Origin of the sequence: Rhizobium sp. BK591, from assembly GCF_014195045.1 — a bacterium.
GTDB lineage: Bacteria > Pseudomonadota > Alphaproteobacteria > Rhizobiales > Rhizobiaceae > Rhizobium > Rhizobium anhuiense.
The window spans coordinates 968,962-1,199,647 of record NZ_JACIAZ010000002.1 but is presented as its reverse complement, the minus strand read 5'-3'; the positions used below and the strand labels follow the sequence as shown (position 1 = coordinate 1,199,647).

205 protein-coding genes and 10 pseudogenes (2 of these 215 running past the window's edge) are annotated in these 230,686 nt (G+C 60.6%); 93 read left to right on the top strand and 122 right to left on the bottom strand.

Going from position 1 to position 230,686, the window contains the following annotated elements; genetic code table 11:
- The 5 genes from FHX10_RS12725 to FHX10_RS12705 all read right to left on the bottom strand — a co-directional run.
- Positions 1 to 344 carry the 5' portion of a matrixin family metalloprotease gene (locus tag FHX10_RS12725; RefSeq protein WP_184389425.1) on the bottom strand. It extends 268 nt beyond the left edge of the window, so the window shows 344 of its 612 coding nt (coding positions 1–344); its start codon is at positions 342 to 344; its stop codon lies off the left edge, out of view.
- A gap of 86 nt (positions 345 to 430) precedes the next feature.
- Entirely contained in the window at positions 431 to 568 is a 138-nt protein-coding gene (locus FHX10_RS12720) for a twin-arginine translocase TatA/TatE family subunit (RefSeq protein ID WP_184389423.1), read from the bottom strand.
- Between the two features lie 20 nt (positions 569 to 588).
- Positions 589 to 6,015: a hypothetical protein gene (locus FHX10_RS12715; protein WP_184389420.1), complete on the bottom strand. Its 5,427-nt coding sequence runs from the start codon at positions 6,013 to 6,015 to the stop codon at positions 589 to 591.
- Positions 6,012 to 15,644 (bottom strand): hypothetical protein, encoded by a 9,633-nt coding sequence (locus FHX10_RS12710; protein WP_184389418.1) that lies wholly within the window; start codon positions 15,642 to 15,644, stop codon positions 6,012 to 6,014. Before FHX10_RS12710 ends, FHX10_RS12715 begins: the two co-directional genes overlap by 4 nt.
- A gap of 447 nt (positions 15,645 to 16,091) precedes the next feature.
- Positions 16,092 to 16,748, bottom strand: a complete 657-nt coding sequence (locus FHX10_RS12705) for a hypothetical protein (protein ID WP_184389417.1) — start codon at positions 16,746 to 16,748, stop codon at positions 16,092 to 16,094.
- A 403-nt stretch (positions 16,749 to 17,151) separates the two neighbouring features.
- Here FHX10_RS12705 and FHX10_RS35680 point away from each other — a divergent pair.
- Positions 17,152 to 17,343 (top strand): annotated as a pseudogene (locus FHX10_RS35680) (transporter); the annotation flags it as partial.
- Between the two features lie 339 nt (positions 17,344 to 17,682).
- Here FHX10_RS35680 and FHX10_RS12690 read toward each other — a convergent pair.
- The 7 genes from FHX10_RS12690 to FHX10_RS12660 form a co-directional block, all read right to left on the bottom strand.
- Positions 17,683 to 18,504, bottom strand: coding sequence for a hypothetical protein (locus FHX10_RS12690; RefSeq protein WP_184389410.1), 822 nt, complete (start codon positions 18,502 to 18,504; stop codon positions 17,683 to 17,685).
- Between the two features lie 455 nt (positions 18,505 to 18,959).
- Positions 18,960 to 19,295: a hypothetical protein gene (locus tag FHX10_RS12685; RefSeq protein WP_184389408.1), complete on the bottom strand. Its 336-nt coding sequence runs from the start codon at positions 19,293 to 19,295 to the stop codon at positions 18,960 to 18,962.
- Between the two features lie 62 nt (positions 19,296 to 19,357).
- On the bottom strand, positions 19,358 to 20,671 hold the full coding sequence (locus tag FHX10_RS12680; protein ID WP_184389406.1) for a hypothetical protein: 1,314 nt from the start codon (positions 20,669 to 20,671) through the stop codon (positions 19,358 to 19,360).
- Positions 20,672 to 20,735: 64 nt separating this feature from the next.
- Positions 20,736 to 21,578, bottom strand: a complete 843-nt coding sequence (locus tag FHX10_RS12675; protein WP_184389404.1) for an HNH endonuclease — start codon at positions 21,576 to 21,578, stop codon at positions 20,736 to 20,738.
- Positions 21,578 to 23,113 (bottom strand): ATP-dependent nuclease, encoded by a 1,536-nt coding sequence (locus FHX10_RS12670; protein WP_184389402.1) that lies wholly within the window; start codon positions 23,111 to 23,113, stop codon positions 21,578 to 21,580. The genes FHX10_RS12675 and FHX10_RS12670 overlap by 1 nt, the downstream gene beginning before the upstream one ends.
- A gap of 151 nt (positions 23,114 to 23,264) precedes the next feature.
- Positions 23,265 to 25,040 (bottom strand): ATP-dependent helicase, encoded by a 1,776-nt coding sequence (locus tag FHX10_RS12665; protein WP_312862843.1) that lies wholly within the window; start codon positions 25,038 to 25,040, stop codon positions 23,265 to 23,267.
- Positions 25,025 to 26,830 (bottom strand): ATP-dependent endonuclease, encoded by a 1,806-nt coding sequence (locus FHX10_RS12660; protein WP_184389398.1) that lies wholly within the window; start codon positions 26,828 to 26,830, stop codon positions 25,025 to 25,027. Before FHX10_RS12660 ends, FHX10_RS12665 begins: the two co-directional genes overlap by 16 nt.
- Before the next feature lie 380 nt (positions 26,831 to 27,210).
- On the opposite strand from FHX10_RS12660, the gene FHX10_RS12655 reads away from it, so the two are divergent.
- The gene (locus tag FHX10_RS12655) at positions 27,211 to 28,653 is read left to right on the top strand and encodes a DNA-directed RNA polymerase subunit alpha C-terminal domain-containing protein (RefSeq protein WP_312862842.1); all 1,443 of its coding nucleotides are present in this window, start codon (positions 27,211 to 27,213) and stop codon (positions 28,651 to 28,653) included.
- Between the two features lie 279 nt (positions 28,654 to 28,932).
- On the opposite strand, the gene FHX10_RS12650 is transcribed toward FHX10_RS12655, so the two are convergent.
- From FHX10_RS12650 to FHX10_RS12640, 3 genes are read right to left on the bottom strand one after another with little or no spacing between them, the layout of a single operon-like run.
- The gene (locus FHX10_RS12650) at positions 28,933 to 29,310 is read right to left on the bottom strand and encodes an AAA family ATPase (protein WP_312862850.1); all 378 of its coding nucleotides are present in this window, start codon (positions 29,308 to 29,310) and stop codon (positions 28,933 to 28,935) included.
- A 16-nt stretch (positions 29,311 to 29,326) separates the two neighbouring features.
- A complete protein-coding gene (locus FHX10_RS12645; protein WP_184389394.1) occupies positions 29,327 to 30,865 on the bottom strand; it encodes a GNAT family N-acetyltransferase in 1,539 nt (512 codons plus the stop codon).
- Positions 30,840 to 31,631 (bottom strand): helix-turn-helix domain-containing protein, encoded by a 792-nt coding sequence (locus tag FHX10_RS12640; RefSeq protein ID WP_184389392.1) that lies wholly within the window; start codon positions 31,629 to 31,631, stop codon positions 30,840 to 30,842. Before FHX10_RS12640 ends, FHX10_RS12645 begins: the two co-directional genes overlap by 26 nt.
- A gap of 586 nt (positions 31,632 to 32,217) precedes the next feature.
- Here FHX10_RS12640 and FHX10_RS12635 point away from each other — a divergent pair.
- Together FHX10_RS12635 and FHX10_RS12630 are read left to right on the top strand one after the other, a co-directional pair.
- Positions 32,218 to 33,237, top strand: coding sequence for an N-acetyltransferase (locus tag FHX10_RS12635; protein ID WP_312862841.1), 1,020 nt, complete (start codon positions 32,218 to 32,220; stop codon positions 33,235 to 33,237).
- Positions 33,238 to 33,264: 27 nt separating this feature from the next.
- Positions 33,265 to 34,419 (top strand): hypothetical protein, encoded by a 1,155-nt coding sequence (locus FHX10_RS12630; RefSeq protein WP_184389388.1) that lies wholly within the window; start codon positions 33,265 to 33,267, stop codon positions 34,417 to 34,419.
- A 53-nt stretch (positions 34,420 to 34,472) separates the two neighbouring features.
- Here the strand turns inward: FHX10_RS12630 and FHX10_RS12625 are convergent, their stop codons facing one another.
- The gene (locus FHX10_RS12625) at positions 34,473 to 35,603 is read right to left on the bottom strand and encodes an RHE_PE00001 family protein (RefSeq protein WP_184389386.1); all 1,131 of its coding nucleotides are present in this window, start codon (positions 35,601 to 35,603) and stop codon (positions 34,473 to 34,475) included.
- Between the two features lie 173 nt (positions 35,604 to 35,776).
- On the opposite strand from FHX10_RS12625, the gene FHX10_RS12620 reads away from it, so the two are divergent.
- Positions 35,777 to 36,949, top strand: a complete 1,173-nt coding sequence (locus tag FHX10_RS12620; protein ID WP_097542435.1) for a site-specific integrase — start codon at positions 35,777 to 35,779, stop codon at positions 36,947 to 36,949.
- Between the two features lie 93 nt (positions 36,950 to 37,042).
- Here FHX10_RS12620 and FHX10_RS12615 read toward each other — a convergent pair whose 3' ends face one another.
- Positions 37,043 to 37,420, bottom strand: a complete 378-nt coding sequence (locus FHX10_RS12615; RefSeq protein WP_168332975.1) for a hypothetical protein — start codon at positions 37,418 to 37,420, stop codon at positions 37,043 to 37,045.
- Between the two features lie 316 nt (positions 37,421 to 37,736).
- On the opposite strand from FHX10_RS12615, the gene FHX10_RS12610 reads away from it, so the two are divergent.
- The 3 genes and pseudogenes from FHX10_RS12610 (at position 37,737) to FHX10_RS12600 (ending at position 40,576) form a co-directional block, all read left to right on the top strand.
- Positions 37,737 to 38,903 carry an ATP-binding protein gene (locus FHX10_RS12610; RefSeq protein WP_184389384.1) on the top strand — a complete coding sequence of 389 codons (1,167 nt, stop codon included), beginning with the start codon at positions 37,737 to 37,739 and terminating at the stop codon, positions 38,901 to 38,903.
- Between the two features lie 254 nt (positions 38,904 to 39,157).
- Positions 39,158 to 39,274 (top strand): annotated as a pseudogene (locus FHX10_RS12605) (recombinase family protein); the annotation flags it as partial.
- Positions 39,254 to 40,576 (top strand): annotated as a pseudogene (locus FHX10_RS12600) (IS1182 family transposase). The pseudogenes FHX10_RS12605 and FHX10_RS12600, both read left to right, overlap by 21 nt.
- A gap of 95 nt (positions 40,577 to 40,671) precedes the next feature.
- Here FHX10_RS12600 and FHX10_RS12595 read toward each other — a convergent pair.
- Positions 40,672 to 41,541 carry a DMT family transporter gene (locus FHX10_RS12595; RefSeq protein ID WP_097630257.1) on the bottom strand — a complete coding sequence of 290 codons (870 nt, stop codon included), beginning with the start codon at positions 41,539 to 41,541 and terminating at the stop codon, positions 40,672 to 40,674.
- Positions 41,542 to 41,601: 60 nt separating this feature from the next.
- Between FHX10_RS12595 and FHX10_RS12590 the strand changes: the two genes are divergently transcribed.
- Positions 41,602 to 42,207, top strand: a complete 606-nt coding sequence (locus tag FHX10_RS12590) for a TetR/AcrR family transcriptional regulator (RefSeq protein WP_097596194.1) — start codon at positions 41,602 to 41,604, stop codon at positions 42,205 to 42,207.
- 330 nt (positions 42,208 to 42,537) lie between these two features.
- Entirely contained in the window at positions 42,538 to 43,446 is a 909-nt protein-coding gene (locus FHX10_RS12585) for a nucleotidyltransferase and HEPN domain-containing protein (protein WP_184389382.1), read from the top strand.
- A gap of 169 nt (positions 43,447 to 43,615) precedes the next feature.
- Here the strand turns inward: FHX10_RS12585 and FHX10_RS12580 are convergent, their stop codons facing one another.
- Positions 43,616 to 44,377 carry an SDR family NAD(P)-dependent oxidoreductase gene (locus tag FHX10_RS12580; RefSeq protein WP_184389380.1) on the bottom strand — a complete coding sequence of 254 codons (762 nt, stop codon included), beginning with the start codon at positions 44,375 to 44,377 and terminating at the stop codon, positions 43,616 to 43,618.
- A gap of 99 nt (positions 44,378 to 44,476) precedes the next feature.
- On the opposite strand from FHX10_RS12580, the gene FHX10_RS12575 reads away from it, so the two are divergent.
- Positions 44,477 to 45,388 carry a LysR family transcriptional regulator gene (locus tag FHX10_RS12575; RefSeq protein WP_168332972.1) on the top strand — a complete coding sequence of 304 codons (912 nt, stop codon included), beginning with the start codon at positions 44,477 to 44,479 and terminating at the stop codon, positions 45,386 to 45,388.
- Positions 45,389 to 45,629: 241 nt separating this feature from the next.
- Positions 45,630 to 45,845 carry a DUF3072 domain-containing protein gene (locus FHX10_RS12570; RefSeq protein ID WP_097630254.1) on the top strand — a complete coding sequence of 72 codons (216 nt, stop codon included), beginning with the start codon at positions 45,630 to 45,632 and terminating at the stop codon, positions 45,843 to 45,845.
- Between the two features lie 443 nt (positions 45,846 to 46,288).
- On the opposite strand, the gene FHX10_RS12565 is transcribed toward FHX10_RS12570, so the two are convergent.
- The gene (locus tag FHX10_RS12565) at positions 46,289 to 47,311 is read right to left on the bottom strand and encodes a PHB depolymerase family esterase (protein ID WP_184389378.1); all 1,023 of its coding nucleotides are present in this window, start codon (positions 47,309 to 47,311) and stop codon (positions 46,289 to 46,291) included.
- Positions 47,308 to 47,763 (bottom strand): NUDIX hydrolase, encoded by a 456-nt coding sequence (locus FHX10_RS12560; protein ID WP_183905694.1) that lies wholly within the window; start codon positions 47,761 to 47,763, stop codon positions 47,308 to 47,310. The genes FHX10_RS12565 and FHX10_RS12560 overlap by 4 nt, the downstream gene beginning before the upstream one ends.
- A 278-nt stretch (positions 47,764 to 48,041) precedes the next feature.
- On the opposite strand from FHX10_RS12560, the gene FHX10_RS12555 reads away from it, so the two are divergent.
- A complete protein-coding gene (locus FHX10_RS12555; RefSeq protein ID WP_246781220.1) occupies positions 48,042 to 49,727 on the top strand; it encodes a bifunctional diguanylate cyclase/phosphodiesterase in 1,686 nt (561 codons plus the stop codon).
- Between the two features lie 64 nt (positions 49,728 to 49,791).
- On the opposite strand, the gene virB11 is transcribed toward FHX10_RS12555, so the two are convergent.
- The 13 genes from virB11 to FHX10_RS12490 are packed head-to-tail and all read right to left on the bottom strand — an operon-like array spanning position 49,792 to position 59,932.
- Positions 49,792 to 50,823: a P-type DNA transfer ATPase VirB11 gene (virB11, locus tag FHX10_RS12550; protein ID WP_184389374.1), complete on the bottom strand. Its 1,032-nt coding sequence runs from the start codon at positions 50,821 to 50,823 to the stop codon at positions 49,792 to 49,794.
- Positions 50,824 to 50,829: 6 nt separating this feature from the next.
- Positions 50,830 to 52,002 carry a type IV secretion system protein VirB10 gene (virB10, locus tag FHX10_RS12545; protein ID WP_184389372.1) on the bottom strand — a complete coding sequence of 391 codons (1,173 nt, stop codon included), beginning with the start codon at positions 52,000 to 52,002 and terminating at the stop codon, positions 50,830 to 50,832.
- 9 nt (positions 52,003 to 52,011) lie between these two features.
- Positions 52,012 to 52,869, bottom strand: a complete 858-nt coding sequence (gene virB9, locus FHX10_RS12540; protein WP_097595443.1) for a P-type conjugative transfer protein VirB9 — start codon at positions 52,867 to 52,869, stop codon at positions 52,012 to 52,014.
- On the bottom strand, positions 52,866 to 53,537 hold the full coding sequence (locus FHX10_RS12535) for a virB8 family protein (RefSeq protein ID WP_097595557.1): 672 nt from the start codon (positions 53,535 to 53,537) through the stop codon (positions 52,866 to 52,868). Before FHX10_RS12535 ends, virB9 begins: the two co-directional genes overlap by 4 nt.
- Position 53,538: 1 nt before the next feature.
- Positions 53,539 to 53,823: a hypothetical protein gene (locus FHX10_RS12530; protein WP_097595445.1), complete on the bottom strand. Its 285-nt coding sequence runs from the start codon at positions 53,821 to 53,823 to the stop codon at positions 53,539 to 53,541.
- A 52-nt stretch (positions 53,824 to 53,875) separates the two neighbouring features.
- Positions 53,876 to 54,796, bottom strand: coding sequence for a type IV secretion system protein (locus FHX10_RS12525; RefSeq protein ID WP_097622516.1), 921 nt, complete (start codon positions 54,794 to 54,796; stop codon positions 53,876 to 53,878).
- A gap of 3 nt (positions 54,797 to 54,799) precedes the next feature.
- Entirely contained in the window at positions 54,800 to 55,033 is a 234-nt protein-coding gene (locus tag FHX10_RS12520; protein WP_097622515.1) for an EexN family lipoprotein, read from the bottom strand.
- Complete coding sequence (virB5, locus tag FHX10_RS12515) at positions 55,030 to 55,728, bottom strand: P-type DNA transfer protein VirB5 (RefSeq protein ID WP_168332965.1); 699 nt, start codon at positions 55,726 to 55,728, stop codon at positions 55,030 to 55,032. The genes FHX10_RS12520 and virB5 overlap by 4 nt, the downstream gene beginning before the upstream one ends.
- Entirely contained in the window at positions 55,728 to 58,094 is a 2,367-nt protein-coding gene (locus FHX10_RS12510; RefSeq protein ID WP_184389370.1) for a VirB4 family type IV secretion/conjugal transfer ATPase, read from the bottom strand. The genes virB5 and FHX10_RS12510 overlap by 1 nt, the downstream gene beginning before the upstream one ends.
- Positions 58,087 to 58,425, bottom strand: a complete 339-nt coding sequence (locus tag FHX10_RS12505) for a type IV secretion system protein VirB3 (protein WP_127429941.1) — start codon at positions 58,423 to 58,425, stop codon at positions 58,087 to 58,089. The genes FHX10_RS12510 and FHX10_RS12505 overlap by 8 nt, the downstream gene beginning before the upstream one ends.
- Positions 58,426 to 58,430: 5 nt before the next feature.
- Positions 58,431 to 58,730, bottom strand: a complete 300-nt coding sequence (locus FHX10_RS12500; RefSeq protein WP_097542453.1) for a TrbC/VirB2 family protein — start codon at positions 58,728 to 58,730, stop codon at positions 58,431 to 58,433.
- The gene (locus tag FHX10_RS12495) at positions 58,727 to 59,389 is read right to left on the bottom strand and encodes a lytic transglycosylase domain-containing protein (RefSeq protein ID WP_097542454.1); all 663 of its coding nucleotides are present in this window, start codon (positions 59,387 to 59,389) and stop codon (positions 58,727 to 58,729) included. The genes FHX10_RS12500 and FHX10_RS12495 overlap by 4 nt, the downstream gene beginning before the upstream one ends.
- 3 nt (positions 59,390 to 59,392) lie before the next feature.
- On the bottom strand, positions 59,393 to 59,932 hold the full coding sequence (locus FHX10_RS12490; protein ID WP_097542455.1) for a hypothetical protein: 540 nt from the start codon (positions 59,930 to 59,932) through the stop codon (positions 59,393 to 59,395).
- A gap of 90 nt (positions 59,933 to 60,022) precedes the next feature.
- Here FHX10_RS12490 and FHX10_RS12485 point away from each other — a divergent pair, with 90 nt between their 5' ends.
- The 7 genes and pseudogenes from FHX10_RS12485 to FHX10_RS12460 all read left to right on the top strand — a co-directional run bounded on the left by FHX10_RS12485 (position 60,023) and on the right by FHX10_RS12460 (position 74,018).
- On the top strand, positions 60,023 to 60,376 hold the full coding sequence (locus FHX10_RS12485; RefSeq protein ID WP_097542456.1) for a MarR family transcriptional regulator: 354 nt from the start codon (positions 60,023 to 60,025) through the stop codon (positions 60,374 to 60,376).
- 83 nt (positions 60,377 to 60,459) lie between these two features.
- Positions 60,460 to 60,941 (top strand): annotated as a pseudogene (locus tag FHX10_RS35055) (GNAT family N-acetyltransferase).
- A 566-nt stretch (positions 60,942 to 61,507) separates the two neighbouring features.
- The gene (locus FHX10_RS12480) at positions 61,508 to 69,811 is read left to right on the top strand and encodes a hypothetical protein (protein WP_184389368.1); all 8,304 of its coding nucleotides are present in this window, start codon (positions 61,508 to 61,510) and stop codon (positions 69,809 to 69,811) included.
- A 176-nt stretch (positions 69,812 to 69,987) separates the two neighbouring features.
- Positions 69,988 to 72,063, top strand: a complete 2,076-nt coding sequence (locus tag FHX10_RS12475) for a glycosyl transferase (RefSeq protein ID WP_184389366.1) — start codon at positions 69,988 to 69,990, stop codon at positions 72,061 to 72,063.
- Between the two features lie 6 nt (positions 72,064 to 72,069).
- On the top strand, positions 72,070 to 73,236 hold the full coding sequence (locus tag FHX10_RS12470) for a UDP-galactopyranose mutase (RefSeq protein WP_097595458.1): 1,167 nt from the start codon (positions 72,070 to 72,072) through the stop codon (positions 73,234 to 73,236).
- 379 nt (positions 73,237 to 73,615) lie between these two features.
- Positions 73,616 to 73,813 carry a hypothetical protein gene (locus tag FHX10_RS12465; protein WP_097542459.1) on the top strand — a complete coding sequence of 66 codons (198 nt, stop codon included), beginning with the start codon at positions 73,616 to 73,618 and terminating at the stop codon, positions 73,811 to 73,813.
- Positions 73,814 to 73,826: 13 nt separating this feature from the next.
- Positions 73,827 to 74,018, top strand: a complete 192-nt coding sequence (locus tag FHX10_RS12460) for a hypothetical protein (RefSeq protein ID WP_164735891.1) — start codon at positions 73,827 to 73,829, stop codon at positions 74,016 to 74,018.
- Positions 74,019 to 74,154: 136 nt separating this feature from the next.
- On the opposite strand, the gene FHX10_RS12455 is transcribed toward FHX10_RS12460, so the two are convergent.
- The gene (locus FHX10_RS12455) at positions 74,155 to 74,562 is read right to left on the bottom strand and encodes a carboxymuconolactone decarboxylase family protein (RefSeq protein ID WP_097542660.1); all 408 of its coding nucleotides are present in this window, start codon (positions 74,560 to 74,562) and stop codon (positions 74,155 to 74,157) included.
- 274 nt (positions 74,563 to 74,836) lie between these two features.
- Here FHX10_RS12455 and FHX10_RS12450 point away from each other — a divergent pair, with 274 nt between their 5' ends.
- From FHX10_RS12450 to FHX10_RS12425, 6 genes are all read left to right on the top strand, one after another.
- Complete coding sequence (locus FHX10_RS12450; RefSeq protein ID WP_097542461.1) at positions 74,837 to 75,766, top strand: TauD/TfdA dioxygenase family protein; 930 nt, start codon at positions 74,837 to 74,839, stop codon at positions 75,764 to 75,766.
- Between the two features lie 292 nt (positions 75,767 to 76,058).
- Positions 76,059 to 76,955: a cyclase family protein gene (locus FHX10_RS12445; protein ID WP_164735890.1), complete on the top strand. Its 897-nt coding sequence runs from the start codon at positions 76,059 to 76,061 to the stop codon at positions 76,953 to 76,955.
- Positions 76,956 to 77,233: 278 nt separating this feature from the next.
- The gene (locus FHX10_RS12440) at positions 77,234 to 78,262 is read left to right on the top strand and encodes an NADP-dependent oxidoreductase (protein ID WP_184389364.1); all 1,029 of its coding nucleotides are present in this window, start codon (positions 77,234 to 77,236) and stop codon (positions 78,260 to 78,262) included.
- A 162-nt stretch (positions 78,263 to 78,424) separates the two neighbouring features.
- Positions 78,425 to 79,378 (top strand): sulfonate ABC transporter substrate-binding protein, encoded by a 954-nt coding sequence (locus FHX10_RS12435; protein ID WP_063475905.1) that lies wholly within the window; start codon positions 78,425 to 78,427, stop codon positions 79,376 to 79,378.
- A 251-nt stretch (positions 79,379 to 79,629) separates the two neighbouring features.
- A complete protein-coding gene (locus tag FHX10_RS12430) occupies positions 79,630 to 79,947 on the top strand; it encodes a succinoglycan biosynthesis protein exoi (protein ID WP_097630243.1) in 318 nt (105 codons plus the stop codon).
- A gap of 953 nt (positions 79,948 to 80,900) precedes the next feature.
- Positions 80,901 to 81,584 (top strand): redoxin family protein, encoded by a 684-nt coding sequence (locus FHX10_RS12425; protein WP_097542467.1) that lies wholly within the window; start codon positions 80,901 to 80,903, stop codon positions 81,582 to 81,584.
- 30 nt (positions 81,585 to 81,614) lie between these two features.
- On the opposite strand, the pseudogene FHX10_RS35050 reads toward FHX10_RS12425, so the two are convergent.
- The 9 genes and pseudogenes from FHX10_RS35050 to FHX10_RS12385 form a co-directional block, all read right to left on the bottom strand.
- Positions 81,615 to 81,781 (bottom strand): annotated as a pseudogene (locus FHX10_RS35050) (nucleotidyltransferase); the annotation flags it as partial.
- Between the two features lie 130 nt (positions 81,782 to 81,911).
- Entirely contained in the window at positions 81,912 to 82,160 is a 249-nt protein-coding gene (locus FHX10_RS35675; RefSeq protein ID WP_097542468.1) for a hypothetical protein, read from the bottom strand.
- Between the two features lie 28 nt (positions 82,161 to 82,188).
- Positions 82,189 to 83,586, bottom strand: a complete 1,398-nt coding sequence (gene lpdA / locus FHX10_RS12415) for a dihydrolipoyl dehydrogenase (RefSeq protein WP_097542469.1) — start codon at positions 83,584 to 83,586, stop codon at positions 82,189 to 82,191.
- Positions 83,587 to 83,591: 5 nt separating this feature from the next.
- Positions 83,592 to 84,833 carry a dihydrolipoamide acetyltransferase family protein gene (locus tag FHX10_RS12410; protein ID WP_097542470.1) on the bottom strand — a complete coding sequence of 414 codons (1,242 nt, stop codon included), beginning with the start codon at positions 84,831 to 84,833 and terminating at the stop codon, positions 83,592 to 83,594.
- Between the two features lie 3 nt (positions 84,834 to 84,836).
- Complete coding sequence (locus FHX10_RS12405) at positions 84,837 to 85,850, bottom strand: alpha-ketoacid dehydrogenase subunit beta (RefSeq protein ID WP_097542471.1); 1,014 nt, start codon at positions 85,848 to 85,850, stop codon at positions 84,837 to 84,839.
- 1 nt (position 85,851) lies between these two features.
- Positions 85,852 to 87,084, bottom strand: coding sequence for a 3-methyl-2-oxobutanoate dehydrogenase (2-methylpropanoyl-transferring) subunit alpha (locus FHX10_RS12400; RefSeq protein ID WP_097542472.1), 1,233 nt, complete (start codon positions 87,082 to 87,084; stop codon positions 85,852 to 85,854).
- A 63-nt stretch (positions 87,085 to 87,147) separates the two neighbouring features.
- Positions 87,148 to 88,275, bottom strand: coding sequence for an acyl-CoA dehydrogenase family protein (locus FHX10_RS12395; protein ID WP_097542473.1), 1,128 nt, complete (start codon positions 88,273 to 88,275; stop codon positions 87,148 to 87,150).
- A gap of 13 nt (positions 88,276 to 88,288) precedes the next feature.
- The gene (locus FHX10_RS12390; RefSeq protein WP_097542474.1) at positions 88,289 to 89,476 is read right to left on the bottom strand and encodes an acetyl-CoA C-acyltransferase; all 1,188 of its coding nucleotides are present in this window, start codon (positions 89,474 to 89,476) and stop codon (positions 88,289 to 88,291) included.
- Positions 89,477 to 89,499: 23 nt separating this feature from the next.
- Positions 89,500 to 90,267 (bottom strand): 3-hydroxyacyl-CoA dehydrogenase, encoded by a 768-nt coding sequence (locus FHX10_RS12385; RefSeq protein WP_097542475.1) that lies wholly within the window; start codon positions 90,265 to 90,267, stop codon positions 89,500 to 89,502.
- A gap of 92 nt (positions 90,268 to 90,359) precedes the next feature.
- Between FHX10_RS12385 and FHX10_RS12380 the strand changes: the two genes are divergently transcribed.
- Positions 90,360 to 91,424 carry an AraC family transcriptional regulator gene (locus FHX10_RS12380; protein ID WP_244604744.1) on the top strand — a complete coding sequence of 355 codons (1,065 nt, stop codon included), beginning with the start codon at positions 90,360 to 90,362 and terminating at the stop codon, positions 91,422 to 91,424.
- On the opposite strand, the gene FHX10_RS12375 is transcribed toward FHX10_RS12380, so the two are convergent.
- Positions 91,408 to 91,827, bottom strand: a complete 420-nt coding sequence (locus FHX10_RS12375; RefSeq protein ID WP_097542476.1) for a hypothetical protein — start codon at positions 91,825 to 91,827, stop codon at positions 91,408 to 91,410. The genes FHX10_RS12380 and FHX10_RS12375 overlap by 17 nt on opposite strands.
- On the bottom strand, positions 91,817 to 92,077 hold the full coding sequence (locus FHX10_RS12370; RefSeq protein ID WP_097542661.1) for a type II toxin-antitoxin system Phd/YefM family antitoxin: 261 nt from the start codon (positions 92,075 to 92,077) through the stop codon (positions 91,817 to 91,819). Before FHX10_RS12370 ends, FHX10_RS12375 begins: the two co-directional genes overlap by 11 nt.
- Before the next feature lie 168 nt (positions 92,078 to 92,245).
- Between FHX10_RS12370 and FHX10_RS12365 the strand changes: the two genes are divergently transcribed.
- The 5 genes from FHX10_RS12365 to FHX10_RS12345 are packed head-to-tail and all read left to right on the top strand — an operon-like array spanning position 92,246 to position 98,156.
- Positions 92,246 to 93,391: an isovaleryl-CoA dehydrogenase gene (locus FHX10_RS12365; protein ID WP_097542477.1), complete on the top strand. Its 1,146-nt coding sequence runs from the start codon at positions 92,246 to 92,248 to the stop codon at positions 93,389 to 93,391.
- Entirely contained in the window at positions 93,388 to 94,998 is a 1,611-nt protein-coding gene (locus FHX10_RS12360) for a carboxyl transferase domain-containing protein (protein ID WP_097542478.1), read from the top strand. Before FHX10_RS12365 ends, FHX10_RS12360 begins: the two co-directional genes overlap by 4 nt.
- Before the next feature lie 7 nt (positions 94,999 to 95,005).
- On the top strand, positions 95,006 to 96,871 hold the full coding sequence (locus FHX10_RS12355; protein ID WP_097595466.1) for an acetyl/propionyl/methylcrotonyl-CoA carboxylase subunit alpha: 1,866 nt from the start codon (positions 95,006 to 95,008) through the stop codon (positions 96,869 to 96,871).
- Positions 96,871 to 97,323 carry a MaoC family dehydratase gene (locus FHX10_RS12350; RefSeq protein WP_047612454.1) on the top strand — a complete coding sequence of 151 codons (453 nt, stop codon included), beginning with the start codon at positions 96,871 to 96,873 and terminating at the stop codon, positions 97,321 to 97,323. The genes FHX10_RS12355 and FHX10_RS12350 overlap by 1 nt, the downstream gene beginning before the upstream one ends.
- Positions 97,320 to 98,156, top strand: coding sequence for an HpcH/HpaI aldolase/citrate lyase family protein (locus tag FHX10_RS12345; RefSeq protein WP_047614756.1), 837 nt, complete (start codon positions 97,320 to 97,322; stop codon positions 98,154 to 98,156). The genes FHX10_RS12350 and FHX10_RS12345 overlap by 4 nt, the downstream gene beginning before the upstream one ends.
- A 34-nt stretch (positions 98,157 to 98,190) precedes the next feature.
- On the opposite strand, the gene FHX10_RS35040 is transcribed toward FHX10_RS12345, so the two are convergent.
- The 6 genes from FHX10_RS35040 to FHX10_RS12315 form a co-directional block, all read right to left on the bottom strand.
- A complete protein-coding gene (locus FHX10_RS35040) occupies positions 98,191 to 98,358 on the bottom strand; it encodes a BA14K family protein (RefSeq protein ID WP_373289068.1) in 168 nt (55 codons plus the stop codon).
- Positions 98,359 to 98,530: 172 nt separating this feature from the next.
- Positions 98,531 to 98,887, bottom strand: coding sequence for a hypothetical protein (locus FHX10_RS12335; protein WP_088930359.1), 357 nt, complete (start codon positions 98,885 to 98,887; stop codon positions 98,531 to 98,533).
- Between the two features lie 76 nt (positions 98,888 to 98,963).
- Entirely contained in the window at positions 98,964 to 99,806 is an 843-nt protein-coding gene (locus FHX10_RS12330) for a DUF3313 domain-containing protein (protein WP_047612445.1), read from the bottom strand.
- A gap of 254 nt (positions 99,807 to 100,060) precedes the next feature.
- Positions 100,061 to 101,515, bottom strand: a complete 1,455-nt coding sequence (locus tag FHX10_RS12325) for an efflux transporter outer membrane subunit (RefSeq protein WP_097542484.1) — start codon at positions 101,513 to 101,515, stop codon at positions 100,061 to 100,063.
- 77 nt (positions 101,516 to 101,592) lie between these two features.
- A complete protein-coding gene (locus FHX10_RS12320) occupies positions 101,593 to 102,906 on the bottom strand; it encodes an ATP-binding protein (protein ID WP_184389362.1) in 1,314 nt (437 codons plus the stop codon).
- A gap of 2 nt (positions 102,907 to 102,908) precedes the next feature.
- Positions 102,909 to 103,595, bottom strand: coding sequence for a response regulator (locus tag FHX10_RS12315; RefSeq protein ID WP_047614748.1), 687 nt, complete (start codon positions 103,593 to 103,595; stop codon positions 102,909 to 102,911).
- 205 nt (positions 103,596 to 103,800) lie between these two features.
- On the opposite strand from FHX10_RS12315, the gene FHX10_RS12310 reads away from it, so the two are divergent.
- From FHX10_RS12310 to FHX10_RS35670, 3 genes and pseudogenes are all read left to right on the top strand, one after another.
- Positions 103,801 to 104,901 (top strand): efflux RND transporter periplasmic adaptor subunit, encoded by a 1,101-nt coding sequence (locus FHX10_RS12310; protein ID WP_176707395.1) that lies wholly within the window; start codon positions 103,801 to 103,803, stop codon positions 104,899 to 104,901.
- Positions 104,901 to 108,047, top strand: coding sequence for an efflux RND transporter permease subunit (locus FHX10_RS12305; RefSeq protein WP_063475887.1), 3,147 nt, complete (start codon positions 104,901 to 104,903; stop codon positions 108,045 to 108,047). Before FHX10_RS12310 ends, FHX10_RS12305 begins: the two co-directional genes overlap by 1 nt.
- 640 nt (positions 108,048 to 108,687) lie before the next feature.
- Positions 108,688 to 108,876, top strand: a pseudogene (locus FHX10_RS35670) (hypothetical protein); the annotation flags it as partial.
- Between the two features lie 263 nt (positions 108,877 to 109,139).
- Here the strand turns inward: FHX10_RS35670 and FHX10_RS12295 are convergent.
- From FHX10_RS12295 to FHX10_RS12235, 13 genes are all read right to left on the bottom strand, one after another.
- A complete protein-coding gene (locus tag FHX10_RS12295; protein ID WP_047612424.1) occupies positions 109,140 to 109,859 on the bottom strand; it encodes a ribonuclease activity regulator RraA in 720 nt (239 codons plus the stop codon).
- A 29-nt stretch (positions 109,860 to 109,888) separates the two neighbouring features.
- Positions 109,889 to 111,631, bottom strand: a complete 1,743-nt coding sequence (gene araD, locus FHX10_RS12290) for an L-arabinonate dehydratase (RefSeq protein WP_063475885.1) — start codon at positions 111,629 to 111,631, stop codon at positions 109,889 to 109,891.
- Complete coding sequence (locus FHX10_RS12285) at positions 111,622 to 112,410, bottom strand: SDR family oxidoreductase (RefSeq protein ID WP_063475884.1); 789 nt, start codon at positions 112,408 to 112,410, stop codon at positions 111,622 to 111,624. Before FHX10_RS12285 ends, araD begins: the two co-directional genes overlap by 10 nt.
- Positions 112,407 to 113,828, bottom strand: coding sequence for a hypothetical protein (locus tag FHX10_RS12280; RefSeq protein ID WP_063475883.1), 1,422 nt, complete (start codon positions 113,826 to 113,828; stop codon positions 112,407 to 112,409). Before FHX10_RS12280 ends, FHX10_RS12285 begins: the two co-directional genes overlap by 4 nt.
- Positions 113,825 to 114,841 (bottom strand): hydroxyacid dehydrogenase, encoded by a 1,017-nt coding sequence (locus FHX10_RS12275; RefSeq protein WP_063475882.1) that lies wholly within the window; start codon positions 114,839 to 114,841, stop codon positions 113,825 to 113,827. The genes FHX10_RS12280 and FHX10_RS12275 overlap by 4 nt, the downstream gene beginning before the upstream one ends.
- A 4-nt stretch (positions 114,842 to 114,845) precedes the next feature.
- Complete coding sequence (locus FHX10_RS12270) at positions 114,846 to 115,664, bottom strand: sugar phosphate isomerase/epimerase family protein (RefSeq protein ID WP_063475881.1); 819 nt, start codon at positions 115,662 to 115,664, stop codon at positions 114,846 to 114,848.
- Positions 115,665 to 115,693: 29 nt separating this feature from the next.
- Entirely contained in the window at positions 115,694 to 117,559 is a 1,866-nt protein-coding gene (locus FHX10_RS12265) for a GH39 family glycosyl hydrolase (RefSeq protein WP_063475880.1), read from the bottom strand.
- A gap of 69 nt (positions 117,560 to 117,628) precedes the next feature.
- Positions 117,629 to 118,462 (bottom strand): 5-deoxy-glucuronate isomerase, encoded by an 834-nt coding sequence (locus FHX10_RS12260; protein ID WP_063475879.1) that lies wholly within the window; start codon positions 118,460 to 118,462, stop codon positions 117,629 to 117,631.
- Positions 118,462 to 119,520, bottom strand: a complete 1,059-nt coding sequence (locus tag FHX10_RS12255; RefSeq protein WP_179867785.1) for an ABC transporter ATP-binding protein — start codon at positions 119,518 to 119,520, stop codon at positions 118,462 to 118,464. Before FHX10_RS12255 ends, FHX10_RS12260 begins: the two co-directional genes overlap by 1 nt.
- On the bottom strand, positions 119,520 to 120,569 hold the full coding sequence (locus tag FHX10_RS12250; protein WP_063475877.1) for an ABC transporter ATP-binding protein: 1,050 nt from the start codon (positions 120,567 to 120,569) through the stop codon (positions 119,520 to 119,522). The genes FHX10_RS12255 and FHX10_RS12250 overlap by 1 nt, the downstream gene beginning before the upstream one ends.
- Complete coding sequence (locus FHX10_RS12245; RefSeq protein WP_047614726.1) at positions 120,559 to 121,692, bottom strand: ABC transporter permease; 1,134 nt, start codon at positions 121,690 to 121,692, stop codon at positions 120,559 to 120,561. Before FHX10_RS12245 ends, FHX10_RS12250 begins: the two co-directional genes overlap by 11 nt.
- 12 nt (positions 121,693 to 121,704) lie before the next feature.
- A complete protein-coding gene (locus FHX10_RS12240) occupies positions 121,705 to 122,691 on the bottom strand; it encodes an ABC transporter permease (protein ID WP_063475876.1) in 987 nt (328 codons plus the stop codon).
- Between the two features lie 101 nt (positions 122,692 to 122,792).
- Positions 122,793 to 124,718, bottom strand: a complete 1,926-nt coding sequence (locus FHX10_RS12235; protein WP_063475875.1) for an ABC transporter substrate-binding protein — start codon at positions 124,716 to 124,718, stop codon at positions 122,793 to 122,795.
- Positions 124,719 to 124,909: 191 nt separating this feature from the next.
- On the opposite strand from FHX10_RS12235, the gene FHX10_RS12230 reads away from it, so the two are divergent.
- Both FHX10_RS12230 and FHX10_RS12225 read left to right on the top strand, forming a co-directional pair.
- Complete coding sequence (locus tag FHX10_RS12230) at positions 124,910 to 125,917, top strand: LacI family DNA-binding transcriptional regulator (RefSeq protein ID WP_080759860.1); 1,008 nt, start codon at positions 124,910 to 124,912, stop codon at positions 125,915 to 125,917.
- An 89-nt stretch (positions 125,918 to 126,006) separates the two neighbouring features.
- Positions 126,007 to 127,344 (top strand): alpha-L-fucosidase, encoded by a 1,338-nt coding sequence (locus FHX10_RS12225; protein WP_063475874.1) that lies wholly within the window; start codon positions 126,007 to 126,009, stop codon positions 127,342 to 127,344.
- An 87-nt stretch (positions 127,345 to 127,431) separates the two neighbouring features.
- On the opposite strand, the gene FHX10_RS12220 is transcribed toward FHX10_RS12225, so the two are convergent.
- Together FHX10_RS12220 and FHX10_RS12215 are read right to left on the bottom strand one after the other, a co-directional pair.
- Positions 127,432 to 128,172: a DUF4231 domain-containing protein gene (locus FHX10_RS12220; protein ID WP_063475873.1), complete on the bottom strand. Its 741-nt coding sequence runs from the start codon at positions 128,170 to 128,172 to the stop codon at positions 127,432 to 127,434.
- A 117-nt stretch (positions 128,173 to 128,289) separates the two neighbouring features.
- On the bottom strand, positions 128,290 to 128,994 hold the full coding sequence (locus tag FHX10_RS12215; protein ID WP_063476241.1) for a GntR family transcriptional regulator: 705 nt from the start codon (positions 128,992 to 128,994) through the stop codon (positions 128,290 to 128,292).
- Positions 128,995 to 129,142: 148 nt separating this feature from the next.
- Between FHX10_RS12215 and FHX10_RS12210 the strand changes: the two genes are divergently transcribed.
- Entirely contained in the window at positions 129,143 to 130,054 is a 912-nt protein-coding gene (locus FHX10_RS12210) for a dihydrodipicolinate synthase family protein (RefSeq protein WP_063475872.1), read from the top strand.
- A gap of 112 nt (positions 130,055 to 130,166) precedes the next feature.
- Here FHX10_RS12210 and FHX10_RS12205 read toward each other — a convergent pair whose 3' ends face one another.
- A complete protein-coding gene (locus FHX10_RS12205; protein ID WP_097595481.1) occupies positions 130,167 to 131,228 on the bottom strand; it encodes a LacI family DNA-binding transcriptional regulator in 1,062 nt (353 codons plus the stop codon).
- A gap of 143 nt (positions 131,229 to 131,371) precedes the next feature.
- On the opposite strand from FHX10_RS12205, the gene FHX10_RS12200 reads away from it, so the two are divergent.
- The 7 genes and pseudogenes from FHX10_RS12200 (at position 131,372) to FHX10_RS12170 (ending at position 138,844) form a co-directional block, all read left to right on the top strand.
- Positions 131,372 to 133,693, top strand: coding sequence for an alpha-L-rhamnosidase (locus FHX10_RS12200; protein WP_184389359.1), 2,322 nt, complete (start codon positions 131,372 to 131,374; stop codon positions 133,691 to 133,693).
- A 37-nt stretch (positions 133,694 to 133,730) separates the two neighbouring features.
- Positions 133,731 to 135,014: an ABC transporter substrate-binding protein gene (locus FHX10_RS12195; protein WP_183902853.1), complete on the top strand. Its 1,284-nt coding sequence runs from the start codon at positions 133,731 to 133,733 to the stop codon at positions 135,012 to 135,014.
- Between the two features lie 66 nt (positions 135,015 to 135,080).
- The gene (locus FHX10_RS12190) at positions 135,081 to 135,959 is read left to right on the top strand and encodes a carbohydrate ABC transporter permease (protein WP_184389357.1); all 879 of its coding nucleotides are present in this window, start codon (positions 135,081 to 135,083) and stop codon (positions 135,957 to 135,959) included.
- Positions 135,956 to 136,783 (top strand): carbohydrate ABC transporter permease, encoded by an 828-nt coding sequence (locus FHX10_RS12185; RefSeq protein WP_047612366.1) that lies wholly within the window; start codon positions 135,956 to 135,958, stop codon positions 136,781 to 136,783. The genes FHX10_RS12190 and FHX10_RS12185 overlap by 4 nt, the downstream gene beginning before the upstream one ends.
- Before the next feature lie 3 nt (positions 136,784 to 136,786).
- Complete coding sequence (locus FHX10_RS12180) at positions 136,787 to 137,764, top strand: ABC transporter ATP-binding protein (RefSeq protein WP_063475867.1); 978 nt, start codon at positions 136,787 to 136,789, stop codon at positions 137,762 to 137,764.
- Positions 137,765 to 137,885: 121 nt separating this feature from the next.
- Positions 137,886 to 138,471 (top strand): annotated as a pseudogene (locus tag FHX10_RS12175) (ABC transporter permease); the annotation flags it as partial.
- A 16-nt stretch (positions 138,472 to 138,487) separates the two neighbouring features.
- Positions 138,488 to 138,844: a RidA family protein gene (locus FHX10_RS12170; RefSeq protein WP_097595488.1), complete on the top strand. Its 357-nt coding sequence runs from the start codon at positions 138,488 to 138,490 to the stop codon at positions 138,842 to 138,844.
- A 93-nt stretch (positions 138,845 to 138,937) separates the two neighbouring features.
- Here the strand turns inward: FHX10_RS12170 and FHX10_RS12165 are convergent, their stop codons facing one another.
- The 12 genes from FHX10_RS12165 to FHX10_RS12110 all read right to left on the bottom strand — a co-directional run bounded on the left by FHX10_RS12165 (position 138,938) and on the right by FHX10_RS12110 (position 150,425).
- A complete protein-coding gene (locus FHX10_RS12165) occupies positions 138,938 to 140,392 on the bottom strand; it encodes an NAD-dependent succinate-semialdehyde dehydrogenase (RefSeq protein ID WP_097595490.1) in 1,455 nt (484 codons plus the stop codon).
- Between the two features lie 10 nt (positions 140,393 to 140,402).
- The gene (locus FHX10_RS12160) at positions 140,403 to 141,482 is read right to left on the bottom strand and encodes an ABC transporter ATP-binding protein (RefSeq protein WP_097595491.1); all 1,080 of its coding nucleotides are present in this window, start codon (positions 141,480 to 141,482) and stop codon (positions 140,403 to 140,405) included.
- Positions 141,479 to 142,279, bottom strand: a complete 801-nt coding sequence (locus FHX10_RS12155) for an ABC transporter permease (protein WP_047612339.1) — start codon at positions 142,277 to 142,279, stop codon at positions 141,479 to 141,481. The genes FHX10_RS12160 and FHX10_RS12155 overlap by 4 nt, the downstream gene beginning before the upstream one ends.
- A gap of 1 nt (position 142,280) precedes the next feature.
- Positions 142,281 to 143,153: an ABC transporter permease gene (locus tag FHX10_RS12150; protein WP_097595492.1), complete on the bottom strand. Its 873-nt coding sequence runs from the start codon at positions 143,151 to 143,153 to the stop codon at positions 142,281 to 142,283.
- A 113-nt stretch (positions 143,154 to 143,266) separates the two neighbouring features.
- A complete protein-coding gene (locus FHX10_RS12145) occupies positions 143,267 to 144,277 on the bottom strand; it encodes an ABC transporter substrate-binding protein (protein ID WP_097595493.1) in 1,011 nt (336 codons plus the stop codon).
- A gap of 48 nt (positions 144,278 to 144,325) precedes the next feature.
- The gene (locus FHX10_RS12140) at positions 144,326 to 144,649 is read right to left on the bottom strand and encodes an NIPSNAP family protein (protein ID WP_184389355.1); all 324 of its coding nucleotides are present in this window, start codon (positions 144,647 to 144,649) and stop codon (positions 144,326 to 144,328) included.
- Between the two features lie 5 nt (positions 144,650 to 144,654).
- Entirely contained in the window at positions 144,655 to 146,118 is a 1,464-nt protein-coding gene (locus FHX10_RS12135; protein ID WP_028756785.1) for an aldehyde dehydrogenase, read from the bottom strand.
- Positions 146,119 to 146,122: 4 nt separating this feature from the next.
- Positions 146,123 to 147,163: an LLM class flavin-dependent oxidoreductase gene (locus tag FHX10_RS12130; RefSeq protein WP_028756784.1), complete on the bottom strand. Its 1,041-nt coding sequence runs from the start codon at positions 147,161 to 147,163 to the stop codon at positions 146,123 to 146,125.
- On the bottom strand, positions 147,160 to 148,095 hold the full coding sequence (locus FHX10_RS12125; protein WP_097542513.1) for a flavin reductase family protein: 936 nt from the start codon (positions 148,093 to 148,095) through the stop codon (positions 147,160 to 147,162). The genes FHX10_RS12130 and FHX10_RS12125 overlap by 4 nt, the downstream gene beginning before the upstream one ends.
- Positions 148,092 to 148,937: an alpha/beta fold hydrolase gene (locus tag FHX10_RS12120; RefSeq protein WP_184389353.1), complete on the bottom strand. Its 846-nt coding sequence runs from the start codon at positions 148,935 to 148,937 to the stop codon at positions 148,092 to 148,094. The genes FHX10_RS12125 and FHX10_RS12120 overlap by 4 nt, the downstream gene beginning before the upstream one ends.
- A gap of 14 nt (positions 148,938 to 148,951) precedes the next feature.
- Complete coding sequence (locus FHX10_RS12115; RefSeq protein WP_028759123.1) at positions 148,952 to 149,554, bottom strand: amino acid synthesis family protein; 603 nt, start codon at positions 149,552 to 149,554, stop codon at positions 148,952 to 148,954.
- Positions 149,555 to 150,089: 535 nt separating this feature from the next.
- Positions 150,090 to 150,425 carry a hypothetical protein gene (locus FHX10_RS12110; protein ID WP_143541495.1) on the bottom strand — a complete coding sequence of 112 codons (336 nt, stop codon included), beginning with the start codon at positions 150,423 to 150,425 and terminating at the stop codon, positions 150,090 to 150,092.
- 48 nt (positions 150,426 to 150,473) lie between these two features.
- Here FHX10_RS12110 and FHX10_RS12105 point away from each other — a divergent pair, with 48 nt between their 5' ends.
- Positions 150,474 to 150,845, top strand: a complete 372-nt coding sequence (locus FHX10_RS12105; RefSeq protein ID WP_184389349.1) for a hypothetical protein — start codon at positions 150,474 to 150,476, stop codon at positions 150,843 to 150,845.
- Between the two features lie 47 nt (positions 150,846 to 150,892).
- Here FHX10_RS12105 and FHX10_RS12100 read toward each other — a convergent pair whose 3' ends face one another.
- On the bottom strand, positions 150,893 to 151,585 hold the full coding sequence (locus FHX10_RS12100; RefSeq protein ID WP_063475853.1) for a GntR family transcriptional regulator: 693 nt from the start codon (positions 151,583 to 151,585) through the stop codon (positions 150,893 to 150,895).
- A 140-nt stretch (positions 151,586 to 151,725) separates the two neighbouring features.
- Entirely contained in the window at positions 151,726 to 153,120 is a 1,395-nt protein-coding gene (locus FHX10_RS12095) for an FAD/NAD(P)-binding protein (protein ID WP_184389348.1), read from the bottom strand.
- A gap of 185 nt (positions 153,121 to 153,305) precedes the next feature.
- Here FHX10_RS12095 and tauA point away from each other — a divergent pair, with 185 nt between their 5' ends.
- The 3 genes from tauA to FHX10_RS12080 are packed head-to-tail and all read left to right on the top strand — an operon-like array spanning position 153,306 to position 156,015.
- Positions 153,306 to 154,319 carry a taurine ABC transporter substrate-binding protein gene (tauA, locus tag FHX10_RS12090; RefSeq protein ID WP_028759147.1) on the top strand — a complete coding sequence of 338 codons (1,014 nt, stop codon included), beginning with the start codon at positions 153,306 to 153,308 and terminating at the stop codon, positions 154,317 to 154,319.
- Between the two features lie 56 nt (positions 154,320 to 154,375).
- The gene (locus FHX10_RS12085; protein WP_028756777.1) at positions 154,376 to 155,164 is read left to right on the top strand and encodes a taurine ABC transporter ATP-binding protein; all 789 of its coding nucleotides are present in this window, start codon (positions 154,376 to 154,378) and stop codon (positions 155,162 to 155,164) included.
- Positions 155,161 to 156,015 (top strand): ABC transporter permease subunit, encoded by an 855-nt coding sequence (locus tag FHX10_RS12080; protein WP_028758375.1) that lies wholly within the window; start codon positions 155,161 to 155,163, stop codon positions 156,013 to 156,015. Before FHX10_RS12085 ends, FHX10_RS12080 begins: the two co-directional genes overlap by 4 nt.
- 160 nt (positions 156,016 to 156,175) lie before the next feature.
- On the opposite strand, the gene FHX10_RS12075 is transcribed toward FHX10_RS12080, so the two are convergent.
- The 6 genes from FHX10_RS12075 to msuE all read right to left on the bottom strand — a co-directional run bounded on the left by FHX10_RS12075 (position 156,176) and on the right by msuE (position 158,346).
- Entirely contained in the window at positions 156,176 to 156,478 is a 303-nt protein-coding gene (locus tag FHX10_RS12075) for a hypothetical protein (RefSeq protein WP_028756775.1), read from the bottom strand.
- A 10-nt stretch (positions 156,479 to 156,488) separates the two neighbouring features.
- Positions 156,489 to 157,070 carry an RBBP9/YdeN family alpha/beta hydrolase gene (locus FHX10_RS12070; protein WP_028756774.1) on the bottom strand — a complete coding sequence of 194 codons (582 nt, stop codon included), beginning with the start codon at positions 157,068 to 157,070 and terminating at the stop codon, positions 156,489 to 156,491.
- A gap of 67 nt (positions 157,071 to 157,137) precedes the next feature.
- Positions 157,138 to 157,290 (bottom strand): hypothetical protein, encoded by a 153-nt coding sequence (locus tag FHX10_RS12065; protein ID WP_165932218.1) that lies wholly within the window; start codon positions 157,288 to 157,290, stop codon positions 157,138 to 157,140.
- 13 nt (positions 157,291 to 157,303) lie between these two features.
- Positions 157,304 to 157,480 (bottom strand): hypothetical protein, encoded by a 177-nt coding sequence (locus tag FHX10_RS12060; protein ID WP_164735886.1) that lies wholly within the window; start codon positions 157,478 to 157,480, stop codon positions 157,304 to 157,306.
- A 96-nt stretch (positions 157,481 to 157,576) separates the two neighbouring features.
- The gene (locus FHX10_RS12055) at positions 157,577 to 157,774 is read right to left on the bottom strand and encodes a hypothetical protein (RefSeq protein WP_028756773.1); all 198 of its coding nucleotides are present in this window, start codon (positions 157,772 to 157,774) and stop codon (positions 157,577 to 157,579) included.
- 11 nt (positions 157,775 to 157,785) lie between these two features.
- On the bottom strand, positions 157,786 to 158,346 hold the full coding sequence (msuE, locus tag FHX10_RS12050; protein ID WP_184389347.1) for an FMN reductase: 561 nt from the start codon (positions 158,344 to 158,346) through the stop codon (positions 157,786 to 157,788).
- A gap of 401 nt (positions 158,347 to 158,747) precedes the next feature.
- Here msuE and FHX10_RS12045 point away from each other — a divergent pair, with 401 nt between their 5' ends.
- Both FHX10_RS12045 and FHX10_RS12040 read left to right on the top strand, forming a co-directional pair.
- Positions 158,748 to 158,933, top strand: coding sequence for a hypothetical protein (locus FHX10_RS12045; RefSeq protein ID WP_184389346.1), 186 nt, complete (start codon positions 158,748 to 158,750; stop codon positions 158,931 to 158,933).
- A complete protein-coding gene (locus tag FHX10_RS12040; RefSeq protein ID WP_028756770.1) occupies positions 158,923 to 159,543 on the top strand; it encodes a helix-turn-helix domain-containing protein in 621 nt (206 codons plus the stop codon). Before FHX10_RS12045 ends, FHX10_RS12040 begins: the two co-directional genes overlap by 11 nt.
- 57 nt (positions 159,544 to 159,600) lie before the next feature.
- Here the strand turns inward: FHX10_RS12040 and FHX10_RS12035 are convergent, their stop codons facing one another.
- Entirely contained in the window at positions 159,601 to 159,939 is a 339-nt protein-coding gene (locus FHX10_RS12035) for a hypothetical protein (protein WP_165932217.1), read from the bottom strand.
- A 282-nt stretch (positions 159,940 to 160,221) separates the two neighbouring features.
- The gene (locus FHX10_RS12030) at positions 160,222 to 161,265 is read right to left on the bottom strand and encodes a saccharopine dehydrogenase family protein (protein WP_028756768.1); all 1,044 of its coding nucleotides are present in this window, start codon (positions 161,263 to 161,265) and stop codon (positions 160,222 to 160,224) included.
- A 103-nt stretch (positions 161,266 to 161,368) separates the two neighbouring features.
- On the opposite strand from FHX10_RS12030, the gene FHX10_RS12025 reads away from it, so the two are divergent.
- Complete coding sequence (locus tag FHX10_RS12025) at positions 161,369 to 161,965, top strand: TetR/AcrR family transcriptional regulator (RefSeq protein ID WP_028756767.1); 597 nt, start codon at positions 161,369 to 161,371, stop codon at positions 161,963 to 161,965.
- Between the two features lie 140 nt (positions 161,966 to 162,105).
- Here FHX10_RS12025 and FHX10_RS12020 read toward each other — a convergent pair whose 3' ends face one another.
- The 10 genes from FHX10_RS12020 to FHX10_RS11975 form a co-directional block, all read right to left on the bottom strand.
- Positions 162,106 to 163,029 carry a fatty acid desaturase gene (locus FHX10_RS12020; RefSeq protein WP_184389345.1) on the bottom strand — a complete coding sequence of 308 codons (924 nt, stop codon included), beginning with the start codon at positions 163,027 to 163,029 and terminating at the stop codon, positions 162,106 to 162,108.
- Between the two features lie 100 nt (positions 163,030 to 163,129).
- Positions 163,130 to 163,726 (bottom strand): 2-hydroxychromene-2-carboxylate isomerase, encoded by a 597-nt coding sequence (locus FHX10_RS12015; protein WP_184389343.1) that lies wholly within the window; start codon positions 163,724 to 163,726, stop codon positions 163,130 to 163,132.
- Positions 163,727 to 163,778: 52 nt separating this feature from the next.
- A complete protein-coding gene (locus tag FHX10_RS12010) occupies positions 163,779 to 164,816 on the bottom strand; it encodes an LLM class flavin-dependent oxidoreductase (RefSeq protein ID WP_184389342.1) in 1,038 nt (345 codons plus the stop codon).
- 4 nt (positions 164,817 to 164,820) lie between these two features.
- Positions 164,821 to 165,759 (bottom strand): ABC transporter substrate-binding protein, encoded by a 939-nt coding sequence (locus tag FHX10_RS12005; RefSeq protein ID WP_028756188.1) that lies wholly within the window; start codon positions 165,757 to 165,759, stop codon positions 164,821 to 164,823.
- An 80-nt stretch (positions 165,760 to 165,839) separates the two neighbouring features.
- Entirely contained in the window at positions 165,840 to 166,784 is a 945-nt protein-coding gene (locus FHX10_RS12000) for an ABC transporter substrate-binding protein (protein ID WP_028756189.1), read from the bottom strand.
- Between the two features lie 92 nt (positions 166,785 to 166,876).
- The gene (locus FHX10_RS35445) at positions 166,877 to 168,649 is read right to left on the bottom strand and encodes an amino acid ABC transporter permease/ATP-binding protein (protein ID WP_184389339.1); all 1,773 of its coding nucleotides are present in this window, start codon (positions 168,647 to 168,649) and stop codon (positions 166,877 to 166,879) included.
- Between the two features lie 37 nt (positions 168,650 to 168,686).
- Positions 168,687 to 169,244, bottom strand: a complete 558-nt coding sequence (locus tag FHX10_RS11990) for a GNAT family N-acetyltransferase (protein ID WP_028756190.1) — start codon at positions 169,242 to 169,244, stop codon at positions 168,687 to 168,689.
- Positions 169,241 to 170,440, bottom strand: coding sequence for a M20 aminoacylase family protein (locus FHX10_RS11985; RefSeq protein ID WP_184389337.1), 1,200 nt, complete (start codon positions 170,438 to 170,440; stop codon positions 169,241 to 169,243). Before FHX10_RS11985 ends, FHX10_RS11990 begins: the two co-directional genes overlap by 4 nt.
- Positions 170,441 to 170,457: 17 nt before the next feature.
- Positions 170,458 to 171,807 carry an LLM class flavin-dependent oxidoreductase gene (locus FHX10_RS11980; RefSeq protein WP_184389334.1) on the bottom strand — a complete coding sequence of 450 codons (1,350 nt, stop codon included), beginning with the start codon at positions 171,805 to 171,807 and terminating at the stop codon, positions 170,458 to 170,460.
- A gap of 24 nt (positions 171,808 to 171,831) precedes the next feature.
- Positions 171,832 to 172,824 carry an LLM class flavin-dependent oxidoreductase gene (locus FHX10_RS11975; protein WP_184389331.1) on the bottom strand — a complete coding sequence of 331 codons (993 nt, stop codon included), beginning with the start codon at positions 172,822 to 172,824 and terminating at the stop codon, positions 171,832 to 171,834.
- Positions 172,825 to 173,045: 221 nt separating this feature from the next.
- Between FHX10_RS11975 and FHX10_RS11970 the strand changes: the two are divergent.
- Together FHX10_RS11970 and FHX10_RS35665 are read left to right on the top strand one after the other, a co-directional pair.
- Positions 173,046 to 173,315 (top strand): annotated as a pseudogene (locus tag FHX10_RS11970) (type II toxin-antitoxin system Phd/YefM family antitoxin); the annotation flags it as partial.
- Positions 173,316 to 173,817: 502 nt separating this feature from the next.
- A pseudogene (locus FHX10_RS35665) lies at positions 173,818 to 173,907 on the top strand (prevent-host-death protein); the annotation flags it as partial.
- A gap of 193 nt (positions 173,908 to 174,100) precedes the next feature.
- Here the strand turns inward: FHX10_RS35665 and repC are convergent.
- The 5 genes from repC to FHX10_RS11945 all read right to left on the bottom strand — a co-directional run bounded on the left by repC (position 174,101) and on the right by FHX10_RS11945 (position 180,175).
- Positions 174,101 to 175,405, bottom strand: a complete 1,305-nt coding sequence (gene repC / locus FHX10_RS11965; RefSeq protein WP_184389475.1) for a plasmid replication protein RepC — start codon at positions 175,403 to 175,405, stop codon at positions 174,101 to 174,103.
- 200 nt (positions 175,406 to 175,605) lie between these two features.
- Entirely contained in the window at positions 175,606 to 176,595 is a 990-nt protein-coding gene (gene repB / locus FHX10_RS11960) for a plasmid partitioning protein RepB (RefSeq protein ID WP_028755938.1), read from the bottom strand.
- The gene (repA, locus tag FHX10_RS11955; RefSeq protein WP_028755939.1) at positions 176,592 to 177,809 is read right to left on the bottom strand and encodes a plasmid partitioning protein RepA; all 1,218 of its coding nucleotides are present in this window, start codon (positions 177,807 to 177,809) and stop codon (positions 176,592 to 176,594) included. Before repA ends, repB begins: the two co-directional genes overlap by 4 nt.
- A gap of 293 nt (positions 177,810 to 178,102) precedes the next feature.
- Entirely contained in the window at positions 178,103 to 178,279 is a 177-nt protein-coding gene (locus tag FHX10_RS11950) for a hypothetical protein (protein WP_164735883.1), read from the bottom strand.
- An 810-nt stretch (positions 178,280 to 179,089) separates the two neighbouring features.
- Positions 179,090 to 180,175, bottom strand: a complete 1,086-nt coding sequence (locus FHX10_RS11945) for an ROK family protein (protein ID WP_184389328.1) — start codon at positions 180,173 to 180,175, stop codon at positions 179,090 to 179,092.
- Between the two features lie 172 nt (positions 180,176 to 180,347).
- On the opposite strand from FHX10_RS11945, the gene otsB reads away from it, so the two are divergent.
- The 7 genes from otsB to FHX10_RS11910 all read left to right on the top strand — a co-directional run bounded on the left by otsB (position 180,348) and on the right by FHX10_RS11910 (position 187,257).
- Positions 180,348 to 181,079, top strand: a complete 732-nt coding sequence (otsB, locus tag FHX10_RS11940) for a trehalose-phosphatase (RefSeq protein ID WP_049810868.1) — start codon at positions 180,348 to 180,350, stop codon at positions 181,077 to 181,079.
- Positions 181,080 to 181,278: 199 nt separating this feature from the next.
- Positions 181,279 to 182,163, top strand: coding sequence for a helix-turn-helix domain-containing protein (locus FHX10_RS11935; RefSeq protein ID WP_028755942.1), 885 nt, complete (start codon positions 181,279 to 181,281; stop codon positions 182,161 to 182,163).
- 217 nt (positions 182,164 to 182,380) lie between these two features.
- A complete protein-coding gene (locus FHX10_RS11930) occupies positions 182,381 to 183,454 on the top strand; it encodes a sugar ABC transporter substrate-binding protein (protein WP_179869486.1) in 1,074 nt (357 codons plus the stop codon).
- A gap of 68 nt (positions 183,455 to 183,522) precedes the next feature.
- Positions 183,523 to 184,344, top strand: coding sequence for an ATP-binding cassette domain-containing protein (locus FHX10_RS11925; protein WP_028755944.1), 822 nt, complete (start codon positions 183,523 to 183,525; stop codon positions 184,342 to 184,344).
- On the top strand, positions 184,344 to 185,600 hold the full coding sequence (locus FHX10_RS11920) for a sugar ABC transporter permease (protein ID WP_049816519.1): 1,257 nt from the start codon (positions 184,344 to 184,346) through the stop codon (positions 185,598 to 185,600). Before FHX10_RS11925 ends, FHX10_RS11920 begins: the two co-directional genes overlap by 1 nt.
- A 128-nt stretch (positions 185,601 to 185,728) precedes the next feature.
- Entirely contained in the window at positions 185,729 to 186,457 is a 729-nt protein-coding gene (locus tag FHX10_RS11915) for an SDR family oxidoreductase (protein WP_028755946.1), read from the top strand.
- Positions 186,458 to 186,492: 35 nt separating this feature from the next.
- Complete coding sequence (locus FHX10_RS11910; protein ID WP_028755947.1) at positions 186,493 to 187,257, top strand: SDR family NAD(P)-dependent oxidoreductase; 765 nt, start codon at positions 186,493 to 186,495, stop codon at positions 187,255 to 187,257.
- A 72-nt stretch (positions 187,258 to 187,329) separates the two neighbouring features.
- Here the strand turns inward: FHX10_RS11910 and FHX10_RS35660 are convergent.
- From FHX10_RS35660 to FHX10_RS11895, 3 genes and pseudogenes are all read right to left on the bottom strand, one after another.
- Positions 187,330 to 187,560 (bottom strand): annotated as a pseudogene (locus FHX10_RS35660) (ATP-binding protein); the annotation flags it as partial.
- Positions 187,561 to 187,640: 80 nt separating this feature from the next.
- Complete coding sequence (locus tag FHX10_RS11900; RefSeq protein ID WP_028757536.1) at positions 187,641 to 187,829, bottom strand: hypothetical protein; 189 nt, start codon at positions 187,827 to 187,829, stop codon at positions 187,641 to 187,643.
- A gap of 158 nt (positions 187,830 to 187,987) precedes the next feature.
- Positions 187,988 to 188,704: an Ig-like domain-containing protein gene (locus FHX10_RS11895; protein WP_028755949.1), complete on the bottom strand. Its 717-nt coding sequence runs from the start codon at positions 188,702 to 188,704 to the stop codon at positions 187,988 to 187,990.
- Between the two features lie 448 nt (positions 188,705 to 189,152).
- Between FHX10_RS11895 and FHX10_RS34860 the strand changes: the two genes are divergently transcribed.
- From FHX10_RS34860 to FHX10_RS11875, 4 genes are all read left to right on the top strand, one after another.
- Positions 189,153 to 189,305 carry a hypothetical protein gene (locus FHX10_RS34860; RefSeq protein WP_164735882.1) on the top strand — a complete coding sequence of 51 codons (153 nt, stop codon included), beginning with the start codon at positions 189,153 to 189,155 and terminating at the stop codon, positions 189,303 to 189,305.
- A 38-nt stretch (positions 189,306 to 189,343) separates the two neighbouring features.
- Entirely contained in the window at positions 189,344 to 189,580 is a 237-nt protein-coding gene (rpsU, locus tag FHX10_RS11885; RefSeq protein ID WP_028755950.1) for a 30S ribosomal protein S21, read from the top strand.
- 52 nt (positions 189,581 to 189,632) lie between these two features.
- Entirely contained in the window at positions 189,633 to 189,827 is a 195-nt protein-coding gene (locus tag FHX10_RS11880; RefSeq protein ID WP_028755951.1) for a hypothetical protein, read from the top strand.
- Positions 189,828 to 189,922: 95 nt separating this feature from the next.
- Positions 189,923 to 190,402: a pyridoxamine 5'-phosphate oxidase family protein gene (locus FHX10_RS11875; RefSeq protein ID WP_097630372.1), complete on the top strand. Its 480-nt coding sequence runs from the start codon at positions 189,923 to 189,925 to the stop codon at positions 190,400 to 190,402.
- A gap of 30 nt (positions 190,403 to 190,432) precedes the next feature.
- On the opposite strand, the gene FHX10_RS11870 is transcribed toward FHX10_RS11875, so the two are convergent.
- Complete coding sequence (locus FHX10_RS11870) at positions 190,433 to 191,344, bottom strand: LysR family transcriptional regulator (protein ID WP_097595504.1); 912 nt, start codon at positions 191,342 to 191,344, stop codon at positions 190,433 to 190,435.
- Between the two features lie 96 nt (positions 191,345 to 191,440).
- Between FHX10_RS11870 and FHX10_RS11865 the strand changes: the two genes are divergently transcribed.
- Complete coding sequence (locus tag FHX10_RS11865) at positions 191,441 to 192,316, top strand: aldo/keto reductase family oxidoreductase (RefSeq protein WP_028755954.1); 876 nt, start codon at positions 191,441 to 191,443, stop codon at positions 192,314 to 192,316.
- Between the two features lie 95 nt (positions 192,317 to 192,411).
- Here the strand turns inward: FHX10_RS11865 and ppk2 are convergent, their stop codons facing one another.
- The 7 genes from ppk2 to FHX10_RS11830 form a co-directional block, all read right to left on the bottom strand.
- Positions 192,412 to 193,323 (bottom strand): polyphosphate kinase 2, encoded by a 912-nt coding sequence (gene ppk2 / locus FHX10_RS11860; RefSeq protein ID WP_184389325.1) that lies wholly within the window; start codon positions 193,321 to 193,323, stop codon positions 192,412 to 192,414.
- Between the two features lie 142 nt (positions 193,324 to 193,465).
- The gene (locus FHX10_RS11855) at positions 193,466 to 195,118 is read right to left on the bottom strand and encodes a GMC oxidoreductase (protein ID WP_184389322.1); all 1,653 of its coding nucleotides are present in this window, start codon (positions 195,116 to 195,118) and stop codon (positions 193,466 to 193,468) included.
- Positions 195,119 to 195,202: 84 nt separating this feature from the next.
- On the bottom strand, positions 195,203 to 196,285 hold the full coding sequence (locus tag FHX10_RS11850; protein WP_184389319.1) for an ABC transporter ATP-binding protein: 1,083 nt from the start codon (positions 196,283 to 196,285) through the stop codon (positions 195,203 to 195,205).
- Between the two features lie 7 nt (positions 196,286 to 196,292).
- A complete protein-coding gene (locus FHX10_RS11845) occupies positions 196,293 to 197,177 on the bottom strand; it encodes a carbohydrate ABC transporter permease (RefSeq protein WP_028756034.1) in 885 nt (294 codons plus the stop codon).
- Complete coding sequence (locus FHX10_RS11840) at positions 197,177 to 198,064, bottom strand: carbohydrate ABC transporter permease (protein ID WP_028756035.1); 888 nt, start codon at positions 198,062 to 198,064, stop codon at positions 197,177 to 197,179. The genes FHX10_RS11845 and FHX10_RS11840 overlap by 1 nt, the downstream gene beginning before the upstream one ends.
- Positions 198,065 to 198,166: 102 nt before the next feature.
- On the bottom strand, positions 198,167 to 199,399 hold the full coding sequence (locus tag FHX10_RS11835) for an ABC transporter substrate-binding protein (protein ID WP_028758237.1): 1,233 nt from the start codon (positions 199,397 to 199,399) through the stop codon (positions 198,167 to 198,169).
- Positions 199,400 to 199,457: 58 nt separating this feature from the next.
- Entirely contained in the window at positions 199,458 to 200,411 is a 954-nt protein-coding gene (locus FHX10_RS11830; protein WP_097630213.1) for a sugar phosphate isomerase/epimerase family protein, read from the bottom strand.
- 222 nt (positions 200,412 to 200,633) lie between these two features.
- Between FHX10_RS11830 and FHX10_RS11825 the strand changes: the two genes are divergently transcribed.
- From FHX10_RS11825 to FHX10_RS11790, 8 genes are all read left to right on the top strand, one after another.
- Positions 200,634 to 201,704, top strand: coding sequence for a LacI family DNA-binding transcriptional regulator (locus FHX10_RS11825; RefSeq protein WP_097630212.1), 1,071 nt, complete (start codon positions 200,634 to 200,636; stop codon positions 201,702 to 201,704).
- Positions 201,705 to 201,875: 171 nt separating this feature from the next.
- Entirely contained in the window at positions 201,876 to 202,307 is a 432-nt protein-coding gene (locus FHX10_RS11820; protein ID WP_047612258.1) for an acetyl-CoA carboxylase biotin carboxyl carrier protein, read from the top strand.
- Positions 202,307 to 203,692 carry an acetyl/propionyl/methylcrotonyl-CoA carboxylase subunit alpha gene (locus tag FHX10_RS11815; protein ID WP_028758235.1) on the top strand — a complete coding sequence of 462 codons (1,386 nt, stop codon included), beginning with the start codon at positions 202,307 to 202,309 and terminating at the stop codon, positions 203,690 to 203,692. The genes FHX10_RS11820 and FHX10_RS11815 overlap by 1 nt, the downstream gene beginning before the upstream one ends.
- Positions 203,689 to 204,114 carry an acetyl-CoA carboxylase biotin carboxyl carrier protein gene (locus FHX10_RS11810; RefSeq protein ID WP_028758234.1) on the top strand — a complete coding sequence of 142 codons (426 nt, stop codon included), beginning with the start codon at positions 203,689 to 203,691 and terminating at the stop codon, positions 204,112 to 204,114. The genes FHX10_RS11815 and FHX10_RS11810 overlap by 4 nt, the downstream gene beginning before the upstream one ends.
- Entirely contained in the window at positions 204,111 to 204,818 is a 708-nt protein-coding gene (gene pxpB, locus FHX10_RS11805; RefSeq protein ID WP_097542525.1) for a 5-oxoprolinase subunit PxpB, read from the top strand. Before FHX10_RS11810 ends, pxpB begins: the two co-directional genes overlap by 4 nt.
- Entirely contained in the window at positions 204,815 to 205,810 is a 996-nt protein-coding gene (locus FHX10_RS11800) for a biotin-dependent carboxyltransferase family protein (protein ID WP_028758232.1), read from the top strand. The genes pxpB and FHX10_RS11800 overlap by 4 nt, the downstream gene beginning before the upstream one ends.
- A 37-nt stretch (positions 205,811 to 205,847) precedes the next feature.
- Positions 205,848 to 206,615, top strand: a complete 768-nt coding sequence (locus FHX10_RS11795) for a 5-oxoprolinase subunit PxpA (RefSeq protein ID WP_028758231.1) — start codon at positions 205,848 to 205,850, stop codon at positions 206,613 to 206,615.
- A gap of 61 nt (positions 206,616 to 206,676) precedes the next feature.
- Positions 206,677 to 207,879 carry a pyridoxal phosphate-dependent aminotransferase gene (locus tag FHX10_RS11790; RefSeq protein ID WP_168332948.1) on the top strand — a complete coding sequence of 401 codons (1,203 nt, stop codon included), beginning with the start codon at positions 206,677 to 206,679 and terminating at the stop codon, positions 207,877 to 207,879.
- Positions 207,880 to 207,890: 11 nt separating this feature from the next.
- Here the strand turns inward: FHX10_RS11790 and nac are convergent, their stop codons facing one another.
- On the bottom strand, positions 207,891 to 208,850 hold the full coding sequence (gene nac / locus FHX10_RS11785; RefSeq protein ID WP_028759096.1) for a nitrogen assimilation transcriptional regulator NAC: 960 nt from the start codon (positions 208,848 to 208,850) through the stop codon (positions 207,891 to 207,893).
- 182 nt (positions 208,851 to 209,032) lie between these two features.
- Between nac and FHX10_RS11780 the strand changes: the two genes are divergently transcribed.
- The 6 genes from FHX10_RS11780 (at position 209,033) to FHX10_RS11755 (ending at position 213,659) form a co-directional block, all read left to right on the top strand.
- Complete coding sequence (locus FHX10_RS11780; protein WP_028759095.1) at positions 209,033 to 209,812, top strand: SDR family oxidoreductase; 780 nt, start codon at positions 209,033 to 209,035, stop codon at positions 209,810 to 209,812.
- Positions 209,809 to 210,516: an amino acid ABC transporter permease gene (locus tag FHX10_RS11775; RefSeq protein ID WP_028759094.1), complete on the top strand. Its 708-nt coding sequence runs from the start codon at positions 209,809 to 209,811 to the stop codon at positions 210,514 to 210,516. Before FHX10_RS11780 ends, FHX10_RS11775 begins: the two co-directional genes overlap by 4 nt.
- Positions 210,513 to 211,271, top strand: a complete 759-nt coding sequence (locus FHX10_RS11770; protein ID WP_028755771.1) for an amino acid ABC transporter permease — start codon at positions 210,513 to 210,515, stop codon at positions 211,269 to 211,271. Before FHX10_RS11775 ends, FHX10_RS11770 begins: the two co-directional genes overlap by 4 nt.
- Positions 211,268 to 212,032, top strand: a complete 765-nt coding sequence (locus FHX10_RS11765; protein ID WP_028755772.1) for an amino acid ABC transporter ATP-binding protein — start codon at positions 211,268 to 211,270, stop codon at positions 212,030 to 212,032. Before FHX10_RS11770 ends, FHX10_RS11765 begins: the two co-directional genes overlap by 4 nt.
- Positions 212,033 to 212,063: 31 nt before the next feature.
- Positions 212,064 to 212,900: an ABC transporter substrate-binding protein gene (locus FHX10_RS11760; protein WP_028755773.1), complete on the top strand. Its 837-nt coding sequence runs from the start codon at positions 212,064 to 212,066 to the stop codon at positions 212,898 to 212,900.
- An 84-nt stretch (positions 212,901 to 212,984) separates the two neighbouring features.
- The gene (locus FHX10_RS11755) at positions 212,985 to 213,659 is read left to right on the top strand and encodes a 4-carboxy-4-hydroxy-2-oxoadipate aldolase/oxaloacetate decarboxylase (RefSeq protein ID WP_028755774.1); all 675 of its coding nucleotides are present in this window, start codon (positions 212,985 to 212,987) and stop codon (positions 213,657 to 213,659) included.
- A gap of 86 nt (positions 213,660 to 213,745) precedes the next feature.
- On the opposite strand, the gene FHX10_RS11750 is transcribed toward FHX10_RS11755, so the two are convergent.
- Positions 213,746 to 214,783 carry a LacI family DNA-binding transcriptional regulator gene (locus FHX10_RS11750; protein ID WP_082849751.1) on the bottom strand — a complete coding sequence of 346 codons (1,038 nt, stop codon included), beginning with the start codon at positions 214,781 to 214,783 and terminating at the stop codon, positions 213,746 to 213,748.
- Between the two features lie 163 nt (positions 214,784 to 214,946).
- On the opposite strand from FHX10_RS11750, the gene FHX10_RS11745 reads away from it, so the two are divergent.
- The 8 genes from FHX10_RS11745 (at position 214,947) to iolD (ending at position 225,031) form a co-directional block, all read left to right on the top strand.
- A complete protein-coding gene (locus FHX10_RS11745; RefSeq protein ID WP_018449061.1) occupies positions 214,947 to 215,921 on the top strand; it encodes a substrate-binding domain-containing protein in 975 nt (324 codons plus the stop codon).
- Between the two features lie 112 nt (positions 215,922 to 216,033).
- Positions 216,034 to 217,032, top strand: a complete 999-nt coding sequence (locus FHX10_RS11740) for an ABC transporter permease (RefSeq protein ID WP_028755777.1) — start codon at positions 216,034 to 216,036, stop codon at positions 217,030 to 217,032.
- A gap of 10 nt (positions 217,033 to 217,042) precedes the next feature.
- Entirely contained in the window at positions 217,043 to 217,855 is an 813-nt protein-coding gene (locus tag FHX10_RS11735) for an ATP-binding cassette domain-containing protein (protein WP_028755778.1), read from the top strand.
- Positions 217,856 to 217,947: 92 nt separating this feature from the next.
- Positions 217,948 to 218,853, top strand: a complete 906-nt coding sequence (locus tag FHX10_RS11730; RefSeq protein ID WP_097630210.1) for a sugar phosphate isomerase/epimerase family protein — start codon at positions 217,948 to 217,950, stop codon at positions 218,851 to 218,853.
- 119 nt (positions 218,854 to 218,972) lie between these two features.
- A complete protein-coding gene (locus FHX10_RS11725) occupies positions 218,973 to 220,145 on the top strand; it encodes a Gfo/Idh/MocA family protein (protein WP_097630209.1) in 1,173 nt (390 codons plus the stop codon).
- 78 nt (positions 220,146 to 220,223) lie between these two features.
- On the top strand, positions 220,224 to 221,165 hold the full coding sequence (locus FHX10_RS11720; RefSeq protein WP_028755781.1) for a sugar phosphate isomerase/epimerase family protein: 942 nt from the start codon (positions 220,224 to 220,226) through the stop codon (positions 221,163 to 221,165).
- Positions 221,166 to 221,285: 120 nt separating this feature from the next.
- Positions 221,286 to 223,199 carry a bifunctional 5-dehydro-2-deoxygluconokinase/5-dehydro-2-deoxyphosphogluconate aldolase gene (gene iolC / locus FHX10_RS11715; RefSeq protein ID WP_047614647.1) on the top strand — a complete coding sequence of 638 codons (1,914 nt, stop codon included), beginning with the start codon at positions 221,286 to 221,288 and terminating at the stop codon, positions 223,197 to 223,199.
- Entirely contained in the window at positions 223,196 to 225,031 is a 1,836-nt protein-coding gene (gene iolD, locus FHX10_RS11710) for a 3D-(3,5/4)-trihydroxycyclohexane-1,2-dione acylhydrolase (decyclizing) (protein ID WP_097630208.1), read from the top strand. The genes iolC and iolD overlap by 4 nt, the downstream gene beginning before the upstream one ends.
- Before the next feature lie 6 nt (positions 225,032 to 225,037).
- On the opposite strand, the gene FHX10_RS11705 is transcribed toward iolD, so the two are convergent.
- On the bottom strand, positions 225,038 to 225,961 hold the full coding sequence (locus FHX10_RS11705; RefSeq protein WP_063475816.1) for a LysR family transcriptional regulator: 924 nt from the start codon (positions 225,959 to 225,961) through the stop codon (positions 225,038 to 225,040).
- Positions 225,962 to 226,092: 131 nt separating this feature from the next.
- Here FHX10_RS11705 and FHX10_RS11700 point away from each other — a divergent pair, with 131 nt between their 5' ends.
- From FHX10_RS11700 to FHX10_RS11685, 5 genes are all read left to right on the top strand, one after another.
- Positions 226,093 to 226,941: a DODA-type extradiol aromatic ring-opening family dioxygenase gene (locus FHX10_RS11700; protein ID WP_097630371.1), complete on the top strand. Its 849-nt coding sequence runs from the start codon at positions 226,093 to 226,095 to the stop codon at positions 226,939 to 226,941.
- Positions 226,938 to 227,120: a glutathione S-transferase N-terminal domain-containing protein gene (locus FHX10_RS35025; protein ID WP_245450144.1), complete on the top strand. Its 183-nt coding sequence runs from the start codon at positions 226,938 to 226,940 to the stop codon at positions 227,118 to 227,120. The genes FHX10_RS11700 and FHX10_RS35025 overlap by 4 nt, the downstream gene beginning before the upstream one ends.
- Positions 227,117 to 227,311, top strand: coding sequence for a hypothetical protein (locus FHX10_RS35020; protein ID WP_245450142.1), 195 nt, complete (start codon positions 227,117 to 227,119; stop codon positions 227,309 to 227,311). The genes FHX10_RS35025 and FHX10_RS35020 overlap by 4 nt, the downstream gene beginning before the upstream one ends.
- A gap of 31 nt (positions 227,312 to 227,342) precedes the next feature.
- On the top strand, positions 227,343 to 227,750 hold the full coding sequence (locus FHX10_RS11690) for a DoxX family protein (protein ID WP_028755787.1): 408 nt from the start codon (positions 227,343 to 227,345) through the stop codon (positions 227,748 to 227,750).
- A gap of 125 nt (positions 227,751 to 227,875) precedes the next feature.
- Positions 227,876 to 229,060, top strand: a complete 1,185-nt coding sequence (locus FHX10_RS11685) for a hypothetical protein (RefSeq protein ID WP_063475814.1) — start codon at positions 227,876 to 227,878, stop codon at positions 229,058 to 229,060.
- A 15-nt stretch (positions 229,061 to 229,075) separates the two neighbouring features.
- Here FHX10_RS11685 and FHX10_RS11680 read toward each other — a convergent pair whose 3' ends face one another.
- The 3 genes in view from FHX10_RS11680 to FHX10_RS11670 are tightly spaced (at most 37 nt apart) and all read right to left on the bottom strand, a layout consistent with a single transcriptional unit that may run on beyond the window.
- The gene (locus FHX10_RS11680) at positions 229,076 to 230,089 is read right to left on the bottom strand and encodes a succinylglutamate desuccinylase/aspartoacylase family protein (protein ID WP_097630207.1); all 1,014 of its coding nucleotides are present in this window, start codon (positions 230,087 to 230,089) and stop codon (positions 229,076 to 229,078) included.
- A gap of 31 nt (positions 230,090 to 230,120) precedes the next feature.
- Positions 230,121 to 230,465, bottom strand: a complete 345-nt coding sequence (locus tag FHX10_RS11675) for a RidA family protein (RefSeq protein WP_028755790.1) — start codon at positions 230,463 to 230,465, stop codon at positions 230,121 to 230,123.
- Positions 230,466 to 230,502: 37 nt separating this feature from the next.
- A protein-coding gene (locus FHX10_RS11670) for an alanine racemase (protein ID WP_097630206.1) crosses the window boundary here: on the bottom strand, positions 230,503 to 230,686 show its final stretch. Its footprint extends 1,127 nt past the window's final position; only the last 184 of its 1,311 coding nucleotides appear in the window; its start codon lies off the right edge, out of view — the gene reads right to left on this strand; the stop codon is at positions 230,503 to 230,505.

Here is a 230,686-nt window from a genome sequence, read left to right as displayed (position 1 = left end):
GTGTCAGATACCGCCGCATTCGTCTGCGGAAACGTATCGAACACGACATAATTTTTTGGCGTCTGAGCGGGGCAGTCATCCTCGTCGAACACAAACTTGAGCTTTGTGTAGTTCCACTTCGCGGCCGCCTCCTTGATCCGTGCCGAGGCGCCGACGGGCGCGTCGTTCTCGCAAACCACGAAGTGGGTTTCGACGGGGTTGGCTTGATAGCTCCAATCCATTTCAAGCCACTTGTATGCGCTGGCAGGAGTGGCGGTTATCAAGAACAATATCACGGTGGAGAGAGCGCTGGTGCGGCACAAAATGCCGCGAGCGAATTTTCCAATTTCGGTGTGCGAAGTCATTGTCTTCCCCTCAAATTTTTCCGCGGCCGCTGACCCGATGACATTTCGAAATGCACTGCCGAGTTTCAAAGCACATTCGTGCAAGCTCAGCCCTTCAAATGCCGCTTCACGATTCCAATGCCCTGACCGACCTCGCCGAGCAGCCGAGAGATGCGCCCGCGCCCGAATAGGAGGACAATGATTCCAAGCACGATCACCCAGTGCCAGACGCTGAAGCCACCCATCGAACTCCTCCTGTCAAAGATTAGGTTTTTTCAAGAAACGGAACGCGCGCACTGAAGCGTGGTCCGGACTCAACGAACGTGTCCAACGCGAACATATCCCTCAGCGAAACCGGTTCCTTGCGGTAGGCTGCCGGCATGCGCCTGTCGACCTCTTCGACGTATGCGACGATGCGGCCACGGCCAAGGTCATGGATTGTTGAGCTTTCGAGCTTGACTACGATCGACCAAAGGAGGTCAGCGTTGTCGAGAGTTGGTTCGACTTCAAAATGAAAGTCCTCATCCTTCGATCGGCTGACGGTCCCCTCCGCCCCCTTAATCTCAGCCGGCACGCTGTCCAAGGGAGTACGAATAAGGCCGTTCTCCTCGTCATCAGCTTCGTGAAACAGCGAAAGCTTCATCTTGGGTCGCCGGAGAGTGTCGAAATTGGCAGCCCATTGTTCATCGGCGTCAGGCAGCAACTCGGGAAAGATGTCCTTGATGTTGTGTGATCCCAGCCCCCTCACCTCGATTGAAAAGTCGCGAGTTGTGGCAGGCTCACCTTCAATGCGCTCTACGATGTCGACTTGACGATTCGCGAGGAGCTGCATGGTTACGCTCGCGGGCTCAGACACCATAAGCTCGGGAGAGATCGACTGGCTCTGATATCGCACGACCCCGAACCGGACGAAGGGCTCGGAGGCGCGGTTGGGTTTGAGATTTACATCCACGTACCACTCTTCGCGGTCGAGATCGAAGCACGGGACGTAGGTCAGCAGGCAAACCGCAAGGTATTCCGGAGCTGGCCCGTCGGCGGCGCGAACAGGCATCAGTGCCGACGATACGATTTCTGGGCGATGCGGGCCGGTCCCGAGATGCTTCAGATCTTCAAAGGCGTCCGGAGGAATGAAGTTCGCCTCTTGCTCCGTAGGGTCCTTTCGAATTGGATCACCGCCCCACCGTGTTATGAAGCCACCGCCCACACCCAGATCCGAATCCTGAAAATCCCGGAGATAGAGCTTCCTCCCGTTCACGTTTATCTTATCCGCATCAACATCACCATTCTTGAGGGCCTCAAAGCCCGGCGGCCACAGCACGATGCCAAGCCGCTCACCTTCTCCGGAACTGAACCATCCACGCCCCAGGTACAGCCTCGTGAGGGCGGTGCGTGTCACAAAGTGTTTCTCGCCGTCGGACCGGCGCGAGATGATGAAAGACGGCTCTGGGCGTCGTAGGTCGGGGACAGCTGGCCGAGCTGTGGACTTCATCCAAACTTCGGCAAAGTCATTATTCATGACAGCCTGATCTGTTCGCCTGAGTGGTTGGCGACGATAGAGCAGCTGCTCCCTACCCTGCAGATATCTCGGAGCGGTTTCGAACGCTGCTGCGTGTCTTGAGGTCGAAACGAGCTTCAAGATCAGCTTGCGAGCTCGAGTATCCTTGAACGCATGCGGTAGTTCCGTCTTCAACACGCGCGTGCGCCGCGTGACGTCCTTCGCGTTTTCTTCCATGGCCAATTGCGAAGTAATCGGGACCGAGATGGCGGCGGCGGCAAAAAGTGGTGCCAGTTCGATCTGGGTGAATCGTCCCGCAATTGCACCAAAGACCGGCTCGCCTGGGTTCTTTCCCGATGGAGTTGGGTGAAACTCCACATCGGCCGGGACCTCACAGGCCTTCCCGGTGTCCACCGGCAGGATAAGTTCCCCCACTGCGCCGTGAGCAGGCAGATTTCCAACATTTAGTAGAGTTACCGACTGGCGGGGCAATGTGACGACGCCATCCGGGGCAACTCTGAAACCAACGACGTCCGTCGCGGAAACGTAGGCTCGCTCGCCATCTTTGGTGACCATAGTCGGCCAGCGTCCCGAGCGTTGCGAGATTGAGCTGCGCGACCGCTCGCGGGTGTCCAACGGCGCCCCGTCGGTCGCCACGGTCTCAGCCACGATTTGGACGCTGTCGACAAGCGCGAGATCGACCTCGACTTGTCCTAGCAGAAACAGGCCCGTCGCGCTCGCCTTGTCTTGTAGGTCCGGTTCAGCGACCGCTTCGCAAGGTAGATCATAGTCGTGCCGGATGGCTTGAAGCGATGTCTTGTCACGCCATCTGGCAGCGAGAGCCGGCTTGTTTGCGGCGTGGCACACCCTCAGCGTCGTGACCGCGGCGATCTCCTCGATTGGCCACTGCGTTTTCATGGCCTTGAGGAGCTTGGCAGCAACATCGTCGACAACGGCCTGCGATGGAACGAACATGCCGCCAAGTCCGGTCACTTGCTGGCATTCGACACCTGGAGAACAAGCTTCAGCGATCTTTTCGCCGCAGATCGAACTCAGGAGCGCGAGCTTCTTCGCATCCGCCCCCGCTGCCTTCAATTGTAGCGAAATTGTTTCCGGAACGGAGAAACGTCTGGCCAGCATCGCGGCGTCAGGTAAACAAGCGACCTCCAGATCATAGTCTTCGCCGGAGTGGAGGGTGATCTGCACGTGGCTTACGCGCGTGCCCCGTTTTGGCTTCGCTGACCTGAGCACCCCGCTGTCGTCCATCCACGTTGGGCCCGCCACGAGAGCGATTTCGCTGATGTTCGTCGGATGCGCTGGCCTCACGGTCTTCGAATTGCCGGCGGCCTTCCGAACGCTGACGACCAGCGGCAGCACATCCGGATATCCTTGCGCGGTGAACGCGGGCGCGTCAATCCAATCTTCGAGATAGCGGTCGCCGCCACGGATCCGCGCTCTTATCGTGTAATGCGCGATCGCTGGATCCGGCAAATATCCAAGCCCGCCTTTCGGCGTTGAATTGGTACCGCCGGGTTCGAAGACCGGAATGCCCCTTTCTTTCAGCCCCTCCGCAGAGCTGGAAACCGTGCGGCGATAGACGGCGCCTTCAGGATCGAAGGTATCCCTTTTGCTGGTGATCGCAATGGGAAAGCCGCTGGAACGTGGCGCTTGGGTCGCTTGCTGCGGATCGTGCAAAGGTCTCGGTGCGAAGGATACGTCCAGCAACCCGCCCCGGCGAGTGCGGGACACGTCTCCCTTGTCAAGCATCCCGTGACGCACGACTAGGTCCAGTGCGGCTTCGGGAGCGACCAGGACGCGCATCGTGTTCTCTGGCGTGGTGCGAGCGCCGCCCGCGACGTATTCGCCTCGGAAATCGACGGCGTCGCTTATTGTCTCGAGCGGCGACGACGTGTCGTTCCACGAACGCACGATCGCCTGATCGGCCTGCTGATACCCCATGTGCAATGATGGGCGTTCGGCAAGGTGCTTTGGCAACATCAGGACCGGAGCGGCTATGCTCTCGTGGCGAAGGAATCGGCGTGGGTGCACCCGTTGCCCCGCAGCGAGCGGAAGCACGCTCAGTTCGTCGGTGGTGGCGGTCGTGTTGTCGTCGGAAGCGTCGGGCGATCCCCCTCCGATGAACATGGAACGGCAGCGGCAAACGTAGGGGTAGCCAAATCTCAGCGGTGCGACGCGCAGTGGTTTTTCGTCAGGAAGGGAGATCGTACGATCGAACGGCAGGAAGCTCGGCAAGTCGACGTTCCCGACGCCTGCGTCGGTTAGGGCTCCCGCTGGCGTGCCGTCCCAGAGGAAGATCGCCTCCTCCGCGACAACTTCGACATCCTGTCCGGAGATGGGCATGTAGCGGGCAGCCACCTGAAAGGAGACCTCCTCAAGTATCCCTTTTTTGCCATAGCTTGGGAACAACCGCTTCAGGATCGCCTTCGCAGTGCCATCCCGCGACTTGAAATTGAAATCGACGTAACGATGCATTAAGCTTCGCCAATCGATCTCGTCGAGCCCTGCACCAGGCTTCACCGCCGCAACGTCGATCCGGCGACCTATCGTCAGCTCCTCGGCGTGAAGCACGATCACGGCATTCTGGCTTGTGACCGTCACCTTCTGCATCGCCGAGAGCGCCAGGTCGCGGGCGATCTGATCGGCCCGACCACGATCGAGGATCGTGAACCCGGCGGTATGATGCTCCTCCCCCCGGTCACGGCCCGTGGTCTTGCCGTCGATCGAGCGACGGAGGTCAAGCGACACGATATCGTACCTGGGCGCCGACGCCTTGCACCCGTCGACGTCGACCCCGCAGCAGGATCCGAGCTTCCAGATGCCGTCCCGCTGCTCGACCAGGTCGCCGCGATCGAGGATCGTATATTTTGACGGATCGCCGCTGCTGGATTTGGCGACATGGGCTTCGAAGGCGGAGACCGGCCAGAAGCCTTTTCCATGGCGCCGCGCCGCCGTTGCGACCAATGCGCGACGCGGCTTCGACGCGGAAACCGCCAGATGAATTTTCTCGACGGCAACCTTTGCGACAAGACGAGCTTCCTCGACTTCGAAGTCGATCGCCATACAGAACAGCCGGGAGAGCGTCGGGTCGCCCTGAAGGGCGTAAAACACCCCCCTTTGGTGATCGCGCGCCGCCGCGGCCGGCGCCTGGTCGGGCACGTCGTCCACCCGCGGCCGATCGCTCCTGCTGTTGCTTCGGTACTTTGCGCGACGCTGCAACCACGTGCCATATTGGTGGGTTGCCCTTCGCTTGCCCCTGTCTGACGCTGGCGCGCTGGCGCCGAGCGGCAGGGCATTTTGGGGAACCTGCTCGGCGATCACATCGGACGGCTGCGGTATTATGGAGGCCGTCTTGGACGTCGGGGCCTCCCCAGGCGTCCCGGGAATGCCACTGATGAGGGCTGCGACCCGCTGCGATGTCACCTGGGTGCGTTTTCGCTCCTCGTTGGTGCCCTCCGTCACGGTTTTGAATTTTTCGACATACCCGGCTTCATCGGCCTCCTCGCGGTCGTCGAGTACGGCGAACGGCCCGCCCTGCTGCTTCGCCAGGATGCGCGCGGCACGCTCCGTCTCCTCCTCGATCGCGAGGTCGCTCTGACGGATAGGCAAGACCCCTTTGACGACGATCTCCTTTTCCAGGTCATGCACGGGCGCGATAATGGCCCCATGGGCATCGATATCAGGGCTTCCCGAGTATTGATCCTGCAACGAAGCCTCGCGATTGCTCCCTGTGGCGGATCGCTCAATGTCGCGAGCCAGTTCCTGCCATGCTGAAAAATTCGAACCAGCCAGCGAGCTTTGCCAAATCGCGTTTATCTCACTCCACTGCGTGGAATTGTCAAAGGCCTTAGGGGTCGCCGCTTGCAGTATCAAGTCCAGCCAGTCCGAACCTTCAGCAATTTCAGGAATCGCCGCAGGGACGACCGCGCGGGCATGAAGGCGAAGGCGTCCCTGGCCTATAAATGCCCCCCCGACGAGCCCATCCCGCATTCGAGCGGCCATCCGCGCCGGCCATTCGGCAAACTCGAATGCTCCGTCATCGGTCGTGAATGGCTGTTTGCTGTCGTATTCGGGCGTAGCAATAAGCGTGAATTTGAGAATATCTCCGTTCGTCCCCTTGCGGCGGCCGTTGGCGACGATACGAAGCAAGGGACGGACGGGCACTTTAAGATCGCTCATGGTGAAATTCCCTCAAGAAGATCGACGTCGAAGTAGGCCGCGTAGGCGTTCCAGTCCGTAAGCTGGTCCGCGGCGTTGATGGAGATGTATCCCGAGTCTTCGATGGCGCCCGTGGTGATCGGGTCGACCCCGTCAGGTACGACGGCGCCGGCAAAACGGGTCGGGCCTTGGCGGTCATGCAGCGATCCCGACCGCGACGAGCCAAGGGCGTTTTCCTTTTTGAAAGCCGTTATCGAGTAGTCGTAGTCGGCTATTCCAAGACTGAAGGAGAACGAGTAGATCGCCTCGCCATACATGGCTCCGCCGTCGGCGGTACCTAGCCTGACGTAAAGTGACGTCGCGAAATGAAACACCCAGATGCTTGCCGAACCACCAGCGAAGAAAGTGCCGTAAATCTCTGTTGTTTTTCGATTATCGGCCTTCAGGATTCGAACGAACACTCCCGCCGAAATACGGCACTGACCGCTTAAAGGCCCGAACCCAATCGCTCCGCCGCCGCCGTATTCGAAGGAGGCTTCGAACCCGCGAACCCCGTCGGCGGCTGCGTAGATCGAAAAATAGCCCGAACCGACGAACGGCAGAACTCCCATTCCGAAGGGAGACAGGCGACGCCCCAGGCTGACCTTGAAAAGGGACTCTTCGGCCCCGAACGGCAGCTCGGCAGACACGTTCAGCGAAACATTGAAGAACGAGGTAACCCCAACCCCGATGGTGCCCAGATTGATCCCATATCCAACTTCGATTCCAGCGCCACGGGTCATCGGCTGGATGAACACCCCATTGCCTTCCTTGGGCGTGAGGTAGCTTTGCAATTGCTGGGCGAATTCGAGATCCTTGCCGATCTTGAAGTCTTCATATTTGACGTCGAAGCGTGCGCTCGATCCATTGGCGATCGCGAACGCAGCGCCACCGAACGACAACCGCAAGGCGTCGACGACGCCCCCGATGAGATAAATGTCGAACGGGCCGATATTTGCGCTTGCTGAAAAGTCGCTCTTTTGCGTCATGAGGTCGTATGACGCGCGGACGGCGATGCCAAACGTCGAGCCCTGCTTCGGCTGGAAGATATCCTTTTCCCCCGGCGACTTTGCCACCGTCGAGCCGAAATCATAAGAAAACTTGACCTTCGTTGGAATGAGCGCGGCTATGGCGTCTTCCAACTGGTCGCGGAACGCCCCTAGATCGATACCCGAAAGGACATTGCCGCGCAGCAAGTCCCTTCCCATCGTCCGAGCCTGTTCGATGATGCGTAGCGGAGACGCCTGCCCATTGGTCCATCCGTGAAGCGCCACAACATAACGTCGACGCAATGCCGCGCGCGCCTCGTCCTTATAGTCCGCCAGTTTGCTTGCATTCGCGAAGGTGCTTGCCTCCTGAGCCAGCCTGTCGCACTCGGCGAGCACGTCGCTCGGCTGCTTTATGTCGTGGACATCGCACACCGGTTGTCCCTCGGGGCTCAGTGTGTCGAGGGCCTCTACTAGCAAGGCATTGCGAGCAAACGGTGCGAAAAAGGTGTTTGCGCCGGCCTGCGCCAAAAGTTGGTTGCGCAGACCCTTGATCTGACCGTAGCCGGTCGCGAGTTTTTCAAAGACGCCAAATGTCGCGACCGCATCCTCGACCGCGTCCGTGATTTGCGCGGGAAGGCCCTCCAGACGGCGTTGCAGCGCACGCCATTCGCGCAGGAGCGCGGCTTCGAGATCTCTGACGTCGTCAGCGGCCTTCCGAAACTCAGTTGTTTCGTCCGTGACCTTGGAGAGCGATCTGAGGGAGACAACGGGAGCAGTTGTCAGCGGCGCTTTGAAGAGCGCGACTAGGGACGCCCGACTTTCGGGATCCGCGGGAATCTTTAGCCCCCCGTACTTCGCGATCTGCAACTTGAGCCGCGTCAGCGTGCTCAACAAACGGGAGATCTCCCCTTCGATCGATAGCCCGACATTGGAGGCGGCGGTAGCCATTCGCCTAAGCTGCGCCTCGATAGCGCCAATCCCATCCACACTCCCAGCAGTAGTGGTTCCGAGGAGAGCAAGGCCCAGGTCAATCACGGGCGCAATCGCCGCGACGAGACTCTTCTCGAGATCATCCGCGCGGTTTCTGGCATTCTCGAGCGCGGTACGTGCCGTGGTCTCGACGCTAGCGAGATCGACGCCTTTGTCGCGTGCGAACAGGACCAGATTGCCCCCGACGATCCCGGCAGCTATGAAGTCTCGGTTCTCCGGAGCTTCAACAAATCCCACCGTGGACCTGGCAATAGCGGTAACACGGTCGATCACGGCGCTTGCGAGAAACCGGATGTGTTTCGAGAGCGAGCCGATCTGTTCGATCTTGGCGAGGTCGATGTCGTCGCCGGAAAGCGCAAGATCGAAACCGGCGGCCGCCACCGAGAGATCAACGATGTCACTGTAAAGCGCCGCGATTTCACGGGAAATGCCGCCTGTCCGCGCGTCATCGGCGCCGACAAACGCTTCCAGACGTTCCACAAAACCCACAAGCTGCGGGGACACCGACTCGAATCCGGGGGAGCCGGCGGCCGTCCTGACCTCGGGCAACGAACCGCGAACCTTCTCAATCGCCTGGAGCGCCGTTCCGAGCCCCACCAGCAGCGAGGTGCTTGCCTCCACCTTCTGGCTGCTGTCGAGCAAGGGGAGCTTCGTCTTTTCGGGTGGATTCTCTTTCAGAGGCGCGCAGGCTTCGATCTCGCGCAGAAGGATGCTGGAACTTACTGACACGATTGAATCGGGCAGCAAGGTCTTTCTCGCCTCCCGGATCGCGGCGACGAACGGTGTCGTCACACTTTGGCGAAAGTCGGTCGTAACATCCTTGACGGGCACGCCGAACACCTGTGTCGCCAGGGTGCCTCCCGAGTCCAATATCTCCTGTAGGTTGGTCGTCTTGACAGCATCCAAAACGCGCTTGACGCTTTCGAACGTCCGGGACGCATGCTCGATGCTTGCGACCAGAACCTCCACTTCGTCGGGATATTGCTCGGCGGCCCAATCGATCGGCGCGTCAAGTATTTGGCCGATGTAGTGATCTAGGGCGACTTCGAGCCCGATTGCGGCACGGCGTTCGGAGTCCACGACGGAAGTCTTGAATTTTGCGACCTCCGTTTTCGCGATTTCGATCGCGCCCTCAATCTTGGTCTTTGCCGCCGATATGTAGCCTTCGACAGCGTCCTTAAGCGCCTCCTTGACAGCCCCTTTCGTCAGCAGTGACCGGAACATGGCCTTGAGCGCCGGCCGGATCGCTTCTCGGACGGCGTTCCCAAGGTTTTCGAGGAGCGTAGGACCAACCGCCGGCGCGTCCGGGCCGAGAATCGCCTTCCCGAGTTCGGCCGCATCCTTCTCGACGTCGGCCACCAACGTTCTCAAAATGGTGGCAAGATCAAGCGGCATCGCACCAAGCGGTAATAAATCGAGAAGCTTCGTCGAAGCCTGGAAATTCACCTGCGAAGCGGCGACCGAGCCGGCCATTTTCTCAAACACCCATGTAGTGGCGTGCTCCGCGGCGTCGTCGACACCGGCGTCAAGCAGGTCCGCCGCCAGTTTCTCGAGAGTTGCGACGAGAGGCTGCAGTCGTCCGAGAGCGTCGGTGACCTCGAGAATGCGCGCCTGCAGATTACCGATCACGGCGCTTTCGAGTCGTTCCACAGGATTGGACGCGATGATCGCCAAGCCGCGGATGAGTTCGCGCGCGGATGAGTGAACGGCCGCCAGTTTAGGAACAAGCGCGGCCGCGCTCTCGCTTCCAAGTGCTTCGTCAAGCGCTCTTTCAACGCCCAACAGGCCTTGATCGACCTCTGGATAGATGTCTGCGAGGCTAAGGGCGGCAGGGCTCGAACCGCCGCCAGACGCAGGCATCTCCACCTTTTTTTCCTTCAGCGAACGGTCCAGCGCGTCCCACTCGCCACGCAACTGCCTAACAACGTCGCGGAGGGGCGAAAGGACACGGTCTCGGACGTCGTTGCCTAGGCTGGCCAGTTGATCGTTGGCGCCACGCAGGGCGGCAGTTCCGTATTCGAGCCCTTCCTTGAGAAGAGGGATGCTGTCAGGATTGAGGTCAAGCAGGGTCATTAGATCCTTGAGCCTGACCGTGCCGAGAAGTTTGGCGTCGAGACTGAAAAAGGACTGAACCTGGTTGAGAACTTCGAGCTTGTCGGCACTTGGCGGTGACGGCGTAAACGCCGGCGGCTCTCCGTCCGCTGCCTTGAGAACCTCCAGCGGTGGCCGGCTGACCTGTTCGTTGAAGTAGTATGCCAGCGACACGAGCGTTGAAGACTTCATCGCCTCTTCGAGCTTGGCGGCGTCGGGTTTTCCATCCACCTGCTTGATCAGGACCCCGCCCGGCGTTCTATGTTGGGGACCAACGCTCCACCACGTGGTCTCGTCCCCTCCAAGCGGCCCCTTGTTACGGCTGATTGCGACGATGTTGGATTCAGGGCGCGCGATGCCACCGGCACGGTCCCCATTGCCCCCCATGCTTAGATTGAGCACAGTGCGGAGATTGAGGAATACCTCCTTTGGATTCGCGTTTTTTCCCGTTGGCGGCTCAAGGCCCCTGATCGCCCCGTCCTGCGGGAAACCGTACAGCACATAATGTCCGTCGTATTGCACCTCGACGGGGGTGGGGTTCCCTCCGCTAAGGCGCTCGACCGGGCCGAGCCTGATTTTCGCCAACTGCATCGCCGGATAGAAAGGTGGCTGCCCGGCACCCTCGAGCACTCCGGTCGTGGTGAAGCTATCCATGCTTTCGAGATCGCCGGTCCATGTGTCAGATACCGCGGCGACGGTCCGGCCATGAGCGCGGACGACCAGCTCTTCAGTTTCGAATTGTGCCTCGCCCGCCTTGCTGTTGGGCGCGAAATCGATCTTTCCTCCGCCGAACACCAACTTGCGATTTTTCTGTAGCCTATCCCTGAGCGCAGCCGAACTTTCGGCGCCAAGATTGCCATTGTAGTGATCTACCGCTTTCTTCAGCGACTCTTTCGTCGTTGCGGCGATATTGTCGACAAAGAGCATCGGCAGCGAAGTCGGTGTGCCATCGAACGTTACCTCGAAGCGATGCAGTCCGCTGTCGGTTATGTCGATACGCGGCCAGAAGGCCAGCCCAGGGCCCTCGCCAAGAAAAATTCGACCGTTCAAGCTTTCCGGATTCGTCACGTCAAGCTTGCCGAGCGGGATGCTTGGATCGAGAATATCAGGGGTCTTGTCGGCAAGGAGCCTGACTTTCTTGGCGCACCACATGCGTCCTGAATGCGGCTGTCCGAGAGCGCCATACAACTTCTCCGGCTCGCTCATCCGCAGGAACATCCGCTGGCGGAGCATTGCCTTGATGCCGCTCTTGGGTGTGCGCAGAAAGATCCGTTCGGTTAGTTTGACAAAAGAGGCCTTATGGCCTAGAGGTAGAAGGTATCCCTTATACACAACTTCTGTTCGAATATCGCGACCTAGGACAATGTCCTGCTGGAGCGTATCGATCGAGAAGCCCTCGAATATCTTGCGACCACGAAAGTCGTTGGCACCGGCCGAAGGCTTGAACGCGGTCTCGTGCACAAACGAACCGCCGAGGGCAGTAAGCGACAGGTCCTTGACCTGAAGCGAGACGGGCTTGTGCAGCGCCTGATCATCTGTGGCATCCAGCAGAGAAAACGATTCACCGGGCTCGATCTGGCCGGAGTCGGAAATGAGCGCCCCGGGTTGATCGACGTCGCCGTCACCGGCGGCCGAATTCCGTTTTCCGATGACAGGAAGGCCGTATGTCGAGGTTAGGAGCACCAGTTGGTGGCGGTCGTAGGCGTCGAGCGACGTGCGGAAAAGAGCATAGTCTTCGACAGGAAGACTCTGCCTAAACCCCGCGCGCTCGCACAGCCAGCGGACAAGCCTGTACTTGCTGGGAGCCGTCGGCGACAAACAAAGGTTGGCGTCCTCCGGTTCACCCATGACGGTGTGTGGTGCGACCGTGCCGCTTTCAAGCTGCTCAGGTCCTATAAACCAGGGCGCGTACGGCCCGCGCGGCGGCGATCCCTCGCCTGGCAGGCGAACGGTTCCCGGTTCCCGGGGCCCGGTGAGCGCGGATGGTCGCAGGTCAGGAGAAGACACCGCTCTGAGGTCCGGTTTTAGCGTGCCCGTTTCGAGCCTGACCGAGAACAGATCGCGCGGCTGCGCGCTGACGCTTTCTTTTCCCGCGAGTCCGCTTCCCTCTTCAAGGCCGGTCGCGTTGGGCACCGGCTTGACAGGAGCATCACCGGTTGCGGCGGAGACTTCCGGCGGCATCTGTCGATTGGTGCGCCACACGGCATCCTGCGCGGTTGACAGGATCAGCCGCGAGGGAAGCTCTATGGCGGTCTCAGTGTCCAGCGGTTCGCCGGGAAACGCCGTTGCGCCGTTTCCGGCGAGGTCGGGGGTACGTTCGCTTTGCAGCGACGCACGCACCTGCGCCATGCGCGCCTCACCGGTGACGACGCCTTCGGAAAAGCCCTGAAAGCGCATCATCGCGTGGTCGCTGGGATTGGTCGATCGTCTACCTTGCCGGGGAAGGAGCCCGGACGGAAGCGTTTCGTAGAGCTTTCTGGCGCGTTTCGTGACCGCCGGCTCGAATCTCGACCAATCCGTCAACCCCTCGAACGTGAATGGGATCGGCTTGAAACGGGAGAAGCCTGACCCGGTGTGGCTGGGGCCGTCGTTGGAGCTCGACACCGTCCCAGCGTCGTAGGCGTCGACAGCGTGCGGCGGATCGCAATCTATCCGAAAAGCAAGTCGGCTTCTGCCCGAAAGGCGCGCGCCGACCAAGTCAGGGATCTGGTCAAGCCCTAGCGCAAAATCTACGAACCTGCCGATCATCAGGTCGACAAGCGTCGTAAGATTGCCGTTGTCGTATCCTTGATAGCGATTGCTATCGATCAAGAATTCGCCAAGCGCTGGTTGAGTTACCGGGTCGGCCTCGGCCGGCACGGAGAAGCCCACTCTGCGCGTGACCTCGTCGTTTGCGACATTGTGCTGCCTGAGAGCGAGATAGGTTGCGATCGTGTCGCGCCAGAAGCCGCGGAACACCCCGTAGAGCGGTTCCAAAGCCTCAAACATTGCTTCGTTGCGAATAGCGTTTCCGCGGTAGTCCGGTGTCGTCGCATTGTTCGCCGGAGACCCGTTGGGATCGGATCGCACTGGTAGGAGCTTCTGGAATTTTGCGAGAGGACCGGTCGGTTTCGCGTGATCGTTGACGCGACCAAACAGGGCCTTGATCTCTTCCTTTACCGGACCGGGCCCGATCTGCGCCATCAGCGTCCGTGCGATCCCCATACCATCGGCGTCGAGCGCGAACGGGCCTATATAGACTTGCTGGTCGGGCGGGAGCTTCTTCGTCGCTTTCGTGAAAGCGGCGGCCATCGCCGCGAAAGGCCGAGCGTTGGCTGGCTTGGCCAGAACCTCGCTCGCGATCTTCTGATCTTGAACGTCCTTTCTGATGTTCTTCCGTTTGTCCTGATCCGGTTCTTTGGCAAGAGCGGAGAGTATGCGTTCCCTTGTCCAAACTTCCTCGCCGGGTTTGCCAGGTTTATCTAGTTCAATGTCCGGCAAAGGCGGCGGCTCCGGACGAAAGACGGCGGCTTCCAACACGTGTTGTGGATCGAACTCGGCGACAAGGATTGGCCGGGTGTCATGAACGCTTCCATCTTCGCCCACGTGAACTCGGGCGTCGTCCCGAGCGGGAACGACCGCCGGGTGCGGCTGGTATTCAAGGCGGAGATCGCGGAATCGAAACCGCAGCTTCATGAGATCGTAGTCGCGGGCACAGGTGAGCGTCGCGCCGGACAGGTCGAAGGATGCGCGCCGCTCGCCCGGAGCCCTCGGTCCGATCCAGACAAAGCTTCCAGCGACCGGGCGAGGATGTTCGCCGCCCTTCAGCTCAGTGATCGGCAGACCGTCTTCGTAGAGTAATCGGAGATCGGAATCCTTGAACGTCAGCCGGCTGAAGCTCGTGTCGGGAAGAGCCGCGTTGGTCGAGCGGAGCAATAGGTCAAAGTGAATCCGTCGAAGGCTAGAAGCCACACCGGCTTTTTTGTGAACGGCGTCGTGAAGCACATAAAGTGTCGCATCGGGTGCACCGCCGCGATCGCCATTCGCCGTTTGAAAAACACGACCGAGATGATCGCTTGTGGCTTCGCCAGGAGGGACCGGATCACACGCTTTCGGACCCGAGATGTTGATTTCCACGCCCTGCCCATTGGACCCGCCGTTTGCGGTGCCGGATTGCGTCGGGGGCGCCTGAGTTCCCGGATCGGGTTCCTGCTCGTCGGTCGGCAGCAGCATTTGCGCTGGTGAACCGGATATTTCAAGAAGACCGACGGGGGAAGAAATTGTCCCCCTCTGGAGCCACCGCGGGCCATTGATCCGCGGCTTGCTGATCGAAGGTCCCGTCCCGACTGCCTGCCCCCAGAGGACGGTACGTCGAATGCGCGACACGTCCGTCAGAGGCATGTCGGTCTGCGCGAAGACAAGGTCTTGTCCTGCCACGCCGTCCACGAGTGTCCGCGTTCCCTCACGAACTTCAAGCACGCCCCTGCCGACACTGAGGGCTGACACTATCTGCGTTTGTCGCGGCAGCGTAGGTGCGGGCCCGGCGATTACATCGAGACTGACTTCGCAGAGATCGTCGGGAAGCATCCGCACTTGGTGTCCACCCGGATCGCCGATTTCGAGGAGCCCGGCATTGCTTGCCAGTTTCAACGCGTTAGGCCCTGCCTGTCCCGAAAAGTAGATTGTATCGCGGTCTGCTACGCGCTTCGGCGGGGCCGTTTCAACCTTCATACGCCGCCAAGCGAGATTGAATTCCTCCATGCCCAGCTGGCCGTTGAGCGCGGAAATCGCGTGGTCACCTGCCTTTCTCAACGTCCAGACCAGATTTCGGTCGAGCGTGACGCGTATGTCGCCCGTGGTGCCAGGCCTAATGCCGACCTGCCCCGCGAACATGGCGTCAAGTGTCAGCCCAACCCGGCTCGCTGCGATATCCTCGAATGGGCGCGGCCGGGCGCCCGCTTCCGGATTGGGGTTCAAGAACACGTGAAACAGGGCGGGCTTGCTTGCGCGAATACTGCCGGTATTGCCGTTCGTCAAAAGCCACAGGTCGGTGATGTACTCGATGGTCCACCGCATTTCGGGCCTGCGAAATCGAAATGCTACGTAGCCGCGCTTCTTTATCTCTGAAGCCGGCTTGTCGCCTTTGGGAAAGCGCAGACCATACTGAACGTTACGAACATAGATCGTACGATCGGGAGCCGGGGTGCCTTTTCCGATCTCGACCGCGGTTGGCTCCTCCATGTCGAAAAAGGCGGCCGGCCCGAACGCGAGCGCGGGTATGTTCCACGAGCACGCTTCCACGCGTGTATCAGGAGACGCAGCGTTCGCGTCCGCATTAGCCTTGGGTCCGGGCGTAACCCTTATTTCAACGACAGTCAGCGATTTTTGGTCTTCGGCAAGCGTGAACTTCAGATCGTACCAAGGGTCGTCCTGGGCATGGCCCGTTCCCGCGTAAAGGAGCAACGGAGCTCCGCTAATCCCGCTGAGTAGTTCACGCCGTGTGATTTGCGGACTCAAAATCTCCTGCCAGCCGACCGGCCACGCGTTGGTTCCCAGCCCCATGTGCTATCCCCCCAATATTCGACGCCACTAGCATCGCATCTGCGTTTGACGCGAGCCGACGAATAGAAAAGGACATGCAAACAAAGAGGCGCGCAGGCGCTCTCCGTCGCCGGAGCGACCATCTCCACGCGACTCTACTGACGATGTCGACTTTCTAATTCCCCGGAGGAATGGATAGACCAAATCCTCTATGCCCCACGTCCTATAAAAAGGAACGTAAAAATAATTCGATCAACTCTCGAACGCAGAGTATTTGTTTTCGGTTAGTGCAGTCTATTTATCGAAATTCGCAAAACCTGGAACTGATCGGCGAGAAAAACTCCCTCGAATATTCTTGCGAATACCCACTCATATTCTAATATCATGAAGGCTTCAAGTATAAATTGCGCACACGGCGTACACACACGCCTCGATCAAACCTCCCGCTCACGACGGTGTTTAACCAGTTCAAATCTGGGGTTCGACGACAGCGCAATTCTCATTGCCGGTCCGCGTGTACGCGGTACCGAACGTGCGCCCTATCCAGGCAAAGAACGCCGAGGACGCCGCAAGCTTCATCTGAGCCTCCAGTATGTCCGCTTCCGTGCCATTCGCCGGCTTCTTTTGCTCCCTTTTCTCATAGTCGGCCAAGCCATGCTCGACTCCGAGATTCGCCCAGGCGAGCGTGTCTTCACTGGGGGGCGACAAGGGCCAGTCGGTGGTCTTCAGCCGGTCCTCCTTGCCTTCGTTGATAAGCTTGATCTTCGTGTCATGGTATTTTTTCGGCAACTGACGCAGTTTAAGGTCGCCCGTTTTGCTCGCCTCGTATCTCATAAACGCGTAGTGCTCGGCCGCCACCAAAGTCAGAGGGTTCGCCTTATACTTAACTACAGTGCGGCATGCTTGGAGTTTCCCGAAGGCCGAATCCGCCCCATCCAATTCTGCGTAGCTTGGCAGGACCGCTTTCAACGCTTGAAGGTCGTTCACTTCGCCAGAAAGCCGATCATAGGCGGAGAGAATCCAGGCCGCCGTCTTTCGGTTTTCGGCATCGCTAAACTGTGCTGCGCCGGACTGAGTAAAGCCAATCCCGAAAAACAATAAAGTTGGAACCATCAAAGCTTTCAATGTACTCTCCATCATACATTGGACGTCAGCGCTAGCTTAGAAATAGTAACACCTGCACGGGGTATGTTTCCGGACGGACCGAGCGTCGTCTGCCCGTGCGGCCGGCCAATACTCGTTCAGGTCCATTTGGTACAACTTCTGAAGAAAAAATATCGTTCCCCGTAACGTTCGCTACAGATGCATCATCTCTGCTCGGCGATATTAGAGCAGTTTTTATCAGTTGCAACTAAAACTCGATCTTCACCCGGCCGCAACCAGGATTACCGTGGCGGTCGCCGACGCCAGTTCGTCGACCGTCTAGATCCCAGGAAAGCACGTGGGTCTCAAACGGCGATACCGCTCGCTTGGCGAAATGCGGGCCGCTACCCACCATGCGCGTGGCTCTCGCCGGATGCGGCGCGCTTTCCTGTCCTACACCACTCCGGATGCCTGGACCTTCACGCTCAATACCTAAAGCATCCATGACTAAAAGCACGACGCGTGGAGCGTGCCGATGAACTTCACCGCCGCCAAGCTCAGCAAGTTTGGCGAGCAGCCGGTGAGCCTGCAGCTTGGCGCGCGCTCTTGGTCGACCGCACCCGACAATGGCCCCGAGGCTTCGCGCCGCGATCGCTTTCCTGCTTTCGAAATAGGTGCTCAGCGCCAGAAGCGTTATCGTCGCCGAACGCGGACTGCGCAAAGTCGGTCGCAAGGCGATCGATCTGCCCTACTTCCACCTACGGATGCCGTCCATTTCGATCGAATTCTCAATGATTTCGCAGCCAGCAGCCTGGTTGAGCCACTCATATGGAAAAGGGCCACCAATCGATTTCATGCCCTGCGGCAATGAACGCCTTGAACGGATCTGAACATGCGGCCCGTTAGCCAGCTAAATCTACGGTGCTGAAAATACGAGATAAAGTCCTTGATCAATCGACAGTGAGAAGTCGATGGCTCAAAACAGGTCTGGAAGTGCTGTCACCCTCTTGAATACCGAGTACAAAGGCTCTTCCAAGCCTTCGCAGGCGCGCCAGATCAGCTTTGCAACCTGCAAATTCTCAAAATCCATCGCTACTTCATCGCGTAAAGGTGCAGTTGCGTCGCAAACGTGCTGGAGAAGCGTCCAGCCTTCCGCCTGCTGCAACAGGTCCATCGCTTCAGGCACAAACCGCGAATAGTCAGGAACCGAGCCAGCGGAACACATCTGCGCCAGGGCGACGAGTTTATTGGCCCTCAATTCATCACGTCGAGCCGCGCCTTGCCGAAACTCTTCGGAGAACATCGAGTTTACAATTCCACTGAATACCGTTGCAAAGGCTTCAGCGGCGGAAAACGCATTGGATGCTTCAGGCAAACCCGTGTACCGGCGAAGCGTGTCGCGCAAGTCTTGCACACGGTCTCGTGCAGGCGGATGCGTCGTAAAGCTCACGCTCGCGGACGTCACCGTTTCTTCGTAAAGCTCCCATTCACGGTGCAAAAGAAGGGAAAATTCCCAGCCTGCATATTGCATCGAGAGCTGATGACCGTCTCGAGGGCCCGGCCGCTTTCCAATTGCGAGGAACAGCGCAAGTCGATCAGCCGACAATTCCTCTCGCCAGTCCGCGGAAAGTCCGTCCAAGCCGACTTGTAGCTCTTTGAGAAAAGCGTCAGAACCTGGCGGCATATCAGCCAGAAGCCCGTGAGCGAACTCGTGGCAGATCAAAAAGATCTCCGCTTCCATGGCCAGCATTCCGGCCACGACTGCCTGATGCTCATCAATCTCAAAATCTTGAAACACGGTGGAGCTCCGTGTCGCCGAGTACCAAAAGAACGCTCGGTTCATCCGTAGAACCGACTCGTCGTACGGGACAGTAACGTCGGGCCCGTGTTGACCTGGCACTTGCCCATCCGAGAATGGTGCTGACCGCGCCGCAAGAAGCCTTGTGATCTTGTACAGAAAGGTGGGCATGCTAATGCTGACGTTGACCCGATAGGGGACGCTCGACAGGTCAATTGATGCGAGGTCTGAACCTTCCGGCGATACTTCAAGGCGGAAAAACCTGTCGATCGACCTCCCGAAGCATTGATGGGTTCGCCGAAGGGCCTCCTTCCACGCCCGCGTGACCATGCCACGGGCGAGCTTGTCCGGGTCGAGCTTTCGTTTGCTATTGCGCGCATGCTCAACCCTTGTTGCAACCCACGAGAGCGTGTCCGTTTCCTGTCGTCTCTTAATTCGCCCTGCTGAAGCTCGGGTCACTTGTCGACCGCCTTACGCTTCAGTTTGACCTTGATCCCGGCATGGCCACCTACTTCAAAACTTCCAATCAATGAGACTTTGCCTTTCGCATCGATCGAAAGGCTTAGCTCGATTTCATCCACCTGAAACGGTTGCGTTTCCGGCGGCGGGGCCAGCAATCGGTTCCCGAACTTGTTGATCAGCTCGATCATATTCTCTTCGACCTGGCCACTGTCGAGTGAGACATGGGCGGTTTGCGCTACTGCGCTCCTACCTGGTAGAGCACGGCGCACTCTCTCCTCGGCGGTAAGAGGAGTGTTGACCGTTACGATGACGTCGATATTGCCAGACATTTCCATTTCCTTGAGTAGTTGGGTAGCTGATGGTCCCCTACATCGCCGTCAGCAATCCGCTGTCATTGATATTTTCCTGGGTGCCCTCTGGCCTCATCGAGGATCGCATCCATTTTGATAACAACCTGCATGTCTTCCGGCATGCCCATGCGAACCAGCTCCAGCCTGGACTTCTCATCCATCATCCGGAGGCCATTAGAGGCAAGGTCTCCATCTAGGACCTTCGAAGTTTCCGACGTCGCTCGCACAAAGGTCTCGATACCATTTTTGGTGATCCACCGTGGTGACGCACACTCCATCCCGATGCGCCCCAGCATATCTTCGGAGATCCACATACCGCCACCGTCGTTGCCGAACTTGATGCTCAGCGGGTGGCTCGCCTCTTCGGTATCGAAACGACCTTCGAAACCAAGTTCTGCGACAATTTCCTCGAGAGTGATCATGTCCACGACAATCATGATCACGATCTCTCCACGTACAAATGCCCATAAGTGATCCGAATTCGCGATAGACAAGACTGGTGGCAAATAGGGCATCCAATTGCGCCGGCCGAAGGGATCGTTCCACACAAAGACCCATGGTGCTCTCGCGTTACCAAAAGTTGCTACTGCCTCGGGTAAACTCTTATCGGACCTGAGCGCATAGTATTGTAGGCCGCTTTCGGGGTTTGCGGCCCCAAAGCCAGCTGCCAACGATGAGCTGATGCATTCATTCAGCTGTTGGATGTACGCGACCTCGAGGTCCGTTAGAGCTTCCCGACGCAGATCCGGGTTGCCCCAAAGCCTGGTCGATCCGTCTGTCTCGAAGAAGTTATGCAGGATATCGAGGCTGTCCTTCTGCCTCCGCGCGCGCTCGTTTCGCGAAGGCGTGGCTTTGACCTCCATGAGGAAAGGATCACTGGCGCCCATAAGGCAAACATCGCCGTGGCGGATCGTATTTGTGAGATCAGTTAGAATTGCTGGCACATTGTGATCAAGAGCAGTGAACAAGAGACGTAACTCGTGCTCGAGGCCATCCTTGTCACTGAGGAAACCTGCGTCAGATTTCGGGCTTTTTTTCCCAGTCTGATAATAGGTATGTTTTAAGGCGAACTTGTCGAGGTAAACGAAGGCAATTGCATCGCCGAAAGATCGCCAGACATAAGCGCAATATCTATAGCTCTCGATCTTTTTTCGCAGATAGGTTTGGCGTTTGTCATCGACTGAAGACCCCTTCAGTTCGGCTTTAAGTTTGCGTACACCGCGCTCAGTTCGGACGATCTCGTGCGCGAGAAGCACCTGCAATTCTCTTAGCGATTTAAGATCGTCCTGATCCATCCTCAGGTTTGTCAAGAGCTTATGGGCAAGGAAAAAAGACCTCTTGCGATATCCGATCATTTAAGACTCCAAGCTCGGCCGGAAGCGATACGCCGCTAGTGGAGATGAAATACGCAGCGTTGTCTCAAGGATCATCAATTCGCTCGAACCCTCCACCGCAGAACTCATCGCTCAACGAAAGCGACGTATACAAGGCACACTGCCAGCTGTTGCGGTTCCGACGCCAGCGGCTACGGGCTTCGCGCTCCATCTCATCCTGCAAACCTTCCGGCCCGTCTGCATCGAACGTCTCCTGAAAGGATAATTTTTTGTCCACCAACTCGACCGCGGCATTGTCGCTGTAAAGCTGTCCAAGGTTAAGCTTCCTGAAATGGCGACGTGCCCTCGTAACGACCTCGAGGTCGACACCTTCCGGGTGCTGTACCGAATAGGTGACCGTGACGCCTTCCCCAATATTGAGCGAAGCCTGGATGAGAGAATGCTGGCTCCAATCGTCGAAATAGGGATGGAAGAGCCGCTGATTGGCATGCTGCGCCCGATAGGTCCCCTTCTCGTGATTGCAATCGAAGCAGCAAGGAACGAGGTTTGCGGGAAACACGGACAGCTCAGGATAATCGTCCTTCGACAGGTAATGATCGAGCGTCTTGACGTCACGCTGTGCACAAAGAGGGCAACGACCGTATCGAGCCGATCCCTTTAAGCGGAGGTAAGTCGGTCGTTCTCCTCCCTTGACCAGCACGCGACCGTATACGCCGCTGAGCTCGGCGGCTTCGATATCAACAGGGTCGTCCGGAGCGAAGGCGTGAAGCGAATTTTGCTGAGCATGCTCGATATAGAGCGCGGCCCGCTCCTCGACCCAAGCGCGTTGGGCAAGTAACGCCGCTCTCTTTACGACCGATTTGGTGCGAGTGGCGCAGGCGGAGAATACGACGCCAGCATCGTCCTCAGGCAATGCGATGCTCAGCATTAGCGGCCCGTCCGAAGCATTGTTCTAGCCAACGCCCTGCCTTCTGCGCCCACCTTGTTACCGAACCGATCAAGGACTTCATCGATGTTTTCAGCATCGTTGACGATTCTGGCGATCAGATTGTGGTGACCACTTTCCGTGACTTGCACACGGAATATTTCCCGTGTGAGGGCTCCAAGGTTTTCTGCAAAGGTTTCGATTTCCGGCCGCTCGATCTGTATCTCACCTCCCGGCCGAAATATTAGGGATACGCAATCGGCCGGAACCTCCTGTGCAACAACCGGCGAGTGGGTCGCTAAAATAGCAACGCCGTTTCGTTTGATTAGCAGGTCCGAAAGAGCGCGGACAAATGCCATCACGAGCGGCGGGTGAAGATGGGCCTCTGGTTCATCAATAAGAACAAGGGTTCGCTCGCTGACGACCTCGGCTAACTGTGTGAGGGTCAACAAAACAATTTTGTGCCCGGAACTAGCAGTGTCGAAGAGCTCTCCCGCACGATCTTCAACCTCTTCGGCCGGGAGATTTGCAAGGTCGGACAACTGTAGGGCTGCAAAAAGCGGGTCTGCCTCCAGCGTACGCATCGCTGCCTGCCACCGCGGTCTGCTTGCGCTCCTCAGGCAGCGCAAAGTGCTTCCAACGAAATCTTTCTGCAGGTCCGCTTCATTTTTGTTGGCAATTGCTTGTTCCTCACCACGGCCAACGCGCTTCTTGAGGCCGACGTAAGTGTATTCGATACCGCTTTTCGTTCCGGCCTTTAGGCTTCGCAGGCGACCGGCAGCCGATCGCTGGGGAGGTTCGAACTTGTCGAAGGCGCTGAACGCCACAGTCACAAGGTTCGCGAACTGGTCCTTTGGTGCCGTCTCGTCCTCATCTTTAAAACGAAGCCGGCCGAGACGCTTGTCGCGGCCATTGCGCAAAAGCGCGCTGATCGAGGTGAGAAGACGCGTTTTGCCAACGCCGTTACGGCCGATCACAACATGAATGTTGGATGGCGGAAGGCTGTGGGGAGTGACAGAAAAGCTCATCTTTTCCGTTGAGCCTGGAAACAGGTAGGTGAAATTGAAGGGGGTCAATTCCGGATTATGGTGAACTATGGAATCAAGCTTTGCAAAGCGCTTCTCGCCCACGCTCCTCATCAAGGACGTTCCATAGGCTTGCTCGTCGTCAACCGCCGCACGAATCACGGCGCTCCACACGACATCACGAAGATTGTTCAGGATGGCGAACCGAGCTTCTTCCTCTAACGCCAGCAGGTTCTCGTAATATTCTTGTCCCTGGCCAAGTGAGGCATAGTCTGGATCGAGTGTCTCAAACGCCTCATCCATCGGGGTATAGCCGCCGGTCATGCCAGCCTGCATAATTTTCACTTCACCCAGATCGAAGCGCTCACCCTCTTCATCAAAGTAGATGAGTGAGCATTTGGTCTTAAAGCCGTAATCGTCCCAATTGTCTCGAAGCAGGAACACCTCATCCTGGCCGCTGATGGTTTCGTACTTCTTTGCGCGCTCAGAATAAGGGATAACTGTAAAACGCATTAGAATTCACCGGCTTCCTAAGGATCATTATTGCCCATAGATTGCAGCTTCTGGTGGTGCTTGACAAGATCGCTGAACTACTGAGCACTAGCATTTTCCTTCAACGCGCCCCGGTTCTAGTAGCATCAATGAATTTAAGGAGGGAGAAGTCTCATCCAAGGCCGGCTTCTGCGATGAAGGGTGTCGGTCTGTTTCTCCAGTGGGACTGGTCGGATGCGACTAGTAGGATGCGCTTAGCCCGGGTCAGGCCAACATAGAACAATCGCCGAGATTCGTCATACGCCTCCTGCGTGGACGTCGAGAAATGCGGGATACTGCCATTATTCATATTGATCAGGGCAACACCATCAAATTCACGTCCCTTCGAATTGTGCAGCGTAATTAGCTTGAGTGCCTGCTCTGGATTGGCGAAAAGACCCATGTCCGAAATGAGCAGATTCGGCAGATCGACATTGCTGGCCTGCATGTCAGACAACATTTCTTCGGCCGAATCGATCAGCGTTTGTTTGGCACTGCCCGGCAACAGTTCCTCATTTTCGAGGTAGTGACCTGCCTCGTGGGCCATAGCGCGCAGCCAAGCGACGCCGCCGGGATGCTCGTCAGCAAGTCCACGAGCGAGATAGATCAGGCCGAGCGCCACACGGCGCCCCTGATAGCTGAACATGTCGTAGCGCGACTCTCCGGTGAGGTCACCGATGAGCCGAAACAGAGCCCGCTCGACGCCCGGGAGCCCAAGGTAGTTACCAGCCTCGGCGCATGCTCCGAGTTGCTCGGCGAGCCCGGCAAGCAGTCGCCGACGTCGATAGGGCCGTGCGCCCGGACCGAATACCGGCACGTCTAATTCTCGGAGGGCGCGGGCGACTGGGATGAGATGCGTCCACCATGGTGCGAGAATTGCTGCCTTGCCGAGCGGGATGCCGGCATCCTGCAGGGCGGGCAGAAAATAGTCGGTGATGGCATCAATCGGCCGGCTAACATGAACGTAGTTCACTTGCGCCGGGATTTGGGCAGCATCGCCCGCCGACTGCATCCCCGGCACGGTCGGGATTAGTGTTGATGCAGTGCCGACAATCGCTGGCCCGCATCGGAAGTTACCGGTCAAGGATATGTCACGGTGCGCGTCGATCTGATCTCCAAACTGATCGGCGAGCTCGGGACGCGCACCTGCAAAGCTCATAATCGACTGATTCTGGTCACCGACGAGAAAGAAGCGCGTGTGGAGGAAATCCCGGAGTGCTCCGAAGATGGCGATCTGGATGTCCGTGGTGTCCTGAAATTCGTCGATGAGCAGCCAAGCAAAGCGGCTCGCGATGCCGCGTCCGACGAACGGGTGTTGTTCGAGAATCTTCCATGAATAATAGAGGATCATCGCGAAATCGAGGTATCCGTGGGCGCGGACCCGCTCCCAATAGAGCGCGGCAGATTCGTCAGTGACAATGCCTGTCTCGATCCCTTGGCCGCAGGGTCCGCCGTTCACGTCGATGCGAAGAGATTCATAATCCTCGAACACCTGCCCGACGGGCATGCGACCGAAAGCGTCCTCGACCGACGTTACGATCTGCTCAAAATGACTATTCTCCCGGGAGAGCACCTGAAACGACGCCGGCACCTCGGGTAACAGCCAGCTATAGGGACGAAGAATGAACTGCAGGCAAAAAGCGTGGATCGTGGAGATTTCACAGCGGTCTGCGATCGCGTTATTGCCGTAGGTGCGCAATCTGGTCTCGATTTCGTCGACTGCAGCATTGGTGTAGGTGATACAGCCGATGAACTGTGGCGTACCGAAACCTTGATCGGCCAGCGTCAGCAGCTTGGCGAGAATGACCCGCGTCTTGCCGCTTCCTGGGCACGCAGTGAGAAGCAGACTGCCGTCATATTCGACGGCCTCGCGCTGTTCCGATGTCAGCCGGATCATTCGGTGAGCCACTCATACGCCTCCTCGATATACGTCGGCAGGTCGGTAGCGAGGTGAGCGTAGCGCGCAGCGATCTGCGCAAAACGCGCCTTACCAAAGCGTTTGGCGGTATTGAGCGTGATACGGCCAAGCTCAATGCGTAGCGCTGTCTCGTCGGCGGGGCTCAGTCCCCCGAGCGCAAGCGTTGCGAACCCTTGCTCCATCTGCGCAAGGATCTGCGGCGCGCCGATAGCGCGGACGGTCTCGATCAGCATTGGCAGGCGTCCGAGCGATACCAACTCGCGTTCGAAGGTGGTGGCGCCCTCAAAAGTGGATACAAAGTCGTTTTCTAGTGCCACTAAATCGGGCGCGTGGGTTTCCGGATCGAAGTCCTCGGCGTCGGACGGCTTTATGTCAGCATCGGCCACGATGGCGCATTTCTTCTCGAGCGATCCGGCGCGGAACAGTTTGGCATAGACGTCAAAGTGGACGCCATGAATCGCAATAACTGAGATGCCGAGCCGCTCAAGCTTCACGCCGTACACTTGCTCGATCATCGCCGGGATCAGGAACATCTCGGCTGGACCTTCGACCAGCATGACCTTGCGCGCGTAGAGCAAGGCGCTCTTGGTTGCGTCGAGGTAGCGTTCGAGATCGGCAATTTCTGGCGCGGTCAGCGCGGCATTGAGCGCGAGATTGCCGGCAGCGATGGTCGCGTCCTCGCGCTTGGTGAGAGATACAATACTGCTCAGTGGAACCTGAGAGGTCACCTGGGTGCTGTGACTGGTCAGGATGGTCTGCACGTTGATCGCGCGTAGTGCCGCGATCAATGAGAACTGCAATTGAGGATGAAGATGCGCTTCTGGCTCCTCGATCAGTATCAATTGGCCGGCCGAGCGGTTGAGCGCGATCCGCCGCTGCAGGTATTCCATCAGGATCGCGATATAGAGAATGTTGTTCATCCCAAGACCATTGCGGCCAGGTTCGAACGATGTGAGTGAAAGGTCCGATAGAATGATTTTCAGGTTGCGTATGATCGCGCGGAAGGTCGCAGCGGAGAGGCCGAGAGTGGCGTCCATCTCGAACGCGGGGCCAGAGACATCCTTGAACCGTGCGTCAATTGCCCCTGCTATTTCGGCAATAGTCGCCGAGTTCGCGATCGCCTGATTGGCCTCGTCGAGGATTGCAATTAGGGCATCCTGCTCGGCCGCGTCAATCTCAAACGCCTCGATCAGACGGATGAGTGGCGACTGGCGGGGATTACGCAGGTCGCTCTCGACATCGCGGAGCGCAGGCAGATGAACAAGAAGGTAAGATTGCAGATCTGCAAAGCGCACGGACTCGCCGATACCATCGTCATCCCAGGCAATGTCCGTGAGGTCGATCGCCGGGTCACCACCACCGCGGATTTCCCACTGATAGTCCTCAAGTGTCAGTGTCCCGGGTACGATGTCGCCACTTAGAAGCTGCTCCCGGACAGCTGGGCGCGGACGGAAGCGGTAGAATATACGCGCGCGGTCTGCAGCCGTCTTCCAGGTACTAACCAGCGCCTCTTCGTTGACCCGTCCCTCGAATCCAGCCAGTTCGATTCCTATCAGAACCTGGCTGGGCTGGGCGATATCGATCGCGGAGTGGATGTCCTCGCGCATCAGCGCCCGGAAACTCGACGGCAGCATGTTGTCTAGACAAATCTGGATTGCGCGAAGGATCGCAGTCTTCCCAGTATTGTTTTCTCCGATGATACAGCACAGATCATCCGCGACATTCACGTCGAGTGACGCGAATGTGCGAAAATTCTGGATCACTATTCGAGCTACTCGCATCATCCCCCCGGCTGTCGCGCGACCAAACACTGCGATTCATGGTTGCATTAAGTGGATGGCCAAAACAAGTGTGTGATCAATCTCGCGCTGCCACAGAATGGTGCAGGAATCTTCCGACTAACCACTCAAAAGCGTCTTTCGACCACAGTTCGAAGAGCGAAGCCATCGACGCAGTGTCGATAAACGGAGGTAAACCCAAGCGCTTACATCCGAACTCTAAAGCCCCGCCGTTCCCGCACTGTCCAACAACCGTCGAATAAACCGGAGGCAATCAAAGCAATCGCATCCTGACCAAACCCTAACTGCAAATATTCTCGACGGTTTTGCCCTGTTTCACTATACATGCCGATTGAGGGACTCGTTTCGCAGATCGGACAGAGGTGGGACATTCATTGCGGAGTGGCAGCTTCAAGGGACTGAGCAAAAGGCAGACCGAGGTCTTGAGGTTGGCCCATCAGGGCCTAAAGGCGCGAGAGATTGGCCAGAAACTGCAGATCAACACCATCACCGTTAACTACCATCTCAGCCAGGCTCGCAAAAAACTGAACGTGAAATCAAGTCGTGTGGCAGCCAAGCTATTGTTTGACTTCGAGGAGAGCCAAGAGCGGGCATCCGAGGGTCGTGCCGAGCCGCTGAATAAATACCTGTTCCTACGAATCGATGAGCTTGAGTTATCAGTGCGCACGGCAACTGCTATCCTTTCGACAGATCGGGTCTTTGTAGGCGATCTGGTGCAGATGACCGAGTACCAGGTGTTACGCTTGCCGAATTTCGGTCGTAAGTCGCTCGTTGAGCTTAAGGAAGTGTTGGCCCATTTCGCGCTTCGCTTGGGAATGGATTTACCCGACTGGCCTCCCTACAACATAGAGCAATTGGCGGAAAAGGTATCGATTGCCGAAAAGGTACGCGGCATTCCTCAAGTTAAGCTGGGGACCACCTTCAGGCCGGGCCGAGAGACGCTAGAGATCGACTTCGAGGGCGACGAAAGCGACGAAACAGCCGCATCACATCCAATAACGCAGCAGCTGCATCAAGAATCTCGGCGCAAGTTAGAAGCATTTGCCGAATCGGCAAGATCACTTGATAATCAATACGGTTGGTCGGGTATTACCGCTGCAAATAGACGGTTCATTGCTCTTCTGGATCGCCCCACCGACGGTATTCCATCGGTTATTGGGCAAGTCTACAGCGCGGCCCTTGAGCTTGGCTCCTTTTTGGAACTGGACAATCAGATACGTTCAGGTGAACTCAGCTTCGCTGAAAGTTTGAGGCCTGAGGTTCGCCGACCCCTAGAGGATTTGGTTAAAACAGTCGCGCCCTGGGTAAGGAGATTTCCCAGCGCTCGTGAAATCGATAACGAAACCGGCGAATTTCTATCACAGATCACCCTTGTAACTCATGCACAGGACGCCACCGATTTTGCAGTGCGCAATGAGCTGATCGCGCAAGACATCGCCGAAGCTGTTAGGGGGTTGTTAGAATCTAGCAGCCGGAAAGGGCCCGTGAGTTACAAGGCATCCACTCGCGGTGTGCTGTCCGTCCGCAATATGGTCATCGCCGCAGCGACCGCTGCGACCACGGTGTGGTTAGGTGCCGTAGGATCCGAATTGGCACCACGATCTGTTGTTGCGCAACGGGCAGCCGAGTTTCTTTCGTCCGCAGAGGCGCCGATTGTCCAGCTTTTCAAGGACCTACCTTCTGATATTCAACTAGCGATCAGCATGCTTATCAATCAAATGAACCAGGAACCTTTCACACTACCATCGACTCCACCCGATGGCCGACGTTCAAACATTAGCAGAAAGAGCAAGCCATCTAGCTGAACTCAGCATTAGCGGGCGTGGCAATCTAAACAAATGGAAGTGAGGGGCTGACCCGCTTTGCCATAATAACCGTCAAGCACTTTCCTAGACCGCTTCGATGCATAGGCACGAACCTGTGACAAAGAAATATCAACTACGCGATCTATAGACTTGTAGCAAATGAGCAAAACTCATCAATCTGCTCATAAGTGAGCAATTTGAATGGGATAGACAGAGATAATGCGATGGTGGAAGCTGCATCGAGAGAACGGGACTGATGGTCGGCAAGCTGACTGAGTGTCAATCTCGGGCGATCACGAGATTTTCCCCTTCGCGGTTTGTCAGGATCCGCACTGGCTCGGCCTCAAGATGGACGATAGCATCGGCACCTAGAGCTGCAAAAACGTTACTGCTGATTGCCTGCAAACCATCAGCACCGTCAACGATTACATGGCCATCCATCACGACCAGTTGGCTTGTGGAAGCTTTTGCCGTCTGAAAGCCTGCAACCAAGAGCCGCTGGTTCTCGTCCAAGTTTTGCAAGCGAAGTAGATCGCGGACATGCACTGACTCGCGCGCTCTACAGATGAGCGATCCGGCAGTCAGGTGCTGAAACGCTATCATCTTCGCCGCTGACCGGAGAAAGGTGGATTTTCCGACTCCTGAATGCCAACGAATGCAATCGTGCGCTGGTTCATATGTCGAACTCTAAGTTGGCACGATTGAGAAGCCGTGGAAGAACATGAGACCTTATCTCGTAGATCGTCTGTTGCGGATTCCCATTAACAATACCCAAATCTCGCAACTCGTCTAAACCAACGGCCGGATCTATGTAGGCGGCCAAAAGATAGTTGATAACTTTGACCGGCCTAGCTGTTGTTGCCTTCCACTGATCGAGCTGCTGCTCACTGTAGACGGATCGCCCGCCGGTCAACTGCATCAACTCTCTGGTGGAGCTTGCGTATGTAACGCTTTCCAAAATGCCTACTGTCGTCATCGCCTGTGACGGGCTTTCCTTGGATGCCCCTTTATAAAAGAACAGTAGGGAGCCCGCTTCTCCAAGCTTAGAGGGCGCTCGGCATAGATAGACCTTGCGGATAGTGTTCCCTGGCCGCGTCGGGCGGTCCGCCCGAGAGGCGCCAACAAAGAAGTCCGGCTGCTTCGGCTTCCAAAGATCTGGATATAAGGTGTCGTGATAGTCTTCTTGGATTGGGATTCCGAAGCCGCGAACCTTCTCAGTTACGAGGAAGCGGGGGTAGTTCTTCCTTGCCGCATCGAAAGCGGTCACAGAGGGATCATCGAGTAATTTCGCTGACGAGAATGCCCGTTCGTAGATGAACTCGCCATTATCTTTTGTGCCGGCGCGAATGAAACCGTAGAATTCCAAGAGGTTCATTAGCGCTGCTTGATCTTCATAAGTGGTCAGATACGCGAGGTCGTAGCGGTTGCGCTGGGCATACCAGAGGACTTGCTTCAAGAGCAGTTCACCGAGCTTTACGCCGCGTTTGTCCGGAGCAACCTTAAAGGTACAAACCTTCAGAATTTTGTTGGCTTTCGTCACCGCATCTGTGTCGGCGGCCGTCTCATCTTTCCGAACGATTAGCCCCGCCAGTTCATCGTCATCGTATACGACCCAGCATGGGCGGCGCTCGCGAACACACCTCTCACGCCACCAATCATCGAATTCCGGGTATCCTTCGCGGAGGCTGTCGAAGAAGCTGTCTTTGTGATTGATGGTATGGGCCTCAACCTCGGCAACATGCCGGATAGGGACCTGTTTCGGCTCGTATGTCTGTGTTAGCAGATCGACCGCGTCGCCAACGAACAGGATACGTCGGCCGAGCTCAGCTGAATGTTTGAATGCACGCTCGTGAAGCCCCTTATCCTGCGTCACGAGAAAGTCGACTACGTCGCTCTTCAGGGCATGGAGAAGCGTAGCATCGACTACGTCATTTGGACGCTTCAGAGCGCCGAATTCCGCCTCAAGATCAGCCTGGCCAAGCCCCCGCTGCTTGCCGAGGACTTGATACTTTGAGATTTTGCTAAGAGATATCCGACGGCGTTCCGCGTTCTTATCGCGGGCTATGTCGTCGCGAGCAGCCTCGTGCACGAAAATCGTGATCTTATGGGCTGAAGCGAGGCTCGAGAATTTGGCGTAGGCTGCTTCTACAGCTCGGTAGTCCTCGAGGCCGATCAGAATATTCGTATCAATGAGATACGACTGTTGCCTCATCTCTCAGGGCCTTTCGCAGATCGCGGCTCGCATAAAGGAATGACTGTGGCGGTTCGAAACCGAATTTTTCGCGTAATTCCGTCAGTGGGATGGGTCGGGAGAAAGGCTTTACTTCTTCAAACAGCAGAGCAAATCCAAACTCTAGGCCATGGAAATAGCTATCGAAATCGTTTCGCTGGATAAATGCCGTGTCCTCAAACTCGGACCAAATTTGCTGAACTGGAAGTTTCAGCACATCTTTGATCTCAGCAATACCCACCATCGCCCTGACGGGCGAAGTCGAATAAATGTAGGCCATGGTTCCGCCGGGAGCCGAGACAGGGAACCGTCGACGAAGCTCTACGGTTTTGCGGCCTTGCATAATCTTCTCTGAGTATTGTGGGCGAATGGAAAGCACGACATCTCGTTGCGGACGAAACGGCTCGTCCGCCATGAGTGGGAAAACGAGCTGATCGTCGTTCCCGTACTCAAGGTCGAAAGCTTCTTGTACTCGAAGAACTAGGCGAGCGTCGGCAGGAAAGACAGCATCTACGCGTAGCGATGCGCCGAGTGCTTCCACGTAGCGTTTAACACTCGATAGGTGAACCTCGCCACCCTTCTCAAGCTTCGAAATGGCGGCCTGTTGAACATTCATTCGGGTCGCCATTTCGGCTTGGGTCAGTCCGGAAAGCAGGCGAAGTCGGCGTAGGTCGACACCTGCGGCGTGCTCATCGCGGGGCTCGATTGCCGCTGAAGCCTCGATAATTTTTCCCGTCAATCTGCCCATGCCATGCTACTCCGTGTTGTGGAGTTGCTACCGCGAAGAAACATTCCCCGCAAGGAATATTCTTTCAGAACGCGGTGACCCAGATAATCCGCCCAAAAATACGCAGATTTCATGGTGTTTGCTGGAAGAACCACGCTTCAATCCACGCATATTTTGCCGCGCTTAAGCCAACGATGCTCGCTCGATCGACTATACCGACGACGAATCACCAGAAGCGATGATCACGCGTTGCCCGCCGAGTTGTTTGGAACGGCCGCGTCGACTATCTGGCCCGAAAGATATGACAACCGCAACCGGATGAGACTTCGATGGCAGGTCAATTGCGACAAGTTATCTCCCGTCATCAATGGCGTGATGGCGGCCCCGCGTCCGGCGAAGGAAGAGCTTTAAAACCAATACGTCATGTTCGAGATCCGATATCTATGCGCGTGCTCGCCGCCGACATCAAAGAACCACCTACAATGTGTTCTTCCACTACTTCAAATTGCGACTTTGCGGTGGTCTATTCACTCCATTGTTGGACTGCATCATATGATTCGGGGGAAGGCGCATGGGGCAGACTTTACGGCCGACGAGATTCAAAGACGTGGACCTGACTGACAAGTTCTTCGACAGCCTAAAAGCGCAGTATGAGGAGTTTTCCGACTGGTTTGCTCGGAAGGCCGCCGAAACTGCATATGTTATTGATGGAAACCCAGGGGAAGGCCTCCGCGGTTTCCTGTATTTGAAGGTCGAAACTGGAAAGATTTTAGACGTTCATCCTCCCCTACCCGCCAAGCGTCGGCTCAAGGTTGGTACACTCAAAGTCAACGCCAGAGGCACCAAGCTTGGCGAAAGGATCATCAAGCGGATTTTCGACCATGCGATCTTGGAAAATGTGTCGGAGGTATATGTCACGGTCTTCGATACTCATGTATCGCTTGTAAGCCTATTCAAAAGGTACGGGTTCGAACAAAAGGGCGTGAAGTCCACGCCAAATGGAGAAGAGCTCGTTCTGCTTCGGGCGCTGGATGATCTCGCGCATGACATCGTCAAAGATTATCCGCTGATGCAGACGGCGGGAAAATCGAAATGGCTGCTAGCCATCAAGCCGGAATTTCATACCGATCGTCTGCCAGATTCGATCCTCAAGACGGAGGATCCAGCATCCGTAGAAGACGTTCCTCATACCAACACAATCCACAAGGTTTATATCGCCGGGTTATCACTCAATCGTATGAAGCGAGGCGATCTCGTCGTTATTTACCGCACGACTGACATACAAGGCAAAGCGTACTTCCGTTCTGTGGCGACATCGGTGTGTGTGGTCGAAGAAACCTATTCTAGAAAGCATTTCAAAGATGCCGACGCTTTCGTATCTTTCGCAAAAGACCACAGCGTGTTCAGCGAACAGCAACTAACGGATCGTTACGAGGATGGCAGGCCTCTTTATGTTACGAAACTGACTTACAATGCCGCTTTCTCGAAGCGTCCAAATCGAGCCGCCTTGCTTGATGTTGTAGGCATAAGTGCGCAGCCCAAATGGGATCTCCGTGCGCTGAGCGACGCGCAATTCGGTAGCATTCTGGATCTCGGCGAAGTCGATGAGAATTTGATCGCTAACTAACCCGTGCTCTGAAAGGTCTGACACGAAATGAATGGGACTTTAGCGATATGGTACGAGCCGGAGGATGGTGGTAATTCCGCGCAAGCGATCCATAAAGACCATGGGCAGCCTAGCCTTGAGATTCACTTCAACCTTTGGCGGGATAATCCGTCAAAGACCAATTTTCTCGACATCGGCCTTCGGTTGTCGGACATCAAGTCAGTCAACCGCATCTACATCTACTTTCCAGTATCGCTGCGACTCGACCAGTTTCAGGACTTGAGTACCGTTATGGCGTATGGCCAAACGCTAGACGCGGTTTTCAACATGGTTGTCGAGGTTGGTAGCAAAACCGATCTGCGGTACGAGACGATCAAAAACGGCGAACCATTCGTCACAGTTCACAAGGTCAATATCGGGGATGATCTCACGCTGGAGCCAGTTGAAGATGCGCTTAAGGGGACCGGTTCAACAATTACATTTACCGAGGCTATGTGCACGCGCCTCCGGGCGGGTGGGTCCGGGCCACAGTATCTTCGCCTACGCCTCCATCTGACGGGCAACTCTCAAACGCTTTTCACCCAAGAAATAATAGGGCAGGAAAAGATTTTCGTCAGTTCATCGCAGCGACTTGAGTTAACGGAGCTAAGGCTCAACGAACAACGCAGCTTCCCTCATTCTATTGCAAAGCGGGCTTCTGCTAACGCGTTCAATATCGTCCGTGTGCATTATTTCCTGATACGTGAGCTAGGTCATGCGCTCGTAACCCAGCACGCTCCGATCCGTAAAGTGCGAAGGCTGGAGGCAAAACTGTGGGCCTCTTACCTTCGCGGTCGCGAGATTCCTGCCCAAGATGCTGCGGAAGAGGAGCGTCTTCTTTCTCGCCTCATTATATATCATTGGCGAGACGGCTCCGAGGAGGAACCAATTCAGGATTTTACAGCGTTCGCAAGCTTCCAGGCGAGCACTCCCGGTCTACTTTTTTACATGATCGGTGTCGTCTTGCTCGGTGCGGTTGGGAGCGCAATGCATGATCTGGGCAAAGGCTACTGGCGCACGACTCAGACCACGCTCCCATACTTGTTGGGCGGGCTTGCAGTTCTTTGGGCAGTAGCGCGTACTGGCGTCTGGGCTTGGTTAGAAACTAGGGCAGGTCAGGTTCGCCGCGCTTTTTTCCGAGCATTGAAACACATAGGACGATAGCCGGATCGCAGCTAAGATCCAAGGGCGGTCCGTGAGGCAAATTTCCCGGGGCTTCATACAACACCCCACGCCCGAAACCTCCCCCTGCCCGTCATCTCGCGCAGACCGAGTTCGCCGACGATCCGCCGTGCCGCCTGCGGCGTGACGCCGAGCGTTTTCACAACCATTGCAGCCGAGATGAGCGGCCGCGCCATGACCAGTTCCATAAGTTCGGGCAGCTTTGAAGAGGCCCGGCGCCCCTCCAGTTTTCGCTCCATCATCGTTTTCGCAAGCGCCAGCCGGTCATGCTCTTTCAGCCCGATCTCGGCGGTTGCGAAAAATCCGTGGGCGATGGCGAGCAGCCGCGTCTCCCGGTCGCGATGCCGGCGCCGATCGACGGGAATGGTTTTCAGTCCGAGGTTGATGGCGGCGAGATGGGCGCCGGTGGTGATGCCGGACTGGCGCAAGATCGAGGCGGCCAGTGGCCGGCCAAGCCAGGGTGCATGTTGGAGGACGGAAAGCTCGTTCCAGGCATCGAGTGCGACGATAGCCTGCAGCACCGGTGGCAAGTTTTCCGCCTGGCGCACCACGCCGCGCCACTCTTCCAGCCGCTCGTCCTCGTCCCAGTCAAGATCATAGACCAGCGGATCCTTTTCCGCCGCGCCGCCACGGCCGGGCCGGGTCGCGTTCTCGATCGCAGCTTCGGAGCGGGCGAGCACGGCATCGATGGCGGCGTAGTCGACACCGGGAAGATTTTCGATGTCGTCGACATCTTCCCCCAGCCCTTCCGCGTCGATCGCGACCGTCGGCCGAATAGATCCGGCCGTCGTCGCCTCGTCCCCGCCGCCCGAGCCGATCTCCGAGGTTTTCCGCAGCGAGCGGATGCCGTCGGCACAGAGTGCCCAATCCGGGGATTGGCCGGCGATCCGCCGACGGGTTCGCAGCACGTCGCGGGCGATTGTCAGTTCATGGGTCGGTGTGCGAATATCGCGGGTGGCGTCATGGAGGACGAGGTCTTCGAGATGCACGAGTTCGCCGTCGATCCACAGCGAGGCGCAAGCGTCGGCAAAGTTTTGGCGCTCGATCCACCCTGCGCCAACGTCCGAGCGGGCGATGCGCTCGTCGAGACGCGCCAGAGCGACACCGGCGTCAAAAGCCGGTCGCATCAGGGCTGTCATGCTGATTTTCGTGAAATCGTAAGCCATTGAAATCAATGTAAATGATTTCTGATAGGAACTCTATATGAATATTGCAGTTCCTAACATGGTATGATTGTAGGTTGAGGTTATAACCATCGATAAGTATCAGGTATCGATAGTGATGGATTTGGCGGCGCAGAACCGCTAGAGTCGGGCAAGTCACAGCGCCAGAGACCGCCATGCTAGAGCCAAAAGCCCTCCCCTCCCCTGTCGATCCGGTGCATCGCCGCGCCGAGGAACTTGATGCACTCGACGCCATCCTGCCGTTTGCCCGTCGTGATCAGCTAGCCGCATTGCTGACGGACGATGATGTCGCCACCTTAAAACATCTGGCGCAACAGGGCATGGGCGGCAACACGCTCAGGGCGCTCGCTTCCGATCTCGGCTATCTTGAGGCTTGGTGCGCGCTTGCCATCGGCTCTCCCCTGCCCTGGCCGGCGCCGGAGAGCCTGCTGTTGAAATTCGTCGCTCATCATCTCTGGGACCCTGTTGAACGTGCCGAGGATCCGAACCATGGCATGCCGGTCGAGGTCGAGACAGGATTGCGCGCCGAAGGGTTTTTACGGGTCAACGGCCCGCATGCGCCCGACACGGTGCGCCGGCGCCTGACCTCGTGGTCGATCCTGACACGCTGGCGCGGACTAACCGGAGCGTTTTCGGCGCCATCATTGAAGACCGCGCTCCGGCTTGCTGTGCGCGCCGCGCCGCGGCAAAGCCGCCGCAAGAGCAAAAAAGCGGTTACCGGCGATGTCCTGGCAAAGCTCATGGTCACCTGCGCCGGCGATCGTCTGGTCGATGTTCGCGATCGCGCCCTGCTGCTGACCGCCTTCGCTTCCGGCGGCCGCCGACGCTCCGAAATTGCAAGCCTTCGCATCGAGGATCTGATTGACGAGGAGCCGGTGCATGCCGACCCGCAGAATTCCGCCTCCCCTCTCCTGCCCTGCCTGACACTCAACCTCGGCCGCACCAAGACGACGAATGTAGAAGATAAGGCCCATGCCGTCCTGATCGGCCGTCCGGTCGGGGCTTTGAAGCGATGGATCCAGGAGGCAAAAATTGAGGCAGGGCCAATCTTCCGTCGTATCGACCAGTGGGGCAACGTCGATCGCCGCGCCTTGACACCGCAGTCCGTCAATTTCATCCTCAAGGCCCGCTGCAGGAAGGCTGGTCTCGATCCAGAGATATTTTCAGCCCACGGGCTGCGATCTGGTTATCTCACCGAAGCGGCCAACCGCGGCATCCCGCTTCAGGAAGCCATGCAGCAGTCATTTCATAAATCGGTGGCGCAGGCTGCAAGCTACTACAACAATGCAGAACGGAAGAACGGGCGGGCCGCAAGGCTGGTCATTTGACGGATTGACCCTCAAATCGCACCGTTGGCGCAAAAGTTCTACGAGGCAATTCAGGTCGCCGTCATGGAAGGCTGGAAATGTACTTGGTCTGCATCAACGCCAGCCACTGTCATAACGATAGCCTGTGCCGTCAAAATCGCGATAGCCGGAGTTGTCCTCATGACGCGGACCAACTCTGTAACGGTAGCCTGAGTCACCATAGTCGCGATAACCGACATTACCTTCATAGCGCGGGCCGCGGCTGTAGCGATAATCTGCGCCTTCATCATACCGCGGACGATCCCTGTCCTCGATGAGAGCACCGGCAACCAGTCCGCCGATGAGCCCCGCCGCCAGCCCACCAACGATGGCAGCACTCCTGTCGCCGTGCCGGTGCTCGCGATAATCATGTGCGCTCGCGGAGCCATAGGAAGTGAAGATGCTGCCGGTCGCGACCAATGTAGCAAGTGTCGAGAGAATGATCTTTTTCATCGGCTACTCCATCAGAGCCTGTGTTGGGAGGTAAGGCTCTTTCTGGTTACTTGATGACATTGGCGCGCTGAACAGGCTGTGAATGTTGCGTTTCGCTGCCGTTCATCGACCGTTGGAGTTAAGGCCCCACGCCATCGGCCGCGGTAGAAATCAATCCAGTCATCGACCTTGGGTTAAAGATGGCGTTCCGAACAACCGACGCGGCGAGCCTTTAGGCACACGGCAATGTGAACCACGCGCGACGCGCCAGCGGACGCAGCCGAGCTATCAACATATCGTCCTTGCAATTACGGAATGATACTCCATAAATGCAAGGATGATTGAACGTCGAATATCTACAAAACTGACTGAGTTGATCGATTCGAGCCCCGCCGTTGCGCTCATTGGCCCGCGTCAGGTCGGCAAGACTACGCTGGCTCTCGCCATAGCCGAACAACGCCCATCAATCTATCTCGACCTGGAATCGGATGCCGACCGCGCCAAACTCACCGAGCCGGAGCTATATCTCAGCCAGCATAGCGACAAGCTCGTTATCCTGGATGAGGTTCACCGGCTACCAAATCTTTTTCAGAATTTGCGTGGGCTTATCGATCGGGGCCGGCGAAATGGGAGGAAGGCTGGCCATTTCCTGCTGCTCGGGTCCGCATCCATCGATCTATTGAAACAGTCGGGTGAGACTCTGGCCGGTCGCATCGCCTACCTTGAAATGGGTCCGATCGACGGCCTGGAAGTACCAGTTGAAGATCTGAATAAGCTATGGGTGCGAGGCGGCTTCCCTGATAGTTTCCTTGCGGTAAATGATCGTGCAAGCCAGCGCTGGCGGCAGGACTTCATACGAACCTATCTGGAACGAGATATTCCCGTGCTTGGTCCTCGTATTCCTGCCGAGACATTGCGGCGCTTCTGGATAATGCTCGCACATCATCAATCCGGACTTCTGAATGCCGCAGAATTTGCGCGTTCGCTCGGCGTCGATGGCAAGACGGTCGCCTCCTATCTCGATCTCCTGGTTGATCTACTCCTCGTACGACGCCTTGAGCCTTGGCATGCGAATGTTGGCAAGCGCCTTGTCAAATCACCGCGGGTCTATGTTCGCGATAGCGGCATCACCCACACCCTTTTGGGACTGACCACTCAGGAGGACCTGCTTGGACACCCAGTCGCCGGGGCAAGCTGGGAAGGTCTCGTGATCGAGACGTTGATTGCAGCAGCCCCCCCCGGAACTCAGAGCAATTTTTACCGAACATTGGCTGGTGCGGAGATTGACCTCCTTCTGACGCCCCCGGGTGAACGACCTTGGGCTATCGAAATCAAGCGGAGCCTGACGCCGAAACTCGAGAAAGGCTTCTATCTTGCATGCGAAGATCTCGACCCAGCACGACGCATCGTCGTTTACCCTGGGCAGGAACCTTTCCGCCTAAAGCACGATGTGGAAGCAATGTCCCTAGCCTCGATAGGCAAAGCTCTGGTTGACCTTACCTAGCGGGCGTATCGCCTATAGAAGCCCGCTCCAGCATCTCTCTGGGCAACAATGCGCGAACAATGCGATAGCGCTCATTCAAACACACAGTTCTGCGGCATTACGCCGGGGGAAGGCCGCTGACGCGCGTTCCGTGTCGACCGGAAGACGCGCTGGAAGCGCCTCCTCTCTTTGATCATAAAACATACTCGCAAAGGGTCATTTCTTCGCGCATTCCTTATTTGTACAAAGCACCTGAAAAGCTGCCGCAAATACCCATGGCAAAACGACCAGCTTCAAATCAGCCGCCATTACCGAAACGGCTCGTCGGCTACGCCCGCGTCTCGACGGACGATCAGGTCCATGACGCGCAGATGGATGAGTTGCGCGCCGCCCACCTTCTGCGTTCTATCGACCGCTTCGTCGACCTGTCCGGCCTTGCGGTCCCACTTGCGGCCTTTCTATAGCGAGATCGGGCGGCCCTCGATTGATCCAGAACTGATGATCCGCATGCTGATCGTAGGCTACTGCTTCGGCATCCGTTCCGAGCGTCGGCTGTGTGAGGAGGTGCATCTGAACCTCGCCTATCGGTGGTTCTGCCGGCTCGGCCTGGAAGGCGATGTGCCGGATCATTCGACTTTCTCCAAGAACCGGCATGGCCGCTTCCGGGATAGTGATCTGCTGCGCGAGCTATTCGAGACGACAGTAAGGCGTTGCATCGACGAGGGTCTTGTCGGCGGCGAAGGCTTCGCCGTCGATGCGAGCCTGATCAAGGCGGATGCGAACAAGCAACGCTGGGCGGAAGGGTCGGAAACGGTCGACTGGAGTGCGATGGCCGAGACCCGTCGCTCGGTCCAGGAATATCTCGACACGCTCGATGACGCGGCGTGGGGTGCGGCCCGTGAGGTGAAGCCGAAGTTCGTATCGAGGTCTGATCCGACGGCGCAGTGGACCGGAGCGCAGAAGGGGCCATGCCTTCTTCGCTTACGCCACCAACTATCTCATCGATATGAACAATGCCAACATTGTTGACGTCGAAGCGAGCCGGGCGATCCGACAGGCCGAAGTCGGCGCGGCACGCACCATGATCGAACGCACCCAGGATCGCTTCGACCTTTATCAGAACGGCTGGCCGCCGATAGCGCCTATGGTTCTGCCGAGATGCTGGGCTGGCTGGTGCACGAGCGGGGATAGAGCCGCATATCCCGGTCTTCGACAAGTCCGAGCGGCGCGACGGCACTTTCGAAAAAGCCGACTTTGTCTACGACCACAAACGCGATCTCTATACCTGCCCTGGCGGCAAGGAGTTACGCTCGCGACAGATCACCTACAAAAATGAGCGTCCGCTTGTCGACGAGGATGGCATGGTACGCTACCGAGCCAGCAAGCACGACTGCGATCCCTGCGCCCTGAAACCCAAATGCTGCCCGAACACCCCGGCGCGCAAAATACCACGTTCCATCCATGAGGGCGCTCGCGACATGGCTCGCGATATCGCCAAAACGGAAGCCTATGTCACTTCGAGGCGGGAGAGGAAAAAGGTCGAGATGCTCTTTGCTCACCTCAAACGCATCCTCAGATTAGATCGCTTGCGACTACGAGGGCCGAATGGAGCTAGAGATGAGTTCCACCTCGCGGCCGCAGCCCAAAACCTCCGGAAACTCGCAAAGCTAATCCCGACGCCGAAACCAGCATAAAGGGAGCTACACCTTGGCGCGCCAGCCGCAATCCAGAGCTGCCGCACGATCTCGACGCGACTTTATCAAAGGTATCTGCCCAAAGCGGCCGTTGCTCAAACGGGGGCAGCAACCTTACGGCTCGGTAGGAGATACCAAAAGACAGAAGTCAAAACGACTGCACCGCCCAGAAGGACTGGTAGCGTGATCTCCTCGCTGTAGAAAATCCAGACCCATATTGGGCCAAGGATGACATCAAGCATGGATAATAGTCCGGCTTCACCTGAACCAATCCGGCGAGAGCCAAGCAACAAAAGCACATAACCAATGCCGGTCGTGAAAATCCCATAGAAAGCGCATGCGAGGAGTTGTGTCGATGTCGGTATCGAATACTGCATGAGCGGAAGGGCGATGCAAAAGCAGGCCAACGCGGCCAAGACCGTCATCATCGTCGAATCCATGCTTGGAAACCGTTTGGCAATGACAATCTGCGTGGCGCATCCAGCCGTCATGATAAAAGCAGCCAGGATGCCAAGAAGGTCGTTTGCCGACATAGCTGCTCCGACCGAAATAACTACTCCCAGGAAAGCTAGACAGCCAGCGATCACGAAGCGGTATGTCACGGGGTCGTGCAGCCATAAGAAAGCGATCCCGGTCGCTACAAACGGAAGCGTGGCGTACACCGTCATGACATTCGCGACGGTCGTCCACTGTAAAGACGCAATATAGGTGATCGCCGCTACTGTAGAAACGACACATGCAACCACACCAGGCATGCCGAAAGTCCCTTTAACACCTTTCTTCGTCCATCTTCGGCGGATCAATACAAATGCGCCAAGCGTGACGAATGAGAAGGCCGACCGCCAAGCGACCATTGACCAGACATCCATGTCGGCGATGCGCACAAAAAGCCCGGCCGTGCTCCACAAAACAGCAGAAGAAATCACGAGATGGATGCCGACAAGCCTACTGCGTGCTATGCTCATATGAGGTCACTCCGTGGAGAGAGATGTGCATAAACAACCTAGTAGACGATTGGTCTAGTTATGGATGGTCAATCTGCGACGCGTGAACGCCTCATTTCCGAAGGTATGCGGCAATTGCTGGCGCATGGCTATGACGGTGTGGGGATCGGCCCGATCCTGAAGGCCGTCGATGTCCCGAAAGGGTCCTTCTATTATTTCTTTCAGAGCAAGGATGACTTCGTCGTAGCGGTCGTCGAAGCGTATGAGGAGAAGTACCGGCAGGTGCGGGAGAAATTCTTCACTGACATGTCGCTCCGTCCGCTGGCCCGCCTCGATGCCTATTTCGCAGCTCTTGAACAAGAGTATAAGGCGGCCGCCCCATATGCAGGGTGCCTTTACGGTATGATTGCCCAAAGCGCTGCAGGCCGGAGCGCAGTCGTTCTCGATGCGCTCGCCGCTTCATTCGAACGCTGGGAGAAAAGTATTCAAGGGGTGCTGGCCGCTGCGCAGCAGGATGGCGATATCGACAGTGACGAGAACATCAATGATCTAACAGCGAGTATCGTGGACGCTTACGAGGGGGCGCTCATTCGAGCTAAAGCCAAGGATGGTGTGTTGGCATTCACCCGCTTCCGTGAAATCGGGCTGAAACGTTTGATTTCGCCCACGAAGCTAAATGTCCGCTAGTCGCATTCAGCCAATCCGGAAGATTCCAATGATCCTGGCAGGTAATAAAGTGGTATCATTTCAACGAAATTGATTCCGCGTAATCAAGCTGATCGACATCCCCATTCAGAGGCGAAAGGGCATCTGCCTTTTCGGTGGCCAACGCGCCGGTGACGCAGCGTGTGCTCCCCGTTCCTGGAGTGCAGGACCTTCTTGGGAAGCCACATTCACGGTCGTCTTCGATTAACGCGGTTCCTCGAGAGAACGTGATCTCCGAGGCGATTAGTTCCCACAGATTCCCTCTCAAAACTGCGAGTAGACGATATTGGATCTTTCGCCTATCGATTGCTTATGAAATCGTCGCTCGATCATATGCCGCTTCGCAAGCAACGAGAACTCGGCCGGGTCCTTGAAATCCTCCACGAGGAGTTCGCGGACGCGCTGAGGGAAGGCACGGCCGATTTCAAGAAGCGCGGCCGGATTCTGAAGATTATCCTGTTCGGCTCGTACGCCAAGGGCGGATGGGTCGATGAACCCTTCACCATGAAAGGGTATCGCTCCGATTTCGATCTCTTGATCATCGTCAACAACCGCAAGCTCTGCGAATTCGCCGACTACTGGTACAAGGCCGCCGACCGGCTAATCCACGAGGCCTCGATCGAAACGCCGGTGAGCTTCATCGTCCATTCAAGGCGTGAGGTGAATACCTACCTCAAGGAAGGACAGTATTTCTTCTCCGACATTCGCAAGGAAGGCATCGTCCTTTATGAACTTGACGATGAACCGCTTGCGGAAGCCGCACCACTAAGCCCGGCAGACCAACTGCGTATTGCTAGGGAGCACTTCAAGGACAGGTTCTCGCTTTCCCAGACATTCTTAAAGGGTTTCCGGTTCTATGTCGGAGAGAGAGAGTTTCGCGTCGCCGCCTTTGAACTCCATCAATCGCTCGAGCAAGCCTATTCCTGCGTCCTGCTCACCCTCACCAACTACGGCCCACCATCGCACAATATCAAGTTTCTGCGCTCCCTCGCCGAGGAACAAAACCGCCGGCTGGCCGAAGCCTTTCCGCGTGATCAACACAAGGAACGCGCGTGGTTCAACACATTGAACGAAGCATATGTGAAGGCGCGCTATTCAAAGCATTATGAGATCAGCGAGGAGGCGCTCAGGTGGCTCGGCGAGCGAACAACAATGCTGCTCGAATTGGTCAGGGTCGTTTGCTCCGAGCATCTGGAAAAGCTGAAGCACAGCAGCGACTAGAAACCGGACGACACGGCCATGATTGGTGGGACGCAAAAGGCTTGATCACCAAGCTTTAACAATGGCTTCAATTCCCCGGGCCGGACCTACGCGAAGAACTCGCAAAGCGGCCGGTGGCCGGCTTTGCGAGGTGCTTGCCGTCAGTTCCTGATGGAATGGTTGGACCAGACTAGAGCCGGATACCGCCAATTGTGAAACCACCGTCGACGGTGATTTCCTGGCCGGTGACGAAACTGGCATCGTCCGACAGCAACCACGCCACGGTGCCCGCGACGTCTTCTGATCTGCCGTTACGGCGAAGAGGCGTGTGACTGGCGAGGCGAGCCGCGAAGACAGGGTCGATGACGTCATCGGCCATCGGCGTCAGGATGATGCCAGGGTTTATGGCGTTGACGCGGATGTTCCGTGGGCCTTGTTCCACCGCAAGGGTGCGCATCATCGCCTGCAGGGCACCCTTCGTGCCGGCATAGGCTCCGGCGCCGGGCATCACGCCACCAGCCGTCCAGGAGGCGTTGATGAGGATCGCACCGTCGGCCAGAAACGGCAGGCATTGCTTGATGGTGAAAAAGGTGCCGCGCAGATTGGTGGCGATCAGCGCGTCGAATTCGTCCGCTTCCGTGACAGCCAATGGCTTGAACTCGCCAAGCACGCCGGCGTTGGCGAAGAGGGCATCCAGTTTGCCGAAGCGAGTTATCGTCGTCTGGACGGCCGCGGCAACCGCCTCGTTGTCGGCGATATCGCAGGCGATCGCAATGGCTGTGCCGCCGGCGGCCTCGATCTCCGACTGCAATTGGCTGATCGGCTCGGGCCGGCGTCCGATGAGAGCGACCTGGCCACCCTCTTCGACCAATCGAAGGGCGGCGGCCCGCCCCATGCCCGTTCCCGCCCCGGTAATGAGGACCGTTTTGCCCGTGAATCTGTTCTGCGCCATGTCGTGCTCCTTGTTTGCAGCGTCACAGGAGTTGTAATTTCACCCATACAAATGGATAATCGCGAAAATAATATCATTATTTAAAAGCAGAGCTATCGAATGGGCCTCTTCCGATCCATGCAGGTATTCGTGACAACCGTGCAAGAGGGCTCGATGAGTGCCGCATCCGGGAAGCTCGGGATGTCACCGGCAATGGTTGGGCAGCATGTGGCAGCACTTGAGGAGCGCCTCGGAACGCGTCTTCTGAACAGGACGACCCGCCGTCAGAGCCTGACGGATTTCGGCGCCAGCTATGTCGAACAGTGCCGAGATATTCTGGAGCGCGTGGCGATTGCCGATCAGGATGCCGAGGCTTTGCAAGCAGAGCCTCGTGGCAAGCTGAAGATGACGGCTCCGACGACGTTCGGCGCAGAGATGCTGATGCCGAGACTGCAGCGCTACCGCGCGCTTGCCCCGGATGTCACGCTGGATATTACCTTGACGGATCGCAATGTCGATATTGTCGACGAAGGATTCGATATTGCCTTCCGTATCGGCGAGTTGCCCGATAGCCGCTTGATCGCGCGCCGTCTTGCCCCTTACCAGATGATGATCTGCGCTGCACCAGACTACCTTGCTCGAAGGGGCATACCAGGTCATCCAAGTGACCTGGCCAACCATGATGCCATCGGCTTTGCCCCGGCAGCGCGGTCACCATGGAAGCTGGCGAACGGCGACGTTAAGGTCGAAGTCATTCCGCGGATGTCGATCACCGTCAATAGCGGTCAGGCCGTGCGCATGGCCGCGCGCGCGGGCCTGGGAGTGATCATGCAGCCATCCATTCTGCTGCGTTCAGATGTCGAGGCAGGCCTGCTGGTTCAACTCTTTCCAGACTGGCATCTCCGCGAGCGACCGATGTCGCTTATCTATCATCGCGATCGCCGCATGACGCCGCGCCTGCGCAGCGTCATCTCGTTTGCCATTTCAGAATTCGGCGCGACATCCGAATGGCGGGAAGATCCCCATTCCTAATGACCCGTCGTGGCGGGCTGGTCAGCCGACGGCTATCGGACTGGCGCGCTGCTTTCTCGGACGAACCGATCGACCACCGTTTTCGGCACTGACCAAGCGGCTGTTGCAATGAGCGGAATTCCTCTCGCTCGGCGGGGGCGCCTTTACGTCCGAACAAGAGCCATCGATGCCCAACGCGACGAATACAGCGGGAACAGCAGCACCACTTGGAACGTTTAGAGAACGAATTCAGGAGGCCGCTATGAGTGACAATCCGAAAAGCAAGACATCATCCAACACAGAGAAAGACCCCGACGATTGGGTCAGTGGCGACGAGCCGATGACCGGCGCGCAGCGGTCCTATCTGAAGACCTTGTCGGAACAGGCGCACCGGCCTGAAGCCTATGCCGAGGATCTGACCAAGGCCGAAGCGTCCAAGCGGATCGACGAACTCAAGCAGTCGCTCGATCTGGAATGAGCGGCCGTCTTGTCGTAGCCGATTGATTGAGGCCGAACGCCGAGGGCAGACTTTTGCGCCCCACTGTATTCCGATTGCGAAACGGCAAAAGGGCTGCTGCAACGCGAACCAGTCCGCGTGATTTTTGGTCCACAAAGGATTTACGCCGTTGGCCAGCGTGGTGGTCGCTGCGAGCACCCTCGCCGATCTTGGTTCCGGCCGCGGCCCGATAGTGGATCCCAGTTACCCGAAAGCGGCCACCGCCGCATTTGCATTGGCGATGACGTGATCGCGATCTTCAACATCTCACGAACCTCGTATCCCCGGGCCTGGGTATTTCCTTCACCTGCACTGTCAGCTGCTCGAAGACAAGCCTGGCATTTCATTGCGCGCACTGAGATGGTGTAGGTGACCCCATCGCGACCGGACTTTGCCTGGTGCGGTCGAACATGCCCGCGAACTGGTTACACTCGAAACCTCGACAAGCCCCATAATCGCATCATCTCAGCTGGAGCCGAGATATCTGCCGGGATCACATAAGGGTCAGCGGATCGTGGTGTTATGACGCTCTTGCTTTTCTTGATCGGAAGCCCGTGGCCCATGTTGCTGACCGAATAGAGGGCCACTTTCCTCTCGCCGGTCACTTTCCACGACTGCAAGCTGCCCCATGGTTTTTTCTCCAAGCGGCCGCTGCTTTCTACAATGCCCTGAACTTCGAGCCACTGAGCAACACAAGCGAGCGCATTGGCGGGCTTGACCACCCGGTCTTCCATGCCCTGCCAGATGGTTATCGGAGGCCATGCCCTGACTTCTGGCGAAATCTCGGCGATCGGCCGTCCCCATCCGCCCGGTGGCGGCGTCGCGCCTGACTTCATCGCGCGCAGGGCCGACATCGCGTCGCGGACGGATCCGAATGGCATGCCGGCGATGATTGCGGCGCCGGCAAACAGTGAGGGATAGATCGCGACAAGTGCGCCCGTCATCGCCCCGCCGGCGGACAGCCCCGCGATGAAGATCCTCGACCGGTCGATGCGATGTCGCTCGCATAGGTGCTCGATCATCTGCTTGATCGAACGGACCTCGCCGCGGTCTCGCGCGACGGCACTTGGTCGAAACCAGTTGAAGCAATCTTGCGAATTGTTTGCTCTCTTCTGCTGTGGATAGAGAAGAACGAAACCGCGCTCTTTCGCGAGCTTGGAAAAGCCCGCCGCGGCATCCAGGCTTTCAGGAGTCTGATGGCATCCGTGAAGCAAGACGACAAGCGCAGGGTTCTTCGGCAGCCGCGACGTCGGAACGAAGGATTTCATCACCAGGCGGCCCGGGTTGCTTCCAAACGCGGTTGTCTCGACCAAAATCGGTTTCGCGGGACGGGGCGTTGAACGTTTCGTTTTGCGTCGGGTCTTTGCGACAGCTTTCTCGATCCGTTTGCTGATTTTCTTTTGGGCTCTGAGGACCCTCAATAGCGATCTGCCGAAACTGAGCTTCATGGGTCGATGTTCTCAACCCGACAAAGGAGCGCTCGCAGACCCGGCCGGGCTGCCTCGCGCATGGCATCCTTCAGTGGGAACCAATGTGTTTTACGGATGCTTTTCTCCGGAAACTCGTCGGCGATGCGCGACACCTGGAGAAGATGGACGGACACATGGTAGTGGTTGGGACCCGTGTCCTTTCGATACGAAAAGGAACCGAACACGGTCGTGTCGACGAGGCCCACCACTCCGGCTTCCTCGAAGGCCTCTCTGAGCGCCGCAGCGCTGGTGATTTCACCATACTCGACGCGCCCTTTCGGAATGCCCCAGCGACCGTTCCGTCGGCTGCCTACAAAAAGAATTTCAAGTCCACCGCCTTCGGTCCGACGATAGCAAAGAGCACCAGCCTGCGCGACATCGCGACCAGACAGGGTGTTCGTAAGTTCCGTCTGGTCGTTTTCGTTGAGCATTGTCCGCCTCCGGTTTCGAAGCCCGCGCACGCTAGCGGGGCTGCCTTCAAGAGTCCAGTTTGCTTGATCACCTCTGGTGGCACTCTCGAGTTGCGCCTTTCTGGGCTTTTCTGCCAGCGGCATGCACGCGACTTAAATCAATGTTCACGCATGTATTCCATGGTGATTGTGCTTGGCCGGCAGATTTCCCAACCGGATAATTTCGAAACAGGCCCGGCACGATGCACGAGGCACGCATGATACCCAAGTCGTCTTCAATGAGCAGCTCGGAGCGGCGCATGCCGTTCACGGTGGTGAAATTTGCCGAGGCGACGAAATTATCCCTGATCTCGATCGACAGCCACGGAGATATCGAGTTCGTCAATCCCTCCGCCTGCGCGCTGTTCGGCTACACCAAAGGCGAGATGATCGGAAAGCCCATCACTATCATCATCCCGGAGCGGATGCGGGGCGCCCACATGGCAGGGCTGCAAAAAGTGTCGGCGGGGCAAAAGCCAAATCTCGGTGGCAGGCCGGTCGAGGTGTCGGCGGTCAGGAAGGACGGCACGGAGTTTCCGATCGAAATCACCCTGTCGACCTGGCGTGGCAAACGCGGCTTCTGTGCCGGCGCCGTCATCACCGATATTTCAGAGCGACGGGAGAAGGAAGGGCGACTGTTGCGCCTGGCAAGCCAGGATACCCTGACGGGACTGCTTAATCGTCATCGCTTTTCCGCGCTGCTTGCCGATACGCTTGCTGCGGGAAACGCTGCCGCCATCATGCTCTTGGACCTGGATGGCTTCAAGGAAGTCAACGACACGCACGGACATTTGGTCGGCGATTGCCTTTTGCAGGCCGTCGGTGTCAGGCTCCCATACACGCTGCGTCCTGACGCTCATATTGCACGTGTCGGCGGCGACGAATTTGCGGTGCTGTTGCAGGATGTAAGCGACCCGCGTGCGGTTTATGCCCAAGCCGATGCTATCCTCCAGGCATTTGCAAAGCCGTTTGAACTCGGCGGACATGTCCTGGAACTCGGCACCAGCATCGGCTTTGCTCTTTCACCGGCCCACGGGGTGGAAGCCGAAGAGCTGATTGCCAGTGCCGACTACGCCCTGTATCGAGCGAAAGCCGCAGGCGGACACTCGATCCGGATGTATGACGCCACCATGCGGAGCGAGACGTCGGCGCGGCGCGAACTGCGCGATGAGCTTCTTGCCGGGATGCGTCAAGGTGAGCTGGAGCTCTTCTATCAGCCCCAGGTCAGACTCTCCGACGGTAAAATCATCGGGCTTGAAGCATTGATCCGTTGGCATCATCCCACCCGGGGCCTGCTGACGCCCGGAGCCTTTCTTCCTGCTCTCGATCAGAGCGCATTGGCTCTGGATATTGGCTGGTGGACGCTTGACGAAGCAGCAAAGCGCGCCAGCGAACTGCAGGCGTCAGGCTACAAAATCAAGATCGGCGTCAACCTCTTCCCGGGGCAACTCCGCGGCCCCAATCTCATCCACAAAGTGGCCAACGCACTTCAAAGGCACTCCCTTGCACCCGAGGGACTGGAGCTCGAAGTCACCGAAACGATCGCACTTGCCGATGACGATCGTTCTCTGGAGGCGATGACGGCCCTGCGGGAGCTTGGCGTTGGCATCGCCTTCGACGACTTTGGAACGGGATATGCTTCGCTCAGTTCCTTGCAGCGCTATCCACTGACGACGCTGAAGATCGATCGCGGTTTCATCCAGCAGATTCGCAGCAGGCCGAACGATGCTGCGATCACACGCGCACTGATCGGGCTCAGCCGAGACATGGGACTGGACACCGTCGCAGAAGGCATTGAAACCCGCGAACAGGAGGAGGCTCTCTTGGCCTTGGGTTGCCCATATGGCCAAGGCTACCTCTTCGGTCGGCCTATGCCGTTCAGCGCGGCCGTCGGTGTCATCGAGCAGAATGCAGCATCCACCCCGCCCAAAGCTGACTGCATTTGATGCTGTCCCGCGATGCATCCGACGCTTCGCCTTGACAGCTATGGCGTGCCGGGAAACCCCGGCGTCAGCAGTTTTGACCATCGCCGCGAGCGATTTTAGTTGCCGCGGCGGCGCGATAGTAGATTTCAGTCACCCGAAACCGACCCTCGAGGCGTTTGCACTGGACGATGACGTCGATCGCGATCTTCAGCATCGCGCGTATGTCGTTTCGCTCCAGGTCTCTCCCACCTTCGGATTCCTTCACCAGCAGAGTCAGCTGTTCGAATGCAAGGTCGGCGGAGTCGGCATGCACCGTTGTGATCGAACCCGGATGGCCTGAGTTCACATTGCGAATGTAGTAGAACGCGGTGCCGTCGCGCAGCTCCTGCAGAAGAATGCGATCCGGCCGCATGCGCAGGCAGGATTCGAGCAGATCCTTCGCCCCGACTTTTGCCAGCCCTTGGCCGCCCTTGGAGTAGAAGAGACGGACGTGGTTCGGCTGCGGGATGACGAGCTCCGGCGTGTCTTCAATCGAGATGATGCGTTCGCTCGACGGGATATGGCGAACCAAGGCTTTCGAGAGCGTCGTCTTGCCGGATCCTGTCGCCCCGGAGATGATGATGTTCTTGCGTGCGTAGACGGCCTCTCGCAGAAATGCCTGGTAGGACCCCGTTCTATAGAATTCCAGAAGCCTCCGGTCGGCCGAGGAGATGTCCGCCTCTTGCCTCGCAACCTCGGCGAACAAGCCGCCCTGGTCAAGATCGTTGAGGCTGAGCGACACGGAAGACGGTTTTCTGATCGTGATGCTGACGGTTCCCTTCGTCGTAGCGGGCGGGATGACGATCTGGATCCGCTCGTCGCCGGGCAGCGTTGCCGAGAGGATGGGCCGGGTTTCGTCGATCGACTGGTTGGAAAAGCTTGCGACAGCGCGCGCCAGACGCATCAGCTTGTCGAACGACAGCTCCGGCAGATCATGGGCCTGCCACCCGGCCGTGCCCTCGGTGACCACCTGGGTCGGCCAGTTGACGATGATCTCATAGAGGGATTTGTCGCGCAGGAAGGGCGACAGGGGTGCCAACAGCTCTCGCACGACGCCTGAATCGGCTCCCTCTGTCATGGCGGGCTATTTCGTGACCAGGGTCGAGGCTGGCGCGAAGTCCCCGAGAACCGCCCGATCGTAGACTCGGTTGCGCGGTTCCGTCACGCGGAGGCGATAGACGCTCGAGAAATCGAGATCACGCGCAACGAAGATCGAGACGAGCTCCCCTTGATGCTTCGATAGCGTCGGCGCAATGTTGATCGACTGCTCGACGGCGATGGTCGCGGCCTGCTTGCCGGCGCTCGTCGTGTTGTCTGCATCGACATCGCTGTCCTGCAGCTGGCTGTTGACGTAGGAGGTGGCGTCGCCGACGATCGACAACAGGATCGCGCTGCCGAAACGCTCCCACCAATGGGTATCGACGTAACCGTCGACTCCGGCACGCCCAAGGGCGTCGGTTGCCGGCGACGCCAGGGTGATGATCACCCCCTTGGGCGTCTTTGCCCGGTTCCAGAGCACAAACACGCGCTTCTGGCCGCGGCGAAGGCCGCCGCGATATTCGCCGACCACCTGCGTGCCCTTCTCCATCAGCACGACCCGGCCGTTATCCGACAGGACGTCGCGGCTGATGACACAGCTCGTGAACCCGGGTTGGTCCGACGACAGTGCCGTCTCCAGAACGCATGGAATGGAGGTTCCCATGGCGACGATGAAGTCGCGATTCCCAAGCGTGCCGGCGCGCGAGCCCTGCAGCTGGGTCGGCGTCAACAGCCGATTGAAGCGCTGGTCCTCGTTTTCGGCCTGGGCACCAGGACCGCCCGAGTTGCTCCCGAGCGGAACGTAATTTGACGCGGTATCGGCGCTGGCGTCCTGGTCTCGAGAATGAGACGGAGAGGATTGCTTCCCACCATAGGCGATGACCGGCGCGCGTCGGGCAGCGTCGAGAAGCTTCTCGTCCTCGCCCGCCTGTTCGGGCATCCCGGGTGTTGGCAGCAGCGTTTCCGGCGGCGTGGCGACCGGTTGGACCGGTTCCTTCGCCGGCTCGAAATCCGACGTCTGCCGGATGACGACGCGTTCGGGCTGGATGCCATCTACGGGCTTATCCTGGCCGCGCATCGACCAGAGGGCAAAGCCAACGAAGGCGACGATGGCGAGCGCCACCGCACCGCGTCTCACCGTCGGATTGCTGTCGAGACCGCGGCCCGTCGTCGTTTCGGCGCGCTCACCGGGAATGTGGGTGCTGTCTTCCTCGGCCATGGCGTCCTCCTATTGTCCTGCCACAGCCTGCGTCTTCACGACGCGCTCGACAGAGGGTGAGGTCGTATTCGTATCGGGATCGATGCCGATACGGTCATAGGCCTCGTTGAAGACGCAGAGGACGTCGCCTCCCCTGCGCAGGATGAACTTGCGGCTGATCGCGTGCACCAGCACCAGGTTGTTCTCGACGGACTTCGGCACGAGGCTCTCGCTGCCGTCGGAATTTTCCATGTAGATCGCCGGCATTTCCTGGTTGCCGGCAAAGGAAAAGGTCGTGACCTTGCCATTGTCGTAGACGGCCTGCGGTTCAAGTGCCGAGGTCCCTTGAGCCGAATAGCGCCAGTTGCGTGGCCCATAGGCCTCGTGGAGAGCCAGAACCTTGTCAGCTTCTCCGGCCTGAGCTGCTTGCGCGCGGGCAGCGGTCTCCAGCTTCCGGCGTTCGGCCTCGTCGGCGGGATAGCGATACTTCACATAGAAGTAGGTGTTCTGCCCGGCCTCGACGCTGCCATCGCGCACCGTCAGCTCCATCTGGTAGCTGCGGGTCGAGCCATCCCGCCTGGTCGTGACGACCGAGATGTTCGTCACCGGCTGGTTTTCGCGGGGTTTTAAAAACAGGATGTTGCCGGCCGGCGCCACTTCCCACGCGACGCTGTTGCCGAGTGCCACATGGGCGATCTCCTCATCGGCGGCGAACTCTATCTGCACCGAAGACCGCAACGTGCCGACGATCTTGGTGATGTTATAGGGCTGGTAGTCGATGAAACGGACGCGGCTATCCTGCGATGCGCCTCGCGGGATATCGAGCGCCAGCGCGGTCGTGGTGAGTCCTGCGGTCACCGTCAGGGCGATGAGGAAACTCTGCTTCAATTGATGGCCTCCGGATCGGCGCGATATTCGCTGACGGCAAAACCAAGCGGATTGGTCAGCCGGTCGGTCGAGGACATCGGCGCGTTGACATAAGAAAAGGTGAGCGTCGCCACCCAGTGGGTGGTCCGGACGTCGTCACCACGCGTGACGGTCCTGGTATAGCGCACCGATACGACATTGGCGTTGATCAGCGAGATCGAGACGATGTTGACGCGTGCCGTCGCGCCGCGGCCATAGATATTCTGCGGAGAGTCCGGATTGCCGCCTCGGTAGATCGCCGCAAAACGCGTCTGCTCCGGCTGGGTCGAGAGCAGAGCGACGGTGCGAAAATTCTCCTCGGCCTCGCTCCAGACATAGGCTTCCCGCGCACGCACATATTTGGCGGCGAAATACTTGGTCACCGCCTCGTCGTAGCTGCCGGCAGTCGACGTCAGCGCCGAGACGACGTCGACGATGCCGGTCGAATTGTCGACCCGAACGACGAAAGGCTCGACCGTCTTCAAAGGCGTCAGCCCGGCAACGGCGACGATCGAGGTGGCGGCAAGCACGCTTGCGGCAATCGCGATAGACCAGGCGATGCGCGCCGACCGCTCCACCTGGACCAGCCGATCCTGATCGAAGCGGCGTGCCCTTTCGAAATAGCTCTTCAGACTGTCGGTACTCACGATCTCACCCCTCCTCGCATGGCCGATAGGAACCCGCGGCATCGAAATGCGCGAAGTCGGCTGGCCCCTCCGTCAGCGGCTCTTTTCCATAGGAAGACACCTGGCCGGCCGCCGTCGCCGGGACTGCGTCATTGCCGCTTTGCTTGGCGGGCTTGTTGTCCTCCCACTGCCACATGGCGCGGTTAAGCGGCCGGCGCGAATAGCCATCGCATTTGGGCAAAGGATGGGACCTCGATGCGCAGCCGGTGAACTCCAAGGCAAGGAGGAGCGAGACGATAATGCGGATCATTGAAATGCAAACCTCTGAAACATTTGTCGTGGAGAAGTCGTCTTCCGGCCCCTCAAGATCTGAGACGGCGGCCGGCGGAACGGGCGCCGCGACCAACAGCTCTGGCACCATGCGAGGCGGCCCAGGCGAGCGTGCCCTCATGGGCGTCTCGGGCAGCACCATAGCCGTAGGTCAGCGACGCCCCGCCCGCCGCAAGCGCTGAGGCGATTCCGGGCAGTTGGTAGAAGACGTAAAGGGCAGCAAGGCAGATGGCGCAAAGGGCGACCGGGCGCATCATGACATCGGTATAGCTTTCGACCGCCGTGAAGGTCGTGTCGATACAGCTGATCAGCAGTGAACCGATCGCGACGACCAGGACCTGGAGAATGACGAAATTGGCGAGCTGACCGATCCAGGATTCAGTAAAACGACGGGTGGACTGGAACATCGCCAGCGCCACGAAGATCGGCCCGATGGCCAGCACGATGGCGAGCGCCAGCCGGGCATAGAGCGAGACGATATAGCCGATCGCCGCCACCGTGAAGCTCGCGCCGATCGCCATCATCCCGCCGATGCCGTTGACGATGTCGGCAGGCCAGGTGGCACGCGCCCAGATGTCCTTGGCGCATTTCTGGCCCTTGTCGAGCAGGCTGTCGAAGGTGGAGGCACTCGGTGCGCTACCCGAGTTCAGCGCCTGGGAAATCTCGCGCGGCAGCGTCTCGAAGAAAATCTGGGTGACATAGGTCTGATATTCGCTGGCGTTGCGCACCAGCATGACGATGATCGCAAGTTTCATCGCCCGGAAGGCGAATTCGACAATGGGCTCCTGGACCGAGCCCCGCAGGACAAGATAGCCATAGAGCACGACGTAGAGCGTCAGCGCCGCGGTGAGTGGGCCGCTGATCCAGCTGGCGATGTTCGACGTGCCCGACGAGATGAAACTCTCGAGCGGCGACTTGAACTGACCATCGACGAAGCTGAAGACCTGGTACATGGCTCAGCCTCCAAGCGCCCTGTTCATGCGTTCAAGCCGGAGCTTCCAGTCCGCCGCCTCGGCGTTTTGGCAATTCGGCGTCTGACGCAAGGCGCCAGGGTTGTTGCGGCATTTGCCTGTGATCTTCGCGAGCAGGGCCTGATCAGCCATCAGTTCGTCGACGGTATAGATCCTGTCGACCTCGCCGAAGCAGCCGGAAAGCGCAAGCGCGGCGATACCAGGAACGAGATATTTCATTTGAGCGCCTCTGCCATGGCATCCAGGCGCTTGCGCCAATCCTCGGCCTTGCGCTGGTCGTCGACCTGAACCTGTGCCTGCTGGACCATCTGCAGAGCCTGCATGCGCAGCACGTCGGTTTGCAGAAAGGCGGTTTCGGCCTGCAGGCGTGCCTGAAGGTCGGCGATATCCTTGGCGTCGGCTGCACCCGAGATCTGCTGGCGTAGCTGATCGATGCCGTCGATGCGCTTGGTGGCGGCATCGTAGATCTGCTGGCCGAGGCTCATCTGCCCGGCATTCTGGTTCTGAGCGCGGGCCAATTCCTGCGCATAGAAATCATTGGCATCGGTGCGATAGGTCGAATTTTCTTCGAGGAATTTCGAGGCGGAGGTGGCGAAGACACCGCTGCCCGAGCCTTTGAGCAAGCCTTCGATGGCATTGAAATCCTGCGGCAATGCCTTGCGGATCGAAGGGTCGTTCAGCAGACCGGCGACATCGGCCATGTTGGTAAGCTTGTTCAGCGATGCGTAAAGCTGCTGCGCCTGCTGGAGCTGCTGATTGAGCGTGTCGAGCTGGGATTTCAGCTGAGTGATGCTCTCGATCTGCTTGGCGATCGCCGTCTCGTCGATGACCGGAATGCCCTGCGCAAATGCCGTTCCAGCCGGCAACAGTGCAACCATCATCGCCAGAGCAAACTCTATTCTGATCCTTTCCATCAATCCGTCCTCCTTCTTTGCCGAAACACGGGTAGCCAGTCTTCCAGCCGGTCGCCGATCTCCGCCCGGATCGTCTCGGCGAGTTCGACGTTGGCGGTGCGGCCGGACAGGATGTCGAGCTCGTCGTCAAAGCCCCTGAGGTTCAATTCGGCGACGACGCTGTTATGGCCCTGCTTGACGATGAAGCGCCGGCTTTCGACCGAAAGCTCGCGCGAGAGCAGTTCGAATTCGCGCTCCGTCAGTTTGAACCCGTCGACGTAATCGCCATGGTCGCCGCGCGGATTGGGAAGGAAGATCTGCGTCGGGCACTGCTCGATGATCGTATGGGCAATCGGCGAGACGATCGCGTCGCGCGGGCTTTGGGTCGCAAACAGCATCAGGCCGTTCTGTTTGCGGATCGTCTTCAGCTTGTTCTGCGCGAGGTCGCGAAAGCCTTCGTCCTGCAGCGCCTTCCAGAACTCGTCGATGACGATGATGATGCGCCGCCCGTCGATCAGCTGCTCGATGCGGAAGAACAGGTAGGCCATCAACGGCGTGCGGATTTCCTCATTGTCGAGGAAATCGGTCATGTCGTAACCGATGAACTTGGCCCCGATCCCGATGTCGTCGGTTTGGTTGTCGAACACCCAGCCGAGCGGCCCACCCCTTTCCCACCGCCTGAGCCGCGCCGCGATGCCTTCGGGATCGGTATTGTTGAGGAAGGTGCGCAAGGCGCCGATCGAACGCCCTTGGACCGGCAGGTCCGCCAGCCCGTCGATCGCCGAGGCGATGTCGCGCAGCTCCAAGACCGTCAGTTGACGCTTTGCCGACCCGACCAGCTGGCCGACCCAGCGGGCGAGGAACACCTTGTTTTCCGGGGTGAGTTCAAATGCCTTCAACGGCGCGCAGCCGGTGGCGACACCGTTTCGAAGCGGCAGGTAGGTGCCACCCGCGGCCCGGACGAACAGGTCGGCTCCGCGATCCTTGTCGAAGAAGACCATGTGCGGATCATGCTTTTCGAGCTGGGACAGCATGAAGTTCAAGAGCACCGTCTTGCCCGTGCCGGACGGGCCGCAGACGAAGGTGTTGCCGAGATCGCTATGGTGGAAATTGAAATAGAAGGGCGAACCGGAGGCGGTCTTCAGCATGGCGACGGCCGGTCCCCATTCATTGCCGTCTTTCCTGCCGGCGGGATAGGAATGGAAAGGGGAAAGTGCTGCAAAATTTCGCGAGGTGATGGCGCCCGATCTTGCCCGGTAGCGGAAATTGCCCGGCCCCTGCCCCCACCAGGCCGCCTCAAGGCCAAGATCCTCGCGGGCGACGACCGCACCCCCATTGGTGAGATAGGCGCGTGCCTTGGCCATATTGTCGGTGAGTTCCTTCACCGAGGGCGCAAAGACCGACAGGGCCAGATGATGTTCTCCAAGCACGAAGCGGTTCGATTCCAGATCGTCCATGGCATCGCCGAGCTCTTCGATCTGCGACGCCGCCTTGTCGCCGGCGCTGACCATCTGGTTCTGCTTGCGCCCCATGATCGTGCGCGCATCGGCTTTTGCGACGAAGGCGAAAGATTGCGTCAGGATAAGCTCGAAGGGCGCCGTCAGGATGCCGTCGAGCATGCCGCTGCGGGTGGTCGCCGGATATTCCTTGAACCCGAATATGCCGGCGTAACGGCTTGCGGCCTCATGACGGATCTCGACGGTCTCCCGCCCGAAGATCACCCGATGCGAATAGATCGCCGAGGATATGCGGCCTTCCGTCAGCGGGACCCGCTCCCGCCGGCCGCCGACGATCTGATGCAGAACCTCGCTCGGCTCGGAAAAGACGATGTCGTCCTGTTCGTAGAGGCAAAGCACACGAGGCTCGAAGCGTTTCAGCCCGGCAGTCACGTCGGAGACCTTGTCCCTCAGATGCGTCAGGGCATCCTCATCAAGCTCGACACGGTCGCGGCGCGCCTTGCGCAGGCGGGAGAGAAGATGGGCGGCTTTTTCTGCGGGATCCCGGCCCGGATGCCAGACAAGCGAGAGGTAAAGATCATTGCGAAACAGATCCTCTTCGATCATGCGGTCGCGATATCGAGCGTTCAGACCTTGCGAGAAGGGGTTGGCGAAGGCTCCGTCCGGGTAGGCGTTGTCGCGGCGGCGGATGACATGAGTCCAGAGCGCCAGATGGTCGTCAGCGATGTTGCGGTAAAGCGTATTGAGATCGCGGTGCAGGCTGTTGAGGTCCAGGACATCGGCAGTTTCGAAGGATATGCCTTCAAGCGCGACCATCACCATCAACGCCCTGGATTCGAGCGCGATCGTCGTCTCGTCGACATGACGGACGTATGGAATGAAAGTTTCGGGCCCGAGTTCGCGCGAGCGAAGCGTTGCGGTGCTAGGCAAAGCTCAAATCCTTTTCGTCATAGCGCCGGATGAGCCTCAGGGGCGACAAGCTGGCGCCGCCCCAATAGGCGGCGTTGCGCGACCGGCCGCGGGTCTCGATCCAGGAGATCAGGATGCGGAACATGTTGTGGTCATGCTTGACGAGCGTGCGGAATATGAAATGGAAGACGACGCCGACAAGTGCGTAGGCGATCGATCCCGCGGTGATATAGAGGATGGTCGTCAGCATGACGTTGAGGCCCATCGCCTCCATCGTCACGCCGGCAATCATCGCCGGGCGCGTGCAGGCAAGAAACAAGATATCTTCCTCGATAGCGGCGGCTGTTTGCATGATGATCAGCTTCCGACGATCGTATTGACGAGTTCCGTCGCACCAAAGATTCCGCCGATGCCGATAATCCAGAAACCGGCGCGGCGAAGATCCATGTAGCCGAACATCCAGGCGATGCAGATGATGATGACGGCGATGACCGCAAGCAGCCTGGCAATATTGCCGGTCAGCATGTCGACGATGTTCTGCAGGACGGTTTCGACGCCGGCCGCCTGCGCGAAGGCCGGCTCTACCAGGCAGGCGCTGATGACGGCGGCCATCAGGAGAGGGGCTGCGACAGGGCGAAAGTCTGCTCTTGAGATCATTTTCGTTGCTCCGATCGTTCGTCTTGAAACACGAGAACCTGGGATGACCGCCGGACGTTGAAGACGTCCCACGATGCGGCTCCGCCGGATTGGGAAAGCAATTGTGTAGCCGGCGATATCTCCCGCCTGGCTGACGGGTCCGCGACAGGGGTTTCTTGCCGCGGCTCGGCGATAGTGAGAGACGCAAGGTCGGAAGGCAGGCGGCTCATTTCCTGGCGGACCTCAGCGTCATATTTGATCATTTCGCCAACAGACGGATCGTCACGCCCGTAGTAGGACTGAAGCATCACCTTTTCGGCTTGCGTCGCATCGGCCCCGGAGCGCAAGGCAAGGCGGTAGTAGCCATCGAGCAGAGTGGCCGTCGCCTTGAGGTTCAAGCAGGGATCGAACGCATCCGAAATCGAAAGCTTCAGTCTGCCCAGCTCCGCCGCCCCAATGCCGCCCAGACCGATCCGGATGTCCTGCCGATCGGCAACAAGGGAGGTCGCGCGCTCGATCGCCTCCGCCTTCGACGCGGGTTGGCGCTCAGGCGGCGGACCGCTGTTGATAGCAATGGCGAGTGGATTGAAGCCGCTCTCCAGACTGACGACGGCGGCAAGCGTCCTGACGTCCACCACGGGTGCGCAGTTCTGGGCGAGATCAACGAATGCCACAGCCATAGTTCAGTACCAGACCCGTTGCGTGCCCACCCCATCGATGGTGACGTCGACATAGTGGGGCTGCGATCTCACCATCGGGCGAGCGGTCGGATAACCCATGCATTGGCGCCGACCATCGACCAGCTGCCATCGCGGCGCCAAAACCGAATTGTTGCTGGAACTGCTGCTCTCCCCGAGATCGGGGCAGAACGCGTCGCTCACCGGCTGAAGGGCGATCGACACGCAGGTTATTTCCTGCCCGCGCGGACCATAATCGCTTTGCAGCCGGTATCCGCTTTCGCAGTAATACGGCTCATAGCCCGGGCGGGAACTGTGGAAGGTGGCGCCGCTGCAAGTGGGGAACGAATGCCCCTCGGCAAGCTCGCGCCAGAGCTTTTCGATCGGCGGGCGGCATTCTGCAAACTGCGTCGGGCCTCCGGGGTTGGAAAGGCACAGAATAACCTCGCAACCCCACTCATTTGCTTGCGCCCTGCCTGGTGAATTAAGATAGGGTGGCAATATGCAGCAGGCCGCGACAACCGTGTTGAACAGAAGGTTTTTCATGAGCACGACCCTTCAAAGACGTCCCATTGCGGAAGAGGTAGCGTGGTGCTAGTGCGATTTATACTGATTTATATAACACAGTAAAAAGACATGACAAGAGCAATTGCAACCCAGTGGCGTAATCTGGCTTTCTCAGGCCTTATCCTGCATGAGATCCTCGATCACCCCCAGGAAGACGAGACGCCTCAGGCAAGGCTGAAGCAGGTCGGCATGATGACGGTCCTCTACAGCATGAACCAAGCGCACCAGAAGCTAACTCTTTCCAGTATCATGGAAATCACGGCCCTAACGCGCAGCGGCGTCAAGGAGACGGTGGACCTTCTGGTGAGGCGAGGAATGTTGACTGAGACGATCGTCAAGAACTCTATGGGTCGTGGAACGGCGCGTCAGTTCGAGATCTCGGAAGCGCTTCTGGAGAAGCTAAGTTCGTTCGGAAACGAATGAGCAGCGGATTTAAGTGACGTTTTTCAGATCGTCCAGCATTCGGCTGCCATACCCTCCGGCGGATGATCTGGTAAACTGAGCTCATGATGACACCCGATCAATACAGTTTTCGCAGAGCGACACTGAACGACCTCGATTTGCTCATGGAATGGCAATCAAAGCCTCATCTGCGTGAATGGTGGAACTCGGATGAGCCATACGATGAAGAGCTGATCCTCGGGTAGCACGCTGGATTGTTTCATCCTTCGGACTTCCCTTCGCGTTCATGCAGGACTACACAGTCCATGGGTGGGAAGATCACCATTTTGCCAAACTTCCCGAGGGTTTCGCGGGGAATTGACCAATACATTGGCGACCCCGATACGATCGGTGTTGGGCACGGATCAGCATTTATCGGCGCCAGAATGCAGGCTCTCTTTGATGAGAAGGCGCCGTGATCGCAACCGATCCTCATCCTGGCAACGAACGAGCGATTGCCGTCTACAAAAAACTGGGTTTCGAACCGTTCGGACCGCCTCAGGAAACTCGGTGGGGCCTGATCTTGCCAATGATGGCGAGGCGCTAAGGGTGGCAATCCACGGCAGCTTTATCCTCGGAGCAGAGCTTCTTTACATCGGCCCGATCCGACCCGGCACAGCTTAACAATCCCGAACAGGACGTCTTTGAGCGCGGCTGTCTCCCTGCCAGCAGGCGCCTAGGCTCCTGTTGTATTTAGACTAGAAGTTAGAGTTGAAGTGTCCGTGTTTGTGCAAAGTTGGAATGTCACTCCGCCCGGGTTTCGATGAGGTGGGGGTGCCATCTCGATCGAAACTGCATCAAGCCCTTTATGCGAGCCGTCGCATAGCCGTCAGCTGTTTGCCAACGCCTCTCCCCAACGTCCTTCTCGAACCGACGCGTGACATCGACCTGCAAATCAGGCCCTTGGACGGGATCGAGCGGCGGCTCACCGCACAATTCCGGTACCGATCAGTTTGACAACTACAGGTTCGCGCAAGCCAATCTGATTACACTCCTCTTTGCTGGGCAGTGAATTTTCAGAGCGTTGGTTCTTTTCAGAGCCCGGCCAAACAGGCGGTGCAGGCTTCGAAACGCTGAACTTTATTGTATTGGCTAACGCAAGAGTTTTTACATATGACGTCGATTGTTTCCTCCCTTACCAGCAGTCAGATCAGGTCTCTTGCAACGTCCACGGTTGCAGCCTGGACGACGGAAGATGTGGCCTCGCTTACCACCAAGCAGATCAGCGCGCTTTCGTCGTCTCAAATCGCTGCTTTGGACACGGAAGATGTCGATGTTCTCAGCTCGCAGCAATTAAGTGCCATTTCACAAAGTGCCATTGTCGGTTTGACCGTGGATCAACTGGCTGTCTTGAACAGCACTGACATCGAAAGCCTGAGCTCGCTTCAAATTGCGGCAATCACGACCGCGCAGATTGGCGCATTGACGACAGATCAGGCACAGGCCCTGACCTCATCTCAGGTGGGTGCTCTCAGTTCGTTGCAGCTCGCCGCTTTAAGCGCCGCGGATGTGGCGACTTTCTCGACCACCGATCTCGCGGCGATCACCAGCAAAGCCATATCGGGCCTGTCCACGGCCGCTATTGCAACCCTCTCGACGGATCAGATCTCTGCCTTGAGCGCGAGCACGATCGCGGGCCTCACCACAAGCCAGATCGCGGCGCTGAGCACATCGCAGGTTGCCGCCTTGACGACGGCCCAGGTCGGCGCCCTCAAGGCATCGCAAATCGCGGCCATGGGCACGAAAGACATTGTGGTGCTTTCCACCGCCCAGCTTGTTGCTCTCAGCACAGGTGCGGTTGCGAGCTTGACGACCAACCAGATCGCCGCCCTGAGCACGGCACAGGCCGAGGCACTGTCGGCCACGCAGGTAAAGGCGCTGAGCTCTACCCAGATTGCGGCCCTGGGGACAGACGACTTGGCCACCTTCTCGACCGCCGATATGGCGGCGATCACCAGTCAAGCCATATTGGGCTTGAGCACGGGCCTTGTCGCCGCCCTTTCCACCGAACAGGTGGCTGCCCTGAGCACGAGCGCGATCGCTGGTCTGACGACCAGCCAGATCGTCGCCCTCAGCACGGCGCAGATTGCCTCGTTGACGACGACCCAGGTCGGCGCCCTCAAGGCATCGCAAATCGCGGTCCTCGACACGAACGACATCACGGTCCTTTCCACCGCGCAGGTTGCCACCCTGAGTAAGGGTGCGATCGCCGAGCTGTCGACCGGCCAGATCGTTGCCCTCAGCACTGCGCAGATTGCCGCCTTCACGACGACCCAGGTCGGCGCCCTCAAGGCGTTGCAAATCGCGGTGATGGACACCAACGACATCACGGTGCTTTCCACCGCGCAGGTTGCGGCTCTCGGCACTTCAGGCATTGCGGGTTTGACGTCCGGCCAGATCGCCGCCCTGAGCACGGCACAGGCCGAGGCATTGACGACGATCCAGGTCGCAGCCTTGAGCTCGACCCAGATCGCGGCCCTGGGAACGGACGACATAGCCACTTTCTCGACCGCCGATATGGCGGCGATCACCAGTCAAGCCATGCCGGGCCTGAGCACGGCCGTGATCGCCTCTCTCTCGACAGATCAGATCGAGGCGCTGAGCAAGGCCGGCATTGCGGGTCTGACGACCGACCAGATCGCCACCTTGAGCACGGCGCAGGCTGGAGCATTGACGACAAGCCAGGCCGCGGTTTTAAGCTCCAGGCAGATCGCGGCTTTGGGTACGGCTATAGTTGCATCCCTGTCCACCGCGCAGGTTGCCGCCCTCAGCACATCAGGCATCACCGGGCTGACCTCCGACCAGATCGTCGCCTTGAGTACGACACAGACCGAGGTCCTGTCTGCCGCACAGGTGAAGGCGCTGAGCTCAACCCAGATCGCGGCGCTCGGAACGGACGACATAGCCACCTTCTCGACCGCCGATATCGCGGCAATTACCGGCAAGGCGGTCACCGGCTTGAGCACGGGCCTTGTCGCGGCGCTTTCCACCGCGCAGGTCGCGGCCCTTAGCACGAGCGCGATCGCGGGTCTGGCGACCAGTCAGGTCGAGGCCCTCTCGACGGAACAGCTTGTTGCTCTGAACACGAGCGCTGTCGTTGCCCTGACGACCGGTCAGATCGCCGCCTTGAGCCCATCGCAGGTCGCCGCCTTGACGACGACCCAGCTTGGCGCCCTCAAGGCATCGCAAATCGCGGTCCTGGACACGGCCGACATCGCGGCGCTTTCCACCACGCAGCTTGCCGCCCTCAGCACATCAGGCATCACGGGTCTCACCTCCGATCAGATCGTCGCCCTGAGCACGGCGCAGGCCGAGGCACTGACCACCTCACAGGTGAAGGCGCTCAGCGCCGCCCAGATCGCGGCGCTCGGAACGGACGACTTGGCCACCTTCTCGACTGCAGATATGGCGGCGATCACCAGTAAAGCGGTAACCGGCTTGAGCACGGCCGACATTGCCGCGCTTTCGACGGATCGGATCGCTGCTCTGGGCACGAGCGCCGTCGTTGGCCTGACGACCAGTCAGATCGCAGCGCTCGGCACATCGCAGATTGCCGCCTTGACGACGGAACAAGTTGGCGCCCTCAAGGCGTCGCAAATCGCGGTCGTGAACACCAAAGACATCACGGTGCTTTCTACCGCGCAGGTTGCCGCCCTCAGCACATCCGGTGTCACGGGACTGACCTCCGACCAGATCGCCGCCTTGAGCACGGCGCAGGCCGAGGCACTGTCCGCCTCACAGGTGAAAGTGCTGAGCTCCGCCCAGATTGCGGCGCTCGGAACGGACGACTTGGCCACATTCTCGACCGCCGATATGGCGGCGATCACCAGCAAGGCCATGGCCGGCTTGAGCCCAGACGGCATTGCAGCACTCTCGACCGATCAGATCGCCGCCTTGAGCACGAGCGCCGTCGTTGCCCTGACGACCAGCCAGATCGCCGCCTTGAGCACCAGCCAGGCTGGCGCGCTGACGACGACCCAGGTCGCGGTCCTCAGCTCAACCCAGCTCGGCGCTCTTGGGACGGATGACATAGCCACCTTCTCGACCGCCGATATCGCGACGATCAGCAGTAAAGCCATATCGGGCTTGAGCGCAGAACAGATCGCAGAGCTTTCCACCGCACAGGTTGCGGCCCTCAGCGCGAGCGCGGTTACTGGCCTGACGACCAGCCAGATCGCAGCCCTGAACACCAGCCAGGTTGCCGCCTTGAGCACCGCTCGCGTTGCGGTGCTGAGTTCAACGCAAGTCGCGGCCCTGGGGGCGAATGTCGTCGCATCCCTTTCCACTGCGCAGGTTGCGGCCCTCAGCGCCGCCGGTACGGCGGGTTTGACCACCGAACAGATCTCCGCCCTGAGCACGACGCAGGCGGAAGCATTGACGACGACCCAGGCTGCAGCGCTGACTTCAACACAGTATTCCGCCTTGGGGACGGATGATATCGCGACCTTCTCGACCGCCGATATTGCGGCGATCGGCAGCAAAGCCATATCGGGCTTGAGCACGGCCGTCACGGCAGCCCTCTCGACGGATCAGATCGCTGCCCTGAGCGCAGCAGGGGTTGCAGGTCTTTCGAGCAGCCAGATCGCGTCCCTGAAGCCGGCGCAAATTGCCGCCTTGACGACCGCGCGGGTTGCGGTGCTGAGTTCGGCGCAAGTGGCGGCTCTCGACAAGGACGCCGTTGCTTCCCTTTCCACTGCGCAGATCTCTGCCCTGAGCGCGGCCGGCATTGCGGGTCTGACCACCGAACAGATCGACACCCTGAGCACGGCCCAGGCAGCGGCATTGACGACGACGCAGGTCGCCATGTTGAGCTCGACCCAGCTTGCGGCCCTGGATGCGAACGATATCGCCGCATTCTCGACCGCCGATATTGCGGCGCTCGGCAGCAAAGCCATATCGGGCTTGAGCACGGCCGTCATAGCAGCCCTCTCGGCGGATCAGATCGCCGCACTGAGCACGGCCAGCGTCACAGGCCTGACCACCAAACAGATCGACGCGCTGAGCACCGGTCAAATTGATTCCCTGCTCACCAAGCAGGTTGCGGCGCTGAGTTCAACGCAAATCGCCACCCTCGGTACGGATGTCGTCGCTTCCCTTTCCACCGCACAGATTGCCGCCCTGAGCACATCCGGCATTGCGGGTCTGACCACCGATCAGGTCGAAGCCTTGAGCACGGCGCAGGCAGAAGCATTGACGACGGCTCAGGTCGCCGCGCTGAGCTCGACCCAGGTGGGTGCTCTGGAACCCAATGACGTCGCCACTTTTTCGACCGCCGATATCGCGGCGATCACCAGTAAAGGCATGTCGGGCTTGAGCACGGCTGTCATAGCGGCGCTTTCGACGGATCAGATCGCCGTCTTGAGTGCATCCGCGATCGCCGGGCTGACCACCAGCCAGATCGCCGCCCTCGGCACGTCGCAGATTGCCGCCTTGACCACCGCGCGGGTTGGGGTGCTCAGCTCAGCGCAGGTGGCTGTTTTGAGCACCGATGTCATCGCCGCCCTTTCCACTGCGCAGGTCGCCGCTCTGAGCGCATCCGGCATTGCGGGTCTGACCACCGAGCAGATCGCCGCCCTTTCCACTGTACAGGCGGAGGCCCTGACGACGACGCAGGTCGCCATGCTGAGCTCAAATCAGATAGCCGCCCTGCAGACGGATGATCTGGCCGCTTTCTCGACCAAGGATATCGCCGCGATCGGCTCAAGCGCCGTATCAGGCTTGTCCACGACCGCTATAACAGCCCTCTCGACGGATCAAATCGCGGCCCTGAGCACGTCAGGCATTGCGGGTCTGACCACCGAACAGATCAATGCGCTGAATTCCGGTCAGATCGACGCCTTGCTCACCAGGCAGATTGCAGCGCTGAGTTCGACGCAAGTCGCCACCTTGAGTACGGATCTTCTCGCCGCCCTCTCCACTGAGCAGATCGCAGCCCTGAGCACATCAGGCATCGCAGGCCTTTCCACCACACAGATTGCGGCGCTGAGCACCGCCCAGGCCGAGGCCTTGACGACCACGCAGGTCGGCGCTCTCAATTCCAAGCAAATCGCTGCTTTGAGTCCGGACGACATAGCCACGTTCTCCACCAAGGATATCGCGGCCATCAGTTCGGGTATCATATCGGGATTGTCCACCGCCGTTATCGCGGCCCTCTCGACGGATCAGGTCGCGGCCCTGAGCACGTCAGGCATTGCGGGCCTTTCCACCAAACAGATCGTCGCTTTGAGCACAGCACAGCTTGACGCTTTGACCACCGCTCAGATCGGCGCCCTCAGTTCGACACAGCTTGCTGTGCTGGATGCCGACGACATAGCCACGTTCTCGACCAAGGATATCGCCGCCTTCAGTGCGAGCGCCATAGCGGGATTGCCCACCGCTGTCATAGCCGTCCTCTCGACAGATCAGATCGCGGCCCTGAGCACATCCGGCATCGCACAGCTTTCCACCAAACAGATCGCCGCCCTGAGCACCGCACAGGCCGAGGCATTGACGACGATCCAGGTCGGGGCGCTGAGTGCGACGCAGCTTGCGGCCCTGGATACGGACGATATAGCGACTTTCTCAACCAAGGATATGGCGGCGATCGGTTCGAGTGCGATCACCGGATTGTCCACGACGGTTATCGCCGCGCTGTCCAGTGCTCAGATCGCTGCCCTGAGCACGGCCGGGATTGCCGGCCTTTCCACCAAACAGATCGCGGCCTTGGACGCCGGGCAAATCGACGACTTGCTGACCAAGCAGGTTGCTGTGCTCAACTCGACGCAGATCGCCGCCCTGAGCACCGCTGCGGTCGCTTCCCTTTCCAGCACGCAAGTTGCCGCGCTCAGCACGTCCGGTATTGCGGGTCTGACCACCACGCAGATCGCTGCGCTCAACACAGGTCAGGTTGGGGCCCTGACGACGACACAGATCGGGGCTCTCAGCTCCAAGCAGCTTGTCGCCCTGAGCACGGATGATATCGCGGCCCTGTCAACCGCCCAGATTGCGGCGCTGAGCACGACCGGCATCGCCGGCCTGACGACCACGCAGATTGCCGCATTGAGCACGGCCCAGGCCGAGGCTCTGACGACGCCCCAGGTTGCGGTGCTGAGCTCGACCCAGATTGCGGCGCTCGGAACGGACGATCTCGAGACCTTCTCGACTGCCGATATCGCGGCGATCAGTTCGAGTGCCATTTCGGGATTGAGCGCGGACACGATCGCAGCCTTTTCGACGGACCAGATCGCGGCTCTGGGTACGGCTGGCATTGCGGGCCTTTCCACCGCGCAGATCGAGGCCTTGAGCACCGATCAGCTGGAGGCCCTGACCACAGCTCAGGTCGGCGCGCTTGGTTCCAAGCAAGTTGCTGTCTTGGCGACCGCTGATATCGCGGGACTGACGACCACGCAGATCGCGGCACTCAGCACGGCCGGCATCGCAGGTCTGAGCGCCGCGCAGATTGCCGCATTGAGTACCGATCAGGCCAGTGCCCTGACGACACTGCAAGTCGCAGTCTTGAGCTCGACCCAGATCGCGGCGCTCGGAACGGACGATCTCGAGACCTTCTCGACCGCCGATATCGCAGCGATCAGTTCGAGCGCAATATCGGGATTGACCGCAGACACGATAGCAGCCTTTTCGACGGGCCAGATCGCGGCCCTGGGCACGGCTGGCATTGCGGGCCTTTCCACCGCGCAGATCGTTGCCTTGAGCACTGGCCAGCTTGAGGCCCTGACGACCGCTCAGGTCGGCGCGCTTGGTTCCAAGCAGGTTGCTGCCTTGAGTACCGATGATATCGCGGGACTGTCGACCGCGCAGATTGCGGCTCTGAGTGCCGCCGGCATCACAGGTCTTAGCAGCGCGCAGATTGCAGCACTCAGCACAGGTCAGGTTGAGGCCTTGACGACGACCCAGGTCGGGGCTCTCAGCTCCAAGCAGACCGCGGCGCTCGGAACGGACGATCTCGAGGCGTTCTCGACCGCCGATATCGCAGCGATCGGTTCGAGCGCACTATCGGGATTGTCCACGGCCGTTATCGCGGCTCTGTCGACTGCCCAGATCGCGGCCCTGAGCACGGCTGGCATCGCCGGCCTGGCGACCACGCAGATTGCCGCATTGAGCACCGATCAGGCCAAGGCTCTGACGACGGCCCAGGTTGCCGTGCTGAGCTCAGCCCAGATTGCGGCGCTCGGAACGGACGATCTCGAGACCTTCTCGACTGCCGATATCGCGGCGATCAGCTCGACTGCCATATCCGGTTTGAGCACGGCCACCATCGCAGCCTTATCGACGGGTCAGATCGCGGCCCTGGGCACGGCTGGCATTGCGGGCCTTTCCACCGCACAGATCGAGGCCTTGAACACCGATCAGCTGGAGGCCCTGACCACCGCTCAGGTCGGCGCGCTTGGTTCCACACAGGTTGCCGTCTTGACGACCGATGATCTCGCGGCCTTGTCGACCGCGCAGATCGCGGCTCTGAGCGCCGCCAGCGTCGCCGGTCTGAGCAGCGCGCAGGTCGGTGCTTTGAGCATCGAGCAGGTTGAGGTGCTTTCCACCACACAGATTGCCGGGTTGAGTTCGGCCGGCATCGCGGGCCTCGCCACCGACGACCTGGCAACCTTCTCAACAGCCGATATCGCAGCGATCAGCTCGGCTGCCATACAGGGATTGTCTACCGACTTTATCGCCACTCTCTCCACGGCTCAAATTGCCGGCCTGGGCACGGCAAGCATTGCCGGTCTGAGCAGCGTTCAGGTCGCAGCCCTCAGTATCGAACAGGTTGAAGCGCTTTCCACCACCCAGATTGCAGCATTGAGCTCGGCTGGCGTCGCAGGCCTGACCACCGAGGATCTGGAAAGCTTCTCGACAAAAGAACTGGTGGCGATCAGCTCGAGCGCCATATCGGGATTGTCCACAGCCGTTGTCGCCACGCTTTCCAGCGAGCAGGTCGCCGCTTTGACAAAAAGCCAGGTCGCCTCGCTGGGTTACAAGCAGGTGGCGGCCATGAGCGCCGATCAAATCGCGGCCTTGTCGACGGCGCAGATCAGTGCCCTGAATGCAGTGCAGCTCGCCGCACTGGACACGGACGACCTCGCTCTCTTCTCCACCGACGACATCATCGCCTTGGGTTCAAGTGCGATTTCGGGACTGACCACCAGAGCCATCGCCGCCTTGACGACAGAACAGGCGGAGGCTTTGACCTCAAGCCAGGTCACCGGCCTGACTTCGGCCCAAGTCGCGGCACTGACCACCGAGGAGCTGGCAACCTTCTCGACCGCCGATATCGCATCGTTCAGCTCGACCGGTGTGGCTGGATTGTCCACGGACGATATTGTGAGCCTGTCGAGCGAGCAACTGAATGCTCTCATGGAAACCCAGATGGGGAATCTGAGTTCGGATCAGATAGCGGCAGTCATTTCGGTTTATCTGAATGCCTGATCGCACGGCGGGAGCGCGAGCGAGCAGCGCAAGGATTTCGGCCATCGCAAGGGTCGCAGTCCCACGCTGATTTCAAGAGGTGTCTGCCCGACATGTTTAGAGCAAGCTATCGCCGTTAGCTATCGTTAGCCTTTCGCAAATGGTAGCAATGCCGGCCGTCAATTCGTGGGATGTCCATGGTCACCAATGATGCATCAGCGCCAATTCCCGTTCCGTCACTGGCTGGGATCCTGGAGCTCGCGCGCACTCAGCGCCTTTCTTTCACGGACTTGTTTCAGTTCGCCGAAAGTCGCAGCGCCGTCGGGCAAAGACTCGAGGCGGCAGAGGTCTACAAGGTCTGGATCGCCTTCAACGAGACTCATCCTTTCCTGCATCTCGTCTATTTCAATTATTCGGTCACCCTGCGGCAGTTGGGCGACGTGGCAGGCTCGATCCACGCATTGCGCGCCTGCTTGAAACTTAATCCGCGCTTTGGACCGGCGCACATCAATCTTGGACGGGCGTTGGAAGACAGCGGCGTTGCCACGCAGGCCATTCTGCAATGGCAGAGTTTCGTGGAGATGACTGCGGAGAGCACAGCCGACGGGCTGCTGCATCGCCTGTTGGCGCTTCAGCACATCGGGCGCGTCATGGAAAACGCGGGTCTCCTGGAAGACGCGGAAACCGCATTGTGGCAGGCAATGGAACTGCGGCCCGACAAGACGGAAGCCGGGCAACATTGGAGCGCGCTCCGCCAGCGCCAGTGCAAGTGGCCGACGCTGGTGCCGTCCGACCATGTCTCCATGCGTCACCTGCTCGATTCCATGTCGCCGCTGGCGCTCGCCTGCTTTTCCGATGATCCATTATTCCAGCTCGCCAAAGCCTACCGCTACAACAAGGCCTTTGTCGGACGTCCGGATACCAGCGGCTTCTCACGCAAGGTGCCCAAGCAGAAGACGGGAACCGGCCAGCGCCTTCGCGTCGGCTATGTCTCCTCGGATCTGCGCGACCACGCGGTCGGTTTTGCGCTCAGAGAGGTGCTGGAGCTGCATGACAAGAAGAGCCTCGAAATCTACGCCTATTATTGCGGCGAGCCGGTTGCAGGGGATGCGACCCAGGCACGCATGAAAGCTGCCGTTGATTGTTGGCGCGATATTGCCGCGCTGAGCGATGCCGACGCTGCAAGGCAGATCGCCGACGACGACATCGACATTCTTGTCGATGTCAACGGCTACACCAAGCATGCACGAACGAAAATCTTTGCCTACCGGCCAGCGCCTGTGGTGGTCAACTTTTGCGGTTATCCCGGCACCATGGGCAGCCCGTTCCATCACTACATCATCGCCGACGAACACATCATCCCGCCCGAGAACGAGATCTATTATTCGGAAAAGGTGCTCAGGATTGCCTGCAACCAGCCGATCGATCGCAAGAGGGTGATCGCCGAAAGGCCGTCGCGAGCAGAAGCCGGACTGCCGGAAGACGCCTTCGTTTTTGCCTGCTTCAACGGCATGCAGAAAATCACGCAGGAAACCTTCGCCGACTGGATGAAAATTCTTCTTGCGACGACGGGCAGCGTGCTCTGGCTGCTCGCTGGAAACGACGATGTGGATCAACGCCTGCGCCAGGCAGCGGAGAAAGCCGGTGTCGCGCCGGAACGGCTCATTTTCGCGCCCAAGGCGCCGAATGCGAAGCATCTCGCCCGCATCGCGCTCGCCGAGCTGTTCCTCGACACATTTCCCTATGGAGCGCATTCCACGGCAGCCGACGCGCTCACCATGGGACTGCCTATCCTGACATTCCCCGGCAAGAGCTTTGCCGCGCGTTTCTGCCATAGCATCGTTGCCGCCGCCGGCGTCCCGGAACTGATCTGCTCGGGGCCGCAGAGCTACATCGAAAGAGCCATTGGCTTTGCAAACGATCCCAAGAGCCTGAGAACGATCAGGGAATCCTTGCAGGCAAAACGGGAGAGCTGCACGTTGCGCGACATTCCAGCTCTTGCCGCCCGCCTCGAGGCGCTTTTCTGGCAAATGCAAGCAGAATCCGAAGGCGGTGAAACACCGGTGCCGGACTTGCGCAACCTCGACATTTATTACGACATCGGGATGGAACTCGTTCAGGACAATATCGCGTTTTCGGACGATCGGGCTTACAGGCAGGCTTACCGCAACAAGCTGGCCGAATGGCACGATTATGCGCCTTTCCCCTACGACAGCCGCCTGGCGACGGAAGGGTTCACCGCCTCGACAATAAGCGCCACCGGGAAGAGCTGATCGGCAATGCCGCGGATTGAAAAAATTGCCGTCGTCGGCGCGGGCCTTTCAGGTGCAGTCATCGGGCGTGAACTGGCCAAGGCAGGTCACGAGGTCGACGTCTTCGAAACGCGAAACCATATTGCCGGCAATTGCCACACGGAGCGCGACGCGGCGACCGGCGTCATGGTTCATGTCTACGGGCCGCACATTTTTCACACCGATGACAAGGACGTCTGGGACTATGTGAATGTCTTTCAGAATTTCCTGCCCTATAAGAACCGGGTCAAGACGACCAGTTCCGGGCAGGTCTATTCCCTGCCGATCAACCTTCACACGATCAATCAGTTTTTTGGCAAGGTGTTCAGGCCTGACGAGGCGCGCGCTTTCATCGACAGCTGCTCGGACAAAAGCATAAGCGATCCGAAGACCTTCGAGGATCAGGCGCTGCGCTTCGTCGGCAAGGACCTGTATGATGCCTTCTTCAAGGGATATACGCAGAAGCAATGGGGATGTTCGCCGGCCGAGCTTCCGGCGTCCATCCTGAAACGGCTTCCAGTCCGTTTCAACTACGACGACAATTATTTCTTCCACAAATACCAGGGCATGCCGGAGCACGGCTATACCGAGATGATCGGGCGAATTCTCGATCACACAAATATAACAGTCCATCTGGAAACGCGCTTCGATAGCGGTCTGCGCAAGAGCTTTGACCACATATTCTATTCCGGTCCGCTCGACGGCTATTTCGAATACGAATATGGCCGTCTGGGATATCGCACGCTGGATTTCGAGCGCTTTACCTATGAGGGCGACTACCAGGGCTGCGCGGTCATGAATTATGGGGATGTCGCCGTGCCCCATACGCGGGTGACGGAACACAAGCATTTTTCCCCATGGGAAGATCATGCCGGCTCGGTCTGTTATCGCGAATTTTCCAGGGCCTGCGGTCCGGATGACATCCCCTACTATCCGATCCGCCTGATAAAGGAAAAGCAGCAGCTTGGCCAATATGTCAGGCGCGCCTTACAGGAGGCTTCCGTCACCTTCGTCGGCCGGCTCGGGACCTACCGCTATCTCGACATGGACGTCACTATTCGCGAAGCGTTGGACACCGCACGGCTATATCTCTCCACGAGCGCCGGTGAGACGCCCATGCCTGCATTCTTGCATCCGCCGCTCCAGATGCCTTGATTGGCGCCGGAACGAGGACGCGAACCCGCCTTTTGACACCCGGCCGAGTCCGGCGTTGAAGTCATTTCAAAAATTTGCAGCATGCTTTTTTGGCAGTGCTCGTCCCAGTCGTTCGAATCCCGCTGCGCCGGGCGAGCGAGGGTGGCGATACGCGTTAGCGAAGTCTTTTCCGGACACGGAGGCCCTGTCGGCTCAGCCCTGGGAGCGGTCAAAAAAGCCGCAGTTCTAGAATTATTTTCTCCAATCATAGGAGTTATTTGGAATCGATCGGAATAGTCATCTCCGGTTACCGCTTATATAGTCTATTAAATTGATAGACTATAAACATGCCCCCCGCCGAATATGCGTCGCAAGAGGACCCATTTTACGGATGATCGCAATGGCCAAACAGGTGATCGAATATGCCGGCGTTCCGGTCGGCATCGTCGTTCCAGACAAGGACCTGCTGAAGTTCATCGCCGTGAAGTTTCATGTGCATGACCTCGACGGCCAGCACTTCGCCGCGCCATCGGATGTGCAGCGGGCAATCCACAAATTGATGTCGGCATCACAAGCCGGCATTCATCGCGCCGCCTGATCGGAGAAACACCATGGGCAGGCTACGCCAATTCTTCCGGCTCTCTGCGTTGCGCGACGAGCTCGAAACGAGGTTGCTTGCTCGAGAGTATCGCTCCCTGCTTCTCGACGACCATTTCGAAGACGGCACGGATAGGGAACTCCAATCGACATACGCGGAGCTCACCATCGAAATCTCTTCGCGCCAGTATCGGCACCGCCATTGATAGCGCTTCCGCTCTTCACGCCATGGCATGAACAGCGACGTCCGCCCTCAAGAAGTGACTGTCAACACCATCATCGACCTGTCGACCGCTTCCATTATCGATCGGCTGGCGTTGCGACCCAATCCCGAGCCGGGTTTTACCGGACCTCAAATTCGGGATCCGGCGGGACCTGCAAGGCCAGCGCAAGATGATTTGTCTGCGCCGCAAGCCCGATGATCGTTAGAAGTTCGCCATGCTGTGCATCCGTCATGCCGCGCGAACGGGCCGCTGCGGTATGGGATTGAATGCAGTACTGGCAAGCATTCGCCGTCGACACCGCTATGTAGATCATTTCACGTGTCAATGGATCGATCGCACCTTCCACGGTCATGACCGATTTCAGCGTTTCCCATACCCGCTTGAGGTTTGCGGGATCGTTCGCAAGCGCACGCCAGAAGTTGTTGATGAAGTCGGTCTTGCGCGTCGCCCTGATGTCGTCGAACACGGCTTGAACGGCCGGAATGGCCGCAGCCTCTTGGTCAGACAGGAGCTTGACTGTTGCCATCGAAAGTTCCTTTCCGGCGGCCTCCATGGACGGCCGTAAACATGATCTTTTCTTCGGTTGCGTCGGCAGGCGAGAATTCACCGACAAGAGGAAATATCTAACGCAGCCGTTTCGGGGAAGCGGGCAAAATTAGAATTATTTATCTATAGAATTTATAGATTATCCTGTTCCCTAGCCCTGTCGAGTTTAGCGATGAGATTTTCGATCGCCCGGTGGATGCCCATCGGGTGCATGTGACTTGCCGTCTTCTTCCAAGACCAACCAGGAGCTTTCCATGAGCAATCCAGTTCTCGTCAATCAGATCATTCCCGAGTCCGATGTCGTGCCGCTGACCGGCCGTGTCGGCGCCGAAATCAGGAGTATCCGCCTTGGCGGAGAACTTTCCGACGCGACGGTGGCAGCCATCAACCAGCTTCTCCTGAAACACAAGGTCATCTTCTTCCGCGACCAGCAACATCTTGACGATACCGAACAGGAAGCCTTCGCACGCCGCCTGGGCGACCTTGTACCGCATCCAACCCAGGGTCCGGTGGCCGGCACGGCTTCCATCCTCAATCTCGATTCCAGCCGCGGCGGCGGCAGGGCGGACCAATGGCACACCGATGTCACCTTCGTGGATGCCTATCCTAAATTCTCGGTCCTTCGCGGCGTCGTCATTCCGGCAGCTGGAGGCGATACGATCTGGTCCAACACGCATGCCGCATATGAAAGTCTGCCGGCGCCGCTCAAATTGCTGGCGGACAATTTATGGGCCATTCACAGCAATGCCTATGACTACGCAGCCGTGCGCCCTCGCGCCACCGCTGAAGAGAAGAAGCATTTCGAGGAAGTCTTCACCTCGACCATCTACGAGACCGAGCATCCAGTCGTGCGTGTCCATCCCGAAACCGGCGAAAGATCGCTGCTGCTCGGCAATTTCGTTCAGCGTCTAGTCGGCCTGTCGAAGAGCGACTCCGCGAAACTTTACGAGGTGTTCCAGTCCTACGTGACCGCCCCGGAAAATACCGTGCGCTGGCGCTGGAGAGCCGGAGATGTCGCAATTTGGGATAACCGCGCGACCCAGCACTATGCGGTCAACGACTACGGCGACCAGCACCGGGTCGTGCGCCGCGCCACCGTCGATGGCGACGTCCCTGCCAGTGTCGACGGTCGCCGCAGCGTCACCCACGTTAAGGCTGCCCGGCCGAAAGCAAATGCCGCATGAGCGCGGCCGGACAGTGGAAGGACATGAAACTCGCAAGCGCTTGCCGTGCTGATCGCCTCGGCTGGCGCAGGCTACGGAATCCACTTGAAGTCGGTTGCTGCAAAATTCCTTAAATCGGCATCGATTGAAGGATAACATCATGCAGTATGTCAAAGTCGACAGCGCCCTCTGCGTATGTGGAAATACGCGCGGCGCTGTCGTGAGATTCCAAGAGCGCACTATCGATGACATCGAGGCAGAAGGGAGATTAGCAATGAGGCGGTTTGCGACACGCGTTGCCATGATTTTCGGGATGACATTTTTCTCGGCCGTTGCGGCCGCTCGGGCCGACGAGCCGGGGCTCTGGAAGGTTTACAACGACGCCTTCAAGGGCGCGAAATATGTGGATCTGACCCATACCATCACTCCGAAAATCCCCGTTTGGGCGGGCTTCGGCAATTCAAGCTTTGCACCGGCAAAGGCGGGTGCGAATTTGGAAGGCTTCGCCAAGCAGGGCGATGTCTACACCTACGACAAGCATGGTTTCGAAGCGACGAGCTACCTGCTGACAACAGATCAGCTCGGCACGCAGCTCGATCCGCCGGCCCATTGGGCACCGGAATATGCCGCAATCGACGAGTTGCCGGCGACCTTCGCGGTCCGCCCGCTCGTCGTCATTTCCATCGAGGACAAGGTGAAGGCCGATCCCGGCTATCACCTGCAGGTCTCCGACATCAAGGATTTCGAGGCGAAACACGGAACGATTCCCGAAGGATCGGTTGTCTTCGTCCGCTCGGGCTGGTCCAAGACATGGCCGGACCCGGCGCTCTCGACCACCACGCCTTTTCCGGGCGTCAGCCTGGATGCGCTGAAATTCCTCCATCTCGAGCGCAAGATCCTGTTTCACGGCCACGAGCCGCTCGATACCGACACCACGCCCAACCTCGAGGGCGAACACTGGCTGATGCATAACGGCTTTGCGCAGGCCGAAGGCGTTGCCAATCTCGATCAGGTCCCGGAAACGGGTGCATTGGTCGCGATCGGTTATCCGAAATTCGGGGGTGGGCTTGGCGGCTATGCCCGCTATATCGCCATCTGCCCTCCGGATTGGCCGCATGGCGTGACCATCGGCTCGGTGCCGGAAGCGCCGCTCGCAAAATTTGACAAACCGCTTCACTACGATGAAGCGGCAGGCATGCGCATTCGATAAATCGGGCGGCGACATCAAGTCCGCTCGGAGAGGTCATTGCCTTTTGGCACACGCCGATCATCCACATAAGGAGGATGTTCGCGTTTGGCGACCGCCAATGGCACGACATCGAGCTCGATGACAATGATCGAGCTCGTTTGGTCGTGGGATCGATGAGCGGTTGTAAGGGCGTCACGGCAAAGGCGCGGTCGGCAAGCAGGCACGGTCCGGATGGCGAGGCCCAGTTTTCGAAGCGAATCCCTGATACACCGAGGAAAAATCAGAAGAGGAACACATCCATGACCGCTCAACCCGTTGCCACCCGCATCGTTCTTGCATCGCGCCCATCCGGAAAGCCGGTGGCGGCGAATTTCCGGCTCGAGCGGGAGACGGTTCGCGATCTCACCGAGGGCGAGGTTCTTCTTGAGACGCTTTATCTTTCCCTGGACCCCTACATGCGCGGCCGCATGGACGATGCCAAATCCTATGCCAAGCCGGTCGACATCGGCGGCGTGATGGAAGGGGGCACGGTCGCGCGGATCGCACGCAGCCGCAACGCGGCGTTCAAGGCGGGGGACATCGTGCTTTCGCATTCCGGCTGGCAGAGCCATGCGATTTCAGATGGTGCGGACTTGCGGAAGCTCGATCCGCAAACCGCACCGATCACGACGGCACTCGGCATTCTCGGAATGCCCGGCTTCACGGCCTATGCCGGGCTTCGCAATATCGGCAAGCCCAAAGAAGGCGAAACGCTTGTGGTCGCCGCGGCGAGCGGCGCGGTTGGCTCGGCAGTCGGGCAGATGGCAAAGATTTCCGGGGCACGTGTCGTTGGAATTGCAGGCGGGCCTGAGAAATGTGACTACATATGCCAGGCGCTCGGCTTCGATGTCGCCATAGACCATCATGCAAGCGATTTTCCGGCACAACTTGCAGCCGCTTGTCCGAAAGGTATCGATGTCTATTTCGAGAATGTCGGTGGCCACGTCTGGAGCGCGGTGTTTCCATTGCTGAACGACTTCGCACGCATACCGGTCTGCGGGCTGATCGCGCATTATAACGAAGGATCCTCTGCCTTGAGCGGACATGATCAGCTTCCTGCGGTGATGCGCGCCATCCTGCGCAAAAGCCTCACCATCCGCGGTTTCATCCAGCGCGAATTCGCCGATCAGCGTCCTGACTTCTATCAGCAGGCTGGAGCGTGGATCACCGAGGGACGGCTCAAATACAAGGAGGACATCGTTGACGGACTTGAAAACGCTCCAGAGGCTTTTCTTGGCCTTCTGGAAGGGAGGAATTTCGGAAAACTGATCGTGCGCGTCGCGCCCTGAAACATCGCCTTGACGTTTCCTATTTCGCGGCGCGGTTCTTTTTGCTCGTTGTCGCAACAGAACAAAAAAGCCAATCCCTAAGAAGCGGATGCCGGAGCACGTATATTCTATGAAAAAGATAGAGACACTTTAATTTAGCCTCATCCTATTCCGGAGGCTATGATGAAGATTACAAGACGCGCTTTCACGGCGGTGGTGGCAGGCGCCATCGCGACACCTTTGACGCATGTTCGACTGGCTGGCGCAGCTGACAAGGTCGTGCGTATCGGCTACCAGAAATATGGAACTCTGGTGCTTCTCAAAGGCAAAGGGACGCTGGAGAAGAAGCTTGAATCGGTCGGCTACACGGTTGAATGGACCGAGTTTCCAGGCGGCCCTCAACTGCTCGAGGCGCTGAACGCCGGTGCCGTCGATTTCGGATCGACCGGCGAAACGCCGCCGATCTTCGCCCAGGCCGCCAACGCTCCGCTCGTCTACATCGCGCACGAGCCCCCTGCCCCGCGCGGCGAAGCCATACTTGTCCCGAAGGACAGCCCCATCAAATCGGTCGCGGAGCTGAAGGGCAAGAAGGTCGCCTTCAACAAGGGCTCGAACGTGCATTACCTGCTCGTCAAGGCGCTCGAAGAAGCCGGCTTGACCTACGAGGACGTGGAAGCATCCTTCCTCGCCCCGGCCGACGGCCGCGCCGCCTTCGAAAAGGGCGCGGTCGATGCTTGGGTCATCTGGGATCCCTTCCAGGCAGCGGCGGAAGTGGCGGTCGAAGCGCGAGAACTCAGAAACGGCGAGGGCATCGTTCCCAATCACCAGTTCTATCTCGGCACCAAGGCGCTGGTCGACGGCCACGCCGAGGCGATCGATGTCTTGATCGAGGCCATTTCCGAGATCGACGAATGGACGAAGTCCGATACCGCGGCTGCCGCTGCAGAGCTGTCACCGTCGGTCGGCATCCCCGAACCTGTGCTCGTCAAGGCGCTCGAGCGTCAGTCCTACGGGGTCAAGAGCCTGGATGACACCGTCGTCGCGCAGCAGCAGAACATCGCCGACACGTTTTTCAAACTGAAGCTCATTCCCAAGCAAGTGAAGATTGCGGACGTCATCCGCAAGAGCAAGGCGTGATCCCCACCTGAGATCCTGGTCCCAGCGGGAAGGTCTGGCCAACCTTCTCGTTAGGAGCCGCGGTGCGAGCCTGCCGAGTGTAGCAAACCTCCGGCACGTGAGACGTTATGCGTCATCATCCCTAGAGCCCGAAGGAACGGAACGACTGATGCGGTTAGTTGGCGAGGCCCCCGCGCACTACGCCTTTTGGACGGATATCGCCGTGCTCCATCCGTCGCTACAATCCTCGCGCGAAATGACGGGGATGGGGGATGCGTCAGGGTTATCGCAATCCACAAAAGAGACCGGTGCTTCTCAAGTTTCCGGGTTTGGTCATCGGCGCGCTCGCGTTTGGTGCGGCCGGCGGCTGGACCGCGAGCGACTTGCTGGCCTCATGGAGCGCTTCTGGCGGCTCCGGACAATCGTGCAGGATCAAGGGCAACATCTCCATCAACACGGGCGAGCGTATCTTCCACCTGCCGGGGCAGCGACGCTACGCAGAGACGAAGATCAGCCCCCAGTTCGGGGAAAGATGGTTCTGCTCAGAATTCGAAGCGTGGGCCGCCGGCTGGCGGAAATCGAAATCGTGATGCTTCGGCGTGGGGCCGGAGAAGCTTTGGCGCGGGCATGCCGCAGAGACCGGGCCGCATCGACTTAACACGTTCTCTGGGAAACGATGGTGCTACGGATCGGGGACTAACCCAGCCCCGATCCGTCAATCCAAGTTGACGTGAGAATCCTCGATAAGCCTTTAACCGCGCTCGCACCGGCGCCCGTCGTGGGACACCGCGAAGTCGCAGCAGTATCGGCTGCTACTCTCCCGTTTGGGGGTTCCTTGCAATTCGTTCGCCGGTTTGGGGGTTTCTTGCCCCTTCGCCCTGCACTTTCCCCGAGCCTGTCGGACCACTCTCCTTGGAGCCAGGCGCTTCGGCCCCGTTTTGCGGCCCGCCCAACCAATCATCGGTCTCGCCGGTACGCTGCTCATTCCATTTAAGCTGGCCCCGAAGATCTTGAGATACTGGCTGGGGAGGCTTTGCCGTGCCAGACGAGTTGGAAGGAGCGGCTTGGCTGGGGTCTTCGGGCGCAGCCGCGTATTCTGGGGGGTCTTGGATTGTCTTCTTGGCGGGAGGCGTCTTAGAGTTATCGGTCATCACGATCTCCACTGTTGCGCCTTGTTGGATTGGGTAAGGCGGACCAACGAAAATTATCAGACCAACGAATTGAAAACTACCGTAGGATTTAATGGTATATTTTACTGTCTCAGGTTGTAAACTTAGATCGACCGGCGAGAGCGGCGGAAAAGATTTCCCTCGAAGACCTCACAGAGGACATAGCGCCGCGGATTGCTGACCAGCCTGAATGCTCGCCCGCAGACGCTTTTACGTGCTATGATGGGCCGCACGGCTCACGCTCGACGTCGGCAATATGGCAGAGCCGAAAGCTACTTTGCCCCGGCGTAGAGATTTTGCGCCCAGCACGGGTTCGAGCCCCGGAGCGCTGGGTGTGTTGCCTTTTTTGCTGATCCGAGGCGAGGAGGTTGTTCATGTCCACGAGTAGTGTCGACCGCCCGCTGCAACCCGGCGACCGGGCACCGAATGTTGTATTCGACGCGATCTCGCGCGAAGGCAAGATCGCGCTCGATGATTTTCGAGGCCGCAGCCCGTTACTGATCGGTTTGTTTCGAGGCCTACACTGTCCGTTCTGCCGGCGTCATCTCGCGGCGATGGCGCAACTCAACCCGGCCCTGAAGGAGAAAGGCATCGAATGTCTCGCAGTGGTCAAGACGCCAGTCGAGCGGGCGCGGCTCTACTTCCGCTACCATCCGCTACCCGACCTTCTTAGCGCATCCGACCCGGTGGGGGCTTCACATCGCGCCTTCGGTTTACCCATCCTCGAGTTCACGGAGAATGAAACCGAATGGCCGCACAAGCTCGGAATGGACGCGGTCATGACAATGCGGATCGATCTGCCGGGGGAGTTGCCCGTGCCGATGAACCCGGCTGCGGCGGGCGACTTTCTTGAGAAAAAGGACTGGTATGAAATTACGGCGGCCGACCGGCAGATTATGATCGCCGGTCACATGCCGCTTATCGGCGAGTTCCTGCTCGATCGGGAAGGCACTGTGCGCTGGAGTTTCACAGAAGCCGAAGAGGAAGGCCAAAATCTATGCCGGGCGCCGAGTCCCGAAGAATTGATGTCCGCAGCTTCCCAAGTCGCACATCTATAAGCTGCTGAAAATCTCGACGACCACCGTCCTCAGACGGTCGGCAGCCTTTACCAATACTCGGCGGACTCGCAGGGCTTCCCGTTGTTGACGATGATCAGCAGGTCGAAATCCGCCCGATAGCCCTTCGTTGTGAAGGGTTCATCCACCCAGCCACCTTTGGCCTAGAAGCCAAACAGGATGATCTTCAGGATCCGGCCACTTCCAACACCGCGCCTAATTTAACTGTTGGCGAAATGATGTAGGGCCAAGCCGAGGTCGGATACGCGCCTAAGCTCCTCGGCCGCGTGCATTGCCTGTGGCTGATCGGGTCCGTATGACTGCCGCCGGCTAACGGCTCGCGGCCGTAGTCGATGGCGCTTCCCATAAGGCGGGGAACCTCGTCGCAGCTGCGAGCTGAGCGGCGTCGATCCGGCCGCGCGAGGCCAGCATCGTGATGTCGCTCTCCTTGATGTTGATGATCGCTGGGACCGTGCGCGGTTCGTCGCATCTGACGGATGTCGAACCAGCGACCCCTTGACCCCAGGAATTGGAGCCGTGATCGACGGTTTTGCCGCCGATCGCGACGCCTTCCAGCATTGTCAATGTCCGGACCTGGACTTGGGCCTCAGATATGCAGGGCACTTCCCAAAGCTTTCAGCGCCGCCTCCATCACCGCTTCGCTGCGGGTCGGATGTGCATGGATGGTGCCTGCGATGTCTTCCAGACGCGCACCCATCTCGATGGCCAGCGCAAAAGCCGCCGAGAGCTCGGAGACCCCGGCGCCCACCGCCTGCAGGCCGAGCACGAGATTGGTGTCGGCGCGGGCCACCACGCGCACGAAGCCCTCTTCGGATAGCATCGTCATCGCCCGACCGTTGGCGCTGAACGGAAACTGGCCGGTGCGGATTTCATAGCCTTGCGCCTTCGCCTCTGCCGGCGACAGGCCGGCGCTGACGATCTCCGGGTCGGTGAAGCAGATGGCGGGAATGCATCTTTTGTCCCAGGCCCGCTTCTTGCCCGCAATGATCTCAGCCACCATCTCGCCTTGCGCCATGGCCCGGTGGGCAAGCATCGGCTCGCCGGTCACGTCACCGATCGCATAGATGCCGCGCATCGACGTGCGGCAACGATCGTCGATCCTCAGATAAGGGCCGGCACGATCGAGATCGAGCTCTTCGAGACCCGACCCAGCCGTTCTCGGGCGGCGGCCGACGGTGACGAGGATGCGGTCCGCCGGCAGGCTTTGCTGACGGCCATCCGGTGTTTCGACGATCAATGCGTCGCCATCGTCGGCAAGGCCGATCGCCTTGGCGCCGGTCAACACCCGGATACCGCCTTCGGCCAACTTGCGCATGACGGGCCGCACCAGCTCGGCATCATATTGGGGCAGCACCTGCGGCGTCGCCTCGACGACCGTCACATCAGATCCCATCTTGGAAAAGGCCGTCCCGAGCTCCAGCCCGATATAACCGCCGCCGACCACGACGAGTTTGTTCGGCAGCTCGGTCAGCGACAGCGCCTCTGTCGAGGACATGACGCGGCCGCCGAAAGGCAGATCGGCAAGCTCCACCGGATCGGAACCGGTGGCGATCACCACGGTCTCGGCCCGGATGATCTGCTGGCCGGTTTCCGTCTCCACCTCCACCGTCTTGCCGTCGCGGAAGCGGGCCCGACCGTGGACGATCTTGACCCGCGCCTTTTGCAGCAGTCCCGAAACACCGCCTGTGAGCCGGCCGACGATCCCGTCCTTCCAGGCAATCGTTCTGCCGAGATCGATCGAGGCGCCTTCGACGCGGATGCCCATCGGGTTCCTGCCAGCCAGCATCTTTTGCGTCGCGTCGAATTCCTCGGCCGCATGGATCAGCGCTTTGGAGGGAATGCAGCCGACCGTCAGGCAGGTGCCACCCGGTTTGCCGGCCTCGACGATGACGGTATCGATGCCGAGCTGTCCGGCGCGGATGGCGCAGACATAGCCGCCCGGACCGGCGCCGATGACGAGGAGCTTGCAGAGGATCTCTTTCATGGATCTCAGCCTTCGATGAAAATGAGCGCCGGCGTTTCGATCAGCGTGCGGATGCGCTGCACGAAGTTTGCCGCATCCCAGCCGTCGATGATGCGATGGTCGAAACTGGAGGAGAGGTTCATCATCTTGCGCGGCACGAATTGCGCGCCGTCCCAGACCGGTCGCGTGGCGATCTTGTTGACGCCGATGATCGCCACCTCGGGATGATTGATGATGGGTGTCGAGACGATGCCGCCGAGCGCGCCGAGCGAGCTGATGGTGATGGTGGAGCCGGAAAGCTCATCGCGCGTCGCCGTCCCGGATCGTGCTGCTTCCGCCAGCCGGTTCATCTCGGCGGCGCAATCCCAGATGCCGCGGGCTTCCGCATGCCGGACCACCGGCACGGTCAGGCCGGCCGGCGTCTGTGTGGCGATGCCGATATGGACGGCACCGTGGCGGGTGATGATGCCGGCATCGTCGTCGAAGGTGGCGTTGACGTCAGGCTGCTCGGAAATCGCCTTGACCAGTGCGCGCATCAGGAAGGGCAGAACAGTCAGCTTCGGGTGGCCTGGCCTGCGGTCGCCGTTCATGGTGGCGCGAAGCTCCTCGAGCGCGGTCATATCCACTTCCTCCACATAGGTGATGTGGGGGATGCGCGAGGCGGAAAGCACCATCTTCTCGGCGATGCGGCGGCGCAGGCCGGTCAGCTTGATCTCCTCGGTCGCCGTCTTCCTGGCAAAACCGTTCTTCACTGCTGCGGGAGCGGCTCCTGGGGTCAGGAATTGCTCGATATCCTCGCGCAGGATACGCCCGGCCGGTCCTGTCCCCTGCACCTGCCTGAGATCGACACCGCTTTCCCTGGCAAAAAGCCGCACCGAGGGAGCGGCAAGCGGCTTTTCCGTCGATGCAGCCGCCGGCACTGGCGCTGGCGCTGGCGCTGCCGGGGTAGGTTTTGCAATGTCGGCCATGGGGGCTTCGGCAATCGGCGCCTGCCCAATCACCACAGGCTGCGTCTCGCCGACATCTCCCGCCGTCTCGATCCGCACCAGCGGGGCCTTGACCGCGATGCGGTCTCCGACCTCGCCGGCAAGCCAGATGACGGTGCCATGGACGGGCGACGGAATTTCCACGGTGGCCTTGTCGGTCATGACGGCGGCAATCACCATGTCCTCGCGGACGGGATCGCCTGTCTTCACGTGCCATTCCACAATCTCGGCCTCGGCGACCCCTTCCCCGACATCGGGCATCTTGATGATGAATTCGCCCACGGCTCAGGCCTCCATGACTTCGGCAAGCGCCCGCCCGACACGGCCGGGACCGGGGAAATAGTCCCACTCCTGCGCATGCGGATAGGGCGTGTCCCAGCCGGCGACACGCACGACCGGCGCCTCGAGATGATAGAAGCAATGTTCCTGCACCAGTGCTGCGACCTCGGCGCCGAAGCCCGACGTCAGGGTTGCCTCATGCACGACGACGCAGCGCCCCGTCTTGGCGACCGATTTGACGATCGCATCGAGATCGAGCGGCAGCAGGCTCCTCAAATCGATCACCTCGGCATCGATGCCGGCATCTTCGGCTGCGGCAAGCGCCACATGCACCATGGTGCCGTAGGCAATCACGGTCACCGCCGATCCGACGCGCCGCACCTCGGCCTTGCCGATCGGAATAGTGTAATGGCCATCGGGCACCTCGCCGAGGTCATGCTTCGACCAGGGCGTCACCGGCTTCTCGTGATGGCCGTCGAAGGGGCCGTTATAGAGCCGCTTCGGCTCCAGGAACATGACGGGATCGGGATCCTCGATCGCTGCGATCAGCAGGCCTTTGGCATCGTAGGGATTGGAAGGCACGATCACCTTCAGCCCGCAGACGTGGGTAAAAAGCGCCTCCGGGCTCTGGCTGTGCGTCTGGCCGCCGAAGATACCGCCGCCGGTCGGCATGCGCACGACGATCGGGCAGGTGAAATCGCCGTTGGACCGGTAGCGGATGCGCGCCGCCTCCTGCGTCAGCTGGTCATAGGCCGGATACATGTAATCGGCGAACTGGATTTCGACACAGGGCTTCAGCCCGTAGGCGGCCATGCCGATCGCCGTGCCGACGATTCCGGATTCGCTGATCGGCGTATCGAAGCAGCGCGTTCTGCCGTATTTTGCCTGCAGGCCCTGCGTCGAGCGAAAGACGCCGCCGAAATAGCCGACGTCCTCGCCGAAAACGACGACATTGTCGTCCTTCGCCATCGAGACGTCCATGGCGCTGCGCACCGCCTCGATCATCGTCATCCTGGCCATGTCAGTACCCCGCCTGCTGCCGCTGACGGCGGATATGCGGCGGCATCTCGGCATAGACGCCCTCGAAAATGTCGCGCACCGAGGGCCTGCCGCCGGCATGCAGGGTGCCGTGCGCCTCTGCCTGGCGCTGCGCCTCGATCACCTCATCCATGATTTCGGCTTCCGCCTGCACATGCCGCTCCTCCGACCAGACACTCTTGACGATCAGATGTTTCTTCAGCCGCAGCACGGGATCTCCGAGCGGCCAGGCCTCCGATTCCGTCTTCGGCCGGTAGGCGCTCGGATCGTCGGAGGTCGAGTGGGCGCCGACGCGGTAGGTCACATATTCGATCAGCGTCGGGCCGAGATTGCGCCGCGCGCGCTCGGCCGCCCAGCGGGCGACCGCATGGACGGCGAGATAATCGTTTCCATCGACACGCAGCGCCGGAATGCCGAAGCCAAGGCCGCGGGCGGCGAAGGTGCCGGAGCCGCCGCGGGCGATGCCCTGGAAGGTGGATATCGCCCACTGATTGTTGACGATGTTGAGGATGACCGGCGCCTTGTAGGTCGAGGCAAAGACCAGCGCCGAGTGGAAATCCGATTCCGCCGTCGATCCGTCGCCGATCCAGGCCGCGGCAATGCGGCTGTCGTTCTTGATCGCCGAGGCCATCGCCCAGCCGACGGCCTGCACATATTGGGTAGCGAGATTGCCCGAGATGGTGAAGAAGCCGTGCTCCTTGGAGGAATACATGATCGGCAGTTGCCGGCCGCGCAGGGGATCGCTCTCGTTCGAGTAGATCTGGTTCATCATCTCGACCATCGGATAGTCGTCGGCGATCAAGAGGCCCGCCTGGCGATAGGTCGGGAAATTCATGTCTCCCTTCTCGAGCGCCTTGCGGAAGGCGCAGCTGACGGCTTCTTCGCCGAGATGCTGCATATAGAAGGAGGTCTTGCCCTGCCGCTGCGCCATCAGCATGCGGGCGTCGAAGGCCCGCAGTTTCATCATGTTGCGAAGCCCGGTCAGCAGCTCCTCATCGGAGAGCGACCCGGCCCAGGGGCCGACCGCCTCGCCGTCGCGGTTCAAAACACGGATGATGGAATAGGCAAGATCGCGGATGTCTTCCGACGCGACATCCACCTCCGGCCGCGGCACCGCGCCGGCCTTGGCAATCCTGACATTGGAAAAATCAGGCTGGCCGCCAGGTCGGACGGCGGGTTCGGGGACGTGCAGGCTCAAACGAGCAGAATCCACCATGTCGTTTCTTTCCTCCCTTGCCGGCCTTGCCCCTCTCCTCCGAGAGCCGGGCCGGATGTCGTTCTATAGATTGCGGGCGATCACCATGCGCTGCACGTCGCTCGTTCCTTCGTAGATCTGGCAGATGCGCACATCGCGGTAGATGCGCTCGACCGGATAGTCGGCCATGTAGCCATAACCTCCATGGATCTGGATCGCATCGGAGCAGACACGCTCGGCCATCTCGGAGGCAAAGAGCTTCGCCATCGAGGCTTCCGACAGACAGGGCAGCCCCGCCTCCCGGAGCGAGGCGGCATGAAAGACGAGCTGCCGCGCCGCCTCGATCCGCACCGCCATATCGGCAAGGCGGAAGGCCACGGCCTGGTGCTCAAAGATCGGTTTGCCGAAGGCCGTGCGCTCGCGGGCGTAGTCGCGCGCCGCCTCGAAGGCCGCCCGCGCCATGCCGACGGCCTGCGCCGCAATGCCGATCCGCCCGCCCTCGAGATTGGCGAGCGCGATGCGATAACCTTCACCTTCCGCACCGAGCCTCAGCCCGGCCGGGATGCGCATGTTGTTGAAGGCGATCTGGCAGGTATCGGTGGAATGCAGCCCAAGCTTCTCTTCGACGCGGATCACCTCGTAGCCTGGCGTCTCCGTCGGCACGATGAAGGCGGTAATGCCTTTCTTGCCGGCGTCGGGATCGGTGACGGCAAAGACGATGATGACATCGCCGTTCTTTCCCGAGGTGATGAATTGCTTGGAGCCGTCGAGCACATAGTGGTCACTGTCACGCCGCGCCCGGGTCTTCAGGTTCGAGGCATCCGAACCCGCCTGCGGCTCGGTCAGCGCAAAGCCGCCAATCCATTCGCCGTTGGCCAGTTTCGGCAGGAAACGCTGCCGCTGCTCCTCGGTGCCGAATTTCAGGATCGGCACACAGCCAACGGAACTGTGCACGCTCATGATCGTCGAACAGGCTCCGTCGCCGGCGGCGATCTCCTCAAGTGCTGCGGCATAGGCGACCACGCCGGTATCCGAGCCGCCATAGGCTTCCGGCACCAGCATGCCGAGCAGCCCGAGTTCACCCATCTCCTTCAGTTCCTCGCGCGGAAAGAGATGCTCCCGGTCGCGTTTGGCTGCCCCCGGCGCCAGCCGGTCGCGGGCAAAGTCGCGGGCGAGATCTGAAATCTGCTGCTGGAGGTCGGAAAGGATCATCTGTTCTCTCCTCCTATTGCCGCTCGATGGCGACGGCGGTCGCCTCGCCGCCGCCGATGCAGAGCGCCGCCATGCCGCGCTTCAGATCGTAGCGCTCCAGCGCCGCAAGCAGCGTCACCAGGATCCGGGCCCCCGAAGCGCCGATCGGATGGCCGAGCGCGCAGGCGCCGCCATGCACATTGACCTTCTCATGCGGCAGGTTGAGATCGCGCATCGCCGCCATGGCGACGACGGCAAAGGCCTCGTTGATTTCGAAAAGATCGACCTCCGACAACGATAAGCCGGTGCGATCGGACAGTTTCTGCAGCGCACCGATCGGTGCGGTAGCGAAAAGATTGGGCGCCTGCGAATGGGTGGCATGGCCAAGGATGGTGGCAAGCGGCTTGAGGCCGCGATGCTCCGCCTCGGAACGGCGCATCAGCACGAGGGCTGCCGCGCCATCGGAAATCGAGCTGGAATTGGCGGCAGTCACCGTGCCGCCGTCTCGGAAGGCCGGTTTCAGCGTCGGGATCTTGTCGAGCTTCGCCTTGCCGGGCTGTTCGTCGCGGCTCGCCACCTGCTCAGTCCTGCCGGATTTCACCGTAACCGGCACGATCTCGCGGTCGAAACAGCCTTCGGCAATCGCCTTCTGCGCCCGCGTCAGCGAGGCGATGGCGTAGCTGTCCTGCGCCTCGCGCGTGAACTGATAGGCCTCGGCGCAATCCTCCGCGAAGCTGCCCATCAAGCGCCCCTTGTCATAAGCATCCTCCAGCCCGTCGAGGAACATATGATCCACGACACGCCCATGGCCGAGCCTGTAGCCGCCACGGGCCTTGTCAAGGAGATAGGGCGCATTCGTCATGCTTTCCATGCCGCCTGCAACCGCCACCGAGGCGCTGCCTGCGGCGATCAGGTCATGCGCCATCATCACGGCCTTCATGCCCGAGCCGCACATCTTGTTGACGGTGCTGGCCGCCGTCGCGAAAGGCAGGCCGGCATGGATCGCCGCCTGGCGCGCCGGCGCCTGGCCCTGCCCGGCCGGCAGGACACAACCGAAGATAACCTCCTCGATCGCCTCGGCCGCGATGCGGCTGCGCTCAAGCGCTGCGCGGATCGCCGTCGCTCCAAGCTCCGGCGCTGTCGCCTCTTTCAGCTCTCCCTGAAAGCTGCCGATCGGGGTGCGCGCTGCACCGACGATGACGATGGGATCCTGCAAAACCATCTTTCCTCCTTGGGGCGACGCGTTCACCGCGCGCCCATCCGCAATGCGCCGTCGAGGCGGATGACCTCGCCGTTCAGCATGTTGTTTTCCAAGATATGGCGCACCAGCCCGGCAAATTCCGCCGGCCGGCCGAGCCGCGGTGGAAAGGGCACGCTCTTGCCGAGTGCGGCCTGAACCTCAGCCGGCATATCAGCCATCATCGGCGTCTCGAAAATGCCGGGCGCGATCGCGACGACGCGAATGCCGTGACGCGCAAGCTCGCGGGCGATCGGCAAGGTCATCGCCGCCACCCCACCCTTGGAGGCGGCATAGGCTGCCTGGCCGATCTGACCGTCGAAGGCGGCGACCGAGGCCGTATTGACGATGACGCCGCGTTCGCCTTCGGCATCCGGATCGGTCTTCTGGATCGCTGTGGCGGCAAGCCGGATCATGTTGAACGTGCCGATGAGATTGATTCCGACCGTGCGGGCAAAACTTTCCAGCCGATGCGGCCCGTCGCGGCCGATCACCTTTTGGGCCGGTGCGACGCCGGCGCAATTCACCAAGCCGCGCAAGCCGCCGAAGGCGTCGACGGCAGCGGCAACCACCGCTGCTCCCTGCTTCTCATCGGCCACGTCGGCCTTGACGAACTGTGCAGCGCTTGCGAATTCCCAGGCGACATGTTCGCCCGCTTCGACATTGAGATCGGCGATCGTCACGCGCCCGCCTGCCTCGACAAGCGCGCGCACCGTGGCAGCACCGAGGCCGGAGCCACCACCGGTGACGATGAAGCTTGCTCCTTGGATCAACATGAATCTGTTCCTCCCTGCCGGCGGCGACCGCCTCCAAGCGCAACCGACGGGTACGATTCTATTCGCTCCACCTATTGCAAGCGATGACAGAAATGCTCCATTATTTCGGCCAGTTTTGCCATAGCGAGGGTGGGGTGGCCGAAATCGAGCGACGGATGATTGCGCCGGCCTTTGTCGAGGAGGCGCTCGACAGCCTGCGGCGACTAGATAAGCCGACGCAGCCTATTCTTGCGCGCGTGGGACTGCCCCGGGTCGACCAGCCGGTCTCGGCAGAAACCTACGGCGCGCTGTGGCTGGCCATCGCCGCCGAGCTCGACGACGAATTCTTCGGCATGGGCGGCCGACCGATGCGCAGCGGCAGCTTCACACTGCTCTGCCACTCTGTGCTGCATGCGCCGACGCTGGGTCATGCGCTTCGTCGGGCGCTGCGTTTCCTCGATATCGTGCTCGACGATCCCAGGGGACAGCTCGTCATCCGCGACGGTCTGGCCGAGGTCGAGCTTCGGGATGCCGGCGGCCCGCGTTCGGCCTTCGCCTACCGTACCTATTGGATCATCCTGCACGGCATCATCTGCTGGCTGGTTGGCCGGCGCATTCCGATCCGGCGCGTCGATTTCCGCTGCGCCGAGCCTAAACAGGGCGCCGACTACCGGCTGTTCTTCGGTGCGCCGGTGCGTTTCTCGCAAGCCATCAGCCGGCTGGGCTTTGACAGCACCCTGCTCGACCTGCCGATTTCACGCAGCGAACAGGCGCTCAAACAGTTCCTGCGCGGCGCGCCCGCCAATATTCTGGTGCGCTACCGCTATGATGCCGGCATCGCCGCAGCCGTGCGCCGCCGCTTGAGTCAGGCAACACCTGCCATGTGGCGGAGCTTCGCCGAGCTCGCCGCTGATATGCGCATGCCGCCCTCCACGCTCCGCCACCGCCTGCACGACGAGGGACAAAGCTATGCCGCCATCAAGGATGACATCCGCCGGGATCTCGCCGTTGACCTGCTGCTGAACACGCCGAAGACCATCGGCGAGATCGCCGTCCAGCTCGGCTATTCCGAGCCGAGCGCCTTCTTCCGGGCCTTCAGGAAATGGATAGGCAAGAGCCCTGAGGCCTTTCGGCGGGACGGAACGGAAAATCGAGAGGATGTCAGTCGAATCGATTGACTCGTTCTGACCGGCCCCGCGCGTTCGCGAACATGACGGCAATCTTCATCACGAAGGACTTGCTGAAGCGACCAAGAACCTCCTGATGAGGCTCGATGTACCAGGAACGCTCGACGATATCGTAATTGTATTCGTCGACGACGATCCAACTTTGTTTGAGATCACCGAGACCAGCACGCCGACGTTCGATATCGGGAATTTCCAGCGCAGCCCTTCCCGACGGCGGCGGTTGCGTGGTGATTGCCAGAAGGGCGAGATGCGTATTTCCATCGCTCGCACTGCGGATCGCAATGATGACACAGACCGGGCGCTGTTTGCGCCCCTCCGTCTCACCACGCTGCTGCTGCCATGCCCAGAGATAGGGATAGGTTATCACCTCGCCAGGGCGAAACTCATGGTTCATCGTCGTAACTTTCCCCGCGCGCCAGTCGCTCAATCGCCTCGCCGAACAATTCGGCATGCTCATCCGGCATCTCCGAAATGTGATGCGCGCGACGCGGGTCCTCGCCGCTGCGCATCCGCTGATAGTGTTCATAGCTCATCAGCACGAAACGGGGCTTGTTGTGGCGGGTAAGAATAACCGGCTCGCGGCTCGCGACATCGGTGACATCACCAATCTGTTTATTGAGATCACCTGTCGTGAACTGTCGCATGACTATACTCTCCGGTTTAATTTCCATATATTCCATATTTTCCATCTTTTCAAGAAAATGGCGTTCACGCGCCCTCGACGAGAATTCTCAAGGCTCTCCACCCGTATCATTCAAGGGCACTTTGACCCCGCCGCAACCCGCGCTACATATTTCAGCGGGAGGAGTGCCATGTTTGATTTTTCGCTCGGCGAAACCGCGGACGCGATCCGTGAAACGACGGCGCGGTTTGCTGCCGCTCATATTGCTCCGCTGGCTGCGGAAATCGACGAAAGCAACACGTTTCCACGCCAGCTCTGGCCTGAGATGGGCGCCCTCGGCCTGCATGGGATTACCGTCGAGGAAGAATTCGGCGGCGCCGGTCTCGGTTATCTCGATCATGTCGTCGCCATGGAGGAGATTTCACGGGCCTCGGCTTCCGTGGGCTTGAGTTACGGTGCCCATTCCAATCTCTGCGTCAACCAGATCCGCCGCTGGGCCTCGCCGGAACAGAAACGCCGTCATCTGCCGAAACTGATCTCCGGCGAACATGTGGGTTCGCTTGCCATGTCCGAGGTGGGCTCCGGTTCCGATGTCGTCTCCATGCGCTTGCGTGCCGAGAAAAAGGGGGACCGCTATGTTCTGAACGGCGCCAAATTCTGGATCACCAACGCGCCGCATGCCGATGTGCTGGTCGTCTATGCCAAGACCGATCCCGCAGCCGGCCCGAAAGGCATTTCCGCCTTCATCGTCGAAAAGGGCCTGCCGGGCTTCAGCGTCTCCAAGAAACTCTCCAAGCTCGGCATGCGCGGCAGCGATACCGCCGAACTGGTCTTTCAGGATTGCGAGGTGCCGGCCGAGGCGCTGATGGGCCGGGAGGGAGAAGGCGTGAAGATCCTGATGTCCGGCCTCGACTACGAGCGCGCCGTGCTCGCCGCCGGGCCGCTTGGCATCATGCAGGCCTGCCTCGACGTCGTGCTGCCCTATGTCAGCGATCGCAAACAGTTCGGTAAGCCGATCGGTGACTTCCAGCTGATGCAGGGCAAGATCGCCGACATGTATGTCGCGCTGAATTCGGCGCGCGCCTATGTCTATACCGTTGCCCGGGCCTGCGATGCCGGCCGCGCGACGCGCACGGATGCGGCCGCCGCGATCCTCTTTGCCAGCGAGAATGCCGTGAAGGTCTCGCTGGAAGCGATCCAGGCACTCGGCGGCGCCGGCTATACCAAGGAATGGCCGGTCGAACGCTTTTTGCGCGACGCCAAGCTCTACGATATCGGCGCCGGTACCAACGAGATCCGCCGCTACCTGATCGGCCGGGAGCTCATCGCATCATGACGGTGATTTCGACTGCGATCGACCGCGATAGCGAGACCTTCAAGGCCAATACAGCCAAGAACAAGGGCCTTAGCGACGAACTCCACGACCGCTCGGCGAAAGCGCGCCAGGGTGGATCGCAGGCAGCGCGCGAGCGCCATACCGGCAAGGGCAAGCTCCTGCCGCGCGACCGGATCCAGCTGCTCATCGATGCCGGCAGCCCGTTCCTGGAGATCGGCACGCTGGCGGCCAACGGCATGTATGATGATGAGGCGCCCGGCGCCGGCATCATAACAGGCATCGGCCGTGTTTGCGGCCGCGAGGTGATGATCGTCGCCAATGACGCGACGGTGAAGGGCGGCGCCTATTACCCCCTGACGGTGAAGAAACATCTGCGGGCGCAGGAGATTGCTCTGCAGAACCGGCTGCCATGCCTCTATCTGGTCGATAGCGGTGGCGCCAATCTCCCGCATCAGGCCGACGTCTTTCCCGACCGCGACCATTTCGGCGCGATCTTCTACAACCAGGCCCAGATGTCGGCCGAGGGAATCCCACAGATCGCCTGCGTCTTGGGAAGCTGCACCGCCGGCGGCGCCTATGTGCCCGCCATGTCCGACGAGACGGTCATCGTGCGCAATCAGGGCACGATCTTCCTCGCCGGTCCGCCGCTGGTGAAGGCCGCGACCGGCGAGATCATCTCGGCCGAAGAGCTCGGCGGCGCCGAGACCCATGGCCGCCGCTCCGGCGTCGTCGATCATGTCGCCGAGAATGATGAACATGCGCTGCTGCTCGTGCGCGATATCGCAGCCACCCTCAACAGTGTGAAATCAGTCGATATCGACCTCCAGCCGCCGCGACCGCCGAAACTCGATCCCGAAGATCTCTGCGGTCTCATTCCGGATGATGTGCGCTCACCCTACGACGTGCGCGAGGTCATCGGGCGGATCGTCGATGGCTCGGAACTGCACGAGTTCAAGCCGCTCTACGGCACCACGCTGGTCTGCGGCTTCGCCCGCATCTGGGGCATGCCGGTCGCCGTCATCGCCAACAACGGCGTTCTCTTCTCCGAAAGTGCGCTGAAAGGCGCCCATTTCATCGAGCTCGCCTGCCAGCGCCGCGTCCCCTTGCTCTTCTTGCAGAATATTTCTGGCTTCATGGTCGGCGGCCGCTATGAGGCTGGCGGCATCGCCAAGGACGGGGCCAAGCTGGTGACGGCCGTTGCAACCGCCACCGTGCCGAAGGTCACGGTCATCATCGGCGGCAGTTTCGGTGCCGGCAATTACGGCATGTGCGGCCGCGCCTATCGCCCGCGCTTCCTCTTCACCTGGCCGAACAGCCGCATCAGCGTGATGGGCGGCGAACAGGCGGCCTCCGTGCTTGCCACCATTCGCCGAGATTCCATGGAGGCGCGCGGTGAGAATTGGCCCATGGAAGAGGAGGAAGCCTTCAAGGCGCCGATCCGCGCCGGCTACGAGGCCGAGGGCAATCCCTATTATGCCACCGCCCGCCTTTGGGACGACGGCATCATCGATCCGCGCCAGACGCGCGATGTGCTGGGCCTTGCCTTTTCCGCCTGCCTGAATGCGCCGATCCCAAAAGGGCCGCGCTTCGGCCTGTTCAGGATGTGAGGCGTCGATGATGGAAAGCCTGCTCATTGCCAACCGGGGTGAAATCGCCCGCCGCATCATCCGCACGGCTAGGATGCTCGGCATCCGCACCATTGCGGTCTATTCTGAAGCCGATGCCGGGCTGCCCTTTGTCAGGGAGGCGGACGAGGCGATCGCCATCGGCCCCTCGCCGGCCCGCGAAAGCTATCTTTCGCCGCAGCGCATCCTGGAGGCTGCCCGCAAGAGCGGCGCCGCTGCGATCCATCCGGGCTACGGCTTCCTGTCGGAAAATGCCGATTTTGCCGAGGCGGTGGAGAAGGCCGGCATCGTCTGGGTCGGCGCGCCGCCCGCTGCCATCCGGGCGATGGGGCTCAAGGATGCCGCCAAGGAATTGATGCAGGCAGCCGGCGTGCCCGTGACCCCCGGTTATCTCGGATCGGACCAGGGCGAAGAGAGGCTGGCGGCGGAAGCCGAGGCCATCGGTTATCCCGTACTCATCAAGGCGGTTGCCGGCGGCGGCGGCAAGGGCATGCGCCGCGTCGACCGCGCGCAGGATTTCGCCGAACGTCTCGCCTCCTGCCGCCGTGAGGCGGCCGCCGCTTTCGGCGACGACCGCGTTCTGATCGAACGCTATATCGCCAATCCGCGCCATATCGAGGTGCAGGTTTTCGCCGACAAGCTCGGCAATTGCGTACATCTCTTCGAACGCGATTGTTCGCTGCAACGCCGTCATCAGAAGGTGATCGAGGAGGCCCCTGCCCCCGGCCTCGATGCCGCCACCCGGGCGGTGATCTGCGAGGCAGCGGTCAAGGCCGCAAGAGCGGTCAACTATGTCGGCGCCGGCACCATCGAATTCATCGCCGATGCCTCCCAGGGCCTGCATCCTGACCGTATCTGGTTCATGGAGATGAATACGAGGCTGCAGGTAGAACACCCCGTCACCGAGGCGATTACTGGCGAGGATCTGGTGCTCTGGCAGTTGAAGGTCGCGAGCGGCGAGCCCTTGCCGAAAAGCCAGGACGAGATCGCCATGAATGGCTGGGCCTTCGAAGCCCGGCTCTATGCCGAAAATCCGGCCGCCGGTTATCTGCCTTCGACCGGCCGGCTCGACCATCTGCGCCTGCCGCAGTCCGTCCGCGTCGACAGCGGCGTCGAACAGGGCGATGAGATTACCGCCTTCTACGATCCGATGATCGCCAAGATCATCGCGCATGGACCGGACCGCGAGGCAGCCCTTTCGAAACTTGCAGCCGCCTGCGCCGGCATCGAGGTCTGGCCGGTCAGATCCAATGCCGGCCTGCTTGCCCGCATCGCCGTCGATCCGGATTTTCGCGCCGCTCGGATCGATACCGGCTTCCTCGACCGCCATGGCGATAGCCTTGTGGCGACGGAGCCGAGCGAAATCGCGATCGACACCGCAGCCGCCGTGCTTTCAAGAAATACCGATGATGATCCCTGGGCCGCGCTTGCCGGATTCCGCATCGCCGGCGCGGATGACAATCGAGTGCGCATCCGTATCGGCGATCACCTCTTCTGGGGGCAATCACGTCGGAAGCCTGAGGCAAATATCGTCACGATTGGTGAAACGACCGTGCTTTTCGACGCCGGCAATACCTGGCCGATCAGCCTGCCCGTCGCAAGCGAAATCGAGGCGAGCCAGGGTGCGGGCGATGGCGCGATCCTTTCGCCGATGCCCGGCCTCGTGATTTCGGTGGATGTCGCCGAAGGCGATCATGTCGCCAAGGGGGAGCGTCTGCTGACGGTCGAAGCGATGAAAATGGAGCATTCGCTGCGCGCGCCTTTTGACGGCATTATCGGAAAACTGCAGGTTTCCACCGGCGCCAGGGTCTCGGAGAACCAGCTGGTCGTCACCGTCACGAAGGAGCAGGATTGATGGCCGGCCGCTATTTCGACGAATGGACGCTCGGCGACCGCATCGCCCACGAGATCCGCCGCACGGTCACCGAGACCGACAACCTGCTGTTTACGACGCTTTCCCACAATCCGCAGCCGCTGCATCTCGATGCCGATTATGCGGCCGGCACCGAATTCGGCCGGATCGTCGTCAACGGCACCTTCACCTTTGCGCTCACCGTCGGTCTTTCGGTCGGCGACACCACGCTCGGCACGCTCGTCGCCAATCTCGGTTACGACAAGGTGACGATGCCGAAGCCGGTCTTCATCGGCGACACGCTGCGGGTGGAAACGGAGGTGACGGAACTGCGCCGCTCGAACTCCCGCCCCGACGCCGGCATCGTCACCTTCCGGCACATCACCCTGAACCAGCGCAGCGAGATCGTCTGCCAGTGCCTGCGCACCGTCATGCTGAAGGTAAAGCCGTCATGAGACTTCGCTCGCTGCTCTTCGTGCCCGGCGATCGGCCGGAGCGTTTCGAGAAAGCACTCGCCTCGGGCGCCGATGCCGTCATTCTCGATCTCGAAGATTCGGTTGCACCCGCCAACAAGCCACGCGCCCGCCAGGCCGTCCAAGAATTCGTCCTGCGCCAGACTGGCGAAACCAATCTCCTGATCCGCATCAATCCCCTCGCCTCCCCGGAGTTCGAAAACGACCTTGCCGCTCTGAGTGGCCTCCATCCTTTCGCGATCATGCTGCCGAAGGCCGAGGGGGCGGCTTCGGTGCTGAAGCTCGCAGGCTCACTTGCACCTGAAATCCCCATCTTGCCGATCGCAACCGAAACGCCGTCGGCGATCTTCGAGATCGGCAGCTACCGGGACGTCGCGGCCAGCCTCTGCGGCCTTACCTGGGGTGCTGAGGATCTGCCTGCCGCGATCGGGGCTGCGACCGCGCGACGGACGGATGGCCGTTACACGCCGCCTTACGAGCTTGCCCGCTCGCTGACGCTATTTGCCGCCCATGCCGCCGCCGTTCCGGCCATCGACACCGTCTATCCCGATTTCCACGATCATAGCGGTCTCAGGGCCTATGTCGGCCGCGCGCGGCGCGACGGCTTTTCCGGCATGATGGCCATCCATCCGAGCCAGGTCGAAACGATCAACCACGCTTTCACGCCTGACGCTTCCGAGATCGCCTGGGCGGAGAAAGTCGCCGCCGCTTTTGCCGCCAGGCCGGACGCAGGCGTCATCCAGCTTGAGGGGCGCATGCTGGATATGCCGCACCTCAAGCTTGCCCTCCGGCTCCTGAACGCCGTCGGACGTTAGACAACCGCTCCGGCGGGCCTGGAACGATGCCAGCTCAATCGTAGGGGGAATAACATTGCCTGCGCGGTCCCCTGGAGGGCTGAAAGCTATTGTCATAGGCTGAATACGACCGGTACCGGCGCGCGCACCAAGCATAGTGTCTCCCGTCATATTCATTCGAATATTCCTCCGATGGCGGAGGAGCATCGGGCGGTGGCGGCATGACAACGGTTGGGAGCCCCGGAGGGCCGGGAATCAACGGGATGGGGGGCGGAACTTGCGCCATGGCAACCGATTGCGCTGCCAGAAACAGCGAGACCGTGGCGAACACCAGTAAATAATTCATCGGAAACTCCTCATGTTGCGGTGCATCTCTGAAAGGTGCCCGCCTGACGTCAACGGCTGAACTTCAGATCCGGCTTGTCGCCGTCCCAGCCCTGAAGCCCTCCGGGAACCGAGCGGAATCGAAGACAGTGCGTACCCATCTTGCCGGATATGCACATCGCATCGTCCTTGACCGTCCAGGTGACGGGGAGCGCAAAGGGCATCGGACCGCGAATGCTTCCGGTGCCGTCCTTCTCCAGGGTGACTTTGAGTGCCTTGCCATCCGGCGCCAGTGCCGACCAGGGAATTCCATCGGCGAGGATTGCGGCCGCCTTCTCGGACGGCAGGAACTGTTCCTGTGCTGGGAATGCCGGGCTCGCCGCGAGTGCTGCCATCACCGCCCCTGCAAGCCGTAGATATGTCTTCATGTCGATGTCCTTTCTGCTGGTTTTTGAAATGCCACAGCCGCCATGCCGCGCGTGATAGATGACCGCCGCCTGGCTGCTATTGAGAGACCGCCGCGCCCTTATCGCTCCAGCTCGGCGGCAGACCGAGCTGACCGGCGACCGCCCCTTTGATGCCGGGCGCGGGTCCGAAGGCCTTGCAGGCGTCGTCTTTCGGATCGCTGTCGAACGACGCCTTGATCTTCTGCATCAGCCGGATGGACGATGTTGCCTTGAACGGATCCTGACCCTTGATCAGCATGCGGCTGAAATCGGCGCCGAATGCCGATGACAGGGAATAAGCATCCCCGACCGAGGATATCCGTGCCTTCGTCGTCAGCATGTTCGCGCCGCGCGACCAGATCATCGCCGCCTGCTGCGTACCGTCCTGTCCGACCGCCTCGGCTTCCGCCGACAAGCCGCCGAGACCGATCGGAATCCTCGGGATTGGAACCATTGCCACCGAAGCGCCGAGTGTGGCGACGGTGGAGGTCGCGGCAACAGCACGGTTCGTGGCGACGATGTCGGTGACGGTCGCATGGACGACGAGATCCGCCGGCTGGTTTGGACCCACGACCTTGAAACGGTCGCTGAGACCCCTGCACAGCGCCCGGTCGATCGCATTGGTCAGGAGTGCCAGGTCTTTCGGTTCGAAAGAACCGCCGCCGGCATTCTCGACCCTCGTCGGAGCGATGCGCACCGTTTGCGCGGCAAGAACCGCCGGCGAATTCACCCGCAATTTTGCGTTGGTCAGAGAACCGCCCGAGACCGCCATTCCCGCATAGGAGCCAAGCGAGCTGCCCTGCTGCAGGGGTACGTTCGTGCAGGAAGAGAGCAAGGCGAGGAGGACGGCGCAAACGGCCGCCTGCGTCGGCATTTTCACGGGTTGAATGTTGGAAGCCATCGGCGAATCTTCTGAACCGGGATCATCGATTCAGCTTTTAGAGAGGCCAGCGTTAATGGCGGTAAAGCCAGTGTAAAGTTGGGTAAAATATAGAAATATAACGGCCGCGGGCAGCATTTGACCGGCACCGCCGCGGATAGAGCAATTCCGTTTTTCTTCGAATCATGGAATTGCTCTATCTCTTTGTTTTCACGCAATTCCGGGCGCAAAACCGCTGCACACTTTTGCTGGAATTGCTCTAGCCGGGCGGCCGATCAGCCCGACTTCGCCACTCGCTTCGAGGCGACAGGCTCTTCTTGGGTGAGGTAACCGGCGCCGACGGCGACATAGAGATCCACATAGTCCTTGGCAACCTGCTGCACGGTAGCGGCAAGGCTTGCCTGAGCATCGGAGACCGACCGCTGGGCGTCGAGGACATCGAGCAACGACGAGGCGCCGTCCTTGTAGCTTGCGGTCGACAGTGCCAGGGATTCCTCCGCCGTCTGCACCTGCCTGCGCAACGGCGCCAGTGTCTGCGTGTCGCGGCGAACTGCCGACAGCGCGTTTTCCACCTCTTCGACCCCGTTCAGCACCGCCGCTTTCCAGGCGAGATACTGCGCCCTCGCATCCGATTTCTCGATATCGACATTCGCGCGCAATTTGCCGCCGTCGAAGATCGGCAGGTTGAGCGTCGGTCCGAAGGACCAGCTGGTGAGGCTCGAGCCGCCGGCACCCGAGGATTTGACCCAGCTCGGCGAGATCGAACCGGAGAGCGAGATCGACGGATAAAGCTGGGCTTCGGCAGCACCGATATCGGCGACGGCCGCCGCCAGCTCGCGTTCGGCCTTTCTTATATCAGGACGGTTGCGGATGAGATCGGCCGGAATGCCGGCGCGAATATCGCCGCGGAAAACCGGCTGACCGGCGCTTTTCTGCAGCTCGTCCATCAACGAGGCCGCCGGCATCCCGAGCAGCGTGGCAATGTGATGGGCCGATTCGGTGAAGCTCTGTTCGAGGCCGGGAATGTCGGACTTTGTCGACTGCACCAGGCCCTCGGCCTGAACGACGTCGAGGCGGGAGGCCGCACCTGCCTTGAGCTGCAGCTGCGTGAGTTCGTAAGTTTGCTGGCGGGATTTCAGGCTCGCCCGTGCAAGCGCGATGCGCTCCTGGTAATAGCGGGCGTCGATATAACTCTCGACCAGGTCTTTCAGGAAGGTGAGCTTTGCATTGTCGGCCGTCGCATAGGCGGCTCCCAGCGAGGCGATGGCACTCTCCTTGGAGCGACGGTACTGGCCGAAGATGTCGAGCAGCCAGGAAAGGCTGGCCTCACCGCCTGTGGTATTCGTGGTGCCGACCGTCGTGCGCAGCCGCCCCTTTTCACCGGATACCGTGTGCGATGCGTCGACACTGAGGCTCGGCAGACTGCCGGCGCCGGCAACCGTGACATTGGCGGCAGCCGAATTGATGCTCTCGAGCGCCTGCAGCACATCGAGGTTTTCGCTGAGGCCATGGGCCACCAGGCCGTCGAGCCGCTTGTCGCGATAGGCCTTCCACCACTCAGCCGTCACGACATTGCCGTTGCTTTTGGTGGTACCCTCTTCGAATTTGGCGGGAAGCGGCATCTCAGGGGGAACGTGATCCGGACCGCTGACGCAGCCTGCGAGCAGCAGCGTGAAGGCGGATGCGGCGTAGCGGAGGGATGATAGTCTGGTGCGGAGCGACGGACTCACTGGCAAGCTTTCTGAACCGGGATCGGAGATCCAGGCTTAGCGAGGCCAGCGTTAATGGCGGTAAAGAAACTGTAAAGTTAGGTAAAATCCCGGGATGCTTGATCATCAACCGAACCATAGGGCGTCGGCCGTCTCGGAAGTTCCAGCGTGATCGCCAGGCCTCCGGCGTCAGGCAACGACGCATGCGCACGCCCGCCATGGCGCTCGATGGCCTGCCGGGTGATGGCAAGACCCAGGCCGTATCCGCCTCTTGGCACCGCCTCTTTCCCGCGTGAGAACGGCTGGAAGATGCGTTCGAGTTCGTCGCGCCTCACGCCTGGCCCCCGATCGGTGACGCAGATTTTGAGGCGCTCGGCCGCCGCCTCGCAAGACACGGATATGTGCGAATGTTCGGCCGTGTATTTGACGGCGTTGCGCACGACGTTTTCGAGTGCCCGGTAGAGCAGCTCGCCTTCGACCTCGGCGCGGAAGCTGCCGTCGACGCTTGTCGTGATCGACACATCTCGTGCCTGGGCTTCGAATGCGGCGTCGCCAAGGATTTCATTCAGCAGTTCGATGACATCCAGGGCCTGGGTCTTCAGCGGCAGGCCGGAGCCGGCGGTGAGCCTGGCAAGGGTCAGAACTTCGCCGACCAGCGCGTCGAGCCGTTCAACCTCCCGGTCCATTCGGTCCAGCATGGCGCCGAGTTTGGCCGGGCTCTGCCGAAGAACGCCGACGGCAGCCTGCAGGCGGGACAGGGGCGAACGCAATTCATGGGAGACATCATGGAACAGCCGCTGCTGCGCATCCTGAAGCTCCTGAAGCCGCGCGGCGGTGGAATCGAAGTCATGCGCCAGCGCAGTGACTTCATCCTTTCGGCCGGCCATCTGGTCGCCGATACGGAAGTCGAAGCGGCCATGGGCGAGCGCGCTCAGGCCGTCGCGCAAATGCACGACGGGTCGAATGAGATAGCGGGCGAGTGCTGCGGCAGCGACCGTACTCGAAACGAAAATCGAAAGCCAAGGCACCAGCAGCGCCAGGTTATCCACCACGTTGAGAAGGAAGTTCGCTTCCGGCGCCACGGAGATCCGGTAGCAAATTCCGTCCTTCAGAATGGACTTCGTCTCTGCCCTACCTTCGTCTTCGCACGCAGGCGACCCCATGGTTTTCGAAAGCGTCAGGCCCAGCGGCACCGTATCTTCACTTGAGCGGATGAAGCGCTCTGCGGCGTCCTCCCCATCCCTTGCGAGGACGTTCGCAGTCAGCTTCAGAATGATCGCTCGCTCCTGGTATTCCCGATCGCGGCCAGGCGGCGGGATCTGAAAGAGGTTGACGATCACGATTATAACAGTGAGCGTCGTTGCAAGCGTCAACCAGATCGTCGCGAAGAATTTCCAGAAAAGCCTAGGCATGGTCAGTCCACGAGAAGTTGATAGCCCTGGCCGCGAACGGACTGGATCCAGGATTGCCCGTCCTCCCTCAGTCCGAGCTTCTGGCGCACGCTGCTGATATGGACGTCGATACGGCGATCGAACGGGGTCAGCGGCTTGCCGAAGGCCCGTTTCGAAATGTCCTGCTTCGACACGAGCTGGCCGGCGCTGCGGGCAAGCACTTCGAGCAGGCTGAACTCGGTGCCGGTCAGCTCCAGGCTTTCTCCGCGCCATTCGGCGATCCTGCTGCCCGGATGGAGCACGAGCTGCCCCGCCCTGATCGTGTCGGTCGACGCGCCGGCTGCCGGCTGCCCCGCCCGGCGCAGGATGGCGCGCAGCCGCGCCGCCAGTTCGCCCGGCGAGCATGGCTTCGGCACATAGTCGTCGGCACCGAGATTGAGGCCCGATATCCTGTCCACGTCATCGCCCCTTGCGGTCAGCATCAGCACCGGAACCTGGCTGAGCTTCCTGATCCTCTGCAGAACCTCGATCCCGTTCATCCGAGGCATCATGATGTCGAGCACGATGATATCGACCGTATTGCCGGCAGCAGCGGCAATGGCAGCGCGACCGTCCGTATCCGTTACGACGTCATATCCCTCTTCAACGAGATATTCCTGCAGAAGCGTCGTCAGCTCGGCATCGTCGTCGATGAGGAGAACCTTGTTCATTCACTTCGTCCGTCATTAATTCGATGAAGCCATACAGCACAAACACCGTCGCGTGAGCGAGTTTTACCTATCTTAACACTAACTTGACCGCACTTAACGTTCGCCCCGTTACTTATCCTGCCATGACATGGACGCGCGGCGAGGCCGGTTGCGCGCATGAGTGGCAATCATCCGCCAAGTTGGCGCGGATCGGGAAAGGGCAGCGATGCCTTTGACCACAAGGAGTGCATCGTTGAGAAAACCATCTGGAATATTCGCCACCGCTCTTATTGCGGTAGCGCTTCTGCTGCCGCTGCGCAGTGCCGTGGCGGATCAAGCCGCCGCCGCCGCCCTGACCGTCTCGCTGGCGGCGCCGGCTGAGCGGGACTGGCCGGAAACCGTTCCGGCAAGCGGCTGGCTAAAACCCTGGCAGGAAGCCATCATCGCCTCCGAGACGAGCGGACTTCGCATCACCGAAATCCTGGCCGATGTCGGCTCCGTGGTTAAGAAGGGGCAGACCCTCGTCCTGATGTCGCAGGACAGTGTGCAGGCCGATCTTCGCAAGCAGGAGGCGGCCGTCGTGACCGCGAAGGCAAACCTCACAAAGGCAAAGGCCAATGCCGATCGCGCTCGCCAGCTTCAACCCTCCGGCGCCCTCTCGGACGAGAAGATCGTCGAATATCTTGCCGACGAACAGACCGCGGCGGCAAGTCTCCAATCCGAAGAGGCAGCGCTCGACAGCCAGAAGATCAAGCTCGACCAGACAACCGTCACGGCCGTCGATGACGGTCTGATAACCTCGCGCTCGGCCGAGCTCGGCGCCGTCGTTTCCTCCGGCAGCGAATTGTTTCGCATGGTCCGCCAGCAGCGGGTCGAATGGCAGGCCGAGGTTTCCGCCCGCTACCTCTCGCGCATTTCGGAAGGATTGCGCGTCGACATCGACGGGCCGGACGGACGCCGCATTCAGGGCAAGGTGAGGCTCGTCGGACCTTCGATCGACACCAATACGAGCCGGGCGATCGTCTATGTCACCCTTCCCCAGGACGTTCAGCCGCGCACCGGTCTTTATGTCACCGGCACCGTCGAACTCAGGACCACGCCAGCGCTGACGGTTCCCGAGACCGCGATCGTTTTCCGTGACGGGATCAACTACGTCTTTGCGGTCGGCGAGGACAAGCGGGTAAAACGGGTGCGGGTCGAGACCGGGCGCCGCAATGACGGCGAAGTCGAGATCATCTCGGGCATTGATAAATCGGCGAGAGTGGTGACGTCGGGCGGAGCGTTTCTGTCGGACAACGATCTCGTGAAAGTCGCGGGAGAAGGCTGATGAACTTTTCCGCATTTTCAATCCGCAATCCCGTACCGGCGATCCTGCTCTTTGCGATGCTTGCCGTCGGCGGCCTGCTGGCCTTCAAGCATCTGGCGGTGCAGAACTTCCCTGATATGGATCTTCCGACCATCAAAGTGACTGCGACGCTCGACGGCGCCGCACCTTCGCAGCTGGAAACCGAGGTCGCCCGCACGATCGAGGACAATCTTGCCTCGCTGAGCTATCTCGACCACATCACGACAACGATTACCGACGGCTCGGTGTCGATCAGCGTCTCCTTCAAACTGGAGAAGGACAGCGAGACCGCCTTGAACGAAGTCCGCAATGCCGTGGACAGCGCAAAGTCCGATCTGCCGGCGCAGATGCAGACGCCAAGCGTCAGCAAAGTCACCGTGCAGAATTCGGCGCTGGTCACCTATGCTGTCCGGTCTTCCGTCCTCAACGAAACCGAGCTCTCCTGGTTCATCGACAACGATCTGACCAAGGCGCTGCTCTCGGTGCCGGGCGTTGGACAGGTCAATCGTATCGGTGGTGTCGATCGCGAGGTTCACGTCGACCTCGATCCGACGACGATGGCCGCATTCGGCGTCACGGCGACCACTGTGTCGGCGCAGTTGAAATCGGTTCAGGCCGATACCTCAGGTGGCCTCGGAGAGATTGGCGGCACCCGTCAGACCTTGCGCACGCTCGGCGCCGTTGCCTCGGTCGACGCGCTGAAGGAACTGCGAATTCCCCTGGCCAACGGGCAGCAGGTTCGCCTCGACGACGTCGCATCCGTCACCGACAGCTTCGCGGAGCGATCTTCGATGGCCTATCTCGACGGCAAACCGGTGGTGGCGGTCGAGATCAAGCGCTCGAACGGCTTTTCGGACAGTGGTGTCGCCGCGGACGTCGACAAGGCAATGAAGGAGTTTGCGGCCAAGCATTCCAACGTGCAGATCGAGGAGGCCTACAGCACGATCGGGCCGATCCTCGACAATTACGACGGTTCGATGCACATGCTGTACGAAGGCGCGATCCTGGCGATCGTCGTCGTCTGGCTCTTCCTTCGGGACTGGCGTGCGACGATCCTGTCGGCCGTGGCGCTGCCATTGTCCGTCATACCGACCTTCCTCGTCATGTACCTGGCCGGATTCAGCCTTAATATCGTCACCCTGCTTGCGCTGTCGCTCGTCGTCGGCATCCTCGTCGACGACGCCATCGTCGAAGTCGAGAACATCGCCCGCCATTTGCAGATGGGCAAGCGGCCGATCGACGCCGCTCTGGAGGCGGCCGACGAGATCGGGCTCGCCGTCATCGCCACCACCTTCACCCTGGTCGCCGTCTTCCTGCCGACGGCCTTCATGAGCGGCATACCGGGGCTCATCTTCCGCCAGTTCGGTATCACCGCCGCCGTTGCCGTCCTCGTTTCGCTCGTTGTCGCACGCCTGCTGACGCCGATGATGGCCGCCTATTTCATGAAGGCCCATCCGAAAGAGGAAAAGGACGGCCGCATCATGCGCGCCTATATGGCAATCGTGAAAGCCGCCATGAACCACAGGAAGACCACGGTGGCCGTGACCGCCGTCGTCGTCGCGCTTTCGCTGGCCACGATCCCGCTCCTGAAATCCGGCTTCCTGCCCGCTTCCGACGACGCGCGGGCCCAGATCACGCTCACCATGCAGCCGGGCGCCACCATCGAGCAGACAGACGCCACGACAAGGCAGGCCGCCGATATCGTCGGCAAGCTCCAGGACGTGACGCATGTCTTTTCCGCGGTCGGTTCCGCATCCTCGGGCGGCGGCCCAGATTCCAGCACCTCGAGCAGCGTCGGATCCGCGACCATCGTCGCCGTGCTCCCACCCATCGGCGAGCGCGACCGCAAACAGTCGGAAATCGAAAACGACATCCGGCAGGCTCTCTCGGTCCTTCCCGGTGTGCGGATCGCCGTTGGCGGCGGCGGCAACGGCACGAAGCTCGAGATCACCCTTGCCAGTGACGACGCCAACGCGCTCGACAGCGCCGGCACGGCGCTTGAAGAACAGCTGCGCACGCTTCAGGGCATCGGCGCGGTGACATCGACCGCGGCCAGGCAGGCGCCGGAGATCCAGATCACGCCCGATTTCGCCCGCGCAGCAGCGCTCGGGGTGACGTCGAGCGCCATCGCCGAGGCCGTGCGCGTGGCGACGGATGGAGAATATTCCGCCGATTTGCCAAAGCTCAACCTGCCGCAGCGCCAGGTTCCCATCGTCGTCCGCTTCAGCCCCGAGACGCGCACCAAACTCGACGACATCAAGAACATGCGGGTGTCTGGGACGAACGGCAATGTCGATCTCGGGTCGATTGCCGATATCCGGATCGGCGGCAGCCCGTCGGAAATTGACCGCATCGATCGTATGCGCAATGTCACTCTTTCAGTCGAGCTCAACGGCCGCATCCTGGGCGACGTCAACCGCGAGGCGCAGGCGCTGCCGGCGCTTCAGCATCTGCCATCGGGCGTCACCCTTGTCGAACAGGGAGAACTCCAGCGCAGTTCGGAGCTGTTCCAGAGCTTTGGTCTGGCGATGGCAATCGGGGTTTTCTGCATCTACGCGATCCTCGTTCTGCTCTTCCACGACTTCCTGCAGCCCCTCACGCTTCTGATGGCTCTGCCGCTCTCGCTCGGCGGCGCGCTGGTGCCGCTGGTGGTGACCGGAACCAGCTTCTCGATGGCGGCCGTCATCGGGCTGCTCATGCTCATGGGCGTGGTGACGAAGAATTCGATCCTTCTGATCGAATACGCGATCATGTCGCGCCGCCAGGGCATGCCCCGGTTCGATGCTCTTGTGGATGCATGCCACAAACGCGCGCGACCGATCATCATGACCACCATTGCCATGGCATCCGGTATGCTGCCGGTGGCCCTCAGCCTGACAGGCGGCGATTCCAGCTTCCGGCAGCCGATGGCGATCGTGGTGATCGGCGGGGTGATGATGTCGACGCTGCTCAGCCTCGTCGTCATCCCTGTCATCTTCACCTTCGTCGACGACTTGAACGAGGCGCTCAGGCGCCTCGTTCACCGGACCGGCCCGGAAACCGCCGAGGCCGAACCGCATCCATCCAACGATCACACGACGATCACCTTCAAGCCTGAGCTTTCGAAGCGGGGGCAAGGTCAGAGATGACTGCTCTCGCCGGGTTATTGGCCAGAAGGTCCCGCGCCCGATAAGGGCGACGCCTGGCGATCGTCAACCTCTTCGGTCGAGTTCCTCTCCCCCGGAACGAGACCGCGGGACGTAATGCCCCCGCAGGCGGCATCGTGCCGCCTGCGCGTCCTGCACCGTGTGGAAAGTCCAGGCATGCATCGCGTTGGTGGCAACTGCCCTCGTTTGAATCTTTACCAAACTTTACACTTCCTTAACCGCGCTTAACATCCCAACAGCTATTAGAGTTCGACCTCAGCTCAATCCGGAGTGTCGTGTGTCCAAGGCACATCGAAATATTCTGCGTTGCCGCTTCGCGGAGCGGAAAGTCATACTTGCCGAGGCTTCGCGATGCATTCTCAAGTTTAAATCAAGTTATGAGTATTGTTATACTTTCTTGAGCGCACTCTTTATTATGGTAATTCAGTTTTATATTTCAAATCATTACGGCACAGCGCCTCATTTCTTGAGACTTAGGAGCAAATCAGACCGTATGGAAAACGCTCGAAAAGAGCGTGATGCTCTGTCGGAAGACATTTCAATTGGTGGAACGGGGTGATTGATGACATGCTCCGGATTAGATCGAGTTCAATACCCTTTTGGACGCCAGCACTCCCTGGCTATGGCGATCGCGGTGACCGGTGGGCTGCTGATGTCGATGCTGCTCAGCCTCATCGTCATCCCTGTCATTTTCACACACGTCGACGACCTGAACGAGCCGGAAACCGCCGACACGGAAGCGCATTCATCCAACGATTACAAGACGATCACCTTCAAGCCCGAACCTTCCAAGGGAGGGCAAGGCCAGCGATGGCTGCTTTGGCGCGCACTGCGGCAGAGAAGATGGGCGGCGTTGCAATGGCAAGAGGGTCGCAACCCGATACGGGCGATTCCTGCCGACCTCAGTGACAACCTCTTCGGTCGAGTTCCTCTCCCCGGAACAAGGCCGCGGGACGTATTCCCCCCGCAGGCGGCGTCAGCCGCCTGCGCGTCCTGCCGTCGTTGACCCGGCTTTCGGGATCGCCGGGTCGCGGGCGAATTGAAAACCACCGCCATCCCTGAAAATCGCCAGGTCTAACGACCATGCTTGGCACGCCAGGTGGCAAAATCCTCGATATTGCCCGGCTGTGTTGCCGGATAGAGGCCGATGATCGACTGACCGGCCAGCACCCGTTCTGTGACGAAATCCTCGTAAGCCGTCATTTCCACCGCCTCATCGGCAATCTCGTCGGCCAATTCGGCCGGAATGACGATCACCGCTTCATCGTCGCCTACCATGATATCGCCGGGCCACACCGCCACATCGCCGCAGCCGATCGGCACATTGATGTCGAGCGCTTGATGCAGCGTCAGATTGGTCGGCGCCGACGGGCGGTTGTGATAGGCGGGGATCGACAGTCCGGCAATTTCCGGGCTGTCGCGAAACCCGCCATCGGTGACGACGCCTGCCACGCCCCGCACCATCAGCCGCGTCACCAGAATAGAGCCGGCGGATGCGGCGCGCGGATTTTTGCGGCTGTCCATCACCAGCACCGCCCCGGCCGGGCAGCTTTCGACGCAGGCGCGCTGCGGATGCTCCGGATTGCGGAAAACCTCGAGCTTGTTCAGGTCTTCGCGCGCCGGAATGTAACGCAGCGTATAGGCCGGGCCGACCATGTTCCGGCCCTTACCGGCGACCGGCTGCACATCCTGAATGGTCTGGTTGCGCAGGCCGCGCTTGAACAGCGCGGTGCTGATGGTGGCAACGCTGACTTTCATGAGTTTGTCGCGCGTGGTGTCCGAAAGTGTCGTCATGCCTGCATGTCCTCCTGGAAAATGTCTGGCTAGAAAATATCCGGTTCCCCTGCCGCCGGGCCAAATTCCGGCAGCAGATAGTCGAAATCGCAGCCCTTGTCGGCCTGGCTGACATGCGACGCGTACATCCAACCGTAGCCACGACCGAAACGGTCGGCGGGCTTCACCCAGGCGGCACGGCGCCGCGCCAGTTCGACTTCGTCGACCAGCATGTCCAGCCGGCGGTTGGGAATGTCGATCCTGACGATGTCCCCATTCTGCAAAAGGGCGAGCGGGCCGCCGACATGGGCTTCGGGCGCCACATGCAGCACGCAGGCGCCGTAGCTGGTGCCGCTCATGCGCGCATCCGAGAGCCGCAGCATGTCGCGATGCCCTTGTTTCAGCAGTGCCTTGGGCATCGGCAGCATGCCCCATTCCGGCATGCCGGGACCGCCGAGTGGCCCGGCATTGCGCAGCACCATCACGTGATCGGGCGTCACATCAAGCGCCTCGTCCTCGACTGCCGCCTTCATGTCGGGATAGCTGTCGAAAACCAGGGCGGGACCTTGATGGACATGGAAGCGCGGGTCGCAGGCCACCGGCTTGATCACCGCGCCATCGGGCGCCAGATTGCCCTTGAGCACGGCCAGGGATCCCTCCGGGTAGATCGGGTTGGAAAGCGGCCGGATCACATCGTCATTATAGACCTTCGCGTCGGCCAGCGCCGCGCCCAGGGTTTCGCCCGAAACCGTCATGGCGCTGAGATCCAGCCGCTCCCTGATCTGCGACATCAGCGCCACGAGGCCGCCGGCATAGTAGAAGTCTTCCATCAGATAGGTCTTTCCGGAAGGGCGGATATTGGCCACGACAGGCGTGGTGCGGCCGAGCGCGTCCAGATCATCCAGCGTCAGCGCGACCCCTGCCCTGCGCGCCATCGCCAGCAGATGGATGACCGCATTGGTCGAACAGCCGGTCGCCATGGCGACCGTCGCCGCATTGCGCACCGCCGCCGGCGTCACGATCCGGTCCGGCGTCAGATCTTCCCAGACCATGTCGACGATCCGGCGTCCTGACTGGGCCGACATGCGGATATGATTGGCATCGGGCGCGGGAATGGATGATACCCCCGTCAGCGTCAGACCCATCGCATCGGCAATCGCGGTCATGGTCGAGGCCGTGCCCATCGTCATGCAATGGCCGTAGGAACGGGCAATGCCGGCCTCGATGCCGGCCCATTGTTTATCGGATATCGTTCCGGCGCGCCGTTCGTCCCAATATTTCCAGGCATCCGATCCCGATCCAAGCTGCTGGCCGGCATAATTGCCGCGCAGCATCGGCCCCGCCGGCAGGTAGATCATCGGCACCCCGGCGCTGAGCGCCCCCATGATGAGGCCCGGCGTGGTCTTGTCGCATCCGCCCATCAACACCACGCCGTCGACCGGGTGGGCCCGGATCTGCTCTTCGGTCTCCATCGCCAGAAGGTTGCGATAGAGCATGGTCGTGGGCTTCATGAAATTCTCTGACAGCGCCAGCGCCGGCATTTCCACCGGAAAGCCGCCGGCCTGGAGCACGCCGCGCTTCACGTCTTCGACGCGATGCTTGAAATGGGCGTGGCAGGGATTGAGATCCGACCAGGTCGACAGGATGCCGATCAGCGGCTTGCCGGCCCAATCGCCGGCGTCGTAGCCCATCTGCATCAGGCGCGAGCGATGGCCGAAGCCGCGCAGGTCTTCGGATGCGAACCAGCGCGCCGATCGCAGGTCTTCCCGTGTCTTCGTCACTTTCAAAGACATGCCGACATGCCTCCATCCACGTAAACTATGTGACCGTTGACATAGCTTGAAGCGTCCGAAGCGAGAAAGATACAGGCGCCCGTCAATTCCTCAAGCCTGCCCCAGCGGCCGGCCGGCGTGCGCCGTTCGATCCAGCTCGAAAACTCCGCATCGGCGACGAGCGCGGCATTGAGCGGGGTATCGAAATAGCCGGGGGCTATGGCATTGACCGCCAGTCCATAACGCGCCCACTCGGTCGCCATGCCTTTGGTGAGATTGCCAAGCGCACCCTTGCTTGCGGTATAGGGCGCAATTCCCGGCCGGGCGAGCGCCGTCTGGATCGAAGCGATGTTGATGATCTTGCCGCGCCCGCGCTTGATCATGTGGCGGGAGACGGCTTGCCCGACATTGAAGGCGCTGGAGACGTTCGTGCGCATCAGCAGCTCGAACATCTCGGGGTCGAACTCCTCCAGGGGCGCGCGATGCTGCATGCCGGCATTGTTGACCAGAATATCGATCGGCCCGCTGGCTTGCTCGAATGCGTCGATGGCGGCACGCACGGCCTTGGCGTCGGTCGCATCGAACAAAAGTGTCCGCGGCGGCGTGCCGGCACCGCCCAGGCCCTCGGCTGCAGCGGCGAGCTTTCCAGCATCACGGCCATTGAGGACGATTTCGGCGCCTGCCGCAGCAAGGCCCTGAGCCAGGCTGAAGCCGATGCCCTGGCTCGATCCGGTGATAAGCGCCCTTTTGCCGGACAGATCGAACAGTTCAATACCCTTTGGCACGGCAGCACTCCTCATGACAGCGGCGTCATCGCTTCGAAATCGGGCAAGGCGCCGCTCGCATAGCCGACGGCCCCGAGCGAAGCGATGGCGATCCGGCCGTCGCGGATCGACAGCAGCGGTCCATCGGGACCCTGCTCGTAGAGATCGGGATGAGCCGCGGCAAAGCGCGCCTTCTCTGCCTGCGGCGCGCCCTGCATGCCGGCGACATAGTGATGACCGTTGCGCTCGACATGGGAGAGGCCAAGCAAGGACACCAGCGCCAGATCCTGCTGCACGGCAAGCCCGGCCTGGCAGGTCAGATCCTCGCCCGAGAGGAACAGTCCCGGCACCGCTCCGGTTCTGATGCGGATCGCTTTCATGAGCGAGCGATAAATGCCCTTGCAGGTTTTCGAGGAGACGCCGGTGTAACCGAGCCCGCGGGCGGGGGCGAAGGCCTCGTCGCCGTCGTCGCTCTCATCGATCAGGAAGGGCAATTGCGCCGCGAGAGCCCCGAGCGGCGTTTCCATGGTGATCGCGCGTGAGAACGGCTGTTCGACAAAGGCGATGGCCGCGCGCAGCCTGGCGAGCTGTGGCATGGCCTCGATCCGCTCCAGCAAGGCGGCAAGCTGTTCGGCAGAGCCGAACTGTTCGTTGCCGTCGACCGTCACCCGATAGTCGGGCACCCTCTCCAGCACGGCGGCGATCCGCAGCAGGCGGTCGATATCGGCCTCGATAGCGCCCGAAAGCTTGATCTTGAACCAGTGATTGCCATAGCGCCTGATCACCGCCTCGAGGCTTTCCGGCAGGCCGTCGTGCACAGGATGGACGATATCGCCCTCTGTGATCGGGTCGAGAAGCCCGATCGTATGCCGCGCCGAGATCGCGCCGGCAGGGCGAAGATCGGCCAGCACCGCCGAGGCGGCGTCCGCGTCGATATCGCCGGGCAGCATCGGGCCGCCGATGCCGACGAGATTGCCTCGCACCGCCTCGAAGAAGGAAAGTCCCGCAAGGCGGCAATAGGCATCGAGCGCGGCGCGGGCGATCAGCGACGGGCCGAAACCGGCGGCCAGCGGATTTCCAGGCAGGCGCCGCACCGCTTCCATCTCGTTCAGGCGGGCTGCGGCAAACAATGTCGTCGGCTGAGACGGTTCGAGCGAGGCAGCGGCAGCCGCACGGATCGAGGTGCGCAACTGATCGACATTTTGCGCCGGCGTCAGCGCCGGATCCTTGTCGAACCATTTCGGCACCATCAATTCGGCGGCGCCGCCGATGGCGGTTCGCCCCTTTTCGTCCTCGACGCGGACCCCGAGGAAGGCTTGCGGCGCCTTTTCAAGGGTGGCCGCGCCAAAGCGGAACGGCAGACGCAGGCTGATATCGCGCTCGAAGGCGTCGATCTCGATGATCTTGATGCGTGGGGCAGTCACGGAACCTCCAATACTTCTGTCCACCGTCACGCCATCCGGTCGAGCATGGCGCGGGTCACTTCATGCCGGAGCGGTTCGCGGCGAAGCAGCCGGCCGATCTCGTCCACCATGGTCTGTCCCTGCGCGAAATGCGCCTCTTCAGTATGGCCGGCAGCATGCGGTGAAATGGTGACATTGGCCAGGGCCGGATCGCGGAACGGGCTATCCGGAGGCAGCGGCTCGTCGTCAAAGACGTCGAGCGCCGCCTCGATACGGCCGGAGCGGATCGCGGCGAGCAGCGCTGCCTCGTCGACCAGCTGCGAGCGCGCCGTATTGATGAAGAGTGTGCCGGGGCGCAGCAGCGCCAGTTCGTGGGCACCGATCATCCGGCGCGTTTCGGGCAGGACAGGCGCATGCAGGGAAATCACGTCGCTTTGCACGAGCATATCGTTCAGCCCGGCGCTGACAACGCCGAGGGCTGCGGCCTCGCTCTCATCCAGGAACGGATCGACGACCAACACGCGGCAACCGAAGGGAACGAGCAGGCGCATCACCGCCCGCCCGACATAGCCGGCGCCGACGATGCCGACCGTTCTGGCGCCCAGCAATCTCTGCGGCACGGCGGCGCGAACGTCGAGCCATTCACCACCATTGCGCAAGTGATGATGCAGCCGATGAATGCCGCGCATGGCGAGCAGCGCTTCGGCGACGACGAATTCGGCAACCGAGGCGGCAATTTTCGAGGCGGCATGGGTCACGCGAAGGCCATCGTCGAACAGACGCGCCGGGACCAGTGTGCGGACACTGCCTGCCGAATGAGCGACAAGGGCGAGCTGCGGATGGCGGGCGCGCACGGCGGGGTCGAAGGGCGGTGTGCCCCATCCGGTGAGGCATGCGGTGGCGCCTTGCAGCAGGTAGTCGACATCGCCGGCGTCGATTGTGGCGCCGGCCGGCCAGCGCACCGCGCCAAGGGCGTTCAATTGGGTTATCGCCGCATCGTCCAGCATCATCCGGCGGGTCTTTTCGGTCAGCAATACGGCAATGACGGGAGCCTGTTCGTTCATGGTTCTACTCTTTCGCTGCGGCGACCAGGCGCCTGAGATGGGCGAGATCGGCGCGGACCTTGTCGAGCGCCTGTTGCCGGGGAACCCGGTATTGCGAATGCACCGACAACACACCGGTAAATCCTGTCGTCACCATATGCGGAACGATGTCGCTCCACGGCACCATGCCTTCGTCGAGCCCGTACCAGTCCGAATGCCATGCGCGCTGGCCGTGGGCTCCGTAAGTGCCGGGGAACCAACCGCTGTTCTTGACGCCCATGCAGCAGAACCACGGATCAAGAATGTCGAGGGTCAGACGCCAGTCTTCGCTTCCCTCGCGAATGATCTGATTGGCCGGATCGACATAAGCGCCGATCCTGACGGGATCTCGCCCGGCCAGCAATTGCACCGCCAGCGCGCCCGAGCTGTGCAGGGTCCCGCCGTGGAGCTGGATGGTCAGCGTGACGGCGAAGCGTTCGGCCAGGCGCTCGAAGCCGTCGAGATCACGCCGCGCCTCATCGAGCTGAACCTGCCAGCGCCGCAACGGGTCGTAACGCCAGAAGCCAAGCCTGATCTGGCCGATGCCGGCCTCGCCGCAACAGCCGAGAAGCCGGGATGCGGCATCGTCGGGCCGTGTGGAATCGATGGTCGCCATCGGAGCACGCACCCCGGCTGCGGCAAAGAGTTTTACGGCCTTGACGATCTCGTCCGGCCTGTCTGGGGAAACGGCATGGCCATCTCGAATGAGAAGATCGGCACAATCGAATCCCAGGCCGGCAGTGATCTCGGCCGCCCTCTCGAGCGGCAGGCCCTCCAGGGTCTTGGTGAAATAGGCGATATCCATGGATCAGATCCCAGAGAGAAAGGCGCTGTTCATGAGCGGGCGATACAAAGCTCGCTGCGGCGGCCGAATGCATCGCGGGCGCAGACCGCATACCGCACGCCCTCCGGCGGCGACATATGCAGGAATGCGGTCGAGATCAGCGGCGCGGGACTGACCTTTTCAAACGTCCCGCCATCGGCGCTGGCCAGGACATCGTAGAAGATGGCAGGGCCGGCATCGCCGGCAGCCCAGAACAGCATGCGCTCCTCCCGGCCGCCGAGACCGAGGTAGCGTTCGACGACAAGGCCGGTCGGTGCAGCCGGGGCCGCGCTGGTGTCGGGAACGACAAGCACCTGCGTCAGTGACGGCAGCGGCACATCGAGATCGACACTGATCCGGCCGTCGTCGCAGGCGACGACGCTGACTGGATGCAGCAAGGCGGGCTCCTGTGCCCGGCGCAGCTCGGCAAACTGCGCTTCATCAGGTGCCGGCGGCGCGCCGACCGGCTCGAAGGGGCCGCGCGGGTTGCTTTCGTCGCGCTGGGCTTCCCAGACCTCCATCGGATTGGTGAATTCCTCGTCGATGCGCAGCAGGCAAAGCGCATGGCGGCCAAGAACCAGGCCGCTCACCTCGAGGCGGACGGCGGTCCGGCCCGAACGGTTGATGGCATCGACACTGTGGATGAGGCTGATGGAAACACCGCCGCCCGGCAGCCGTGTCGGCAGGATCGCCAGGCCATCCTGGTCGGGAGCAAGCGGCGGTTCGGCCGTCACCTTGCAGACGGTATCGCCAAGCGTTGCGAGCAGTTCCATCGATGTCAGGCCGGGCTTCTTGATGATGTCGAAGGGCGGCGCCCGATCGACATCCGTCACCACAGTGCTGAGATCGGTCTTGTGCTCCCATTGCGCCTTGGTGAAATTGCGCGGGCCGAAATAGGCAAAGATGGTGCGCTGGCTCCAGCCGCCGATAAAGGCATGGTCATTGCTGAGGAAGGTGAAATTCGCCGCTTTCGGGGCGATGATGCGGCGGTCGTGCTGTTCGATGATGCGGGCGATGATCCCGGCGTAATAGGCTTTGCCGTGCCAGCTATGATGATCGCTCCAGCCGAGCTGCGGATCGCATTCGTCGTTGATCACGGGCAGGCCCGCGAGACGCGGGTGATTCTCCTTGAGATAATCGACGACGAGAAGCGTGCGGTCGACGATGCCGTTGGTTTTCGGGGTCAGATCTTCCTTGCTGCCATTGACGCCCTTTTCGTGGATCGAGATGTAGTCGAGGCGCGGCGGGCCGTTGCCGGTCAGGCAGCTCGTGCCGCTGTCGCAATGCGCCATCAGGGCGCGAAAGATCGGCGAGAGCGTGCGGGCGGTGCCAGGCCCGCCCATCGGCAGGCTGGGATCGACGGCATCGAGGCCGGCGACGCAGGCGTCGTAGTAATTGGTGTAACCCTTGATCCCATAGGTCCACCAGCCGGAGTCGGCCTCGTTCGTCGTTTCGAAATACCATGTTCGCAATTCGTCCATGCCGTAACGTGCGCCATAGCGATCTGCCGTCACCGTCACGAGATCGCGCCAGCGCTTGACCTGATCCATATCCTCATAGTCGGTGAACACACCCGACGGGTTGCCCATCAGCTCGAAGAACGGCTTCAGGCGGTGTTCGATCATCACGTCGAGCGCGCGGTCGAGCAGGGACCAGTCGTAGCCGGCCCCGCCCTTTGCGCTCAGCAGATTGTAGAGATAATGCACACGCAGGAACTTGATGCCCTCATTCGGCAGGCCGCCGATATAGGCGAGCATCTGGCGCATCTCGGGCTCGAGCAGCAGCTCGGCCGGCGAAAAGCCGGTGCCGCGCCAGAACCGGTTGAACGGGCGCACCGCTTCACCGGCATCAATATTTATTCGCGTACGTTCACGCATGGGTCGTCTCTCCTTGGGCGGAAATTTGGCGGCGCGCCGCAAAGCCGGCACACGGGGCCAGGAGCCGGATTATTTGAACTTGTCGCGCATCGCATCGATGCCGGGGATGGTTTTGGTCAGATGCTGATGGGCGGGGTCGAAGCGCTGGATCAGACCTCGGCGATGCTTGCCGACCAGGATGGTGAAGATATAGCCGCGATGCCCCGGAGAGGTGACCGTCGGGTGGTAACCCCGGTCGACCAGGACAGTGTCGCCGTTGCGGGTCATCAGGATCTTGACCGGGCCGTCCTCGTCATAGGTGATCTGACTGCCGAAGCCGGTCTCCGGCTGGAAGCGGTAGTGATAGAGTTCTTCGTGCCGGGTCTCGACATCGCCGTCCTCGGTATCGTGCTTGTGAGGGGGATAGCCGGACCAGCAGCCTTCGCCGGCATAGAGTTCGCTCACCAGCAGGTTGCCGCAGCGTCCGTTCTGTCGTTGGCCGAGCAGATGGACGATCCGCCGCTGGCTGTGCGTGTCAGACGAACCGACATTGACCGCATCGACCTCATCCGGCGTCACCCGAAACGGGGCGTAGCGGGTGTCGCAGAGACCGCCGGCGATGGCGACCTCTGCCGGCGCGCCACGAGCCGATATCCGGACATTGACGCCGACGGGCGCGTAAACCGAGTCCGCATCGCCTCCCCAGATATCGGCTCGCCGGCCCACGGCTTCGAACATGATGCCATCCACCTCGATATCCACCTGACCCGATAGCACGACGTAGAGGCTTTCGTGCGCGGGCAGCCGCCGGATGTCCTGCTTGTTGGAGGCAAGCGTGACGAGATCGAAGTAGATGAGATCGAGCGTCGCGGAGGAGGTATCCACGATGGGACGCTGCTCGGAGCGTGGAATGAATTCAGGCATCAATTGAACTCCGGAACGGTACGGTCGGCGAAAGGATTAAGCGACAGGGATTCGGCGTGGTGACAGGCCACGGCGTGCCCATCGGCGGTGACGGTGCGCAAGCCCGGCACCTCCTGCTTGCAAAGGCCGGTGGCGTAGCGGCAGCGCGGATGAAATGCGCAGCCGGGCGGCGGATGAGCGGGGTCGGCAACCTCGCCCGCCAGCCGGATGCGTTGACCGTGGCGGCGCATCCTCGGATCGGCGATCGGCACCGCCGAGAGCAGCGCTTCGGTGTAGGGGTGGAGCGGGCGCGAGAAGATCTGTTCCGTCGGCGCCTTTTCGACGACCCGGCCGACATACATGACGGCAATATTGTCCGAGATGTGCCGGACGACCGAGAGGTCGTGGGCGACGAAGAGATAGGTCAGTCCGAACTGCTCCTGCAGATCCTGCAGCAGGTTGATGGTTTGCGCCTGGACGCTGACATCGAGCGCCGAGACGGCCTCATCGGCAATCACCAGGCGCGGATTGGACGCCAGCGCCCGGGCGATGCCGATGCGCTGGCGTTCACCGCCGGAGAAAGCATGGGGATAGCGGTGCATATATTCCGGCCGCAGGCCGACGCTCTGCATCAACTCGGCGACCCGATGTTCGAGTTCACGCCCCTTGGCGATGCCGTTGACAGCAAGCACCTCGCCGATGATGTCGATGACGGGCAGGCGCGGATTGAGCGAGGATTGCGGATCCTGAAACACGATGCGCAGGTCGCGATGGATTTCGTCGAGGGCGGAACCGGACAGCGTGGCGAGATCGACCGTGCCACCGCTGCGGCTACGATAGCGGATTTCGCCGCTCGTCGGCTGATAGATGCGCAGGACCGTGCGGGCAAGCGTCGACTTGCCGCAGCCGGACTCGCCGACAATCCCCAGTGTTTCGCCATCCTCGACGCGAAGCGAAACGCCGTCGACCGCCTTGACGTGGCCGACCACACGCCGGAATGCGCCCTTGCGAATGGGGAAATGCATCCTGAGATCATTCAGTTCGAGCAGAGGGCTTCGTTGGATCATGGGATCGGCCATCATCGTCCTCCTTCGTAAAGCAGACAGCTGGCGACATGCCGGTCGCCGATGGCGACGGGCTGCGGATCCCATTGGTCGCAAAGGCCGGCCCTCGCCTCTTTGCATCGAGGATGAAAGCTGCAGCCCTGGGGTCGGTTGAAACGCGAGGGCACCATGCCGTCGATAATCGCCAGCCGTTCGCTGGGTTGTCCATGCATGCGCGGCACCGATTGCAGCAGCGCCTTGGTGTAGGGGTGGGCCGGAGCGTGGAAGATCGTGTCGACATCGCCTGCCTCCACGACCCGTCCGACATACATGACGACGACTTCATCGGCGATTTCGGCCACCACGCCGAGATCATGGGTCACGAACAGCACCGAGAGCCCGAATTCGGCCTGCAGCGAGGCAAGCAGATCGAGGATATTGGCCTGGGTGGTCACATCGAGCGCCGTCGTCGGCTCGTCGGCGATCAAGAGCTTGGGGCGGCAGGCGAGCGCGAGCGCGATGCAGACGCGCTGGCGCATGCCGCCGGAAAACTGGAAGGCATAGCTTTCCATACGCTCGGCCGGCCTGGGAATGCCGACCAGAGCCAATGTCTCGATGGCATGCTCGCGCGCCTCCTTCTTTCCCATCTTCAGATGCAGGCGGATCACTTCCACCATCTGGTTGCCGATCGTATGAACGGGGGAAAGGGCCGCCATCGGCTCCTGGCTGATCAGGCCGATCTGGGCACCGCGGATCGCCCGCATATCGCGGCCGCGCGGATCGAACGCCGCCAGGTCGACGGAGGGTGCTGCGGGATCCGGCCGGTAGCGGATTGCTCCCGAGACGATCCGCCCTCCGCGCGGAACCTGGTTGAGAATCGAGCGGCCGGTAATGCTCTTGCCCGAACCGGATTCGCCGACGACGCAGACCGTCTTGCCGCGCGGAATGGAAAAGGAGACGCCGTCGACCGCCCTGATCGTGCCCGCACCGCTGAAGAAATGGGTCCTGAGATCGTCGACCTCGATCAGCGGGTCGCGAGCACCGTGCCGATCGCCGGTGGCGGCGAAATTGGGATCAGTATTCATAGGGATCTGCAGCATCGCGTAATCCATCACCGAGGAAATTGAGGGCGAGCACGGTGACGATCACCGCAAGACCGGGAAGAAACAGCCAGGGCGCGCTCGTGACCGCGAGAATGTTCTGCGCCTCCTGAAGGAGCACGCCCCAGCTCACGACAGGCGGGCGCAATCCGATGCCGAGGAAGGAGAGCGCAGTTTCCGCGAGGATCATCGTCGGGATGGCGAGCGTCACCGAGGCGATGATGTGGCTCATGAAGGACGGCACCATATGCCGCCAGATGATGCGCATCTGCGAACAGCCATCGAGACGTGCGGCAATCACGAAATCCTCCGTCTTCAGCGACAGGAAGCGCCCGCGCACCACCCGTGCCAGATCGGTCCAGCCGATCAGCGACAGGATGACCGTGATCCAGAGATAGACCAGGATCGGATCGGCACTGATCGGAACGGCAGCCGCAAGGCCCATCCACAGCGGGATGGTCGGGATGGAATTGATGAGTTCGATGGAGCGCTGGATCACATCGTCGACCCAGCCGCCGTAGAGCCCCGAGATGCCGCCCAGGATGATGCCGAGGATGAGACTGATTGCGACCCCGATCAGTCCGACGGACATCGAAACGCGGGTGCCGTGGACCGTCCGGCTGAAGACATCGCGACCCAGCCGGTCGGCGCCGAACAGGTAGAAGGGTTTGCCCATCTCGGTCGGGCCGATCAAGTGCCGGTCCAGATTAAACAGGCCCCAGAGCCGATAGGGTTCGCCTTTCACGAAGAAGCCGATGGGAATGACGACGGCCGGATCGGCCACGTAATTGCGGCTGAGCGCGATCGGATCGACCTTCATCGAATAACCGTTGACATAGAGGGGATGAAACTGCCCCGCCGCGTCGTGGCCGGCGAATCTGATCTGCTGCGGCGGCGCATAGGTGTAGCGGGAATCATAGGTCTGCGATGAAACCGGAGCGAGAACCTCGGCAAACAGGGCGACCATGTAGATCAAGAAGATGACGACGCCAGCGGCCAGCGCCAGCCGATGGCGACAGAAGCGCCGCCAAATGAGCTTCCACTGCCCGGCGACCGCGTCGGAATTCTGGATCAGTTCAGGTGATAGCGCGATGGCTTGATCGGTCATATCTCTCGTCCTTCAGCCGTTGCGAATGCGTGGATCGAGCCAGGCAAGCAGCAGGTCCGAGATCAGCGTGCCGATCAGCGTCAGCATGCTCATCAGCAGGATGAAGGTGCCGGCCAGATACATGTCCTGGGCAAACAGGGCGTTGAGCAGCAGCGGCCCGGTGATCGGCAGGCTGAGAACGATGGAGACCACCACCGAGCCGGAGACGAGGTGCGGCAGCACCCAGCCGACGGTCGAGACGAACGGGTTGAGCGCCACCCGCACCGGATATTTCAACAGCAGCCGGATTTCGCTCAAACCGCGGGCCCGGGCCATGTCGACATAAGGCTTGTTGAGCTCGTCGAGCAGGTTGGCGCGCATGATGCGGATCAGCGCTGCGGTGGCGCCAGTGCCGAGAACGACGACCGGGATCCACATATGCGAAATGAGATCGCCGAGCTTGGCCCAGCTCCAGACGGCGTTGATATAGGCGGGCGAAAACAGCCCGCCGGTACTTTGGCCGAAATACTGTGCCGAAACATACATCAGCACCAGCGCCAGCAGGAAGTTCGGGATGGCAAGGCCGAGAAAGCCGAAGAAGGTGGCGACGTAATCGCCCGCCGAATATTGCCGCACGGCCGAATAGATGCCGATTGGAAAGGCGACCGCCCAGACAAACAGCAGCGTGGTGACCGATACCACCATCGTCAGGCCCATGCGGGCCCAGATCAGCTCGCTGACCGGCTTGTTCCAATCGAGGGACTGGCCGAAATCGCCGCGCAGCAGGATGCCGCTGATCCATTTCCAGTATTGGACCGCCCAGGGCTGATCGAGGCCATAGCGTTCGCGCAGGCCGGCGATGACACCGGGATCGATCGTTTCGTTCTGGGAGGCCAGACGCGCGGTCATCGCGGTCAGGAAGTCGCCGGGCGGCAACTGGATGATGATGAAGGTCACGACTGAGATCGCGAACATCATCGGGATCATATAAAGCAGACGTCTGATGATGAAGCCGGCCATGGTCAAGCTCCTTCAATCGGCGATCGCCGCCGGATGATTGGGACTGGGCTGGTATTGCTGGGACGGCACCCGGAGACGCCATCCCTGTCGGTCGCGCGCCGTTACTGCTGGTAGTAGAAGGTCTCCGGCTTTGCCGGTCCTGGCGTCATGTAGAACGATGTGCTGGGGATGACCTTCGGGACATTGCGCATATTGGTCTTGACGATGCCGACGCGGTCCGGCTCCAGGTTGGTGCCGATGACGTAGAATTCGTCACGGGTGATCGCCAGCAGTTCCTTCATCGCCGCCAGCTGCTTTTCGAGCGTCGGCGCTTCCTGTACCTGCCGGTAGAGATCCATCTGCTTCTTGGCAGCGGGGCTCGGCTCCTCAGCGTTCGGATCCTTGGGGTTCTGGTAGTAGAGGCCCCAGGCCGTCGCGAAGCTCGATTCATATTCGTGCGGAAAGTACCATTTGGGGTCGAGCAGGCCGAGGAAGTCGTAGCCGCCGCCGCCAACCCATCCCAGGCCGTCATTTTCATTGTTCTGCAGCCGGGAGAAGATCAGCGAACGTTCGGCCGGGCGGGGCTGCATGTCGATGCCGACGGCCCGCCAGTAGCGCTGGATCATCTCGAGCGCGTCCACCTGGATCGGGCTTCCGGTCAAAGCGTCGATCGCAAAGGTAATCCGCTTGCCGTCCTGGCCGAGGCGATAGCCTTCGGCGTCATGTTTGGTCAGGCCCGCCTTGTCGAGATATTGATTGGCGAGATCGACATTATATTCCAGATACTGCGTCGCCATCTTTTCGTCGTAGAGCGCGGTGCCTTCACGCGGCGCTGCCTGATAGGGTTTAGCCTGTCCGGCATAGATCAGCTGGTTGAGCTCTTCGCGGTTGATGGCATAGCTGAGGCCGATGCGGAAATCCTTGTTGGAGAAGACGGCGCGCAAGGCCGGATTCTTGTGCGTCTGGTTGAGGGTGATCAGCAGGGCGTTCGACCACGCCGGCCGGGCGATAAACAGGCCGTAGCCGCCCTTCTCCTGGTTCTGCACGATCACGGTTCGGGCGTCGGTCGTCTCGATGAAGCGATTCTGCATGTCGATTTCGCCGCTGATCGCCTTCAGGATGATTGCCTGGGTATCCTGCATCACATCGATGGTGATCCGATCGAAGTAAGGCAGCTGGTTTCCTGCCGTATCCACCTTGGCATAATATGGATTGCGTTCGGCAACGACCTGCGTGGTCCCGTTATAGGGCGCGGTCAGCACCCAGGCATCGAGTGTCGGGCGGCCGAGATCGCGCCAGCGGCCGGGAAAGCCGATCTTGTTGTTGAAGAGCTGGACCCAGTCGGTTGCGCCGGCTGCTTTCACCAGGGCGTCGATACCGTCGGGATTGAAATCCTTGTGGAATTGCTTGAGGTAGTGCGCCGGTGCGGCTGCCAGAATATCGGAGCCGCGCACAGTGGCCATGTTCATCAGGAACAGGCCGTTCGGTGCGGCAAACTTGAAGACGACCTTGTCGTCGGCGAGCTTTTCGACCTTGACGGTCTCCCCGCCTGCGGTCAGCCAGTCGGGCGCTGCAGGCGTGATCTTGGTGTTGCGCAGCACGTTCTCGTTCCACCACACCAGATCGTCGGCGGTGAAGGGCTCGCCGTCCGACCAGCGCGTGCCTTCGCGCAAGGTGAAGGTATATTCGGTGGCATTGGCATTGACCTCGACGCTTTTGGCGATATCGGGGATCACCTCGGTCCATTCCGGGTTCCAGCGGACCAGTCTCGTATAGCCGATCGAACGCTCGATCTCGCTGTCGCCACCGCCAAAGGTGGCCGTGCGCCAGGTGCCGCCATAGGTACCGACCGATTCAAGCGGCGTGAGCACCAGCGGCTCCTTGGGCAGCCGTTTTTCCACAGGCGGCAGCTTGCCGGCATCGACCAGCGCCTTCAGTTCCGGCGATTCTTCAAAGCCGAATGCGGCGCCGGCCCAGCCGGCGCCAATGAGGATCGCCGCGGCAACGGTCGAGACAACCTGCTGTCTTAAGATTCTGACGTGTTGCATTCTTTCCTCCCAATATTCCGCTCTAGGTTATCGTTAACGTATTCTCCTCTTCTCGAACGTTATCGTTACCGTACAATCTTGTCAAAGAGATTCTCCCTGCCTTGCATTGAGCCGGAGTTGCCTTGGCTTTCCGGGAAATTATGCTAGTTATCGTTATCGTAAGTTTCTAACCCCTCCGAGAGACAGTCCCGTTGAGCCGCCCTAAAGAGCCAGAATCCAAAATAACCATCGCCGATGTTGCCCGCGCCGCAGGAGTGTCGCCGATGACGGTGTCGCGCGTGCTCAATGACCAGGGCGGAGCCAGTGCGGAGACCAGTCAACGGATTATTCTGGCGGCGAGCGAACTCAACTACCGGCCCAATCCCTTTGCGCGCGGATTGCGGTCCGATCGATCGAAGGCCATCGGCCTTCTCGTTCCCGACATCACCAATCCGTTTTTTCCCGAAGTCATCCGGGGAGCCGAGGATGCCGCGAGCGCTGCCGGCTACAACCTGCTTCTGTCCAATGTCGTCGAGAACAGCAAGCGGGAGGAAGAGCTCATCGAAACGCTGCTCAGGCATCGGGTCGACGGGATCATCGTCTGCAGCCCGCGACTGCCCGATGCCGCCTTGCATAAGGCGCTTGCGCCCCACCGGGCCGTGGTGCTCATCAACCGCGAGGCGCCCAACGAGGTCGCCGGGACGATCGTCACCGACTACGAGACAGGAGCATCGCGCGCCATCGACCATCTGGTCGAGCGCGGACGCCGCAAGATCGCGATCATCGCCGGGCCGCGCAGTTCGTTTGGCGGCAAGAGCCGTCTTGTCGGAATTCGCAAGACGCTGGCGGCCCACGGGCTGAAGGCGCAAGGCATCGTCTATTGCGATCCCACCGCCGCCGGCGGCCAGACGGCGGCCGCGCAATTGCTGGCGGAAGCGCCCGGCATCGATGCGCTTGTCTGCTACAACGATCTTAATGCGATCGGCGCCATGAAGGCCTGCCGGGCCGCCGGCATTTCGATCCCCGGGCAGATTGCCCTGATCGGTTTCGACGACATTCCGACGGCCGAACTGCTGTCTCCGGCGCTCACCACCTTGCGGGTGCAGAAGCGGGAAATGGGGGAGGAAGCTGTGCGTCTGCTGCTCAGCCGCATCGCCACCAGAAACCGCCAGCACGGCATCGTCATCGTGCCGGAGCTCATCATCCGTGAAACGACCTGAACGCCCCGGAGCATGATGCCGAAACGTGTGAGCGGTCTTCGGACGACATCATGCTCCAATCTTAAAGTTTGGAACGGGAGGAATATCCGATGGATATCGACAATCTGCAGTCACTGGCCCTGCCTGAGGAGAAGAAGGCCTGGTTCGTTCACGACCGGTTCGGCATGTTCGTGCATTGGGGGCTGTACGCGCTGCCGGCACGCCATGAATGGGTCAAGAGCCGCGAAGAACTGAACGACGCCGACTACCAGAAATATTTCGATCACTTCGATCCCGATCTCTACGACCCACGCGAATGGGCGAGGCGCGCAAAAGCCGCCGGCATGAAATATGTGGTGCTGACCACCAAGCACCATGAAGGCTTCTGCCTCTGGGATACCCAGGCCACCGACTTCAAGGTGACCAACACGCCTTATGGGAAAGATCTGTTGCGCCCCTTCGTCGACGCCTTCCGCGCCGAGGGCCTGAGGATCGGCTTCTACTATTCGCTGATCGACTGGCATCATCCCGACTTTACGGTCGATCCGCGCCACCCGCAGCGCAATCATCCGGATGCGCTGAAAATCAACGAAGGCCGGGATATCAGCCGCTATGCCGCCTTCATGCGCGAGCAGGTGCGCGAGTTGCTGACCGAGTTCGGCCAGATCGACATCATGTGGTTCGATTTCAGCTATCCGCAGTGGAAGCTCGGCGAACTGGTTGGAAAGGGCCATCAGGATTGGGAAAGCGAGAAACTCGTGCGCCTGGTGCGCGAACTCGCCCCTGATATCATCATCAACAACCGGCTCGATCTCGCCGGCCTGCAGCCCGATATCGTCACGCCGGAGCAATATATGCCGCGGGCCCGGCCGCTACGCGACGGCAAGCGCGTCGTCTGGGAAGCGTGCCACACGCTCAGCGGCTCCTGGGGTTATCACCGCGACGAGGACACCTGGAAAAGCACGGAGCAACTGGTGCAGATGCTGGTCGGCACCGTGGCCATGGGCGGCAATCTGCTGATGAATGTCGGGCCGACGCCGCGCGGCACGCTCGACCACCGCGCGATAGCTGCCCTTGCCGCTTATGAGGAATGGATGGCGCTGCACGAGCGCAGCATTGTCGGCTGCAGCCAGTCCGACTTCACCGCGCCGGCCGATTGCCGCCTGACCCAGAATGGCGATCGTCTCTATATCCACCTCTTCAACTGGCCCTATCGCCATCTGCATTTCGATGCGCTGGCGGGCAAGATCGAATATGCGCAATTCCTGCATGATGGCAGCGAGGTCACCTGGCTGCGCCCGTCCGCCAATACGTTATGGGCAAACACCCAGTTCCCCGTCGGCGAGGATCAACTGACATTCGTCCTGCAGGTGCGCCGGCCTCAGATCGTGGTCCCGGTCATCGAAGTCAAGCTCAAGGCAGGGAGTGCCCCAGGCGTCCAGGATTAGAAGGTGGTGACCAGCTTGCCTGAGCGGACATATACCCGCTCAGGAGAATGGCTCGGCCGGTCCCGCCGCCGGATGCCGACAACGGGCTCAGGGATTGGCTGCGGTAGTCTCCACGAAGAACTGGTTGAGCTGCTTCATTTCAAGCGCATGAGCGCGCTTTCTAAGAGCGACGGCCTGTTTGAGCGTCTCAAGCTCATCCGTTATGTCAATGAGATGAGCCTCGGCGACGAGCATCTCGGCTTCGATCCTTCCCTGCTCTCTCAATTGCCAGGCATCTCGGATGCGGAATTGAACGATGATCGTGCCGAAAAGCGCCGCGAGCGCCGAGCTCATCATAGGAAGCCATTGGGGAACGGCCGTGCCATAGGCCGAAAACAACGAAGAGAGGCCGCTCAGAACGATGATCCCCATTGTGAGAAAATTCCAGAGATACTGGTTGACCCTGGAGGATCGCGCATACCAGTTTCGATGCGTCCGCAGGTCACGCAAAGCCTGCCTTTTGATCTCCACCGTATCCGATGGAAGCATCCTTTCCGCTCTCTCTCGAGCAAACTCCCGTCTTGCTGCCAAAATCACGTTGATGACAACGATGGTTATCCCGAAGGTAATCATGAACCAGGAGATGTAGCTCAAGGGAATTTGGTCGAGGATGACGTTCGGAGGAAATTCCGGCTCAAAAACCTCAATTAAAGCGCCAAGCGATATCAAGAATACAGATAAAACAACAACCGCTATAGAAAGCATCCCTAATATATTTCTATATCGTGATGGCAATGGCATTTGCTGCTGCAAAGCAGGGTCATCGTCCCTCTTCCTGAACAAATCCATCACCCTATCCTCGGGGTTGGAGGTTTGACCACAGTCAAACTTGCAACACACGAAAAATCAAGTAACGTTTACTAATGATACTTGATTAGGCGATCGCCGGCGGCTCTATCGCTTGCTTCAGGATATGCTGATTGCCACCGGCCGGTCGAGATCGCGAGCGATATAATCCTGGATCTGGCGGACGATCTGCCCGGCGTGAGCGATCGCCAGCTGATCGGCCCGTTCGGCGTCGCCGGCCTCGATCGCGGCGATCATCTCCTCATGTTCGTCGACATATTGGCGCGGCAGGCGGTCGTCGAAGGTCGAATAATACAAGCGAAGAATGCGCCGGCCCTCGTCGAGCAGCCTGGCGAAGAAGGCCGTATAATAGGAATTGCCGGCCAGTTCGGCGATCGCCACGTGAAATTCGCGGTTCGCCTCGATCATCGCATAGGCGTCGCGCGCGGCAACGGCATCGGCGAAGTCCCTCTGATGCGACCGGATCACTTTCATGACTTCGGGGTTACGCCGCTGGGCGGCGCCGCGCGTCGTGACCCGGTACATCAGCGTCAACGCCTCGAAATAGGTGGGCAGGCTGGCGAAATCGATCGTCGCGACGATCGTGTTCCTGTTCGGCAGGGTCGTGACCAGCCCATCGGCGGCGAGCCGCAACAGCGCCTCGCGAATGGGAGTCCTCGACATCCCGAACCGTTCAGACAGCCGCACTTCATCGAGCGGACTGCCGGGCTCCAGCGCCATCGACAGGATTTCCCGGCGCAGCGTGATATAGACGCTCTGCGTGCCGGAACCGCGCACCCGCACATTCTCCGCCTCGTTCTGCATCCGCGCCTCCGCTGTCATGAGAGCCTTGTATTGCGTTTCGGCCGATTCCCGCAACGGCAGTCTTCCGCCTGCAAATTTCAGGATCGTGCCGGATTGAATCTTGTCGACAGTTTGTATATAACGCAATCAAATTCAAGGAGGTCGATCGATGACAACAGGATGGAAGGGCGTATTTCCCGCCGTAACGACACAATTCAACGAAGATCTTTCCGTGGATCTGGCTGCGACCCAACGCGTCCAGGACGCGCTGGTGAACGACGGCGTCAACGGGCTGATCGTGATGGGCACCTGTGGCGAGAATAATTCGCTCGATCCCGATGAGAAGCGTACGATCCTGAAAGCCGCCGTCGAGGTCGTCAATGGCCGCGTTCCCGTTGTGACAGGCGTCTCCGAATTCGACACGCGCCGCGCCGTCGCCTATGCCCGCGACGCCGAAAAACTCGGCGCCGACGGCCTGATGCTGCTGCCGGCCATGGTCTATGTGCCGAAGCCGGAAGAGCTGATCGCGCATTTCCGCACCGTCGCCGAGGCGACCTCGCTGCCGATCATGCTCTACAACAACCCGCCGGCCTACCGCGTCAATATCGGCGCCGATGTGCTGAAGGTGCTTGCCGACGTGCCGAATATCAAGGCGGTCAAGGAAAGCGCGCCGGATCCGCGCCGTTTCACCGATCTCATCAATGAATTCGGCGATCGTTTCGACATCTTCGCCGGCCTCGACGACGTTGCGCTCGAAGGCCTGATGCTCGGCGCCAAGGGCTGGGTCTCCGGCCTCACCAGCGCCTTCCCGGAGGAATCCGTGCAGCTGGTGGCTGCCGCCGAACGCGGCGACTGGGAAGAAGCCCGCAAGATCTATCGCTGGTTCATGCCGCTCCTGCATCTCGATGCCGAACATGATCTCGTGCAGTCGATCAAACTCGCCGAGCAGATCATGGGCCGCGGCTCCGAGCGTGTCCGCCTGCCGCGCCTGCCGCTTTCTGGCGCCCGCCGCGCTGAAGTTACTGCGATGGTGGAGAAGGCCGCGGCCACGCGCCCCTCGAAGATCCGCCAGGCTGCCTGAGACAACGGGGCCGGCAAACGCCGACAAGCGGTTGCCGGTCTTTCCATTCTCGCTACTTTTCGGGCGAGAGCCCGTTGTCGCCCGGCCGCGGCAGACCTTCTGGCTTTCGTTCCTATCTCGTGTTCTTGGAGTTTCCGGAACGGATCAGGCTGTTTCGGCTGACGAGCGACGGTATCTGGAAAATATGCTCGGCAGCTGTGCGGCCTTCTATTCTGGAAATGAGGGTTCGCGTTGCGATCTGACCGAGTTCCCTGCCCGACTGGTCGATGCTTGCGAGGTTGACGAGACCGAGGGCTGCCGTAGACGAGTTGTCGTATCCGATGACGGCGAGATCTTCGGGCACGCGCACACCCAATTCCATCGCCAGGCTCAGAAGGGTGATCGCGTCGAGATCGCTCCAGCAGAATACGGCGCGCGGCCTGTCTTTCCGCGATAGGAATTTTCGCATCGCCTCTTCCCGCTTTGGCGAAGCAATGGGAATTTTACCGATCGCTGGCGAGGAGCCGAGCCCGCCACGCTGCATGGCCCGGCGGAACCCGATCTCACGCTGGCGCACGACGGAGACCGCGTGCCCTTGGCGCTCGCCAAGGCTCAGCATTTCGACGTCGCGATAGCCGCAGGCCAGAAGCGCTTCCACGGCGATCTCCGCACCGCGCTGATCGTCTGCATTGACGGTATCGAAAGCCGTGGCGCTGGCATCGTGGTAACCGACCGCGACGATCGGTATCTGGACTGCGAATTTAGCGAGGATCTCCGAGGGCAACCGCGGCGCAACGAGGATAAGGCCATCCATCTTGTAGTCGATCATCGACTCGATCAACGACGTTTCCAGTTGCACACGCGCATCGCTGACGCCGATCATCGCCTGATAGTGCGAGGGCGCCAGCACCCCGTTGACGCCGGCAATCACCTCCGGAAGAAAGGGATTGCGGATGTCGATCAGGAGCACACCGATGGTGAAACTCCGGCCGCGCAGCCCGCGCGCCGCCCGCGAGGGGCGATATGCGAGGGCCTCGATGGCATCCATCACCCTTGCGCGCAGTGCGTCACTGACGCCGTAGGCATTTCGCATCACCTTGGAAACCGCTGCGACCGATACGCCTGCATGAGCTGCTACGGTCCGGATCGTCACGCGATCGTTTCGTTGCGGCTTTTGTTTTTCTTCGACTGACATGAAATCTCTGACTTGCGGCTGCGGGCCGCCAACATCGCCCGCAGAACCACCATGACAGACTGGCAACGAAAATTCTATTGCGCTTCCGAAGAAAATGTAGAACGTTATATGGAGAACGTTCTACAACTCGTCGGGAGGACTTGATGAACTTTCAGCCGGCAGCCATCAGCGGCAACCTCGTTTTGCGTGCCTGGTCCGGGGATATGATCGCGCCACTATCGGATAGCGGTCAGGGAACGGCCGCAAGCTTCGTCTCCAAGACTTTTGAACATGATGGCGCCAAGCTTCCCGTCGAGCTCTTTATCTCCGCACTTGGCCTCTACCGCTGCTTCATCAACGGCGTTCGCGTCGGCGACGACCTGTTGACACCCGGCTGGACCAACTACGACGATCGCCTTGCCTATCAGCGATATGATGTCTCGAATCTGCTCAAGCCGGGCCAGAACCGCATCGAAATCTGGCTTGCCGACGGATGGTATCGGTCGCCTTTGATGTGGGGCGCCCAGGCGATCCCGAATTGCTGGGGCAACAGGATCGGCGCCATCGCCGATCTGCTCGGACCGGATGGCGACCTTCTTTCCACCGACACCACATGGCGAAGCGGTCTTCTGCCGATCCTGAAGTCCGGGATCTACTTCGGCGAAATCTATGATGCCCGCCAGGAAAATTACGCCGAGACCCATGGCACCGAGAAGCTGGACTTCGACAGGGCGCTGCTTGTCGCGCATGAAACGGCTGCAGTGCGCGAGTTGCGGCCACTCACCCCGGTTGACAGCTGGACCGACGATAACGGCAGGACCGTCTACGATTTCGGCCAGAATGTCGGCGGCTATGCCAGATATACGGTCCGCGGAACCGCCGGTGCCGAAATTCGGGTGGAGCATTCGGAGGTTCTCGGCCCCGACCGTCATTTCGACAATCGCAACTATCGCACGGCGGCCGCCCATACCGTCTACACGCTACGTGGCGACGGCGACGAAACCTACGCGCCGCATTTCACCTTCCATGGTTTCCGTTATGCCCGGGTGACCATCACAGGCGTCGCAAAGATCCTGTCGATCGCATCCGTCCCGATCTCGTCGGTCCCCGATCCGGCCGGCGGTTTCACGTCGGGCAATGCGCTGGTCAATCGCCTCGTCGAGAATACCATCTGGTCGCAGCGCGCCAATTTCGTCGAAGTACCCACCGATTGCCCGCAGCGCGACGAACGTTTGGGCTGGACGGGCGACGCCCAGGTATTTGCCGCAACCGCTTGCTGGCTGAGCGACAGCCAATCCTTCCTGAGGAAATATCTGCGCGACGTGATGGCCGACCAGCGCGAGGACGGCGCCGTCTCACACTTTTCGCCGGATCCGACACGTCTGCATCCGGCCGATTTCCCGGGCTATGCCGGCTCGACCGGCTGGGGCGACGCGATTGTCGTCATCCCCTGGGTACTCTATACCCATTACGGCGACCGGGCAGTCCTGGCGGAATGCCTGGATTCGATGGTGCGTTGGGTCGATTTCGTCTGGTCGATCTCGGACGGTCCGCTGGTGCGCCCGCCGTCGCATTGGGGTGCCCGCGGCTTCACCTTCGGCGACTGGCTGCAGCCGGTCGGCGACAACCGGAAGCCTCGCCCGACGATCGCCGACGATTGCGCGGCGACGCTCTACCACTTCATCTCGACCGACCTTCTGGCAAGGATCGCAGCCACGCTCGGCGAGCATGCGCTTGAAGAGCGAATGAAAAGCCGCGCCGACGAGATCCGGCGGGCATTCACCAACGAATTCATCACGCCATCGGGACGGCTCGCGCATAACGACCAGACGTCCTATGCGCTCGCCTTCCTCCACGAGTTGATACCGGCCGAGCACAAGCAAGCCGCGCAGCAGCATTTCCGGCAGGTGATCATCGATGCCGACTACAAGATCGGCACCGGCTTCATCGGCACGCCTGCCCTGCTGCCGGCGCTGACGAAGCTTGGGATGGACGATCTGGCCGAAAAGGTCTTCCTGCAGGAAGATGTACCGGGCTGGCTCTATCAGGTCTCGAAGGGAGCGACGACGATCTGGGAGCGCTGGGATTCCATGGCGCCCGACGGCACCATCTACGAACCCGACATGAACAGCTACAACCACTATGCCTATGGCGCCGTCTGCCAATGGCTGTTCGAAAGCGTCGCCGGGATTTCGCCGAGCCCGCGCGCACCGGGATTCGCCGAGGTGATCGTCGATCCCGCACCGATTCCGTCCCTTTCGCCGGTTTCAGCCCATCATGACGTGAGCCAAGGGCGCATCGAGGTTGGCTGGCAGTGCGACGGCAACGAAGTCACCTATGTGCTGACGCTTCCGGAAGGCTGCATCGGTCGTTTCCGGCCCGGAAAGCGACATCAAAACCCGTCGCTCAATGGAGCGCCTGTGGCCGAGGAAGCCGTTCTTCCCGCCGGAACACACAGACTGGTCTTTTCCCTACCCGAATCTTGAGGAGCATACACGTCACACCGTTCAGAGGAGGAACGTCATGACACATCGGATAAAGCTCATTCTTGCCGGCACGTCCGCGCTTTTGGCATTGGTCGCGGCCGGTCCGTCGCATGCGGAAGTCACGCTGTCATTCCTGATCGACAATAACCCGGACACAGTCGCGGCGGCCGAGGCACTGGTTGCCGCCTATCAGGCAAAGGCACCCGACGTGACGATCGAAATCGAGCCGCGGGCCGGTGGCGGCGAAGGCGACAACATCATCAAGACGCGGCTGGCGACCGGCGAGATGTCCGATGTGTTTCTCTACAATTCCGGTTCGCTCTTACAGGCGCTGAAACCGACGCAGACGCTTGTCGATCTGAGCGGCCTGTCGTCGCAAGCGAAGGTCGACGAAAGTTTCAAAGCGGTCGTGCGTGCCGATGGCAAGCTCTATGGCGTTCCCTTCGGCACGGCGATGGCAGGCGGGATCCTCTACAACAGGAAAATCTACCAGGACCTCGGCCTCTCCGTCCCGAAGACATGGGCCGACTTCATGGCGAACAACGCGAAGGTCAAAGCTGCCGGAAAGGTCGCCGTGGCGCAGACCTATCGCGACACCTGGACCTCGCAGCTGTTCGTTCTGGCTGACTATTACAACCTGCATGCGGCCGTGCCGAACTTCGCCGCAGACTATACCGCCAACAAGGCAAAATACGCCGAGACGCCTGCGGCCCTGAAGGGCTTCGAACGTCTGAAGGACGTTCACGACGCCGGTCTGATGAACGAAGATTTTGGCGCGGCAAGCTACGACGATGGCCTGAGAATGGTCGCAACCGGCGAGGCGGCGCATTATCCGATGCTGAGCTTCGCGGTCGGCGCCCTCAAACAGAATTATCCGGACAACCTCAACGATGTCGGCTTTTTCGCGCAGCCGAGCGACGACGCTGCGACCAACGGCTTGACGGTCTGGATGCCGCCAGCCCTTTACATTCCGGTGACCAGCCAGCACGCCGAGGAAGCACGGAAATTCGTCGATTTCGCGGGAAGCGTCGAGGCCTGCAAGATCATGGTGGAAACCAACGCCGTTCAGGGGCCTTCCCTGATCGACGGCTGCGACCTGCCAGCTAGCGTACCGCCTGCGATCAAGGACATGCTCCCCTATTTCGAGGCCAAGGACAAGACGACGCCGGCGCTGGAATTCGTTTCGCCGATCAAGGGACCGGCTCTCGAGCAGATCACCGTCGAGGTCGGCTCCGGCATTCGCCAGCCCGCCGAGGCAACGAAACTCTACGACGACGATGTCCGCAAGCAGGCCAAGCAGCTCGGCCTGCCCAACTGGTAGCGGTCTTTCGGGCCAGTTATCCTCGCTCCTGACGGAGCGAGGCTCCACCCGATCGAAGAGATTGAGATGACCGAGACACGCCGCCGCTCGCGCAAGTCGCCCTACCCGCTCTGGTTTTTCATTCCCGCCGCCATCATCTACGGCGTGCTGTTTCTGTTTCCGACGATATCGTCTCTCTGGTTCAGCCTGACGCGCTGGGATCTTTCGACGGCCGAATTCATCGGGCTTGAAAACTTTCAGCAGTTCCTTTCCGAACCATTCCTGGTCAAAGGGCTCGTCAACACGCTGATCTACGCCGTGACGACCTCCGGCCTGAAGACGGTCTGCGGACTGCTGCTGGGCGTGCTGCTAACCAGCAATATCTTCGCCCGCGGTTTCCTGCGCACGCTGGTCTTCTTCCCCGTCCTGGTCTCGACGATCGGCATTGGCATCACCTTCACGGTGATGATGCATCCGACCAAGGGCATCATCAATGTCACGCTCGAGACGCTCGGCATTCCGGGACCTGGATGGCTCACCAATCCGGCGCTCGCGCTTTTTTCGGTGGCTCTGGTCGATGTCTGGAAGGGTGTCGGCCTCGCCACCCTGATCTTCATCGCCGGTCTTGCCGCAATCAGCCCCGATTATTACGAGGCGGCGAGAATTGACGGCGCCACGCGTCTCCAGCAATTTTCCCGGATCACTCTGCCGCTCGTGCGTCCGGCCACCGTCATCGTCGTGACATTGTCGCTGATCGGCGGGCTCCGTTCCTTCGATCTGATCTGGGCCATGACCCGCGGCGGGCCCGGTTTCTCCTCCGACGTGATCGCCTCGGTCATCTACAAGCAATACCAGGCGGGTTTCTATGGCCTGTCGACGGCCGGAAACGTCATCCTGTTTGCGCTGATCGCGGCAATCATCCTGCCCTTCACCTTGTGGTTCAACCGGCGCGAGGTCGGGGAATGAGAAACGTCCGCCCTTATGTGACCGGCGCGATAGCCCTTGCGGTGGCGGCGATCATCTTCGTCATGCCGTTCGTCTTCGTCGCTCTCCAGGCGGTCAAATCGAAATCCGAAGCGTCCCGGCTCGATTTCGAATTGCCCGAGCATTGGCTGTTCTGGGATAATCTGGTGGCCGTCTTCAAGGCCCGCGACTATCAGCTTGCGCTTGCCTATTTCAACTCCACCCTGATCACGGTCGTCTCGGTCACCATCCTGATCCTGCTGTCGGCGATGGTCGGATATGTCATGCAGCGCCGCAAGACCGTCTGGAACAGGGTGGCCTCCATTGCCCTCTTCATGGGCCTGATGATGCCGCCGGCGGTCGTGCCCACCATCGGCCTGTTGCAGGATATCGGCCTGTTCAAGACCATGACCGGGATGATCCTGATCCAGGTCGCCTATAATCTCTCCTTTTCGATTTTGCTTTATCGGTCATTCATCTCGACCATACCGCGCGATCTCGATGAGGCGGCGCTGATCGACGGCGCCAAACCCCGGCAGATTTTTTTCAGAGTGGTCCTGCCGCTGCTGAAACCGGTGACCGTGACCAATGTCGTCGTGCAGTCAATCGCGATCTTCAACGATTTCACCAATCCGCTCTACTACCTTCCCGGCAAGGAGAACGTCACGGTGCAGCTGACGCTCTATAATTTCCAGAGCATGTATACGAGCCAGTACAACCTGCTCTTCATGAACATCCTCCTCGTGACGATCCCGCCGCTGATCGTCTTCATCTTCTTCAACCGGCAGATCGTCGCGGGTATGACGGCCGGCGGCGTAAAGGGGTAGCAAATGGCTGAGCTCACTCTGAAACAGGTTCGCAAGAGCTTCGGCGCCCTCGAAGTCATCAAAGGGGTCGATCTCGAGGTTGCCTCCGGGGAGTTCGTGGTGTTCGTCGGTCCGTCAGGATGCGGGAAGTCAACGCTGCTGCGCATCATCGCCGGCCTGGAAGACACGACCTCAGGCACGCTGACCATCGGCGGCAAGGACGTCACCTATGCCGAGCCCTCCGAGCGCGGCATTGCCATGGTGTTCCAGAGCTACGCGCTCTACCCGCATATGACCGTCGCCGAAAATATCGGCTTCGGCCTTTCACTCGCCCGCCGCCCGAAGGCGGAAATCGCCGCCAAGGTCGCGGCGACGGCGGAAACGCTGCAACTCACCCAGCTCTTGGAGAGAAAACCGAAAGCCCTCTCCGGCGGCCAGAGGCAGCGCGTCGCCATCGGCCGGGCAATCATCCGCGATCCCAAGGTCTTCCTGTTCGACGAGCCGCTCTCCAATCTCGACGCTTCGCTCCGAGCCCAGATGCGCCTCGAAATATCAGATCTGCACGCCCGGCTGAAATCGACGATGATCTATGTCACCCACGACCAGGTCGAAGCCATGACGATGGCAGACAAGATCGTCGTCCTGAATGGCGGGGTGGTCGAACAGATCGGCAGTCCGATGGAGCTCTACCGTAACCCCGCGACACCCTTCGTCGCCGGCTTCATCGGCAGCCCGAAGATGAACCTATACGGCGGCGAGACGGCACGGCGATTGAACTGCACGACCTACGGCATCCGTCCCGAACATATCAGGCTGTCCGAAGGCGCCGGACAATGGCAGGGCAGGATCCGGCATTTGGAGCGGCTCGGCGCCGACGCGATCCTCTACCTCGAGGTCCCCGAACTCGGCGAGATGGTCGTGCGCGCCGAAGGCGAGACGCCGTTTACGCCGGGCATGACGGTCTGGGCAAATCCAGTCGAGGGAGCGGAGCATCGATTCTGAGGCGCGCTGCCCGATCCAATTCCGCACCAGACGAAAAGGCCCCGGCCAACATCGCACTGAAAAGTCTGTGGAGTGTCAGGCGACGCCTACTTGTCGAAAGAAACAAAGGTCTCGCCGCCAAGCCATGCTTCTGTCGACCTTCCTCGGCACGCTTGCCACCATCGGCCTCAGCCGGCCATCCTGCCCGGCGCGGGCAACGCTGACCGCCATTCTGATTTCACCGATGATCGTGCCGGTCATCGTTTCGGCGTCGGCATCTATTATGCCTTCGCCGCCGTCGGTTGCTCAACAGCCTGACCGGGTTGGTGCTGGCGCATACGGCGATCGGTGCACCCTTCGTGGTGATCACCGTGACCGCGACACTCGCAAGCTTCGATCACAATCTGATGCGGGCGGCATCCAGCCTCGGCGCCGCCCCGGTTGAAGCGACCTTGCGCATCATGCTGCCCATCATTGCGCCGAGGGTGGCGTCCGGCGCCCTCTTCGCCTTCGTCACGTCGTTCGACGAAGTGGTGATTGCACTCTTCATCGCCGGTTCCGAAGAACGCACGCTGCCGCGCCAGATGTGGAGCGGCGTACGGGAAACGCTGAGCCCGACGATCGCCGCCGTCGCCACGCTCCTCATTGTGTTTTCGACACTATTCCTCGTTACGATCCAATGGCTGCAGCGCCGCGCCAAACGACAGAAGACTGCGCATAGAGATTAATTCAAGGGGGTTGGACATGCAGATCGAACGCTACGAAACCGGAAAGCGGATGAGCCAGGCCGTGACCTATGGCGGCTTCGTCTTCCTCGCAGGCCAGGTCGCCATCGACGCACCAGGCACGTCCGTCCGCGAGCAGACCACCAACATCCTGGCGCGGATCACGCGGCTTCTAGAAAGCGTGGGCAGCAATCCGACGCGGATCCTCAGCGCAACCATCTGGCTTGCTGATATCTCCGAGTTCGAAGAGATGAACATCGTCTGGGACGCCTGGATGCCCCCAGGTGATGCGCCGGCGCGCGCGACGGTGGAAGCGAGGCTCGCCGGGCCGGAATTCGCCGTGGAGATCGGCATTATCGCAGCGACTGGCAATTGACAGTCCGTGCCTCGACCCAGCCGTCACATCCGCAAGCGGCTCCGATGTGACATACAGTCGATGCTGACGACAGGCATTCTGGTCCCGGCCAATTTAGGCAATGCCACCGAGGCATACGTATTTAAGCTCGGTATATTCGTCCAACCCGTGCCTTGACCCTTCGCGGCCGAGGCCCGACATCTTCACGCCGCCGAACGGCGCTTCGGCGGTGGAGACGAGACCGGTATTGACGCCGACCATGCCATATTCGAGCGCTTCGGCTACGCGAAATACCCGCGACAGATCGCGCGCGTAAAAATAGGAGGCCAGTCCGAACTCGGTGTCATTTGCCTGTTCGATGACGTCCTCTTCGTCGCGGAAACGAAACAGCGGGGCAAGCGGCCCGAAGGTTTCCTCGCGGGCGACCTGCATGCCGGCAGCGACATCGCGCAGGATCGTCGGCTCGAAGAAATGGCCGCCGAGCGCGTGGCGCTTGCCGCCTAAGACGATCCCGGCACCCTTTGCAACGGCGTCGCTGATATGGCTTTCGACCTTGGCAACGGCATTGTCGTCGATCAGCGGGCCGAGCACGACGTCGCGCTCCAGACCATTGCCGACCTTCAAGCCCGAAACCGCCTTGGCAAGCTTGGCGGCAAAAGCCTCATAGACGCCGTCCTGGACATAAAGCCGATTGGCGCAGACACATGTCTGGCCGTTGTTGCGGAACTTGGCGATGAGCGCGCCTTCGACGGCAGCGTCGAGATCGGCATCGTCGAAGACGATGAAGGGGGCATTGCCGCCAAGCTCGAGGCCGAGCTTTTTGATCGTCGGCGCGCATTGCCGGTAAAGCAGTTCGCCCGTCCGGGTGGAGCCGGTGAATGTCAGCACTCTGATGTCACGGCTTGATGTCAGCGCACCGCCAATGGCGGCTGCGTCACCGGTCACGATGTTGAGCAGCCCCGGCGGCAGGCCGGCACGCTCCGCAAGAACCGCGATTGCAATGGCGGAGAATGGCGTCTGCAGCGCCGGCTTGAGGACGACGGCACAGCCGGCGGCAAGCGCGGGACCGATCTTGCGGGTGATCATCGCGTTCGGAAAATTCCAGGGCGTGATCGCCGCCACCACGCCCGCGGGCTGGCGCAGCACCAGGATCCGCTTGTCCGGCTGATGCCCTGGGATGGTCTCGCCGTTGATTCGCCGTGCCTCTTCGGCGAACCATTCGATGAAGCTCGCACCATAGGTGATTTCGCCCTTGGCCTCGGCAAGGGGTTTTCCCTGCTCCAGCGTCAGGATCATCGCCAGATCGTCGCGGTTTTCGATCATCAGGCGGTGCCATGCCTTGAGAACGTTGGCGCGCTCCCCGGCGGTCTTCTTCGCCCAAAGCTTCTGGGCAATGACGGCGGCGCGGATCGCGTCTTCCGTTTCCGCCGCACCAAGGTCTGGGACCACCCCCAGCGGCTCGCGCGTCGCCGGATTGCGGACCGTCGCCGCCTTGCGGCCTTCGGCTTCGATCCAGCGATCGGCGATGGGGCATGCCTGGCGGAACAGCGAGGGATCATTGAGCTTCATAGGACAACTTTCAACAGAATACGTGAGCGGCGCCGGGATCGAAATCCAGATGGACTATATCTCCACGGCTGAGCCCGGCAATAGCCTCATGACCGAACGGCAAGCGGACCGAAAGCGCCTCGCCTGCCGCCGTTTTGGTCGAGACGTGGATATTGTTGCCGAGAAAGGTAATGTCGCTGACCGTCGCGGCAAGACCCGCGCCGGCCGCCCGGGCGCGCGACAATCGAATGCGCTCGGGCCTCAGCATCAGGGCTGCCCTTGCACCGGAGGTCCCTTTTCCATGCACCGGAATTTGATTGAAGATGGTCCCGCCGCCCAGGGTAATGGTGGCTTGTCCGTCGGAAGATGACACCAGGTCGCACGAAATGAAGTCGCTGTCGCCGATGAATTCGGCAACGAAGCGGGTCTTGGGATTGGCATAGAGTTCGGGGCCGGTCCCGATCTGGTCGATGACGCCCTTGGAAAAGACGGCGATGCGGTCGGAGAGCCGCAGCGCCTCCTCCTGGTCGTGCGTGACATAGAGGATCGTCACTTCGGTCTGCTGGTGGATCCGGCGGATCTCATGCTGGATTTCCTCGCGCAGCTTCTTGTCGAGCGCCGATAGCGGCTCGTCCATCAGAAGCACCGGCGGATCATAGGCGAGGGCCCTGGCAAGGGCGACGCGCTGTTGCTGGCCGCCGGACATTTGCGCGGGCTTCCGATCCTCGAAGCCTTCGAGCCGAACGAGGCGCAGCATCTCCTTCACCTTGCTGTCGACCTCGGCCTTGGACTTGCGCCGGACCTTCAGCGGGAAGGCGATGTTTTCCCCCACCGTCAGATGCGGAAACAGGGTGTAGCGCTGGAACACCATGCCGATGTTGCGCTTGTGCGACGGCGTGGCCAGCAGGGTCTTGCCCTCCAGCGTGATGTCGCCTTTCGTCGGATTTTCAAAGCCGGCCAGGATGTAGAGGGTCGTGCTCTTGCCGGATCCGGACGGTCCGAGAAAGGTCAGGAACTCCCCGCGCCGGACGTCGAGATTGACGTCGTGCACGGCGACGACAGGGCCGTATTCCTTGCGTATTCCGCGGATCTGAAGGAATGGTTCTTTCATTGTTTCAGTACCTTACGCACGACGGCAACAAGCGCCATCAAGATGATCGTCAAAAGGATGAGAAGGGTCGACGCGGCGGCGACTACAGGCGTCAGATCTTGCCGCAGCGTCGCCCATACCTTCACCGGCAGCGTCTGCAGGGTCGGACTGGACATGAAGATCGCCACCACCACCTCATCCCAGGATGTCAGGAACGAGAAGACGGCAGCCGAAAACAACCCATGGCTGATCGCCGGCAGGGTGACCCTGATCTTTGCTTCCAGAGGCGAGGCGCCGCAGAGAACCGCCGCATCCTCGATCGACTTGTCGAAGCCCTCCAGCGCACTTGATATGGAGAGGATCGAGAAGGGCAGCGCCAGAACGAGGTGCGAAATGACGAAGCCCGCCAAGGTGCCGCCCAGGCCGATCCTCAGAAAGAAGGCATAGAGGGCAACCGCAAGGACCACGACGGGAAGGATCATCGGCGTCAGGAACAGTGCTTTCAGCGCGTCGCGGAACAGGAACGAACCGCGCACCAGCCCGAAGGAGGTCACAAGCCCGAGCAGCACCGACAGGATGGTGACGATGACCGCGATCTTGAAGCTCGTCAAAGCGGATTCCAGCCAGCGCGGATCGGCAAAGAGCTCGCCGTACCATTGAAATGTCCAGCCGGGCGGCGGGAAGATCAGCCACTGGGAGGAGCCGAAGGAGAGCGCCGCGATAAAGACGATCGGCAGCAGCAGGAAAGCCGCGGTCAGAAGCGTTATCGTCAGCAGGATATATTTCCACCAGCCGAGGCGGTCGAAATTGAGCAGCATGTCAGCGCCCTCCCGGGTTCTGGTTGCCGAAGAAGCGCAGTTGCACGGCATAAAGCGACAGGGTCACCACGAGGAGAACCAGCGCCGCGGCACCGCCCATGCCCCAGTTGACCAGCGACTGCACGAATTGCGCGATCAGTTCCGCGAGCATCATGTTGGCGGTGCCGCCAAGAAGCGACGGCGTGACGAAATAACCAAGCGACATGACGAAGACCATGAGGGCGCCGGCCGCCATGCCGGGCATCGCCAGGGGCAGCAGGACAAGGGTCAGGCATTGCCACCGGTTGGCGCCGCAAAGGGCGGCCGCCTGCAGGGTCGACGGATCGATCTTCTTGATCACGCCGTAGAGCGGCAGGATGACGAAGGGCAGCATGATATAGGTCATGCCGATCGTGACGCCGGTCAGGTTGTTGACGAGTGCCAGGGGCTTGTCGATCAGGCCCATTCCGATCAGCATCTTGTTGATGAGGCCCGTCCGCTGCAAAAGCACCATCCAGGCATAGGTGCGGGCCAGCAGGTTGGTCCACATCGACAGGAGCAGGATGGCAAAGATCACCGACGCCAGGCGCCCGGGCATGATGGCCAGCGCCCAGGCCACCGGGAATCCGATCAGCAGCGAGATCACCGTGACCAGACCCGAGACGATGAAGGTGTTGGCGAAAATCTTGAGATAGGTCGCGGAGCCGATCAGCTGCGCATAGTTTCCAAGGCCCGGCACGGGTTCCAGCACGCTTCGCAACAGGAGCACCGCCACCGGTGCGATGAAAAAGATCCCCACGAAGGCGAGCGCCGGAACGACCCCGCCGAAACCTGTTGGCCTGCGCACCTTTGGCAAGGGCGCTATTGCAGCGGAGGCATCGCTATACGTCGACATGACAGTCCTTCCCACCCGTCAGTTTCCACAGGCGCCGAGGCCTGACAAACGGGCACTGACGCTGCGGGAGGCACGGCGAACATTCGCCGTGCCCGTTCATCTCATCTTCCAGGCTATTTCGCCTGCCAAGCGTACCACTTCTCGCCGATGGCATCGCGGTTCTCAGCCCAGTAGTTCATATCGGCATTGACCTGGCTTGCCGTCTGCTGGTCCGGCAGGGTCTTGGCCGTCTCCGGATCCATCAGTTTGGCCGAGTCGACGTTGATCGGCGCATATCCGGTGGCCTTCGCCAGGGCGGCCTGCGGTTTGGCCGCGGTCGCCAGGGCAATGAACTTCATCGCGGCTTCGACATTCGGCGAACCCTTCGGCACGACGAGCGCATCGGCAGCGGTGATGTTCTGTTCCCAGGACGTCTCAACCTTGATGCCGGTCGCAGCAAGTGCGGTCATGCGGCCATTCCAGACACTGCCGAAGGGAGCCTCGGCGGATGCCAGAAGCTGCTGCGACTGCGCGCCGCCCGACCACCAGATGATATCGGATTTGATCGTATCGAGCTTCTTGAAGGCACGATCGAGATCAAGCGGATAAAGCTTGTCGGCAGGCACGCCGTCGGCAAGCAGCGCCGCTTCGATTACACCGGGAGCCGACCATTTGTAGAATGTACGCTTGCCCGGAAACTTGGCGGTGTCGAACAGATCGGCCCAGGTCTTCGGGCAGGCGCTGACGGCGTCGGCATTGCAGCCGATCACGAAGGAATAATAGAAGCTGCCGACCGAATAGTCGGTGACGAAGCGCGGATCGAGCTTGGATTTGTCGATGACGGAGAAATCGAGCTTCTCAAGCTGGCCGTTCTTGCCGGCCTGGGCGGCATAGTCGCCTTCGACGTCGACGACGTCCCAGGTGACCTCACCGGCCTCGACCATCGCCTTGAGCTTGCCGTAGTCGGTCGGTCCATCCTGCACGACGGTGATGCCGGTCTTCTCAGTGAACGGGCTTGCCCATGCCGCCTTCTGCGCGTCCTGGGTCGTTCCTCCCCAGCTGGAGAAGACCATGTTGTCGGCGTGCGCCGGCACGGACACAGCCACGAATGCGGCAACCGCCGCGAAAGCAAATGTTGTTTTCATGTTCCCTTATCCTTGTTCTGGTTTGTCCTACGGGTATGCCTTATGCCGTCAGTGCGCCTCGCTCCTGGGAGAAAAGTTAGCTGGCTTCATAATCTTGTTTTCCGCCACTTCGATCAGATCGCGGATCTTGGGCAGGAAGGCCCGCCACCGGGGATCGGCCATAAGCCTCTGGCGCCGCGCCTCCCGGTCGTCCAGGCTGGCAAAGGCCCAGATGTGGACGATCTCGTTGATCGTCCCTATCTCCGAAAAGAAGTAGCCGACGAGCGTGCCGAGATGGCCCTTCTGGATCTCGATCCCCTCTTCCTCGACGACCTTGAGATATTGCGGGATCGTGCCGTTCTTCAGCCGATAGGTCCGGATTTCGTAAAACATCGGCGCTACCTCATCACGAATGGATCGGGGATTGGATCGTCCGATGTCCTGAGCCAGATCGTCTTGGTGCGGGTATAATCGAGCACTGCGGCCATGCCGCCTTCCCTGCCATGGCCCGACAGGCCGAAACCGCCGAACGGCGCGATCGGCGATACGGCGCGGTAGGTGTTGACCCAGACGATCCCGGCGCGGATCCCCTTCATCAGTCGGTGCGCCCGGGTGAGATTCTGGGTGAAGACGCCGGAGGCCAGCCCATAACGGGTATCGTTGGCAAGGCGCAGCGCCTCGGCCTCGGTCTCGAACGACACGACGGACAAGACCGGCCCGAAGAATTCCTCGATCAGCGAGGGCGAGGCGACATCGTCGCAGTCGAGGATCGTCGGCGGGAAATAATAGCCTGCACCGTCGATCTTGCTGCCGCCCGTGACAAGGCGGGCGCCGCTTTCGATCGACCTGGCGACGAGCGCGCCGATATGGTCCTGCTGGCGCTTGGTGGCAAGCGGGCCGACTTCGGTCGCCATATCGAGCGGCGCACCGATGCGGATCGCCTCCGCCTTCTCGCGCAGCAGGGCGACGAACTTGTCCTTGACGCTGCGCTCGACGATGAGGCGCGATCCGGCAACGCAGCTCTGCCCCGTTGCCGCAAAGATGCCCGCGACCTGGGCGTTGGCGGCACTTTCGAGGTCCGCATCGGCAAAGACGATGAAGGGTGACTTGCCGCCAAGTTCAAGCGAGGTGGAAGCGAGGTTTTCGGCCGAGTTGCGAACGACGTGCCGGGCGGTTTCAGGACCGCCGGTGAAGGCGACATGCGCGACCTTAGGGTGCCGCCCGAGGGCCGCACCGCAGGAGGCGCCGAAACCGGTGATGATGTTGACGACGCCTGCGGGAAAACCTGCCTCGTGCACGAGCCGCGCAAATTCGAGAAGCGGCGCCGGCCCGTCTTCGGAGGCCTTGACCACCATGGTGCAGCCGGCCGCCAGCGCCGGGCCGATCTTGACCGCCGACAGGAAAAGCTGGCTGTTCCACGGCACGACCATCGCAACGACGCCGATCGGCTCACGGCGAAGCCAGACATCCATGTCAGGCTTGTCGATCGGCAGATAGGCGCCTTCGATCTTGTCTGATATGCCGGCATAATAGCGGTAGTATTCGGCGACATAAGCGATCTGCGCCGATGTTTCGCGGATGATCTTGCCGGTGTCGCGCGTCTCCAGCTCCGCGAGGACCTGTGCGTTGGCGGCGACCAGATCGGCCAGCCTGTAAAGCAGCTTGCCGCGTTGCGTGGCCGTCATTTTCGGCCAGGGGCCTTCGTAAAGCGCCCTGTCGGCCGCGTTGACAGCCAGATCGACATCACCTTCGCGCGCTTCGGGCATCTCAGCCCAGACCGCGCCAGAGGCGGGATCGATGCTCGGATAGCTGGCCTCGCCATCGGAGAATTCGCCGTCGATATAGTGCTGGAAACGCCGCATGGTCTTACTCCTGAAATGCCGGCATGACCTCGGTGATGAAGCGTTCGAGCGACGCCTTCTTGCGCTCGAAGCTCATGCCGGTGTCGATCCAGAAGGAATATTCGTCATAGCCGAGCGCTTCATACGCCTTGAGCCTGGCGATGACGGTCTCAGCGTCGCCAACCACATTGTTGGTGCGCATGACCTGATCCGAGAGCATCTCGTTTGCTCTGATCTGTTCGTCCGGAATCCGTTCAATCAGGCCCTGGGTAACCGGCTTCTCATTCTTGAACCAGGCGAAGAAATAATTGTAGTAGACGCTGAGTTCATGGGCGGCCTGGGCGACATCGTCCTCTGACGAGCCGACATAGGTATGGCGCAGCAGCATGATCTTCGGCCGCTCGACATCGGGATTCTTGGCGCAGGCGTCGTTGAAGCGCTCCATCAACGACTGGACCTCGTCGTCGCCCTGCCAGAGCGGCGTCACCTGAACGTTGCAGCCGTTGGCAACGGCAAATTCATGCGAGTTCGGATCGCGCGCCGCAACCCAGATGGGCGGGTTCGGCTGCTGCAGCGGCTTCGGCGCCGAGGTGGTCGAGGGAAACTTGAAGAACTCCCCGTCATGGGCATAGTCGCCGGCCCATATGCCCTTGACCGCCGGAATAAGCTCGCGCATGCGCTGGCCGGCGCCCCAGGCATCGAGACCGGGCAGCAGACGTTCATATTCGAAGGAATAGGCCCCGCGCGCGATACCGATATCGAGCCTTCCGTCGCAGATGATGTCGGCCATGGCGGCCTCGCCGGCTAGCTTGATCGGGTGCCAGAAGGGGGCGATCACCGTCCCCGTCCCAAGCCGTGCCCGCGATGTGCGGCGCGCCAGATCGGCAATGGTCACGAACGGGTTGGGCGCAATGGTGAAATCCATGCCATGGTGCTCGCCCGTCCAGATCGCATGCATGCCGCCCTTGTCGGCAATCTCGCAGAGCGCGACGAATTCCTCATAGAGGCTTTTGTGGCTCTGGCTGGCGTCGAGCCGTTCCATATGGACGAAGAGGGAGAACTTCATGATTTTGCGCCCTTGGCTGGAATGGGATGAACGGTGCCGCCGGTCTCGTCGCCGAAATAGACGCCGAAATTGCCGATCGAGCTTTCCATCGCAAAACGGTTGACGATATCGGCGGTCGAACTGGTCTTGAACTTTGCCGCAACCAAGGCGTCAGGTTTTACGAACCTGCCGCCGGCAGGCTCGCCCTCGCCGGCAACGGCGTGATAGACGATGTGCTGCTTGCCGTCGCTCTTGCCCTCATAGACCGAATAGAGAAAGCCGATGCTGACCTTCAGCCCGGTGAGCGACTCCAGGTATGTTTGCAACGCCTCGGTCGGGTTGCCATCATAGGCGTCGACGCTTGGCAGGGAGAGCACATCCTCGCCGAGCAGCAGTACCTCTCCGCGGCGCTCGACGACGGCGGCCAGTTCGATATTGCCTTCGCTTGCCGCGGAAACCGCCTTGCTTGCCAGCGTCGGCGTGAAATAACCGCCGCGCGCATAGCCGAGACCGTTGCGGCCGCTATTGTCGAAAGCTTCGATGCGTCCCATCAAAATGACGTGGTCGCCGGCCTCGATGACCTGTTCCATGGCGCATTCGAACCAGGCCGCCACATTCGAGAATATCGGGCAGCCTGCCGATCCCCTCGCCCACTCGACCGCCGCAAACCTGTCTTCGACCGGGCGCGCAAAAGTGTTCGACACGTCTTTCTGCGTTTCCGAAAGCACGTTGATGGCAAAATGCGGCGCTCCGGTCATGATGGCGAAATTGCGCGACGTCTTGGCAAGGCAGACGAGCAGCAGAGGTGGATTGAGCGAGACCGAGGTGAAGGAGTTCGCCGTGAAGCCGATCGGATTTCCATCCCCGTCGCAGGCGGTGACGACGGTCACGCCTGTGGGAAAAGCGCCGAATGCATCTCGCAATGCCCTTGGGTCGACAGTCTGGATTGTCATCGTTCATCCTCCCCGAACGACAGCCACTCAGCGAGCAGCGAATTGACGATATCAGGCGCGGTCAGGTTCACCATGTGACGATGACCTTCGACGATACGGACGTAGCCCTGCGGCGCAAGCTCTGCCATTTGCGTCGCCATCAGGGGTGTCGAATTCGGATCATCGGACCCCGTCAGGAACAGGGCCGGACCGGCCACATCCTTCCAGCCATCGGCGTAGGTCTCGTCTCCGCCCGCAAAGGCAGCGTAAGCGACGGCATAGCCCTGGGGATCAACGAGGTTCAGCCACTTTCGTGTCAATTCACGCGCAACGATGCTGTCCGCATCATCGCCGAACCAGCGGGCCAGAGGCCCTTCCTTGTCGACGCCCGCCACCGGAATGGCCGCAGCCCGCGCCAAGACGGCAGCCTTGGCTTCAGGGTCGCGCCTGTAGACGCCATTGAGGTATGCGACACGGCTGATACGCTTGCCAAAGGTCGCTGCCGCCCCTCCCGATACCAATGCGCCCATCGAGTGCCCGGCAACATTTGCCGCGTCGATCGCCATCTCGTCGAGAAAGCGGCCGAACCAGGCGACGAATTCCTCGAGCCGACTGCCTGCCGGCAGCTTTGCGCTCTCACCGTGTCCCGGCATGTCGACGGCGATGACGCGATGGTCCGCAGACAGAAATGCGATCTGCGGAGCCCAGGCCTCGAGCCGCATGCCGACGCCGTGAATGAGAACCAGCGGCTCACCACTGCCGGCCTCGTGATAGGCCGTGCCGCTTGCCGTCTTATTTCGGGGCAAGGCACCGGCGGCGTTCGTTGCTACAGCGGTGCCTGTGGTCGATCCGGCTGTCAGCATCTCAAAGCGCTCCCTCAAACGCCCGCAGGATTGGCAACGTCCTGCCCCAGGTCCTTCAGATCTTGGTAGCGGTCGCCGATGCGGTGATGGGGGCGTCCGCCTATCGAAGCACCGAGGGCCACGACGATCTCGTCGGCGGCAGGCGCGTCGGGGATCGACGTCTGGATGGTCAGGTAGTGCGAGCGGCGACCCTCATCGTTCTTGTCCATCAGCGGGATCATGATCGGCGCGTTGGCAGGACCGCGTGTGTTGCAGAAGGCGAGATAGGACTTGGCGCCGACGGCTTGGCGATAGAAATTGCCGAAGCGCAGCGTATGGATGAGCGCCGATCCGTGTTCGATCTCGCCGTCTAGGCCGACGACCGCGGACTTTCCATATGCTTCGACGGCCTCACCGGAGCCGACCGCATCGATGATCATCTTGGTCAGCAACTCGCCGAGCACCGGAGCGCCTGCATGGATTTCAGGCTTGAGGTCATCGACGAAGCCACGGCCCGCCCAGGGATTCTTCACGACCGCGAAGGCGGTAAACAGCTTCAGCGGAACCGCCGCGGCCTTGCCGCCCTCGATCAACGTCGTCTCGATCTGCAGTCCCGTCTTGCGAATTTGAATGGCCACCGAACACCTCATTTCTCAGTTTCGTATTATGGTATACCATAATATATGCGTGTCAAGTTCGTTCCCGCGAAGACGCGGACTTAGACAATCCTCCCAAGATACTCATTCAAAAACAAAGGCTTGTCCGCTGAACGCGATCGCCGCAGATCAGCTGCTGCCAATGTTGGCCGGCTCTGGAATCTCGACGTCGGCACGCGTGCGCATTCGACGCTCCGGAAGCACTTTCCTTCTTTCAGCCTGTGGTGAACCGCCAGGGGCCCCGCGGCGGCCCGCAGGCGCAACGAAGCCGGACGCCACAACCATCCCAGTTCCTATGATACCGCCTCATATATTATTTATTATGGCATACCATCACATTGAGCAAAGTTGAGTGTCAAGCGCGGAGTATGAATTGTCGTGAATTGCACGGGGTCATCATGGCGAATGCCGTCTGCATTCGGCCGGTATGTGGATTCAGTTCCGTGCGGCTGCTCGCTCAACGTCCATGCTCCGCAAAGGGACCTTGATACGGCTTGACGCATTTGTCTGCGGGCGCCTATCGAGCTTTGATCATTTTCTCGCCCGGGGAATGAGCTTGTCGCCACAAGAAAAACGCATGCGGATGATCCGTCAGGTCGTGATCTTCGGCATTGTGCTCCCCGCCTTTTTGGACTTCACCGTCTACCGCCTGAAGACAGGCAATTTTGGATAAATGCGCGCCCTTGCGCAGTGAATGCGTATGTTTCCCAGAAGGATTATGACCGCGGGTCAGGAGAGGGAAAAAGCCGTGTCGTCGATCTATCTCCTTCCGCACATTGCCGAAAGCGGAAATCCACATGCGTCCTGAACGTGGCGCATCGCTCGAAGCGAGCTTTGCGTCGGAGAGCGTCAAAGCCGGTCTGCTCGCACGCCTTGCAAGCTCGCAGGGGGTGCCTGCACTTTGACGCAAATTGCCTTGTTCGATGTGCAGAGAAGGTTGCCGGTTTGGCACGCGATGTCGGAGGTGTTCCTCGACAGCGAATTGCAGGCAAAGGACTATCGCCGGATCGCCAAGGCGCTCGACTTATCCGGATACTCCCTTCCGGAACTACGATCCATCCTGGAGGACGAGGTGGCCCCGGCATTTGCATCAAACCTCTGCTCCGTTGCAGGAGAATGGGCCGGTTGGAGCGAGAACGATGTCCAAACCATCATGCTCCAATCGCTGTCGCGGCGACGTTTTCGTCTTCTGTCATGGCTGAAACGGGTGATGCGTCGACGCCATATCGAGCAAGAATGGGAGAAGATCGCGCAATTCCTCGAACAGGGATGAGGCCACCCTCGCAATATGCCGCAATACCGCAGCGGCCTGCGCCTCGCCTATTCGGCCGGCTTCTTGGCGGACAGTACCGCTTCGGCGATCGCGCTCGCAGCGGCGACGTGATCCATCGCCGCCCGGTAAGCCCCCTCGCCGTCGCCGCGGCGGATGGCATCGACGATCTTCGACATCTGTGCCGGTCCTTCGATGCCGCGCCCCTCCGTCTTGATCGTCATCGAACGCAAGTGGTTTATGCGCACGGTGAGGAGGTTGACGACGCCCCAGGCAACGTGCCTGTCGACCATCGTGAACAGTGTTTGATAGAAGGAAGAGGTGTTGGTCAGCACACCCGCCATATCGTTGTCGCGGTAACTGCTGCGAATCCCGCTCAGGGATTCTTCCAGCGCGGCGACGATCTCGGGGCTGCGGCGCTCGGCGCATAGCCGCGCCGCCATGCCTTCAAGCGCGCCGCGGATCTCATAGATCTGTTTGGCTTCCTCGATGTCGAGCTGCGCGACGATCGGCCCCTTGTTCGGCAGATTGGCGACAAGCCCTTCCGATTCGAGATGCCTCAGAACCTCGCGCACCACTGTTCGGCTGACCCCGAGCTGGGCGCAGAGATCGCGCTCGACAAGGCGATCTCCGGGACGGAAATATCCGTTGACGATGGCCTCGCGGACCTTGTCGAGCGCCAATTCCCGCAAGGTCTTTGCAGGACGCTCGACTCTAATGGCGTCCTTCAGAGCACCGCTCATTCTGTACCTCAGTGTTGGACTGACTTCGCACGCTCAAATTCCCCAGCGGCAGCCGAATGCAAGAATCGTATTATGGCGTACCAGATACTGTAGCTGTCGGCGACCGGCAATTCAACAAGCGCCGTGCCGCCCGGAAAGGTTCAGCCTCTCGAAACGATCTCCTCGGCCACGGCCTTGGCTTGCACCCGGATATCCGGAACGGCGGTGATCTCCCAGAATTGTCCCGCCGTCAGGGCGCCGACTGCGAAAAGTCGGGCCGGCGAGATCTCGGACGGGGCTGTCACCTCGGAAGCGGCATTCACCTGGATCCCGAGACCAAGGGGATCGGGGACGATCAATTGAAACCGGCTCATCTCCTTCAGGAGCGGTGAGTGGCTGATCCCGGCGCGCTCCATTCCCGTGCAGTTGACGAGCCAGTCCGCATTGATCCCGGCGATCTGCGGCGTTGCTCTCACCCTGTAGCTGGCAAGGAGCCTGCCCTCCTGGGCTCCGAGCGATTTCAGGAAACCCGCGTGGAAACGAACGATTCCGTCCGAGACCAGCTTCTCAAACCTGTCGAACACGTCGGGCGCGACCCGATGGCGATGGATATTCCACCAGGGAAGCGCATGCCTGAGGAATCGCGACCGTTCCTTGCTGGAAAGCCGTTGCCAGAGAGCCTGCGTTGCGGGCCTCAGGCCGTCCATCACGCCTCGCCAGTCGGCAACCGTCCTGCTCTTGCCCCGCAAGCTCTTCAATATCTCGCTGATCGTATCCGGAAGCGCCTCGACGTCGATCGGCAATGGCGCCGGCAATTTCCTCGCATGTCCGAGCGGTGCGAGCCCGCGCCGCGAAAGCACATCGATCCTGCCGCTATGGCCGTGGGCGCGTAGCGCCAGAACCTGATCGATCATCGTCAGACCGGATCCGAGGATGCACACCGCATCGGACGATGCAACGCGCCTCAGCCACGAAAGCCGCCACGGGTTCTCGATGATCCGCGACCGCAGCGATGGCGGGACGCCATCCGGATCGACCGGAAGGCTGGCATTGCCGACACCGAGACAAAGCACCACGTTCCTGCCGGCAATCTCGTCGCCATTACCAAGATGGAAGGCCAGCGTGCTGCTGTAACGTTCCACGCATCCGGCCGCCTTGGCCTTGATGAAATCGACCCGGCAACGACCGTCCCGCTTTCGAAGCAGCCGCGCAAGTGTGTCGCGGACATAAAGACCGTAATCGCTGCGCGAGGCGAAATCGCCTGCCTGCATCAGGCGTCCATGACGTTTCAGCCAGTCGACAAAGTCGTCGGGTTGATGCGGCAGCAGGCTCATGCGGCCGGCGGGAACATTGAGGCGATGGAGATAGAGCTCCGTTCGGTACGCCGTCCCGCGGCCGAAACCGGGATCGTCGCCGACGACGGCGACCTTCGCCGAGGCGGGAAGCTGCTCGATGAGATTGCAGGTCACGGCAATCGCTGAAAAACCGGAACCGACCACGATAACATCGTATATCAACGCATTCTCCCTGAAGCTCCGCAACGCCCGGCGAGACATTTCTCATTCACGCCTCGAGAGGCGCTCGCCGTGCCTTACGGATCGCACAAGCGGCAGAATCACGAAACAATTATCTCTATCGTCTATAAATATAGTTTGTTATTTCTCCCGCTAGCCCGTTCCCAACCATTACCCTTTTGCGGGTGAGATCAAGGGCCGTGCGGCCCTGAACAAAGGGGCTCAAAATGAATTTCAAGACTTTGGTTGCCGCGATCGCTATCGGCGTCGGCACGCTTGCAACGACTGTTATCGCCGAAGCGGCGGACAAGAAGGTGGTGGTCGGCTATCAAACCGACGCCTTGCCGTCTTCCGTGGCGATCGCCAATGGCGAATTTGCCAAGGAAACCGGGTATGACATCGACTTCCGCAGATTTAATTCGGGCGCCGAGATCTTTGCGGCGATTGCCTCCGGTGACGTTCAGGTCGGTTATGTCGGCTCCAGCCCGTTTGCGGCTGCAGTATCACGCGGGCTCGAGGTCAAGGCCTTTTACCTCGCCTCCATCTCGGGCATCGACGAGGCTCTCGTCGTCCGCAACGGTTCCGGCATCGAAAGCCTGAACGATCTGAAGGGCAAGAAGCTTGCTGCCGCGCCTGTTTCCACCGACCACTATCAGCTGTTGGCGCTGATCAAATCGTTGGGCCTGACCGAAAAGGACGTTCAGGTCTTCGCCATCCCTCAGCCCGAAATCGTCGCCAGCTATAACCGCGGCGATATCGACGGCGGCTTCGTCTGGGATCCGGCGCTCACCGAACTGAAGAAGAACGGGAAGGTTCTTGTCACCTCCAAGGACGTGGCGGACAAGGGTGCGCCGACATTTTCGGCCTGGGTCGCGACCTCGAAATTTGCCGCCGACAACCCGGCATTCCTGAAAGGCTTCGCGTCGGTCATCAACAAATACTACGCATCCTTCGCCTCGGACAAAGCCGCCTGGGGTCCCGACAGCGACAACGCCAAGTCGCTCGCCAAGCTTCTCGGCGGCACAGCCGACCAGCAAGCATCGGCCCTGAAGAACCTCACGCTTCTGACGCCTGAGGTTCAGGCATCGGATGCCTGGCTCGGCGGCGGCGAAAAGGCGGGTGCCGGCAAGATCCTCAAGGACACGGCATCATTCCTGAAGGAACAGGGCAAGGTTTCCGACGTGCTGGCCAATTACGGCGCCTTCGTCACCGCCGACGCGCTGACCGGCGTCAGCAACTGATCCTCCCCGACGCCGGCGCGGCTTGCCGCACCGGCGTCTAACATGCGAGCAGGAATATGCTTAAAGTCGATCACGCCAGTGTTTTCTTCGCAGCCCGCGACGGGCGGACCGTTCACGCGCTTGATCGCGTGTCTTTCGATATTCCCGAACGGGGTTTCGTCGTCGCACTCGGAGCGTCGGGATGCGGCAAATCAACTCTTCTCAATGCGATTGCCGGTTTCCTTCCGCTTTCGGAAGGCCGGATCACGCTCGACGGCCGCGCGGTCGAACGGCCGGGTGCCGATCGCGGCGTCGTCTTTCAGAAGGACTCGCTGCTGCCGTGGAAATCCGTCGTCGACAATGTCGCGCTCGGTTTGAAATTCGCCGGGGTCAAGCGCAAGGAGCGCGAAGCGCGCGCCCGGGAGTTGCTCAGGCTCGTCGGCCTCGATGAATTCGCCGGCGCGTTTCCCTACGAGCTGTCTGGCGGCATGCGCCAGCGTGTCGGCATCGCGCGTGCTCTGGCGACAAATCCCGACATCCTGCTGATGGATGAGCCGTTCGGCGCGCTCGACAGCCTGACGCGTGAGCAGATGCAGGAACTGCTGGTTTCCATCTGGGATAAAACGGCAAAGAAGGTTTTCTTCATCACCCACTCGATCGAAGAGGCCCTGTTCCTGGGTACGCAGGTCCTGGTCATGTCGCCTCGACCGGGACGCGTCGTGGCGCGTTTCGATCTGGATTTCGTTCGCCGCTTCGCCGAAACCGGCGACGCCCGATCGATCAAGGCGTCGCCGCAATTTGCCGAGCTGCGCGAGGAGATCCGCGCCATTCTGCACAGCACCGAAGATTTAAGGAGCGCCGCATGAGCGATATAGTCCAGGCATCGCCGATTGCGACTGGTAGTGAGGACCGCCGGGTCAAGCTGGTGAAAATGGCAAGCTTCGGAGCCGGTGAGAAGTCGACGGTGGCCATCAGCATTGCCACGGCGCTTGCCATACTGCTGCTGTGGTGGGTCGTATCCGCGCTCGGCGTCGTTCCACACCTGTTCCTGCCGCGTCCGGACGAGGTGCTGACACAGATCGGCGCCGTCTATCGCGACGGTTACGCCGGCGCGTCACTGTCCGAGCATATTTTTGCAAGCCTGTTCCGCATCGTGGCCGCAGCCCTCATCGCCATTTCCGCCGGCATTCCGCTCGGCTTGCTCATGGGACTGAACCGCTGGGCAAAAGGCGTGCTCGACGCACCGATCGAGTTCTACTGGCCGCTTCCGCCGCTCTCCTACCTGCCGCTGATGATCATCTGGCTCGGCATCGGCGAGACGTCGAAGATCACGCTGCTGGTGCTGGCGATGTTTGCGCCGATCTGCCTCTCGGCCCAGGCCGGCGTTCGTTCGCTGCCGATCGAGCGGGTCAATGCCGCGCGTTCGCTGGGCGCGAGCCGGCTGCAGCTCTTCCTGGACATCGTCCTGCCCTCCGCCCTGCCCGAGATTCTCACCGGCATCCGCATTGCGCTCGGTGTCGGCTGGGGCACACTGGTGGCGGCCGAATTGATCGCCTCCACGCGCGGAATCGGTTTCATGATCATGTCGGCTTCACAGTTCCTGGCGACCGACGTCGTCTTCGTCGGCATCGGCATCATCGCGATCTGCGCCTTCACCTTCTCGGCCGCCATCCGCTTTCTGGAGGCGTTCCTCGTGCCCTGGAAAGGCAAGCTCTGACCGAATGGCGGGATGGCGCGCCATCCAAACATCGGCTTGCGTACACGACATTCGGTGCAGCTCGGGGGCTGACGTCAACCTCCGAGCTCGCCCGTTAGGGCCATCCTAGATTCACCGAGTATCGAAAATTCGCGGCATCGCTCGTGGATGTCGCGATCGGTCAGTGCACAGTAACCGCATCGGCCTGGCGCTGCTGCAGGCTGCGGACCAGCATCACGGCCTCCCTGACGATTGCCGAAAATGTTGCATCATCGGCCTCTGCGATCCTTCCGGTCATATTGCGAATGATTGTCGTCAAATGGATAATGGAATGGCGATGCTGCGGATCTTCCGATCCGATTTCGGCATCGGCCATGGCAAGCAGCGTCTGAACTAACCGCTCCATGGTTTGCCGGCGCCTGGTCCTCGGGTCGGCATTCGGATCTTCGCTCAGGCGCAGGAGGTCGGCGGCAATGTCGGACATCCGATTCCACTCACATCGCAAAAGCCGGCGGCATGGCAGCGACATGCCTTCGACCGCGCGTCTGCGCCTTCAAGGTCTGCAACAGCCGGTAGCCGTTGCGCCAGCGGCCGAAGCCGCTGGAAACATTGATATGGCCGGCAAGGCCGATATTCCTGGTCTCGGCATTCCACAGGCGGCCAAACAGGGTCAACCGATCGACCGTCATGTAGGCATCGTTCATGCTGCCGACGACGATACTCGGAAAGGGCAGAGGCGCCGTCGGCATGGCGCCAAACGAGATATGCCCCGGATGCAGAATTTCCGTGGCCGGCAGATCGCACGGAGCGACGAGTAGGGCTCCTTTGACGCGGCGCGCCGCACTTCGCCCGGCCAGCCGGGCGGCAAGCAGGCATCCGAGACTATGGGCAACCAGATAGGCCTCACCGGCCTCCTCAAGCGCGCCTTCCAGTCGCAACAGCCAGCTGTCCAGATTCGGATGATCCCAATCGTCCTGAGCGACGCAACGGCTGTCCGGCTGATCCTCCAGCCAATGCTGCTGCCAATGCCCTTCTCCCGAGCCGAAAAGCCCGGGAAGAATAAGTACATCGATCATCTGGCGCCATCCTCTCCCGGGCGGCGCGCCGGTCCTTTTTCCCATCGGGGCAAACATCTGGCACCATTCATCGGATCAACCCGATCACCAGAGCGAACAGGAATGTGAAAGAGCTGACGATCGTGCAGATCCCGGCCGCATGCCTGAGCTGCGACATGACGCTGCTTCCCGCCCTTCTCGCATTGTGCCGACGCAGCTCGGTCTCAACGACAATCGCCATCACACCGCTCTCCTCAATACCAAAGGCCTGGCATGGCGCCCCAATAATGGAGCTCGTATTCGCGTGCGGACCAATCGCGCTCTTCGTCGCGCGTGAACAATCCATTGGCAGGCGCGTGCGCAGCCGGCGCCTTCGGCTCGAGCAATCGGCCAATCGTCAGTTTCAGCCAGAGGTGAAAATCAAGCTTCATGCGAACCTCCTGTCAGGGACTGGTACTTTTCAGCGAGAACTTTTGTTTTCACGCAATTCCGGACGCAAACCGCTGTGCACTTTTGCTGGAATTGCCCTAGGACATCAGCGAATGACGGCTCGCATTGGCGAGAAGATCGCGGAGCGATGCTGTCGGTCCGTAGAGCATCAGCAGGCGGTTCTCCTCGCGTTTGGCGAGGCGATATCGTCGGGCGAATTCGAAGACGCTCCACAATTGATCGCTTGGCCCCGGCCTTTCCGCATCATCCATTTTCGCCTCCTGAGATCGAACCATGGCGGCGCCCCTTACTCGGCCGCCGCCAGTGCAGGGTTTGCGTCCGGGAAGAAGGCAGCCAAATCGCCGATCACTTCGTTGATGCGGGCCAAAAGCGGATCGGATGAGACCGCATAGTCGGTAAAATCGCGATCGGCCGCATAAACGGCAGTCGGCAAGGTATGGGCCATGAAGAAACCGAACAGCGGCCGAAGCTGATGCTCGACCATCAAGGCATGCCGGTCACCGCCGCCTGTCGCGGTGATGATGATCGGCTTGCCACGAAGCTCGTGCGGATCGAGCAGATCGATGAGGTGCTTGAAATGGCCGGGATAAGAGCCCTTGTAGGTCGGCGAGCCGATGATCAGGGCATCGGCCTGCACGATCTCGTCGACGACATGTCTGGCCTGCTCGTCGAGGTCCTTGCGCCACAAGGCCCTGCCCAGCGATGGACCGACATCATTGAGATCATAGGTCTTGCTCGCAAATCCGTAACGAATGCTCGCGCGGTCGGCGACGTGGCGCACGAGTGCCAATGTCTTCGAAGGACGGTTGAAGCTGCCAGCAATGCCGACGAGTTTGAAACCTGACATGGTTTTTCCTCTCTTTGGATTGCCTCAACTATTGTCTACAAAATTGATAGATTAAAGGAACGTGCATCTCTCCTTATTCGGCTGGTTGAAAAAAACGTTCGCTCTCGCCCCGGCACGCACAGGCTGCAGGGCGATCGTCACCGGTTCTCGCGACCGCAGGCAGAAACGGGATCTCGGCTCCAATGGGGAAAGACGTCTTGGAACATGGAAACACCGCGGGGGCGGCTCAATGCCGTCACCATCAAAAAGCGCCGGTGAACCGCTCGGGCTAAATGGCTTTGCCGCAAGGTTGGATATTATTGGTATAAGATTTCCGGTTCAGCGGAACGATTGGATGACACGCTCTGCCCTTTCCGTCGCAGAAAATATACATTCCTTATAGATTTTAGCGGGAGTTTTTCATGCCATTGCAGACGGCTAATGTCATCGATTTCCAGGCTTACCGGCAATCGCGCTGCAAAGATGCGGCTGATGCGTCCAAGGCGCTCGCGCCGGCGTCCTTCGCGATGCAGCCCGTTCTGATGTGGGTGCCCTATTGGGGTTTTATCCCGGTGATGGCAATGGGCATTGCCGGATATGGCGTCTGATCAAGCGCTTCTCTCCGACGTCGAAACCATAGACGCCGCCGAGCAGATCACCGTTCAGACAGGACAGAATTTGCGGCGCATTCGCACCCGCCGCGGCTATTCCCTAGACAGGCTGGCAAAGATCGCTGGCGTCAGCCGCGCCATGCTCGGCCAGATCGAAACGGGCAAAAGCAGCCCGACGCTCAGCATTCTCTCGAAGATCGCGCTTGCTCTCGGCATTCCCTGCGCAGCATTGATTGCCGAACGCGGCGAGACCTCGATCATTACAGTGCCGCGGGCAAGATCGAAAATCCTCGCCTCGTCCGAAGGGCGCTTCCGGACACGGGCTCTTTTCCCCTTCGAAGGCGAGCGAAAAGTAGAATTCTACGAGCTGAGGATCGCTCCGCACCATAGCGAAAGTGCCGATGCCCATCAGCATGGAACGGTGGAAAATCTGGTCGTTGCCCAAGGCACCGTCGAAATCATCGCCGGCAGGCAGGCGCCGCATATCCTGGGCGAAGGCGACGCCATCATCTTCGATGCCGACGTGCCCCATATCTACCGCAACATGACGGGAACGGAAGCGATCCTCTACCTGGTGACGACCTATCTCGAAGACGTTCGCGTCTGACGCAAAGAGCCCCCGTCTCCGGAGGCTCTTGGTCATTTCCTCTAAGAGGCCAATGGCTCAGGCGGCCATCGTGCAGCACATTATCATGCCGCCGCAGTTCATCATGACAGGCATGCCGCCGGACATCATCGACATCATGCGCTTGCAGCATTCCATGAACATGTCCTTGTCCATGCCTTCCATCGGCTTCATTTCGCAGACCATGCCCTCGGCAGTCATCGTGCACTTCATGGCGCCCATCATCATCATCATCGGCATGGAGGCCATCATCGGCATCATGGCGCCGTTCATCATGGGCATGCCTGACATCATCGGCATCATTCCACCCATCATCGGGTTCATCATGGCGGGCATCATGTTGTTCATCATCGGCATCATGTTCATGGCGGGGTTCATTGTTTCTCTCCGATCAATATAGCGGCGTTTCGCGTTTCGCTGAAACGGGAGATAAAAGAACTAATTCGAGCAAACAATGTAAAAAAATCTTCCCCCATCTTTTCCTCCAATAGAATGGAACGGTTTCGATGGGAATGCGCAATATTGCCAAGATAACGGAATTCCATCCGCTATCATCGCCCGAGCGGGACGATCGCTCTGAACAGTCTCCCTGAATACGCCAGGAGAATTAAGTCCCCCACGCCATTGTGAAGGACTTTCTGAAAGTCTGTCGTTTCCGAACTAAGTTTCCGATATCTCGACCGACAGATCCGGGCCGAGCGCCTGCAGGAAGCTAGCGGCATCGAAAATGGCTGCCGGCGCCTTTGCGCCGATATCGCGGATGCGTCCCGAGAGGATACGCTGGACCGCTTCACAGATGATCGGCGCCGTGACGGCGTAGATGTCTTGTCCCTGTGCGACAATCTGACGGCGCACGTCGCCCTGCGTGACGATCACTTCTACGGCAAAGCGCTGCGCCGAACGCCCGGATTCGTCGACTGCCTGTGGCGGAGGCGTCGACGAGTCGCGAACATCCCGCAGAGCGGTTGTGCTCAAGAAGGTGTGCAGTTCCTTCGTCCGGACGTGCCGGGCGATCAGCGGCACTTCCGAAAAGGGAAGCTCGACGAAAGTCTGCCGGCCGAACGGGGCCGGTAAAATCGACACCCTTTCAGCAGGCGGTTGAGGCACCGGCTCCAGCTGCCCACCGCTGACGGCCAGGCGCCGTGCAGTGTTTCTTTCTCCGGTAACGCGTGTGCCTCTCGTCGGCAGCCAGCTGTCGAGCGCAACTCGAATTTCGATGTCGTCGGCGTGCTCCCACTCGTCCATGACAGCTGCCACGAGCAGGTCGGCCAAGCCGCCATAGAAACCCATGGCCGGGATGACGGCTATGCCCGCTTCCCGGGCCGCAACCTCATGCCTCTCGAACGTGGCCTGCACACTCGGTTGCTCGGCCGTCACGTCGAGATAATGAATCCCCGCTCGCAACGCGGCACGCACCACTGCGTCGGCGGTGTCCATGAACGGGCCGGCGCAGTTGATGACCGCCGCCGCGCCGGCTAGCGCCCTGTCCAGTTCCCCGTCATCCTCGACCGCTGCTTCGCGGCATTCGATGCCGCGCTCTGCAAAGCCCGCAGCCGCCAGCCGCTGGGCATTCCGTCCAATCGCGATGGGCTTGAGACCGCGCCGCAACAGTTCGGCGACGACAAAACGACCGGTATGGCCGTTCGCTCCCAAGACCGCGATAGATTGGGACGTCTTCGTGATGTCGGCTTCGTAGATGGTCATTGTTTTCTCCTGCGCTACAGACCTGTCTGTATTCAATAAAACATACAGGTCTGTAGCGTGTCAATCCGTTTGCTGTTATGCTGGCGACCTTGGAGGTACACGAATGTCGAAAAGCGCAACGAACTCCCGTGCCTCTGGCGGCAACGAGGTGCGGGATAGAATTCTCGAGACGGCGTCGGAACTCTTTTACCGGCGCGGCGTGCGTGCTGTCGGTGTCGATCTTGTGGTCGAAAAATCCGGCGTCGCCAAAACCAGCCTCTACCGCCATTTCGGCACGAAGGACGACCTCATCGCGGCCTTCCTCAAGCGCGAAGACCTGGACTTCTGGAGCACCTGGGATCGCGTGACGGAACAGCATCCGGACGATGCCGAGGCCGAGCTCGATGCACATTTTGAGTGGATCGGCGAACGGGTCGGGCGGGAAAACTACCGAGGCTGTCCGCAGATCAACACCGCAGCCGAATTTCCCGAAGCGGATCACCCTGCCCGCAAGGTCGCCGAAGCCCACATGCGCGAGATGCGGCGGCGTCTGAAGACCATCGCCGAGGAGCTTGCGGTTGCCGCGCCCGATCGGCTCGCCGGTCAACTCGCGGTTCTGATCAACGGCGCCTTTGTCAGCATGCAGCTCTTTGAACCCGGCGAGGCCACCGGTTTGCTGCGCGATGCAGCGCACGCCCTGATCGCCGCCAGCCGTAGCTGATCACACTGGACATCCGCTGAAAGTACAAATTGCAGAGCTGTGAAATGGGGGCAAAAGGAAGCCGCAAGTCAGGGCGACTGAGCAGCCCCCAAATCCCGGCTTTTCAAACATCATTGCCCGGTCCGGCTCAGGTAGAAATTTTAGGAATGATGAGGATGCGTGGGATCGTCGTGCGGCTTCAGGAAAAACCGGCGCGCAATATCCCCATAGCCATCATAGACAAGCCCGCCATTCAACCGGACAAGCGTTTCGCGGTTTTTGCGATAGACCGCCGGAAGGCGATACCATGAGATGCCCGGCCGGCGGTGATGGAGAACGTGCAGATTGTTGTAGAGAAACAGCAAGCCGAAGAGATGGCTGTTTTCGACGATGGCGGTGCGCTCCTCATGGCTTTCAGCATATCTGTGCTCGGCATAGGATCTCAGCCGCGTCATCGCAGCACCCGTATAGACGAAAGCAAGATAGAGCCACAGCGGCATACCGCAGACGACGGTCGACCAGAATAGGACGCCGACGACGCCGATGCCGTGCGCTGCCCATATCCGCCGCCGTCCCGGTTCGTCCGCCCGTATCAGCCGCCATTCCTGCCCAAGGAAACTCAACAGCATCACCACAGGACCGATGGTCAATCGGCCGAACAGGGTGGTATTCCACCGGGCCAGCAACCGCCCGGTCGCACCGAGCTGCTCCCAGGCGGCCTTGGTGAAATAGGAAGATTCCGGATCCTCGATCGGATCGGTCAGATATTCGTCGCGATGATGCTCCAGATGGCTTTCCCGATAGATCGGATAAGGCAGCCACAGCGACAGCGGTATCGACCCGATCGCATCGTTTATCGCCTGGTTTCCCGTCGGGTGGCCATGAATGACTTCGTGCTGAAGCGATCTGTGCCAGGCAATCAGCCAACCTCCTGCGATCATGACCACGAGCGGCGGCAACGATTGGCACCACCAGGTGAGCGCCAGAAACCCGCCATGAATGACGAGTGCAAGAATGACCGTCGGCCACTCCGTCGAACGCGTGGGAACAATGGTCCCGGCGGCCCGCAAAGTCCTGTCGAGCATGCGTGTGATTTCCCCATCAACCACACCAATTTATCGCAGGGCATCGGCAGAATGGAATAAATTCCATCTATTTTATAGACTTATGTGAAAAAATCCGTCTCTAAGGCTTGTCGCCGTGAAGATGACGTTCGAGGAAGGACAAATTGTCCTGCCCCCAATAGATCTCGCCATCATAGACATAGGTAGGAAAGCCGAAGACGCCGCTGTCGCGGGCATGCACGCGGTCCGCCGACCATTTGTTCTGGACATCGTCGTCGGCTTGTCGCCGAAGAAGTGCTGCGCCATCGAAACCTGCCGAGGTCACGATCACCTCGCGCACATCGGGCTTGCCGATATCCTCCGCCTCGCTCCAGAAGGCATGTTGCAGAGCGCGGGAAACGCCGATCCAATCCTGTCCGTCGAGATAGGCGGCAATCACGAATAGGGATGCAGGCGTCGGATCGCTCAAATCCGGGCGATGCTCAAGCCGCAGGTCCTTGCCGCGCACGCGCGCCCAGCGCTTGAGATCCCGCGTCCAGTAGGCACGCCGGATCTCCGGGCGATTGCGCGAAAAGATACCGCCGTTTTCCTCGACCACCGTCGTCAGATAGGGTGTGATGACGACATCGTTCTTCGCCGCAAGTTCGGCAAAGGCGTCGAAGCCGATATAGGCCCAGGGCGAGCCGATCGAAAAGAAATATTCTACCGATTTGGTCACTGATGCATATTCCCTAAGAGGTGATGGTCCGGCGTCGTACGGGCGACGCCTTTCAGGAAGCGGCACGGATGCCGGATTGCGCTTTCCATCCGAGCTCCGGTGCAATTGTCGTCACGAAGTCGTGGAGAATTTGGCGATATTCCGCGTGCTCGAACTCGTAAGGGAGTTCCAGCCTCAGCTCGCTGACCTCGGGCAGGATCGGATCGGCAAAAAGCTGCGCCAAAATCTCGTCCGACGTGCCGACGATATCACGGGCGAAAAGCGTGCGCCGCTCGCCCTGTGGCGAAAGGGTCCGCTCGTGGCGGCCATCGGCATAGTCTCGATATCGGCGCCGCGTTGCCGCATCGGCGCTGTCGAAAGGCACGATGACGCGGCCCAGCGCGACGCGGCGCTGCTTGCCCGCGGCGCGAAAGGTTTCGATTAGCCGCGATTGCGCGGTGAAGAAATCATCCGTTCCCTCCCCCGTGATCACATTGCCGGTCAACAGGTTGAAGCCGTTGCGGCCGGCCCATTCGGCCGAGCGCTGCGACCCGCCGCCATACCAGATCCGGTCGATCAGGCCCTTGGCATAAGGCTGCAGCCGCGGCCGCTGCGGGCCGAACGGTGTCTTGATCAAGGTCTGCTCGTCGCCGAGATAGGTGCCGCGCAGATTGTCGGCAAAACGCGCCACGCGATCATGCGAGAAATCGTAACCCGTCCAGTCGCCGTCGAAGACGAGCGGGGCGATCAGGTCTGCGTGCAGCGGCCGGCCGGCGCTGACGCCGATATTCAGCCGCCCGCGCGACAGAATATCGACGGTGGCGAGATCTTCAGCCAGCCGATAGGGGCTTTCATAACCGATCGGAATAACGGCGGTTCCGAGCTCGATCCGGCTGGTGCGCTGCGTCGCCGCCGCCAGGAAGGCGCTCGCAGAAGAGATTCCAGGCTCCAGGTGCCGCTGGCGGACCCAGGCGCTGTCGAAACCCAGATTCTCGCCATATTGCAGCTGCTGCAGCGTCTGCTCCAATCCCGACAGCGGGTCGTCGTCGGGATAGTTGCCGGGGGTGAGGAAGCCGATATGGCTGATGGATATATTGCCCACTCGTGCCATCCCATCAATATTTCGGCAGGCCGGGCGGGTTGGTCTCCGACGCCGGCAGGGCCTCCTCGGACAGGTGCCAGTGGTCGAGGATTTTTGCGTATGTGCCATCCTTGATCAGGCCGTTGGTGGCGACAGTCAGCGCGTCGGCCAGCCCGCTCCCCTTGCGGGTGGTGATCGCAACATCCGAGCGATCAGGCCAGCCGGCGCTCAGCGTGCCGACACGCCTGATGTTCTTGTCGCGCGCGGCAATGAAGACGAGCTGCGCATGCGGCTGGACGATGACATCGGCCCGGCCGGACCGCAGCGCGAGAAGACTTGCTGCCTCGTCGTCGTAATATTGCAGCTCGATCGGCTTCAGGCCGGCGGCGACATCTTCCTGGCTCCACTTCACCAGGATACGCTCCTGGTTGGTGCCGGCGCCGACGATGATCCTGAGGCCGGCGGCGTCCTTCGGCTCCTTGATCGAGGTGACGGCACTGTCGGATTTCACGAAGAAACCATGCAGCCCCTGGCGGTAGGTGGAGAAATCGAATTTCTCCTTGCGCTGCTCGGTGACGCCGACATTGGAGATGACGGCGTCATATTTGCCTGAGGTCAGGCCGAGTGGCCAGTCGATCCAGGCGACGGGCACGATCTCCAGCGTCAGGCCGAGGCTGTCGGCAATGGCATAGGCATAGTCGGGATCTGCCCCGACCACCGACTTGGCGTCCGTGGCATAGGTGGCAAGTGGCGGGCCGCCGGGGCTGACGGCGATGGTGAACTTGCCGGGTGTGACGAACTTGAATTCCCTAGGAATGGCAGCGATGGCCGCATCGTTCCTGGCGGCATGAAGCCGGCCCGGCTGTTCCGGGCTCAGGTCAAAATCCTCGGCCGCGTGGGCGGAACCGAAACCAGTCAATGCTGACACCAGGGCTGCGAAGAGCAAAGTGCGAGATGTCGGATGGATCGTCACGTTCAATATGTCTCCGTTTGCGTCGAGAAGTGGGAACGGACCGGCGCGCTACCCTGTAACGCCGGTCCACCAGACCAAGATTACGAACCGCTCTTCGGCAAGCCGGGCGGGTTGGTCTGAGCCTTGTCGATTGCCTCGGGACCGAGGTTCCACGTATCGAGGATCTTGCGATAGGCGCCACTGGCGATCAGATCGTTGACGACATCGGTCAAGGGCGCTGCCAGGCCACTGCCCTTGCGTGTGGTGACGGCAATTTCTGCCGTGATCGGCCAACCGCCGCTGACGGTGCCGACGAGCTTGGTCTTGCCGTTTATCCCGGCCGAATAGGCCTGCGTCGCGTTTACGCTGAAGACGGCATCGGCTCTGCCGGACTGGACGGCGAGATCCTTGACCGCATCGTCGTCATAATATTGCACCTCGATCGGCTTCAGGCCGGCGGCGACATTCCGGCGGTCCCATTCCAGCAGGATCTTCTCCTGGTTGGTGCCGGCATCGGTGATGACCTTCAGGCCGGCAATATCCTTCGGCTCCTTGATCGCCGCAATCGGGCTGTCGGCCTTGACGTAGAAGCCGAGCTCATCCTTGCGGTAGGTCGAGAAGTCGAATTTCTCCTTGCGCTCTTCCGTGACGGTCACGTTGGAGATCACCGCATCGAACTTCCCCGAGGTCAGCCCCAGCGGCCAATCGGCCCAGGCGACGGAAACGAGCTCGAGCTTCAGCCCCAGGCTGTCGGCGATCGCCTGCGCCAGATCGACGTCGTAACCGATAACGGTCTTGGAATCGGAGGCATAATCGTGCAGCGGCAGATTGCCGCTCGAGCTGATGCCGACGGTGAAGACGCCGTTTTCGACGAACTTGAAGTCCTTGACTTCGGCAATGCGCTTCTCGTTCTTTTCCACCCTCAGCCGGTTCGGCTGCTCGGGGCTGAGATCGAATTTCTGCTGCGCCTGAGCGGAACCGAAACCGATCGCGGCAATGGTGACGGCTCCCGTTATCAGCAGCCTTGCCCTATCTGTAAATGTCATGCCCCTTCTCCATTTCATCTTTAGGTTGTAGTTATTGTCATTCAGCCAGAGCAGCCCGTCGCGGCCCGGCATTTCGCCAGCGCTATCGGGCGCTAGAGAACCTTGGCGAGGAATTCCCGTGTTCGGGGATGTTCCGCTTGCGTGAAGATGCGGGCCGGCGGGCCGGCCTCCAGAATGCGGCCGCCGTCCATGAAGACGACGGTGTCTGCGACTTCGCGGGCAAACCCGATTTCATGGGTGACGATGACGAGCGTCGTACCGGTGCGGGCAAGCTCCTTGATGACATCGAGCACTTCGCCGACGAGTTCCGGATCGAGCGCCGAGGTCGGCTCGTCGAAGAGCAGCACCTTGGGACGGAGCGCCAGGGCGCGGGCGATCGCCACGCGCTGCTGCTGGCCGCCGGAAAGCTGGCGCGGATAGGCGTTGATCTTGTCGCTGAGGCCGATGCGGGCCAACAGCTCCTGCGCCAATTGCACCGCCTCCTCGCGGCTGACGCCGCGCACCTGGACCGGCGCCTCGATGAGGTTTTCAAGCACGGTCAGATGCGGGAACAGATTGTAGCTCTGGAAGACCATGCCGATATCGGCGCGGCGGGTGAGAATATCCTTTTCCTTGAGCTCGTAGAGCGTGTCGCCCTTCCTGCTGTAGCCGACGAAATCGCCGTCGACCGAGATGAAGCCTTCATCGACACGCTCCAGATGGTTGATGGCACGCAGAAGCGTCGACTTGCCGGAACCGGACGGGCCGAGGATTGCGGTCACGCTGCCGGCGGGAAGGCTGAGCTCGACATCATCGAGCACCTTCAGCGAGCCAAAGCTTTTGGAAATACCATGGATACGCACCGCACCACCCGTCCGCAGGGCCGCCGCATCATCGAAGCCGGGCCTGCGCACTCGCTCGCTCGCCGTATCGAGAGCTAGCAGCGGACGGCGGAAGCGTTCGAAGAATGCCTGGAAGGGCAGCGGTGTCGGATTGCGCACGGCACCCTTTGAGAAATAGCGCTCGATATAGTGCTGGGCGACCGACAGCACCGTCATGATGATCAGATACCAGACGGTCGCGACCATCAGCAGCGGAATGACTTCGAGATTGCGGCGGTAGATCACCTGGACGGTATAGAAGAGCTCCGGCAGCGCCAGCACATAAACCATGGATGTGCTCTTCGCCAATCCGATCAGCTCGTTAAAGCCGGTCGGCAGGATCGAGCGCATGGCCTGCGGCAGAACGATGCGGAAAGCCTGGCGGCGGCGCGGCAGGCCGAGTGCGGCGGCGGCTTCCAGCTGACCATGATCGACTGAAAGGATACCGCCGCGCACGATTTCCGCAAAGAAGGCCGACTGGTTGAGCGTGAGGCCGAGAAAGGCGGCGGCAAAGGGTGTCAGCAATTGCACGGTGGGATAATCGAGGAAGACGGTATCGGTGAAGGGGATGCCGATCTTGATCGTCTCATAGAGATAGCCGAGATTGTTCAGGATCAGCAGCAGCACGATGACCGGGATCGAGCGCAGCAGCCAGATATAGCCCCAGGAAAGACCGGAAAGCAGCGGCGACTTGGAAACGCGGGCAAGCGCCAGCGCCGTTCCGAGAATGGAACCGGATATGGCGGCAAGCGCGGTCAGGAGCAGCGTCCTTCCGAGGCCGACGAGCACGGGCTCGGCAAAGAACCATTCGGCAAAGACGCTCCAACCCCAGCGCGGATTGGTGAAGGTGGAATAGAGCACGGCGATGATGACGAAGGCGGCGAACACCGTGCCTGCCAACCGTTCGGGATGGCGCGCCGCCACGATCCGGTACCGGGAATAGTCCTTCGATTCTGCCGTCCTGCTGCCGGGGTCGATGCCGGCGAAATCCGTCGTCAGTGCCATTGTGCTTCCCTTTTATGATTGTCGGTCTTTGCCGCTTTCAGTAATTTGCGCCGGCCACGCGCAACCGCGGCTCGGCATCGTCGAGAGCAGGCTCGGCGAGATGGGTGATGTCCTTTTCGAAAGGCAGGCTCTTGTAGATCTCGGGATCGGCTGACGTGTCGAAGAGCGCGGTGTAGCCATAGTTCAGATAGAGGCCGACGGCCTCGGGTTGGCGAAAGCCTGTCGTGAGATAGATGCGGGCATAGCCCTGGCGGGCGGCCTGGGCCTCCAGCTCCACCAGCACCTTGCGGGCAAGGCCCTGCCGGCGCAGATCGGAGCGCGTCCAGATACGTTTGAACTCGGCCGTGCGTTCGTCATAATGCTTGAAGGCGCCGCCGCCGATGGTTTCGCCATCGCGGATCAACAGCAGAAAATTGCCATCCGGCGGCGCAAAGGCTTCGGGGGGATAGCGGTTGAGCTCGGCGGCCGCACCTTCGGCATTGAAATAGGTGCCGTAGCGGCTGTCATATTCGTAGATCAATTCATCAATCAGCGGCTTGGCGCGCGGGTCGAGAGGACTGGTATAGAGAAACGTATCGCTCATATCGTTCATCACCCGTTGTCATCAGTGAGGAAGGTTTCGGCGAGCCGCACCCAATAGCGGGCGGCGGGCGCGATGATCGCGTCGTTGAAATTGTAATGGGCGCTGTGGAGAGGAGCGCTGTCGCCATTCCCGACGAAGAGGTAGCTGCCGGGGTTCGCCTGCAGCATGAAGGCGAAATCCTCGCTCGCGGTTCTCGGTCGGAAATCCTTCTCGATCGCCGCTGGACCAAGAGCGTCATATGCGACCCGGCTGGCGAATTCGGTTTCCCCGGCATGATTGACCAGCGCCGGAAAGCCGAGGCGATAATTCACATCGGCCTCGGCGCCGAAGCTTTCGGCCTGGGCATGGGCAAGGGCCGGAATGCGCTCTCGCAACAGTTGACGGACGATTTCGCTGTAGGCCCGCATGGTCAGCTGCATCTCGACGCTTTCCGGGATGACGTTCGAGGCGGAGCCGGCATGGATCGAGCCGACGGTGACGACCGCCATCTCCTGCGGATCGACATTGCGCGAGACGACGCTCTGCAGCGCGGTGATGAAGGCGGCCGAAGCGAGCACCGGATCGACGGTGCGGTGCGGTTCGGCGCCATGGCCGCCCTTGCCGATGATCTTGATGATCGCCTTGTCAACCGAAGCCATGGCCGGGCCGGCGACGAAGCCGAATTGGCCCGTCGGCACACCCGGCCAATTGTGCAGCCCGAACACCGCATCGACAGGAAAACGCTCGAACAGACCTTCCGAAATCATCTTACGGGCGCCGGCGCCAATCTCCTCGGCGGGCTGGAAGATCAGCCGCAGCGTGCCGTTGAAATTGCCGTTCTCTGAGAGATAACGGGCGGCGGCGAGCAGGATCGCGGTATGTCCGTCATGGCCGCAGGCGTGCATGACGCCGGGATTGCTGCTGGCATAGGCAAGCCCGGTCGCCTCCTCGATCGGCAGCGCATCCATGTCGGCGCGAATGCCGATCCGCTTCTTGCCGTCGCCGCGCCGGAGGGTGGCGACGACGCCGGTGCCGGCAATGCCCGTCGCCACCTCGTAGCCCCAGGCGGAAAGGTGAGATGCCACAAGCTTGCTGGTTCTGAGCTCCTGGAAGGCAAGCTCCGGATATTGGTGCAGATCGTGGCGAAGTGCGATGATCTCGTCGAGGTAGGCAGCGATGCCCTTCTCGACCGGATCGTTGCTGCGCGGGTTTTGAGCGATGATATCCATGACGGTTCGCCGGCGCTTCAGGCGCCGACGGCCTTTCCGCGTTCGAGCTGCTCCGCATCCGCCGCATAGCGGCTTTCGCGGAAGGGCAGGCCGAGATGGTCGCGCAGCGTCTCACCCTTCAGGACCGGATCGAAATAACCGCGCTCCGTGAGGATCGGCAGAACGTATCTGGAGAAATCGTCGAAACCCTCGGCGATGACGGGAAAGCCGAGAATGAAGCCGTCGGCCGCGCCCTGATCCACCCAGCGAATGATTTCGTCGGCGATATGCTCGGCGGTGCCGATGAAGGCGGTGCGCGGCGTTGCCGAATCGAGCGCGACCTGGCGGAGCGTCAAGCCCTTCTCCCGCGCCGTCCGTTTGATGCGGTCGGTGGTGGCGCGGAAATTGTTCCTGCCGATATCGCCGAGTTCGGGGAACGGCTCGTCCAACGGATAAACACTGAAATCATGATGATCGAAGAAGCGGCCGAGATAGAGCAGCGCCTCCTCTATCGTGACGAGGTTGCGGATCGCCTGGTACTTGGCTTCCGCCTCTTCCTGCGTCGCCCCGACGATCGGCCCGATACCCGGATAGATGCCGACTTCCGCCGCCGGACGCCCATGAGCGATGACGCTGTCCTTCAACTGGCGATAAAAGGCCTGCGCCTCCTCGAACGGCCCGCCATTGGTGAAGACGGCATCGGCATGCTTGCCGGCGAGCCTGATGCCGGAATCCGAGGCGCCCGCCTGGAACACGACCGGCTGGCCCTGCTTGGAACGGCCGATATTGAGCGGTCCCTCGATACGGAAGAACCGGCCCTTGTGATTGAGGCGATGCATCTTCGTCTTGTCGGCATAGACGCCGGTCTCGCGATTGCGCACGAAGGCGTCATCGTCCCAGGAATCCCATAGACCCTTGATCGCATCGATATAGTCCTCGGCGATCTCGTAGCGCAGTTCGTGTTCGGGATGTTCGCGGCTGTAATTGCGCCCCGAACCCTCGAGCGGCGAGGTCACCGCATTCCACCCTGCCCGGCCGCCGCTGATGAGATCGATCGAGGCGAACTGGCGGGCAATGGTGAATGGATCGCTGTAGGAGGTCGAGACCGTGCCAACGAGGCCGATTTTCGAGGTCGAGGCGGCAAGCGCCGAGAGTATGGCGATCGGCTCGAACCGATTGAGGAAATGCGGGATCGACCGCTCGTTGATATAAAGCCCGTCGGCAACGAAGGCGAAGGCGATGCCGGCCGCCTCCGCCTTACGCGCCGTCTTGACGAAGAAGTCGAAATTGACGCTGGCATCGGCCGGTCCGCTTGGATGTTTCCAGGCATTCATGTGGCCGCCGGGACCTTGCAGCATGATGCCGAACGTGACGTGTTTCTGAGCCATGGGATCAATCCTTCTTGGAAACGGTCAGGCGACGAGGGAAAGCCGCTCCGCGGCGAGCAGTTCGATGGAGGCAAGACGCTCGGCGACCGAAAGCGCCGGCGTGTCGAGCACGAACTCCTTGACCCCGTAGCTGCGGTGAAGCTCGTCCAGCTCCTTGCGGATCTGCTTCGCCGTGCCATGCAGCACGCTCGGCACCTTTTCCTCAGTGCGGTAATCGGTGACGCCGGCCTGGCGGGCGAATTCGGCCGCCTGCTCCTCGCTGCCGACATTCACGGTCTGGCCGTTCGGCAGGAACACCTTGACGATGCGCAGTTTGCCGACGCGCTCGCGGGCGTAGTCCTCGCTTTCAGCGGCAAAGGCTGCGAGCGCCAGGATCGGAGGCTTGCCGCCGGATGCCCGCTCATAGGCCTCGAAGGTCCTGCGCAAATTGTCCGGATCGCCGTTCAGGTGACCGGCAAAAACAAGTTCCCAACCCTTCTCGGCGGCCAGCTCGGCGCTTTCGACGCTGGCGCCGAGCAGGAAACGTTCGGGAGCCATCGGCGGGAAAGGGGTCGCCTGCGCACCGTCGTAATTCGGGTCGGCGGCGAGATAGGTGTTGAGATCGGCAAGCTGGCTGGCAAAATCCGGCTTCCTGGATGGATAGACGGCTAGCTGGAGAGCGCGCGTCGACAGCGGAAAGCCGCCCGGCGCCTTGCCGACACCGAGATCGACGCGGCCGGGCGCAAGCGAAGCCAGAAGATTGAAGGTCTCCGCAACCTTATATGCGCTGTAATGCTGCAGCATGACGCCACCGGAGCCGATGCGGATTTTCGACGTCTTTGCGAGAAGGTAAGCTATCAGCGCCTCTGGCGCAGAGCTCGCCAGATTGGACATGTTATGATGCTCGGCGACCCAGAAACGGTGATAACCAAGTTCCTCGGCCCGGGCAGCAATCTTGACCGTCGCCCGCAGCGCATCTGCGGCGGTTAAACCCTGTTCGATCGGGCTTTTGTCGAGAAGACTGAGGAGGTAGGTCATGACGTCACGATCGGATCCCTGGTTGCAAAGCTTAGTCTATAAAATCAGTAGACAAATATCATTATAAGAAATGACATTCTCTTTCGAACACGCTGAGTGAAAAAAAGATGGCCGCACATAAGATGGAAATCGCCCGCCAGAACTGGGTCTCACCGGCAGCGGAGGGCTTCTTTCAATCGACCACTCAAGGATCAATTTTCCGGTCGAAAGGGCGTAAGTGAATGAAGCTGTCAGAACAGCTAAAGCCGATCAGCGACCTCAAGGCGCATGAGCCGACGATCCTTCGGACACTGAAGGATCATTCGCAGCCGGTCGTCATTACGCTTCACGGAGAAGCGAAAGCCTTCAGGACGGTGGCCAATATGAAGAACACAGGAGACGCTGGCGCTCCTGAAGATGCTTGCGCACCAACCGGCAGGTCGAGGAGGGCAACTGCGCCCGCTGCGGAATCCTTCTCGCGCATCTGCAAACGTCTGGCCGACAGCCAATCCCAATTCCTTATGGTGTTCTTTTCGCTGAAGACGCGGAACGCGACATCGAGAGCCCATGCACCGAGCCTGAGGGATTTTCCAACCCGTACACTGGCCTGGCCGCCATCAAGGGCGTGTTACCGCATAGGCGCACATTATGCGCGCGTCGTCCTTGCCCCCATATCGTGAAGCTGACCTGCTTCTACGAGCAGGCAAGCTATACGATCCCGCAGTACCATGGCCGATTCCTGCCTGAGGACAAGCGGCCCTAACCGCCCTTATCTCATAACCCATTGATGCCATAGCAAACGTTCCGTTAACCAGAAGTAATATCGCCTATTACTTCCGCCGCTTGGGATGGACTTGTGCATTTCTCCCTCACTTCCGAGAAGGATTCGTTATCGAAGTGAGGTCTTCAAGGTGTTCTGACGTTCCCATAGGTCGTAGCACCGTAACCGACAGTCTTTCGCGGAGGCCGACACCAGGCAGTAGACCCAGCCACAAACTGTGAGGCTCGCAAGAATTTGCCGACCTCTTCGAACGCGCCAACCGTGGCGAGGAAATCACCATCATACGCGGCGACGCCGTCTATGCCCGCATCGGTCCAGCCGATACGACATTGTCGAAAAGGGCCTGCTGCACGCCCGTTGCAGAGCTTGGACCTCTTGCATTGGTGGCACCTCCATCCATACGACCCGCAAAACCAAAGAGCTCTTTCGAAGGCTTTTGGGATGGAGCTCTTCATAGCAGCCTGCAGAGACTTTTGCCCGCTTAGCCACCGCCGCCGCCCGCATCGAGCCCAAGACCTATCCAAATTTCCGTCCGGCCGGCGCATTTGCCCGCAGAAGAGCCATCAGCATCGGGCCGATCGCGAATTCTCCCTTTTCGCTTCGTCGTGTCAGGCCACGAAGATAGCCACCGGCCGAATTAATGTGGCCACCGCGCTCCAGGATGCATGCCATGACGGTTGCCGCGTTTTCCGGACCCATCACATTGGCGGCCTCTTCGTAGGCCGACGGACTGACGCCGAGCATCGAGCGAACCTTGACCGCCGCGGTCATCAGATCGCGCCAGTTGCGGATGATACCGCCCGGACCATAGGCGAGAATTTCCGGGCAGGCTTGCAGAACCAAGCCGAGCGGGAAGGATTTCAGTCGGTCACTATCATTGCGGCCGCCTGTCCGTAGACTGTGCTCTTTCTCGCACCGACTCGAATGGGCTGCCTCAGCTCTACCCTCTTCTGACGTCGCGGCCCGTCGCCCGTTGTCTTGCTCCGGCATCGCGCCCTGCTTCGTGTCGAAGTCTGGTTCAAGTTCAGAATTAGATTCGGGATTCGAATTCTGTATGTGGCGCTCAATATAATTGGCATTGCCGCGCTCTTTTATTGATTCAATCCGAATTTCCAACCGGTTAAGGACATCTGCCCGCAGAGTCGTCAATTCATCCAGCAACAGTTCGAGCTGCGACGCCGTCGGGGATCGGGGCAGGCCTTCGATCAGGTCTCGGAACTCGCAGTACAGGCCTTGCCAGTCGCCAGGGATCTGTTCCTCGACGGCTGCTTCGATCAATTTTGCGATGTCGCGACGGCAGAGAGTGATGCGTTCGCGCAGACGCTGGACATGCAGCCGCTCGGCCATCACTTCGGCTGCGAGTTGTTCGATCTCGCTAGCACGGGCAAGCAGTGGCGCGAGCGAGAAGCCGAACGCCTCGTTGACCTCCCCTGCCCTATTCCTGCGGACATAACGCTTGCCGTTGGGGCTGTCCTTGCGCAACAGCAGACCTGCCTGGACGAGCGCGGCGAGATGACGCCGGACGGTCTGCTCGGCCATGCCGTGCGTTCTGAGCGAAAGCTGGATGTTTGATGGGAATACGATCAAACCGTTTTCCTGCGCCAGCTCGTTCTTCGGATAAAAGCTCAAAAGAGCGTTGAGTACGGCAAGCGCTCGATCGCTGATGCCGAGAAGCGGCTTTGCTTCGCAGAGCGCGCGAAACAATCTCCACTTGTCGACGGACTGATCAGTCTTGATCTCGCGTGCCATTACCTGGCTTGTGAGCATGCCAAGCGTCATTAACCGCCGCCCGAAGGGCGTCGTCACATTCCCGGTTTCCATATCTTCCACCTCAACGAGGCAAAAGAAATCCGCTCGCCAAAACGGCGCCAAAAACTCTTGACAGCGATTCTCGGAAGTGCGATTCTCGGAGGTGTTCAAGACTACGAGGAAAGCTTCCGTGACGGTGACGTTCGGGGGCTTTTTTCTTTTGCGCGTTATCTCCTATCCGGATTGTCAGCTGACAATCCGGTCTGACTGCCTCATTTTCCCTCATTCTCCTCTTCGAACTCGGCGGCGAGGCTTACCAACCGCTGAGCCAGGAATTCCGAAAACGCCGCCGATTTGACGGTGATGCGAAAGGTTTTGCCGGAGCGGGCCACCAAAGCAAGCGGAGCGCCCCCCTGGGCCCGGAGGGTCTGCTCGGCCCGCTGCGGTGGGGTCTTCTCCTCCAGCGCTTTCCAGATGACATCAAAGCGGCTGTTGGTGTCCAACGCCAGGAAGCCGCGGGCACCGATTGCGGCCTGGGCCTTCTTCTGCCCGCCCGTCTCCCTGAATTTTTCGGCAAACGCCAGCCAGCGCGGGCGTCCAACCTTGGGAGCCGGCCCAATGGCGAGAATAATCTCGGGGTCGATGGTCTGAGCCACCTGCAGGAGCCGTGAGGTTTCCGGCTTGTCGGTTGTCAGCGCCGTGGCGATCATCTCGCGGCTGAATCCATGCTCATCCAGGCGGCGCGCAAACAGTGCCCGCTCGATAAAACTCAAGTCGACTCGGGGGCCGTTTTCCTGGCCCTGTGCGAGGATCAGCTCTTCATCCGTGAGCTTTCGCACGACGGCCTTGACGGGAACCCCGATCTCTGCCGCGGCTCGCAGGCGCCTGTGGCCATAGGCGGCCTGGTAGTGCCCAGCCCTTACCGGGTCCGGCCGTACCAGGATCGGAACCTGCTGGCCGCTGTCCCGGATCGATTGCTTCAATCGCTCGAACTCTGCATCCCTATCGACCGGGATACGGTCGCGGATAAAGGACATTTCGACGGCAGCCGGATCGATCTCCAGTACCTTGTCGCCGGAGGCCAGCGATTCACGCAGCGCCTTGGCGGCAGCCGCTTCCTCTCCCAACCGGCCAAGCGACAAATTCATCGCCTTGACCGCTCCCGATGGGCGGTGCGGCGGCTGCGCGATTGGCGCCTCCGGCCGTGTCGGCTCGACGGCGCCGACCATGCTTTTCAGGATGTCGCGTCCCTTTGGGCTCATGTCCTGCTCCATGCGCTGCGGATGAGTTGCTCGACCTCGGCATTGACGCTGTCGACGGATTCCACCCCGCGGTCATAGGTCTGACGATGCATCGTCTCGCGTCCTGCCTCGTAGATTGTCTGCTTAGAGAGTCCCGCATCCGAGACAGCCGTCGACTTGACCATCATCGCCGTCAGCACGCGCTCGCCGAAAAGACTGCGCAAGAAGGCGACGATCTGCGCCTGCGGCCCATCATTGGGCTCATAGCGGGTAATGAGATAACGCATCCAGTCGTAATCCAAATTGCCGCCTGCCTGTTTGACTACGGCCAGGAGGTCGGAGGTCATCGTCAGGAACTGGTTCATCGACGCCACGTCGAGCATCTGCGGATGGACGGTGATCAGGACGGAGGTTGCGGCGCAGAGGGCAGACAGCGTCAGGAAGCCCAGGGTCGGTGGGCAATCGATGATGACGACGTCATAGTTCTGCTCCAGCGAATGCAGCGCATTACCGACCCGCATGAAGAACATGTCCTTGTCGTCGCGGTTGGTGTCGGCAAGCGCCTTTGGCGTATCGTGTTCGAACTCGTGCAGTTCGAGATTGCCGGGAATGAGATCGAGCCCGGGGAAATAGGTCTGACGGACGATGTCGCTAACATCGCGGCGCGTCTCGTCATATTTAATGGCGCCGTAAAGTGTCTCGTTTTCGCCGACATCGAATTCGGGCTGATATCCAAGCATCGCCGACATCGACGCCTGCGGATCGAGGTCGACGGCGAGCACGCGGTAGCCACGCAGAGCCAGGAACTGCGCCAGGTGGACTGATGTCGTCGTCTTGCCGGAGCCGCCCTTGAAATTGGTCACGGCGATCACCTGGAGATGGTCGCCCGGTCGGCGCATCGGCAGATAGGAGGGTTTGGTGCGCCCTAGGTGCTGGCGCATCGCATGGATTTCCTCGAGCGAGAATACCCGACGGCCAGCCGCTGTCTTTTCCGGACTGATGCTCTCGACCTGGGCGGCGAGATGACGAACATAGCTGTCGGTGACGCCGAGCAGCTTGGCTGCCTCGGTGCTGCTGAACCGCCGCAACGATTTGCGGGCATTGGGTGAAAACAATCGCTCGAACAGCACCTGCAGCTGGCTGCCGAGCATCGTCGAGTCCTGCGCAATCGTCTCGTCGATCGAGACTGGACTCGCTCTCTTGGCTTTCTCAACAATCGCGACCTTGGTCGGCATTCACGCAAATCCTGATAAATCGAGTGATTTTGCGCAAATGATCGTGAGTCTGCTGATTCCGTCAAGCGGTTTCTTGGGTGGCCAATCTATTATAAAATGGATTCTGCAAAAAAATCATGTGGAATTCCGGAATCTTAGCACCATTGTCAGCTGACAACGACGGCCTGCTCCGGGTCGATGAAAGCCAGCCTCAAAGTATCGCGGCACATAATCGATACGACTCAGCGTCGCTAGCGCTCCATCCAAGCGCACCTTCGGACGCCTGGCATAGACCGATCAGGTTGTTCGATTTCTCATTTGTAGGCGGACGAACGGTACAGGTTTTCGGCTTCCAGCCCGCGGACGGGTTCATTGCCGGAAGGCTTGTCATTTGCGTCCTGGGTTTCGGCATCGCGGCGTGACGCTGCAAGGGCCAGCATTTGTTCGAGACGGCCCGCATTGAGCGGAGCGCTTATTCCCTTGAAGTTCATTGACACATCCTTCGTCATATTGCGTGAAGCCGCAGAGATAAGCGTAATTCGAACCCGCCGATAACCGCCAGGCAGCGTTATCACCATCTTTTCCTGGGGCCGGGAAGAGGAGGGCCTCCATCTTTCAGGTGGTTCAAAAATGCAGCGACCGGCGGCCACGATGGGGATTTCGGATCACTCTGCTTACCAAGTTGGAAAGGAGCCTCGCAGACACAGGCCGGGCGTGAAAGGAAGGCGGCCCATCTTTGATAGCAAGGGCGAGCCGGCACTGCCGCTGATCATGCTTCATCGCGGTCGAGGTCTTCCTGCAGAAGCGCTTTGCTGCGCAGCCTATCGGGGTGAGGGGACATTCGGCCTTGGTCTTCTCCGCCCCAATCTAAGTCGGCGAGCAGCTGGTATCAGAGGGGTGGGGCTTCGGTTGCGTCAGGAACCTGTCAATGGCCAAGCGATCACAGTCCTAGTCCTGTGCCGGCGTCAGAACGGGGTCATAGCTGTAATCATGCCGGGACGACGCGGCCTCCACGTCGAAGATTGCAATAGCGCGCTAGGCGAATCAGGCATCAGCCGATATGATCGGCAGGCCAGCGGGTTCACGCAGTGTCGTTCAGCTCCCGAGCCAGTCCCCCACCTATACGCTCCGCAAAACCACGATCCTTCCTAGAGGAACTGATTGATGAGTTTGCTTCCGTATACGGAATTCTTCTTTGTTTACTGCATGTTTACCATAACGCCCCCGATCGCCGCCAAGCCCGCATCGCCGCCCATCCGCGCGCCTTTGTCATTTGGTGCTACGTGAGGAAGGGGGTGAGCCTATCGCGCCTTCGTTGCCTCGCGATTGGTAAAATGCGCGTTGCCCAAACCTGTACCGATGGTCAGCACGGCCCATCTCGACACGTCGTTCATATAAGGGATCTGCGACAATCCCTGCACGACGGCATCGTTGTGCATCATCACGAATGTGCTGTCGTCGCCGATCTCGGGAATGGCCTTCATCAGCGCGGCGGGAAGGTTGAAGCTGTCGCTCTCCCAGTTTCCGCCCGGCAGGTTCTGTCCGCCGCGTTCGATGGAGCCATCGGCTTTGATGATTCCGGGGCATGCGATCCCGATGATGGGCGCGGGTTTGAGATTGGCTTTCTCAGCCTTGCCAATCAGATCCTGCAACATCGCGGCCAATCTCTCGATGGTTGCGGTACGGCTTGGCTCGTCGTCGGCGTGGCGCCAGATGGCTGATTCCCAGACGCTCGCATCTTTAAAATTCGGTACGTCGTTCTTTCCGAATTTAACGACGCCGGCGCGAACATTTGTCCCGCCGATGTCGACGGCGAGCATCGCCTCGTGGCCTTTGAAAGTCCACGGCGGCATCAGGTGAACCGCGCCGATCAGTCCGGCCTCATCGGGATGGTGAACGATCGGCACCACCTCGACATCAATGCCCGCCACCTTGAGAAGAACCATGGTCCTGGCGATCGCCAGCTCGCCAAAACGGCTCTGCCGCAAGCCACCGCCGACGACGATGCGTTCCGTCCTGCCCCAGCGCTTGTCTTTGAGGAACTTTCCGATCACGTCGGCAAAGTCCTGGGAAAAGTCCTCCACCGCCCCCATGACCAATGCCGCCGCCTCCATATCGTCGCCTTTCAGAAAGGCATCGATCTTCTTCTTGGAAAGCTTCGCCGTCGCGGTCTTGCCGATCGGGTCATCTCCGACCTTGCGGATGCGCTTTCTCCAGTCGTCGAGCTTCTGTTGGAAAGTCTTCTTGTTGGCGTTGTCGCCAACGAAACCATCCTTGTCACGCAGTTCGTTGTTGTAGTCGTCGATCGTCACCAATGGCAGATTTAAAGCGCCATGTGCCAGCGGGGCGTTGACCTCATCACGGGGATCAGAACTGCTTTTGGCCATCAATGTACCTTCTACGGCGCGAGTGCTCGAACGGGCGGCGAGATACAACGCGGACTAGCCTCAGGATGTTCCGGAGTCTGAAAAGCCACCTTGTCCTTGTTGGCCGGCGACCTAGCTTCAATCATAGCAGAGTTTGGAGAATACCGTGCAGGACGACACCGCTACCCAGGAAATGCTTTCACTGGTCTTGGAAGAGCCGGACCATTGGGCGATGTTTCTCGATATCGACGGGACGCTGCTCAATCTTGCGCCCACACCGGATGCGATCGAGGTCCCAGAAGCGCTTCCCGGACAACTTCATCGCCTGTCGAACAAGCTCGGCGGTGCCCTGGCGCTGGTCACCGGACGATCACTTTCTTATGCCGACGAGCTGTTCAAACCCTTTGAATTTCCGACAGCCGGCCTGCACGGTGCCGAGATCAGAAGCGCCACCGGCATGCAGACGGTCGAGGCGACACCTGAGTTTCAGGCACTGAAACATGCGCTGACCGCGGAAGCCGAGCACTATCCCGGTGTCTTGATCGAAGACAAGGGCGCGGCCGTTGCCGCCCATTACCGTCTCGCACCCGAATATGAAAAGGTGCTTGAAGACCGCATGCAATACTATGCCGAGCTCGCCGGACCGAACTGGGCATTGCAACTCGGCAAGAGGGTATTTGAATTGCGGCCGGCACGGTCGAGCAAGGGCGATGCACTGGAGCGATTTTTCCAGTCCGATCCCTTCAGGAACCGCTGCCCGATTACGATCGGCGATGACCTGACCGACGAGTCGATGTTTGCGATCGCCAATGCCCGCGGCGGCGTTTCCGTGCGTGTCGGCGCGATCGGCACCCCGAGCTGCGCCACGAGCCGGCTGTCCTCCTCTGCACTGGTCAGAAACGTCATTGCCGCCTTGGCAGCCTGAACTGCGTCCTCGGACGATATGCATGCGGATTGTTGCCGTCTTTCCGTCCGCTCCGCAGCGTCAATTGTCAAAAAAGTATCGGTTTTGACTGGGAATCGTGGTGGCGGGCGTGAAACGAGACCACTACACTCCCCTTAACAATAAAGCCAAAAAGGGAATTTGGCGGGCTGGCGTGGAGCCGTCCTCGGAGGAGGAAACAATGGAACCTGACTTGGAAGTCATTCAGATCAGGCCGGGCGAATCTTTCGCAACGAAGGCGCACGGCTATCCCTACCATACGGTTCGCTGGCATTTTCACCCCGAATACGAACTTCATCTGGTCGTGGCGACGACAGGACGGTATTTCGTCGGCGATTTCATCGGCGAGTTCGAGCCTGGCAATCTCGTGCTGGCGGGGCCTAACCTTCCTCACAACTGGATCAGCGATGTCCCGAAAGGATCGAGTATTCCGCTTCGCTGCCAGCTCATCCAGTTTAGCGAGAATTTCATCAGCGACACGATGAAGGTGTTCGCCGAACTCGGTCCCTTCGATGCGGTTCTCGAAGCCTCCCGCCGCGGCGTGCTCTTCGGAGCCGACACCAGCCGCGAGGTTGCTCCCCTGATGAACGAGGTGCAGCAGGCGCACGGCGTGCGTCGCATCGAACTGTTCATGATGATCGTCGGCCTGCTCAGCCGGGCGCAGGATTCCCAACTTCTCGCCAGCCCGAGCTATCTGCCCGATCCATCGGGATACATGTCGGCCGGCATCAACAAGGCGCTCGCCTATATCAGGGAAAATCTGACGAAGTCCTTCGACGAAGCCGATCTCGCAGCGATTGCCGATCAGTCGACAGGCGCCTTTTCGCGCGCCTTCCGACGCCATACCGGCATGTCGCTGGTACAGTATGTGAAACGCCTGCGCATCAATCTCGCCTGCCAGATTTTGATGAGCGATGACCATGCATCGATCACCGATATCTGCTTCGAGGTCGGCTTCAACAATCTGTCCAACTTCAACCGGCAGTTTCTCGCGGAAAAAGGCATGACGCCTTCTCGTTTCCGGCGATTGTTGGGTGACAATATCAACGTGGCAAAGGCGGCCTAGAGGAGGAGTCGAAAGGGCACAGCCCGAGGGAGGACAAAGAGGAGGAACCAAAACTGACACTGACTTGAACGTGGGCGCGCGATGAGCGCGCTCGCGATCGGAGATGCTTGTCCTCAAAACGTCAAACCGCAGGGACAGGCGCGACCGTTCATTCAGCCGAACGGCCAGAGCAGAACAGTGCAATCACGAACCTACACAATTTTACCAATGGGAGGAGATGGAAATGATGAAATTCTCGACAAAGTCGGCAGGCGCCGCGGTCTTCGTTCTGTCCTTGCTGGGCGGTACTTCCGCCTTTGCGCAAGCAGCCGTTTCGGATGCGACAGTGGCATTCCTCATGCCCGACCAGGGCTCGACCCGCTATGAGGAGCACGACCATCCGGGTTTCGTCGCGGAGATGAAGAAGCTTTGCGCGTCATGCAAGGTTCTTTATCAGAACGCCGATGCCGATATCGCAAAACAGCAGCAACAGTTCAATTCGGCGATCACCCAAGGCGCCAAGGTCATCGTGCTCGACCCGGTGGATTCGGCAGCGGCCGCATCGCTCGTCCAGCTCGCACAGAGCCAGGGCGTGAAGGTCATTGCCTATGACCGTCCGATTCCAAAAGGCAAGGCCGATTTCTACGTCTCCTTCGACAACAAAGCGATCGGCAAGGCAATTGCGGAATCGCTCGTTCAGCATCTCAAGGCTCAGAATGTGCCGACCGATGGCGGTGGCATCCTGCAGATCAACGGTTCGCCGACCGATGCGGCTGCCGGGCTGATCAAGGACGGCATTCACGAGGGGCTGGAGAGCGGCGGATATAAGACGCTTGCCGAATTCGACACACCCAACTGGCAGCCCTCGAATGCGCAGCAATGGGCAGCCGGCCAGATCACCCGTTTCGGCAAGCAGATCGTCGGCGTGGTCGCCGCCAATGACGGTACGGGCGGCGGCGCAATTGCAGCTTTCAAGGCAGCGGGCGTCGATCCCGTGCCGCCGGTGACCGGCAATGACGCGACGATCGCGGCACTACAGCTGATCATCTCAGGGGATCAGTACAATACGATCTCCAAGCCGAGCGAAATCGTTGCCGCTGCCGCTGCCGACGTCGCCGTGAAGCTCCTGGCCGGAGAAACGCCGAAGGCCGAAATGACGCTGTACGACACGCCGGCGCAACTTTTCGTCCCTGCGGTCGTCACTGCCGAAAACCTCAAGGCTGAGATCATCGACAAGAAGATCAACACCGCCGAGGAGCTGTGCACCGGCCGCTATGCTGACGGCTGCAAGAAGCTCGGCATCACGAAGTAATCCGCAACGGGAAGCGCGACCGGTTCGCCGGTTGTGCTTCCCGCTTCGCTTTCCTGAAAGGCCAGGCGATGTCTGAAACCTCCCATACCCTTCACCCCTACCGTCAGCCTGTCCTCAGCCTGCGCGGCATATCGAAGAACTTCGGGGCTGTGTCGGCGCTCACCGATATCGAACTCGACGTGCATGCCGGCGAGGTTGTGGCGCTGGTTGGCGACAACGGCGCCGGCAAGTCGACATTGGTCAAGATCCTGGCCGGTGTGCACCAGCCAAGCTCGGGCACGATCCTGTTCGAGGGCAAACCGGTGAACCTGCCGAGCCCAAGTGCTGCTCTCGGGCTCGGCATTGCAACGGTATTCCAGGATTTGGCACTTTGCGAAAATCTCGACGTCGTCGCCAATATCTTTCTCGGCAAGGAACTCAGTCCGTTTCAGCTCGATGAGGTCGCCATGGAGATCCGCGCCTGGCAGCTCTTGAACGAGCTTTCGGCTCGCATTCCAAGTGTGCGCGAGCCGGTCGCCTCACTCTCCGGAGGGCAGCGCCAGACCGTGGCGATCGCCCGATCGTTGCTGCTTGAGCCGAAACTGATCATGCTCGATGAACCCACAGCAGCGCTTGGCGTTGCTCAGACCGCCGAAGTGCTTGACCTCATCGAGCGTGTGCGGGAACGCGGCCTCGCCGTCATCATGATCAGCCACAATATGGAGGATGTGCGCGCCGTTGCCGATCGCATCGTCGTCCTTCGTCTCGGCCGCAACAATGGCACCATGCCGCCCGACGCGTCCAACGAACAGCTGGTCAGCGCCATCACCGGCGCCGCCAACAATTCCGTCTCCCGCCGCGCGTCGCGCCGCCAGGCGCAAAGCCGAGAGAACGAGGAGGGCAGGCCATAATGAAGACCATCCAGAATGACCCGGCGGCGCCGGCGCTGCTCGACCGGCGTGACGAGAGAGTGCGCCACGATGACAGTCTGGGAGGCTCGATCCAGGCCTTTTGGGATCGCATCCGCTCCGGCGATCTCGGTTCCCTGCCGGTCATTGTCGGCCTGGCGATCATCTGGACGGTGTTCCAGGCGCTCAATCCGGTGTTTCTCTCCAGCAGCAACCTCGTCAACATGCTGTTCGACTGCTCGACGGTCGGGGTCATCTCGCTCGGTATCGTCTGCATCCTGATGGTGGGTGAGATCGACCTCTCCGTCGGCTCCGTCAGCGGCTTCGCCTCGGCGCTGGTCGGCGTCTTCTGGGTCAACCAGGGTTGGCCAGTGGTCCTGGCAATCCTCGCCGCCATGATTGTCGGCGCCCTCATCGGCTCGCTTTACGCGTTTGTCTTCAACCGCTTCGGCATGCCCAGTTTCGTGTCCACCCTGTCCGGGCTACTCGCGGTTCTCGGCCTCCAGCTCTATATCCTGGGAGCGACCGGTTCGATCAATCTCCCCTACGGTTCCTGGCTCGTCAGTTTCGGCCAGATCATGGTCATGCCGGATCCGATCGCCTATGCGCTGGTGTTACTTGCCGGCATTGCCTTTTTCTTTTCCGGCTACCGTACGGCGACACGCCGGCGGGCAGCCGGCCTGTCGGCAAAATCGACCGGCGGGCTGCTGCTGCGCGCCGTCATCATCACCGTCGCCCTGGAAGCCGTCGCATTCTATCTCAACCAGTCGCGCGGCATTCCGTGGATGTTCGGCCTTTTCGTCGGACTCGTCGCCACAATGAACTATGCGCTGACGCGCACGAAATGGGGGCGCTCCATGCATGCCGTCGGCGGCAACAGGGAAGCGGCCCGCCGCTCCGGCATCAACGTCTCGCGCATCTATACGAGCGCCTTCGTCATGTGCGCGCTGCTGGCGGCAGCCGGCGGCGTGCTGTCGGCCGCACGGCTGGCGACGGCAAGCCAGCAGGCCGGCACCGGCGACGTCAATCTCAACGCCATTGCGGCAGCCGTCATCGGCGGCACGAGCCTGTTCGGTGGGCGCGGCAGTGCCTACTCAGCCCTTCTCGGCATCATCGTCATCCAGTCGATCGCCAGCGGGCTGACGCTTCTCGATCTGTCGTCGTCGCTTCGATACATGATCACCGGTGCTGTCCTTGCCGTCGCCGTCATTGTCGACTCGCTGGCACGCCGATCGCGGATCTCGCACGGCCGAGCTTAGAGCAATTTCAGCAAAAGTGCGCAGCGGTTTTGCCGTCCGGAATTGCGTGAAGACAAAGAGATAGAGCGCTTCCGTGATTCGAAGAAGAACGGAAATGCTCTCACCAACTGGGAAAACAGAGGAATAAAATGGGACAGGATCTGTCTGGAAAAGTCGCGGCCGTCACCGGGGCGGCGTCGGGTATCGGACTTGAATGCGCCAAGGCTTTGCTTGCCGCGGGCGCTCGGGTCGTGCTGGTCGACCGCAATGAGGAAGCGTTGCGGGAAATTTGCTCGAAACTGGGCGCCAATGCCATTCCACTGGTCATCGAACTCACCGATCCGAAAAGCGTCGAACGGATGATGCCGCAGATCCTGGAAAGAGCCGGCCAGCTGGATATCTTCCACGCCAATGCAGGCTCCTATATCGGCGGTGAGGTGCTGGGTGGCGATCCTGATGCCTGGGATCGGATGCTCAATCTGAACGTCAATGCTGCCTTCCGTTCGGTGCATGCCGTTCTGCCGCATATGGTCGAGCGCAAGACCGGGGATATCATCCTGACGAGTTCCGTTGCTGGCATGATCCCTGTCGTCTGGGAGCCGATTTACACGGCGTCCAAACACGCGGTCCAGGCATTCGTCCATACGTTGAGGCGGCAGGTGGCCAAACATGGATTGCGCGTCGGCGCCGTCGCTCCAGGCCCCGTGGTCACCGCTCTTCTCAGTGATTGGCCGCAGGAGAAGCTGGATGAGGCGCTCGCCGCAGGCGGCCTGATGGAAGCGAACGAAGTGGCCGAAGCGGTGCTCTTCATGCTGACGCGCCCACGCAACATCACCATCCGCGATCTCGTCATCCTGCCGCAGAGCGCCGACATCTGACGAAAGTGCGAACGCCCACGTAAGAGGAACCGAACATGATCTTCGACAGATTTCGCCTGAACGGACAGGTGGCGCTGGTGACCGGCGGCACGCGCGGCATCGGGCTTGCCATCGCCGAGGCGCTCGGCGAGGCGGGCGCCAAAGTCATCATTACGGGCCGGGCCCGCAATGCGGCGGCGGAAGATCGGCTCTCCAAGGCCGGCGTCGAATGCGATTTCATCGCCGCCGATCTGAGGAAGGAAAGTGCTGCCGACGAGCTCGTCACCGAAACCCTTTCGCGCGCGGGCCGGCTCGACATCCTCGTCAACAATGCCGGCATCGCCATTCACGGCGACAGCGGCGAATTCTCCGATGCCATCTGGCGCGAGATCATGACCATCAACCTCGACGCCGTCTTCCGCGCCTGCCGCGCCGCGCTCGCCCCCATGCGACGCCAGCGCGGTGGCGTGATCCTCAATATCGGTTCGATGTCGGGCATCGTGTCCAATATTCCGCAAAACCAGGTCGCCTATAACACCTCCAAGGCGGCCGTCCACATGATGACCAAGAGCATCGCCAGCGAGGTTGCCGCCGAAAACATCCGCGTCAACGCCATCGCACCCGGCTATATCGAGACCGATCTGTCACGCGGCGGCATCGACAATCCCGACTGGTTCCCGACCTGGCGCAGCATGACCCCCATGGGACGCGTCGGGCAGCCTGAGGAGGTGGCCGGCGCTGCACTGTTTCTCTGCTCGGCCGCGGCAAGTTATGTCACCGGCGAAGTGCTTGTCATCGACGGCGGTTATACAACGCGGTGAGACGCAGGCCTCGGGGTCGGGGAGCTCGGTTCGGTGCCGCCCACGTCTGAGGCGCAATTCAGCAATCTCTCCTCAGCCCTTTGAGAACTGAACCGGGATGGTGATTTCAAACTCGGCGCCGTCGCCGGTCGTCTGCAGCGGCCGGATCGTACCGCCATGGGAGCTCAGCATGGCGCGGACGATGCCGAGACCCATACCGTGCCGCCCTGCTCGCGGCGGGTGGAGAAGAACGGCTGTTCGGTCGCTGGCCGATACGCTGAGTTCCAACAGGCTGGCGCCGTACCGAAAAGCGTTTTCGGCAAGGGGACGCAGCGAACATCACCCAATCAGTTGACTGGCTTGCCGAGATTTGTGAGCGGATCGTTGAAGAATGCCCGGACGCCTCATCGGAACCTTGGCGCACGTTTGGCATTGTGAAGCAGTTCGCAGGCGGTCGCGAACGGCCCAAAAAGTTTGAGCAACAGCGCTTGTTGCTCGGCGTCTATACGGTGTCGCGCGCAGAACTCGGTAACGGACCAGACTTTGGTCAGATCGTCCGTTTCGATTTGGCTGGGTTCGATATGTTCGGTCAACGGCGTATCCTCCGATACATCGAGCCTACCGCTCTCCGGCGTTTATAAGAACTAGCTAAAAAGAACTATGCCGCTTTGCAGACCTTCTGACAAGCGGAAATGAAAACGCCCGCCAATTGCGCGGCGGGCGTCGTGTCTTACTGATCTACCGTTGTCGCTCAAGCGATATGGGAAGAATCAAAATCCGTGCCGGTGATGTTGAGCGTCACCTTGGCGGTGTCCGTGTGGCCTTCGCCGTCGGAGATCTTGTAGTAGCGCAGAACTTCCGTGTAGGTCTGGCCCGCATTCAGATCGCTCGTCAGTTCGTAGGTGAATTCGCCGTTCGACTTGACATGGAACGTGCCATACGTGCCGGCGACGTCGGTAACGGCGTCATTATTGGCATCGACCTTGGTGCTCAGGAACTGGCGGAGGAACATCTTGCCGTTATCGCCGGCAATGTCGTTGTCCAGAACGTTACCAGCGATGGCGCTGCCTTCGGTGAAGTGGAAAGTATCGTCGACCGCGATCGGCTTGACCTGAGTGACGCCCTGGATGTTCAGGGTGAACAGACCGACGTCGGTATGACCGCTGCCGTCGGAGATCTTGTAGGAAACCTTCTCCTGGTAGGATTCACCATTGGCGAAGCCGATCTTGGCAGCGTCGCTCAGGACATAGGTGTAGCTGCCGTCCGGCTTGACGAAGAAGGTGCCGTAGTCGCCCTGGATCTCGGTGACCTGGCTGTTGCCGCTCTTGGCGCCAACGCTCGCGCCGTCGAAGGCACGCAGGAACAAGTGGCCGTTATCGGATGAATCGTTGGAAAGAAGATTTCCGGAAATTACGTCAGTTTCAAGAAAAGTTGCACTATCATCAGTTGCGTGTATCGGCGAAGCCATCGCTCTCTCCTAAAATTGTTTATCATCGGGTCAATTTCGACCTCTGCGAGCCGCTCCTTTAACAACCTATTAATACTACAAGTCAATGGCCTATTTAACGGAAGGTTAATTTGGCTGATGGTCTCCACGTTGCTTCCATTCCGGCGAAATAATGTCACATTCGAGCCGAATCTTAGAAATTTCGGCCCGAACTACACCCGGATAACTTGAATAAAATCGTATGAAGTATATCTGAAGGCGACTGGCGATGCCGACGTCGTGCTATCTGGGCCATCCGTTGCAATCGCAGCCGCCGATACCTATGTTGCGGATGTGCCCGATCCAAGCAAAATCGAAGCCCGCTTCTGGCCTGATTGAGGCGCTTTATGCATCGGTGCGCCTAGGGCCAGGTGATGCGCAATCCCACAAACAATCGATGACGCGGCCACGGCCGACGAAGGATTTCATTTTGAACGACATACATACAGCCACCGCCGTTGCGGCGGCGAGCCCGCGTGAGGATGACGAAGCTGTCCGTAGCGCTGCCAAGACTTGGAAGCCGTCTCCCTGCCTGCTCACCCGCCGTGAATTGCAGGCTTTGATCGCCGAGCAGCTCGGCTGAGTGCGATTGGCGCACCATCCAAACAAGGAGAACTCGAAATGCAGGTACTCGTCAGAGACAATAATGTCGATCAAGCACTCAGGGTCTTGAAAAAGAAAATGCAGCGCGAAGGGCTGTTTCGTGAAATGAAGGAACGGCGCGCTTATGAGAAGCCGTCCGAACGGCGTGTCAGGGAAAAGGCGCAGGCGATCAGCCGGCACCGCAAGGCCGCACGCAAGAAGATGCAGCGTGAAGGTCTGATCGCCGCGCCAAAACGGGCGGTGGCCGCCCGTTAGCGACCCATTCCGACCGGGTTTCGGCGGTTACATTCCCTGAAAGGAACAGACAATGGACGAACTCAATAGCCTCACCGTTTCGGAAGAACGCCTCGAGGATTGCCGCGATGTCGTGGAGCCGGATCTGCAGGATCTGATCCAGAGTGCTTTGACATCGGGCTTTTCCCGGGAAGAAATCCTCATCGCCGTCAGCGAACTGGTCGCGGAAGACTTCGCAATGGTCATGAAAACCCCAAGCGTCCATTGAGGCGCGGGCGCAGTGGCTATCAGAGCGTGGCTGCCGGCGCGGAACATCGGTCGCGGCAGATGGTTACTCCGTCTCCTTGACAGATGGAGATGATGATGGCCGAGCATGACGATGCGATGCGGGTATGGGAGCTGATCGACAAGATCGGGTTTTGCATGCTGACAACGCGCAGTGGCGACGATCTCAGAGCCCGCCCGATGTCCGCCTATACCGCGCAAATCGAGAACGCGATCTATTTTCTGACGGATGTCAGCAGCCACAAGGACGATGAGATCGTTCGCTGGCCAAATGTGTGCCTGGCCTTTGCCGACACCAAGGGACAAAAATATGTTTCCGTGTCAGGCACAGCCGAAGTGCAGAACGACCGCGACAAGATCAGGGAATTATGGGCGACGCCGGCAAAGGCGTGGTGGGACAATCCTGCTGACCCCTCCATCCGCATCCTCAAGATTACCCCTTCTTCGGCAGAATATTGGGACAGCCCGGGCGCCATCATCAGCTATATCAAGATGGCGGCCGCCGCGGTCTCGAACAGCAAACCCGATATGGGCGACAATGCCGAGGTCAAACTCTGACGCTGAGATACGTTTTGCAGACGACGGGCCTTAGGCCTGGTTTGCCGATGCCTTGACGAAGTCGATGAAGGCCCGCAGCGGTGCGGGCACCAGGCGCCGACCGGGATAATAGAGGAACGGCCCGGAAAAGCTCTGCCACCACGGTTCGAGGATGGGTTCGAGCGCACCGCTGTCAAGATGCGGGCGCAGCCAGTCCTCGAAAACGGAGATGATCCCCGTGCCCGATATTGCGGCGTCGACGGCAAGATCCATTGCCCCGCCGACCCTGACGATCAATGGTCCGGTCGGTTCGACCCGTACCACCTCGCCGTCTCGCTCGAATTCCCACGGGGACGTCAGCGCACCGCTGGCAAAACGACCCAGCAGACAGGCATGGCCGAGCAACTCGCGAGGGTGTTGCGGCCGGCCACGGCGATCGAGGTAGTCGGGCGAAGCCGCAGTGGCAAAACGCTGGATGCGTGGCCCGATCGGCACTGCGATCATATCCTGCTCCAGCCGCTCGTCATAACGGATGCCTGCATCGCAGCCGGCAGCCAGCACGTCGACGAAGCTCTCCTCTGCAACGACTTCCAGCCGAATGTCGGGATAGGCGGCGAGGAACGGTGGAATGATGGCCGGCAGCACCAGCCGCGCCGCGCTGACCGGCACGTTGAGGCGCAACGCACCAGCCGGCCTGTCCCGAAATCCGTTGACCACGTCGAGGGCAGACTCCACCTCGCTCAAGGCAGGGCCAAGCCGATCCAATAGTCCCTTGCCCGCTTCGGTGGGGACGACGCTGCGCGTCGTGCGGTTGAGCAGCCGAACACCGAGCTCGGCCTCCAGGCGTCGCACCGCTTCGCTGAGGAAGGAGGCGCTGCCGCCGCTGGCGCGCGCGCCCTCGCGAAAACCGCCGGCCCGCGCCACGGCAACGAACGCATTCAGATCACCCAGGTCGACTTTCATTGTTCGCCACTCCGCACAACCCGTGCGGTTTGTACCTGATTATCCCACGCGTCGACAGCGCCTATCTTGGTGTCATCTCTTGAAAGGAGTGAGACCATGTCCATTATCGATCAGGCCGGCAGTTTCAATCTCGGCGGTCGCAGCGTGAAGCGGCTCGGCTACGGCGCCATGCAGCTTGCCGGCCCCGGCGTGTTCGGCCCGCCCAGGAATCATGGCGCGGCCCTGGCCGTGCTGCGCGAGGCGGTGGAAAGCGGCGTCAATCACATCGACACCAGCGACTTCTATGGCCCGCACGTCACCAACCAGATCATCCGTGAAGCGCTCCATCCCTATCGCGACGATCTCGTCATCGTCACCAAGATCGGCGCCCGCCGCGGCACGGACGGATCATGGATTCCGGCGTTCTCGCGGGAGGAACTGACGCAGGCAGTCCACGACAATCTCCGCAATCTCGGCCTCGATGTGCTTGATGTCGTCAATCTCAGGATCATGTTCGACGTGCACGGCCCAGCCGAAGGGTCGATCGAAGCACCGCTGACGGTCCTCGCCGACCTGCAGCGGCAAGGTCTGGTTCGTCACGTCGGGCTGAGCAACGCCACATCGAGGCAGATCGCCGAGGGCCGCCGGATCACCGAGATCGTCTGCGTGCAGAACCAATACAATCTGGCGTATCGGGCCGACGACGAGCTGATCGACGATCTCGCCCGCGAAGGCACCGCCTATGTGCCGTTCTTCCCGCTCGGCGGGTTCACCCCGCTGCAGTCGTCCACCCTGTCCGATGTCGCCGCCCGCCTTGATGCCACGCCCATGCAGGTGGCGCTCGCCTGGCTGCTGCGTCGCGCGGAAAACATCCTGCTGATCCCGGGCACCTCGTCCGTCGGCCATCTCAGGGAGAACCTCGCCACCGCCAGCCTCGCACTGCCGGATGACGCCGTCTGGGAATTGAACCGCATGGCTGATATCGCCGCCTGACGGTTATCGCAAGATCGCAGCTGATCCCCGATCGCTACGCCACGCTATTGCATGGCGTAGCGGCACAATTCTGGGCCGCCGATTGCGGCCCCACCTCAATAGCGCTCCGGCACGAGCATTTCAGCCGGAACCGGCGCCCTATTGTAATCGGCGTGACGGATGCGGTCCGGCAACTGGATCTCCGGTTTCGGAACATCCTCGTAAGGGATCTGCTCGAGAAGATGGGCGATGCAGTTCAACCGCGCCCGTTTCTTATCCACGGCCTGCACCACCCACCAGGGTGCATCCTTGGTGTGCGTGCGCGCCAGCATCTCTTCCTTGGCCTTGGTGTATTCCTCCCAATGGACACGGCTCTCCATATCCATCGGCGAGAGCTTCCACTGCTTCAGCGGATCGTGGATGCGCATCTTGAAGCGGAATTCCTGCTCTTCGTCGGTGATCGAAAACCAGTACTTGATCAGCACGATCCCGGAACGGACCAGCATCCGCTCGAATTCAGGCACCGAGCGGAAGAATTCCTCGAGTTCATCAGGGGTGCAGAACCCCATGACGCGCTCGACACCGGCGCGATTGTACCAGCTTCGGTCGAAGAGCACCATTTCACCGGCTGTCGGAAGATGCGGGACATAACGCTGGAAATACCATTGATGCCGCTCCCGCTCGGTCGGGGCGGGCAGCGCGACCGTCCGGCATACGCGAGGATTAAGCCGCTGGGTCACGCGCTTGATCGCGCCTCCCTTGCCGGCCGAATCCCGACCTTCAAACAGTACCACCACTTTCAGCTTCTTATGCTGAACCCAGTCCTGCAGCCGCACCAGTTCATGCTGAAGCCGGAAAAGCTCCCGGAAGTAGATCTTTCGCTCGAGCGTCTGCTCCGCCGGTTCCGACATTCCTTCGGCGACCAGATCGTCCAGCCGGTCTTCCTCCATCTGCATTTCCAGCTCCTCATCGAAGCTGTCGGCGATTTCGGCCTTGATCCGGTTGAGCTGGTGATGTGATTGCGACATGGCCTTTTCCTTTTGCTTCTTTTGACAGGAGCATGTCAGTGCGAAGTTTGTGTGACGACCACTTCGCGAAGACCAAAACGGCTACTTGCCTCTCTCGTTCCACGCACTCGACAGAAACAGGTGCCGAGTGGGATCAGTGCGTCTACAGCTGCCCTGCTCGGTACTGGTCGACAAGGTTCCGGCAGGCGCGGATCGTCAGGGCCATGACGGTGAGCGTCGTGCCGGCGATGCCGCTGCCGGGAAAGGCGCTGGCATCGGTGACGATCAGGTTCGGCGCATCCCACACCTGGTTGTAGGGATTGAGCACCGAAGCCTCCGGGGTTTCGCCCATGCGCGCGCCGCCCGTCTCATGAATGGCCGCGCCCATGCACATGGTCTTGCGGAACCATGTGCGGAACATGAAACGGCTGAAGGCATCGGCTTCGGGAAAGGCGCCTTTGCCCATCTCCTTGAGGCCGGTGGGCGAACCAATGAATTCGAGGTCGCCGCCGACCTCCTTGATCATGGCAATCAGCGTTTCTTCCTGCCTTTTGAGCAGCGCCTGCTCCTCCTCCTGCATGACGCAGCGGATATGCGGCACGGGAATGTTCCAGGCATCCCTGCGCTTGGCGTCGAGCGTGATGCGATTGTCGGCATAGGGCAGCATTCGGCCGAAACCAAAGAAGGCGAGACGCGCATCTGCGTCCGCGGAGACCGGCGCCCGGCCGACGCTTCCCTGGTAGTCGAAATCGCCGCGGGCGGCGTCGCCCTCGCCGAAGCGGGGAATGAAGATCCCGCCCGACGGATTGTAGAACGGGTCGGTCGGCGCGGACTCGTCCGTCGCCCAACCCTTGGCCTTCGAAAAGGAGCCGAACGCGAGACACGGAAGCTGATCCATGAAATAGCGGCCGAGGGCGCCCGAACCGTTGCCAAGCCCGCCCGGATGTTTCGCCGAAGCCGAATTCAACAGCAATCGCACGCTCTCTATCGGCGAGGCCGAAAGCACAACCATCGCAGCCCGCGCGGTCGATACTTCGCCCGTATTGCGATCGATGAACTCCGCGCCGGTGGCGCGGCGCGTCTTCTCATCCGTGGTGATGCGACGAACGACGGCGTCGTAGCGGACGCTCAGCTGGCCGGTCGCCTTTGCTTCGCGCAGCGGTCGCGGCATGCGGTCGGCATCGGGCGCGATATAACGCCAGGAGACGACGTTCCGCTCCGGCCAGCGGCTTTCCACCGCCTGCTTAAAGGTCTGTTCGGCCGGCGTCAGGCTGGCCGGCTTCGCATAGACGCCGTCCGGCAGTGTCGCCACGTTGTCCTTGTTGCCGTAGAGCCCGAGATAGGCCTCGACCTCGTCGTAGAAAGGCGTCAGCTCGTCATAGGAGACCGGCCAGTCGATGCCCTTTCCCGTGCGCGAGCGGAGCTTGAAATCGTCGTCGGTCCAGCGCAGCAGCACCCGGCCGAAACTGTGGAGGCGCCCGCCGCCCTGGCGGCCGCGGATCCACAGGAAGGGCGCGCCCTTCGGCGTCGTATAGGGGTTCTTGCGGTCGTTGACGAAGAAGTGGCTGAAACGCTCCGTGAAAAACGCCGCGCGCGCCTGGATCGGCTGGCCCTTGAGGGTGGCGCGCGCGCGCTCCCAGATATTGATGCTGCTTGCCGGCGCCTTCTTGCGGGCGGGATCGAAATCCTTCGGCCCGACGGCGGGACCGGCCTCGAGCAGCAGCACCGACAGTCCTTGGGCCGTCAGTTCTTTGACCGCGAAGGAACCCGCCGCGCCGGAGCCGATCACCAGCGCATCATAGACGATCTCAGACATGTCTTTCAAAATCCTGTTCTTGAGCAATCCCTCAAGACGGCGCCAAGCGCGTCCGGAATTGCGGGAAAACAAAGGGATGCCACGTCACAGCCGCGATCCGTCGGCGCCGAAGAGGGACGCCTTGGCGATATCGAGCCCGGGCGTGACCGCGTCGCCAGGCTCGAGGGTGACATCGCCCATCAGCCGGAGCGAGAGGCTTTGGTCTGCCCAATCGAACCAGATAACAGCATCCGGGCCCATCGGCTCGACCACAGAAACGCGGCCGGGAATGGTGGGCAGGCCACTGGTGAACCCATCGAGCACAAGGTGTTCCGGGCGAAAGCCGAGTGTAGCCGGGCCGTCCGCCGCGACGGCACGGAAAGAATAACCGGAAAGATCGATGGTCAGCCCGTTACCTCGGAAGACCGGCGCCCCGACGCTGCGCTCGATCCGGCCCTCGATAAAATTCATCGCCGGAGCGCCGATGAAACCGGCAACGAACAGATTGGCCGGGCGGCGGTAGATCTCCGCCGGGGAGGCGAGCTGCTGGATCACGCCATCGCGCATGATGGCGATGCGGTCGGCAAGCGTCAGGGCCTCGACCTGGTCATGGGTGACATAGATCATCGTGTTGCCGAGGCGCTGATGCAGCTTCTTGATTTCGACGCGCAATTCGTTGCGCAGTTTGGCGTCGAGGTTCGACAGCGGTTCGTCGAACAGGAAAACATCGACTTCGCGCACCAGCGCCCGGCCGATGGCGACGCGCTGGCGCTGGCCGCCCGAAAGCGCGGCCGGGCGCCGGTCGAGCAGCTTGTCGAGGTGGAGAAGGGCGGCGGTGCGGGCAACACGCGCCTCGATCTCGGATTTCGGCAGGCCGGCGACGCGAAGTCCGAAGGAGAGGTTTTTGCGCACCGACATGCGGGGATAGAGCGCGTAGGACTGGAAGACCATGCCGATGCCGCGATCCTTCGGCTCCTCCCAGCTGACGTTCTTGCCGGAGATCCAGACCTCACCTGATGTAATGTCCTGAAGGCCGGCAATGGCGTTCAGAAGCGTGGACTTGCCGCAGCCGGAAGGGCCGAGCAGCACCAGGAACTCTCGTGGCGCGATGTCGATCGACATCTTCTCGATCACCGTATGGTCGCCATAGGCGATCTTCAGATCCTTGACGGAGACGGCAGTTTGCATGGAAGCGTTACCCCTTGACGGCGCCGGCCGCGATGCCGCGCACGAACCAGCGGCCGGACAGGAAATAGATTGCGAGCGGAACAATGGCGGTCAGGATGGTCGCCGCCATGTTCACGTTGTAGGTGCGCTCGCCCATCGTGGTGTTGACAATATTGTTGAGCTGCACGGTCATCGGCAGGTTGTCGCGTCCGGCAAAGACGAGACCGAGCAGGAAGTCGTTCCAGATGCCGGTGAACTGCAGCATGGAGACCACGACGACCATCGGTACGGCAATCGGCAGCATGATCTCGAAAAAGATGCGCCAGAAGCCCGCGCCGTCGACGCGCGCCGCCTTGCAGAGCTCTTCCGGCACGCTGACGAAATAGTTGCGGAAGAGCAGCGTCACCAACGGCAGGCCGAAGATGACATGCACGAGGATGATACCCGCCAGCGAATTGTAGAGATCGATATTCGCCATCGCCCGGACCATCGGATAGAGGAAGATCTGGTAGGGGATGAGGCCGCCGGCCATCAGCAGGCCGAAAAGCAGGTTTGCCCCGCGCGGCCGCCAAAGCGACAGCGCATAGCCATTGACGGCGCCGATGAAGACCGAGAGCGCGACCGAGGGAAGGGTGATCGCCACCGAATTCCAGAAGCCGCTGCGAATGCCGACGCAGACGGTTCCCATGCAGGCGCCCGACCAGGCGGTCATCCAGGCAGAGAAATCGAGCGTCGCCGGCAGGGAAAAGATCTGCCCGAGCCGGATTTCGTCCATGGACTTCAAGGAGGTGACGACCATGGTATAGAGCGGCAGAAGGAAGAACAGTGCGGCGACGACGAGGAAGGCATAGAGGCCGATGCGCCCGGCGGTGATCCGTGCCGGTTTCGGCCCGTTCGGATGAGGATCGGCCATCACGCGGCTCCCTTCGCTTTGTCGCGCATGTGCATGATGTAGCGGAATGGGGCGACGGCGATGATCACGCCGAGGACAAGCACCGTCGCGCCGGCTGTGGCGAGGCCGAGGTTCTGGCGTCCGAACAGATTGTCCATGATGAATTTCGCAGGCACCTCGGTCGCATTGCCGGGGCCGCCATTGGTCATGGCGACGACTATGTCATAGGTCTTGATCACGCCCATGGCGAGCAGCATGCCGGCGGCGGCCAGCGCCGGCCCGAGCTGCGGCAGGATGATCGAGACATAGATCCGCCAGACGGGAATGCCGTCGATCCGCGCCGCCTTCCACTGCTCGGCCTCGATGCCGCGCATGCCGGCGAGCGCAATGACCATGACCAGCCCCGCGCCCTGCCAGACGCCGGCAAGCACCAGCGCATAGATCGCCATGTCGCGGTTGACCACCCAGTCGAGGACGAAGCTTTCCCAGCCGAGCGAGCGCACGCTTGCCTGGATGCCGAGCGTCGGATTGAGCATCCATTGCCAGATCAGTCCCGTCACCACGAAGGACATGGCGTAGGGATAGAGGAATATGGTTCTGAAGGCGCTTTCGAAACGGATCTTGCGGTCCAGTGCTGCGGCCAGCAGGAAGCCGAGCAGCAGACAGCCTGCGACGTAAAGGACGCCGAAGATCAACACGTTTTGCAGCGATGCCAGCCATTTGGCGGAAGAGAAGAGCTTCGAATATTGGGCGAAGCCGACATAGCTCGAGGACGGAAAGAGCGTCGAATTGGTAAAGGACAGCCGGATCGACCAGGCCATGGTGCCGATGAAGACCACGACCGCAACGAACCATGTCGGCAGCAGCGCGATGGTGGCGGAAAGATTGGGCTTGCGTTTGACGGACATCGGCCAGCTCGTTGACGGAATGGAAAGCAGGGCTGGCGCCGCCGCGCGAGGCGGCGCCCGGCAGCTGTGGCGTCGGGTCAGACCGACGCCACAGTCACTATCCTACTCGAAGATGGCGAAGAAGTTTTCGGCCGCAGCGCCTGCATCGTTCGAGCCGCCGCTCCAATATTCGTCGACGAAATCGTCGAGCGCACCGACCTGCTGGGGCGTCAGCACGATCGCCTGATCCGGCACGATGGCGCCGGCGCTCATCAGCTCGACGCCCTTCTGGGCGCAGGCGTCCAGCTTCGACTTGTCGACGTCGGCGCGCATCGGAACCGAGCCCTTCTTGAGAGCAAATTCGACCTGGATGGTCGGGTCCATGACGACTTCGGCGAGCAGTTTCTGGGCCTTGTCGGTTTCGGCCTTGCCTGTTTTGGGGAACCAGAGGGCGTCGGCGATGTAGACCATGCCCTTCGACTCCGGAACGATCATGCAGCCGTAGTCCTTGCCCGGCTCCTTGCCGGCGACGGTGAATTCGCCTTTGGCCCAGTCGCCCATGAACTGCACGCCGGCTTTGGCGGTGATCAGCATGGCGGTCGCGTCGTTCCAGTTGCGGCCGGCGGCACCCGCGTCGACATAGCCGCGCAGCTTGCCGAGGATTGCAAGGGTCTTTTTCACGCCCTCGACCGATGCCGGGCTCTTGTCTTTGTCGACATAGATCTTCAGGAATCCGTCGATGCCGACCTGCGAGAGCAGGATCATGTTGAAGACCTTGGTCTGCTGCCAGGGCTGGCCGCCCCAGGCGACCGGAACCATACCGGCAGCCTTCAGCTTGTCGAGATCGGCAAAGAGCTCGTCCCAAGTCTTGGGCTCTTGCGCGATGCCGGCCTTGCCGAAGGCTTCCTTGGAATAAAAGAGCCAGCTTTCGCCATGGGCACCGGTCGGCGCAAGGTAGACCTTGCCGTCATAGGAGATGAGATCATGGATCGATTTCGGCAGGGCGTCGGCCCATTTGCCGCCGGCGGCCACGTCGTCGATCGGATTGAACAGGCCCTGGTTGATGAAATCGGCGGCAGCCAGCCCGATGACGCCCTGCTTGGCGCCGGGCGCGTCACCGGCGACGATGCGGTTCTGGAAGGCGGCATCGGCGGCACCGAAGCCGGCGATCGAGGAATCCTTCCAGACGCCGCCGCGTTTTTCGAACTCAGTCTTGATGACGTTGAGGGCCGCCGCTTCGCCGCCCGACGTCCAGGACGACATGATCTCGATCGTCGGCTTGTCCTCGGCATGCGCCGAGGTCATGAGACCGGCGAATGCCACGCCGGCAAGAAAAAGCTTCATCATGGTCTTCATAGTTCCACCTCTTGAAAATGCCCTCTTTGCGGGGCGTTTGTTGTCGTCGGAATTGTTGTCAGCGATAGATCGGCAGGAGCGCCTGCCGGACGAGCGTGAGCCCGTTGGCGATGTCGCGGACGGGATCCGGCGCGGCATCGAGTTCGAGGATCGCCCAGCCTTCATAGGCCCGGTCGCGCAGCAGCCGGATCCAGGCCGGCCAGTCGACCCGTCCGAGGCCGAAGCTGCAGAAATAGGGCTGGTGGCGTTCATGGATATGCTTGTCGATCGGCGTGTCGGCGGGCATCGGGCCGATCGCATCCTTCCAGTGGGCGATGATCATGCGCTCGTGATGGCGATCGACGAGTTGGACGGGATCGGAGCCGGCAACGATGATGTGGGCGGTGTCCGGACACATGTGCACATAGGCCGGGTCGGTCAAAAGCATCATCAGATCGACGTCGCGCGCGGCGGCAAAGATCGAGTGCGCCTCGGTGTGCAGCGCAAGCCGTACGCCCTTGGCATGGAGGGTCGCGCCGAGCCGGTTCAGAAAATCGGCGATCACCTTGGCGCGGTCGAAATCATGGAACTGCACCGGCTGGGCGCCGAGCGTCTGGCGTAAGGGCGCGCCGATCACCATGATGTCGCTGCCGCAGGCTTTCAGGAAGTCGGCATAGCGTTCCGCCTTGTCGATCAGCGCGCGCTGGGCCTCGGGCTCGGCGAAGTCGCCGGCCGCCTCAAGTTCCGCAAAGAAACCGCTGCACAGCGTCAGACCGCGTGTTGACAGCTCGGCTGCGAAAGCATCGACGGAACCATAGGTCTTGATCGCGTCCTGCCAGTTGAAGGGAGAAAAGGTCAGCTCGACGCCGGTAACGCCGGAGGCCTGGACACTGTCGAGGATCTTGTCCCAGAAGGCCCGCGGCTTAGCGCGTGCATGGTCGACGATCGCATCGTGGCTGTCGACGCCCCAGAAGCCGGGATGGAAAAATGTCACGAGATCGACGCCGAAGCGCAGCCTATCGCCAGAAGTCATAACCTATCCATTTCTCGAGGCATGACCTACCCGCGTGCGGAAGGAGAGTTCCGCATCCAATAAGCCATGGATTTTCAACGCATTAAGAAATGGCAATCGTTTGCCATGACTAGATAATAGCCAAGCCGGTTTTTTAAGCAAGCGGTTTTTGGCAAACGTTTGCTAAAAACCGTCGCCTGTCCTAGAGTTGCAAATCGAAGCATCCGGGAGAATGAAATAAACATGAACAAAAACAAGGATGTGGCCGGAGAGGAACCATCGGGCGCTTTGATGGCCGATGTTGCCAGGCTCGCCGGTGTGGCGATATCGACGGTCAGCCGGGCGCTCGCCAATCCCGGACGGGTCAACGAAAAGACGCGCGCCAAGATCAACGCGGCGGCCAAGCAGCTCGGCTATACGCCGAACGCCATGGCGCGCGGTCTCAGGGTCGGCAAATCCAACATCATCATGATCATCCTGCCGGGATCGCTCTATTACGGCGTCTCCCAGATCATTCCGCAAGTGTTGCAGAGCATCAACAAGTCGCTGATCCAGGGTGGCTATAACCTGATGATCGCCAACCTCGATCGCGACGAGATTTCCGAACGGCATATTCTCGACCTGGCATTCGGCGGCAGCGTGCGCGGCGCCATCATCCTGTCGTCGAAGCTTCCGGAGGTGGACGGACGCTCGCTGGCGAGCTCCGGCCTGCCGATCGTGTCGATGCTGCTCGACATGAGCGATGCCGGTCTGCAGAGCGTGGTTACCAACGACCGCGAGGCGGTACGCGACGTCACGGCCGAACTGATCCGGCTGGGCCATCGACGGTTCTTCTATCTCGCCGGGCCTGAAGGCAATTATCACGATGTCGAGCGTTATGCCGGCGTGCTCGAGGCGCTCGGGGCGGCCGGCCTGTCCGAGGAGCTGGTGCGCCGCTCGGGCGGTGAACTCGGCTATCAGCGCGGCTTCGACATCGGCGTTCAGGCAGCAGACGATTTCGCGCAACTGACCGAGAAGCCGACAGCGGTGATCGCCACCAGCGACGACATGGCCATCTCATTTGTCAGCTGCATCCAGCGGGGGGGCTTGCGCATTCCCGATGATCTGTCCGTCGTCTCCTTCGACGGCTCGCCCGTCTGCGAATTCTCCTCACCGCCGCTCTCGACGATCGAGCAGCCGGTGGAAGAGATGGGACGCGCGGCGGTCGATCTCCTGCTCGACGCCATTGACCAGCGGCAAAAGACGGCGGAGGTCCGCACCGTCATCCGCAGCAGGCTTATTCTGCGGGAGAGCATCGCCGCCCCGAAGAGCTGACGATGACGAAACCGGCCTCGCTGGCGAGATGCCCCATCGGGCGCTGATTGCACTCCATCAAAACTTCGTCTGACCCCATCAGTCTGCACGTCGTGCTACGAAAAATCACAACACCGAGCGACGTGAGATGTCAGGTCCGCGCGGTGGAATTCTGAAATTCCGAGCACGCACATGGACCTCTCGAAGATCAAGACGCTGATCGACTTTGTCGGACGATCGAACATTAGCGAGCTGACCGTGACGGAAAAGGACGTGACGGTGCGGATTTTCCGCACGTCGCCGGGTCAGGAGGCTGTTGCCGAGCCCTCGAAGGAGCCGGAATCGACGACAAATCCCGTCTCCCAAGCGCCTTCGAGCGTCGAGAAAACCTCCTATGCGGTGAAGGCGCCCGTCTTCGGCGTTCTGCACAAGGCCCCGGCGCCCGGGGAGCCGCCATTCGTCGCGATCGGTGACGCGGTGGAGGAGGGGCAGACGCTCTTCATCATCGAAGCGATGAAGGTCTTCAACACGATCGCCGCGCCGCGGTCCGGGCGCATCACGCACCTGACCCATATCGACAATGGCGAGGTCGAGACCGGCGACGTGCTCGCGGAGATTGGCTGATGCCGGAAACGCCTGAACAATCTGCGGCCGGCCGCTTCGATACCGTTCTGATCGCCAATCGCGGCGAGATCGCCGCCCGGATCCAGCGCGCCTGCCGCGAGCTCGGCCTCAAGACGGTCGCCATCTGTTCCGAGGCGGATAGGCAAGCGCCTTACGGCAGTACCGCCGACAGCTTTCTCTGCATCGGCCCGTCGAGCGCCGCCAAGAGCTATCTCAATCAGGACGCCATCCTTCTGGCGGCGCGTCTTGCCGGTGCGGGCGCCATCCATCCGGGTTACGGTTTTCTGTCGGAAAACGCCGCCTTCGCCGACGCCGTCGACAAGGCCGGGCTGATTTTCATCGGTCCGACCGCGTCATCGATTGCGATCATGGGCGATAAGATCTCGGCAAAGCGGGCGATGATGGCGGCCGGCGTACCCTGCGTTCCCGGCCCGGACACGGCGCTGCCCGACGACCCTGCCACCATCGAGCGCACAGCGCTGGAGATCGGATATCCCGTTATCATCAAGGCAGCCGGCGGTGGCGGCGGACGCGGCATGCGCGTCGTGCCAAAGGCCGATATGTTGCATGAAGCAATCGCGTTGACGCGGGAAGAGGCTCGCAAGGCCTTCGGCTCCCCCGCCCTCTACATGGAGAAATTCTTAGAGCATCCGCGCCACATCGAGATCCAGGTCATTTGCGACGATCACGGCAATGCCGTGTGGCTCGGACACCGGGATTGCTCGATGCAGCGCCGCCATCAGAAAGTGGTTGAGGAGGCGCCGGCGCCGGGGATCGCACCCGACATCATTCAGCCGGTCGGCATGGCCTGCGTGCAGGCCTGCCTTCAGATCGGCTACCGGGGGGTCGGAACTTTCGAATTTCTCTATGAGGACGGCGCCTTCTATTTCATCGAGATGAACACCCGACTTCAGGTCGAACATCCCGTCACCGAGATGACGAGCGGTGTCGATATCGTCCAGGCTCAAATCAGGGCGGCTCAGGGTCACGTTCTGGATCTCATCCAAGGCGATGTGACATGCGGAGGCCATTCCTTCGAATGCCGCATCAACGCCGAGGATCCGGAAACCTTCCTGCCGTCGGCGGGTGTCGTCACCCGTCTGGCCTTGCCCGAGGGACCAGGCATCCGTGTCGATACGCATATTCATGCCGGCTACAAGGTTTCGCCCTATTACGATTCGCTGATCGCCAAGCTGATCGTCCATGCGCCGACGCGGACCGAAGCGATGGCAAGAATGCGCGAAGCGCTTGCCGGCACCGAGGTCGAAGGGATTTCCACCAATATCCCCTTCCTGCGCGTTTTATTCGAGGACGACGCATTCGCGCGCGGTGAGACCGACATTCACTATCTCGAACAATGGCTGAAGCTGCGGAGGGCGGCATGAGCGCGATCGATTTCAGCGATCCGGCGACCATCGCATTGCTCACCGAGGCGCTGACGGCCGCCGGCGTGGACGGCCTTGAAATCTCCCGGCCGGGCGGACAGCTTCGTATCGTCGTCGCCGGAAAAAGCGGCGCCCGTGTCAGCTCGAGCGAAGCGACGCCACGCGCTCCCGGCTCAGCATCCGCCGTCGTAAAGGCGCCGATGGCGGGCCGCTTCTGCGTCGAGCATCCGGCCGACTCCGCCGCGCCGCAAAAACTGCCGCGCTCCGTATCCGATGCGGATATCGTCGGCTTCATCGGGGTAGGGCATATCCTGCTTCCCCTTCGCGCCGGCCGCTCCGGTGTTTTGACCAGGCTGCTCGCAGAACCCGGCGCGCCGGTCGGCTTCGGTGATCCTCTGTTCGAAATCGAGCTCCAGCCATGATCGTCACGACGAACAGACATGCATCGCAACGTGAGATCGTTCCGGCCACCAACAGCCGGGCGCGAGTTTCCTCGATCGGCGCCAGATCCTTCCTGCTCGAGGCACCAGGCGATTTCGACCTCGTTGCGCAGCGGCGGATCTGGGCTCTGTCCCAGACGGTGAAGAGCTGGCCGGACCTTGCGGAAAACATTCCCGGCATGACCAACCTGCTGGTGATCTTCAAGGAGACGCCCGAAGTTCCCGATACGATGGTCGCCCGGCTGCTGGAGGCATGGGAGAATGCGCGCAGCATCGATCTCAACGGCAAGACCATCGAGATCCCCGTCCATTACGGCGGCGAACATGCGACCGATCTTGCAGCCCTTTGCGATCTCTCGGGGCTCAGCGACCGCGAGGTCGTGCGCATCCATCATGAAGCGACCTACCGTGTCTTCGCCTTGGGCAGCGCTCCCGGTTTCGGTTATCTGCATGGCCTCGATCCGCGTATCTACATGCCGCGAAAGACCGTTCCCTCGTTGAAGATGCCGAAGGGCTGCGTGACCATCGGCGGCATGCAGACCGGCGTCGCCATGCTCACGGGTCCGAATGGCTGGAATTCCATCGGCTTTGCCACGCTTGAGATGTTCGACCCCACCTCGCCGAGCCCTGCCATGATGGCGCCGGGCGATACGGTGCGCTTCCTGCCGGCGAGGATCGAATTATGATCGAGATTTTGGAAAGCGGCCCGTTCAACACGGTGCAGGATCTTGGCCGCCCCGGCTATCGCGACATCGGCGTGTCGGCGAGCGGCGCCATGGATCCGCTGGCGGTCCGGATCGGCAACATTCTCGTCGGCAATGACGACAATGCAGCTGTGATCGAGGTGCAGACCTTTCCGTTCAGCCTGCGTTTCGAACAGCGCACGGTCTTTGCCGTGACCGGTGCCGACGGCAGTCTTCATCTCAACGGATCGGAACTGCTTGCCTGGTGCGCCTATACGGCAGAGCCCGGAGAGGTTCTCGAACTGAAACAGCCGCCGCGGCTCGCACGTGCCTATATTTCGCTCGGAGGCGGGCTGGATATTCCCGTTGTCATGGGTTCGCGCAGCACGTCGCTGCGCGGCGGTTTCGGTGGCAATGCCGGCCGGCCTCTGGCGAAGGGCGATCGGATCGCCGTCGGCGAGGATGCCGAGATCACCATGCTGCCGGCCTCGGGTCTCGCCGTCGTCGAACCGGCCGTGGCACTGCGCGATGTCTTCCCCGCACCTGTCGACGGCGCATTGCCGATCCGCGCGCTACCGGCCGGCGAGCATGATCTTTTCGCCGGAGATGGCGAAGCCTTCTGGAGCCAGACCTGGAGGATTTCCTCTCGCAGCGACCGGACGGGCTATCGCCTGTCCGGCGAACCGATCAAGCCGACGGCGTCCATCGAGATGCGCTCCCACGGCGTCGTGCCCGGCGTGATCCAGGTTCCGCCGGGTGGCGAACCGATCGTGCAGATGAGCGATGCGAACACCGCCGGCGGCTATCCGAAGATCGCCGGCGTGATCGAATGCGATCTCTGGCGGCTCGGCCAAGCCCGCATCGGGGCCCGCCTGAGCTTCGTTCGCTCGACGCATGCGGAGGCGCGCAGGGTGGAACAGGCAGTCGCCCGCTATGTCGAGGATGTCAGGCAGACATGCCGGATGGTCAAGCGCGCCCTGAAGGCGATGGCCTAATGGGTGTCTCCCAAAAGGCCGTCAAAAGGAGGAACCGATGAAGATCGATCTGAATTCCGACATGGGCGAAGGATTTGGCCCCTACCGGCTGTGCGACGACGAAGCGATGATGAAACTCGTCTCGTCGGCCAACATCGCCTGCGGTTTCCACGGCGGCGACCCCGAGATCATGGGGCGCATGGTCCGGCTCGCGAAGCTGAACGGCGTCGGCATCGGCGCGCATCCCGGCCTGCCTGATCGGCTCGGCTTCGGCCGGCGCGAAATACCGTTTCCGGCAGACGAGCTTCGCCAGCAGATGCTCTATCAGCTGGGCGCACTGATGGCGATCGCCAAAGCCGAGGGTGTCACGGTCTCCCATATCAGCTTCCACGCGGCGATGGGCAATATGGTCAATCGCGATCCTGTGCTAGCCGACCTGATGATGGATGCAATCGCCACGGTCGATGCCGGTCTCGTCGTCTTCGTCACCCATGGCAGCGAGATTCAGCGGGCGGCGAAACGCGCGCGTTTGAAGACGCTGGCGCTTTTCCTCGCCGACCGGGCCTATGACGCCGGCGGGAAACTCGTCGCGCGCGGGCTGCCTGGGGCCGTCATTAAGGATGAAGCCGCCGTACGTGCGCGTGTCCGACAATTCCTGCTCGACGGAACCGTTCAGACGATCGACGGAGCCGTAATCGCCATGCCGGCCCGCTCCATTCTCGTCCACAGCGACACGCCGGGCGCCCTGGAACTTGCCGGCATCGTGCGCGGCGAGATCGAAGCCACGGGTGCCGCGCTCGCGCCCGCCGCCGAACTCGCCGACTGACGCAATCCCGATCGCCTGCGGGCGGTCTCCCGTTCCCATCTCTCATCGAAGGACCATGTCGATGTCCGTCATCGCTGACCGCCTGAAAAACGTCTCCATCTCCGCATCCGCCGCCATGACCCAGCGCGCTAGGGAACTTGCCGCCAAGGGCATCAAGGTCGTCAGCCTGTCATCCGGCGAGCCGGATTTCCCCACCCCGGCGCACGCAATCGAAGCGGCCCATGCGGCAGCTCTTGCCGGCGATACGAAATATCCGCCGATGGACGGCACGCCGGCGCTGAAGGCCGCCATCATCCGGAAGTTCAAACGCGACAATAATCTCGACTACGATGCCAGCCAGATCGTCGTCTCCGGCGGCGGCAAGCAGGTGATCTTCAATGCCATGCTGGCCACCTGCAATCCGGGCGACGAGGTCGTTATTCCCACGCCCTCCTGGGTCAGCTATGCCGATATCGTCAAATTCGCCGGCGGCGTCCCGGTTCCGGTCCCCTGCTACGAGCAGGCCGGCTTCAAGCTGCGTCCGGAGGATCTGGAGGCGGCGATCACGCCGCGCACCAAATGGCTCTTCCTGAATTTCCCGAACAATCCCACCGGCGCGGCCTGCTCCCGGGCGGAGATGGCCGCCATCGCCGAGGTTATGCTGCGCCATCCCAACGTCTGGATCATGACCGACGACATCTACGAACACCTGGTCTATGACGACTTCCAGTTCTGCACGATCGCCGAAGTCGAGCCCAGGCTCTATGAGCGCGTTTTAACGATGAACGGCGTCTCCAAGGCTTACGCGATGACAGGCTGGCGGCTCGGCTTCTGCGCCGGGCCGAAAGACCTGATCTCCGCCGTCAGCAACGTCAACGGCCAGAATGGCGGCGGTATCGCGACGCTGACGCAGGCAGCGGCGACCGCGGCGCTTGATGGTCCTCAGGATCTCTTGAAGGAGCGTGCCGCGATCTACAAGGAAAGACGCGACTTCGTCCTCGACAGATTGTCTGAGGTGGAAGGGCTGCGGTGCCATCGGCCCGAAGGCGCCTTCTACATCTACCCCAATATCTCCGGGCTGATCGGCAAGACCAGCAAGGGCGGGCGAAAGATCGAGACCGACGTCGATTTCGTCATGGCACTCGTCGAAGAGCATCATGTCGCGACCGTGCAAGGGGCGGCTTACGGAATGAGCCCCTTCTTCCGTATTTCCTATGCGACCAGCATGGAAAAGCTCGGCGAAGGCTGCGAGCGCATAGCTCAGTTCTGCAGGGATATGCGCTGAGCGTAGCCTCCTCAGACTTTCAGCCGTGCCGTCAGCTCGAGAAGGATGTCGCGGACGGCAAGGGCCGGTTCCGACAGGGGATTCTGGTCGGAAACGCATAGCGACAGAGTTTCCTCGATCCGTGGTGAGACGAGCCGGCAGATCAGCGGCTCGCTCGATTCCGACACGATACGATCGGCAATGGCTTTAGGCATGATCGTCGCGCCGAGGCCGCTGCCGACCGCGCGGGCCAGCGTGCGGACGATTTCGACTTCGGCCACGACCTTCAGATTGGTGCGGGTGCGCGTGAAGGCGGTGTCGACTGCGCGGCGGACGAAATTATAGGCCGGCGGCAACAGCAGCGGTATTCCGTCGAGCGCATTGACCGGAACGGGTTTCGCATCCGCTTCGATGGCAAAGTCGCGATGCGCGACAAGAAAAAACTCTTCGCTGAGGATCGGTTCGAACCGGACGCCCTTGATCGGTCCGGTTCCGTGGAGAAGCGCCATCTCCAGCCGGCCGTTCATGATCATCTGGCTATAGGTCTGCCCGACGCTTTCGGTCAGATGCAGCAGGATGCCGGGATGGCGTTTACGGGTCTCCGCCAGGAGGTCGACCGATAGCGTGGCGGCACTGCTGAACGGCACGAGACCGACGGAGACGCGCCCGGCAAGCGAATTGCCGGCTGCCGACGCATCCGCTTGCGCCTGCTCCATCTGCCGAAGGATGATCTGCGCATGGCGATACACCGCATGCCCCGCATCGGTCATGCTGACGCCCTGCTGGCTGCGGATCAGCAGCTTGTGGCCGAAATGTTCCTCCAGTGCCGCAAGCTGCTGGCTGAGGGCGGGTTGGGCAATGTGCAAAAGATCCGCCGCTCGCGTGATGCTGCCGCTGTCGACGATCACGATGAAAGATTTGAGGCGTCTGATGTCCATGAGGATCGGGGTACCGTTCTGATGTGCGTGGCTTACATGTTTGCAGACGCGCAATGCTTTTGCAACGCGACACGGTCTCTGACAGCCCGAGGGACCGGTGATGCCGACATCACCTGTTTCTCTTCTTCGGCAGCCGTCTCGCCTCCATAACCGTTGCTTATTGCTCCAGAGATAATCGGTCTTAGGCAAGGGGTTAAAGCTTCGCTACTGTCTCGATCAACAACAAGGGAACGACAATGCCATTCTCCGACTACAAGACCGCACTGGTGACCGGCGCATCCTCCGGTATCGGCGCAGCCGTGGTTGAGCGGCTCCGCCGGGAGAACATCGAGGTCCATGCCATTGCCCGCAGCGCCGACGCGCTGCAGCAGCTGGCCGCACGCACGGGCTGCATCGCCCATGTCATCGATGTGACCGACCGTCAGGCCATGGCCGAGCTCACCCGCCGGGTGGAGTTCGATATTCTCGTCAACAATGCCGGCGTCGATCGGCCGAAGAAGTTCCTGGAAGCCGAAGAGGGCGATATCGATCTCATCGTCGACGTCAATCTCCGCGCAGTCCTGCATCTCTGCCGCCTGGTCGTGCCCGGCATGGTGGCGCGGGATCGCGGCCATGTCATCAACATCTCGTCGATCGCCGGCGCCTATAATTTCGGTGGCAACTCGTCCTATCACGCCACCAAGGCAGGGGTGAGCATGCTGTCCAACCAGCTGCGCATCGACGCCTTCGGCAAGCGGGTGCGGGTCACGGAAATCTGCCCCGGCCGGGTCGCCACGGATATTTTCAATCACGTCCACGGCGATGACCCGAGCATCCGCGAACGGTTCATCGACGGCTTCGAACTGCCGCAGGCAGCCGATATAGCAGACGCGATTGCCTTCGCCATCGCAGCCCCCGTCGCCGTCAACATCGGACACATGGAGATCACGCCGACACTGCAGGTCATGGGTGGCCTGCAGACGGCAAAGCCCCAGACTCCGGCAAAGACGGCTCAATCCGGGGAGCCAAATCCGTGAGCGGTTTCGACCTTTCGGCAATCCTGGCAAATCCGGAATATACCGCCATGCTGCTGCATGGCATCGAGATGACCTTCATCATCTATGCCGGCTCCTGGTCGATGGCGATGGCGCTGGCGCTTCTGCTCTTGGCGTTGCGTTTGTCGCCCTTTCGCTTTGGCGATCCGTTAGTTGCTGCTTACGTTTCCTATCACCGCAACGTCCCCACCCTGGTTCAGCTCATGCTGTGGTATTTCGGGATTTTCACCCTGATGCCAAGCGGGGTGTCGTCGTGGCTCGCCATCCATAATGCCGAGGCCATTTTCGCGGTGATCGGGCTCGGCCTCTGCCAGGCGGCTTATTTCAGCGAGGATCTTCGGTCGGGCGTGCGCTCGGTCAGCCCCGGCCAGATGCAGGCGGCCCGCGCCCTCGGCCACGGTTATATCTCGGCGATGCGTTTCGTCATCATGCCGCAGGGCGTGCGCAACGCATTGCCGCCGCTCATCAATCACAGCGTTTCCCTGTTCAAGAACAGCAGTCTGGCCGTCGTCATCGGGGCCTCGGAACTGACGCATGCCGTCAAGGAAATCGAGAACCTCAGCTTCCGGACCTTCGAGATCTACCTGATCGGCACGGTTCTCTACCTTTTCTTCTCGCTCGTGATCATGAGCATCGGCGCCTATGTATCGATGCGCACCGATCCTGCCAGGAGTGCGCGCGCATGATCCACGACATGATCGCCATCGTCCGGGACTACTGGCTGCTGCTCTTGATCGGCCAATATCCGAACGGACCGCTCGGCGGGCTCGCCAACACGCTGATCCTGTCGGCGCTCAGCATCGCTCTCGCCTTTCCGGTCAGCATCCTCTTCGCATTGGCGCGGCTCTCCAAGTCGGCGCTGCTGCGCTGGCCGGTCACGGCACTCGTCTATTTCACCCGGGGCGTGCCGCTGTTAATGCTCATCCTGTGGAGCTATTTCCTGGTTCCGCTCATGACCGGCGCCGATGTGCCGAGCTTCGTCACGATGTTGACGACGCTCGTTGTCTATCAAAGCGCGTTCCTGAGCGAAGTGGTCCGTGCCGGCATCGTCGCGCTCGGACCGGGCCAGATGGATGCGGGGCGTGCGCTTGGCCACAGCTATATCGGTGCAATGCGCTTCATCATCCTGCCGCAGGCGCTCTACAACATGATCCCGAGCATCATCTCCACCTTCGTCTCGACGATCAAGGACACGACGCTCGGCTACGTGATCAACGTGCCGGACCTGACCTTTGCCGCAAGCCAGGTCAACAACCAGCTGCTGACGCAGCCTTTCCAGGTCTTCCTCATCCTGGCGATCGTCTACTTCGCCATCTGCTGGACGCTCACCCACTTCGCAAATCGCCTCGAGCGGCGCATCACGCGGCGGCGTGCGGGACTTTCCGGCCTTCCCGCCGCCTCCCTGGTCGCACCGTCGAAAATCATCTCGGAGCAGCTATGACCATGACAGTCCCAGCACAGGAACAGCAGACGATCCGGCTTTCCCAGGTCTGCAAGAGCTACGGCGACTATCCGGTCCTCAAGGATATCGATGCGCAGGTGGCGCGCGGCGAGGTCGTGGTCATCTGCGGACCGTCCGGCTCGGGGAAATCGACGCTGATCCGCACGATCAATCGCCTCGAAGAGATCAACAGCGGCTCGATCACGCTCGACGGGCAAAACATTCACGCCGCCATGCGGGCAAAGGAACTCAACGCGCTGCGCAGCCGGATCGGCTTTGTGTTTCAGAACTTCAACCTGTTTCCGCATCTTTCGGTGGTCGAAAACGTGTCGATGTCGCCGATCCGGGTGAAAGGCGTGGCGCCCGACGTCGCCGAGGAGAAGGCGCTCAAGCTTCTCGATCGGGTCGGTCTTGCCGACAAGGCCCGGGCCTATCCCGGCCAGCTGTCGGGCGGCCAGCAGCAGCGGGTGGCAATCGCTCGCGCCCTTGCCATGGAACCGCCGGTCATGCTGTTCGACGAGCCGACCAGCGCACTCGATCCTGAAATGGTCGGCGAAGTGCTCGCCGTCATGAAGAGCCTGGCGTCCGAAGGCATGACCATGCTCTGCGTCACCCATGAAATGGGTTTCGCGCGCGACGTCGCGGATCGGATCTGGTTCATCGATGCCGGCCAGATCATCGAAATGGCGACACCCGAAGAATTCTTCAACAATCCACGCCATCCCCGGGCTCAGCGTTTTCTCGCTGATCTCAGGCATTGATACCAACCACCAAAAACAAAGGAGAACAGCAATGAACTGGAAATGCCTAACCCTCACCGTCGCATTTGCCGGCATGGCGGCCGCCGTGCCCGCGAAAGCCGATCAGCTCGACAACATCATCTCGGCGAAAACCTTGCGCTGCGCGACATTCGCCGACGTTCCTCCCTTCGCCTCGCCCGATCCGAAGACCCGCGAAATGGCCGGTTTCGACGTCGACCTCTGCGGCGCCATCGCCAAAGAACTGGGAGTCAAGGCTGAAATCAAGCCGGTTTCGGTCGAGGCGCGTGTGCCCGAGGTCAAGCTCGGCCGCGTCGACATCACCGTTGCCAACCTTGCCTATACGCTCAGCCGCGCCGAGCAGATCCAGTTCAGCGATCCCTATTATCTCGCCAAGGAAATGCTGATCGTGCCGGCGGACGATGCCGGCAAGACGAAGGCCGATTTCGCCGGCCAGCGCATCGCTTCGACCAAGGGCTCGACGTCGGAAATGTCGATCAAGCTCAACAAATCCGACCCGCTGACCTTCCAGGATACTGCCTCTGCCTATCTCGCTGTCCAGCAGGGCAAGGCCCGCGGCATGGTGGCCAACACCATGACGACGACCAAATTCGTCAATGAATCGAAGAGCAAGGGCAAGCCAATGCGGATGATTGAGGAGCCGATGCTCTACCAGCCGATCGGCATCGGCATGGCCAAGGATCAGCCGGCGCTGACCGCCAAGATCAACGAGATCCTCCGCAAGCTCGACACATCGGGCGAGATCAACAAGATCTGGGACAAGTGGCTCGGCCCGGATACCGAATACAAGATGAAGCGCACCGACAAGGTCGTATCGCTCTCCGAACTGAAGTTCGACCCGATCCCTTAAGACCTCGGCATCGTCCGATGACGATATCCAAACGAAATCAGACGGCGGGACATGCCCGCCGTCGGCCAACGATGGGAGGCACACATGATCCATATTAAAGATATTGCCGAACGGCCAAGCAAAGCCGATATCGACGCCGTTTCCAAATTTTCGCCCGCAACGATCCACGAAGCCCAAGGACGCCGCGGAGCCCTTTCCTCCCGCCTGAAGCCCGTCGACTACCGCATGAAACTCTGCGGTCCGGCCTTTACGGTAAAATGCGCGCCGCGTGACAACATCATGCTGCAGCTTGCCATCAACTACGCAAAGCCGGGCGATATCATCGTCGTCTCGGCGGGCGAATACGAAGAGGCCGGATCCTTCGGCGATGTCCTCGCCAACGCCTGCCTGGCAAAGGGCATCGGTGGTCTCGTGACCGACACCGGCGTGCGCGACACGCTTCAACTGAGGGAGCTTGGCTTCCCGGTCTTCTCGCTGAGCGTCTGCATCAAGGGAACAGTAAAGGAAACCATCGCGGCGGTGAACGACACGATCATCGTCGGCGGCGAAATCATCCATCCCGGCGACATCATCGCCGGCGATGCCGACGGTCTGGTGATCGTGCGTCGCCAGGAAGCGCAGGAAGTCGCCAGGCTGTCACAGGCCCGCGAAGATGCCGAGGCCGGCTATATCGCGGCATATAAGCAGGGTAAATCGGTCATCGAGGTCAGCAATCTCGAACCGGTGCTGAAAGCCAAGGGCCTCGTCGTCGACATCTGACGCGACAGCGCAATAGCTATCAGCCCTGCCACCTTATAGGGCGGCTGGTCTTTTCGGCCAGCCGCCTTATGCAAAACTAGAACGGTTCAAACACTTTCGGGCGTGATCGTTTCAAAGGGAACCACGCGCTGAAGGATGGTTGTACTGTCGCGGTGTTCGAGCGCTGCGATCATCGTGCCAATCAATTCGTCTGATATCTGATCCAAGGGATGGCACAAGGCCGCCATGATCAGGCCTTCCGTCAGGCCCTTGCGCGTTTCCGGGCCGATGTCGCGGCAGACGACCCTGACCTGATCCCGTTTTTCGGCAGGGGCTTCGCGAAGAGCACGCAGCACCCCGGAAATTCCCCCTCCAACGATGAAAATGCCTCTGAGGTCATCGAGTTCGGAAAGCAGCTGGCTCACGATCCGGTAGGCTTCCTGCGGCTCCTCATGTGTCGGTCTGCTGTCATCGACCTGAAGATGGGGCGCGTGCTCGCGCATATAGGATCGAAAGCTCGCATCGGAGACATCCTGGCACTGATAACGATGATTGCCGATGAAGACGGCGATCCGGCCGGGCATCGGCGTGGTCTGAGCCAGAAACCATGCAGCGGTCCGCCCGAGTTTCCAATTGTCGGTGCCGACGAAGCCGGCGCGATCCCTGGCGGACTGATCGGTTATATAGGCAACAACCGGCTTTCCCCTTTCCTTGAGGGATTGGATGGTCTGCCCAATTAACGGGTGGTCACCCGCAATGACAGCAACTGCATCACAGCGTTTTCCGAGCGCTTCGAGCCGATCTGCAATATTTTGTGGCTCGAGGACATCGACGAAATCGACCACAGCCACGATTTTCTCGTGCTGGCGTCTCGCGGCGGCCTCCGTGATCTTGGAGCCGAACAGCCGGTAAAGCTCGCGGCTCGACTGCTGGAGAAGAAAGCCGAAACGATAATTCGGCAGGAGCCGCTGCCGGCGGTCCTCGATCACGCCGCGGCCATAAAATCCAATCTCTTCCGCGGCATTTTGCACCCTCTCGATCGTTTCCGCACGCACTGCGCCGGCACCTCCGAGGATGCGGTTGACCGTGGCGATGCTGACGCCGGAGGCCTGGGCAAGATCGGCAATGGTTGGTCTCTTCATGATATATTTTGTTCCATTCTTGGATGAAACGAAATGATATATTAATTTCACAGAAACGCAATAGACATTCCATTTTCAGATGTCAGTTGATACAAATATTCCAGCGAGTTGGGAGCCTTGCTTTGAGGAATTGTTACTCTCGACCGCCTTTTTGGGAGGAAATCACATGAGTTTTTCAATGCGCGCCGTACGCGGGCTGCTGGCTGGCGCTGTTTTCGTTCTTGGCGCTTCTTCTGTCCTGGCTGCGAATATTGCCGTCGTCGGCGGCAAGACCGACGACGAATTCTGGAGCCGCATCAAGAAGGGCGTCGACGACGCCCGGCTCGTCGTCGAGAAGAACGGTGGCTCCGTCAGCTATCTGCAGCTGCAGACCTACGACAATCTCGGGCCTGACGCCGCACAGCTCGTCCGCACGGCCATCAGCCAGGGCGTGACCGGCATCGTGGTGCCCGACTGGGTGCCCGAGGCCGAAGACGAGGCCATCAAGGCTGCCGTCGCTGCGGGCATCAAAGTCATCCTCATGAATGCCGGCAACATCGACAAGGCTCGCGAGCTTGGCGCGATCAACTATGTCGGCTCGGATGAATACACGGCCGGCAAGGCAGGCGGCGAATATTTCGCGTCCAAGGGTGCGAAAAATGTCATTTGCGTCAATACGCTCCCGGGTGCGGCAAACCAGGAGGCCCGTTGCAAGGGTGTCATCGACGGCATCACCGGAAAGGGCGGCACTGGCAAGCAGCTGCCGTTGCCGGCGACCAGCTTCGGCGATCAGACGGCGATCGCCGAGGCCGTCAAGGCGACACTGCTCCAGGACGACACCATCGACGGCGTCCTCAATGTTGGGGCTTCCGACGCTGATGCGGCTGCGAGCGGGATCGCTCAGGCGAACAAAGTCGGCAAGGTCGCGCATGGCACCTTCGACCTCAATGCCTCGGGCCTTGCCCGCATCAAGGACGGTTCGCAGACCTTTGCGATCGACCAGCAGCCTTACCTGCAGTCGCTGCTGGGGGTTTCGCTTCTCGCCTCGCATATCGACTACGGCACCAACCTGCCGACCGCACCGGTGCTGACCGGCCCGGGCATCGTCGATGCGGCGAACATCGACGCCACCCTGGCCGGCGTCAAGGAAGGCGCTCGCTGATCGTTCGAAACGGGCTCCGACCCGCGGAAAAATACGCGGGTCGAAGTCTATCGGGCGTGCCGACCACCGCGTCCGCACGCCTGGAGATTCACGCCCAAACTGGGATAGGCATATGAACAATCTTTCATTCGGCAACCTGTTGCGCCGTCCCGAGGCGGGTGCATTCCTCGGACTTGTCGGCGTCCTCCTGTTCTTCGTCGTGTTCGGCAGCACCAAATTCCTGGAGCCCGCCGGCGCCGCAAGTTGGCTCAACGTCGCCGCCAATCTCGGCATTATCGCTCTTCCCATCGGACTTTTGATGATCGCAGGCGATCTCGACATTTCGATCGGCGCGATGATCCCCGCCGGCTCCATGACCGTCGCGGTCCTCTCGGGCTACTACGATCTTCCCATATGGGTCGGAATGTTCGGTGCGCTTGCCTTCGGCCTCATCGTCGGGCTGGTCAACGGCTACCTCGTCGTGCACACGGCCGTGCCTTCGCTGATCGTCACACTCGGCACCCTCTTTGCGGTACAGGGCCTGATGCTTGGCACCTCGGTTCTCGTCACCGGCACGACGAGCGTGGCGCTGACGGCCGACCCTTGGGCAAAGTTCCTTTTCGGGCAATTCCTGGGCGGATCGTTTCAGGTGATCATTCTGTGGTGGGTGGCCATCACCGCGATCTTCATCTTCTTCATTCACTTCTCGCCTTACGGAAACTGGATTTTCGCGATGGGCGGAGACAAGGTCAGTGCCCGCAACGCCGGCATTCCGACGACCCGCCTGACGATGGTTCTCTTCGTCCTCTCGGCGATGAGCGCGTCCTTCGTCGGCATGTGCCAAGCCATCCTGTTCAATTCCGCGCAGGTTTCGGGCGGGATGACATTCATCTTCAACTCGATCATCTCGGTCGTCGTCGGAGGTGTGCTGCTGACCGGAGGCTTCGGGTCGGTGATCGGGATCTTCTTCGGCACGATCACCTTCGCCGTCGTCAACCAAGGCATCTATTTCACGACCTTCGACCGCAATTGGTCGAGCCTGATCATCGGCGTGATGCTGCTCGTGGCCGTCCTCATGAACAATACGTTCCGCCAGATGGCGCTGACCTATTCACCCAAGAAGAAGAAGTGAGAGCTGAGACATGGCTGGCCCAATTCTTGAACTTGAAAACGTCAACAAGTCCTTCGGCCCGATCGATGTGCTCTACGACATCACATTGAGCGTTCATCCCGGTGAAGTGCTTTGCCTGCTGGGTGACAACGGCGCGGGAAAGTCCACCCTGATCAAGACGTTTGCCGGTGTCTACAAGCCGACGAGCGGCACGGTGAAGTTCGAAGGCCGGCCGATCGTCTTCCAGAATCCGCGCGAAGCTGCAGACCTCGGCATCGCAACGGTGCATCAGTTCGGCGGCACCTTTCCGCTGATGAGCATCGGCCGTTCGTTCTTCGTGGGGCGGGAGCTGACCAAGGGCTTCGGCCCGTTCAAAATCTACGACCGCAAAGCCGCAAATGAAATCGCCGTCAAGGCCGTGCGCGAGTTCGGCATCACCCGCATCGACGATGGCGATCGCCTGATCGGCGGCCTGTCCGGCGGGGAGCGGCAATCACTGGCAATCGCCCGAGCCGTCCACTTCGGCGCCCGAGTGCTGATCCTCGACGAGCCGACCGCGGCTCTCGGCGTCAAGGAGGCGGCGCATGTGCTGCGCATTGTCCTGGAAGCGCGCCGTCGCGGCCTCGCCGTCATTTTCATCACCCACAACGTCATTCACGCCATGACGGTGGGAGACCACTTCGCGGTGCTCATCAAGGGTGCGAAGGCGGCAGATTTCCGCAAGGGCGAAAAGACACGCGAAGAGATCACCGACCTGATGGCAGGAGGCGAGGCCATGGCCGAACTCGAAGCCGAAATCGAAGCGTATTCGACGGCGCATAGCGGACATCCCCCGCCGGTCTGAGCGACCGCCGCAACGGATGAACTCCAGAAACTCTAATGAGCTCGCCTACGCCGGCGGGATGGCCCAGCACAATCATCGGACGGGTAACAGCCATGAAGATAGCAATCGACCCCTTTATGCATCGCCACCTCTCACTCGAAGAATTGCCCTCGAAAGTGGCCGAACTCGGATACGAGTGGATAGAACTCAGCCCGCGGGCCGATTTTCTCGAGTGGTTCAAGGCGCCGCGCGTGTTTCCGGCCCGCGCCAAAGCATTCAAGAAAGCACTTTCTGACGCCAATGTCGGCATTGCCTCGATCTTGCCGATGTACCGGTGGGCCTCGAACGATGAAAATGAGCGGCAAGCTGCCGTCAAGCACTGGAAGCGCGCCATTGAGATCAGTGTCGAACTCGGCGTCGACACGATGAATTCGGAATTCGGCCGAGGGCCCCACCCGGACAAGGGTTCGTGCTACTGCTGCCATACCGGTTCCATGATCGAGGCCTGCGAAGACGCCTGGTGGCGCTCGATGGAAGAGTTGGTGCCGATCTTTGAAAGGGAAGGCATAAATCTGCACGTCGAACCGCACCCCGAGGATTGGTGCGAAACCCTGCAGCCAGCACTCGATATCATCAGGACGGTCAACTCGAAGAACGTCAAGTTTCTCTATTGCGCGCCGCATACCTTCTATTTCGGTGACGACACCAAGGCGATGCTCCGGGAAGCAAAGGACGTGCTCGCCCATGTCCATGTCGGCGACACCTTCAATCACAAGGCCTCCTCCGGGCTCCGCTACATCCTCAACCCTCCGGGCACGCAGGCCAGGGTGCACCAGCACCTGAACATCGGCCAGGGCGAGGTTCCCTGGGAGGATTTCTTCAGCACGCTGACCGAGATCGGGTTCGACGGCATCATGACCGCATGTGTTTTCGCCTGGGAGGACAAGGCCGACCACTCCGGCAAGTTCATGCGCGCCGAAATGCAGCGCTTTGTCGACAAGTACTGGACCGCGAAATAACGCGCGATGCCCCTCCAGCGCTTCGCGATGCTGCCAGGTGATTGGCGCGAGCGACCGCGACCGGGGTTCTGCCCAGAACGCTCAAACATCACAGACATTCATTCCTGGAAGGACAGAAGATGATCAACGGAGAAAGAACCATCGAGCGCCCGCTGCGCTGGGGCATAGTCGGCGGCGGCCGCACCGGGCAGGTGGGCTACAAGCACAGAACCGGCGCCCAGCGCGATGGCACATACCGGCTCGTCTGCGGCGCCTTCGATCTCGACGCCGAGCGCGGGCGCGACTTCGGCACGAAGCTCGGCGTCGCCGCCGACCGGTGCTACGATGACTATAAGGAGTTGCTCGCCAAGGAGGCCGGACGCGAGGACGGTGTCGAGGTTGTCTCGATCGCCACCCCGAACTTCACCCATTACGAGATCACCAAGGCATGCCTCGAAGCCGGCCTTCATGTGATCTGCGAAAAGCCGCTGTTCTTCACCGTCGCCGAATGTGACGAGGTCGCGAGACTCGCCGAAAAGAAGGGCCTGATCGTCGGCGTCACCTACGGCTTCACCGGCCATCCGCTGGTTCATCAGATGGCGGCGATGGTCAAGAAGGGCATGCTCGGCGATATAAGAATTGTCGACATGCAATATACCCACGGCTTCAACGCGGGCGACGATATCGGCGCCGGCGAAGCCGTGAAGTGGCGCACCAATCCCAAGACCGCCGGCCCGACCTTCGTTCTCGGCGATATCGGCACGCACCTCTACTATCTCTCCGAAGTGGTGCTGCCGCATATGAAGATCGAAAAGCTGCTCTGCGACCGCAAGGCCTTCATTCCGACCCGTGCGCCGCTCGAAGACCACGCGACCGTTCTCATGCATTACGACAACGGCGCCCGGGGCCGTCTTTGGGTGTCCTCGGTGAATGCCGGCAATATGGGTTCGCAGCGCTACCGTTTCGTCGGTTCCAAGGCCTCGATCGAATGGTCCGATTCCCATCCCGATCAGCTGATTTACGAAGTGCAGGGCGAACCGAACCGCACCCTGCACCACGGCATGCCCTACCTCGAAGAGGAAAGCCTCGCCTGCGATCGCATGGGCGCGCTGCATACCGAGGGCCTCGGTGACAGCTGGGCGAACATCTACCTCTGGATCGCCCAGGCGATCGACGCAAAACGCCGCGGCGACGAGGCCTTCCTCAAGAACCATCATTATCCCGGCATCGAAGCCGGCACCGAAGGTGTGCGCTGGCTGGAAAACTGCGTCCGCTCGGCAGACGCAGGTTCGGCTTGGGTCGAGTTCAATTGATCAATCAGGGGACGTGCCGGATCTCCTCCATCCTCCTCCCAGGCGCGTCCCCAACCCCGCTTTTAGAAAGACAATGACATGAAACTATCGATCTGCACCGACGTGATGGGCGACCTTTCCTTCACCGACATGCTCGACAAATGCGTCAAACTGGGTGTCGAAGGCATCGAGATGACCGGCGGCGGCTGGTCTCGTGCGCCGCATTTCCGCGCCGACGAGCTGCTTGCCGACAAGGGTCTCTTGAAGACGAAGCTCAAGGAAATTGAAGCGCGGGGCCTGGAAATCGCTGCCCTCAATTGCTCGGCCAACCCGCTCGATCCGGGTGACATGGGCAAGCGCCACCGCAAGGAGATGGAGCAGACGATCCGTCTCGCCGGTGAAATCGGCGTGAAGACCATCGTCACCATGTCCGGACTGCCGGAAGCCGCACCCGGCGACATGGTTCCGAACTGGCTGGTCTACACCAAAAGCTGGCCGGAGGAGATGCCCGAGCGCGATCGCTACCAGTGGGAGGACCGCGCATTCCCACTCTGGCATGATCTCGTGAAGCTTGCCAAGGAAGTGGGCGTCGAGAAGTATGCGCTGGAAAACTTCTCGGCCATGCTCGTTTGGAACCCCGAGACTCTGTTCCGTCTGCGCAACGAGGTCGGCCCGACCGTCGGCATGAACCTCGACCCCAGTCACCTGTTCTGGAAGGGCGCCGACCCGATCGCCTCCGCCCGGGCGCTTGGAAACGCAATCCACCATTGCCATGGCAAGGACACGCGCATCGAACGCGGGCTTGCCGATGTCAACGGTCTCCTTGAACTCAAGGACGTCACGGACGTCGCCAACCGCACCTGGAACTACGTTGCCGTCGGTGCCGGACATGATCTGCAGTGGTGGAAGGAATTCTTCTCCGTCGTCCGCATGGTCGGTTACAACGGTTGGGTCAGCCTGGAAATGGAAGACTTCACCATGTCGACCGAGGCCGGCATCCAGTCCTCCATCGATGCGCTGCAGGCAACGATCAGCCGCTGATGGGCAGGCGCAGGCGACATTCGCCCGCGCCCCCCTGCATTCGTCGTTTCCTGCGAAGAGGCCGGCGATGTCCAAACCGATCACCATGACAGATTTCAATAGGACTGCGAGGAAACCGACATGACCAAGACATTGGACGTGATCACGATCGGGCGAGCCGGCGTCGACCTCTATGGCGCACAGGTCGGAGGACGGCTGGAGGATATGGGATCCTTCGAAAAATATATCGGCGGCAGTCCGACCAACATCGCCTGCGGCACGGCGCGACTGGGCCTCAACTCGGCGCTGATCTCCCGGGTGGGCGATGAGCATATGGGCCGGTTCATCCGCGAGGAGCTTGCCCGGCATGGTGTCGACGGTAGGGGTGTGGTGACCGATCCCGAGCGCCTGACGGCACTCGTCATCCTCGGCATCCGCGACGAGGAACGGTTCCCGCTGATATTCTACCGGGAAAACTGCGCCGACATGGCACTTTGCGAGGAGGATATCGACGAGGCCTTCGTTGCCAGCGCCCGTTCTGTGTTGGTGACGGGAACACATCTGTCGCATCCGCGCACGGAAGCCGCCGTGCTGAAGGCGCTCGCCTTTGCTCGCAAGCATGGCGCCCGGACGGCTCTCGACATCGACTATCGTCCGAACCTTTGGGGTGTGGCCGGTCATGGCGAGGGGGAAAGCCGCTATGTGGCAAGTGGGCAGGTGACCGAAAAACTGCAGGCGACGCTTCATCTGTTCGATTTGATCGTCGGAACCGAGGAAGAATTCCACATCGCCGGCGGGACGACCGATACCGTGGCGGCGCTCAGGGCGGTACGCGCCGTCACCGCGGCGACGCTCGTCTGCAAACGCGGCGCCAAGGGGGCGGTCGCATTCGAAGACGCGATACCGGATAATCTCGACGACGGCATTTCGGGCGAGGGTTTCCCGGTCGAAGTCTTCAACGTTCTCGGCGCCGGAGACGGCTTTTTCGCCGGGCTGCTGAAAGGCTGGCTTGACGGCGAGGATTGGCCGACCGCGCTCCGATACGCCAATGCCTGCGGCGCTTTTGCCGTCTCCCGTCACGGCTGCACGCCGGCCTATCCGTCACTTCAGGAGCTGAATTTCTTCCTTAAGCGCGGCATGATGCGCCCCGACCTGCGCAATGATGCCGCACTGGAGCAGATGCACTGGTCGACCAACCGGCATGGCGACTGGTCCGAAATGCGCGTCTTCGCCTTCGATCACCGGATGCAGCTCGAAAGCATGACGGGTTACACGCCGTCGAAGGGCGGCGCCTTCAAGGAGCTTTGCCTTCAGGCAGCCCTGGAAGTGCAGAAGGGGCGAACCGGCTACGGGATCCTCTGCGACGACCGGATTGGCCGGCGCGCGCTCCATACCGCCTCCGGCACCGGCCTGTGGATCGGCAGACCCTGCGAATGGCCGGGGTCGCGGCCTCTGACCTTGGAGCCGTCCCTCGGTCCCGATTGCGGCGGGCTGTCGGAATGGGCGCGCGAGAACGTCGTCAAGGTGCTCTGCTTCTGCCACCCTGATGACGACGATTCGACCTGGGACCGGCAACTGGCGGAAGTGCGTCGGCTTTACGTGGCGTCGCGCCGCAACAGGTTGGAATTCCTGCTCGAGGTCATCCCGTCCAAGGTCGCAAGCGTCACCACGGATACGACCGCGACACTGATCCGCCGCTTCTATGCCGAAGGCATTTATCCCGATTGGTGGAAGCTCGAGCCGCTGGACGAACCCGAAGCATGGGCGCGGGTCTGCGCCGCCATCGAGGAAAACGATCGTCATACCAGAGGGATCGTCGTCCTCGGCCTGGATGCGCCGGAGGACCTTTTGAAGGCGAGCTTCGAAGTTGCCGCGCGCTTCCCGCTCGTCAAGGGATTTGCCGTCGGCCGGACGATCTTCGGCTCGGTCGCCCGCGGCTGGTTCGAAGGCACGATCGGTGACGAAGAGGCCGTCGAGGAGATGGCGATACGATACTCCAGGCTCTGCGCGGTCTGGGACGGCGCACGGGCGCGCGTACGGGAGGCAGCAGAATGAGAACGATACGACTGACCGCGGCGCAGGCTATGGTGAAATGGCTTTCGGTGCAGATGACGGAGGATGGCGAGCGCTTCATCGAAGGCGTCTGGGCGATCTTCGGTCACGGCAACGTCGCCGGTATCGGAGAGGCCCTGCATGGGATCGGCGATGCCCTTCCCACTTGGCGCGGCCAGAACGAACAGACCATGGCGCATGCGGCGATCGCTTATTCGAAGACGCTGAAGCGCCGGCGCGCCCAGGCGGTGACGTCCTCGATCGGCCCGGGCGCCACCAATCTGATCACGGCCTGCGCGCTTGCCCATGTCAACAGACTGCCCGTGCTGTTCATACCCGGCGACATCTTTGCCAACCGCCGCCCCGAGCCGGTGCTGCAGCAGATCGAGGACATGAACGACGGAACCGTCAGCGCCAATGATTGCTTCCGGCCGGTCTCGGCCTATTTCGACCGGATCGCCCGTCCCGAGCATCTCCTGACCTGCCTGCCGCGCGCACTGGCGGTCATGACCGAGCCGGGCAGTTGCGGCCCGGTCACGCTGGCATTCTGCCAGGATGTGCAGGCAGAACTCTACGACTACCCGGAAGCGTTTTTCGAACCGAAAGCTTGGCGCATCCGCCGTCCCGAACCGGACCCGCGGGAGGTCGCAGATCTTGCCGACGCCATCCGGGCCGCGCGCAGGCCGGTCATCATATCAGGCGGCGGCGTCATCTATTCTGAGGCCGAGGCCGAGCTCGCCGCATTCGCGGAGAAGCACCATATCCCCTTTGTCGAAACGCAAGCCGGGAAGGGCGCCAACAGCTGGGAGCACCCGCTGAATTTCGAGTCGCCTGGCGTGACCGGATCGGCGTCGGCCAATGCGCTTTGCGCCGAGGCGGATCTCGTGATCGGCATCGGCACGCGTTTCCAGGATTTCACCACGGGCAGCTGGGCGCTTTTCCGCAATCCCACGCGGCGGCTCGCCTCGATCAACCTTGCCGGATACGATGCCACCAAGCATTCGGCATTGCCCTGCGTCGGCGATGCCAGGATCACGCTCACGCGCCTTTCCGCAGCACTCAAGGCCTATCGCGGGCCTGAGGTCGATGCCGGGATCAGGACCGATTGGCATAGAACGGTCGAGCGCGTGACGGCGGCACCGGAAACGGACGGGCCGGGAAACCTGCCCACCGACGCACAGGTCATCGGCGCCGTGCAGCGGGCGGCGACGGAAACCTCCGTGGTCATGTGCGCGGCCGGCACCATGCCGGGCGCACTGCAGGTGCTGTGGCAGTCCGCCAAGGGCGGATACCACATGGAATATGGCTTCTCCTGCATGGGTTACGAAGTGGCAGGCGCCATGGGCATCAAGCTCGCGCGCCCCGACAAGGACGTCATCTGCTTCGTCGGCGATGGTTCCTACATGATGGCCAATTCGGAACTCGCCACCGCCGTCATGCGGCGGGTGCCGTTCACCGTCGTGTTGACCGACAATCGCGGCTACGGCTGCATCAACCGTCTCCAGATCGAGTGCGGCGGCGCCGAGTTCAACAACATGTACAAGGACTGCAATGTCGATGTGCAGCCCGAGATCGACTTTGTCGCGCACGCCGCCTCGATGGGCGCCCATGCCGAAAAGATAGGGTCGATCGCCGAACTCGAGGCACGCATCGCCGCCGCGCGGGGACGGAACATTCCGAGCGTTCTGGTGATCGACACCGATGCGGTTCCTGGAACCGACGCAGGCGGCCATTGGTGGGATGTCGCCGTTCCGCAGGTCGGCGGCCCGGAGCGGCTCGAGCGAGCCCGCGCGCGTTACACCGAGAATGCCGCCAATCAACGCGTGTTCGATTGATGCAGGTCAACCTGCCGGCCAGTCCTCGCCGGTCTCAGAGCAGAGGTTCTTTCGCGAAGCCAGGAAGTCGATGAAGGTGCGGACCTTGGCGGACAGATATTTCCTGCTGGGATAGACGGCGTGCAGGGTCGTGCTGAACATCACCTCTTCGGGGAGCACCACTTCCAGCCGGCCCTCGGCGATATCGGTCTGCGTCATCCACGCCGGCAGGAAGACCAGACCCATGCCCTCCAATGCGGCCAGGTGCAGCATGATCTCGTTTTCGCTCAGCATGACGGGGCGGAACTTCATCGTCGTCTGGCCCTTCGGTCCGTCGAGCGTCATGCTGCCGCTGGGATTCATGCCTTTGTAGAGCAAGATCGAATGCCCGTTGAGATCGCCGACTTTCGATGGCCTGCCGGTGCGCGTGAGATAGGCAGGGGACGCGACAAGATGAAAGGGGACGTCCATCACCGGCCGCGCGATGAGGCCGGGATCGAGCCGGTCGGGCGACGTGGCGCGGAGTGCCAGGTCAAAGCCCTCGTCGACGAGATTGACCAGCCGGCCGCTGAAATCCATGTCGAAGCACACGTCGGGATAGCGCTGATGATATTCGGCGATCACGCGGGCAATCGGGGTGTTCGCAAACCACATCGGGACACTTAGCCTCAAGGTCCCGCGCGGCGTCACCGTGACATTGCTGACGGCGTCTTCCACCTCGTCCAGGCCGTCGAGCAACAGCCTGGCCTGGTTGAAATAGAGCGTGCCGGTCTCGGTCATGCTGACAGAGCGGCTGGTACGGTTGAGCAACCGGCTTCCCAGCCGTTTCTCCAAGTGCATCACATGTTTGCTTGCCATCGCCGGCGAGAGACCGAGACGATCGGCGGCGGCCGTGAAGTTCTTCAGTTCCGCCACAGTGCAGAAGACGCGCAGGCTCGTTAACGTATCCATCGATCATCAACATAGGGGAAACGTTCGCTCAATGAAAGCGTGATTGATCAATTGCTACGAAACGACGAATTTGGCCGACGAAACCAGATTTCCTGGTCCCATGCCAGCATCGCTTCGAAAGAATGCAATCCGTGACCAGTCTTCGTCTTCCCACCTATTTCGTCAGTCATGGCGGCGGCCCCTGGCCCTATATGAGCGGCGAGTTCCGTCGCAACTTCGACAAGCTCGAGCAGTCGCTGATCGAGATGCGGGCCGAACTCGGCGATGCGCCCAAGGCGATCCTCATGGTCTCGGCGCATTGGGAGGAGCAGGGCTTTGCCGTCTCCTCCGGCGAAAGACCGGGGATGCTGTACGACTTTTACGGCTTCCCGGAATATCTGTACCACGTCAAGTACGGCGCTCCGGGCTCTCCCGAACTCGCGCGGCATGTCCGGGAATTGCTGAAGGCCGGCGGCATCGACGCCTGGCTCGATCCCGCCCGCGGCTTCGATCACGGCACCTACGGCATCATGCAGCCGCTCTACCCCGAAGAAGACATGCCCGTGGTCCAGCTCTCCATCCATGCCGGTTACGATCCCGCCGTCCACCTTAAGGTCGGGCGGGCGCTGGCGCCGCTGCGCGACGAGGGGGTGCTGATCATCGGCGGCGGTCTCAGCTATCACAATCTGAGGGCTTTCCAGGATGGCAGCGGACGCGAGCCGTCCCGGCAATTCGATGTCTGGCTCCATCAGACGCTGCTGCGTTCGCCGCCCGAAGAACGTGCCGAGCGGTTGTTGAACTGGGAGCGGGCGCCGCTCGCCCGCGCCGCGCATCCAAGAGAAGATCATCTCATCCCGCTGATGGTCGCGGTCGGCGCCGCAGGGAGCGAACCGGGCGCCGTCACCTATCACCAGACCGACTTTGCCGGCGGGCTCACCGCATCCAGCTTCCGTTTCGGCGCAGCACCGCAGCCCATCCTTTCCAAGGGAGACCTGCAATGACCGACAATACCCTGAAACCGATCCTCTACTTCAAGCAGAACTGCCCGTTCTGCTTCAAGGTCCGGCTGTTCCTGCTCGAAGCAGGCTTGAACGAAGACGTCGAGATCCGCGAATTTGTCTCCGGATCGCAGCAGGAGAACGACATTCGAGCCAGCTCAGTCCGCACTTGGACAAGGTGAGTTTCCCCGCCGCCCGGTTCGAGCCAGGCCGTTACATTGCCGAGTCGGATGACATCGTCGCCCTCCTGGCGGCGAAGGCCGGTCGCGAACCGGCTTCCATGCCGGCATTCACCAACTATGTCGAAGGCCCTCTGAAGCTCGTGATGAACCTCTGGAAAGAGAACATCGAGCTCAAGGCGGCCGCCGCTTGAACATCAAAACCATCATTCAGGAGAAATAACGATGCCAGACACGACCAAGTGGACGCCTTATATCCTCGCCATTTTGCGGATCGTCACCGCGCTGCTGTTCCTTGAACATGCCACGATGAAATTCTTTCAATTCCCGGCCGCCATCCCGGGCATACCGTCGCCTTTGCCCACGATGATCCTCGTCGCCGGTGCAATCGAGGTCATCACTGGCCTGCTGATGACGGTCGGCTACTACACCCGCGTCGCCGCCTTCATCGCTTCGGGCGAAATGGCCGCCGCTTACTGGATGGCGCATGCGCCGCAAAGCTTCTGGCCGGCGCTCAACATGGGCGAGTCCGCCATCTTGTTCTGCTTCGTTTTCCTTTATCTCGCCTTTGCCGGCCCTGGCCGCCTGGCAATCGACAATGCAGCGAAGCAGACGTCGCTCGCGAGAGCCTAAGCCCTCGACCTCCGCACTCCCGCTGTGCAGCGGGAGTGCCTTCAGATGACTGCGCGCAAAGATCCATCTGGACACTATTATGGACACATGTTCTATAAAGTGGACAGATTTGACGGGAGCGGGCGATGCATCTTTCCATGTGGACTTATCCCTGGGACATCCAGGATCAGGGGCTTGGTGCGTTTGCCGCCGAGCTTGACGGCCGCGCGGGCCTGAACACGGTCAGCCTGGCGACCTCCTATCATGCCGGCCGTTTCCTTCAGCCGCGCAGCCCGCAGCAGAAGGCCTATTTTCCCGAGGACGGAACGGTCTATTTCCGGCCGGATGAAAATCTCTGGCAGGACAAGCTGATCCGGCCGCTGATGGCCGGGAATGTCACTGAGCGCGGCGACATGCTGGATGCGCTCGTCAGGGCGCGCGATGCGACGGGCCTCAAGGTCTCCTGCTGGACGGTCTGCCTGCACAATAGCCGCCTCGGCATGCTGCATCCCGATCATGTGACGCGAAACGCCTTCGGCAATGCCAACTACTACAATCTCTGCCCCTCCAGCCCGGCGGCGCGGGACTATGCCGTCACCCTCGTGCGCGACATCACGACGAACTACCGGCCCGACATGGTGGAACTCGAGAGCCCGAACTTCATGGGCTTCGCGCATGAATACCACCACGAAAAAGACGGCGTCGGCCTGAATGCCGAAGACGATTTCCTGCTGTCGCTCTGCTTCTGCGACCATTGCATGGCGCGCGCCGAAAAGGCAGGCGTGTCGGTCGAAGGCGCGCGCCGCTCGGTCGCGCGCTTCATCGCCGACCTCTGCGAAAGGGCTGTCCCGGAACCGCAGTTCCCGGACTTCCCGGCAGCCGGCATCGATGCCTTCCGCGACCATCCCGACCTGCATGCCTATCTCACCTGGCGCAGCGAGCCGGTGACCAGCCTGATCGGCGAAATCAAGGCGGCCGCCGACCCGGCGACAAGTGTCGTGCTGATCGACCTTAAGGACGGCTGGCTCGGCGGCGTCGATCTCGCAGCCGCCGGCAAGCTCTGCGACGGGGCGATCCTATGCTGCTACGACATGGCGCCTGATGCCATCGGCGATGTCATCCGGACCGGCCGGGCGGCAATCGGGCCGGACAAATTTCTCGGGGTGGGCCTGCGCGTCTTCTATCCCGAGGTCAGCGCGCCTGCGGTGCTGGCAGCGCGCGCCAGGGCCGCCGTCGATGCCGGCGCTGACGGCGTGAACTTCTATAATTACGGCCTGATCCCGGCCAAACGTCTCGACTGGGTCAAGGCGGCAGTCGACGCCATCACTTGAGCAGATCGGCGCTCTTCAGGATGTGATGGGTTCGGCGACCTGGATCAGGCAGTCGCCGGCCTGGCTGTCGCAATGCAGCCTGTGGGAAATGACGATGCCGCTCTCGGCGAAACGCAGCTCCTCCTCCGGCTGCTCCAGCCCTTCGAGATCATGATACCATCCGGCCAGATCGCCGGCGGCAACGGTGGCGCCGAGGGCAACAGCCGGCTCGAACCAGCCTCGGCGGTGCGCATAGATGCCTTGGCTGTGCCGCGATAGCGACAGCAACTGTAACGGCCCGGGCTCGGCGAGCGGTACGCGCGACAGGACCGGACGCTTCACGATGCCAAGTGTGACGAGCAGCCGATCGATCGCCGCCGCCGTGAAAGCCATTGTCTCAGGCGTCACGGTGCCGCCGCCGCCGAACTCGCCGGAAAGACCGACGGTTCCGGCCCTTGCCGCAGCGCCCATCGATGTCGGCGCCGTCGGCCCGTTATCGGCGATGAAGGCATGCGACGCACCCATTGCACGCATCAGCGAAACGGACCGCTCGAAGCGGGCGGCATCGGCCTGCCGCTCGATCAGCGTGCAGGGAAGGTGCGCCATGGAGGTGCCGCCCGAATGCAGGTCGAGCACGGCGTCATGACGCGGAAAGAGTTCATGTTCGAGGAAATGCGCCATCCGCGCCGTCGGCGAACCGGTGGGATCACCGGGAAAGGCCCGATTGAGGTTGCCGCCGTCGAAGGGCGAACAGCGCTTGGCCGCCATCACCGCCGGCAGGTTCGCCATCGGCAGGATGGTGACGGCGCCGCGGATTTCGGCGGCATCCAACAGCCGCATCAACCGGCCGAGCTGGAGTTCACCCTCATACTCGTCGCCATGATTGCCCGCCATCAGCAGCAAGGACGGCCCCTCGCCATTTTTCAGACGAAGGACCGGAATGCGGATCTGATAATAGGGCGAACGGTCGACCGAATAGGGAATGGCGAGGTGACCGGCTTGCCGGCCCTCGCACGAAAAGTCGATCGGATTGACGAGGCCGCTATGCATGGCGTCTCCAGTGCGGACGGTTGCGATGCCGTTACAGCGCGGCGATCGCGGTCATTTCAACACGCAGATCGGGATCGGCGAGACGAGCTTCGGTGCAGGCGCGGGCCGGCGGATTTTCGATGTCGATCCAGCTATCATAGACGCTGTTCATCGCCTCGAAATCGACGATCGCCGGCAGGAAGACGTTGACGGCGATGAGGCGCGAACGGTCGATCCCAGCCTCCTTCAACAGGGCGTCGATCTTGCCGAGCACATCGCGGGTCTGGTCCTCAATGCCCGCCTTGCGATTTTCCGCGACCTGGCCGGCAATATAGACGAGACCGCCGTAGCTGACGGCTTGGCTCATACGCGAGCCTTTCTGATAGCGCTGGATCATAAGCAGGTTTTCCTTTTCTTGCTTTTGGAGGGAGAGTTCAGCCGAAGCTGGTCAGATAGGCCGCCGTGACCGAATGGTCCGGGTCGAGGCCGTAAAGGATGGCATGGCGGTCAAGGCAGGTGCAGGGATGCGAGATGCCATACTCGATGACGTCGCCCACCGAAACGTCGCTGCCGTCGGCAAGGGCGATGAAGGCGTGCTGATCGTTGAGGCGAAACACT

Bases quoted from the DNA above. Each gene is read 5' to 3' on its own strand.
- FHX10_RS11880 (WP_028755951.1), top strand. From the start codon at position 189,633: ATGGACGAACTCAATAGCCTCACCGTTTCGGAAGAACGCCTCGAGGAT.
- FHX10_RS12450 (WP_097542461.1), top strand. From the start codon at position 74,837: ATGAGCAATCCAGTTCTCGTCAATCAGATCATTCCCGAGTCCGATGTC.
- FHX10_RS12185 (WP_047612366.1), top strand. From the start codon at position 135,956: ATGAGAAACGTCCGCCCTTATGTGACCGGCGCGATAGCCCTTGCGGTG.
- FHX10_RS11975 (WP_184389331.1), bottom strand. From the start codon at position 172,824: ATGACCTACCTCCTCAGTCTTCTCGACAAAAGCCCGATCGAACAGGGT.
- FHX10_RS12295 (WP_047612424.1), bottom strand. From the start codon at position 109,859: ATGACGACACTTTCGGACACCACGCGCGACAAACTCATGAAAGTCAGC.
- FHX10_RS12590 (WP_097596194.1), top strand. From the start codon at position 41,602: ATGGATGGTCAATCTGCGACGCGTGAACGCCTCATTTCCGAAGGTATG.
- FHX10_RS11850 (WP_184389319.1), bottom strand. From the start codon at position 196,285: ATGCAAACTGCCGTCTCCGTCAAGGATCTGAAGATCGCCTATGGCGAC.
- FHX10_RS12060 (WP_164735886.1), bottom strand. From the start codon at position 157,480: ATGAAGCTTGATTTTCACCTCTGGCTGAAACTGACGATTGGCCGATTG.
- FHX10_RS11840 (WP_028756035.1), bottom strand. From the start codon at position 198,064: ATGTCCGTCAAACGCAAGCCCAATCTTTCCGCCACCATCGCGCTGCTG.
- FHX10_RS12530 (WP_097595445.1), bottom strand. From the start codon at position 53,823: ATGATCCGCATTATCGTCTCGCTCCTCCTTGCCTTGGAGTTCACCGGC.
- FHX10_RS12375 (WP_097542476.1), bottom strand. From the start codon at position 91,827: ATGAACCATGAGTTTCGCCCTGGCGAGGTGATAACCTATCCCTATCTC.
- FHX10_RS12395 (WP_097542473.1), bottom strand. From the start codon at position 88,275: ATGATCCTTTCCGACCTCCAGCAGCAGATTTCAGATCTCGCCCGCGAC.
- FHX10_RS12135 (WP_028756785.1), bottom strand. From the start codon at position 146,118: ATGCGGCGTTTCCAGCACTATATCGACGGCGAATTCTCCGATGGCGAG.
- pxpB (WP_097542525.1), top strand. From the start codon at position 204,111: ATGATCGTCACGACGAACAGACATGCATCGCAACGTGAGATCGTTCCG.
- FHX10_RS35675 (WP_097542468.1), bottom strand. From the start codon at position 82,160: ATGCTGGAAGGCGTCGCGATCGGCGGCAAAACCGTCGATCACGGCTCC.
- FHX10_RS12680 (WP_184389406.1), bottom strand. From the start codon at position 20,671: ATGATCGGATATCGCAAGAGGTCTTTTTTCCTTGCCCATAAGCTCTTG.
- FHX10_RS12585 (WP_184389382.1), top strand. From the start codon at position 42,538: ATGAAATCGTCGCTCGATCATATGCCGCTTCGCAAGCAACGAGAACTC.
- repB (WP_028755938.1), bottom strand. From the start codon at position 176,595: ATGAGCCCAAAGGGACGCGACATCCTGAAAAGCATGGTCGGCGCCGTC.
- FHX10_RS11800 (WP_028758232.1), top strand. From the start codon at position 204,815: ATGATCGAGATTTTGGAAAGCGGCCCGTTCAACACGGTGCAGGATCTT.
- FHX10_RS12220 (WP_063475873.1), bottom strand. From the start codon at position 128,172: ATGGATTTGTTCAGGAAGAGGGACGATGACCCTGCTTTGCAGCAGCAA.
- FHX10_RS12440 (WP_184389364.1), top strand. From the start codon at position 77,234: ATGACCGCTCAACCCGTTGCCACCCGCATCGTTCTTGCATCGCGCCCA.
- FHX10_RS12575 (WP_168332972.1), top strand. From the start codon at position 44,477: ATGGGCCTCTTCCGATCCATGCAGGTATTCGTGACAACCGTGCAAGAG.
- FHX10_RS12625 (WP_184389386.1), bottom strand. From the start codon at position 35,603: ATGGCTTACGATTTCACGAAAATCAGCATGACAGCCCTGATGCGACCG.
- FHX10_RS12365 (WP_097542477.1), top strand. From the start codon at position 92,246: ATGTTTGATTTTTCGCTCGGCGAAACCGCGGACGCGATCCGTGAAACG.
- FHX10_RS12070 (WP_028756774.1), bottom strand. From the start codon at position 157,070: ATGATCGATGTACTTATTCTTCCCGGGCTTTTCGGCTCGGGAGAAGGG.
- FHX10_RS11825 (WP_097630212.1), top strand. From the start codon at position 200,634: ATGAACAAAAACAAGGATGTGGCCGGAGAGGAACCATCGGGCGCTTTG.
- FHX10_RS12040 (WP_028756770.1), top strand. From the start codon at position 158,923: ATGGCGTCTGATCAAGCGCTTCTCTCCGACGTCGAAACCATAGACGCC.
- FHX10_RS35040 (WP_373289068.1), bottom strand. From the start codon at position 98,358: ATGCCGCCACCGCCCGATGCTCCTCCGCCATCGGAGGAATATTCGAAT.
- FHX10_RS11845 (WP_028756034.1), bottom strand. From the start codon at position 197,177: ATGGCCGATCCTCATCCGAACGGGCCGAAACCGGCACGGATCACCGCC.
- FHX10_RS12260 (WP_063475879.1), bottom strand. From the start codon at position 118,462: ATGCCTGAATTCATTCCACGCTCCGAGCAGCGTCCCATCGTGGATACC.
- FHX10_RS12480 (WP_184389368.1), top strand. From the start codon at position 61,508: ATGACGTCGATTGTTTCCTCCCTTACCAGCAGTCAGATCAGGTCTCTT.
- FHX10_RS11680 (WP_097630207.1), bottom strand. From the start codon at position 230,089: ATGCATAGCGGCCTCGTCAATCCGATCGACTTTTCGTGCGAGGGCCGG.
- FHX10_RS11675 (WP_028755790.1), bottom strand. From the start codon at position 230,465: ATGATCCAGCGCTATCAGAAAGGCTCGCGTATGAGCCAAGCCGTCAGC.
- FHX10_RS11790 (WP_168332948.1), top strand. From the start codon at position 206,677: ATGTCCGTCATCGCTGACCGCCTGAAAAACGTCTCCATCTCCGCATCC.
- FHX10_RS12140 (WP_184389355.1), bottom strand. From the start codon at position 144,649: ATGTTTTACGAAATCCGGACCTATCGGCTGAAGAACGGCACGATCCCG.
- FHX10_RS12645 (WP_184389394.1), bottom strand. From the start codon at position 30,865: ATGAGGCAACAGTCGTATCTCATTGATACGAATATTCTGATCGGCCTC.
- FHX10_RS12000 (WP_028756189.1), bottom strand. From the start codon at position 166,784: ATGACATTTACAGATAGGGCAAGGCTGCTGATAACGGGAGCCGTCACC.
- FHX10_RS12130 (WP_028756784.1), bottom strand. From the start codon at position 147,163: ATGAAGTTCTCCCTCTTCGTCCATATGGAACGGCTCGACGCCAGCCAG.
- FHX10_RS12025 (WP_028756767.1), top strand. From the start codon at position 161,369: ATGTCGAAAAGCGCAACGAACTCCCGTGCCTCTGGCGGCAACGAGGTG.
- FHX10_RS12145 (WP_097595493.1), bottom strand. From the start codon at position 144,277: ATGAAAACAACATTTGCTTTCGCGGCGGTTGCCGCATTCGTGGCTGTG.
- FHX10_RS12345 (WP_047614756.1), top strand. From the start codon at position 97,320: ATGAGACTTCGCTCGCTGCTCTTCGTGCCCGGCGATCGGCCGGAGCGT.
- FHX10_RS12180 (WP_063475867.1), top strand. From the start codon at position 136,787: ATGGCTGAGCTCACTCTGAAACAGGTTCGCAAGAGCTTCGGCGCCCTC.
- FHX10_RS12525 (WP_097622516.1), bottom strand. From the start codon at position 54,796: ATGTACCAGGTCTTCAGCTTCGTCGATGGTCAGTTCAAGTCGCCGCTC.
- FHX10_RS11865 (WP_028755954.1), top strand. From the start codon at position 191,441: ATGTCCATTATCGATCAGGCCGGCAGTTTCAATCTCGGCGGTCGCAGC.
- FHX10_RS11875 (WP_097630372.1), top strand. From the start codon at position 189,923: ATGGCCGAGCATGACGATGCGATGCGGGTATGGGAGCTGATCGACAAG.
- FHX10_RS12075 (WP_028756775.1), bottom strand. From the start codon at position 156,478: ATGTCCGACATTGCCGCCGACCTCCTGCGCCTGAGCGAAGATCCGAAT.
- FHX10_RS12125 (WP_097542513.1), bottom strand. From the start codon at position 148,095: ATGACAATCCAGACTGTCGACCCAAGGGCATTGCGAGATGCATTCGGC.
- FHX10_RS12370 (WP_097542661.1), bottom strand. From the start codon at position 92,077: ATGCGACAGTTCACGACAGGTGATCTCAATAAACAGATTGGTGATGTC.
- FHX10_RS12240 (WP_063475876.1), bottom strand. From the start codon at position 122,691: ATGGCCGGCTTCATCATCAGACGTCTGCTTTATATGATCCCGATGATG.
- FHX10_RS11950 (WP_164735883.1), bottom strand. From the start codon at position 178,279: ATGAACTTCAAGGGAATAAGCGCTCCGCTCAATGCGGGCCGTCTCGAA.
- FHX10_RS12150 (WP_097595492.1), bottom strand. From the start codon at position 143,153: ATGTCGACGTATAGCGATGCCTCCGCTGCAATAGCGCCCTTGCCAAAG.
- FHX10_RS11910 (WP_028755947.1), top strand. From the start codon at position 186,493: ATGATCTTCGACAGATTTCGCCTGAACGGACAGGTGGCGCTGGTGACC.
- FHX10_RS12265 (WP_063475880.1), bottom strand. From the start codon at position 117,559: ATGCGTGAACGTACGCGAATAAATATTGATGCCGGTGAAGCGGTGCGC.
- FHX10_RS12350 (WP_047612454.1), top strand. From the start codon at position 96,871: ATGGCCGGCCGCTATTTCGACGAATGGACGCTCGGCGACCGCATCGCC.
- FHX10_RS11765 (WP_028755772.1), top strand. From the start codon at position 211,268: ATGACCATGACAGTCCCAGCACAGGAACAGCAGACGATCCGGCTTTCC.
- FHX10_RS12355 (WP_097595466.1), top strand. From the start codon at position 95,006: ATGATGGAAAGCCTGCTCATTGCCAACCGGGGTGAAATCGCCCGCCGC.
- FHX10_RS12360 (WP_097542478.1), top strand. From the start codon at position 93,388: ATGACGGTGATTTCGACTGCGATCGACCGCGATAGCGAGACCTTCAAG.
- FHX10_RS12570 (WP_097630254.1), top strand. From the start codon at position 45,630: ATGAGTGACAATCCGAAAAGCAAGACATCATCCAACACAGAGAAAGAC.
- FHX10_RS11725 (WP_097630209.1), top strand. From the start codon at position 218,973: ATGATCAACGGAGAAAGAACCATCGAGCGCCCGCTGCGCTGGGGCATA.
- FHX10_RS12660 (WP_184389398.1), bottom strand. From the start codon at position 26,830: ATGCGAGTAGCTCGAATAGTGATCCAGAATTTTCGCACATTCGCGTCA.
- araD (WP_063475885.1), bottom strand. From the start codon at position 111,631: ATGTCTTTGAAAGTGACGAAGACACGGGAAGACCTGCGATCGGCGCGC.
- FHX10_RS12470 (WP_097595458.1), top strand. From the start codon at position 72,070: ATGCCGCGGATTGAAAAAATTGCCGTCGTCGGCGCGGGCCTTTCAGGT.
- FHX10_RS12170 (WP_097595488.1), top strand. From the start codon at position 138,488: ATGCAGATCGAACGCTACGAAACCGGAAAGCGGATGAGCCAGGCCGTG.
- FHX10_RS11780 (WP_028759095.1), top strand. From the start codon at position 209,033: ATGCCATTCTCCGACTACAAGACCGCACTGGTGACCGGCGCATCCTCC.
- FHX10_RS12285 (WP_063475884.1), bottom strand. From the start codon at position 112,410: ATGAGGAGTGCTGCCGTGCCAAAGGGTATTGAACTGTTCGATCTGTCC.
- FHX10_RS12405 (WP_097542471.1), bottom strand. From the start codon at position 85,850: ATGGCCAGGATGACGATGATCGAGGCGGTGCGCAGCGCCATGGACGTC.
- FHX10_RS11985 (WP_184389337.1), bottom strand. From the start codon at position 170,440: ATGGATATCATCGCTCAAAACCCGCGCAGCAACGATCCGGTCGAGAAG.
- FHX10_RS11810 (WP_028758234.1), top strand. From the start codon at position 203,689: ATGAGCGCGATCGATTTCAGCGATCCGGCGACCATCGCATTGCTCACC.
- FHX10_RS12250 (WP_063475877.1), bottom strand. From the start codon at position 120,569: ATGAATACTGATCCCAATTTCGCCGCCACCGGCGATCGGCACGGTGCT.
- FHX10_RS11755 (WP_028755774.1), top strand. From the start codon at position 212,985: ATGATCCATATTAAAGATATTGCCGAACGGCCAAGCAAAGCCGATATC.
- FHX10_RS12210 (WP_063475872.1), top strand. From the start codon at position 129,143: ATGACAACAGGATGGAAGGGCGTATTTCCCGCCGTAACGACACAATTC.
- FHX10_RS11820 (WP_047612258.1), top strand. From the start codon at position 201,876: ATGGACCTCTCGAAGATCAAGACGCTGATCGACTTTGTCGGACGATCG.
- FHX10_RS11745 (WP_018449061.1), top strand. From the start codon at position 214,947: ATGAGTTTTTCAATGCGCGCCGTACGCGGGCTGCTGGCTGGCGCTGTT.
- FHX10_RS11855 (WP_184389322.1), bottom strand. From the start codon at position 195,118: ATGTCTGAGATCGTCTATGATGCGCTGGTGATCGGCTCCGGCGCGGCG.
- FHX10_RS12520 (WP_097622515.1), bottom strand. From the start codon at position 55,033: ATGAAATATCTCGTTCCTGGTATCGCCGCGCTTGCGCTTTCCGGCTGC.
- virB10 (WP_184389372.1), bottom strand. From the start codon at position 52,002: ATGGCCGAGGAAGACAGCACCCACATTCCCGGTGAGCGCGCCGAAACG.
- FHX10_RS12425 (WP_097542467.1), top strand. From the start codon at position 80,901: ATGTCCACGAGTAGTGTCGACCGCCCGCTGCAACCCGGCGACCGGGCA.
- FHX10_RS12615 (WP_168332975.1), bottom strand. From the start codon at position 37,420: ATGAAAAAGATCATTCTCTCGACACTTGCTACATTGGTCGCGACCGGC.
- FHX10_RS12190 (WP_184389357.1), top strand. From the start codon at position 135,081: ATGACCGAGACACGCCGCCGCTCGCGCAAGTCGCCCTACCCGCTCTGG.
- FHX10_RS35445 (WP_184389339.1), bottom strand. From the start codon at position 168,649: ATGGCACTGACGACGGATTTCGCCGGCATCGACCCCGGCAGCAGGACG.
- FHX10_RS35025 (WP_245450144.1), top strand. From the start codon at position 226,938: ATGACCGACAATACCCTGAAACCGATCCTCTACTTCAAGCAGAACTGC.
- FHX10_RS12595 (WP_097630257.1), bottom strand. From the start codon at position 41,541: ATGAGCATAGCACGCAGTAGGCTTGTCGGCATCCATCTCGTGATTTCT.
- FHX10_RS11815 (WP_028758235.1), top strand. From the start codon at position 202,307: ATGCCGGAAACGCCTGAACAATCTGCGGCCGGCCGCTTCGATACCGTT.
- FHX10_RS12120 (WP_184389353.1), bottom strand. From the start codon at position 148,937: ATGCTGACAGCCGGATCGACCACAGGCACCGCTGTAGCAACGAACGCC.
- FHX10_RS12455 (WP_097542660.1), bottom strand. From the start codon at position 74,562: ATGGCAACAGTCAAGCTCCTGTCTGACCAAGAGGCTGCGGCCATTCCG.
- FHX10_RS12030 (WP_028756768.1), bottom strand. From the start codon at position 161,265: ATGACCATCTACGAAGCCGACATCACGAAGACGTCCCAATCTATCGCG.
- FHX10_RS12205 (WP_097595481.1), bottom strand. From the start codon at position 131,228: ATGTCAGTCGAAGAAAAACAAAAGCCGCAACGAAACGATCGCGTGACG.
- FHX10_RS12255 (WP_179867785.1), bottom strand. From the start codon at position 119,520: ATGGCCGATCCCATGATCCAACGAAGCCCTCTGCTCGAACTGAATGAT.
- FHX10_RS12085 (WP_028756777.1), top strand. From the start codon at position 154,376: ATGCTTAAAGTCGATCACGCCAGTGTTTTCTTCGCAGCCCGCGACGGG.
- FHX10_RS12010 (WP_184389342.1), bottom strand. From the start codon at position 164,816: ATGGCACGAGTGGGCAATATATCCATCAGCCATATCGGCTTCCTCACC.
- FHX10_RS11835 (WP_028758237.1), bottom strand. From the start codon at position 199,399: ATGAAGACCATGATGAAGCTTTTTCTTGCCGGCGTGGCATTCGCCGGT.
- FHX10_RS11925 (WP_028755944.1), top strand. From the start codon at position 183,523: ATGTCTGAAACCTCCCATACCCTTCACCCCTACCGTCAGCCTGTCCTC.
- FHX10_RS11720 (WP_028755781.1), top strand. From the start codon at position 220,224: ATGAAACTATCGATCTGCACCGACGTGATGGGCGACCTTTCCTTCACC.
- FHX10_RS12475 (WP_184389366.1), top strand. From the start codon at position 69,988: ATGGTCACCAATGATGCATCAGCGCCAATTCCCGTTCCGTCACTGGCT.
- iolC (WP_047614647.1), top strand. From the start codon at position 221,286: ATGACCAAGACATTGGACGTGATCACGATCGGGCGAGCCGGCGTCGAC.
- FHX10_RS12435 (WP_063475905.1), top strand. From the start codon at position 78,425: ATGAAGATTACAAGACGCGCTTTCACGGCGGTGGTGGCAGGCGCCATC.
- FHX10_RS12035 (WP_165932217.1), bottom strand. From the start codon at position 159,939: ATGAACCCCGCCATGAACATGATGCCGATGATGAACAACATGATGCCC.
- FHX10_RS11770 (WP_028755771.1), top strand. From the start codon at position 210,513: ATGATCCACGACATGATCGCCATCGTCCGGGACTACTGGCTGCTGCTC.
- FHX10_RS12505 (WP_127429941.1), bottom strand. From the start codon at position 58,425: ATGCAAACAGCCGCCGCTATCGAGGAAGATATCTTGTTTCTTGCCTGC.
- FHX10_RS12055 (WP_028756773.1), bottom strand. From the start codon at position 157,774: ATGGTTCGATCTCAGGAGGCGAAAATGGATGATGCGGAAAGGCCGGGG.
- FHX10_RS12400 (WP_097542472.1), bottom strand. From the start codon at position 87,084: ATGGTGGATTCTGCTCGTTTGAGCCTGCACGTCCCCGAACCCGCCGTC.
- FHX10_RS12560 (WP_183905694.1), bottom strand. From the start codon at position 47,763: ATGCTCAACGAAAACGACCAGACGGAACTTACGAACACCCTGTCTGGT.
- FHX10_RS12100 (WP_063475853.1), bottom strand. From the start codon at position 151,585: ATGAGCGGTGCTCTGAAGGACGCCATTAGAGTCGAGCGTCCTGCAAAG.
- FHX10_RS12610 (WP_184389384.1), top strand. From the start codon at position 37,737: ATGATTGAACGTCGAATATCTACAAAACTGACTGAGTTGATCGATTCG.
- FHX10_RS11830 (WP_097630213.1), bottom strand. From the start codon at position 200,411: ATGACTTCTGGCGATAGGCTGCGCTTCGGCGTCGATCTCGTGACATTT.
- FHX10_RS11730 (WP_097630210.1), top strand. From the start codon at position 217,948: ATGAAGATAGCAATCGACCCCTTTATGCATCGCCACCTCTCACTCGAA.
- FHX10_RS12685 (WP_184389408.1), bottom strand. From the start codon at position 19,295: ATGTCTGGCAATATCGACGTCATCGTAACGGTCAACACTCCTCTTACC.
- FHX10_RS12445 (WP_164735890.1), top strand. From the start codon at position 76,059: ATGACATTTTTCTCGGCCGTTGCGGCCGCTCGGGCCGACGAGCCGGGG.
- msuE (WP_184389347.1), bottom strand. From the start codon at position 158,346: ATGTCAGGTTTCAAACTCGTCGGCATTGCTGGCAGCTTCAACCGTCCT.
- FHX10_RS12620 (WP_097542435.1), top strand. From the start codon at position 35,777: ATGCTAGAGCCAAAAGCCCTCCCCTCCCCTGTCGATCCGGTGCATCGC.
- FHX10_RS12275 (WP_063475882.1), bottom strand. From the start codon at position 114,841: ATGAACGAACAGGCTCCCGTCATTGCCGTATTGCTGACCGAAAAGACC.
- FHX10_RS12195 (WP_183902853.1), top strand. From the start codon at position 133,731: ATGACACATCGGATAAAGCTCATTCTTGCCGGCACGTCCGCGCTTTTG.
- FHX10_RS12555 (WP_246781220.1), top strand. From the start codon at position 48,042: ATGCCGTTCACGGTGGTGAAATTTGCCGAGGCGACGAAATTATCCCTG.
- FHX10_RS11915 (WP_028755946.1), top strand. From the start codon at position 185,729: ATGGGACAGGATCTGTCTGGAAAAGTCGCGGCCGTCACCGGGGCGGCG.
- FHX10_RS11870 (WP_097595504.1), bottom strand. From the start codon at position 191,344: ATGAAAGTCGACCTGGGTGATCTGAATGCGTTCGTTGCCGTGGCGCGG.
- FHX10_RS11895 (WP_028755949.1), bottom strand. From the start codon at position 188,704: ATGGCTTCGCCGATACACGCAACTGATGATAGTGCAACTTTTCTTGAA.
- FHX10_RS12270 (WP_063475881.1), bottom strand. From the start codon at position 115,664: ATGGATATCGCCTATTTCACCAAGACCCTGGAGGGCCTGCCGCTCGAG.
- FHX10_RS12465 (WP_097542459.1), top strand. From the start codon at position 73,616: ATGGCCAAACAGGTGATCGAATATGCCGGCGTTCCGGTCGGCATCGTC.
- iolD (WP_097630208.1), top strand. From the start codon at position 223,196: ATGAGAACGATACGACTGACCGCGGCGCAGGCTATGGTGAAATGGCTT.
- FHX10_RS12330 (WP_047612445.1), bottom strand. From the start codon at position 99,806: ATGGCTTCCAACATTCAACCCGTGAAAATGCCGACGCAGGCGGCCGTT.
- FHX10_RS11760 (WP_028755773.1), top strand. From the start codon at position 212,064: ATGAACTGGAAATGCCTAACCCTCACCGTCGCATTTGCCGGCATGGCG.
- FHX10_RS12385 (WP_097542475.1), bottom strand. From the start codon at position 90,267: ATGTTGATCCAAGGAGCAAGCTTCATCGTCACCGGTGGTGGCTCCGGC.
- FHX10_RS12390 (WP_097542474.1), bottom strand. From the start codon at position 89,476: ATGGTTTTGCAGGATCCCATCGTCATCGTCGGTGCAGCGCGCACCCCG.
- FHX10_RS12630 (WP_184389388.1), top strand. From the start codon at position 33,265: ATGAATGGGACTTTAGCGATATGGTACGAGCCGGAGGATGGTGGTAAT.
- FHX10_RS12565 (WP_184389378.1), bottom strand. From the start codon at position 47,311: ATGAAGCTCAGTTTCGGCAGATCGCTATTGAGGGTCCTCAGAGCCCAA.
- FHX10_RS12020 (WP_184389345.1), bottom strand. From the start codon at position 163,029: ATGCTCGACAGGACTTTGCGGGCCGCCGGGACCATTGTTCCCACGCGT.
- FHX10_RS11685 (WP_063475814.1), top strand. From the start codon at position 227,876: ATGCATCTTTCCATGTGGACTTATCCCTGGGACATCCAGGATCAGGGG.
- tauA (WP_028759147.1), top strand. From the start codon at position 153,306: ATGAATTTCAAGACTTTGGTTGCCGCGATCGCTATCGGCGTCGGCACG.
- rpsU (WP_028755950.1), top strand. From the start codon at position 189,344: ATGCAGGTACTCGTCAGAGACAATAATGTCGATCAAGCACTCAGGGTC.
- FHX10_RS12715 (WP_184389420.1), bottom strand. From the start codon at position 6,015: ATGAGCGATCTTAAAGTGCCCGTCCGTCCCTTGCTTCGTATCGTCGCC.
- FHX10_RS12710 (WP_184389418.1), bottom strand. From the start codon at position 15,644: ATGGGGCTGGGAACCAACGCGTGGCCGGTCGGCTGGCAGGAGATTTTG.
- FHX10_RS11980 (WP_184389334.1), bottom strand. From the start codon at position 171,807: ATGGCTCAGAAACACGTCACGTTCGGCATCATGCTGCAAGGTCCCGGC.
- FHX10_RS12095 (WP_184389348.1), bottom strand. From the start codon at position 153,120: ATGTCTCGCCGGGCGTTGCGGAGCTTCAGGGAGAATGCGTTGATATAC.
- FHX10_RS12430 (WP_097630243.1), top strand. From the start codon at position 79,630: ATGCGTCAGGGTTATCGCAATCCACAAAAGAGACCGGTGCTTCTCAAG.
- FHX10_RS12235 (WP_063475875.1), bottom strand. From the start codon at position 124,718: ATGCAACACGTCAGAATCTTAAGACAGCAGGTTGTCTCGACCGTTGCC.
- FHX10_RS12225 (WP_063475874.1), top strand. From the start codon at position 126,007: ATGGATATCGACAATCTGCAGTCACTGGCCCTGCCTGAGGAGAAGAAG.
- FHX10_RS12720 (WP_184389423.1), bottom strand. From the start codon at position 568: ATGGGTGGCTTCAGCGTCTGGCACTGGGTGATCGTGCTTGGAATCATT.
- FHX10_RS12155 (WP_047612339.1), bottom strand. From the start codon at position 142,279: ATGCTGCTCAATTTCGACCGCCTCGGCTGGTGGAAATATATCCTGCTG.
- FHX10_RS12305 (WP_063475887.1), top strand. From the start codon at position 104,901: ATGAACTTTTCCGCATTTTCAATCCGCAATCCCGTACCGGCGATCCTG.
- FHX10_RS11945 (WP_184389328.1), bottom strand. From the start codon at position 180,175: ATGGCCAAAAGCAGTTCTGATCCCCGTGATGAGGTCAACGCCCCGCTG.
- FHX10_RS12500 (WP_097542453.1), bottom strand. From the start codon at position 58,730: ATGATCTCAAGAGCAGACTTTCGCCCTGTCGCAGCCCCTCTCCTGATG.
- FHX10_RS12460 (WP_164735891.1), top strand. From the start codon at position 73,827: ATGGGCAGGCTACGCCAATTCTTCCGGCTCTCTGCGTTGCGCGACGAG.
- FHX10_RS12160 (WP_097595491.1), bottom strand. From the start codon at position 141,482: ATGAAAGAACCATTCCTTCAGATCCGCGGAATACGCAAGGAATACGGC.
- FHX10_RS11935 (WP_028755942.1), top strand. From the start codon at position 181,279: ATGGAACCTGACTTGGAAGTCATTCAGATCAGGCCGGGCGAATCTTTC.
- FHX10_RS12310 (WP_176707395.1), top strand. From the start codon at position 103,801: ATGCCTTTGACCACAAGGAGTGCATCGTTGAGAAAACCATCTGGAATA.
- FHX10_RS12045 (WP_184389346.1), top strand. From the start codon at position 158,748: ATGCCATTGCAGACGGCTAATGTCATCGATTTCCAGGCTTACCGGCAA.
- FHX10_RS12675 (WP_184389404.1), bottom strand. From the start codon at position 21,578: ATGCTGAGCATCGCATTGCCTGAGGACGATGCTGGCGTCGTATTCTCC.
- virB5 (WP_168332965.1), bottom strand. From the start codon at position 55,728: ATGGAAAGGATCAGAATAGAGTTTGCTCTGGCGATGATGGTTGCACTG.
- repC (WP_184389475.1), bottom strand. From the start codon at position 175,405: ATGGAAACCGGGAATGTGACGACGCCCTTCGGGCGGCGGTTAATGACG.
- FHX10_RS11735 (WP_028755778.1), top strand. From the start codon at position 217,043: ATGGCTGGCCCAATTCTTGAACTTGAAAACGTCAACAAGTCCTTCGGC.
- FHX10_RS12580 (WP_184389380.1), bottom strand. From the start codon at position 44,377: ATGGCGCAGAACAGATTCACGGGCAAAACGGTCCTCATTACCGGGGCG.
- repA (WP_028755939.1), bottom strand. From the start codon at position 177,809: ATGCCGACCAAGGTCGCGATTGTTGAGAAAGCCAAGAGAGCGAGTCCA.
- FHX10_RS11705 (WP_063475816.1), bottom strand. From the start codon at position 225,961: ATGGATACGTTAACGAGCCTGCGCGTCTTCTGCACTGTGGCGGAACTG.
- FHX10_RS12335 (WP_088930359.1), bottom strand. From the start codon at position 98,887: ATGAAGACATATCTACGGCTTGCAGGGGCGGTGATGGCAGCACTCGCG.
- virB11 (WP_184389374.1), bottom strand. From the start codon at position 50,823: ATGACAGAGGGAGCCGATTCAGGCGTCGTGCGAGAGCTGTTGGCACCC.
- otsB (WP_049810868.1), top strand. From the start codon at position 180,348: ATGCTTTCACTGGTCTTGGAAGAGCCGGACCATTGGGCGATGTTTCTC.
- FHX10_RS12080 (WP_028758375.1), top strand. From the start codon at position 155,161: ATGAGCGATATAGTCCAGGCATCGCCGATTGCGACTGGTAGTGAGGAC.
- FHX10_RS12490 (WP_097542455.1), bottom strand. From the start codon at position 59,932: ATGAAAAACCTTCTGTTCAACACGGTTGTCGCGGCCTGCTGCATATTG.
- FHX10_RS12485 (WP_097542456.1), top strand. From the start codon at position 60,023: ATGACAAGAGCAATTGCAACCCAGTGGCGTAATCTGGCTTTCTCAGGC.
- FHX10_RS11795 (WP_028758231.1), top strand. From the start codon at position 205,848: ATGAAGATCGATCTGAATTCCGACATGGGCGAAGGATTTGGCCCCTAC.
- FHX10_RS12495 (WP_097542454.1), bottom strand. From the start codon at position 59,389: ATGGCTGTGGCATTCGTTGATCTCGCCCAGAACTGCGCACCCGTGGTG.
- lpdA (WP_097542469.1), bottom strand. From the start codon at position 83,586: ATGAAAGAGATCCTCTGCAAGCTCCTCGTCATCGGCGCCGGTCCGGGC.
- FHX10_RS12380 (WP_244604744.1), top strand. From the start codon at position 90,360: ATGCTCCATTATTTCGGCCAGTTTTGCCATAGCGAGGGTGGGGTGGCC.
- FHX10_RS12315 (WP_047614748.1), bottom strand. From the start codon at position 103,595: ATGAACAAGGTTCTCCTCATCGACGACGATGCCGAGCTGACGACGCTT.
- FHX10_RS12165 (WP_097595490.1), bottom strand. From the start codon at position 140,392: ATGAAGCTCAATGATCCCTCGCTGTTCCGCCAGGCATGCCCCATCGCC.
- FHX10_RS11740 (WP_028755777.1), top strand. From the start codon at position 216,034: ATGAACAATCTTTCATTCGGCAACCTGTTGCGCCGTCCCGAGGCGGGT.
- FHX10_RS11690 (WP_028755787.1), top strand. From the start codon at position 227,343: ATGCCAGACACGACCAAGTGGACGCCTTATATCCTCGCCATTTTGCGG.
- FHX10_RS12245 (WP_047614726.1), bottom strand. From the start codon at position 121,692: ATGACCGATCAAGCCATCGCGCTATCACCTGAACTGATCCAGAATTCC.
- ppk2 (WP_184389325.1), bottom strand. From the start codon at position 193,323: ATGTCGCAATCACATCACCAGCTCAACCGGATCAAGGCCGAAATCGCC.
- FHX10_RS12640 (WP_184389392.1), bottom strand. From the start codon at position 31,631: ATGGGCAGATTGACGGGAAAAATTATCGAGGCTTCAGCGGCAATCGAG.
- FHX10_RS12065 (WP_165932218.1), bottom strand. From the start codon at position 157,290: ATGGCGATTGTCGTTGAGACCGAGCTGCGTCGGCACAATGCGAGAAGG.
- FHX10_RS12200 (WP_184389359.1), top strand. From the start codon at position 131,372: ATGAACTTTCAGCCGGCAGCCATCAGCGGCAACCTCGTTTTGCGTGCC.
- FHX10_RS11920 (WP_049816519.1), top strand. From the start codon at position 184,344: ATGAAGACCATCCAGAATGACCCGGCGGCGCCGGCGCTGCTCGACCGG.
- FHX10_RS12320 (WP_184389362.1), bottom strand. From the start codon at position 102,906: ATGCCTAGGCTTTTCTGGAAATTCTTCGCGACGATCTGGTTGACGCTT.
- FHX10_RS12670 (WP_184389402.1), bottom strand. From the start codon at position 23,113: ATGCGTTTTACAGTTATCCCTTATTCTGAGCGCGCAAAGAAGTACGAA.
- FHX10_RS12215 (WP_063476241.1), bottom strand. From the start codon at position 128,994: ATGCAGAACGAGGCGGAGAATGTGCGGGTGCGCGGTTCCGGCACGCAG.
- FHX10_RS11930 (WP_179869486.1), top strand. From the start codon at position 182,381: ATGGAAATGATGAAATTCTCGACAAAGTCGGCAGGCGCCGCGGTCTTC.